Annotated in this window: 223 protein-coding genes, 3 tRNA genes, 2 pseudogenes and 2 riboswitches (2 of these 230 only partly in view); of the genes and pseudogenes, 131 read left to right on the top strand and 97 right to left on the bottom strand. The window is 65.6% G+C overall.

Features of this window, described 5'->3' with window-relative positions; translation table 11 throughout:
• Positions 1 to 470: the 5' portion of a DUF1223 domain-containing protein gene (locus AC1DYL_RS10375; protein WP_477173069.1), read on the bottom strand. 280 nt of this gene lie to the left of the window's left edge; the window shows 470 of its 750 coding nt (coding positions 1-470); it begins with the start codon at positions 468 to 470; its stop codon lies off the left edge, out of view.
• Positions 471 to 652: 182 nt separating this feature from the next.
• On the opposite strand from AC1DYL_RS10375, the gene AC1DYL_RS10370 reads away from it, so the two are divergent.
• The gene (locus AC1DYL_RS10370) at positions 653 to 1,354 is read left to right on the top strand and encodes a class I SAM-dependent methyltransferase (protein ID WP_477148430.1); all 702 of its coding nucleotides are present in this window, start codon (positions 653 to 655) and stop codon (positions 1,352 to 1,354) included.
• Here AC1DYL_RS10370 and acnA read toward each other — a convergent pair.
• Positions 1,351 to 4,116 carry an aconitate hydratase AcnA gene (acnA, locus tag AC1DYL_RS10365; RefSeq protein ID WP_477148429.1) on the bottom strand — a complete coding sequence of 922 codons (2,766 nt, stop codon included), beginning with the start codon at positions 4,114 to 4,116 and terminating at the stop codon, positions 1,351 to 1,353. The two genes, AC1DYL_RS10370 and acnA, sit on opposite strands and share 4 nt — an antisense overlap.
• 134 nt (positions 4,117 to 4,250) lie before the next feature.
• Between acnA and ccmA the strand changes: the two genes are divergently transcribed.
• The 6 genes from ccmA to AC1DYL_RS10335 all read left to right on the top strand — a co-directional run bounded on the left by ccmA (position 4,251) and on the right by AC1DYL_RS10335 (position 7,502).
• Positions 4,251 to 4,925, top strand: a complete 675-nt coding sequence (gene ccmA / locus AC1DYL_RS10360) for a heme ABC exporter ATP-binding protein CcmA (RefSeq protein ID WP_477173068.1) — start codon at positions 4,251 to 4,253, stop codon at positions 4,923 to 4,925.
• Complete coding sequence (gene ccmB / locus AC1DYL_RS10355) at positions 4,922 to 5,575, top strand: heme exporter protein CcmB (protein WP_477173067.1); 654 nt, start codon at positions 4,922 to 4,924, stop codon at positions 5,573 to 5,575. The genes ccmA and ccmB overlap by 4 nt, the downstream gene beginning before the upstream one ends.
• A gap of 10 nt (positions 5,576 to 5,585) precedes the next feature.
• Entirely contained in the window at positions 5,586 to 6,350 is a 765-nt protein-coding gene (locus AC1DYL_RS10350) for a heme ABC transporter permease (protein ID WP_477173066.1), read from the top strand.
• Entirely contained in the window at positions 6,347 to 6,520 is a 174-nt protein-coding gene (gene ccmD, locus AC1DYL_RS10345; RefSeq protein ID WP_477148425.1) for a heme exporter protein CcmD, read from the top strand. The genes AC1DYL_RS10350 and ccmD overlap by 4 nt, the downstream gene beginning before the upstream one ends.
• A complete protein-coding gene (locus AC1DYL_RS10340) occupies positions 6,508 to 7,056 on the top strand; it encodes a DsbE family thiol:disulfide interchange protein (protein ID WP_477156377.1) in 549 nt (182 codons plus the stop codon). The genes ccmD and AC1DYL_RS10340 overlap by 13 nt, the downstream gene beginning before the upstream one ends.
• A 77-nt stretch (positions 7,057 to 7,133) precedes the next feature.
• On the top strand, positions 7,134 to 7,502 hold the full coding sequence (locus AC1DYL_RS10335; RefSeq protein ID WP_477173065.1) for a hypothetical protein: 369 nt from the start codon (positions 7,134 to 7,136) through the stop codon (positions 7,500 to 7,502).
• 68 nt (positions 7,503 to 7,570) lie between these two features.
• On the opposite strand, the gene AC1DYL_RS10330 is transcribed toward AC1DYL_RS10335, so the two are convergent.
• The 5 genes from AC1DYL_RS10330 to AC1DYL_RS10310 form a co-directional block, all read right to left on the bottom strand.
• Complete coding sequence (locus AC1DYL_RS10330; protein ID WP_477173064.1) at positions 7,571 to 8,197, bottom strand: septation protein A; 627 nt, start codon at positions 8,195 to 8,197, stop codon at positions 7,571 to 7,573.
• Positions 8,194 to 9,663 (bottom strand): signal recognition particle-docking protein FtsY, encoded by a 1,470-nt coding sequence (gene ftsY / locus AC1DYL_RS10325; protein ID WP_477173063.1) that lies wholly within the window; start codon positions 9,661 to 9,663, stop codon positions 8,194 to 8,196. The genes AC1DYL_RS10330 and ftsY overlap by 4 nt, the downstream gene beginning before the upstream one ends.
• The gene (mtaB, locus tag AC1DYL_RS10320) at positions 9,663 to 10,928 is read right to left on the bottom strand and encodes a tRNA (N(6)-L-threonylcarbamoyladenosine(37)-C(2))-methylthiotransferase MtaB (protein WP_477173062.1); all 1,266 of its coding nucleotides are present in this window, start codon (positions 10,926 to 10,928) and stop codon (positions 9,663 to 9,665) included. The genes ftsY and mtaB overlap by 1 nt, the downstream gene beginning before the upstream one ends.
• Positions 10,928 to 11,803 (bottom strand): diaminopimelate epimerase, encoded by an 876-nt coding sequence (gene dapF / locus AC1DYL_RS10315; protein ID WP_477173061.1) that lies wholly within the window; start codon positions 11,801 to 11,803, stop codon positions 10,928 to 10,930. Before dapF ends, mtaB begins: the two co-directional genes overlap by 1 nt.
• Positions 11,804 to 11,901: 98 nt before the next feature.
• On the bottom strand, positions 11,902 to 12,447 hold the full coding sequence (locus tag AC1DYL_RS10310) for a DUF2087 domain-containing protein (protein WP_477173060.1): 546 nt from the start codon (positions 12,445 to 12,447) through the stop codon (positions 11,902 to 11,904).
• 238 nt (positions 12,448 to 12,685) lie between these two features.
• Between AC1DYL_RS10310 and AC1DYL_RS10305 the strand changes: the two genes are divergently transcribed.
• From AC1DYL_RS10305 to trmD, 5 genes are all read left to right on the top strand, one after another.
• A complete protein-coding gene (locus tag AC1DYL_RS10305; RefSeq protein WP_477173059.1) occupies positions 12,686 to 13,171 on the top strand; it encodes a class I SAM-dependent methyltransferase in 486 nt (161 codons plus the stop codon).
• A gap of 258 nt (positions 13,172 to 13,429) precedes the next feature.
• Positions 13,430 to 15,034 carry a signal recognition particle protein gene (gene ffh / locus AC1DYL_RS10300; RefSeq protein WP_477173058.1) on the top strand — a complete coding sequence of 535 codons (1,605 nt, stop codon included), beginning with the start codon at positions 13,430 to 13,432 and terminating at the stop codon, positions 15,032 to 15,034.
• Between the two features lie 30 nt (positions 15,035 to 15,064).
• A complete protein-coding gene (gene rpsP, locus AC1DYL_RS10295; protein ID WP_477148415.1) occupies positions 15,065 to 15,469 on the top strand; it encodes a 30S ribosomal protein S16 in 405 nt (134 codons plus the stop codon).
• A 3-nt stretch (positions 15,470 to 15,472) separates the two neighbouring features.
• Entirely contained in the window at positions 15,473 to 16,012 is a 540-nt protein-coding gene (gene rimM, locus AC1DYL_RS10290) for a ribosome maturation factor RimM (RefSeq protein WP_477173057.1), read from the top strand.
• Positions 16,009 to 16,689 (top strand): tRNA (guanosine(37)-N1)-methyltransferase TrmD, encoded by a 681-nt coding sequence (trmD, locus tag AC1DYL_RS10285; protein WP_477173056.1) that lies wholly within the window; start codon positions 16,009 to 16,011, stop codon positions 16,687 to 16,689. Before rimM ends, trmD begins: the two co-directional genes overlap by 4 nt.
• A 7-nt stretch (positions 16,690 to 16,696) precedes the next feature.
• Here the strand turns inward: trmD and AC1DYL_RS10280 are convergent, their stop codons facing one another.
• Positions 16,697 to 17,257 carry a copper chaperone PCu(A)C gene (locus tag AC1DYL_RS10280; protein ID WP_477173055.1) on the bottom strand — a complete coding sequence of 187 codons (561 nt, stop codon included), beginning with the start codon at positions 17,255 to 17,257 and terminating at the stop codon, positions 16,697 to 16,699.
• A gap of 46 nt (positions 17,258 to 17,303) precedes the next feature.
• Positions 17,304 to 17,651 (bottom strand): hypothetical protein, encoded by a 348-nt coding sequence (locus AC1DYL_RS10275; protein WP_477173054.1) that lies wholly within the window; start codon positions 17,649 to 17,651, stop codon positions 17,304 to 17,306.
• A gap of 98 nt (positions 17,652 to 17,749) precedes the next feature.
• Positions 17,750 to 17,942: riboswitch (cobalamin riboswitch) on the top strand.
• A 34-nt stretch (positions 17,943 to 17,976) separates the two neighbouring features.
• Here AC1DYL_RS10275 and AC1DYL_RS10270 point away from each other — a divergent pair.
• From AC1DYL_RS10270 to AC1DYL_RS10260, 3 genes are all read left to right on the top strand, one after another.
• Positions 17,977 to 18,561: a HupE/UreJ family protein gene (locus tag AC1DYL_RS10270; RefSeq protein ID WP_477173053.1), complete on the top strand. Its 585-nt coding sequence runs from the start codon at positions 17,977 to 17,979 to the stop codon at positions 18,559 to 18,561.
• 221 nt (positions 18,562 to 18,782) lie between these two features.
• A complete protein-coding gene (rplS, locus tag AC1DYL_RS10265; RefSeq protein WP_477148409.1) occupies positions 18,783 to 19,340 on the top strand; it encodes a 50S ribosomal protein L19 in 558 nt (185 codons plus the stop codon).
• Between the two features lie 113 nt (positions 19,341 to 19,453).
• The gene (locus AC1DYL_RS10260) at positions 19,454 to 20,065 is read left to right on the top strand and encodes a hypothetical protein (protein WP_477148408.1); all 612 of its coding nucleotides are present in this window, start codon (positions 19,454 to 19,456) and stop codon (positions 20,063 to 20,065) included.
• On the opposite strand, the gene AC1DYL_RS10255 is transcribed toward AC1DYL_RS10260, so the two are convergent.
• Positions 20,062 to 20,625: a hypothetical protein gene (locus tag AC1DYL_RS10255; RefSeq protein ID WP_477173052.1), complete on the bottom strand. Its 564-nt coding sequence runs from the start codon at positions 20,623 to 20,625 to the stop codon at positions 20,062 to 20,064. The two genes, AC1DYL_RS10260 and AC1DYL_RS10255, sit on opposite strands and share 4 nt — an antisense overlap.
• 153 nt (positions 20,626 to 20,778) lie before the next feature.
• Between AC1DYL_RS10255 and AC1DYL_RS10250 the strand changes: the two genes are divergently transcribed.
• The 6 genes from AC1DYL_RS10250 to AC1DYL_RS10225 all read left to right on the top strand — a co-directional run bounded on the left by AC1DYL_RS10250 (position 20,779) and on the right by AC1DYL_RS10225 (position 30,397).
• Positions 20,779 to 21,585, top strand: a complete 807-nt coding sequence (locus AC1DYL_RS10250; protein WP_477173051.1) for an MBL fold metallo-hydrolase — start codon at positions 20,779 to 20,781, stop codon at positions 21,583 to 21,585.
• Positions 21,586 to 21,741: 156 nt separating this feature from the next.
• A complete protein-coding gene (locus AC1DYL_RS10245; protein WP_477173050.1) occupies positions 21,742 to 22,563 on the top strand; it encodes a PadR family transcriptional regulator in 822 nt (273 codons plus the stop codon).
• Positions 22,564 to 22,637: 74 nt separating this feature from the next.
• Entirely contained in the window at positions 22,638 to 24,614 is a 1,977-nt protein-coding gene (locus tag AC1DYL_RS10240; RefSeq protein WP_477173049.1) for an NAD(P)-binding protein, read from the top strand.
• 93 nt (positions 24,615 to 24,707) lie between these two features.
• Positions 24,708 to 27,566, top strand: a complete 2,859-nt coding sequence (locus tag AC1DYL_RS10235; protein ID WP_477173123.1) for an FAD-binding and (Fe-S)-binding domain-containing protein — start codon at positions 24,708 to 24,710, stop codon at positions 27,564 to 27,566.
• Positions 27,567 to 27,611: 45 nt separating this feature from the next.
• Complete coding sequence (locus AC1DYL_RS10230) at positions 27,612 to 28,805, top strand: class I SAM-dependent RNA methyltransferase (protein WP_477148404.1); 1,194 nt, start codon at positions 27,612 to 27,614, stop codon at positions 28,803 to 28,805.
• Positions 28,806 to 28,990: 185 nt separating this feature from the next.
• Positions 28,991 to 30,397 (top strand): protein adenylyltransferase SelO, encoded by a 1,407-nt coding sequence (locus tag AC1DYL_RS10225; RefSeq protein ID WP_477173048.1) that lies wholly within the window; start codon positions 28,991 to 28,993, stop codon positions 30,395 to 30,397.
• Positions 30,398 to 30,400: 3 nt separating this feature from the next.
• Here the strand turns inward: AC1DYL_RS10225 and AC1DYL_RS10220 are convergent, their stop codons facing one another.
• Both AC1DYL_RS10220 and AC1DYL_RS10215 read right to left on the bottom strand, forming a co-directional pair.
• Entirely contained in the window at positions 30,401 to 32,605 is a 2,205-nt protein-coding gene (locus tag AC1DYL_RS10220; RefSeq protein WP_477173047.1) for a CHASE2 domain-containing protein, read from the bottom strand.
• A 26-nt stretch (positions 32,606 to 32,631) separates the two neighbouring features.
• On the bottom strand, positions 32,632 to 33,375 hold the full coding sequence (locus tag AC1DYL_RS10215) for a FecR family protein (protein WP_477173046.1): 744 nt from the start codon (positions 33,373 to 33,375) through the stop codon (positions 32,632 to 32,634).
• A gap of 187 nt (positions 33,376 to 33,562) precedes the next feature.
• On the opposite strand from AC1DYL_RS10215, the gene AC1DYL_RS10210 reads away from it, so the two are divergent.
• Positions 33,563 to 33,949, top strand: a complete 387-nt coding sequence (locus AC1DYL_RS10210) for a DUF3307 domain-containing protein (protein ID WP_477173045.1) — start codon at positions 33,563 to 33,565, stop codon at positions 33,947 to 33,949.
• 348 nt (positions 33,950 to 34,297) lie between these two features.
• On the opposite strand, the gene AC1DYL_RS10205 is transcribed toward AC1DYL_RS10210, so the two are convergent.
• The 5 genes from AC1DYL_RS10205 to AC1DYL_RS10185 form a co-directional block, all read right to left on the bottom strand.
• Complete coding sequence (locus AC1DYL_RS10205; RefSeq protein ID WP_477148399.1) at positions 34,298 to 34,768, bottom strand: Crp/Fnr family transcriptional regulator; 471 nt, start codon at positions 34,766 to 34,768, stop codon at positions 34,298 to 34,300.
• A 139-nt stretch (positions 34,769 to 34,907) separates the two neighbouring features.
• Entirely contained in the window at positions 34,908 to 36,719 is a 1,812-nt protein-coding gene (locus AC1DYL_RS10200) for an IlvD/Edd family dehydratase (protein ID WP_477173044.1), read from the bottom strand.
• Positions 36,720 to 37,122: 403 nt separating this feature from the next.
• Positions 37,123 to 38,148 carry a LacI family DNA-binding transcriptional regulator gene (locus tag AC1DYL_RS10195; protein WP_477173043.1) on the bottom strand — a complete coding sequence of 342 codons (1,026 nt, stop codon included), beginning with the start codon at positions 38,146 to 38,148 and terminating at the stop codon, positions 37,123 to 37,125.
• Positions 38,149 to 38,177: 29 nt separating this feature from the next.
• Entirely contained in the window at positions 38,178 to 39,464 is a 1,287-nt protein-coding gene (gene eno, locus AC1DYL_RS10190) for a phosphopyruvate hydratase (protein WP_477173042.1), read from the bottom strand.
• A 23-nt stretch (positions 39,465 to 39,487) separates the two neighbouring features.
• Positions 39,488 to 40,501, bottom strand: a complete 1,014-nt coding sequence (locus tag AC1DYL_RS10185; protein ID WP_477173041.1) for a phosphotransferase family protein — start codon at positions 40,499 to 40,501, stop codon at positions 39,488 to 39,490.
• A gap of 109 nt (positions 40,502 to 40,610) precedes the next feature.
• Between AC1DYL_RS10185 and AC1DYL_RS10180 the strand changes: the two genes are divergently transcribed.
• The gene (locus AC1DYL_RS10180; protein WP_477173040.1) at positions 40,611 to 41,363 is read left to right on the top strand and encodes an SDR family oxidoreductase; all 753 of its coding nucleotides are present in this window, start codon (positions 40,611 to 40,613) and stop codon (positions 41,361 to 41,363) included.
• A 7-nt stretch (positions 41,364 to 41,370) separates the two neighbouring features.
• On the opposite strand, the gene AC1DYL_RS10175 is transcribed toward AC1DYL_RS10180, so the two are convergent.
• Positions 41,371 to 45,336: an NACHT domain-containing protein gene (locus AC1DYL_RS10175; RefSeq protein WP_477173039.1), complete on the bottom strand. Its 3,966-nt coding sequence runs from the start codon at positions 45,334 to 45,336 to the stop codon at positions 41,371 to 41,373.
• Between the two features lie 176 nt (positions 45,337 to 45,512).
• Between AC1DYL_RS10175 and AC1DYL_RS10170 the strand changes: the two genes are divergently transcribed.
• Together AC1DYL_RS10170 and AC1DYL_RS10165 are read left to right on the top strand one after the other, a co-directional pair.
• Positions 45,513 to 45,734, top strand: coding sequence for a hypothetical protein (locus AC1DYL_RS10170; RefSeq protein ID WP_477173038.1), 222 nt, complete (start codon positions 45,513 to 45,515; stop codon positions 45,732 to 45,734).
• Between the two features lie 181 nt (positions 45,735 to 45,915).
• Positions 45,916 to 46,944 carry a MerR family transcriptional regulator gene (locus AC1DYL_RS10165; RefSeq protein ID WP_477173037.1) on the top strand — a complete coding sequence of 343 codons (1,029 nt, stop codon included), beginning with the start codon at positions 45,916 to 45,918 and terminating at the stop codon, positions 46,942 to 46,944.
• A 77-nt stretch (positions 46,945 to 47,021) separates the two neighbouring features.
• Here the strand turns inward: AC1DYL_RS10165 and AC1DYL_RS10160 are convergent, their stop codons facing one another.
• Entirely contained in the window at positions 47,022 to 47,483 is a 462-nt protein-coding gene (locus tag AC1DYL_RS10160; RefSeq protein WP_477148389.1) for a carboxymuconolactone decarboxylase family protein, read from the bottom strand.
• 112 nt (positions 47,484 to 47,595) lie between these two features.
• On the opposite strand from AC1DYL_RS10160, the gene AC1DYL_RS10155 reads away from it, so the two are divergent.
• Positions 47,596 to 48,465, top strand: a complete 870-nt coding sequence (locus AC1DYL_RS10155) for a sigma-70 family RNA polymerase sigma factor (RefSeq protein ID WP_477173036.1) — start codon at positions 47,596 to 47,598, stop codon at positions 48,463 to 48,465.
• Positions 48,466 to 48,472: 7 nt separating this feature from the next.
• Here AC1DYL_RS10155 and AC1DYL_RS10150 read toward each other — a convergent pair whose 3' ends face one another.
• Positions 48,473 to 49,123 carry a TetR/AcrR family transcriptional regulator gene (locus AC1DYL_RS10150; RefSeq protein ID WP_477173035.1) on the bottom strand — a complete coding sequence of 217 codons (651 nt, stop codon included), beginning with the start codon at positions 49,121 to 49,123 and terminating at the stop codon, positions 48,473 to 48,475.
• 101 nt (positions 49,124 to 49,224) lie between these two features.
• On the opposite strand from AC1DYL_RS10150, the gene AC1DYL_RS10145 reads away from it, so the two are divergent.
• From AC1DYL_RS10145 to AC1DYL_RS10135, 3 genes are all read left to right on the top strand, one after another.
• Positions 49,225 to 50,121: an NADP-dependent oxidoreductase gene (locus AC1DYL_RS10145; RefSeq protein WP_477173034.1), complete on the top strand. Its 897-nt coding sequence runs from the start codon at positions 49,225 to 49,227 to the stop codon at positions 50,119 to 50,121.
• A gap of 27 nt (positions 50,122 to 50,148) precedes the next feature.
• The gene (locus tag AC1DYL_RS10140; protein WP_477173033.1) at positions 50,149 to 50,574 is read left to right on the top strand and encodes a DoxX family protein; all 426 of its coding nucleotides are present in this window, start codon (positions 50,149 to 50,151) and stop codon (positions 50,572 to 50,574) included.
• Between the two features lie 90 nt (positions 50,575 to 50,664).
• A complete protein-coding gene (locus AC1DYL_RS10135) occupies positions 50,665 to 51,015 on the top strand; it encodes a RidA family protein (protein WP_477148384.1) in 351 nt (116 codons plus the stop codon).
• A 102-nt stretch (positions 51,016 to 51,117) separates the two neighbouring features.
• Here the strand turns inward: AC1DYL_RS10135 and AC1DYL_RS10130 are convergent, their stop codons facing one another.
• Entirely contained in the window at positions 51,118 to 51,462 is a 345-nt protein-coding gene (locus AC1DYL_RS10130; RefSeq protein WP_477173032.1) for a DUF2934 domain-containing protein, read from the bottom strand.
• 222 nt (positions 51,463 to 51,684) lie between these two features.
• Here AC1DYL_RS10130 and AC1DYL_RS10125 point away from each other — a divergent pair, with 222 nt between their 5' ends.
• Positions 51,685 to 53,049 carry an FAD-containing oxidoreductase gene (locus tag AC1DYL_RS10125; protein ID WP_477173031.1) on the top strand — a complete coding sequence of 455 codons (1,365 nt, stop codon included), beginning with the start codon at positions 51,685 to 51,687 and terminating at the stop codon, positions 53,047 to 53,049.
• A gap of 74 nt (positions 53,050 to 53,123) precedes the next feature.
• Positions 53,124 to 53,450: a hypothetical protein gene (locus tag AC1DYL_RS10120; RefSeq protein WP_477173030.1), complete on the top strand. Its 327-nt coding sequence runs from the start codon at positions 53,124 to 53,126 to the stop codon at positions 53,448 to 53,450.
• Between the two features lie 88 nt (positions 53,451 to 53,538).
• On the opposite strand, the gene AC1DYL_RS10115 is transcribed toward AC1DYL_RS10120, so the two are convergent.
• The 3 genes from AC1DYL_RS10115 to AC1DYL_RS10105 are packed head-to-tail and all read right to left on the bottom strand — an operon-like array spanning position 53,539 to position 55,548.
• Positions 53,539 to 54,156, bottom strand: coding sequence for a hypothetical protein (locus tag AC1DYL_RS10115; RefSeq protein WP_477173029.1), 618 nt, complete (start codon positions 54,154 to 54,156; stop codon positions 53,539 to 53,541).
• Positions 54,153 to 54,776 carry a hypothetical protein gene (locus AC1DYL_RS10110; protein ID WP_477173028.1) on the bottom strand — a complete coding sequence of 208 codons (624 nt, stop codon included), beginning with the start codon at positions 54,774 to 54,776 and terminating at the stop codon, positions 54,153 to 54,155. Before AC1DYL_RS10110 ends, AC1DYL_RS10115 begins: the two co-directional genes overlap by 4 nt.
• A complete protein-coding gene (locus AC1DYL_RS10105) occupies positions 54,763 to 55,548 on the bottom strand; it encodes a hypothetical protein (protein WP_477173027.1) in 786 nt (261 codons plus the stop codon). Before AC1DYL_RS10105 ends, AC1DYL_RS10110 begins: the two co-directional genes overlap by 14 nt.
• A gap of 216 nt (positions 55,549 to 55,764) precedes the next feature.
• Between AC1DYL_RS10105 and AC1DYL_RS10100 the strand changes: the two genes are divergently transcribed.
• The 8 genes from AC1DYL_RS10100 to AC1DYL_RS10065 all read left to right on the top strand — a co-directional run bounded on the left by AC1DYL_RS10100 (position 55,765) and on the right by AC1DYL_RS10065 (position 63,372).
• The gene (locus tag AC1DYL_RS10100) at positions 55,765 to 57,009 is read left to right on the top strand and encodes a DUF3422 family protein (RefSeq protein WP_477173026.1); all 1,245 of its coding nucleotides are present in this window, start codon (positions 55,765 to 55,767) and stop codon (positions 57,007 to 57,009) included.
• Positions 57,010 to 57,207: 198 nt separating this feature from the next.
• A complete protein-coding gene (locus AC1DYL_RS10095; protein ID WP_477173025.1) occupies positions 57,208 to 57,627 on the top strand; it encodes a c-type cytochrome in 420 nt (139 codons plus the stop codon).
• Between the two features lie 148 nt (positions 57,628 to 57,775).
• A complete protein-coding gene (locus AC1DYL_RS10090) occupies positions 57,776 to 58,825 on the top strand; it encodes a LysR family transcriptional regulator (RefSeq protein ID WP_477173024.1) in 1,050 nt (349 codons plus the stop codon).
• 84 nt (positions 58,826 to 58,909) lie between these two features.
• Positions 58,910 to 60,658 carry an outer membrane protein assembly factor BamB family protein gene (locus AC1DYL_RS10085; protein ID WP_477173023.1) on the top strand — a complete coding sequence of 583 codons (1,749 nt, stop codon included), beginning with the start codon at positions 58,910 to 58,912 and terminating at the stop codon, positions 60,656 to 60,658.
• 81 nt (positions 60,659 to 60,739) lie between these two features.
• Positions 60,740 to 61,348, top strand: coding sequence for a c-type cytochrome (locus AC1DYL_RS10080; RefSeq protein ID WP_477173022.1), 609 nt, complete (start codon positions 60,740 to 60,742; stop codon positions 61,346 to 61,348).
• 3 nt (positions 61,349 to 61,351) lie between these two features.
• Positions 61,352 to 62,104: a hypothetical protein gene (locus tag AC1DYL_RS10075; protein WP_477173021.1), complete on the top strand. Its 753-nt coding sequence runs from the start codon at positions 61,352 to 61,354 to the stop codon at positions 62,102 to 62,104.
• Positions 62,105 to 62,122: 18 nt separating this feature from the next.
• Positions 62,123 to 62,875: a pentapeptide repeat-containing protein gene (locus AC1DYL_RS10070; protein WP_477173020.1), complete on the top strand. Its 753-nt coding sequence runs from the start codon at positions 62,123 to 62,125 to the stop codon at positions 62,873 to 62,875.
• Entirely contained in the window at positions 62,872 to 63,372 is a 501-nt protein-coding gene (locus AC1DYL_RS10065; protein WP_477173019.1) for a thermonuclease family protein, read from the top strand. The genes AC1DYL_RS10070 and AC1DYL_RS10065 overlap by 4 nt, the downstream gene beginning before the upstream one ends.
• Before the next feature lie 17 nt (positions 63,373 to 63,389).
• Here AC1DYL_RS10065 and AC1DYL_RS10060 read toward each other — a convergent pair.
• From AC1DYL_RS10060 to AC1DYL_RS10045, 4 genes and pseudogenes are all read right to left on the bottom strand, one after another.
• Positions 63,390 to 64,076, bottom strand: a pseudogene (locus AC1DYL_RS10060) (ATP-binding cassette domain-containing protein); the annotation flags it as partial.
• A 68-nt stretch (positions 64,077 to 64,144) separates the two neighbouring features.
• A complete protein-coding gene (locus AC1DYL_RS10055) occupies positions 64,145 to 64,882 on the bottom strand; it encodes an ABC transporter ATP-binding protein (RefSeq protein ID WP_477173018.1) in 738 nt (245 codons plus the stop codon).
• A complete protein-coding gene (locus AC1DYL_RS10050; protein WP_477173017.1) occupies positions 64,879 to 65,631 on the bottom strand; it encodes an ABC transporter permease in 753 nt (250 codons plus the stop codon). The genes AC1DYL_RS10055 and AC1DYL_RS10050 overlap by 4 nt, the downstream gene beginning before the upstream one ends.
• A 56-nt stretch (positions 65,632 to 65,687) precedes the next feature.
• Positions 65,688 to 66,683: an ABC transporter substrate-binding protein gene (locus AC1DYL_RS10045; RefSeq protein ID WP_477173016.1), complete on the bottom strand. Its 996-nt coding sequence runs from the start codon at positions 66,681 to 66,683 to the stop codon at positions 65,688 to 65,690.
• Positions 66,684 to 66,853: 170 nt separating this feature from the next.
• On the opposite strand from AC1DYL_RS10045, the gene AC1DYL_RS10040 reads away from it, so the two are divergent.
• The 9 genes from AC1DYL_RS10040 (at position 66,854) to AC1DYL_RS10000 (ending at position 76,863) form a co-directional block, all read left to right on the top strand.
• Positions 66,854 to 67,267 carry a cupredoxin domain-containing protein gene (locus tag AC1DYL_RS10040; RefSeq protein WP_477173015.1) on the top strand — a complete coding sequence of 138 codons (414 nt, stop codon included), beginning with the start codon at positions 66,854 to 66,856 and terminating at the stop codon, positions 67,265 to 67,267.
• Entirely contained in the window at positions 67,264 to 68,253 is a 990-nt protein-coding gene (locus AC1DYL_RS10035) for a PQQ-dependent catabolism-associated beta-propeller protein (RefSeq protein WP_477173014.1), read from the top strand. Before AC1DYL_RS10040 ends, AC1DYL_RS10035 begins: the two co-directional genes overlap by 4 nt.
• Positions 68,246 to 69,418: a type 1 periplasmic-binding domain-containing protein gene (locus AC1DYL_RS10030; protein ID WP_477173013.1), complete on the top strand. Its 1,173-nt coding sequence runs from the start codon at positions 68,246 to 68,248 to the stop codon at positions 69,416 to 69,418. Before AC1DYL_RS10035 ends, AC1DYL_RS10030 begins: the two co-directional genes overlap by 8 nt.
• Entirely contained in the window at positions 69,409 to 70,221 is an 813-nt protein-coding gene (locus AC1DYL_RS10025; protein ID WP_477173012.1) for an ABC transporter permease, read from the top strand. Before AC1DYL_RS10030 ends, AC1DYL_RS10025 begins: the two co-directional genes overlap by 10 nt.
• Before the next feature lie 90 nt (positions 70,222 to 70,311).
• Positions 70,312 to 71,298 carry an SDR family oxidoreductase gene (locus AC1DYL_RS10020; RefSeq protein ID WP_477173011.1) on the top strand — a complete coding sequence of 329 codons (987 nt, stop codon included), beginning with the start codon at positions 70,312 to 70,314 and terminating at the stop codon, positions 71,296 to 71,298.
• A gap of 297 nt (positions 71,299 to 71,595) precedes the next feature.
• On the top strand, positions 71,596 to 73,578 hold the full coding sequence (locus AC1DYL_RS10015) for a M10 family metallopeptidase C-terminal domain-containing protein (RefSeq protein WP_477173122.1): 1,983 nt from the start codon (positions 71,596 to 71,598) through the stop codon (positions 73,576 to 73,578).
• A 65-nt stretch (positions 73,579 to 73,643) separates the two neighbouring features.
• Positions 73,644 to 75,320 (top strand): type I secretion system permease/ATPase, encoded by a 1,677-nt coding sequence (locus AC1DYL_RS10010; protein ID WP_477173010.1) that lies wholly within the window; start codon positions 73,644 to 73,646, stop codon positions 75,318 to 75,320.
• The gene (locus tag AC1DYL_RS10005) at positions 75,313 to 76,626 is read left to right on the top strand and encodes an HlyD family type I secretion periplasmic adaptor subunit (protein WP_477173009.1); all 1,314 of its coding nucleotides are present in this window, start codon (positions 75,313 to 75,315) and stop codon (positions 76,624 to 76,626) included. The genes AC1DYL_RS10010 and AC1DYL_RS10005 overlap by 8 nt, the downstream gene beginning before the upstream one ends.
• A 9-nt stretch (positions 76,627 to 76,635) precedes the next feature.
• Positions 76,636 to 76,863, top strand: a complete 228-nt coding sequence (locus tag AC1DYL_RS10000) for a hypothetical protein (protein ID WP_477173008.1) — start codon at positions 76,636 to 76,638, stop codon at positions 76,861 to 76,863.
• Between the two features lie 103 nt (positions 76,864 to 76,966).
• Here AC1DYL_RS10000 and AC1DYL_RS09995 read toward each other — a convergent pair.
• Positions 76,967 to 77,041 (bottom strand) — tRNA-Gly (locus AC1DYL_RS09995).
• Positions 77,042 to 77,253: 212 nt separating this feature from the next.
• Here AC1DYL_RS09995 and AC1DYL_RS09990 point away from each other — a divergent pair.
• Genes AC1DYL_RS09990 through AC1DYL_RS09980 form a run of 3 tightly spaced genes read left to right on the top strand, consistent with a single transcriptional unit; the run spans position 77,254 to position 79,137 of the window.
• The gene (locus tag AC1DYL_RS09990) at positions 77,254 to 78,201 is read left to right on the top strand and encodes a tetratricopeptide repeat protein (RefSeq protein ID WP_477173007.1); all 948 of its coding nucleotides are present in this window, start codon (positions 77,254 to 77,256) and stop codon (positions 78,199 to 78,201) included.
• 28 nt (positions 78,202 to 78,229) lie between these two features.
• The gene (locus AC1DYL_RS09985) at positions 78,230 to 78,895 is read left to right on the top strand and encodes an LON peptidase substrate-binding domain-containing protein (protein WP_477148356.1); all 666 of its coding nucleotides are present in this window, start codon (positions 78,230 to 78,232) and stop codon (positions 78,893 to 78,895) included.
• A 38-nt stretch (positions 78,896 to 78,933) separates the two neighbouring features.
• A complete protein-coding gene (locus AC1DYL_RS09980; RefSeq protein ID WP_477148506.1) occupies positions 78,934 to 79,137 on the top strand; it encodes a Trm112 family protein in 204 nt (67 codons plus the stop codon).
• Positions 79,138 to 79,140: 3 nt separating this feature from the next.
• Here AC1DYL_RS09980 and AC1DYL_RS09975 read toward each other — a convergent pair whose 3' ends face one another.
• The gene (locus AC1DYL_RS09975) at positions 79,141 to 80,358 is read right to left on the bottom strand and encodes an FAD-dependent oxidoreductase (protein WP_477173006.1); all 1,218 of its coding nucleotides are present in this window, start codon (positions 80,356 to 80,358) and stop codon (positions 79,141 to 79,143) included.
• A gap of 287 nt (positions 80,359 to 80,645) precedes the next feature.
• On the opposite strand from AC1DYL_RS09975, the gene AC1DYL_RS09970 reads away from it, so the two are divergent.
• From AC1DYL_RS09970 to AC1DYL_RS09950, 5 genes are all read left to right on the top strand, one after another.
• Positions 80,646 to 80,984 carry a P-II family nitrogen regulator gene (locus AC1DYL_RS09970; RefSeq protein WP_055046886.1) on the top strand — a complete coding sequence of 113 codons (339 nt, stop codon included), beginning with the start codon at positions 80,646 to 80,648 and terminating at the stop codon, positions 80,982 to 80,984.
• Positions 80,985 to 81,007: 23 nt separating this feature from the next.
• The gene (locus tag AC1DYL_RS09965) at positions 81,008 to 82,384 is read left to right on the top strand and encodes an ammonium transporter (RefSeq protein WP_477148354.1); all 1,377 of its coding nucleotides are present in this window, start codon (positions 81,008 to 81,010) and stop codon (positions 82,382 to 82,384) included.
• Positions 82,385 to 82,823: 439 nt separating this feature from the next.
• Positions 82,824 to 84,029 (top strand): ammonium transporter, encoded by a 1,206-nt coding sequence (locus AC1DYL_RS09960; RefSeq protein WP_477148353.1) that lies wholly within the window; start codon positions 82,824 to 82,826, stop codon positions 84,027 to 84,029.
• Positions 84,030 to 84,426: 397 nt separating this feature from the next.
• A complete protein-coding gene (locus AC1DYL_RS09955) occupies positions 84,427 to 86,238 on the top strand; it encodes an ABC transporter ATP-binding protein (RefSeq protein ID WP_477173005.1) in 1,812 nt (603 codons plus the stop codon).
• A gap of 62 nt (positions 86,239 to 86,300) precedes the next feature.
• Positions 86,301 to 87,302 carry an LLM class flavin-dependent oxidoreductase gene (locus AC1DYL_RS09950; RefSeq protein WP_477173004.1) on the top strand — a complete coding sequence of 334 codons (1,002 nt, stop codon included), beginning with the start codon at positions 86,301 to 86,303 and terminating at the stop codon, positions 87,300 to 87,302.
• Positions 87,303 to 87,305: 3 nt separating this feature from the next.
• On the opposite strand, the gene AC1DYL_RS09945 is transcribed toward AC1DYL_RS09950, so the two are convergent.
• Positions 87,306 to 87,953: a TetR/AcrR family transcriptional regulator gene (locus AC1DYL_RS09945; protein WP_477173003.1), complete on the bottom strand. Its 648-nt coding sequence runs from the start codon at positions 87,951 to 87,953 to the stop codon at positions 87,306 to 87,308.
• Between the two features lie 211 nt (positions 87,954 to 88,164).
• Between AC1DYL_RS09945 and AC1DYL_RS09940 the strand changes: the two genes are divergently transcribed.
• The gene (locus AC1DYL_RS09940) at positions 88,165 to 88,413 is read left to right on the top strand and encodes a YjiS-like domain-containing protein (protein ID WP_477173002.1); all 249 of its coding nucleotides are present in this window, start codon (positions 88,165 to 88,167) and stop codon (positions 88,411 to 88,413) included.
• On the opposite strand, the gene AC1DYL_RS09935 is transcribed toward AC1DYL_RS09940, so the two are convergent.
• The 5 genes from AC1DYL_RS09935 to argC form a co-directional block, all read right to left on the bottom strand.
• The gene (locus AC1DYL_RS09935) at positions 88,410 to 89,813 is read right to left on the bottom strand and encodes a pyridoxal phosphate-dependent decarboxylase family protein (RefSeq protein ID WP_477173001.1); all 1,404 of its coding nucleotides are present in this window, start codon (positions 89,811 to 89,813) and stop codon (positions 88,410 to 88,412) included. The genes AC1DYL_RS09940 and AC1DYL_RS09935 overlap by 4 nt on opposite strands.
• 109 nt (positions 89,814 to 89,922) lie before the next feature.
• Positions 89,923 to 91,023 carry a 3-isopropylmalate dehydrogenase gene (gene leuB / locus AC1DYL_RS09930; RefSeq protein WP_477173121.1) on the bottom strand — a complete coding sequence of 367 codons (1,101 nt, stop codon included), beginning with the start codon at positions 91,021 to 91,023 and terminating at the stop codon, positions 89,923 to 89,925.
• A 9-nt stretch (positions 91,024 to 91,032) separates the two neighbouring features.
• The gene (locus tag AC1DYL_RS09925; RefSeq protein WP_477173000.1) at positions 91,033 to 91,422 is read right to left on the bottom strand and encodes a RidA family protein; all 390 of its coding nucleotides are present in this window, start codon (positions 91,420 to 91,422) and stop codon (positions 91,033 to 91,035) included.
• A 10-nt stretch (positions 91,423 to 91,432) separates the two neighbouring features.
• Positions 91,433 to 92,038, bottom strand: coding sequence for a 3-isopropylmalate dehydratase small subunit (gene leuD, locus AC1DYL_RS09920; protein WP_477148344.1), 606 nt, complete (start codon positions 92,036 to 92,038; stop codon positions 91,433 to 91,435).
• A 118-nt stretch (positions 92,039 to 92,156) separates the two neighbouring features.
• Positions 92,157 to 93,107, bottom strand: a complete 951-nt coding sequence (gene argC / locus AC1DYL_RS09915; protein ID WP_477172999.1) for an N-acetyl-gamma-glutamyl-phosphate reductase — start codon at positions 93,105 to 93,107, stop codon at positions 92,157 to 92,159.
• A 104-nt stretch (positions 93,108 to 93,211) separates the two neighbouring features.
• Between argC and deoD the strand changes: the two genes are divergently transcribed.
• The 3 genes from deoD (at position 93,212) to AC1DYL_RS09900 (ending at position 95,059) form a co-directional block, all read left to right on the top strand.
• Positions 93,212 to 93,925, top strand: coding sequence for a purine-nucleoside phosphorylase (gene deoD / locus AC1DYL_RS09910; protein WP_477172998.1), 714 nt, complete (start codon positions 93,212 to 93,214; stop codon positions 93,923 to 93,925).
• Entirely contained in the window at positions 93,922 to 94,545 is a 624-nt protein-coding gene (locus AC1DYL_RS09905) for a hypothetical protein (RefSeq protein WP_477172997.1), read from the top strand. Before deoD ends, AC1DYL_RS09905 begins: the two co-directional genes overlap by 4 nt.
• Positions 94,546 to 94,771: 226 nt before the next feature.
• Entirely contained in the window at positions 94,772 to 95,059 is a 288-nt protein-coding gene (locus tag AC1DYL_RS09900) for a hypothetical protein (RefSeq protein WP_477148340.1), read from the top strand.
• Here the strand turns inward: AC1DYL_RS09900 and AC1DYL_RS09895 are convergent.
• Positions 95,056 to 96,264 carry a GGDEF domain-containing protein gene (locus tag AC1DYL_RS09895; RefSeq protein WP_477172996.1) on the bottom strand — a complete coding sequence of 403 codons (1,209 nt, stop codon included), beginning with the start codon at positions 96,262 to 96,264 and terminating at the stop codon, positions 95,056 to 95,058. The genes AC1DYL_RS09900 and AC1DYL_RS09895 overlap by 4 nt on opposite strands.
• A 210-nt stretch (positions 96,265 to 96,474) precedes the next feature.
• Between AC1DYL_RS09895 and AC1DYL_RS09890 the strand changes: the two genes are divergently transcribed.
• Positions 96,475 to 96,789, top strand: a complete 315-nt coding sequence (locus tag AC1DYL_RS09890) for a hypothetical protein (protein WP_477148338.1) — start codon at positions 96,475 to 96,477, stop codon at positions 96,787 to 96,789.
• A gap of 7 nt (positions 96,790 to 96,796) precedes the next feature.
• On the opposite strand, the gene AC1DYL_RS09885 is transcribed toward AC1DYL_RS09890, so the two are convergent.
• The 3 genes from AC1DYL_RS09885 to AC1DYL_RS09875 all read right to left on the bottom strand — a co-directional run bounded on the left by AC1DYL_RS09885 (position 96,797) and on the right by AC1DYL_RS09875 (position 100,078).
• The gene (locus AC1DYL_RS09885; protein ID WP_477148337.1) at positions 96,797 to 97,168 is read right to left on the bottom strand and encodes a metallopeptidase family protein; all 372 of its coding nucleotides are present in this window, start codon (positions 97,166 to 97,168) and stop codon (positions 96,797 to 96,799) included.
• A 53-nt stretch (positions 97,169 to 97,221) separates the two neighbouring features.
• Positions 97,222 to 98,625, bottom strand: coding sequence for a 3-isopropylmalate dehydratase large subunit (gene leuC, locus AC1DYL_RS09880; RefSeq protein ID WP_477172995.1), 1,404 nt, complete (start codon positions 98,623 to 98,625; stop codon positions 97,222 to 97,224).
• A 94-nt stretch (positions 98,626 to 98,719) separates the two neighbouring features.
• A complete protein-coding gene (locus AC1DYL_RS09875) occupies positions 98,720 to 100,078 on the bottom strand; it encodes a lipopolysaccharide biosynthesis protein (protein WP_477172994.1) in 1,359 nt (452 codons plus the stop codon).
• 131 nt (positions 100,079 to 100,209) lie between these two features.
• Here AC1DYL_RS09875 and AC1DYL_RS09870 point away from each other — a divergent pair, with 131 nt between their 5' ends.
• Complete coding sequence (locus tag AC1DYL_RS09870; RefSeq protein WP_477172993.1) at positions 100,210 to 104,985, top strand: NAD-glutamate dehydrogenase; 4,776 nt, start codon at positions 100,210 to 100,212, stop codon at positions 104,983 to 104,985.
• Between the two features lie 2 nt (positions 104,986 to 104,987).
• On the opposite strand, the gene AC1DYL_RS09865 is transcribed toward AC1DYL_RS09870, so the two are convergent.
• Positions 104,988 to 105,881: an NmrA/HSCARG family protein gene (locus AC1DYL_RS09865; RefSeq protein ID WP_477172992.1), complete on the bottom strand. Its 894-nt coding sequence runs from the start codon at positions 105,879 to 105,881 to the stop codon at positions 104,988 to 104,990.
• A gap of 95 nt (positions 105,882 to 105,976) precedes the next feature.
• On the opposite strand from AC1DYL_RS09865, the gene AC1DYL_RS09860 reads away from it, so the two are divergent.
• Positions 105,977 to 106,912 (top strand): LysR family transcriptional regulator, encoded by a 936-nt coding sequence (locus AC1DYL_RS09860; RefSeq protein ID WP_477172991.1) that lies wholly within the window; start codon positions 105,977 to 105,979, stop codon positions 106,910 to 106,912.
• Here the strand turns inward: AC1DYL_RS09860 and purH are convergent.
• From purH to htpX, 4 genes are all read right to left on the bottom strand, one after another.
• Complete coding sequence (purH, locus tag AC1DYL_RS09855; RefSeq protein WP_477172990.1) at positions 106,909 to 108,498, bottom strand: bifunctional phosphoribosylaminoimidazolecarboxamide formyltransferase/IMP cyclohydrolase; 1,590 nt, start codon at positions 108,496 to 108,498, stop codon at positions 106,909 to 106,911. The two genes, AC1DYL_RS09860 and purH, sit on opposite strands and share 4 nt — an antisense overlap.
• A 69-nt stretch (positions 108,499 to 108,567) precedes the next feature.
• On the bottom strand, positions 108,568 to 110,202 hold the full coding sequence (locus AC1DYL_RS09850; protein ID WP_477148330.1) for a heparinase II/III family protein: 1,635 nt from the start codon (positions 110,200 to 110,202) through the stop codon (positions 108,568 to 108,570).
• 81 nt (positions 110,203 to 110,283) lie between these two features.
• Positions 110,284 to 111,582: an RsmB/NOP family class I SAM-dependent RNA methyltransferase gene (locus AC1DYL_RS09845; RefSeq protein WP_477172989.1), complete on the bottom strand. Its 1,299-nt coding sequence runs from the start codon at positions 111,580 to 111,582 to the stop codon at positions 110,284 to 110,286.
• A gap of 4 nt (positions 111,583 to 111,586) precedes the next feature.
• A complete protein-coding gene (htpX, locus tag AC1DYL_RS09840; RefSeq protein WP_477172988.1) occupies positions 111,587 to 112,573 on the bottom strand; it encodes a zinc metalloprotease HtpX in 987 nt (328 codons plus the stop codon).
• A gap of 94 nt (positions 112,574 to 112,667) precedes the next feature.
• Between htpX and AC1DYL_RS09835 the strand changes: the two genes are divergently transcribed.
• Genes AC1DYL_RS09835 through AC1DYL_RS09825 form a run of 3 tightly spaced genes read left to right on the top strand, consistent with a single transcriptional unit; the run spans position 112,668 to position 113,539 of the window.
• Positions 112,668 to 112,859: a DUF1674 domain-containing protein gene (locus AC1DYL_RS09835; protein ID WP_477172987.1), complete on the top strand. Its 192-nt coding sequence runs from the start codon at positions 112,668 to 112,670 to the stop codon at positions 112,857 to 112,859.
• Between the two features lie 55 nt (positions 112,860 to 112,914).
• Entirely contained in the window at positions 112,915 to 113,151 is a 237-nt protein-coding gene (locus tag AC1DYL_RS09830; RefSeq protein ID WP_477148326.1) for an AbrB/MazE/SpoVT family DNA-binding domain-containing protein, read from the top strand.
• Positions 113,138 to 113,539, top strand: coding sequence for a PIN domain-containing protein (locus tag AC1DYL_RS09825; RefSeq protein ID WP_477172986.1), 402 nt, complete (start codon positions 113,138 to 113,140; stop codon positions 113,537 to 113,539). Before AC1DYL_RS09830 ends, AC1DYL_RS09825 begins: the two co-directional genes overlap by 14 nt.
• Here the strand turns inward: AC1DYL_RS09825 and AC1DYL_RS09820 are convergent.
• The 5 genes from AC1DYL_RS09820 to tsaD all read right to left on the bottom strand — a co-directional run bounded on the left by AC1DYL_RS09820 (position 113,536) and on the right by tsaD (position 116,803).
• Positions 113,536 to 113,961, bottom strand: coding sequence for a DUF1761 domain-containing protein (locus AC1DYL_RS09820; protein WP_477148324.1), 426 nt, complete (start codon positions 113,959 to 113,961; stop codon positions 113,536 to 113,538). The genes AC1DYL_RS09825 and AC1DYL_RS09820 overlap by 4 nt on opposite strands.
• Before the next feature lie 104 nt (positions 113,962 to 114,065).
• A complete protein-coding gene (locus AC1DYL_RS09815) occupies positions 114,066 to 114,491 on the bottom strand; it encodes an EVE domain-containing protein (protein ID WP_477148323.1) in 426 nt (141 codons plus the stop codon).
• 2 nt (positions 114,492 to 114,493) lie between these two features.
• A complete protein-coding gene (locus AC1DYL_RS09810) occupies positions 114,494 to 114,787 on the bottom strand; it encodes a YciI family protein (protein ID WP_477148322.1) in 294 nt (97 codons plus the stop codon).
• Positions 114,787 to 115,755, bottom strand: coding sequence for an NAD(P)H-dependent glycerol-3-phosphate dehydrogenase (locus AC1DYL_RS09805; protein WP_477172985.1), 969 nt, complete (start codon positions 115,753 to 115,755; stop codon positions 114,787 to 114,789). The genes AC1DYL_RS09810 and AC1DYL_RS09805 overlap by 1 nt, the downstream gene beginning before the upstream one ends.
• Complete coding sequence (gene tsaD, locus AC1DYL_RS09800; protein WP_477172984.1) at positions 115,745 to 116,803, bottom strand: tRNA (adenosine(37)-N6)-threonylcarbamoyltransferase complex transferase subunit TsaD; 1,059 nt, start codon at positions 116,801 to 116,803, stop codon at positions 115,745 to 115,747. Before tsaD ends, AC1DYL_RS09805 begins: the two co-directional genes overlap by 11 nt.
• Before the next feature lie 70 nt (positions 116,804 to 116,873).
• On the opposite strand from tsaD, the gene hemC reads away from it, so the two are divergent.
• The 5 genes from hemC to AC1DYL_RS09775 all read left to right on the top strand — a co-directional run bounded on the left by hemC (position 116,874) and on the right by AC1DYL_RS09775 (position 121,420).
• Positions 116,874 to 117,809 (top strand): hydroxymethylbilane synthase, encoded by a 936-nt coding sequence (hemC, locus tag AC1DYL_RS09795; protein WP_477172983.1) that lies wholly within the window; start codon positions 116,874 to 116,876, stop codon positions 117,807 to 117,809.
• 15 nt (positions 117,810 to 117,824) lie between these two features.
• Positions 117,825 to 118,547 (top strand): uroporphyrinogen-III synthase, encoded by a 723-nt coding sequence (locus AC1DYL_RS09790; protein WP_477173120.1) that lies wholly within the window; start codon positions 117,825 to 117,827, stop codon positions 118,545 to 118,547.
• A 27-nt stretch (positions 118,548 to 118,574) separates the two neighbouring features.
• Positions 118,575 to 119,867, top strand: a complete 1,293-nt coding sequence (locus AC1DYL_RS09785; protein WP_477172982.1) for a COG4223 family protein — start codon at positions 118,575 to 118,577, stop codon at positions 119,865 to 119,867.
• Positions 119,864 to 121,255 carry a heme biosynthesis HemY N-terminal domain-containing protein gene (locus AC1DYL_RS09780; protein WP_477172981.1) on the top strand — a complete coding sequence of 464 codons (1,392 nt, stop codon included), beginning with the start codon at positions 119,864 to 119,866 and terminating at the stop codon, positions 121,253 to 121,255. Before AC1DYL_RS09785 ends, AC1DYL_RS09780 begins: the two co-directional genes overlap by 4 nt.
• An 89-nt stretch (positions 121,256 to 121,344) precedes the next feature.
• Positions 121,345 to 121,420: transfer RNA gene (locus AC1DYL_RS09775), tRNA-Thr, on the top strand.
• Between the two features lie 12 nt (positions 121,421 to 121,432).
• Here AC1DYL_RS09775 and AC1DYL_RS09770 read toward each other — a convergent pair.
• The gene (locus tag AC1DYL_RS09770; protein WP_477172980.1) at positions 121,433 to 121,741 is read right to left on the bottom strand and encodes a hypothetical protein; all 309 of its coding nucleotides are present in this window, start codon (positions 121,739 to 121,741) and stop codon (positions 121,433 to 121,435) included.
• 9 nt (positions 121,742 to 121,750) lie between these two features.
• Complete coding sequence (locus AC1DYL_RS09765; RefSeq protein ID WP_477172979.1) at positions 121,751 to 122,128, bottom strand: GFA family protein; 378 nt, start codon at positions 122,126 to 122,128, stop codon at positions 121,751 to 121,753.
• A 203-nt stretch (positions 122,129 to 122,331) separates the two neighbouring features.
• Here AC1DYL_RS09765 and AC1DYL_RS09760 point away from each other — a divergent pair, with 203 nt between their 5' ends.
• Together AC1DYL_RS09760 and AC1DYL_RS09755 are read left to right on the top strand one after the other, a co-directional pair.
• Positions 122,332 to 122,754 (top strand): DUF1236 domain-containing protein, encoded by a 423-nt coding sequence (locus tag AC1DYL_RS09760; protein WP_477148314.1) that lies wholly within the window; start codon positions 122,332 to 122,334, stop codon positions 122,752 to 122,754.
• A gap of 115 nt (positions 122,755 to 122,869) precedes the next feature.
• Positions 122,870 to 123,052: a hypothetical protein gene (locus tag AC1DYL_RS09755; protein WP_477148313.1), complete on the top strand. Its 183-nt coding sequence runs from the start codon at positions 122,870 to 122,872 to the stop codon at positions 123,050 to 123,052.
• 3 nt (positions 123,053 to 123,055) lie between these two features.
• Here the strand turns inward: AC1DYL_RS09755 and AC1DYL_RS09750 are convergent, their stop codons facing one another.
• Positions 123,056 to 123,298, bottom strand: coding sequence for a DUF2188 domain-containing protein (locus AC1DYL_RS09750; protein WP_477156141.1), 243 nt, complete (start codon positions 123,296 to 123,298; stop codon positions 123,056 to 123,058).
• 99 nt (positions 123,299 to 123,397) lie between these two features.
• Complete coding sequence (locus AC1DYL_RS09745) at positions 123,398 to 124,144, bottom strand: GntR family transcriptional regulator (protein WP_477148311.1); 747 nt, start codon at positions 124,142 to 124,144, stop codon at positions 123,398 to 123,400.
• Positions 124,145 to 124,331: 187 nt separating this feature from the next.
• Between AC1DYL_RS09745 and AC1DYL_RS09740 the strand changes: the two genes are divergently transcribed.
• Positions 124,332 to 124,889 carry a hypothetical protein gene (locus AC1DYL_RS09740; protein WP_477172978.1) on the top strand — a complete coding sequence of 186 codons (558 nt, stop codon included), beginning with the start codon at positions 124,332 to 124,334 and terminating at the stop codon, positions 124,887 to 124,889.
• Here the strand turns inward: AC1DYL_RS09740 and AC1DYL_RS09735 are convergent.
• The gene (locus tag AC1DYL_RS09735) at positions 124,886 to 125,056 is read right to left on the bottom strand and encodes a hypothetical protein (protein ID WP_477148309.1); all 171 of its coding nucleotides are present in this window, start codon (positions 125,054 to 125,056) and stop codon (positions 124,886 to 124,888) included. The two genes, AC1DYL_RS09740 and AC1DYL_RS09735, sit on opposite strands and share 4 nt — an antisense overlap.
• Positions 125,057 to 125,367: 311 nt before the next feature.
• Here AC1DYL_RS09735 and AC1DYL_RS09730 point away from each other — a divergent pair, with 311 nt between their 5' ends.
• The 7 genes from AC1DYL_RS09730 (at position 125,368) to AC1DYL_RS09700 (ending at position 132,951) form a co-directional block, all read left to right on the top strand.
• A complete protein-coding gene (locus tag AC1DYL_RS09730; RefSeq protein WP_477148308.1) occupies positions 125,368 to 125,529 on the top strand; it encodes a hypothetical protein in 162 nt (53 codons plus the stop codon).
• Positions 125,530 to 125,580: 51 nt separating this feature from the next.
• Positions 125,581 to 126,477, top strand: a complete 897-nt coding sequence (locus AC1DYL_RS09725) for a phosphotransferase family protein (protein WP_477172977.1) — start codon at positions 125,581 to 125,583, stop codon at positions 126,475 to 126,477.
• A 257-nt stretch (positions 126,478 to 126,734) separates the two neighbouring features.
• A complete protein-coding gene (locus AC1DYL_RS09720; protein WP_477172976.1) occupies positions 126,735 to 128,000 on the top strand; it encodes an ABC transporter substrate-binding protein in 1,266 nt (421 codons plus the stop codon).
• Between the two features lie 146 nt (positions 128,001 to 128,146).
• A complete protein-coding gene (locus tag AC1DYL_RS09715) occupies positions 128,147 to 129,025 on the top strand; it encodes a carbohydrate ABC transporter permease (RefSeq protein ID WP_477148305.1) in 879 nt (292 codons plus the stop codon).
• On the top strand, positions 129,022 to 129,924 hold the full coding sequence (locus AC1DYL_RS09710) for a carbohydrate ABC transporter permease (RefSeq protein ID WP_477148304.1): 903 nt from the start codon (positions 129,022 to 129,024) through the stop codon (positions 129,922 to 129,924). The genes AC1DYL_RS09715 and AC1DYL_RS09710 overlap by 4 nt, the downstream gene beginning before the upstream one ends.
• A gap of 8 nt (positions 129,925 to 129,932) precedes the next feature.
• A complete protein-coding gene (locus tag AC1DYL_RS09705; RefSeq protein WP_477172975.1) occupies positions 129,933 to 130,997 on the top strand; it encodes a LacI family DNA-binding transcriptional regulator in 1,065 nt (354 codons plus the stop codon).
• A gap of 49 nt (positions 130,998 to 131,046) precedes the next feature.
• Positions 131,047 to 132,951 carry a glycoside hydrolase family 127 protein gene (locus AC1DYL_RS09700; protein ID WP_477172974.1) on the top strand — a complete coding sequence of 635 codons (1,905 nt, stop codon included), beginning with the start codon at positions 131,047 to 131,049 and terminating at the stop codon, positions 132,949 to 132,951.
• A 66-nt stretch (positions 132,952 to 133,017) separates the two neighbouring features.
• Here AC1DYL_RS09700 and AC1DYL_RS09695 read toward each other — a convergent pair whose 3' ends face one another.
• From AC1DYL_RS09695 to AC1DYL_RS09665, 7 genes are all read right to left on the bottom strand, one after another.
• Positions 133,018 to 133,809, bottom strand: coding sequence for an N-acyl amino acid synthase FeeM domain-containing protein (locus tag AC1DYL_RS09695; RefSeq protein ID WP_477148301.1), 792 nt, complete (start codon positions 133,807 to 133,809; stop codon positions 133,018 to 133,020).
• Between the two features lie 153 nt (positions 133,810 to 133,962).
• The gene (locus tag AC1DYL_RS09690; RefSeq protein ID WP_477148300.1) at positions 133,963 to 136,293 is read right to left on the bottom strand and encodes a putative bifunctional diguanylate cyclase/phosphodiesterase; all 2,331 of its coding nucleotides are present in this window, start codon (positions 136,291 to 136,293) and stop codon (positions 133,963 to 133,965) included.
• A 236-nt stretch (positions 136,294 to 136,529) separates the two neighbouring features.
• Positions 136,530 to 137,009, bottom strand: coding sequence for a VOC family protein (locus AC1DYL_RS09685; RefSeq protein WP_477172973.1), 480 nt, complete (start codon positions 137,007 to 137,009; stop codon positions 136,530 to 136,532).
• A gap of 68 nt (positions 137,010 to 137,077) precedes the next feature.
• On the bottom strand, positions 137,078 to 138,343 hold the full coding sequence (locus tag AC1DYL_RS09680) for an ABC transporter substrate-binding protein (protein WP_477172972.1): 1,266 nt from the start codon (positions 138,341 to 138,343) through the stop codon (positions 137,078 to 137,080).
• 48 nt (positions 138,344 to 138,391) lie between these two features.
• The gene (locus tag AC1DYL_RS09675; protein WP_477172971.1) at positions 138,392 to 139,489 is read right to left on the bottom strand and encodes an ABC transporter ATP-binding protein; all 1,098 of its coding nucleotides are present in this window, start codon (positions 139,487 to 139,489) and stop codon (positions 138,392 to 138,394) included.
• Between the two features lie 3 nt (positions 139,490 to 139,492).
• On the bottom strand, positions 139,493 to 140,425 hold the full coding sequence (locus AC1DYL_RS09670; protein ID WP_477156151.1) for a carbohydrate ABC transporter permease: 933 nt from the start codon (positions 140,423 to 140,425) through the stop codon (positions 139,493 to 139,495).
• Positions 140,422 to 141,318, bottom strand: a complete 897-nt coding sequence (locus AC1DYL_RS09665) for a carbohydrate ABC transporter permease (RefSeq protein ID WP_477172970.1) — start codon at positions 141,316 to 141,318, stop codon at positions 140,422 to 140,424. The genes AC1DYL_RS09670 and AC1DYL_RS09665 overlap by 4 nt, the downstream gene beginning before the upstream one ends.
• A gap of 208 nt (positions 141,319 to 141,526) precedes the next feature.
• Between AC1DYL_RS09665 and AC1DYL_RS09660 the strand changes: the two genes are divergently transcribed.
• On the top strand, positions 141,527 to 142,342 hold the full coding sequence (locus AC1DYL_RS09660) for an aldo/keto reductase (RefSeq protein ID WP_477172969.1): 816 nt from the start codon (positions 141,527 to 141,529) through the stop codon (positions 142,340 to 142,342).
• Between the two features lie 174 nt (positions 142,343 to 142,516).
• Complete coding sequence (locus AC1DYL_RS09655) at positions 142,517 to 143,536, top strand: LacI family DNA-binding transcriptional regulator (protein ID WP_477172968.1); 1,020 nt, start codon at positions 142,517 to 142,519, stop codon at positions 143,534 to 143,536.
• Here the strand turns inward: AC1DYL_RS09655 and AC1DYL_RS09650 are convergent.
• Positions 143,533 to 143,976 carry a MarR family winged helix-turn-helix transcriptional regulator gene (locus tag AC1DYL_RS09650; RefSeq protein WP_477172967.1) on the bottom strand — a complete coding sequence of 148 codons (444 nt, stop codon included), beginning with the start codon at positions 143,974 to 143,976 and terminating at the stop codon, positions 143,533 to 143,535. The genes AC1DYL_RS09655 and AC1DYL_RS09650 overlap by 4 nt on opposite strands.
• An 85-nt stretch (positions 143,977 to 144,061) precedes the next feature.
• Here AC1DYL_RS09650 and AC1DYL_RS09645 point away from each other — a divergent pair, with 85 nt between their 5' ends.
• The 3 genes from AC1DYL_RS09645 (at position 144,062) to AC1DYL_RS09635 (ending at position 145,850) form a co-directional block, all read left to right on the top strand.
• Entirely contained in the window at positions 144,062 to 144,382 is a 321-nt protein-coding gene (locus tag AC1DYL_RS09645) for a hypothetical protein (RefSeq protein WP_477172966.1), read from the top strand.
• Positions 144,383 to 144,482: 100 nt separating this feature from the next.
• Positions 144,483 to 144,773 (top strand): 4a-hydroxytetrahydrobiopterin dehydratase, encoded by a 291-nt coding sequence (locus AC1DYL_RS09640; RefSeq protein ID WP_477172965.1) that lies wholly within the window; start codon positions 144,483 to 144,485, stop codon positions 144,771 to 144,773.
• Between the two features lie 69 nt (positions 144,774 to 144,842).
• Positions 144,843 to 145,850 (top strand): zinc-dependent alcohol dehydrogenase family protein, encoded by a 1,008-nt coding sequence (locus tag AC1DYL_RS09635; protein WP_477172964.1) that lies wholly within the window; start codon positions 144,843 to 144,845, stop codon positions 145,848 to 145,850.
• Positions 145,851 to 145,916: 66 nt separating this feature from the next.
• On the opposite strand, the gene AC1DYL_RS09630 is transcribed toward AC1DYL_RS09635, so the two are convergent.
• A complete protein-coding gene (locus AC1DYL_RS09630; protein ID WP_477172963.1) occupies positions 145,917 to 146,393 on the bottom strand; it encodes a hypothetical protein in 477 nt (158 codons plus the stop codon).
• Positions 146,394 to 146,658: 265 nt separating this feature from the next.
• On the opposite strand from AC1DYL_RS09630, the pseudogene AC1DYL_RS09625 reads away from it, so the two are divergent.
• From AC1DYL_RS09625 to AC1DYL_RS09600, 6 genes and pseudogenes are all read left to right on the top strand, one after another.
• Positions 146,659 to 148,488 (top strand): annotated as a pseudogene (locus AC1DYL_RS09625) (cation:proton antiporter domain-containing protein); the annotation flags it as partial.
• Positions 148,489 to 148,995: 507 nt separating this feature from the next.
• Positions 148,996 to 149,424, top strand: a complete 429-nt coding sequence (locus AC1DYL_RS09620; protein WP_477172962.1) for an RrF2 family transcriptional regulator — start codon at positions 148,996 to 148,998, stop codon at positions 149,422 to 149,424.
• Between the two features lie 298 nt (positions 149,425 to 149,722).
• Entirely contained in the window at positions 149,723 to 150,754 is a 1,032-nt protein-coding gene (locus AC1DYL_RS09615) for a sulfate ABC transporter substrate-binding protein (protein ID WP_477156157.1), read from the top strand.
• 4 nt (positions 150,755 to 150,758) lie between these two features.
• The gene (locus AC1DYL_RS09610; protein WP_477172961.1) at positions 150,759 to 151,712 is read left to right on the top strand and encodes a sulfate ABC transporter permease subunit CysT; all 954 of its coding nucleotides are present in this window, start codon (positions 150,759 to 150,761) and stop codon (positions 151,710 to 151,712) included.
• On the top strand, positions 151,705 to 152,598 hold the full coding sequence (gene cysW, locus AC1DYL_RS09605; protein WP_477156159.1) for a sulfate ABC transporter permease subunit CysW: 894 nt from the start codon (positions 151,705 to 151,707) through the stop codon (positions 152,596 to 152,598). Before AC1DYL_RS09610 ends, cysW begins: the two co-directional genes overlap by 8 nt.
• A gap of 7 nt (positions 152,599 to 152,605) precedes the next feature.
• Complete coding sequence (locus AC1DYL_RS09600; RefSeq protein ID WP_477172960.1) at positions 152,606 to 153,658, top strand: sulfate/molybdate ABC transporter ATP-binding protein; 1,053 nt, start codon at positions 152,606 to 152,608, stop codon at positions 153,656 to 153,658.
• Positions 153,659 to 153,816: 158 nt separating this feature from the next.
• Here AC1DYL_RS09600 and AC1DYL_RS09595 read toward each other — a convergent pair whose 3' ends face one another.
• Positions 153,817 to 154,743: a DMT family transporter gene (locus AC1DYL_RS09595; protein WP_477172959.1), complete on the bottom strand. Its 927-nt coding sequence runs from the start codon at positions 154,741 to 154,743 to the stop codon at positions 153,817 to 153,819.
• Between the two features lie 198 nt (positions 154,744 to 154,941).
• Positions 154,942 to 155,301 carry a winged helix-turn-helix transcriptional regulator gene (locus AC1DYL_RS09590; protein WP_477148504.1) on the bottom strand — a complete coding sequence of 120 codons (360 nt, stop codon included), beginning with the start codon at positions 155,299 to 155,301 and terminating at the stop codon, positions 154,942 to 154,944.
• A gap of 159 nt (positions 155,302 to 155,460) precedes the next feature.
• Here AC1DYL_RS09590 and AC1DYL_RS09585 point away from each other — a divergent pair, with 159 nt between their 5' ends.
• On the top strand, positions 155,461 to 156,342 hold the full coding sequence (locus AC1DYL_RS09585; RefSeq protein WP_477172958.1) for an NmrA family NAD(P)-binding protein: 882 nt from the start codon (positions 155,461 to 155,463) through the stop codon (positions 156,340 to 156,342).
• 124 nt (positions 156,343 to 156,466) lie between these two features.
• On the opposite strand, the gene purU is transcribed toward AC1DYL_RS09585, so the two are convergent.
• The 6 genes from purU to AC1DYL_RS09555 form a co-directional block, all read right to left on the bottom strand.
• On the bottom strand, positions 156,467 to 157,318 hold the full coding sequence (gene purU / locus AC1DYL_RS09580; protein ID WP_477172957.1) for a formyltetrahydrofolate deformylase: 852 nt from the start codon (positions 157,316 to 157,318) through the stop codon (positions 156,467 to 156,469).
• Between the two features lie 77 nt (positions 157,319 to 157,395).
• Complete coding sequence (gene iolB / locus AC1DYL_RS09575; RefSeq protein WP_477172956.1) at positions 157,396 to 158,190, bottom strand: 5-deoxy-glucuronate isomerase; 795 nt, start codon at positions 158,188 to 158,190, stop codon at positions 157,396 to 157,398.
• Positions 158,171 to 158,413, bottom strand: a complete 243-nt coding sequence (locus tag AC1DYL_RS09570) for a hypothetical protein (RefSeq protein ID WP_477148277.1) — start codon at positions 158,411 to 158,413, stop codon at positions 158,171 to 158,173. The genes iolB and AC1DYL_RS09570 overlap by 20 nt, the downstream gene beginning before the upstream one ends.
• A gap of 60 nt (positions 158,414 to 158,473) precedes the next feature.
• Complete coding sequence (gene iolE, locus AC1DYL_RS09565) at positions 158,474 to 159,391, bottom strand: myo-inosose-2 dehydratase (RefSeq protein WP_477172955.1); 918 nt, start codon at positions 159,389 to 159,391, stop codon at positions 158,474 to 158,476.
• Between the two features lie 14 nt (positions 159,392 to 159,405).
• On the bottom strand, positions 159,406 to 161,250 hold the full coding sequence (iolD, locus tag AC1DYL_RS09560) for a 3D-(3,5/4)-trihydroxycyclohexane-1,2-dione acylhydrolase (decyclizing) (protein ID WP_477172954.1): 1,845 nt from the start codon (positions 161,248 to 161,250) through the stop codon (positions 159,406 to 159,408).
• Complete coding sequence (locus AC1DYL_RS09555) at positions 161,250 to 163,133, bottom strand: bifunctional 5-dehydro-2-deoxygluconokinase/5-dehydro-2-deoxyphosphogluconate aldolase (RefSeq protein WP_477172953.1); 1,884 nt, start codon at positions 163,131 to 163,133, stop codon at positions 161,250 to 161,252. The genes iolD and AC1DYL_RS09555 overlap by 1 nt, the downstream gene beginning before the upstream one ends.
• Positions 163,134 to 163,391: 258 nt before the next feature.
• On the opposite strand from AC1DYL_RS09555, the gene iolG reads away from it, so the two are divergent.
• Positions 163,392 to 164,378 carry an inositol 2-dehydrogenase gene (gene iolG, locus AC1DYL_RS09550; RefSeq protein ID WP_477172952.1) on the top strand — a complete coding sequence of 329 codons (987 nt, stop codon included), beginning with the start codon at positions 163,392 to 163,394 and terminating at the stop codon, positions 164,376 to 164,378.
• Positions 164,379 to 164,633: 255 nt separating this feature from the next.
• Entirely contained in the window at positions 164,634 to 165,461 is an 828-nt protein-coding gene (locus AC1DYL_RS09545) for an SDR family oxidoreductase (protein WP_477156168.1), read from the top strand.
• A 55-nt stretch (positions 165,462 to 165,516) separates the two neighbouring features.
• Here the strand turns inward: AC1DYL_RS09545 and AC1DYL_RS09540 are convergent, their stop codons facing one another.
• Complete coding sequence (locus AC1DYL_RS09540; protein WP_477148271.1) at positions 165,517 to 166,362, bottom strand: MurR/RpiR family transcriptional regulator; 846 nt, start codon at positions 166,360 to 166,362, stop codon at positions 165,517 to 165,519.
• Positions 166,363 to 166,593: 231 nt separating this feature from the next.
• Here AC1DYL_RS09540 and AC1DYL_RS09535 point away from each other — a divergent pair, with 231 nt between their 5' ends.
• From AC1DYL_RS09535 to AC1DYL_RS09520, 4 genes are all read left to right on the top strand, one after another.
• On the top strand, positions 166,594 to 167,370 hold the full coding sequence (locus AC1DYL_RS09535; protein WP_477156169.1) for an ATP-binding cassette domain-containing protein: 777 nt from the start codon (positions 166,594 to 166,596) through the stop codon (positions 167,368 to 167,370).
• Positions 167,371 to 167,379: 9 nt separating this feature from the next.
• Positions 167,380 to 168,393, top strand: a complete 1,014-nt coding sequence (locus tag AC1DYL_RS09530; protein WP_477156170.1) for an ABC transporter permease — start codon at positions 167,380 to 167,382, stop codon at positions 168,391 to 168,393.
• 81 nt (positions 168,394 to 168,474) lie between these two features.
• Positions 168,475 to 169,383 (top strand): sugar ABC transporter substrate-binding protein, encoded by a 909-nt coding sequence (locus tag AC1DYL_RS09525; protein WP_477172951.1) that lies wholly within the window; start codon positions 168,475 to 168,477, stop codon positions 169,381 to 169,383.
• A 279-nt stretch (positions 169,384 to 169,662) separates the two neighbouring features.
• Positions 169,663 to 170,778, top strand: a complete 1,116-nt coding sequence (locus AC1DYL_RS09520; protein ID WP_477172950.1) for a Gfo/Idh/MocA family protein — start codon at positions 169,663 to 169,665, stop codon at positions 170,776 to 170,778.
• Positions 170,779 to 170,860: 82 nt separating this feature from the next.
• On the opposite strand, the gene AC1DYL_RS09515 is transcribed toward AC1DYL_RS09520, so the two are convergent.
• Positions 170,861 to 171,838, bottom strand: a complete 978-nt coding sequence (locus AC1DYL_RS09515; protein WP_477172949.1) for a DMT family transporter — start codon at positions 171,836 to 171,838, stop codon at positions 170,861 to 170,863.
• A gap of 120 nt (positions 171,839 to 171,958) precedes the next feature.
• A riboswitch (FMN riboswitch) is annotated at positions 171,959 to 172,107 on the bottom strand.
• Positions 172,108 to 172,311: 204 nt separating this feature from the next.
• Here AC1DYL_RS09515 and AC1DYL_RS09510 point away from each other — a divergent pair.
• Positions 172,312 to 172,794 (top strand): VOC family protein, encoded by a 483-nt coding sequence (locus AC1DYL_RS09510; RefSeq protein ID WP_477172948.1) that lies wholly within the window; start codon positions 172,312 to 172,314, stop codon positions 172,792 to 172,794.
• A 37-nt stretch (positions 172,795 to 172,831) separates the two neighbouring features.
• On the opposite strand, the gene AC1DYL_RS09505 is transcribed toward AC1DYL_RS09510, so the two are convergent.
• The 4 genes from AC1DYL_RS09505 to AC1DYL_RS09490 are packed head-to-tail and all read right to left on the bottom strand — an operon-like array spanning position 172,832 to position 176,888.
• Positions 172,832 to 173,641 (bottom strand): ABC transporter permease subunit, encoded by an 810-nt coding sequence (locus AC1DYL_RS09505; RefSeq protein WP_477148264.1) that lies wholly within the window; start codon positions 173,639 to 173,641, stop codon positions 172,832 to 172,834.
• Positions 173,642 to 174,598, bottom strand: coding sequence for an ABC transporter permease subunit (locus AC1DYL_RS09500; RefSeq protein ID WP_477148263.1), 957 nt, complete (start codon positions 174,596 to 174,598; stop codon positions 173,642 to 173,644).
• Entirely contained in the window at positions 174,595 to 175,743 is a 1,149-nt protein-coding gene (locus tag AC1DYL_RS09495) for an ABC transporter ATP-binding protein (RefSeq protein WP_477148262.1), read from the bottom strand. Before AC1DYL_RS09495 ends, AC1DYL_RS09500 begins: the two co-directional genes overlap by 4 nt.
• Positions 175,744 to 175,796: 53 nt before the next feature.
• Positions 175,797 to 176,888 (bottom strand): polyamine ABC transporter substrate-binding protein, encoded by a 1,092-nt coding sequence (locus tag AC1DYL_RS09490; RefSeq protein ID WP_477172947.1) that lies wholly within the window; start codon positions 176,886 to 176,888, stop codon positions 175,797 to 175,799.
• Between the two features lie 520 nt (positions 176,889 to 177,408).
• On the opposite strand from AC1DYL_RS09490, the gene AC1DYL_RS09485 reads away from it, so the two are divergent.
• Complete coding sequence (locus tag AC1DYL_RS09485) at positions 177,409 to 178,332, top strand: pseudouridine-5'-phosphate glycosidase (RefSeq protein ID WP_477156175.1); 924 nt, start codon at positions 177,409 to 177,411, stop codon at positions 178,330 to 178,332.
• The gene (locus tag AC1DYL_RS09480; RefSeq protein ID WP_477172946.1) at positions 178,329 to 179,222 is read left to right on the top strand and encodes a carbohydrate kinase family protein; all 894 of its coding nucleotides are present in this window, start codon (positions 178,329 to 178,331) and stop codon (positions 179,220 to 179,222) included. The genes AC1DYL_RS09485 and AC1DYL_RS09480 overlap by 4 nt, the downstream gene beginning before the upstream one ends.
• A 548-nt stretch (positions 179,223 to 179,770) precedes the next feature.
• On the opposite strand, the gene AC1DYL_RS09475 is transcribed toward AC1DYL_RS09480, so the two are convergent.
• From AC1DYL_RS09475 to AC1DYL_RS09465, 3 genes are read right to left on the bottom strand one after another with little or no spacing between them, the layout of a single operon-like run.
• Positions 179,771 to 180,379, bottom strand: coding sequence for a hypothetical protein (locus tag AC1DYL_RS09475; RefSeq protein ID WP_477172945.1), 609 nt, complete (start codon positions 180,377 to 180,379; stop codon positions 179,771 to 179,773).
• 32 nt (positions 180,380 to 180,411) lie between these two features.
• Entirely contained in the window at positions 180,412 to 182,967 is a 2,556-nt protein-coding gene (locus AC1DYL_RS09470) for an ABC transporter permease (protein WP_477172944.1), read from the bottom strand.
• Positions 182,964 to 183,659, bottom strand: coding sequence for an ABC transporter ATP-binding protein (locus AC1DYL_RS09465; RefSeq protein ID WP_477148256.1), 696 nt, complete (start codon positions 183,657 to 183,659; stop codon positions 182,964 to 182,966). Before AC1DYL_RS09465 ends, AC1DYL_RS09470 begins: the two co-directional genes overlap by 4 nt.
• Before the next feature lie 216 nt (positions 183,660 to 183,875).
• Here AC1DYL_RS09465 and AC1DYL_RS09460 point away from each other — a divergent pair, with 216 nt between their 5' ends.
• A complete protein-coding gene (locus AC1DYL_RS09460) occupies positions 183,876 to 184,931 on the top strand; it encodes an acyltransferase family protein (RefSeq protein ID WP_477172943.1) in 1,056 nt (351 codons plus the stop codon).
• Positions 184,932 to 184,956: 25 nt separating this feature from the next.
• Here AC1DYL_RS09460 and AC1DYL_RS09455 read toward each other — a convergent pair whose 3' ends face one another.
• From AC1DYL_RS09455 to AC1DYL_RS09425, 7 genes are all read right to left on the bottom strand, one after another.
• Positions 184,957 to 186,684: a glycoside hydrolase family 9 protein gene (locus AC1DYL_RS09455; protein WP_477172942.1), complete on the bottom strand. Its 1,728-nt coding sequence runs from the start codon at positions 186,682 to 186,684 to the stop codon at positions 184,957 to 184,959.
• 15 nt (positions 186,685 to 186,699) lie between these two features.
• On the bottom strand, positions 186,700 to 187,686 hold the full coding sequence (locus AC1DYL_RS09450) for an ABC transporter ATP-binding protein (RefSeq protein WP_477172941.1): 987 nt from the start codon (positions 187,684 to 187,686) through the stop codon (positions 186,700 to 186,702).
• Positions 187,668 to 188,636 (bottom strand): ABC transporter ATP-binding protein, encoded by a 969-nt coding sequence (locus AC1DYL_RS09445; RefSeq protein ID WP_477172940.1) that lies wholly within the window; start codon positions 188,634 to 188,636, stop codon positions 187,668 to 187,670. Before AC1DYL_RS09445 ends, AC1DYL_RS09450 begins: the two co-directional genes overlap by 19 nt.
• Positions 188,629 to 189,651, bottom strand: a complete 1,023-nt coding sequence (locus tag AC1DYL_RS09440) for an ABC transporter permease (protein WP_477172939.1) — start codon at positions 189,649 to 189,651, stop codon at positions 188,629 to 188,631. Before AC1DYL_RS09440 ends, AC1DYL_RS09445 begins: the two co-directional genes overlap by 8 nt.
• The gene (locus tag AC1DYL_RS09435) at positions 189,651 to 190,634 is read right to left on the bottom strand and encodes an ABC transporter permease (RefSeq protein ID WP_477172938.1); all 984 of its coding nucleotides are present in this window, start codon (positions 190,632 to 190,634) and stop codon (positions 189,651 to 189,653) included. Before AC1DYL_RS09435 ends, AC1DYL_RS09440 begins: the two co-directional genes overlap by 1 nt.
• Before the next feature lie 51 nt (positions 190,635 to 190,685).
• Complete coding sequence (locus AC1DYL_RS09430; protein WP_477172937.1) at positions 190,686 to 192,362, bottom strand: ABC transporter substrate-binding protein; 1,677 nt, start codon at positions 192,360 to 192,362, stop codon at positions 190,686 to 190,688.
• A 138-nt stretch (positions 192,363 to 192,500) separates the two neighbouring features.
• Positions 192,501 to 193,553, bottom strand: a complete 1,053-nt coding sequence (locus AC1DYL_RS09425) for a LacI family DNA-binding transcriptional regulator (RefSeq protein WP_477172936.1) — start codon at positions 193,551 to 193,553, stop codon at positions 192,501 to 192,503.
• Between the two features lie 216 nt (positions 193,554 to 193,769).
• Here AC1DYL_RS09425 and AC1DYL_RS09420 point away from each other — a divergent pair, with 216 nt between their 5' ends.
• Together AC1DYL_RS09420 and AC1DYL_RS09415 are read left to right on the top strand one after the other, a co-directional pair.
• Positions 193,770 to 194,345 carry a hypothetical protein gene (locus tag AC1DYL_RS09420; protein WP_477172935.1) on the top strand — a complete coding sequence of 192 codons (576 nt, stop codon included), beginning with the start codon at positions 193,770 to 193,772 and terminating at the stop codon, positions 194,343 to 194,345.
• A gap of 136 nt (positions 194,346 to 194,481) precedes the next feature.
• Positions 194,482 to 194,871: a c-type cytochrome gene (locus AC1DYL_RS09415; protein ID WP_477148246.1), complete on the top strand. Its 390-nt coding sequence runs from the start codon at positions 194,482 to 194,484 to the stop codon at positions 194,869 to 194,871.
• Positions 194,872 to 195,194: 323 nt separating this feature from the next.
• Here the strand turns inward: AC1DYL_RS09415 and AC1DYL_RS09410 are convergent, their stop codons facing one another.
• The 4 genes from AC1DYL_RS09410 to AC1DYL_RS09395 form a co-directional block, all read right to left on the bottom strand.
• On the bottom strand, positions 195,195 to 195,644 hold the full coding sequence (locus tag AC1DYL_RS09410; protein ID WP_477172934.1) for a hypothetical protein: 450 nt from the start codon (positions 195,642 to 195,644) through the stop codon (positions 195,195 to 195,197).
• A 56-nt stretch (positions 195,645 to 195,700) separates the two neighbouring features.
• Positions 195,701 to 196,036 (bottom strand): DUF6678 family protein, encoded by a 336-nt coding sequence (locus AC1DYL_RS09405; protein ID WP_477172933.1) that lies wholly within the window; start codon positions 196,034 to 196,036, stop codon positions 195,701 to 195,703.
• A gap of 160 nt (positions 196,037 to 196,196) precedes the next feature.
• Positions 196,197 to 196,272: transfer RNA gene (locus AC1DYL_RS09400), tRNA-Ala, on the bottom strand.
• Between the two features lie 53 nt (positions 196,273 to 196,325).
• Entirely contained in the window at positions 196,326 to 197,348 is a 1,023-nt protein-coding gene (locus AC1DYL_RS09395; protein WP_477172932.1) for an NAD-dependent epimerase/dehydratase family protein, read from the bottom strand.
• A 77-nt stretch (positions 197,349 to 197,425) separates the two neighbouring features.
• Here AC1DYL_RS09395 and AC1DYL_RS09390 point away from each other — a divergent pair, with 77 nt between their 5' ends.
• On the top strand, positions 197,426 to 197,974 hold the full coding sequence (locus tag AC1DYL_RS09390; protein WP_477172931.1) for a TetR/AcrR family transcriptional regulator: 549 nt from the start codon (positions 197,426 to 197,428) through the stop codon (positions 197,972 to 197,974).
• A gap of 85 nt (positions 197,975 to 198,059) precedes the next feature.
• On the opposite strand, the gene AC1DYL_RS09385 is transcribed toward AC1DYL_RS09390, so the two are convergent.
• A complete protein-coding gene (locus tag AC1DYL_RS09385; RefSeq protein ID WP_477172930.1) occupies positions 198,060 to 199,073 on the bottom strand; it encodes a Gfo/Idh/MocA family protein in 1,014 nt (337 codons plus the stop codon).
• A 238-nt stretch (positions 199,074 to 199,311) separates the two neighbouring features.
• Here AC1DYL_RS09385 and AC1DYL_RS09380 point away from each other — a divergent pair, with 238 nt between their 5' ends.
• From AC1DYL_RS09380 to AC1DYL_RS09365, 4 genes are all read left to right on the top strand, one after another.
• Positions 199,312 to 199,704 (top strand): DUF6152 family protein, encoded by a 393-nt coding sequence (locus AC1DYL_RS09380; protein ID WP_477172929.1) that lies wholly within the window; start codon positions 199,312 to 199,314, stop codon positions 199,702 to 199,704.
• 4 nt (positions 199,705 to 199,708) lie between these two features.
• The gene (locus tag AC1DYL_RS09375; protein WP_477148241.1) at positions 199,709 to 200,179 is read left to right on the top strand and encodes a DUF6644 family protein; all 471 of its coding nucleotides are present in this window, start codon (positions 199,709 to 199,711) and stop codon (positions 200,177 to 200,179) included.
• Positions 200,180 to 200,218: 39 nt separating this feature from the next.
• Complete coding sequence (locus AC1DYL_RS09370; protein ID WP_477172928.1) at positions 200,219 to 200,587, top strand: glyoxalase superfamily protein; 369 nt, start codon at positions 200,219 to 200,221, stop codon at positions 200,585 to 200,587.
• Between the two features lie 204 nt (positions 200,588 to 200,791).
• Positions 200,792 to 201,358 carry an acyloxyacyl hydrolase gene (locus tag AC1DYL_RS09365; protein ID WP_477148239.1) on the top strand — a complete coding sequence of 189 codons (567 nt, stop codon included), beginning with the start codon at positions 200,792 to 200,794 and terminating at the stop codon, positions 201,356 to 201,358.
• A gap of 101 nt (positions 201,359 to 201,459) precedes the next feature.
• On the opposite strand, the gene AC1DYL_RS09360 is transcribed toward AC1DYL_RS09365, so the two are convergent.
• Positions 201,460 to 202,407: an AraC family transcriptional regulator gene (locus tag AC1DYL_RS09360; RefSeq protein ID WP_477172927.1), complete on the bottom strand. Its 948-nt coding sequence runs from the start codon at positions 202,405 to 202,407 to the stop codon at positions 201,460 to 201,462.
• Between the two features lie 78 nt (positions 202,408 to 202,485).
• Between AC1DYL_RS09360 and AC1DYL_RS09355 the strand changes: the two genes are divergently transcribed.
• On the top strand, positions 202,486 to 203,337 hold the full coding sequence (locus tag AC1DYL_RS09355; RefSeq protein ID WP_477172926.1) for an NAD(P)H-binding protein: 852 nt from the start codon (positions 202,486 to 202,488) through the stop codon (positions 203,335 to 203,337).
• A gap of 151 nt (positions 203,338 to 203,488) precedes the next feature.
• A complete protein-coding gene (locus tag AC1DYL_RS09350; protein WP_477172925.1) occupies positions 203,489 to 204,157 on the top strand; it encodes an outer membrane protein in 669 nt (222 codons plus the stop codon).
• Between the two features lie 141 nt (positions 204,158 to 204,298).
• Here AC1DYL_RS09350 and AC1DYL_RS09345 read toward each other — a convergent pair whose 3' ends face one another.
• Positions 204,299 to 205,492, bottom strand: coding sequence for a BaiN/RdsA family NAD(P)/FAD-dependent oxidoreductase (locus AC1DYL_RS09345; protein WP_477172924.1), 1,194 nt, complete (start codon positions 205,490 to 205,492; stop codon positions 204,299 to 204,301).
• A gap of 415 nt (positions 205,493 to 205,907) precedes the next feature.
• On the opposite strand from AC1DYL_RS09345, the gene AC1DYL_RS09340 reads away from it, so the two are divergent.
• The 3 genes from AC1DYL_RS09340 to AC1DYL_RS09330 all read left to right on the top strand — a co-directional run bounded on the left by AC1DYL_RS09340 (position 205,908) and on the right by AC1DYL_RS09330 (position 208,488).
• Positions 205,908 to 206,948: an aspartate-semialdehyde dehydrogenase gene (locus AC1DYL_RS09340; RefSeq protein ID WP_477172923.1), complete on the top strand. Its 1,041-nt coding sequence runs from the start codon at positions 205,908 to 205,910 to the stop codon at positions 206,946 to 206,948.
• Positions 206,949 to 207,163: 215 nt separating this feature from the next.
• Entirely contained in the window at positions 207,164 to 208,039 is an 876-nt protein-coding gene (locus tag AC1DYL_RS09335) for an EamA family transporter (RefSeq protein WP_477172922.1), read from the top strand.
• A complete protein-coding gene (locus AC1DYL_RS09330) occupies positions 208,036 to 208,488 on the top strand; it encodes an N-acetyltransferase family protein (RefSeq protein ID WP_477172921.1) in 453 nt (150 codons plus the stop codon). The genes AC1DYL_RS09335 and AC1DYL_RS09330 overlap by 4 nt, the downstream gene beginning before the upstream one ends.
• Positions 208,489 to 208,584: 96 nt before the next feature.
• On the opposite strand, the gene AC1DYL_RS09325 is transcribed toward AC1DYL_RS09330, so the two are convergent.
• Complete coding sequence (locus AC1DYL_RS09325; RefSeq protein ID WP_477148503.1) at positions 208,585 to 209,220, bottom strand: carbonic anhydrase; 636 nt, start codon at positions 209,218 to 209,220, stop codon at positions 208,585 to 208,587.
• A gap of 73 nt (positions 209,221 to 209,293) precedes the next feature.
• Here AC1DYL_RS09325 and AC1DYL_RS09320 point away from each other — a divergent pair, with 73 nt between their 5' ends.
• Together AC1DYL_RS09320 and AC1DYL_RS09315 are read left to right on the top strand one after the other, a co-directional pair.
• Positions 209,294 to 209,503, top strand: coding sequence for a DUF1737 domain-containing protein (locus tag AC1DYL_RS09320; protein ID WP_477148232.1), 210 nt, complete (start codon positions 209,294 to 209,296; stop codon positions 209,501 to 209,503).
• A gap of 191 nt (positions 209,504 to 209,694) precedes the next feature.
• Positions 209,695 to 209,937, top strand: coding sequence for a hypothetical protein (locus tag AC1DYL_RS09315; RefSeq protein WP_477172920.1), 243 nt, complete (start codon positions 209,695 to 209,697; stop codon positions 209,935 to 209,937).
• 203 nt (positions 209,938 to 210,140) lie between these two features.
• Here AC1DYL_RS09315 and AC1DYL_RS09310 read toward each other — a convergent pair whose 3' ends face one another.
• Entirely contained in the window at positions 210,141 to 210,716 is a 576-nt protein-coding gene (locus tag AC1DYL_RS09310) for an NUDIX domain-containing protein (RefSeq protein WP_477172919.1), read from the bottom strand.
• Between the two features lie 157 nt (positions 210,717 to 210,873).
• On the opposite strand from AC1DYL_RS09310, the gene AC1DYL_RS09305 reads away from it, so the two are divergent.
• The 14 genes from AC1DYL_RS09305 to sucC all read left to right on the top strand — a co-directional run.
• Positions 210,874 to 211,098: a hypothetical protein gene (locus AC1DYL_RS09305; protein ID WP_477148229.1), complete on the top strand. Its 225-nt coding sequence runs from the start codon at positions 210,874 to 210,876 to the stop codon at positions 211,096 to 211,098.
• 144 nt (positions 211,099 to 211,242) lie between these two features.
• Entirely contained in the window at positions 211,243 to 211,629 is a 387-nt protein-coding gene (sdhC, locus tag AC1DYL_RS09300; protein WP_477148228.1) for a succinate dehydrogenase, cytochrome b556 subunit, read from the top strand.
• Positions 211,626 to 212,018 (top strand): succinate dehydrogenase, hydrophobic membrane anchor protein, encoded by a 393-nt coding sequence (sdhD, locus tag AC1DYL_RS09295; RefSeq protein ID WP_477172918.1) that lies wholly within the window; start codon positions 211,626 to 211,628, stop codon positions 212,016 to 212,018. The genes sdhC and sdhD overlap by 4 nt, the downstream gene beginning before the upstream one ends.
• Before the next feature lie 4 nt (positions 212,019 to 212,022).
• Entirely contained in the window at positions 212,023 to 213,831 is a 1,809-nt protein-coding gene (gene sdhA / locus AC1DYL_RS09290) for a succinate dehydrogenase flavoprotein subunit (protein ID WP_477172917.1), read from the top strand.
• Between the two features lie 64 nt (positions 213,832 to 213,895).
• Positions 213,896 to 214,285, top strand: a complete 390-nt coding sequence (locus AC1DYL_RS09285; RefSeq protein WP_477148225.1) for a hypothetical protein — start codon at positions 213,896 to 213,898, stop codon at positions 214,283 to 214,285.
• On the top strand, positions 214,282 to 214,710 hold the full coding sequence (locus tag AC1DYL_RS09280; protein WP_477172916.1) for a DUF3052 domain-containing protein: 429 nt from the start codon (positions 214,282 to 214,284) through the stop codon (positions 214,708 to 214,710). Before AC1DYL_RS09285 ends, AC1DYL_RS09280 begins: the two co-directional genes overlap by 4 nt.
• A 17-nt stretch (positions 214,711 to 214,727) precedes the next feature.
• Positions 214,728 to 215,015: a hypothetical protein gene (locus AC1DYL_RS09275; protein WP_477172915.1), complete on the top strand. Its 288-nt coding sequence runs from the start codon at positions 214,728 to 214,730 to the stop codon at positions 215,013 to 215,015.
• Positions 215,016 to 215,025: 10 nt separating this feature from the next.
• Positions 215,026 to 215,358: a hypothetical protein gene (locus AC1DYL_RS09270; RefSeq protein ID WP_477148222.1), complete on the top strand. Its 333-nt coding sequence runs from the start codon at positions 215,026 to 215,028 to the stop codon at positions 215,356 to 215,358.
• A 4-nt stretch (positions 215,359 to 215,362) separates the two neighbouring features.
• On the top strand, positions 215,363 to 216,145 hold the full coding sequence (locus AC1DYL_RS09265; RefSeq protein WP_477148221.1) for a succinate dehydrogenase iron-sulfur subunit: 783 nt from the start codon (positions 215,363 to 215,365) through the stop codon (positions 216,143 to 216,145).
• Positions 216,146 to 216,191: 46 nt separating this feature from the next.
• Positions 216,192 to 216,371 (top strand): hypothetical protein, encoded by a 180-nt coding sequence (locus AC1DYL_RS09260; RefSeq protein ID WP_477156196.1) that lies wholly within the window; start codon positions 216,192 to 216,194, stop codon positions 216,369 to 216,371.
• Between the two features lie 214 nt (positions 216,372 to 216,585).
• Positions 216,586 to 217,188 (top strand): AprI/Inh family metalloprotease inhibitor, encoded by a 603-nt coding sequence (locus AC1DYL_RS09255; protein ID WP_477172914.1) that lies wholly within the window; start codon positions 216,586 to 216,588, stop codon positions 217,186 to 217,188.
• A 2-nt stretch (positions 217,189 to 217,190) separates the two neighbouring features.
• The gene (gene zapE, locus AC1DYL_RS09250) at positions 217,191 to 218,339 is read left to right on the top strand and encodes a cell division protein ZapE (protein WP_477172913.1); all 1,149 of its coding nucleotides are present in this window, start codon (positions 217,191 to 217,193) and stop codon (positions 218,337 to 218,339) included.
• Positions 218,340 to 218,489: 150 nt separating this feature from the next.
• Positions 218,490 to 219,452: a malate dehydrogenase gene (gene mdh / locus AC1DYL_RS09245; RefSeq protein ID WP_477148217.1), complete on the top strand. Its 963-nt coding sequence runs from the start codon at positions 218,490 to 218,492 to the stop codon at positions 219,450 to 219,452.
• A gap of 154 nt (positions 219,453 to 219,606) precedes the next feature.
• A protein-coding gene (sucC, locus tag AC1DYL_RS09240; protein WP_477172912.1) for an ADP-forming succinate--CoA ligase subunit beta crosses the window boundary here: on the top strand, positions 219,607 to 220,692 show its 5' portion. 108 nt of this gene lie beyond the right edge of the window; only the first 1,086 of its 1,194 coding nucleotides appear in the window; its start codon is at positions 219,607 to 219,609; the stop codon falls past the right edge of the window.

Here is a 220,692-nt window from a genome sequence, read left to right as displayed (position 1 = left end):
TTGGCCGGCACTGAGACCTGCAGCATATCGTCGGCGGCGGCGACGAGCTTGACGTCGAGCGGCAGGGTGGCGCCACCAAGCGCGGTGTTGACCGCGTCACGCTTCGAGCCGACGAGGCCGCCCTTGCCGTTGATTACCAGCTGCGGGGTGAAGATGCGCGAGGAGCCCCAGCTCTCGGCATAGTCGCGCTGGTGCTGCGAGTTCTCCTTGGCGCCGAACGTGTCTTCCCAGCCGATATAGTCCCAGTAGTCGACGTGGTAGGCGAGGGCGACGACATCGGGGCGTTTCGACATCTCGTCGAGCATGGCGTCGGCCTTCGGGCAGGACGAGCAGCCCTGCGAGGTGAACAGCTCGAGCACGGCCTTGGGCGCAAGCTTGATCTCGCCGGCGAGGGCTGGAGCGATCAGGGCAAGCGAAAAGGAGGCGCCGCAAAGTAACTGTCTAAAAAGCATGGCAACGGTTGTAGGCACGCCATTTGTCCCGCGCGAGTCAAATCGGCGCGAGCTTACGTGATGGGGAAAAGTGCCGGAAAGTCCCGGGAACTGGGCGCGCCCAGTTGCGTTTGCAGGGGTGCAAACCCGATCGCAATCCCCGGGACTGGCGAAAGGGTGGCTTAACGACGCTCGCCGGCGAACCCTGCTAGGATGCCCCGATGGACACGATGATCGATACCGCGGCAAAGCTCCACGGAACGATGCGCGAGACCTGGCCCGCCGAACGGCCCATCCCCGCGCTTGCGGGCGAGGCGGAGGTCGGACGGCCCACCGGCGGACTTGCCGAACTGGTCGAGGCGATCGTCGCCAGCCGGACCGAGCCGATCAAGACCATCGTGGAGGTGGGCGGCGAACTGGGCGGCAGCACGCGCTTTTTCCTGAGGCAGTTTCCCGATGCCCAGGTGATCACCATAGATCCGTGGCCGGCGAACTATCGGCATATCAGCAAGAAATGGCCGCAGATCGCCACCCATGCAGAGGCGGACGGGCTTTCCTACTACCGGGTGTTCATGAGCCTCAACTGGGAATGGCGCGACCGGCTGCTGCCACTGCGCGCCACCTCCGGCGAAGGGCTGCCCCAGCTGTTCGCGATGGGGCTCAAGCCCGACCTGATCTACATCGACGGGATGCACACCTTCCATGGATGCTATGACGACCTGACGCTGGCCTTCCACCTGTTCCCGGGCGCGACGATTGCCGGCGACGACTGGGAGTTCAACCCCGGCCTCGAGCACCATCAGTTCATGGGATACCTGCTGCCGGTGCGCCGGGCCGTCACCGAATTCGCCTTTGCCCACGGGCGGCTCGAAGTCCGCACCGCGGGCAATTGCTATTTCATCGAAGCGCCGGCAACTGCCTAGGCAGCGACGAGGTTGCGCAGCACGTAGTGCAGGATCCCGCCGTGCTGGTAGTACTCGAGCTCATTGATCGTATCGATACGGCAGCGGGTCGAGATCTCCTCGACGCGGCCATCGGCGCGGACGATCCTCACCTTGACGGTGGAGCGCGGGGTCAGCGTGGTGAGACCCTCGATCGAGACGGTCTCGGTGCCGTCGAGATGCAGGGTCTGCCAGCTCTCGCCGTCGGCGAACTGCAGCGGCAACACGCCCATGCCGATGAGGTTGGAGCGGTGGATGCGCTCGAAGCTCTGGGCGATGACGGCGCGGACGCCGAGGAGGCGTGTGCCCTTGGCGGCCCAGTCGCGCGACGAGCCGGTGCCGTATTCCTTGCCGGCAAAGATCACCAGCGGAGTATCGGACTTCTGGTAGGCCATGGCGGCGTCGTACATCGCCATGACTTCGCCGGTCGGGCCCTTGGTGAAGCCGCCTTCGACGCCGGGGACCATCTGGTTCTTGATGCGGATGTTGGCGAAGGTGCCGCGCATCATGACTTCGTGGTTGCCGCGGCGGGCGCCGTAGGAGTTGAAGTCCTTGGGCGCCACCTGGCGGTCGACCAGGTACTTGCCGGCCGGGGTGCCGGCCTTGAACGAGCCGGCGGGCGAGATGTGGTCGGTAGTGATCGAGTCGAGGAAGAGGCTGAGAACGCGGGCCTCGTGGATGTCGGTGACCGGCGCCGGTTCCATGGTCAGGCCCTCGAAATACGGGGGGTTCTGCACATAGGTGGAGCTGGAGTTCCAGCGATAGGTCTCGCCGCCGTCGACGGCGATGCCCTGCCAGTTCTCGTCGCCCTTGAACACGTCGGAGTAGCGGCCGAGGAACATCTTGGGGGTGATCACCGTGCGAACGATGTCGGCGATCTCCTGGTTGGTCGGCCAGATGTCCTTGAGATAGACCGGCTGGCCATCCGAACCGGTGCCGAGCGGATCGGTGGTCAGGTTCACATTCATCGAACCGGCGATGGCGTAGGCGACGACCAGCGGCGGGGAGGCCAGGTAGTTGGCGCGCACGTCGGGGTTCACGCGGCCCTCGAAGTTGCGGTTGCCCGAGAGCACTGAGGCCGCGACGAGGTCGTTGGCGTTGATGCACTCGGAGATGGCTTCCGGCAGCGGGCCCGAGTTGCCGATACAGGTGGTGCAGCCATAGCCGACGAGGTTGAAGCCGAGCGCGTCGAGATCGGCCGAAAGGCCGGCAGCGTTGAGATAGTCGGTGACCACCTGCGAGCCGGGGGCGAGCGAGGTCTTGACCCAGGGCTTGCTGGTGAGGCCCTTGGCGCGGGCCTTGCGGGCGACGAGGCCGGCAGCGATCAGCACGTTCGGGTTCGAGGTGTTGGTGCACGAGGTGATGGCGGCGATCACCACATGGCCGTCGTCGATCCCGTAGGAGGCACCCTTCACCGGGAAGGCGGCTTCCTCGGGGATGTCGTCGATGCCGGTGGCGCCTTCATCGACGAAGCGGCTCTCGCCACGCGACTCGGGCAGCGCGGTGCGCTCCTTGCGGCCGCCGGCGAGATCCTTCATCGCCTCGGCGAACTTCGGCGCGGCATCGACCAGCGAGACGCGGTCCTGCGGGCGCTTGGGGCCGGAGAGCGAGGGAACGACGGTCGTGAGGTCGAGCTCAAGCGTATCGGTGAACAGCGGATCGGGCGAGGCCGTGGTGCGGTACATGCCCTGGGCTTCGGAATAGGCCTTCACCAGTGCGACCCGGTCGGCGTCGCGGCCGGAGGTCTCGAGATAGGTGAGGGTGTCCTCGTCGACCGGGAAGAAGCCGCAGGTGGCGCCGTATTCGGGGGCCATGTTGGCGATGGTCGCCTGGTCTTCGAGGCTCAGGTAATCGAGGCCGGGGCCGTAGAACTCGACGAACTTGCCGACCACGCCCTTCTTGCGGAGCATCTCGGTGACGGTGAGGACCAGGTCGGTGGCGGTGATGCCCTCGTTGATCTTGCCGGTCATCTTGAAGCCGACGACTTCGGGGATCAGCATGGTGATGGGCTGGCCGAGCATGGCGGCTTCAGCCTCGATGCCGCCGACGCCCCAGCCGAGCACCGCGAGGCCGTTGACCATGGTGGTGTGGCTGTCGGTGCCGACCAGCGTATCCGGGTAGGCGTAGAGTTCGCCCGAGGTCTCGTCCTGGCGGGTCCAGACGGTCTGGGCCAGGTATTCGAGATTCACCTGGTGGCAGATGCCGGTGCCCGGCGGCACGACGCGGAAGTTGTCGAAGGCTTTCTGCCCCCAGCGCAGGAACTCGTAGCGTTCGCCGTTGCGCTCATATTCGAGATCGACGTTCTGGAGGAAGCTCAGCGGGGTGCCGAAGCTGTCGACCATCACCGAGTGATCGATGACCAGGTCGACGGGAACCAGCGGGTTGATCTTCTGCGGATCGGCGCCGAGCTTGGCGGTGGCATCGCGCATGGCGGCCAGATCGACCACGGCGGGGACGCCGGTGAAATCCTGCATCAGCACGCGGGCCGGGCGGTAGCTGATTTCATGCTCGGAGACGCGGGTGCGGAGCCAATCGGCGACGGCTTCGATATCGGCGCGGGTGACGGTGATGCCATCCTCGAAGCGGAGCAGGTTCTCCAGCACCACCTTCATCGAGTGCGGCAGCTGCGAGACGCCCTTCAGACCATTTTTCTCCGCCAGCGGGATGGAGAAATAACTGTAGGTCTTGTCCCCGACGGTGATCGTGGTTCTGGACTTGAAGCTGTCGAGGGATTTCGAGGTCACGGTATCGCCTTCACGCGCTGGTGTTACAAGGCGCCGCCTGGCTCAACTCGGACCGGAAAAGGCCCGTGGGACCGGGGGCAAAGGTCGTCTGACTGGAAGGATTCCAATCTACGGCTGGCTTATAGAGAAACTACATGACGCTTGCCAGTGGTGACTTGGGTTCATTAGGCATGGCGGCCATGAACCAGTCGCCGCCCGTTTCCGAGGCTTTTGCACCGCAGCTGCGGGTGCGCGGGCTCACCGTCAGGCGGGGCGAGCGGCTGCTGTTCGCCGATCTGGGGTTCGAGGTCGGCCCCGGCGGGGTGCTGCTGCTGCGCGGGCCGAACGGCGTGGGCAAGTCGACATTGCTGATGACCCTGGCCGGGATTGTCAGGCCGGATGCGGGGGCGATCGAGGGGATCGAGCGCACTGCGATGCATCTGCTCAACTATCAGAGCGGATTGAAGTCGCGGCTGACGGTGACGGAGAACCTCAAGTTCTGGCGGGAGATGAATGGGACGACGGGGCTGGGCGTCGGCGATGCGCTGGAGGCTGTGGGGATCGGCGGGCTCGGGGTGCTGGAGGCCGGTCACCTGTCATCGGGGCAGTTGCGGCGGCTGGGGTTGGCACGGCTCTTGGTGACGGAGCGGCCGATCTGGCTGCTGGATGAGCCGAGCGCGGCGCTCGACGCCGAGGGCGAGGCCCTGCTCGGCCGGTTTATCGATGCGCATCGCGCGCGGGGTGGCGTAGCGGTGATCGCCACGCATCATGATCTGGCGTTGGCGGATCCTGCTGCGGTCGAGACGCTGGTGCTCGGGGGTGGCGCATGAGTGCATTCGGGGCGCTGATCGGGCGGGACCTGAAGCTGGCGTTTCGCGCCGGCGGCGAGGCGCTGACGCTGGTGCTGTTCTTCATCATGGTGGCGGTGATCGTGCCCTTCGCCATCGGACCGGACCGGCCGCAGCTCAGCCGGCTGGCGCCGGGGATCGTGTGGATCGCGGCGTTCCTGTCGATGCTGCTCGGGCTCGACCGGCTGTTTCGCGCCGATGATGAGGATGGCTCGCTGACCTTGCTGCGGCACTCAAGCCTGCCGCTCGAAGCGGTGGTTGCCGCAAAAGTGATCGCGCACTGGCTGGTGACGGCGCTGCCGCTGCTGGTGGCGACGCCGGTGCTGGCGCTGCTGCTGTCGATGTCGTGGGCACAGTGGGGGCAGACCGTGCTCGCATTGCTGATCGGCACGCCGGCGCTGGTGAGTTTCGGAGCGCTGGGCGCCGCAGTGACCGTGGGGCTCAGGCGCGGCGGGCTGATAGCACCGGTGCTGATCCTGCCGCTGGCCATTCCGGTGATGATCTTCGGGGTGGGGATGATGGACCCGCTGTCCGGGGGTGGCGCGACATTGTTCCTCATTGCGCTCAGCCTCGTGGTGACGGCCTTCTCGCCATTCGCGGCTGCGCTTGCCTTGCGCGTGGCCGGGGAATAGAGCGAAGTTCATGTCCGTCGATACCGTCAAACAACCCAACTGGTTCAGCCGCCTGGCGCATCCGGGGCAGTTCCTTGTCTGGTCGCGCTACCTGATCTGGCCGCTGGCCATCGCCACCGGGTTGAGCTTTGCCATCGGGCTGTGGTTCGCCTTCTTCAACTCGCCCGAGGACTACCAGATGGGCGACATGGTGCGCGTCATGTACGTGCACGTGCCGAACGCCTGGCTGAGCCAGCTGGTCTATGGGGTGATGGCAGTTTCGGCGCTCGGCACCCTGGTGTGGCGGCACCCGCTGGCTGATGTCGCCAACAAGGCGGCGGCGCCGCTTGGCGCAGTGTTTACGGCGTTGGCGCTCTACACCGGCTCGCTATGGGGCCGGCCGACCTGGGGCACGTTCTGGGAGTGGGACGGGCGGATGACCTCGACCCTGGTGCTGCTGCTGATCTATCTCGGCATCATTGCGCTGTGGCGGGCCTTCGATGACCAGCTGAAGGCCGGGCGGATCATCGCCATCGTGACCTTGGTCGGGGCGCTGAACATCCCGGTGATCAAGTTCTCGGTCGATTGGTGGAACACTCTGCACCAGCCGGCGAGCGTCTTCACTGCTTCTGGGCCCAAGATGCCCGGTTCGATCCTGACGCCGCTGTTGGTGATGATGCTGGCGTTCACGCTGCTGTTCGCGCTGCTGCAGGTGGTGCGGATGCGGACCGAGATCCTGCGCCGCCGGGCCGAGACGCTGAGCCGGCAGGCGGCCTTGCAGGGAGCCGCCAAATGATCGGCGAAGGCGCGCATCTCGAATTCATCGTCTGGGCCTATGCGGGCGTCGCCGTGCTGACGCTGGGGCTCATCGCCTATGTGGCGTGGGACGCACGACGAGTGAAGCAGCGGTTGGCCGATCTCGACAAGGCCGGGATCCGGCGGCGTTCGGCAGGATCGAACACTTGAGGCGCATTCTTCTCGCGGTATTGCCGCTGTTGCTGCTGGTAGGGCTGGTGGCCGTGTTCGCGATGAACATGGACCGCGACCCCAGCCTCGTGCGCTCGGTGCTGATCAACAAGCCGGCGCCGGCGACCACATTGCCGGCCGTCGATGGGCTCGACCGCAACGGCATCATCCCGTCGCTGCTCGAGGGGCAGGTGACGGTGGTGAACGTGTTCGCCAGCTGGTGCATCCCCTGCCGGGACGAACACCCGGTGCTGATGGAACTGCTGAGGCGCACGGGCGTGCGGCTGATCGGCATCAACCAGAAGGATGCGCCGGAGAATGCCCGGGCGTTCCTTGCCGAACTCGGCAACCCCTATGATGCGGTGGGCGCCGACAGGGACGGGCGAGCCTCGATCGATTGGGGTGTCTATGGCGTGCCCGAGACCTTCATCGTCAATGCGGCGGGGATCATCACCTACAAGCACATTGGGCCGATGACACTGGAATCACTGGAGAAGGAAGTGATACCGGCGATCGACAAGGCAAAGGCCGGCTGAGCTTCGGGAACCCCGACCCCGCCATCCTCATTTGTCTCGCGCGGCTCCGAGCGGCGGAGCCATGAGGAGATAGTGCCATGCAAACCAGTGCCAGCCTGCGTTTTGTCGAGCAGGGGATGCGGGTGTTCGATCGCGAGCACCATGAGATCGGCAAGGTCGAATGGGTGCAGTTCGGCGACGATGACCCGGATACACTCGAGGTCGAGGCCAGCGGGCCACGGCGGGACCGCGACGACGTCAACCTGTTCGACGTGATCGCCAAGGCGTTCACCAGCGACAACGTGCCCGACGAACTGCGCGACCGGCTGGTGCACCAGGGTTTCGTGCGGATCGATGCCGACGGGCTGTTCCAGGCGGATCGCTACGTGATGCCCGATCAGATCGACTCAGTGTCGAGCGACGGCATGACGCTCAATGTCACCAAGGACGAGCTGATCAAGCACTAGCTCTGAGCCAGCAACGCCCCCTCCACCACCCTTCGGGTGGTCCGCCTCCCCCGCCAGGCGGGGGTGGATTACGGCAGCGGGTCCATCGGGGGGATGACCTCGATGGGCTCCTTGGGATCGGGCGCGTACTTGGTGAGCAGCGGCAGCTGCAGCATCGAGAACACGATGGTGATGGGCATGACGCCCCAGACCTTGAACGCCACCCAGAAATTGGTGTCGAACATGCGCCAGACCACCTCATTGGCGACAGCGAGGAACAGGAAGAACAGGCCCCAGTTGATGGTGAGCCGGCGCCAGCCTTCGGGCTTCAGCTTGTAGACGTCGCCGAAGACGTATTTCAGCAGCGACTGGCCCCAGATGAGGCCGCCGAGCAGGGTGACGCCGAACAGGGTGTCGACGATGGTCGGCTTCATCTTGATGAAGGTGTCGTCCTTCAACAGCAGCGTGAGCGAGCCGAAGATCAGCACCACGACGCCGGTGACCAGCGGCATGATGGCGACCTTCTTCAGGATCACCCAGCTGAGCACCAGCGACACCACCATGGCGCCCATGAACCAGGCGGTGGCGGTGAAGATGTCGTAGTTGGCGTTGACGAAGAAGAACACCAGCAGCGGGCCGAGTTCGAGCGCGATCTTGACGATCTGCGGGCGGAGCTCGTGCCAGTTCACTTCGGCTGGCTTGCTGTCGTCGGTCATTGTGCAGTCCTCGCGATCGCGGCGGCGAAGTCGCGGGCCGCGAACGCCTCTAGGTTGTCGACGCCTTCGCCGACGCCGATAAAGTGCACGGGCAGGGCGAACTTGCTGGCGATGGCGACAAGGATGCCGCCGCGCGCCGTGCCATCGAGCTTGGTCATGACCAGCCCGGTAACGCCGGCACGTTTGCCGAAGATTTCGACCTGATTAAGGGCGTTCTGGCCGGTCGTGGCGTCGAGGGTGAGGAGCGTGGCGTGCGGCGCCGACGGCTCGACCTTCTTGATGACGCGGATGATCTTTTCGAGCTCGCTCATCAACTCATCGCGGTTCTGCAGGCGCCCGGCAGTGTCGATAATGAGGATGTCGGCGCCCTCGGCCTTGGCGCGTTCCACCGCCTCGTAGGCGAGGCCGGAAGCGTCGGAGCCGGCGGGCTTGGTGACGACGGGGGCGCCGGTGCGCTGGCCCCAGACCTGCAGCTGCTCGATCGCAGCGGCGCGGAAGGTGTCGCCGGCGGCGAGCATCACTTTCTTGCCTTGCGCGCCGTAGAGGCTCGCGAGCTTGCCGATGGTGGTGGTCTTGCCGGTGCCATTCACCCCGACCATCAGGATGACGTAAGGCTTCTGGCCGGCATCGATGTTGAGCGGCTGGGCGACGGGCTCGAGCACATTGACGATCTCGGTGGCCAGCACCTCGCGGACTTCGTCCGACGAGATGTCGCGGTCGAAGCGGTCGCGGCGCAGTGCCTCGGTGACGGTGGTCGCCATGTCGACGCCGAAATCGGACTGGATCAGGATGTCCTCGAGGTCATCGAGCATCGCCTGATCGAGCTTCTTCTTGGTGAAGACGGCGGCGATCGAGCCGGTGAGCTGGTCGGACGACCGCTTCAGGCCGGAGGCGAGACGCTGCAGCCAGCCCTGCTTTTTCGGCGGCTCGGTGGGGGCGACAGGGGTCGGAACCGGCGGGATCGGTGCAGGTTCGAGGGCCTGCTGTTCCTCGATCTCCTCGATATAGGCGGGCGTCGCCTCGGGGGGGCCAGCGGGCGGCTCGGAGGCGAATTCCTCGACCGGTGCTTCGATGGTCAGGCCTTCATCGTGCAGCGCTTCTTCGAGCGCGATTTCCTGATCGGGCGGCAACACGAGCGGCGCGGCTTCTACGATATCGTCGAGGATGATGTCGGCGACGAGTTCGTCTTCGACAGTGGGTTCGGGGTCCGCCGGGAGCTCCGGGGGAGCGGGAGGTGCAGGCGGGGCCACCGGAGCGGGGCCCTCGATGGTCATGCCGGCGTCGTGCATTGCCTCTTCGAGGGCGATTTCCTGGTCAGGCGGCAGGATGAGGGGGGCGGCTTCGACGACCTCGTCGAGGACGATGTCGGCTTCCAGGTCTTCGGCGACCGAGTGCTCGCGGGCCGGCGGCGGGGTGTCGCCGCCGCCGAACAGGCGCTGGAAGAAGCCCTTTTTCTTTTCGGCCATCAGGCAGCGGTCCTCAGTGGTTCGCCGACGAGGTTGCCATCCGCGAAATGGGTAATACGGGCTGTCACAATTTCACCGGCCCGATGACCGGGCAATGAACAGGTAATGAACTGCTCCTGGCGTCCGATCCCGTCCTTTTCGACCAGGATGGACTCGATCTGGCCGATCCGGGAGGCGGCGAGCTTTTCGAACTGGGCTTCGCCGAGGGCGCGGAGGCGTGCGGCGCGCTCCTTGGCCACGCGCTTGTCCACCTGCGGCATGCGCGCCGCCGGCGTGCCGGGGCGGGGCGAATAGGGGAAGGCGTGGATGTAGGTGAGATTGGCCGTTTCGATGAACTCGAGCGAGTTCTCGAACATCTCATCGGTCTCGGTGGGGAAGCCGGCAATGATGTCGGCGCCGAAGACGATGTCAGGACGGAGCGAGCGGAGCTTGTCCACCACGGCAAAGGCATCGTCGCGGAGGTGCCGCCGCTTCATGCGCTTGAGGATCATGTCGTCGCCGGACTGCAGGCTCAAATGCAGATGCGGCATCAGGCGGCGGTCGGACGCTATGGCGTCATAAAAGGCCGGGTCGGCCTCGATCGAGTCGATCGACGAGATGCGCAGCCGCGGCAGGTCGGGGACGTGGCGCAGGATCTGCTGGACCAGCTTGCCGAGCGTCGGGGTGCCCGGCAGGTCGGGGCCGTAGGAGGTGATGTCGACCCCGGTGAGGACAATCTCGCGGTAGCCGTTGCCGACGAGCTTCTTGATCTGCTCGACGACGAGGCCCATCGGCACCGAGCGCGACGGGCCGCGGCCGAACGGGATGATGCAGAAGGTGCAGCGGTGATCGCAGCCGTTCTGGACCTGGACGAAGGCGCGGGTGCGGCCGTCCATGGCCTCGATCAGATGACCGGCGGTCTCCTTGACCGACATGATGTCGTTGACCTGGACCTTGTCGTTGAGGGGCAGGCCGAATGCTATGGGGGCATAGCTTTCCGACTTCAGCTTGTCGGCATTGCCGATGACGAGATCGACTTCGGCCATGTCGCCGAAGGAGCGGGCTTCGGTCTGCGCGGCGCAGCCGGTGACGATGATGCGGCGCTCGGGGTTGTCGCGCTTGGCCTTGCGGATGGCTTGCTTCGCCTGCCGGACGGCTTCGGCGGTAACGGCGCAGGTGTTGATGATGATGGTGTTGTCGAGCCCGGCCTTTTCGGCTTCGGCCTTCATCACTTCGCCTTCATAGGCGTTGAGGCGACAGCCAAAGGTCAGCGTTTCGATGGACATCAGGCGTCCACCTGGTCCCGGGTCCAGGTGCCGGTGAAGGGCTCGAAGGTGCCGGAGAACTCGAACTCGGCCGGGCCGGTGAGCAGCACATGGTCGTCGGCGCGCCACTCGATGACGAGATCGCCGCCGGGGAGGGTCACAGTGGCCTTGCGGCCGGTGCGATGGGTGCGGGCGCCATTGACCAGGGCGGCGCAGGCGGCCGTGCCGCAGGCGCGGGTGAGACCGGCGCCACGTTCCCAGGTGCGAAGGATGATGTGATCAGGGGCGACGACCTGGGCGATCGAGATATTGGCGCGCTCGGGGAAGATCGGGTGGTTCTCGAGCAGCGGGCCGAAGCGATCGAGCGCGTAGCTCCAGACGTCGTCCTCGACCCAGAAAGTGGCGTGCGGGTTGCCCATCGAGGCGACCGACGGGGTGTGCAGCACCGGCGCGTCGATCGGCCCGATCTGCAGCTCGATGCCGGTGGTGTCGTAGAACTCCTCGGCGAGCGGGATCTCTTCCCAGCCGAAACGGGGCTTGCCCATGTCGACGGTGATCAGGCCATCTGGATGCTCGTCGCCGGTCAAAATGCCGGCGAGGGTTTCAAAGACGAAGTGCTTCTGGCCGGTCTCGGCCGAGAGCGCCTGAACGACGCAGCGCATGCCGTTGCCGCAGGCCTGGGCGAGCGAGCCATCGGAGTTGATGATCTCGATATAATGGGCAGTGCCCTGGGTGCGCGGATCATGGATGGCCATGATCTGGTCGTAGCGGGTGGCCGGGTTGGCATTGATGGCTACGGCGGCGGCTGGGGTAACGCGATCGGCACGACCACGCATGTCGGCGACGATGATCTCGTTGCCGAGCCCGTTCATCTTGAGGAATGGGGCCGTGGACATGTGCGTGACCTGCTGGGTCTCAGTTGTGGGTGTATATGGCGGAAGTGACGCCAAATTGCCAGTGGCGGGCGCAACGCTGCGTCCCGCCACTGGGCCGGCTACACCGGGGCGCGGGCGGCGAGGTGGGCGAGGAGCGGTTTGAGCTCGGGCGGCGGGGCTTGCTCGATGCGGCGGTAGTCGCGGCCGTCGATGGTGCGGTCGACGAGCTTGGCTTCGTACATGGCGCGGCGGAGCAGCGCGTGGTCGCCGAACTCGTGCCAATCGCGCAAGAGGTCGCTGATCTCGCGTTCGGTGTAGCTGGTATCGGGCGGCAGGCGCGACCACAGCACCCAGAGGCAGAGCAGCTGCAGATTGAAGCGGGCCGGCCAGCTTTGCAGCACGCCGCCATCGTCGAAATAGCGCGCCGCCTTCTCGACTTGGGTGAGGTCGGCACGGGGTGCGGCTTCGGCGGCTGTGGCCAGCCGGCCGGCGGTGCCGGCATCGGCGCGCAGGTGCTGGTAGTTCGCGAAGCCCGCGGCTTTCGCCAACAGGTTCAGCAGTTCGACATGGGTTGGGATGCCCTCGTGTTGTGAGAGGCTCTGGCGGAGCGTCTTGGCGAAGGGCGACAGGTCGTCCACCCGCAGGGGGACAGCAGTTCTGGACATCAACTCATCCTCGTAGTGCCAATCCCCCGGAGGAGATGTCGTGGCCGCCGGCTTGCGAGTTGGCACGGGGATAAGTGCTGGGCTCGGATATGAGGCAGGTTTAGCTCCCAGGATGGGGCGGCGACGCCTGGGTGAACTGCAGACCCGGCCAAGATGTAGCGCTGCTGGGGAAAGCGGGCAACGGCCATGTTCAGGTCACGTTCGGCCGGGTTATTTCGTTGCGAAAGGGGAGTCGTGCTTGGCGGAGATCGCGAAACGTCATCGCTGGGCGGTGGAATTGCTGGCGCCGAGGCGCGGCGAAAGCGTGCTGGAAATCGGTTGCGGACACGGGATCGCGACCGGGCTGGTGCTGGCGGCGGGCGCGGATGTGGTGGCGGTCGACCGCTCGGGCAAGATGGTCGAGGCCTGCGTCAAGCGGAACGCTGGCCTGGGGCGGCTGACGGCGTTCGAAAGCGAGTTCGAGACGCTGGACCTCGGCACATTCGATGCGGCATTCGCGGTGAACGTCGATTTTCCCCGGCATGCCGACCTTGGCTGGGCGCCCGCGTTCCGCAAAGTGCTGAAGGCAGGTGGGCGGATCGTGCTCGTGCTGGAGGCGCCGGCTATCCGCACTGCGGAGCGATTTGCCATGCAGGCTGCAGCGAGCCTCGTTGGCATGGGGTTCGAGGTCGATACTCTGCTCGTCGAGGGGATCGTTGCCGTGCAGGGGCGGCGGATCGCTTGAAGGCAGTGCGCCTCTTCCTTGACTCCGCCCCATTTCCTCTCTATCGACCGCGACAATTCATCAGGTTCGAACGCCTGACTGCCGACCGGGACCCGCAAAGGTATAAAGAGATCCCGGAGGCTAACACCCGACAGCGCGATGCGCCCTCGGGTGGGTTTGGCGTTTGCGCCGATGGCGCCGTCCTCGGATGGCGGGATCGACCAAGACTACCTATCTCCGGGTCCGAGGCATCCATGCTGCGGAACCAAAGGAACAAAAATGTTCGAAAGCCTTAGCGACCGGCTTGGGAAAATCTTCGAGGGCCTCAGGGGCCGCGGCGCCCTCAACGAGAGCGACGTGGATGCGGCGCTGCGCGAAGTGCGCCGGGCGCTGCTCGAGGCCGACGTGTCGCTGGAAGTGGTGCGGGCGTTCGTCGAGCAGGTGCGCGAGCGCGCCGTTGGCGCGGAGGTTACCCGCTCGGTGACGCCGGGCCAGCAGGTGGTCAAGATCGTCCACGACGAGCTGGTCAAGGTGCTCGGCGAAACGCAGGTGCCGATCGACTTCAACACCACGCCGCCGATGACCATGCTGATGGTGGGCCTGCAGGGCGCGGGCAAGACCACGCTTTCGGCCAAGCTGGCGAAGCGGATGAAGGAGCGTCAGGGCAAGAAGGTCCTGATGGCCTCGCTCGACGATCGCCGCCCGGCGGCGAAGGAGCAGCTCAGGGTGCTCGGCGAGCAGATCGGCGTCGATACGCTGCCGATCCAGCAGAACGAAAAGCCCGTCGATATCGCCAGGCGCGCGCAGCGCGAGGGCAAGCTCGGCGGCTATGACGTGCTGATCCTCGATACGGCGGGTCGCACGCATATCGACGAAGAGCTGATGGAAGAGACGGCGGCGGTGAAGGCCGCTACCGATCCGCACGAAATCCTGCTGGTGGCCGACTCGCTGACCGGCCAGGATGCGGTGAACCTGGCACGTTCGTTCGATGCGCGGGTGGATATCACCGGTATCGTTTTGACGCGTGTCGACGGCGATGGCCGTGGCGGCGCCGCGCTTTCGATGCGGGCGGCGACCGGCAAGCCGATCAAGCTGCTCGGTACCGGCGAAAAGATGGATGCGCTCGAGGATTTCCATCCCTCGCGCATCGCCGACCGTATCCTTGGCATGGGCGACATCGTCAGCCTGGTCGAGAAGGCTGCGCAGAACGTCACTGCCGAAGACGCGCAGAAGATGGCGAAGAAGCTCAAGAAGGGCGTCTTCGACCTCGAGGATCTGCGCGGCCAACTGCTGCAGATGAAGAAGATGGGCGGCATGGGTTCGCTCATGAACATGATGCCGGGCATGGGCCAGATGAAGAAGGCGATGGCCGGCGCCAATATCGACGAGAAGGTGTTCGACCGGCAGATCGCCGTCATCAACTCGATGACCAAGGCGGAGCGGGCGAACCCGGACCTGTTGAACGCAAAGCGGCGCATCCGCATCGCGGCGGGCTCTGGCACCAAGGTCGAAGACGTCAACAAGCTGATGAAGCAGCACCGCCAGATGGCGGACATGATGAAGAAGGTGTCGAAGGGTGGCATGGGGTCGCTCGCTGGCATGTTCGGCGGCAAGATGGGCGGGATGATGCCGGGGCTCGGCAACATGCCGGACCCGTCGTCGATGGACCCCAAGGAACTCGAGGCGCTGGCGCGTCGCATGGGCATCGACCCGGCGGCCATTCCGCAGCAGGCGGCTCCGCCGAAGCAACTCACCGAAAACAAGCTGCCGACCGATGTCGGCCAGCTGCTCAAATCCGGCTCGGGACTTCCCGGGCTTGGCGGCGCGCCGCGCTTCCCTGGCCTTCCGGGCCTCGGTGGCGGCTTCGTGCCGAAGAAAAAGTAACAGACGAAATCAACTCAAAGGACTGAACCTATGTCGCTGAAACTCCGCCTTGCCCGCGCCGGCACCAAGAAGCGCCCCTACTACCACGTCGTCGTCGCCGATGCCCGTTCGCCGCGCGATGGCCGCTTCATCGAGAAGATCGGCACCTATGATCCCAAGCTCGCCGACAAGGAAAAGCGCGTAAACCTCGTCACCGAGCGCGCCACCCACTGGCTGAGCGTCGGCGCCCAGCCGACCGACCGCGTCGCCCGTTTCTTCGACGCCGCGGGCCTGCTGAAGCGCGAAGCGCGCAACAACCCCGAGAAGGCCGTGCCGGGCAAGAAGGCGACCGAGCGCGCCGAGGCGAAGGCTGCTGCCGCTGCCGCCGCCGAGGAAGCCAAGAACGCTCCCGCTCCCGCCGCTGAAGAGCCGGCAGCCGAAGCCGCGTCCGAGTAAGCCGTGGCGCAAGCGGGCGACAACAAGCTCCTCATGGGCCGCATTGGCGCGGCCCATGGGATCAAGGGCGAAGTGCGCATCCAGTCCTTCACCGAGGACCCGCTGGCGCTGGTTTCCTATGGCCCGCTGTCGACCGACAAGCCGGGGCTGACGATCAAAATCCTCTCGGCGCGCACCACGACGAATGTGCTCGTGGCGCGTATCGAGGGGGTGAACGACCGGAACGCGGCGGAAAAGCTCAACGGGGTCGAACTCTATGTCGATCGCGCGCTGCTGCCGGAGCCGGACGACGAAGACGATTTCTACCATGCCGACCTGATCGGGCTGAAAGCCCGATTGTCGGACGGCTCGGAGATCGGCGAGGTGATGGCGGTGCCCAATTTCGGCGCCGGCGACCTGCTCGAAATCCGCGATCCGCGCTCGGGCGATACCTATCTCTATCCATTCTCCAAGGCCGTTGTGCCGGAGGTGCGGGTCAAGGACGGGTATCTGCTGATCGATCCGCCGATCGAGGCGGATCCGGGCGAAGAAGAACCCGATTGAGCTTTTCAGCTCACATCATCACGCTCTTTCCGGAACTGTTCCCGGGGCCGCTCGGCGCCTCGGTGATCGGCCGTGGCATGGCGGATGGGTTGTGGAGCCTTTCGACCACCCAGCTGCGCGATTTCGCCACCGATCGGCACCGGACGGTGGACGATACCCCATCGGGCGGCGGCGCCGGGATGGTGCTCAAGCCGGACATTCTCGCGAAAGCCATCGACGCGGTGTCGCCGGAAGGCGATGCTCGGCCGCGGCTGCTGATGTCGCCGCGCGGCAAGCCGCTGACGCAGGAGCGTGTGCGCGAGTTGGCGGCGGGGCCGGGGGCGGTGATCGTCTGCGGGCGGTTCGAGGGGATCGACCAGCGGGTGATCGAGGCCAGGCAGCTCGAGGAAGTCTCGATCGGCGATTATGTGCTCGCCGGCGGCGAGGTCGCGGCCATGGTGCTGCTCGAGGCGGTGGTGCGGCTGATCCCCGGGGTGCTGGGGGCGGCGGAGAGCCATGCCGACGAGAGCTTTGAGAACGGGCTGCTGGAATACCCGCAATATACGCGGCCACAGCTGTTTGAGGGGCGCGAGATCCCGGCGGTGCTGACGTCGGGCGACCACGGCAAGGTGGAGAAGTGGCGGCGCGCCGAGAGCGAGAAGCTCACGCGGGCGCGCCGGCCGGATCTGCTGAAGTAGCGCCGGCTTACTGCGCCGGGGCCATCTGGTGGTCCGAGTGACCCATCGGCATGCTCATCTCGCCCTCGGGCGCAGCGTCGGCTGCGGCGCCGCCGATGTTGAGCACGACCGGCACCTCGCCGGCCTTCTCGAACTTCAGCGTCAGCTGCAGGCACTGGCCCTCTTCGAACGGCGTGCCGACACCCATGAGCATCAGGTGATAGGCGTCGCCGCCCGGGGTGAGCGCGACGGTGCCGCCAGCGGGGATTTCGAGGCCGCCTTCGACTTCGCCCATCTTCATCATGTCGCCCTCCATCTTCATCTGGTGAACCTGGACGGTTTTGGCGGCTTGGGTGCTGCCGCCGAGCAGGCGATCGGCAATGCTGCCCTTGTTTTCAATGGTGAGATAGCCGCCGGAAACCTGGGCCTTGGGCAGCATGGCGCGGGTGTAGGCGTCGGTGATGGTGAGGTCGCCGGCGGTGAACACCTGGCCGGTGGGGCAACCCTCGTGGATGAGGCCATTGTGAGCAAAGGCCGGGGTGGCGACAAGGGCAAGGCCCAGCAGGGCCGGGATGAGGAGACGGTTCATTGAACTGATCTTTCGAATGGAATTGGGGAATTCGAGGCGAGGAAGATCAGGCGAGAGGTGGTCCGCGGGCGTCGAAGGGGCGGATGGAGGTTGCCGGCTGCACCAGCACCGGCATCGCGCCATAGGCAACCGCGGCGACGAGGGTGGCCGGGAGGGCGAGGGTGCAAGGCGGGGGCAGGTCGGCGCCGGCGCCGATGCGGCAGGCGTGGCAGGGAGCGTGCGACTTGGGCTCGTCCGGGAGATCGCCGCAATAGCTGAGGTCGAGCGCGGCGGTGAGCACGTCGGGGCCGGCAGAGGCCACGGTGACCGGAGTGTGCGCGAAGCTGAGGAAGACCAGCGCCAGCACGATAGCCGCGCGCAGCACCTCGATTCCCATGTTTCGCGCATTCAGCACTGGGGCCATCCCGGTTGGACGTTGCTCCTCTAGCGCAGGAGGAGGTGCCGCGTCATGCGGCAAATGCGCGGCTTGCCGTTGATCTCGCTACCGAGACCTGACAGAGATAAGGCGACGGTGCGCATCGGGTGATGCGTGAAACGGGAAGCCGGTGGCCTTCGGGCGATGCCGGCGCCGCCCCCGCGACTGTAACGGGCCTAACTTCCACTCAGCGTGCCACTGGTTTGCGACTGGGAAGGCGGAGTGGGAGATGCCCGGAGCCAGGAGACCGGCCGTCAGTGAAACATACGCGAACGGGACGGTGGGTCCCGAGATGGAGATACTTATGCGCGCGCTTCTGGCACTTCTGCTCATTGCTGTTCCGACGGCCGCCTTTGCCCATACCGGGCATGGCGACACCTCGGGGTTCCTGCATGGCTTCATGCACCCGGTGGGTGGCCTCGACCACGTGCTCGCCATGGTGGCGGTGGGCGTGTTCGCCTATGTGCTGGGCGGCAAGGCGCTGTGGCTGGTGCCGCTGAGCTTCGTGGGCATGATGGCGGTGGGCTTCCTGCTTGGCGTCGGGCAGATCGACGTGCCGTTCGTCGAGCTGGGGATTGCACTCTCGAGCGTGGTGATCGGCGGCGTCGCGGCGCTCGGCCGGCCGATGCCGGTGGTGGCGGCTTCGGCCCTGGTCGGGGTGTTTGCGGTCTTCCACGGCCACGCGCATGGCGCCGAAATGCCGGTGGATGCCTCGGGCTTCGAGTATGCGACGGGCTTTATCGTCGCGACCGCGCTGCTGCACGCGGCGGGTATCGGGGCGGCGATGGGCGTATCGAAGCTCGTCGGCAAGTACAGCAAGACGGTTGCGCAGGTGGCGGGCGGCGTGTTCGCGCTGGGCGGTGTCGGGGTGCTGGCTGGCTGGCTCTGAGCCTCGTCCGCAGCGACTAGTGTCGCGCGGCTGACATCGAAGTGACATCAAAGGCCCGCGAGCCCTAGACCTGCTCTAGACTCGCGGGCTTTCTTCATCTATAGCCCCGCTCGCTTGAGCTTCGGCTCGGCCAATAATGCATAAAAATCCGTGCAACCAAGACCGGGCGGTCGGCGAAAGCCGGCGAAACGCTCCTTTGAAAAAGACGAACGGAACATCAGATGTCGAACATCATCGAACAGCTCAATCAGGAGCAGCACGAGAAGCTGCTCGCCAAGGGCGCCCATCCGGAATTTACCCATGGCGATACCGTCAAGGTTTGGGTGAAGATCCGCGAAGGCGACAAGGAACGCCTGCAGGCCTATGAGGGCGTGGTTATCGCCCGCTCCGGCACCGGCATCATGGAAAGCTTCACCGTGCGCAAGATTTCGTACGGCGAAGGCGTGGAACGCGTGTTCCCGGTGCTCTCGCCGAACATCGACCGCGTCGAAGTGATCAAGCGCGGCAAGGTGCGTCGCGCCAAGCTCTACTACCTGCGCGACCGTCGCGGTAAGGCCGCCCGTATCTTCGAGAACGTCGGCGCCCGTACCAAGAAGATCGAGGCCGGTGAGCGCGAAGCCGCCATCGAGGCCAAGAACGCCCGCGAGGCTGAGAAGATCGCCGCTGCCGAGGCGCTGGCGAAGGAACTCGCCGAGAAGGACGCCGCCGAGGCCGCCGCTGCTGCTGCCGCCGAGGCTGCTGCTGCGACCGAGGCTGCCGCCGAGCCCAAGGCCGAGTAAGCCGCCACAGTTTCGGCGCTTACGTCACTAGATTTTCAGCCCGGCTCACGAGCCGGGCTTTTGATTCCGGGGTCGGGATGCCCCGGGACGGATTCCAAAGAGGGACATTTGGAATGGACGCAGCTCTTCAGGACGCAGAAGAGAGGGCGCGGCTGGCCGCCGAACTCCGCAACGAGACCCGCAATGTGCTGGTTGAGACCGGCCTGCTCGAATTGCTCAATGCCCGCTTCGGCGAGGCGGTGGTGACCGGCAGCGCCGGCTACGACCTGATGGTGTGGCGCGACATCGACATCCACATGCCGTGCGAGGCGGAACGCTGGGCCGAGTGGGCGGGGCTCGCCGCGGACATCGCCATCCAGTTCGACCGGGCCGGGCTGCAGCTGCACAAGGCGAGCTTCCTCAACGACTATGTCGACCCGCATCCGCTGGGCGCCGGGCTCTACTGGGGCATCGAGTTCAAGGATTTCGCCGGCAATGAATGGAAGTGCGACATCTGGGGCTGGGAGCCTTTCGATTTCGCGGTGCGCCAGGCGCGAGATGCGAATTTGCGCGCGGATCTGTCGAACTGCGACCGGGACTTGATCCTGCGGCTCAAGCACGAGGCACGCGAGCGGCCGGGCTATTACGGCGTGATGGTGGGGAGCTTCGACATCTACCAGTTCGCGCTGGCGGGGGCGGGTGAGACGCTGGACGAGTTGGAGGTGTGGAAGGGGCTGGTGGCCTAGAGGCAGGGGTTCATGACGGGCTCGCGAGGGATTGAGAGCGAGTCCTGGATACTCGTGGCCAAGGTCGCCGGGTCGATCTGCCGCATGCTTGAGGCGAAGTTTGCGTAGGTATCGGTTTCCGAACTGAGTTCGCACATCAACGCGATCTCGTCGGCTTCCACTCCCCAAACACCTTCGCGGTCGTGCCGCTTCCGTTCATCGAGATCGCCTTGGGTTATCGGCGTTGGCATGTTCTCGATGATGTACTTGTCCATGTCGGCGATGGCGGCATCTATCGCAGCATCGACGGGAAGGCGTTTCCAGCCACATGCCTCGGTGGTTGCCTGTACTGCAACGAGGATGCTCCAGGCGCACAGCACCGCTCCTTTACCGCTGACATCGATCTTCGTGGTTCCGTTGCTGTCCTTGATGGTGCGAACTAACTCGCCATTTGGCGGAGGCAGTATTTCGGGCCGTGGCAGGGGTTGGGTGTCGGCAGGCTCGGCAATCAATCTCGCCGCACCAGCTGAAGTCGCCGACAGAAGCAGGACGCACCCCGCAAACAGTGCAGCTTTCAGCATTGGCGACCCCCATTTCGCGAGGTCACTTTGGACGGGAGCGCACCGATAGGCAACCCGCAGGCGAGAGGCATGATCTGATTCAGTCTGGTGCCCAAGCGTTCTCGACTCCGCTAACAATTGGTCCGGCAGCTTTTTCGAACCGGAGCTTTCCTCATGCAATCCTTTATCTGCGTCACCTGTGGCGTTGGCCATGCACCGTCCGAGGCGCCGCCGGAGCGGTGTGCGATCTGTGATGACGAGCGGCAGTATGTGACGCCGGCCGGGCAGCGGTGGACGACGCTGGCGGAGCTGCAAGCCAAGCACACGATCGAGTTCAAGGAGCAGGAGCCGGGGCTCGTCGGTATCGGGGCGACGCCGCAGATTGCCATCGGGCAGCGGATGTTGCTGATCCGGCAGCCGGGCGGGGGCATCCTGTGGGATTGTACGCCGCTGGTGACTGATGAGGCGGTTGCCCGGATCAAGGAACTGGGCGGGGTGCGGGCGATGGCGATTTCGCATCCGCATTTCTATTCCTCGATGGTCGATTGGTCGGAGGCGCTGGGTGGGGTGCCGATCCATATCCATGAGGCGAACCGGCAGTATGTGATGCGGCCGTCGGAGCGGGTGAGCTTCTGGAACAGCGAGACGCTGGACCTGGGGCAGGGGGTTAGGCTGGCGCGTTGCGGCGGGCATTTCGAGGGCTCGACGGCGCTGCACTGGCCGGGCGAGGACGGCAAGGGCGTGCTGATGACCGGCGACACCATCATGGTGGTGCCGGACACGCGCTGGGTGAGCTTCATGTACTCCTATCCCAACCTGATCCCGCTGCCGGCGCGCCAGGTGAACCGCATCGTCGGCTGCGTCGAGGGCTTTGCGTATGACCGGATCTACTCGGCCTGGTGGGATCGGGTAATGACGAAGGATGCGAAGGCGCAGGTGCATGCTTCGGCGGAGCGGTATGTGAAGGCGATCGCGGGGTAGCTCGCTTCGTGCTTGTGGCCGCCCCCTCCGCCGCCACGCGGAGGAGGATCAAGGCAGTATCGCTGACTTAAGATATATCTTGAGAGCTATCTTGAACGCTCCGTGGTCGAGGCATATCTTTGCGGCTAATCGTAAGATATATCTTGGAGTGCAGTCATGCATGATCACGACCATAGGTGGGACCGGAACTGGCGGCGCATGGAAGCTATGGCGCGGCGCGGGTTTCGGAAATTCGGCAACTTCGAAGGCGGCATCAACCCAGGCGACTGGGGCGGGTTCGGGGGCAATTTCCGTATCGGGCGGATGCTCGCCTCGGGCGACCTGCGGCTCGTCGCGCTGTTCCTGATCGAGCAGCAGCCGCGGCATGGGTACGACCTGATCAAGGCGATCGAGGAGCATTCTCACGGCTTCTATTCGCCGAGCCCGGGCATCGTCTATCCGGCGCTGACCTATCTCGAGGAGGCGGGGTATGTGACCTCGGCCGCCGAGGGCAACAAGAAGCTCTACACCATCACCGACGAGGGCCGGACGCACCTCAACGACAATCGCGAGGCGATCGCGTCGACGCTGGATTTTCTCGCCAAGGCCGGCTCGGGCATGGAGCATCTGCGCGAGCGGATGGCGAGCCAGGACTTTCCCTTCACGCCGGAGGAGGCGGAACAGTTCCGCAGCCGATTTCGCGGCATGGGGCGGGAGTTTGGCCGGGGCGGCTGGTTCGGCGATCGCGGCGGCCCGCCGCCGCATCCGGAGCATCCGGGACGACCCGACCGGCCCGAGCGCCCAGCCCGGCCCGACCGTGATATCGACGACGTGGCGCCGGAAGTGAACGAGGCGCGCAAGGCGCTGAAGAAGGCGATCAAAGAAGCGATCCGGCGCGGTCCCGAGGACGACCGTCGAGTGGCGGAGATTCTTCGCCGCGCCGCGCAGGAAATTCGCGGCGGCTTTGATGAGGACGCGACGGATATCGACCTCGGCTAAGATATTGCCGTGATTGACAAGAACTCCCGCCTGCTCTGATGCTTGAGGCAGAATGAGCGGCGGGAGTCTTTACTATGGCGGACTGGTCCGAGCGTGATCGTGAACTGGGGATGGACCGGCTGATCAGCCGGCGGGATTTCCTCAACGGAGTGGCGCTGACCGTAGGCGGTGTTGCGGCCGCGCAGCTGGGCCTCGGCGCCGACGCTGCGCAGGCCGCCGCTCCCTCGGCCTATCCGCCGGCGATGGGGCAACTGCGCGGACACTCCGAAACGGCAATGGGCGTGGCGCACTCACTGCGCGACGGCACGTTCTGGGATAGTGCCGAAGCACCCGAGGCAACCGGTGAGAGCTACGACCTAGTGGTGGTGGGCGGCGGCATTTCGGGGCTGGCCGCGGCGCAGCTCTATCAGAAGCACAAGCCGGGCAGGGTGCTGGTCCTCGAGAACAATGCCGATTTCGGCGGGCATGCGCAGCGCAACGAGTTCACCACGGCGAATGGCAGGTCGGTGATCGGCTACGGCGGCAGCCAGTCGCTGCAGACACCGAGCTTCTTTTCGCCGTTGGTCATGGAAGTGCTAGCCGATGTCGGGGTGGAGCTCGACAAGTTCGAGAGCTACTACGACAGCGGCTGGTATGAGCGGCATGGCCTCGGCGATGCGACGTTCTTCCGCAAGGAGGTGTTCGGCGAAGACAGGCTAGTGGTGCAGACCGAGGTCGCCGCCGACTGGGTGCCGCAGACGCCATTGAACGCCCAGGCGCAGACGAACCTGATCGAGCTGATCGACGCCCCGCCGGACTATCTCAAGGGCAAGACGCGGGAAGAAAAGTTCAAGATCCTCGCCGAGACCACCTATGCCGACTTCCTAACCAGGATCTGCGGGTACGATCCGCAACTGGTGGCGTATTTCCAGGAGTCGACGCACGAGTATTTCGGCATGGGGATCGACGGCGTGACGGCGCTCGATGCCTGGGGCAACTGGAATCCTGGGTTCGGCGGCATGGACCTGGGCGAGCACCCGTTCAAGACGATGAGCCCGTCGGGGCGGCTCGTGCTGGTCGACCCGGACGACTACATCTACCACTTCCCCGACGGGAACGCCGGCGTGGCACGGGCGCTGGTGCGGAAGCTGATCCCCCAGGCGCTTGCCGGCACGGGCATGGAAGAGCTGGTCAACGGCCGGCTCGACTATGATGTGCTCGACGCGGCGGAGAACGACACGCGCCTGCGGCTCAATGCCAGCGTGGTGAAGGTGAAGCACGATGGCGATCCGGCTTCGGCGGAAAGCGTCACCGTGACCTATGTCGAGGACGGAAAGCTGAGGACCGTGCGAGCCAAGCAGGTCGTGCTCGCGTGCTGGCACCGGATCATCCGCTATCTCAGCGACGAGGTCGGCGAGGCGCAGATCGAAGCGCTGGACGACCAGGTGAAGATCCCGCTGATCTACACCAATGTGCTGGTCAACAACTGGCAGGCCTTCGCCGATGCCGGGATTTCCGGCTTCGAGGCGCCGGGCGGGTTCTGGCTGGGCGCCTCGATCGATTTTCCGGTGAGCGTCGGCGACTACAAGTTCGCGGAAGGGCCGGCCGATCCCGTGCTGCTGCATGTGGCGAAGATCGTGGTGGCGGGGGAGCCCGGAAGCTCGGCCCGCGAGCAGGCGGCGATGGGACGGCAGACGCTTACGGCGATCAGCTTCGAGGATATGGAGCGCGAGGTGCGCGACATGCTGAACCGCGCGCTGGGCGACAAGGGGTTCGACGCAGCGCGGGATATCGGGGCGATCACCTGCAACCGCTGGAGTCACGGCTACGCGCTCGAGTACATGCGGCCGTGGGACCAGTTCTGGCCGGATGGGCCGCTGCCGATCGAGACGGCGCGTAAGGGCTGGGGGCGGATCGCCATCGCCAACTCGGATTCGGGCGCCTATGCCTACGCGCATTCGGCGATCGACCAGGCGGGGCGGGCGGTCGACGAACTGCTCGGCGGCGGGGTGATCACCGGCTTTGCAACCTTCCCCGGCCCGCCGGCCGATAAGGTCGAAATCGTTTCGTAGCGTACCGCGCGGCGCGGGCCCGACTATCTCGCCCCGGCGAATGGCACTAACATGCCAGGGCAAGACAGTAGGGCGGGTAGTGACGTGAACGAGATGGCCCCGATCGGGGTGAACCGGGCTGCGGCGACGCAAGGGGTGGTGGCGCGGCTGCGGGAGGTGATCCGCCGGGACCGGATCATGACCGACCCGGTGATGACCTACGCCTATTCCGGCGATGCGAGCCACTATCGGCTGGTGCCCGCGGTGGTGGTGATCGTCAACACCGAGGACGAGGTGCGCGCAGTGATCGAGGCGGCGCGGGCCGAAGGATTGCCGCTGACGTTCCGGGCCGCCGGGACCTCGCTCTCGGGCCAGTCGATCACCGACGGGATACTGGCGGTGCTCGGCGACGGCTGGCGGAAGCTCACCGTGCATGAGGGCGGCGAGCAGGTGACGCTGGGACCGGCCAACATCGTCGCCAACGTCAACAAGGCGCTGAAGCCGTTCAATCGCAAGCTCGGACCAGATCCGGCGAGCCAGGCCACCTGCAAGATCGGCGGGGTGGTCAACAACAACTCGTCCGGTATGTGCTGCGGGGTGGCCTACAACACCTACCACACGATGGCCCGGCTGAGGGTGATGCTGGTCGATGGAACGGTGCTGGACTCGGGGGATCCGGCCTCGATCGAGGCGTTCCGCCGCTCGCACGCAGAACTGCTGGAGGGGCTGCAGCGGCTGCATCACGAGGTGATGGCCGATGCCGAGCTGGTGGCGCTGATCAGGAAGAAATACCGGATCAAGAACACCGTCGGCTACTCGATCAACGCGCTGGTCGATTTCCACGATCCCATCGACATCCTGATCCACCTGATCGTCGGGTCCGAGGGGACGCTCGGGTTCGTTTCCGAGGTGACCTACAACACCATTCCGGAGCACCCGTTCAAGGTGACCGGGCTGATCCCGTTTCCCGATCCCTATTCCTGCGGGCGGGCGATTTCGCGCCTCGCCAATGGCGGTATCCAGCAGACGCATGGGGTAACGGCCGCGGAGTATCTGGAACGGCGGGCGCTCGAGGCGGTGACGCATTTGCCGGTGATGCAGCCCTATCTCAGGTTCTTCACCGAGAGTTCGCCGGCGATGCTGATCGATATTTCGGCGGAGAGCCCCGAGGCGCTGGAGCGGGAAATCGCGGCGGCGGTCGCGGTGTTGAGCGAGGAGGGCGCTACCGACATCGATTTCGACGATGACGAGGAACGGGCGCACCTCCTGTGGGACATGCGCAAGGGCTTCATTCCGATGTTCGGGGCGACGCGGCCCAAGGGCACGACGATGCTCACCGAGGACGTCGCGGCGCCGGTCGACCAGCTGGCCGATTTCGTCATCGACATGCGGAAGCTTCTCGACGCGTACGGCTATGTCGATGGCGTGCTGTTTGGGCATGCGCTGGCGGGCAACCTGCATTTCCAGATGGCGGCGGATTTCTCCAACCCGGAGGAGGCGGACCGGTTCGACCGGTTCTCGGTGGCGCTGGGTGAACTCGTCTCGGTGACCTATGGCGGCAGCCTCAAGGCGGAGCACGGCACGGGGCGGGCGATTGCTTCGTTCGTCGAGCTGGAATGGGGGCAGAGCGCCTATCGCGTGATGTACCGGATCAAGGCGCTGTTCGATCCCGAGGGGCTGCTCAATCCCGGCGTGCTGCTCAATCCCGACCCGCAGCTGCATGTGCGCGACCTGAAGCTGATGCCGCTGGCCGACGACGTGGTCGACATGTGCATCGAGTGCGGCTTCTGCGAGCCGGCCTGTCCGAGCCATCACATGACGATGAGCCCGCGACAGCGCATCGTAGTGACGCGCGAGCGGGCGCGACTGCGCGCGACCGGTGAGGACCCGGCGCGGCTCAAGGCGATGGACGAGGGTTTTGAGTATGCCGGGCTCGCCACCTGCGCGGCGGGCAATGTCTGTGCGCTGCGCTGCCCGGTGGGAATCGAGACCGGCAGGATGGTGATCGGCGAACGGGCGCGGCGGCGGACCGACGCGGAGCGGAAGACGGCGCACCTGGTCGGCGGGCACACGCTGGCGGTGGAGCGCGGCATGAAGCTGGCAGTAGGGGCGCAGGCGTTCTCGCGCACCATTATCGGCGATGGCGCGACCGATGCGCTGGCCGGGTTGGCGCGCAAGATGACGGGTGGGGCGATCCCTCGGGTGTCGCCGGCGCTGCGGGTGGGGCCGGGGGCGCCGAAGCCGGTGCACGTGCCCAACGCCCCGAAGGGGCAGGTGGTGTATTTCCCCTCCTGCGCGACGCGCATGTTCGGGGCGCCGACGCGTGAGAACGGGCTGCTGCCGACGACGGATGCGATGCTCGAGCTGATGCGGCGGGTGGGGTTCGATCCCGTGGTGCCGGAAAAACTCGATGGGCAGTGCTGTGGGCAGCCGTTCTTGTCGAAGGGCTTTCCGGCGGAGGCAGAGCGGGTTGGCGGGTCGACCCGGGCAGCCCTTGATGGACTGAGCAAGGCCGGAGCGCTGCCTGTGGTGACCGATGCCTCGACCTGCGCCAAGCATATGCGCGAGCATCCGGGCGAAGCGGCGGTGATGGATTCGGCGGAGTTCCTGCTCAAGGAGATCCTGCCGCGGCTAAAGATCACGCGGCCGCTGCCGGCAGTGGCGGTGCACCACAACTGCTCGGCGCAGCGGCTCAAGGAGCAAGACGCGATCAACGCGCTGGCGGCGGTGATCGCCGAGAAAGTCGTGGTGCTCGATGCCATCAGCTGCTGCGGCTATGCCGGGGACAAGGGGCTGTTCGTGCCGGAGCTCAATGAACATGGCACGCGGTTCGGCAAGGCGCAGATCCCGGATGGGTGCGAGATCGGGCTGTCGACGGTGTCGACCTGCGCGACCGGGTTGAGCGAGCGGATGGGAATACCGTTCGTGTCGATTGCGAGCTTGCTGGAGAGGGTTAGCCAGCCGGCGGGCTGAGGGGCTGCCATGTTCAGTAGCCCAAAAGCCTGCTAGAGCGCCCCCATGACAGAAGTTCTTATCGATAGCATCGGGCAGCATGGCGACGGCGTGGCGGAGATCGGCGGGGAACGGGTGTATGTGCCGTTCACGCTGCCAGGCGAGCGGGTGGAGATTTCGCGCGACGGGGAGCGCGGGACGCTGCTGCGCGTTATCGAGCCCAGCGATGCGCGGGCGGAGCCGATCAGCCCGTATTTCGGGGTTTGCGGCGGGTGTTCGCTGCAGCACATGAACCGTGAGACTTACGCCAGCTTCAAGCGGAGCCTGGTCGAGATCGCGCTGCAACATGCCGAGGTCGAGACGGTGGTGAAGCCGTTGGTGGATGCGACCGGCACCGGACGGCGGCGGGCGACGCTGCATGTGCGGAAGGCCGGCGCCGGCTACATGCGGGCGAAAAGCCACGAGGTGCTCGACATCGATGCGTGCCCGATCCTCGTGCCGACGCTGTCCAAGCACGCGCCGCGGATCGCGCGGGCGCTGCAGCCGCTCGCCGGGGATTGCGATGTGAGCTTCACGCTCAGCGACACCGGCATCGACCTCTCGGTGAAGTCGGAGCGGAAGCTGAAGCCGGCGCAGCTGGCCGAGTTTGCGCGGACGCACCGGCTGGCGCGGCTGACCTTCAATGGCGACCCGGTGTTCATGGCGCATCCGCCATCCATCCGGATGGGCAAGGCCATGGTTGAGATCCCGCCCGCGAGCTTCCTGCAGGCGACAGCGGCGGCGGAGGAGACGCTGGCGCAGTTGGTGGTCGAGGGTGTCGGCAAGGTGAAATCGGTGGCCGACCTGTTCTCGGGGGTCGGGCCATTCGCGCTGCGGCTGGCCGAGGGCGCGCGGGTCTATGCCGCGGACAGCGACCGGCTGGGTATTGCGGCACTGGTCAAGGCCTTCAACCACGTGCAGGGGCTGAAGCCAGTAGAGGCCAAGGTGCGCGACCTGTTCCGCGACCCGCTGGCGCCGATTGAGCTCAACCCGTTCGACGCGGTGGTGTTCGATCCGCCGCGCGCCGGCGCAGAGGCGCAGGCGAGGGAGCTGGCGCGGAGCAAGGTGAAGACGGTGGTAGCGGTGTCGTGCGAGCCGAAGACGTTTGCGCGTGACGCGGCGATCTTGATCGATGGCGGATATCGGATCGAAAGCGTGACGCCGGTCGATCAGTTCGCCTGGTCGACCCATGTGGAGGTCGTCGGAGTGTTTCGGCGGTGAGGGCTGTCGCTCGTCGCTTCGCTCCAAGCGCGCATCGCCTCGCGATGCGATACCCCTCATCCGCCCTTCGGGTACCTTCTCCCTCAAGGGGAGAAGGTACTCCGCCGAGAAATCTCAGTCAGGTCTGCCTTCTCCCCTTGAGGGAGAAGGTGGCGCGCAGCGCTGGATGAGGGGTGGGGAGCCACATGACGCCATTCAAGCCCCGCACCACCCATGCCGAACTCGGCGAGGGCTACTTCGACAAGGTGAGAGCCGCCGAGTTTCCGCAGCACATCCTGCGCTACCGCAATCAGCGGGCGGCGGCTTCGGTGGGGCTGGATGGGCTGACGGACGAGGAGTGGGTGAACCATTTCGGCAAGTTTGAGCCCTTGCCGGGGTCGTTCCCCGAGCCGCTGGCGCTGCGCTATCACGGGCATCAGTTCCAGACCTACAATCCGGAGCTCGGCGACGGCCGGGGCTTCCTCTATGCGCAGCTCGAGGATCTGAACGACGGGCGGCTGATGGACCTGGGGACCAAGGGGTCGGGGCGGACGCCGTGGTCGCGGGGTGGGGACGGGCGGCTGACCCTCAAGGGCGGGGTGCGCGAGGTGCTGGCGACGGCGATGCTCGAGGCGCTGGGGGTGAATACCTCGAAATCGCTGAGCCTGATCGAGACCGGCGAGGAGCTGCAGCGCGGTGATGAGCCGTCGCCGACGCGGTCATCGGTGCTGGTCCGGCTCTCACATGGGCATACGCGGATCGGCTCGTTCCAGCGGCTGAGCTACCTGAAGGAAGAGGAGCGGCTCCGGGGGCTGCTCGATCATTCGGTGCGGGCTTACTACCCGGAGCTGTGGGTCGAGGGTGACAACGGGCGGGCTGCGAAGTTCCTGGGTGCAGTGAGCGAGGCAGTGGCGGAGACGGGGGCGCGGTGGATAGCGGCGGGGTTCGTGCACGGGGTGCTCAACACCGACAACATCAACGTCACCGGCGAGAGTTTCGATTACGGCCCGTGGCGGTTCCTGCCGACCTATGATCCGGCGTTCACGGCGGCATATTTCGACGAGTGGGGGCTGTATGCATTCGGGAAGCAACCCGACACATTGGCGTGGAACCTGACGCGGCTGGCCGAGGTGCTGCTGCCGCTGGGCGAGCATGACGAGCTGGAAGCGGCGCTGAACCGCTTCTGGCCGGCGTTCCAGCGCTCGATCTGGCAGGCGATGCTGGAGCGGCTGGGGCTGGAGTCGCTCGGGGTGGAGGCGGACTCGGCGCTGGTGGCGGAAGTGTTCGCGGCGCTGCATGCGACGCAGGCACCGTATGAGCAGTTCATCTTCGACTGGCGCGGCGGGGCCGAGGCGAGGGCGTTCGCCAGCCCGTCGGCGGAGCACTATCGGAGCGAGGCGTTCGAGAAGTTGCGGGGGCTGATCGCGGCGCATCCGCGGGCGGCAGACGCCAATCTCGAGCATCCGTATTTCAAGCGGGCGACGCCGCGGACCATGCTGATCGACGAGATGGAGGCGCTGTGGGCGCCTATCGCGGAGGAGGACAACTGGCGGCCGCTGTATGAGGCGCTGGGGGAGATCGAGGAGATGCGCGAGGCGTATTCGGGCAGCTGAGGGTCAGCCCTCGGCGCGGGCGGATACGTCGTTGGCGGGGGCTCCGATGATCTCGGGGGTGAGCGGCACGGTGGTCAGCGACGACAGGAAGTCGGTGCGGCGAGTCGGCAGCTGCTCGTAGAACCTCTTCAGCCCAGGCTCGACTTTGGCCGATAGCGCGATGCATTCGGCCAGCGCGCCGCGGGTATCCTTGCCGGTGCGGAGCGCCTCGAGCGCATCGGCATGGGTGGTCTTCAGCAGGCTGAAGGCGCCGGACTTGGCGAGGTCGGCATCGCCCACGAGCAGGTAGATGACGACGCGCTCGGTCTTGCCCTTCAGCGCCAGTGCGCCGGCTTCGAGCATGGCGAAATCGGAGGCGGCGAGGCGGACGGGCTCGGTAACGAGGATGTCGTAGGCGACCTCCTTGCAGGCGCTCTCGACGCGGCTCGCGACGTTGACGGTGTCGCCGAGCGCCGAATAGTCGAAGCGGGTCTCGAGGCCCATGTTGCCAACCAGCGCCTCCCCGGTGGAGATGCCGATACCGATGCCCAGCTCCTGGACGCCATTGCCGCCCCTCAGGTGGAAGGCGTCGTGGCGGTTGAGCTCGGCGAGTTTCTGGCGCATGCCGAGAGCGGCGCGCAGCGCCTTGCGCTCATGGTCGGGCACATCGACCGGCGCGTTCCAGAACGCCATGATGGCGTCGCCGATGAACTTGTCGATGGTGCCTAGCCGGCCGGTGATCTCGGCGCCGAGCGCGCCGAACAGCGTGTTGATGATGGCGAGCAGGCGGGCTGGCTCGAACCGCTCGCTGAGCGAGGTGAAGCCGCGCGTATCCGAGAACAGCACCGTAATGCGGCGCAGGTCGCCGCCGAGCTTCAGCCGGTCGCCGTTCTTTTCGATTTCGCTGAGTAGCGACGGCGCGACGTAATAGCCGAAGGCGCGGCGGATCTGCTTTTTGGCGCGCTCGGTGGTGACGAAGCGGAAGAAGATCAGGGCGAGGTAGAGCAGGGTCAGCCCGACCAGCGGGAAGCTTGGATCGAGCATGATGCCGTCGGTAAGGAACAGCCACCAGGAGACGCCGATGGCGACGGCAAGGCAGAGCGCCCCGGCGGCAAGGCCGGCGACCGGGCCGAGCAGCAGCACCACGGTAACCAGCAGCGCGCCGAGAGCGAGGAAGCCGACGATCTCGAGGCCGGCGACCCAGTCGGGGCGGCTGAGATAGGTCCCCGAGAGGATCTGCTCGATGGCCTGGGCGTGGATGGTGACGCCGGCGACGTTGTCGCCCAGCGTGGTGTTATGGATATCGAGCAGGCCGGAGGCGGAAGTGCCGATCAGCACGATATTGCCCGCGATGCGATCGCTCAGCTGCCGGTAGTTGCGACCGAGCAGGTCGGCGGCGGACACCATCATGTCCGAGTTGGGACGGCTGTAGTAGAGCCAGAGGTCACCCTCGGAGGTCAGCGGGATGTTGAAATCGCCGACCTTCAGGCCTTCGACATAGCCCTCCGCAGCAGTATCGCCGAAGACGACGACCGCGCCGACCCCCATGGCGATGCGCAACGCTTCGAGCGACAGCGTGGGGAACAGCTGCGAGCCATTGGTCCACAGCATCGGCAGGCGGCGGACGGCGGTGGTCGAGAGGGTGGAATTGAGGCTGAGGGCGGCAAGGCCGGGGGCGGCGTCGCGCAGGATCGGGATCGGAGCGGCGGTGCCGCTGAGATAGGGGATGCGCTCGCTCGGATCGGGGCCGGAAATGGCAAAGCCACCCTTGGGGCCGCCAGTCATCGGCTTGCCCGCGGGGGTGAGCGAGAAGCCGAGAATGGCCGGGGCGCGCGAGAGCGACGCGGCGAAGATGGCGTCATAGTCGGGCAGGGTCGCGGCATCGACGCCAGGCAGGGTGGCGGCGATGCGGCTCGGCGACATGCGGTCGGGCTCGGGGAACAGCACGTCGAAGCCGATGGCGGCGGCGCCGAGTTCGGTCAGCCGGTCGGAGATGGTGGCGAGGCGATCGCGCGGCCACGGCCATTGGCCGAGCTCGGCGAGAGACCTCTCGTCGATGTCGATGACTCGGACCGGGAATTCGCCCTGCGGGCGGGGGTGGAGCCGCTGGTAGAAATCGAAGGCGATCTCGCGCAGCACCTGCACCGGGAACGGATCGGCGATGCGCAGCAACGTCAGCAGGACGACGACAACAAGACCGGCGAAGATAGGAATGAGGCGCCGGAGCATGGGTGTGCGTCAGTCCCCTGGGTTGATCAACGCTTGTCGCGGTTCGGCGGCGGTTCCTCATTGTCGGATTTGACGAGGCTGTCTGGTGCGCCGGTGGTGGAGTGGAGGAAGCATTCGCGGGCCTGGGCGACCCAGAAGGCGTTCAGCAGGTCGCTCTCGGAGATGGCCCAGGGGAACATGCCGCGCATGGTATTGCGCTCCTGGCCGGTGAAATCGTGGGTGTTGCCGAGCAGCTTGGCCTGGCTGAGATCGAACATGCCGACGTCGCAGACATCACTGACGTCGATGCACTGGTTGGCGAGGGTGCACATGATGACGGTGCCGTGGAACAGCAGCAGCGAGGAATGGTCCTGATGGACGTTCATGTCGAAGGCGGTGCCGCGCACGCCGACGGTGCCGGTGGGCGTCTTGATGATATAGCGGTCCTTGGGGGCGCCGCCGGTGACGAAGCGGAAGGTGCCGCTCAGCGCGTTGATGGCGAACTTGCCGCCCGAGCCATCCTCGCGCAGCAGGTAATCCTCGATGACGAGGGACGAGCGTGGTCCGACGACGAGTTCGGTCCGGTCGGAGAATTTGATCTGCACGAGGCCCTTGGCGTCGGTGACCACACGATCTCCGATGAAGACGTCGGTGCCGACGACGAGGGTCTTGGTGCCGGCCTTGTCTTCCAGTCTTGCGGCGGGATCGACCCCGAGTGCCGTGCCGGAGGCAGCGAAGGCAGGCTGCAGCGCCAGCAACAACAGAACAATCGAGGTAACCAGCCTACGCATCGAAACCTCCAAGCGGACAAACGTCCGGCGCGGACGAACTGCCATGCCGTCCATGAACGCCGGCTGAACGGCGCTTCACTGAACCTAACACAGGACTAAACTCTGTGCTTGCCTCAAACAACGGAGCTTGCAAGCATCTGCTCTCGGGGTAGGCCGTGGGGGCGCTGTCCCGCAAGGACAAGACCGAATGGTCGGGCTATTTTTTCTGTTGTTCATAGGGCTGGAGTTCAAGCATTACATCGCCGACTATTTTCTGCAGCCGGGATGGATGCTGGGCGGCAAGGGCGATTTCCGCCAATTGGGCGGTTACGCGCATGCGGGCGTGCATGCCGGGCTGACCGCGCTGATACTGCTGCTGGCGGGCACGCCGCTGGCATGGCTGGCGGGCATCGTGGTGGCCGAGTTCGTGGTGCACTACCTGCTCGACTATTCCAAGATCCACTATTCGCGCGGCGTGCATGTCGACACGCAGCCGCGACGGTTCTGGAGCCTGCACGGGCTCGACCAGATCACGCACCAGCTGACTTATGCGGCGATCATTTACGCTGTGCTGGTGAGCAAGGGGCTGGTGTAGGGCACTGGCTATGTGCGCGCTGTGAGCGAAAGGCGAGCGAAGCTGGACCTAGGGGGTGTTGAGAAGACGCTCTGGGAGGACTGGGACCCGATTGGTGTTCGCTCCATGGGCGGGCCGGCCGACGAATACGACAGCTACGCTCCAACCGTTCTTCGGATGTTGCTGTCTGGCGCGACCGAGGAGGAGCTTGTCGCGCACCTCTACGCCATTGAGACCGACCAGATGGGCCTGGAGGAAGGGCCGCGGCCTCACCATGCGGCGCGCGCGCTACTACGTCTCTTGGCGGCGGAGCGAGGTGATCCCCACCCCTGACCCCGCCAATCGGCGAGGGACCAGTCGCAACCTCGGCTACTTGCGCGTGCGGCGGGCGTGCTTGGCTTCGTCGGGTTTTTCGACGAGCTGGGCGAGGATCTTGTCGACGAGGTCGAGGTCTTCGCGCTTGCCTTCGGATTGCTGCTGCAGGTCGACCAGGTAAGAGGTCGTGTAGTAGAGGCGGCGGGCCAAGAGGGTCGCGACGTAGAGCGCGATCTCGGGGTTGCCGCCGAGGAAGCTGATCGCGTCGTCGATGGCGTAGGCCTTGACGTTGGACAGCGCCTTGACCGTGGCGCTCGAGGGCATGTCGAGCAGCACCGCCATCTCGCCGAAGATCGAGCCGGGCTCGTCGATATAGCTGACCTGGGTGTCCTTGCGCAGCACCTCGACCTGACCGTCGATCAGGACGAAGAGCTTGCCCTCCTGGCCGCCTTCCTTGATCAGGATATGGCCGGGGCGGAAGCTCTGTGCCTCTCGCCCTTTGCAATAGTCCAGAATATCCGACATCGAGCCCTCACCCGCCTGCAGCGCCGGCAATAGTGCGCTAACGCCATCTAGTTCGTCAAACATTGCGGCGGCTTGTTGGCTCATTGCTGTGGGCCGCGCAAGAAGAAAGGGCCGGTAAGACCGGCCCTTTCACACGTCTTTAGTGGTTGTCGCGGGGCAGCCCGGCGGTCTGTGCCAGGCGCTGGTAGTTGACCGCGTTCTTGAGCACCGCGCCGGAGCCGAGCTGGTCGACAACGCCGCGCTGGATTTCCTGCCACGGGGTCTGGTGGGCCGGGTACTTGTAGCCGCCGGCCGCATGCAGTTCGGCGCGGCGCTGCTCGATTTCCTCGGCCGAGATCAGGATGTCGGCTTCGCCCTTGTTGAGGTCGATGCGCACCCGGTCGCCGGTCTTGAGGATGGCGAGGTTGCCGCCCGCTGCCGCTTCCGGCGAGGCGTTGAGGATCGAGGGCGAGCCCGAGGTGCCCGACTGGCGTCCGTCGCCGATGCAGGCGAGCGAGGTGATGCCCTTCTTGATCAGGTAATCAGGCGGCCGCATGTTGACGACTTCGGCGGCACCCGGATAGCCGATCGGGCCGGCGCCGCGCATGAACAGCAGGGTGTGCTCGTCGATGGCGAGCGACGGATCGTCGATGCGCTTGTGGTAGTCCTCCGGACCATCGAACACCACGGCCTTGCCCTCGAACATGTTCGGGTGCACCGGGTCGTTGAGGTAGCGCTGGCGGAACTCCTCGGAGATCACCGAGGTCTTCATGATGGCCGAATCGAACAGGTTGCCTGAGAGCACCAGGAAGCCGGCTTCCTTCTTCAACGGATTGTCGAAGTGGCGGATGACCTTGTCGTCCTGGATGGTGGTCGACCGGCAGTTCTCGCCGATGGACTTGCCGTTGACGGTGGGGGCGTTCTCGCGGATCAGACCTTGAGTCATCAGCTCGTTGACCACCGCCGGCACGCCGCCGGCATGGTAGTAGTCCTCGCCGAGATATTCACCGGCCGGCTGCAGGTTGACCAGCAGCGGCACCTTGTGGCCGTAGGTCTCGAACTCCTTCAGCTCAAGCTCGACGCCGATATGCTTGGCGATGGCCTGGATGTGGATCGGGGCGTTGGTCGAGCCACCGATCGCCGAGTTCACGACGATGGTGTTGATGAAGTTGTCCTTGGTCAGGATGTCGGAGGGCTTGAGGTCCTCATGCACCATCTCGACGATGCGCATGCCGGTGCGCCAGGCCATTTCCTGCCGGTCGCGATAGGGCGCCGGGATGGCGGCGGAGCCAGGCAACTGCATGCCGAGCGACTCGGCCAGCGAGTTCATGGTCGAAGCCGTGCCCATGGTGTTGCAGTAGCCGGTCGAGGGGGCGGAGGAGGCCACCAGCTCGATGAACTGCTCGTAGCCGATTTCGCCGGCGGCCATCATCTGGCGGGCCTTCCAGACGATGGTGCCCGAGCCGGTACGCTCGCCGCGGAACCAGCCGTTCAGCATCGGGCCGACGCTGAGCGCGATCGCCGGGATGTTCACCGTGGCGGCGCCCATCAGCATGGCGGGGGTGGTCTTGTCGCAGCCGATGGTCAGCACCACGCCGTCGAGCGGGTAGCCGTACAGCACTTCGACGAGGCTGAGATAGGCGAGGTTGCGGTCGAGACCGGCGGTCGGGCGCTTGCCGGTTTCCTGGATCGGGTGGACCGGGAATTCCATGGCGATGCCGCCGGCATCGCGGATGCCGTCGCGGACGCGCTTGGCGAGCTCGAGGTGGTGGCGGTTGCAGGGCGAGATATCGGAGCCGGTCTGCGCGATACCGATGATCGGCTTGCCGGACTGCAGCTCTTCGCGCGAGATGCCGTAGTTGAGATAGCGCTCGAGGTAGAGCGCAGTCATGTCCGGGTTTTCCGGATTATCGAACCAGGCGCGCGACCGGAGCTTCTTGCCCTGCGTGGTCTCGCCTTTACCCGAACTCATAGTGATCTCCTCAAATCAACAGGCTGTTTCGACGATCCATAGCCCAATCCAGACGGACTGGGCAGGCATTCCTTCGATTGAGGGAGGATCGTACCGGCGGCGATGATAGAGATCGGAATGTCGGGTTGCAATGGGCCGTTGGGAGTGGAGCAGCACGGATGCCGGCGGTGCGGCGGAATACCTTCTCCCCTTGTGGGAGAAGGTGCCCGAAGGGCGGATGAGGGGTTCTCTCCGCGCACTCAGTCGCTCGTCGCTTCGCTCCGATCGCGCAGCCCAAGGGGTTGCGAGACCCCTCATCCGGCGCTTCGCGCCACCTTCTCCCACAAGGGGAGAAGGCAGGCCGGTGTATGTGGCTGCCCTCCGACCGGCTTTGCCGCTCCCCTCCCCGTCACGCTAGGGAGGACTATCGTCGGGTGCTGTCGCGGGCTTCGAGGCTGATGGGTTGCAGCACGATGGGGTCGTCGATGGTCTCGCCGTTGAGGCGGTCGAGCAGCATGCGGCCGGCATCGCGGCCCATCTGGTAGCTCGAGACGTGGAGCGTGGTGAGCGAGGGGCGCACATGCGGGGTGAAATCGAGGTCGCCATAGCCGGCGATGGCGACCTGGGCCGGCACAGCAATGCCGCGATCGGTGGCCCGGACGATAGCGCCGGAGGCGAGGACATCGGTGCCGAAGAAGATGGCGTCGCAGTCGGGCAGTTGCTCGAGGATCTGGTCGAAGGCGTGCATGCCGTCGGCGAAATTGCGGGTGCCGTCCATGGGGTAGATCAGATCGAGCGTCAGGTCGTGCTTGGCGAGGCCGTGGCGGAAGCCCTCGATGCGCTGGACAGTGCGATCGATGGTGTGGCCGCTATAGGCGATGCGGCTGAACCCCTGCTCGCCGAAGTGCTCGCCCATCAGGCGGCCGGCATCGTAGCTCGAGGACCCGACGAGCATGTCGATGGGGTCGGGGCGGTTGCCCCACATCTCCATCACCGGGATGCCGAGCTTCTGCAGCGCCTGCCGGGTCTGATCGGCGCGCACCACGCCGGTGAAGACGACACCGGCCGGACGGAAGGGCAGCACCGACTCGACGACATCGATCTCCAGCATTTCCGAGTAGCCGGTCTGCGCGAACATCAGGTGGTAGCCGCTGCCTTCGACCGAATCGACGATGCCCTGCACCGAGGTAGCGAAATGCGGGTTGAGGAGGCTCGAGACGAACACGGTGATGACGTTGGAACGGCCGGAGCGGAGCGACGAGGCGAAGCGATTGACCACATAACCGGTCTGCGCGACGGCTTCGAGGATGCGCGCCCGCGTGTCGTCCTTGACCTTGTCGGGGTACGACAAGGCGCGCGACACGGTAATCGGCGAGACGCCGGCTACACGTGCTACATCCTCGACGCGAACCGGTCGGCCCGCGCTCTTGCGTATGTCTCCGTCCCCCAACTCACTTCCCCCAAATAACCACCATGCGCCTAGAGACGCGGGATGGTAAAGCGCCAGTAGTGCGGCGCGGCGCAATGACCCTCGATCCTAATCACTTCGTTCCACTTCGCAGTCCGTTCCGACCGTGTCATCGAGCCGACCTTGATTTGATCGGACATCAGGCCGACGGCCAGATGACTGAGCGTCACGTCTTCGCTTTCCCCGGACCGTCCCGACTGGATGGTATTCCAACCAAGAGATCGAGCGCGCGTGCTTGCCGCAATCAATTCGGTGAGGGTGCCGCACTGGTTCGATTTGAGCAACACCGAATTGCAGCAACTCAGTTCTGCCGCAAGGGCAACACGGGACTCCGAGCTGGTTAAGTAATCGTCGCCGATGATCTGGATGGACTTTCCGAGGCGCCGAGTGATTTCGGCGAAGCCCTCATCGTCGTCTTCGGCGAGCGGATCTTCGAGCGAGACGATGGGGTAGGCGGCGACCCAGGACTCGAGCAGCTCGATCATCTCGAGGGTGGAAAGGTCCCGGCCCTCGAGGGCCAGGCGATAGGCGCCATCGGCGTAGAACGAGGTGGCGGCGACGTCTAGGGCGATGCCGATGTCGGTGCCGGGGCGGAGGCCGGCGTCTTCGATGGCGCGGGTGAGGAGTTCGAGGCCATCCTCGTTGGCGGTGAAATCGGGCCAGACGCCGCCCTCGTCGGCGACGCCGTTGAGCTTTCCCTTTTGCGCCATGGCCTTGGCAGCCGCCATGTAGACTTCGGCGATCTGCTCGGTGGCTTCGGCGAAGCTTCGGGCGCCGACGGCGAGGATGAGGAAGTCCTGGATATCGATGCGGTTGCCGGCGTGGCGGCCGCCGCCGAAGATCTGGATCATCGGGGCGGGGATGTGCTCGATGGCGGGGTCGAGGCCGCTGAGTTGCCTGAGGTGGCGCCAGAGCGGGACTTTCTGCTCGGCGGCGGCGGCCCAGGCGATGGCGGAGGAGGTGGCGACGATGGCGTTGCCGCCAAGGCGGGTCTTCTGCGGAGTGCCGTCGAGCGCGATCATCGCGTGGTCGGCAGCGGCCTGGTCGAGTGCGTCGAAGCTATTGAGACAGCTCGCGATTTCGCCGTTCACTGCAGCCAATGCACCGTTGACGCCGTAGCCGCCGAGGCGCTTGCCGCCGTCGCGCTTGTCGAGCGCTTCACGGCTGCCGGTGGAGGCGCCGGAGGGGGCGATGGCCCGGCCTGTGGCGCCGGAGGCGAGGGTGACTTCGACCTCGACCGTGGGGCGGCCGCGGGAATCCCAGACCTGCCGGCCGAGAATGGTCTTGATGGCTGACATAACGAGGTGGGTTTCCTGAACGGTTATGAACGGAGGCTGTCGAGCAGATGAACGATGCCCGACGCCGGATTGCGGACGAACGGGATGGCCTTGTCACGAACGGCTTGCCGTTCGCCCCCATCGAGATACTCGACCGGTGATTTGCCATCCACACGTGCCAGCATCAGGCACGGAAGAAGCGCGGCGACGCGCTGCTCGAGGCCGACGCGATGGGCGATGGGGAAATGGGCAACCCAGCTGGTCGCGAAACTCTTCGCCTGATTGATCAGGGTACCACCGAGCGCCGGCAGGTGGATGGATTTGAGCACAAGGTGGTTGAGGCAGAAGGCGGCGTCGAAGGCCGGGTCGCCACACCATGCGCACTCGGCATCGAGTAACACGGGGTGGCCATCGTGACGGTTGACCAGGATGTTCTTCGGGCTGACGTCGCCATGCACCAGCGCGACCCTGGTGCCCGCGGTGATCTTCAGCACGGTCAGGAATTGCTCGCTGAGTTCTGGATGGCGACCGGCGGTGTACCGAAGATAGGGATCGAGCCTGAGGGCGTCGAACACGACGTCGGTTCGGAACTCTGCCTTGGGCCACACCTGCAGGAAGCTGGCCGCATGGATGCTGCCCAGAGCATCGGCGACGGCCACCGGCACGGCGGGGTCGGCGCGGCCGGCGAGGAGTTCGGACTTCCACAGCACGTAGTCTTCGGGCGGCAAGTATTCGAGCAGCGCGATACCGTGCTCGCGGTCCTCGCCGATCACCTCGGGGGCGGCGCCGGGGACGATGGCGTTGGCGCGACGGAGCCAGGCGACTTCGTAATGGTTGCGTTCGAGTGGCGCCTGCCAGTCGGATGCCACCTTCAATTTTTGCAAGGCCCGCTTGGCGCAGTATTGGCGGCCGTCGTCGAGGCGGATGCGGACGATATCGGAGGAGACCCCGCCGGTCAGCGGCTCGACGGTGACAGTCTTGCCGGGGTCGATGCCGGCGGCAGCAAAAATCGGGGGGAGCAGCGCTTCCCAGGTTAGGTCTTTCGTCTCGCTCGGCATCCTATCCTTCCCCCATCCCTTGACTGGTATGGTAGCGGATGGGAGGCATTGGAACAATCGACCGGCTGATCAGGCTTTGGTCGGACGAAGCGCTGGAGGAGCGGGAAAGATGGGACGGCTCGAGGGGAAAGTAGTGTTCATGACGGCGGCCGCTGCCGGCATCGGCGGGGCGGCGGCGACGGCGTTCGCGCGCGAGGGGGCGCGGGTGATCGCCACGGATCGCGACGCCGCGGGGATTGCGCTGAAGGGCGAGGAACTCAGGAAGATCTCCGCCGGGCACGAGGCCTACGCGCTCGACGTCACCGACCACCTGGCGTTGCGCGAGGCGGCAGCGCGGCATCACGACGTGAACGTGCTCTATAACGGCGCCGGCTGGGTGCACCAGGGCATGCTCGGGACCACGACGCTGGAGGAGTGGCAACTCAGCTTCGATATTAACGTGACGCCGATGTTCGTGCTGACCCAGGCGTTCCTGCCGGCCTTCATCGCGCAGGGCGGGGCCAACATCATCAATGTCGCTTCGGTTGCCTCCTCGATGAAGGCGGTGCCGAACCGGGTCAGCTACATGTCGAGCAAGGCTGCGGTGATCGGGTTCACCAAGTCGGTGGCGTTCGACTACATGAAGAACGGAATCCGGGCAAACACCATCTGCCCCGGCAGCGTCGACTCGCCGTCGCTGCACGAGCGGGCGAACGCGCTGGGCGACCATGACGAGGTGTGGAAGACGTTCGTGGCGCGCCAGCCCATGGGCCGCATGGCGCAGCCCGAGGAGATGGCGCATCTGCTGGTGTATCTGGCCAGCGACGAGAGCGCCTATGCCACCGGCTCGAACTTCGTGGTGGATGGCGGAATCACGATGTAGGCGCGCGCTACGTGCTTGGCGCGTAGGTGGCGAGCAGCCAGGCGACGATCGCGGTGCGATCGAGCAGCTGATCGGCGGGTGGGGTCGAGACCGGCCTGATGGCGTGGCGCTGCAGTGCGGCGTTGAGGGCCAGCGGACGGTTCTGCGGATTGACCACCGCGAGGGTGCGGTCGGCAATCTCGGTCGCCAGCGTTTTGGACATGGGTTTGGTCAAGTTGGGATCATCCGTTTTGTCTTCCTCCTCCAGCCGGCGTTCGAGGCGATTTACGAAAGCATCGCTGGTCGTGTGATCGCCGCTCTTTGCCGCGGCCGCAACCAGTCTTTCTCCCACCTTCCTCGCGTCCTCGAGTGGCCAGGTCTCGGCGATCCGGAGATAGGCGCCGCGGAACCTGGCGTCGTTCAGATGCTCCAGCCAAAGCTTGGGCTCCAGCCTGAAGGCCGCGGCGATGAAGAAATCCCACACCCGGTCGTGACGAAACTGGAGGCGCTGCTCTTCACCGGCGGCCGTGTAGGCGCTGCGCTCGACGACCAGTCGCCACTTGCGCAGGCTGCGGGTCTCGTCAACGTACTCGTCGTTTCGGAACCAGTTGCGGTCTTCGAGGCGCATCTTGATTGCATTGTCGCCAAAGGCCAGCAGCGGGAACTGCTGGCCGGCATGCAGCACCCGAAAGCCGTCGTCCTCGTCGGTGTCGGCGAGGTGGAAGGCCTCGTCGATCAGCGCCGTCGCCTTCGGCATCGTGCCGTTGGCGAGGAGATCGGCGGCTAGGGACAGGTCGAAGGGGTTCGACAGCATCAGGGCGGCGGCCTGCGACTCATCGGTGGGCACCAGATCCAGCGCCTCACGCAGGAATTCGTCGACCGCCTCCTCGTAAGGCTTGCCGTGGCGCGGCGATTCAGAGTCGGCGCCTACTGGTCGGGACTTCAGGAACTCGGCAGCCAACTCCCGGCGCAAGGGCTGCAGTGCAAGGCGTGTGGAGCCGGCGGGCTCGGTCCAGTCGATGGGCTGGGTTCCGACGAAGATGTCGCCCCGCGCCCCCTCGCGGGCAAATGTCCCGATGTTCTCGCGGGTGCCGGCCGAGACCTCGTTGAGGCCGTCGATGATGACGGTCAGGGCCCGGATATGGACGAGGCTCTTGATGAAGTCTGCTTCCTGAAGCCGGTGGATGCGCTCGGCGATGGCGACATCAACCCCCACGGCGCAGTCGCGCGCATTGAGGAAGGCCACATGCGGCCGGTTGATGGCTAGCCATCTGAGGGCGCTGGATTTCCCGAGCCCGGCTTCGCCGCGGACAACGACGATGCCGTGCAGGTTGGGCAGGATGTTCTTGAGGGGTGCGGGTTTGGCTTCTCCCAGTTCCGCTTCGCCGCTGTCGAAATAGCCGAGCCTTTGGACGAAGCCCTCGGGATTGGCATCGCGGATGAGGTCCTCACGGAAGGTGTCGAGGATTCGCCCGCGGAAGTATGGCACCGCGAACAGCAGCAGCGGCACGGTCCAGACGCTCAGGTATTCGCGCAGCTTGGGATTGTAGAAGAAAGCGGCCTGCACCACCGGCGAATAGGGGAAGACAAGCAAGAGCGCCGCCCAGAAGGCGATCCAGCCAACGACGCCGTAGCTCAGGGAATTGAAGATGGGGACCCGGCTCTCCGCCGACAGGTGATCGCCAAGCGGCTGCTGGTAACTGGAGCCGGCCTGGATGAAGCTGGCGTGGACCTGCTCGATGGTCGCCCGCTGTGCCGGCGTCCAGCAGGTCCGGAAGCTGCCGGTGGTGGCTATGTCGACGACCGCGCCGATCGCGCCATTGAAGAGCTGCTGGAGGAAATTGGTTCCGGCGGGTTTGCCGCAGGCGGCATAGATGATGCGCATGATCACCTCCTCTGCCTCCTTGCGAGCCGAGGATTCCGCGGCCAGCGCTTGCCAGTTGGAATGGATCAGCCGGATGGCCGCGCTGGCCTTGACGGGATCGGCGGAGACAGCCGCAATCGCAGGCTCCATGGGCGCTCCCAGGAGGGAGAGCAGCAGGGTGCTGTCAGGGTCGTCGCCAATCGCGATGTGCGCTGCGGCGCGGAACTTGGGCACCGATTTGTCGCTGCGCGTCTGGATCAGCTTGATCGCCGCGATCGTCCCGGGCACCCCTACGGGGCCGAAGCTGGCGATGCCGTTGAGGGCGGCTGAGTTCGCCGATTTCAGGCTCGATTCGCGCAGGCCCAAAATGGCGCCGATGACTTCGGCGAACTTGTACTTGGAGGGAGCCGCGCTCAGGACATGGGTGGTTGCCAAACCGCCTGGTGATGCACCGATCTGCGGCAGCAGTGCGTCGACCATCTTGTCTGGTGCAACGTCGAACTTGAGCGCGCCGATCGCATCGATGATCGAGGCGCGAGAACCGGGGAGCAGCGGAAGGAGAGCGTCCAACACCTCATCCTTGTCCAACTCGCGTCCAAGGGTCGCCAACCCATCGATCGCCGCGTCCCGAATGTCGGTGTTTTCGGACTTGAGCAGCACGAGAAAGCGGTCCGCTACGTCTTTGCGCGCTTCGCCGGCGGCCAGTGTTGCCAGGGTTGCGAGCATCTCTGGTTGGCCCGGGTTGGCCGGATCCGCCAGCGGCAGAAACCGGTCGATCACCTGAGCCTTGCGTGTCCCCAGTGGCAGTTTCTCAAACAGGTATGCCACCTCGCGTTGCAGTGGGAGGTTCTCAGTCGCGAGCAAAGGCAGCGCGACGTCGATCACCCGGTCCCGCTGCGCAGGATCATGCGTTGCAAGTTCGGCGAGGGCCTCGGCGGCGATGCTACCGTTCCCCTCGCTCAGGACAGCAAGAATTTCGGGGTAGAGTTGGGCGGTGCGATCGCCCAGCGGCATGGTCGCCAATGCGGTCGCCGCTGCGGCCCGGGCGTCGTACTCCTCCTCCTGCTCGATCACCGCCTGGAGAGACGTGATGATCGCGTCGGCCTTTGAACCCAGATCTGTGGTGCCCAGAGCGGCGGCTGCCGCGACCCGTCGGGTTCCCTTGAGTTGGAGCCGCAGGGCTTCAACCACCCGTGGCGCATCGTCACCCAAGGGCATCTTGCCCATGGTCGCCATCGCGGCGGCGGCAAGCTCGGCGTTGGCGCCGCCGAAGAGTTTCAGCAGTGCCGACACGGCCGCCTTTCTCGACGAACCATCGGGCGGGATGTCCGCCAGCGCGTTGGCGGCGACCCGCGCGACGATGGGATCGGGCTGCTGAAGATGCTTGATGAGTGTGTCGACGATAACCGGCCGCCGATCCCCCAGATCGTGCCTAGCAAGCCCCTTGGCCGCGGTTATCCAAGCGATCGGATGCTTGTCCGCGGCGGAAATCAGACGATCGGCAACGATGCGGGCCAGGTCCGGAGTGGGCACGGCATCAACTGGTTCGGGACCAACGATTACATCAGGGTCAATGACGTCGTCGCGATCGGGCAAGATCGACACCAGAGTGTCGGCGAAGCTCGCCTTCTGCTGCGCGTTCAGAGGCAGCTTGGCGAGCGCGATCAGGATGTCGGACTTGATACCATTGCTGGTCTCTGCGTCGAGTTGCTCGAACAGTGCGGCAATGATGCGCGCGCCTTGAGTGCCGTGCTCCATCGTCCCCAGGGCCGATATCGCGTCGACGTCGCCTTTTGCTGCAGCCTCGATCAGGCTGTCGACGATCCGGTGGGTGTCGGCCCCCGAGGGCACGACGGCAAGGGCTTCGAGGGTGGCGCGCCGTGCCGATGAGGTTTCCAGGAGCTTGAGCAGCCGGTCAACGACATGCGTGCTTCTTTCGCCAAGGGGTACGTCTGCCACCAGGTGGCCGGCGAAGATCACGGCTTCTGCTGCGACCTGTTCGGAAGGATCGGCGAGCGCGGCCTCGAAGCCCTTCACCATCCAATCCTTCCTTGGCAGCGAAGTCGACTGGGCGAATACAGATGAAACGAGGCACAATGAGCCGAAAATCACGCAGAGAATCGTACGCATTGTGCTTCCCCCCAAAGAAGTACAGGCTACGGTGGTGATAGACTGGCATGTTCTATGCCGCCTCGAACAACGTCAAGTCCGGCGGGGGCAAATAACTTCACAGCCCGAAGGTCAGCTGTTTGTCAGCCACGCGCCGATAAGCTCCTGCGATCAGATCGCAGGTCGGTGCGGGGACGATGCCTCGGTATGAAGTGACGCTCTACGATTTCCTGGCCACGCCGCCGAGCGCCAGCGCGCCGGAAACGGTGGACGCTCCGGATGCGATGGCGGCGGCGCGGCGGTTGGTCGACGTGCCGCTGGAACGGACGGGGTATTTTGCGAACCTGGCGGCCGAGGTGAAGCGGTTCGAGGGCGTGAGGGTGACCGAACGGGTGATGCTGTACCGCAAGCCGGCGTGATCGGGGCTGTTGCCCCACGTAGGCCGGCGATCGCTCCGCCCGCCCCGTCAGCGCAGCACGCGATAGCGCAGGTGGACTATGCCGGCTTCGCCTTCGAGCACCCGGCGTGACGATCCCGGTTGACTCGGCCCTTGGGGCCGCTCCGATAAGGGAGGCGGTCAAGCAAATGAAGGGTGATTCCATGGGGTCCTCGACTGAGTTTCTGAACGCCTCCGATGCCGCCGGCCGGCTCGGAGTTTCCGCCAAGGCGCTACGGCTTTACGAGCAGCGCGGGTTGATCGTGCCGGTGCGCACGGCGGCTGGGTGGCGCACATATGGGCCGGAGCAGATGGCCAGGGCCGGCGAGATCGCGGCGATGCGGGCGCTCGGCCTGAGCCTTGCGCAGGTGGCGCGGGTGCTCGGGGGAGATGCACGGGAGCTGGAAGCATCGCTGGCGGCGCATCAAGGCGTGCTCGAAGGCCGGATGCAGCAGCTGTCCGGAATGATGGAGCGGCTGCGGCAGCTGCGCGAGCGGCTGAGGCGCGGCGAGACCCCGGTGAGCGGCGAACTGGCGGGGTTGATGGCGGAGCCGGCGCGGAGCGTCGGGTTCGAGCTGCCGTGGCCGTGGGGCGGCGAGCGGTTCGATCTGGGCCAGATCCGCGCGATCAACTACATCATCGGGCCGCTGGGGAGCGGCAAGACCAAGCTGGCGCAGAAGCTTGCGGAGGCGGTGCCGGGGGCGATGTTCCTGGGGTTGGACCGGCTGGTGGATGGCAGCGCGGCGGAAAGCCGGATGGTGGGGGATGCCGGGCTGAAGCAGCGGGTCGCGGCGACGCTGGGTTGGCTGGTCGATGATGGCGCGACGGAGTCCGAGGCGCTGACGGCGCTGGTGGCGGGGCTGGAGACGGATGGGCCGGACGTGCTGGTGATCGACATGATCGAGCAGGGGCTGGACCAGGCGTCGCAGGAGGCGGTGATCGCGCATCTGCGGCGGCGGGGCGAAGGGGCACGATCGCTGTTCGTGATGACGCGGTCGAACGCGATCCTCGACCTGGGGGCGGTGGGGGCGGATGAGGCGATCATCCTTTGCCCGGCCAATCACAGCCCGCCAACGGTAGTGGCGCCCTATCCGGGCGCCGCGGGATATGAGGCGGTGGCGACGTGCCTCGCCTCGCCCGAGGTGCGGGCGCGGACCGAGGGGGTTATCGCCTGGCGGCCGCAGGCGGCTTGAGGGGAGAGGGCGGGGTGAGGTGATCACCCCGCCAGTCTCTGAGGTTGTGGCCAGGCGGGGGAGGATCAGGCCTCCCCTTACGCCTTCCAGGCGCCGGCGATCTGGCGGGTGGCGGCGTTGAGGCGGTTCCACAGGTTGATGCTGGCGATGGAGAGAACGAGGGCGCCCAGCGCCGCTTCGTCGTAGTGCTCCTTGGCTTCGTCCCACACCGCATCGGGGACCGGGTCGGGACGGTCGCTGATGCGGGTCACGGCTTCGGCGAGCGCCAGGGCGGCGCGTTCCGGGGCGGTGAACCACGGCGCCTCGCGCCAGGCCGAGACGGCAATGATGCGGCGGTCGGTGTCGCCGAGCTTCTTCAGGTCCGCCGCATGCATGTCGACGCAGACGCTGCAGCCGTTGATCTGGCTGGCGCGCAGGTGAACGAGGGCGTGGATCAGGTGTGAGACGCCGTCATTGGCCATGGCGGCGCGGCTGATGGCCTGCAGGGCCGGCATGGCGTCGGGGACGGCGAAGGCGGGGTTGGTCATACGGGCTTGCATGTCGGTTCTCCGGTTTTTCTCGTGTGACGGAGCGGATTCTCGGCCGGTGCTGTCACACCCGGGCGATGTCGTTCGTCAGTGCTATGACGGAGCGCGATCGAGGAATGTGACGATGGACGAAGAGAAAATCCTGGCCGGCCGGTTCGAGGCGGATCGCGGGCACCTGAGGCGCGTGGCCTACCGGATGCTGGGCTCGGCGACGGAGGCCGAGGATGCGGTACAGGAGGCGTGGCTGCGGCTCAGCCGTTCGGACACGAGTGGGGTCGGCAATCTCTCGGGCTGGCTGACCACGGTGGTGGCGCGGGTTTGCCTCGATATGCTCAGGGCGCGGAAGTCACTGCGCGAGGAGCCGCTGGATCTGCCGACGGCGGCGGAGACGCTGGCCGACGGGAACGATCCGGAGCGCGAGCTGGCGATGGCCGACTCGCTGGGGGTGGCGCTGCTGGTGGTGCTGGAGACGCTGCCGCCGCCGGAGCGGGTGGCGTTCGTCCTGCACGACATGTTCGACCTGCCGTTCGAGGAGATCGCGCCGATCGTCGGCAAATCGACCGAGGCGGCGCGACAGCTGGCGAGCCGGGCACGGCGGCGGGTGAAAGGTGGATCGGAAAGCGTCGAGCCCAGCCGCGAACGGCATCGCGAGGTGGTGGAGGCCTATCTCAGGGCATCGCGGGGCGGGGACCTCGCGGCGCTGCTGGCGGTGCTCGACCCGCAGGTGGTGCTGCGGGCCGACCGGCTGGCCGTGCCGGCGGGGGTGGCATTAGTGGCAGCGGGCGCCGAGAATGTCGCGCCGCGCGCACTTGCCGGCTTCATGCCGCAGGCGCAGCTGGCGCTGGTCGATGGCCAGGCGGGCATTGTGGTGATGCGGGACGGGCAGCTGTTCCGCGCCCTGCGCTTTACGGTGGTCGGGGCACGGGTGACGGAGATCGAAGTTGTCGCCGACCCCGAGCGGCTGGCGGGGCTGGAGGTCGAGGCGCTGCAGTAGGGGGCGCTCAGCTCGCGGCGGGGGCGAAGGCTTCCATCTGCTCAATCACCTCGTCACGGGCGCGGATGGCGCGCTGGCGCCAGTCGGCCGGGGAGACGCCGCCCAGGCCGAGCAGGACGCGCAGCATGTCGGCGCCGAACAGGCGGTCGATGAACAGGGCGCCGAGGCGCTTGTGCTCGGCTGTGCCGAGGTCGCGCGATTCCGGCTTTTCGGCAAGGACCACTTCGGCGAACTGCTCGAGGTGACCGACGAAGCCGCTATAGGCGGTCTCGCCCAGCTGCGGGAAGCGTGCGGTTTCGGCCATCACGGCCCGCATCAGCGCCACCGTCTCGTGATTGGCGAGCCGCGCCTGGGCGATCATGCCGACCTCGACCAGCACCTCGGCCAGCGGCCGCTTCATCAGCTCGATGAACCCGGCCTGCTCCTCTTCGTCATTGGGATCGCAGGCGCTGGCGATGACGGCGGCGAACAGGTCGTCCTTGCTCTCGGCGTGGCGATAAAGGGTCATGATGGACACGTCGGCTGCCGCCGCGATCGATTCCATGCTGGCGCCCTCGAAGCCCTGCTCGAGGAAAATATCCTTTGCCGCCGCGAGGATAGCCGCACGCTTGCGCGCCATAAGCTTCGCCTTGGGGTGATCGGCAGCCCAATCCTTCATGCCCGCTTGACCTTCAAACGATAATGCTCCATATCGTATCGCGAAACGATAGTGTACCCTATCGTATCTAGTGACGAACAAACCCTGGAGCAAGTCCTATCATGAAAGCGGTCCGTCTGCAGTCCTATGGCGATGTCGATCAGTTGCAGCTTGAAGACGTCCCGGTGCCCACTCCCGGCGCCGGCGAAGTGCTCGTCAAGCTCGAGGCATCGGCGGTCAATCATTTCGATCTCTTCGTCCGGCAGGGCTATATGGCCCAGATGATCCCGCTGGCGCTGCCGGCGATCCTGGGCGGTGACGGCGCCGGCACGATCGCGGCGGTCGGGCCTGATGTGAGCGGCTTTGTGGTGGGCGATCGGGTGATCGCCAATTTCCCGGTCAACGGGGCGGGGGCGCATGCCGAATACGGGGTGGCCTCGGTCAACGGCGTCGCCAAGCTCCCCGCCAACGTGAACTACGAGACCGGCGTGACGCTGCCGCTGGTGGGGCTCACCGGACGGCAGGTGGTTGATGTGCTGGGCGTCAAGGCTGGCGATCGCGTGCTGGTCGCCGGCGCGCTGAGCGCGGTCGGGCGCGTCGCGGTCCACTATCTGAAGCAACTGGGCGCCAAGCCCGTGGCGGGCGTGTTGCCCGATGAGTTGGCCGAAGGCGAAAAGCTCGCTGGCGAAGCGCTGGATATCACCGTGGCGCCGGGCAAGGCCGAGTTCGACTTTGCGGTTGCCGCAGTGCAGCCGGCGGCGGCCAACGCGGTCAAGCATGTGCGCGACGGCGGCAAGATCGGCTCCTCGGTGCAGGCGCCTGAGGGGGCCAACCCGAGCGTGGCGTTCCAGACCGTCTATCACCAGCAGGACGGCAAGCAGCTGCAGCAGATCGCCGACGCGGCGGGCCGTGGCGAGCTGACGATCCCGGTGGCCAAGACCTTCGCCCTCGCCGAACTCGGCAAGGCGCACCAGGCGCTCGCCGCCGGCCCGCGCGGCAAGATCGTCGTCAAGCACTGACAGATCCAAACTTCCGAGGACAATGAGATGACTATCGAAGCCGGCGCCGTGCGGCGCACGAACTGGTTGAATATCGGGCTGTGGGTGGCGCAAGTGCTGCTCGCCGTCATGTACGTGATGGCGGGCTGGATGAAGCTCAGCCAGCCGATGGCGGGACTTGCCGCCATGGGCATGGGCTATGCGACGACGCTGCCGGAACTCTTCGTCCGCTTCGTCGGGCTGATGGAAGTGCTGGGCGCGATCGGGCTGATCCTGCCGGCGGCAACCCGCATCCTGCCGTTCCTCACGCCGTTGGCGGCGCTGGGGCTGACGATCGTGCAGGTGGCGGCGATTATTCTCCACGCCACACGCGGGGAAACGGCGATGACGCTGCCGATCAACCTGGTGCTGCTGGCGCTGTCGCTCTTCGTGCTGTGGGGCCGGACCCGCAAGCGGGTGATTTCGCCGCGCTAGGATCGTGAGGGGAGCGGGCGTGCCGTTCCCCCCTTTCGCCCCGGTGATGCAGCCGCTACAGAGGCTCCGCCATTTATTGAGGAGCATCCGATGAGCATCACCCGTTACCAGCCCGGCAAGCGCATGAGCCAGGCCGTCGTCCACGGCAACACCGTCTATCTCGCCGGGCAGGTCGCGACCGACTACAACGGCACGATCGAAAAGCAGACCGGCGAAGTGCTGGCGGCGATCGACAAGCTCCTCGCCGACGCTGGCTCGAGCAAGTCCAAGGTGCTGTTCTGCCAGGTGGTGCTCAACAACATCGCCGATTTCGCGGCGATGAACACGGTCTACGACGCGTGGATCGATCCGGCCAACCCGCCGGCCCGCGCGGCGATCGAGGCGCGCCTGGCGCACCCGGCGCTGAAGGTCGAGATCATCGCGATCGCGGCGCTGGACTAAAGGTTAGCGGCCGCCCGTGCGTAGGGCCGCCCCCGCCACCATGCTTCGCATGATCTCCCTCCCCCGCCGCGCGGGGGAGGATCACCGATAGGCTGGTGCCGATTACTTCGCCTTCTTCGCAGGGACGGCGGCTCTTGGCTTGGTCGCGGCTTTCTTGGTGGGTTTGGCTTCCGCCTTGGCCTTCACGGGCTTTGCGTCCTTTGCCAGCTTTGGCGATTTGACGGCGGCCGGCATGGCGCTGGGGTTTTTGCCCTTGGTGGCCTTGGCGACGCCGTTGGCGGTGGCTTCGGCGAAGGCATGGGTCGCCTCTTGGTGGGCGAGGCGCCAGTAGTGATCGTGCTTGCCGTCAGGGCGGCCGTCAGCTTCCCACATGTAGTAGGCGCGCTGGCGGATGGCGTCGTCGTTGACCATGGCAGCGGCGTCGGCTGCCTTCGATTTACCGGGCAATTGTCATTCCCCCGAAGTGAGGGGCGCGACCGGGATGGCGCGCCAACCCTAATGCAGACCACATCAGCCTAACAGCGACAGCGTGCGGCGCGAAGAGGCGTTGCTGCAGGCGAGCTATGAACGGCGCGTACAGGGCGCCAGTTCCCAAGCGGCCCGACTCGGGCCGCTTTCGAGATTGGCGGTGGGCGGCTAAGGTTTGCGCGCCGGGATAGGAGAGCACGCATGAGCCGATCGTTCGACGCCATCGTCATCGGGGGCGGGCAGGCCGGCCCGTTTCTCGCAGCGCGGTTGGCCGACGCGGGACGGCAAGTGGCGCTGGTCGAGCGGCGGTTCATGGGCGGCACCTGCGTCAACAATGGCTGCCAGCCGACCAAGACCCTGGTGGCGAGCGCGCGGGTGGCGTGGCTGGCGCGGCGGGCGGCGGATTTCGGGATTTCGACCGGGCCGGTGAGCGTCGACATGGCGGCGGTGAAGGCGCGCAAGGAGAAGATCGTGCTGGCCTCGCGCCAGGGGCTCGACGACTGGATGGAGTCGACGCCGAACATCACGGTGTTCCGCGGCTCGGCGGCGTTCGTTTCGCCGCACGAGGTCGAGGTGAATGGCGAAGTGCTCGAGGGGGCCGAGATCTTCCTCAATACCGGCGCAAGGCCGGTGGTGCCGGACTGGGCCGAGGGCGTGCCCCATCTCACCAATATCTCGGTGCTCGAGCTCGATACGCTGCCCAGGCATCTGGTGATTGTCGGCGGGTCGTATATCGGGCTCGAGTTTGCGCAGATGTATCGCCGCTTCGGGGCCGAGGTGACGGTACTGGCACGCAGTCCTCGGCTCGCGGCCAAGGAGGACGAGGATGTGTCGGCGGCAATCCGCGACATTCTCGAGGGGGAGGGGATCCGGGTCATCACCAATGCGGGCTGTATGGCGGCCGAGCGGCGGGGCGACGGCGTGGCGGTTCGCTATGCGGCGGGCAGCCAGGAGGTCGAAGGCAGTCACCTGCTGCTGGCGGTGGGACGGGTGCCCAATGTCGAGGATCTGCGGCTCGAGAGGGCCGGCGTCGCGCTGGACGACGAGGGGTTCATCGAGGTCGACGACAAGCTACGGACCAACCAGTCGCATATCTATGCGCTGGGCGATGTGAACGGGCGTGGGGCGTTCACCCATACCTCGTACAACGACTTCGAGATCGTGTCGCAGAACCTGCTCGATGGGGCGGACCGCAAGGTGAGCGAGCGGGTGCCGGCCTATGCGCTCTATATCGATCCGCCGCTGGGGCGGGCGGGGATGAGCGAGGCGGAGGTGCGGAACTCCGGGCGGCCGGCGCTGGTGGCAACGCGGCCGATGACGCGGGTGAGCCGGGCCAACGAGCGGGCGGAGAACCTGGGGTTCATGAAGGTGTTCGCCGATGCGAAGACGCGGCAAATCCTCGGGGTGGCGTTGCTGGGGATCGAGGGCGACGAGGTGATGCAGTCGCTGCTCGAGGCGATGGCCGCGGGGGTTGATGTCGATACCATCATCCGCACCATGCATGTGCACCCGACGGTGAGCGAACTGGTGCCGACGCTGCTGGGTGACCTCAAGCCACTAGTTTAGTGACGGCCGCCATCTGGCGATCAAAATCGGCGCGCCAAATTGACTCTTCGTGGACCCGAATCAATGGTGGGGGCATGGGAGAGGCAGCACTCAGCGATACAGTCATCTCGTTCCGCCTGGCGCGGGCCGAGGAGTTTGCGCGGCAGTGGAAGATCAACGCCAAGCGGCTGCAGAGCCTCGCCAACAATCCGCAGACTCCGGACTCGGTGCGCAGCGATGCGCTGGCCGAGGCACGGACGGCGGCAGGGATCGTCGGGCAGCGGGCGACGGACCTGGCGGAACTGGCCAAGCAGCGCGGGTTCGCGGCGTGGGAATCGGACCCGAAGGTGGCGCCACTGGTGGTCGAGATCCGCGCGGTGGAGCATGCGCTGACTTATGCGGCGGATGCGCTGAGCAAGTAGGTTTCCGCGACTCTGGCCGCCCCCTCCACCGGCTTCGCCGGTCCCCCTCCCCCGCCATGCGGGGGAGGATCACTGAGAGGTCGGTGGGCTACTGCCCCATCTGGATAACGGCCTTGTCGGGGAGGGCGACGGGGGGCATTTCGGAGAAGGTTAGGGCGCCGGGGTCGCCGATCTTTTCGGCCCCTTCGCCGCCGCCGCTGGCCGAGAGGTTGGCGTTGCCGTCGGTGTTGATGGCGCCCTGGCCGTGCTGCTGGGCGGTCTGGGCGGCGTTGGCCTCCTCGTTGCCGGTGGCGGCGAACTGGCCGAGCACCTTGCCGCCGCCTTCGATCTGCTGCTGGGCGGACGCCACCTCGGTGGCGATCTCGACCTTGTAGGGCACCTCGAAGGCGCGGGGCGGACTGATGACGATCTGGCGGTCGTCGACTTCCTCGACCCAGAGATAGATGGCGCCGGGCAGGTTGTTGAGCTTGTCGGGCTCGACGATGCGGGTGGCGAGGAGGCCGAAGCGCCTGGGCATTTCGCCGGGGCTGGCCCAGCCCACGAGCCCGGTCATGGTGAAGTACAAGACCAGCACCGAGCCTAGCGTCACGACGATGGCGGCGGCCTTGATCCACCACTTCCACAGAGACGTGAGGTTGAGACTGAGCAGCAGCAGCGCGAGGACGAGGAACAGCGCGACGGCGCCGACGATGATCAGCGGGTTCACTTGCGCACCGCCTGGATCAGCGACACCGGCACGGTGTTGATGTTGCCGACAGCGCCGTCTTTGTCGAGGCTGAAGCGGACGACGGTTTTCTCGTCGCCTTTGTGATCGAGCACGAGCGTGTCGTAATAGACCACCGACAGCTTGGGGTTGATCTTTTCGACCTTGATGGTCACCGGCACGGCGGCGGCGCTGGGGTTGGTGAAGTGGTAGATGTTGACGGCGTAATCGCCCGGCAGGATGCCGCGGACCGTCACGGTTTCCTGGTTCAGCGCGATGTGGTGGGTGACGCCGTTGACGGTGACTTCGTCGAGGTAGTTGCCGCGATCGTCGCGATCGAGGGTGACGAAGCCCTTCTGCATCGAGTGGTACCAAACGACGTTGCCGGTCGGGTCCTGCACGTAGGTGTCGATGTCGTCGTCGTTGTCGTCGGGCCAGGTGGTGGTGATGATGAATTCGGCGTTGGTGTCGATGATGCCCGACTTGGCGTCCGGCCGGATCAGCGCGAAGGCGACGAACACCATCATGGTGAAGCCGAGCAGCACGTTGAACAGGATATCGGTGAACGGCACGAAGGTGCCGTCGTCGCTTTCGGCGCCGGTGAAAAGACTAGGGCCGTCCATCGTGGCTCCGCTCGATGGCGGGGACGACGTGGATCTCGGAGACCTCGGCGATGAGGGAGAACAGCTCGCCGATGGCGCCATCGAGCTGGAAATACTGGAACTTGAGGACCAGCGCTGTGGCGATGCCGGCGACCGTGACGTTGAGCGCGACGGCCATGCCGCCCGTCATGCCGGATAGTGCGCCGCGTAGGGTTTCGGCGTCGAACGAGGTGAGGCCGGCGATCGGGATCAGCATCAGGATGAAGCCGATAGCGGTGCCGAGAAGGGCAAGGCGGAGCAGGCCCTCGGAGACGAAGAGGCCGATCTTTTCGCGGGAGCGGAGCTTGTCGGCGACGGTGCGGAGCAGCAGGGTCTGGTCGAGTTGGCCCTTGCCGCGGATATCGGCCTTTTTCACCAGGTTGCCGACATGGGCGGTGAGCAGGCCCGGTTCGAGCAGGGTGCCGGCGCCGGTGAGGACATGCCCGCCGGCGAGGCGGAAGCCGGTGGCGCTTTCGGCCTCGATCACGGCGCGGGCGCGGCGGGCGGCGATCAGTTCGCGGCTGATGTCGATGGCCTGCATCAGGCAATGGAGGCTGGTGATGACGAAGATGGCGAAGATCAGCAACGAAATGCGGGTGTGGTCGGAGGCGAGGACCGAACCGAGGAAGCCGAGCTGCCACAGGGTGATGAGGCCGAGCGCGACGAGCACGTTGACGATCAGCCAGCGCAGGACGGGGGTGTAGTCGCGCCGCTCGATGGGCGGTCCGATGACCGCTGCTTTCACGTCGTCCAAACCCGTTCCTCCGCACCCGACCGGCTCGCTTCGTCCGGGGCGAGCTCGTTGCCGCAACCGCTAGCATGAGGGGGAGATCGTCTCCGCCTATGCATCGCATTGGAAATGCCAACGTGGCCTGCAGCTCTTGGCCTTTAGTGGCGCGACAAAGGTGCCGATTGCTGCGCCCCTCGGGAGCAGTCAGGCTGGTGTCGGGCACAGTTGAGGACAGGCCAGATGGCGGAGTGGCGTGAGCATCAATATCGGCGGCTGATCGATGCCGAGACGCATGCGCGGCCGGTGCTGGGCATGACCCCGCCGATCCGCATCCGGCGGCTGGCGTTCATGAGCGCCGATGGCGGCGCCGACTTGCGCGCGCTGCACAGCCAGATGGGCGTGGTGGCCGGGGTGGCGCCGGAAGGGCCGGCCTGGGCGCGGCAGCTCGCCTTCAGCCGCGACGGGCGACGGGTGACGTGGGAGCTGCACAACGAGTTCGCCACCATGACCTGGACCGGGGCGGCGGATGACTGGGACGCCAAGCCCGCGGGCATCGGGCTCGAGCTGCACGAGAAGCTGCTGCTGGTGTTCGCGACACGCATCGACGTGATGCCGACGGACACCATTGGCGAGGCGGCGCTGGCCGGGTTCAACCCGCTCAGCCTCTGCTACTCGTCGATCTTCGACGATGGGGCGCAGGCGGCGACCGACTTCCACCTTGATGCCGACGGGTTCACCCGTTTCGAGGTGGCGGCGGGGCGGAGCGGTGAGCTCAGGATCGGGGTGATCGTCCGGCGGCTATTGGAGATCGAAACCTACCGAACGATGGCGCTGATCGGGCTGCCGCTGGCGCGGGAGCTGGGCGGGCGGGTGTCGGGCTATGAGCGGCAGCTCGCGGGTATCATGCAGAAGGTGGGCGAGGGCGACACCGCCGAGGACCACGAGGTGTCGCTGGCGGCGCTGCATAAGTTGAGCGTCGAGATCAGCCGCACGGTAGAGGAGACGAGCTTCCGCTTTGCCGCGACGCAGGCCTATGGCGAGGTGCTGGCGGAGCGGCTGACGCGGCTGCGCGAGCATGCGATCGGTGAGTTCACCACCATCGAGCGGTTCCTCAACAACCGGGTGCACCCGGCGCTCGCCACCTGCAAGGCTATGGAGAAGCGGCTGACGGCGCTGACGCAGAAGGTGCAGCGCTCGATCGAGCTCTTGGACGCGCGGATCACGCTGTCCATCCAGACGCAGAACCGCTCGGTGCTCGATGCGATCAGCAAGACCGGGCGCAGCCAGTACCGGCTGCAGCTGACGGTCGAGGGGCTGTCGATCATCGCCATCTCGTATTACGCGCTGGGGATCCTTGGGTACATCTTCGAGGGGCTGCACGAGGTGCTGCCGTTCACCAAGGGCGAGATGCTGGCGGTGGCGGCGCCGGTGGTCGTGCTGCTGGTGTTTCTGGGGATCCGGCGGCTGCGGAACCGGCATTTGTGATCGCCAGCTTGGCAACGACCACCGTCGGTGGGTGGAGCGCCCTCGGATGCTAAGCAAGTGCTGTGCCAGCGCTTTTTGGGCTAAGCACACCCGAAGGCGGTGCGACGTGTCGTCGCTTGACCGCAACCAACGCCGTCGCCAGAGATTGCCCAACGTGACTGACGCCGGGCCATCCGGCGCGCGCTTGGAGGAATGTGAATGAAAGTCCTGGCCCTTGGTTTGGTGATGTCGGCGCTGCTCGCCGGTTCGGCTTTTGCCGAAGGCGACGCGGCAGCAGGCGCCACCGTGTTCAAGAAGTGCGCGTCCTGCCACGCGGTGGGCGAGGGCGCCAAGAACAAGGTCGGGCCTGAGCTGAACCTGCTCATCGGCCGGACTGCCGGCACGGCCCCGGACTTCAAGTATTCCCAGGGGATGACCGATGCCGGCGCCGGCGGGCTGGTGTGGTCGGCCGAGACGCTGCACCAGTTCCTGGTTAAGCCGAAGGACTTCGTGAAGGGCACCAAGATGAGCTTCCCGGGGCTCAAGGAGCAGGCGGACATCGACAATGTCGTTGCCTACCTGACCACCTTCTCGGCTGCCGCAGCTCCCGCCGATGGCGTGGCGCCCGCCGCGCAGTAAGTCAAATCTGACAGCGTTATCAGAGCCCTCTCCTGAACCGGGGGAGGGCTTTTTCGCGCACCCCACAAATGGGGGGTATGCGACGTTCTATTAGCTTATCGAATGTGACGTATTGTGCTGACATAGAGGGCCAGAAATCAGGGCCCTCATGGATATCACGCTCAAGCAGATGCAGATCTTCCGCGCCGTGGTGATCGCAGGATCGATCACCAAGGCATCGCGGCGCGTCGGGCTGAGCCAGCCCTCGATCAGCCAGCAACTGGCGAAGCTCGAAGAGCGGCTGGGCACCCAGCTGATCAACCGCAACCGCACCGGCGCGGTGAGCCTCACGCCGTCGGGCGAGTACTGGTTCAAGTTCTCCGACGATGTGCTGCGCAAGTTCGACCAGGCGATCGACGAGCACGAGAAACGCTATGTCGATAGCCGGGTGTTCCTGCGGATCGGGCTGTCGCCGACGCTGCGCGGGCGGTTCCTGTCGGCGGCGGCGCGCATCGCCAGCGATGAGCAGGGTTTTGCGAAGTTCGAGGTGAGTTACGCGACGACCAGCAGCGAGCTGGTCGAGCAGTTGCGGCTGCACCAGCTCAACTGTGTGATCGTCAATGACGAGGCGCTGGCCGAGGACCGCTCGTCGTTCGCTACGTCGCTGTTGTTCCGCGACCCGATGGTGCTGGTGGTGCCGGCGGATTTGCCGGAGGGGATGCTGGAGAGGGCGCTGACCAAAGGGGTCAAAGCCTCTCAGCTCGATGGGTCGCTCACCCGCTACGTCGAGATCAGCGCCAATGTGCCGATGCGGCCGGTGTCGGATGCCTGGTACCGCGCCAACCTGCCCTACGCGACGCCGACCTTCTCGGCGATGACCTACGTGGCGGCGACCGACATCGTGGCGGAGGGACTGGCGACCACGCATGTGCCGCTGTCGCTGCTGCCGAGCCTGCCCAATTCGGTGCGGACGCGGCTCAAGGTCCATACGCTCCCCGGCATGGACCGCTCGATCGTCCTTGCCATGCCCAAGCACCTGATGACGCTGCCGGGCTATGCCAATATCTTCAGGCGGCTGACCGATTTCTGCCGGCACGAATACGCCCAGAACGTCCCCGCCGACAGTGTGCTGGAACTGCCGGTGCCGGAACGGGCGCGGCCGGAGAAAGAGTTGGCCGGGGGCCGTGTGGCTGCCGGGGTGCAGCAGAATTACCAATAGATGACATAGGCAAACTTCCCCGCGCATCGGTCTTATGTGGCGCCAACGCCTACCTAAGAACTGATCCTTGAAGAGGGGGAGACTATGCGCCTGAAACACCTTCTGGCCGCCATGTTGGCCGGCAGCATGCTGGCACTGCCGGGCCTGACAATTGCGGCTGATGTGACGGCCGAGCGGCTTTCTGCCGCGGGCAGCGAGGCGGAGGCCGGCAACTGGCTGATGGTGCACCGCACCTATGACGCGCACCGCTTCTCGCCGCTGAGCGAAATCACCGCCGACAACGTTTCGGGCCTGAAGCTCGCCTTCGCGGTGCCGCTCGGCGGCTCGGAGCCCGCAGGGTTCGGCGCCGGCTCGATGGAAGCGACCCCGCTCGCCAAGGACGGCTTCCTCTACATCTCGGACCCGTGGGGCACGCCTTACAAGATCGACGCGTCGGACGGCAAAACCGGCAAGACCGTGTGGGTCGGCGATACCGGCGTCGACAAGGACCCGAGCCGGGCAATCCTCCTCGCCTCGCGCGGTCTGGCGCTGGTCGACAATCTGGTGATCACCGCGCTCAACGACGGCCGTGTCATGGCGTTCGACGACGAGACCGGCGACGTGGTGTGGGACCAGCAGGTCGGCAAGGAGCCGGGCGAAGGCTTCACCAACGCGCCGCTGGTGGTGAAGGACAAGATCCTCGTCGGGCAATCCTATGGTGACTGGGCAACGCGCGGCTGGGTTGCGGCACTCGATGCCAAGACCGGCGAGGAGGTCTGGCGGTTCTACACTGTGCCGGAGCCAGGCCAGCCGGGTTCGGAAACCTGGCTCTGTGACCAGTCGGGCAACCCCGACTGCTGGAAGACCGGCGGCGCGGCGGCGTGGGTGACGGGTTCGTATGACGAAGCCAGCAACACCACCTATTGGGGCACGGGCAACCCGGTGCCGATGTACGATCCGGAATATCGACCGGGCGACAACCTCTACTCCAACTCGACCGTGGCGCTCGACGCCGACACGGGCGCGCTGAAGTGGCACTTCCAGTACACCCCGGGCGACTACATGGACTATGACGAAGTCGGCGCCCAGCTGCTCGTCGATGCCAAGGTGGAAGGCGAGGATCGCAAGGTCCTGGCGCATTTCGGCCGCAACGGCATCTTCTACACGCTCGACCGCACCAACGGCTCGTTCATCGCGGCGAACCCCTATGTCAGCAAGCTGAACTGGACCAAGGGGATCGACCCCAAGACCGGCAAGCCGGTTGAGTACGATGCGTCGAAGCCTTTGCAGGTCTATGCCAACGGCACGATGCGTCGTGGCGGCGAGACGGTGAACACCTGCCCGAACATCCAGGGCGGCATGAACTTCTGGCCGCCGGCTGTCGACTCGACCAGCAACATTGCCTACGGCGCCGGCATCGAAGGTTGTTCCGACCTGACCGTCGAAGCCAAGGCTCCGGAAGACGTGGCGCCCGGCAATTCGACCTTCGCGGGCGGTGCGGCGGCCGCTTCGGGTGCCCAGACCGGCGCGATCTTTGCGTTCGACGTCACCACTGGCAAGCAGGTTGCCAAGATCGATCGTCCGTATCCGAACTATGCCGGCGTGATGACCACTCCGGGCCTCGTCTGGACCGGCGAGATGGACGGCACGTTCGGCGCCTATGACGCGAAGACGCTGGAACAGAAGTGGTCGATCAATGTGGGTGGCACGTTCAGCGCCCCGCCGATCGCCTTCAAGGTCGGCGACAAGGAGTACGTCGCGATCGCGGCTGGCGGCAGTGCCGTCACCACCTTCGGCTATCCCGAGCTCGCCAACCGGCCGGCGGCCAACGTCCTCTACGTGTTCGCGCTCTGACGGGTCTTGCGAGACGGACACAGTAACGCTGCCGGGCGGTTCGCCGCCCGGCACAACTCATTGAAGAGAGAAGAGTTTTAGATGTCCCTTCCGTCCCGGAAATCCCTGGCACTGCTCGTTGCAGCGGGCCTGTTTGCCGCCACTCCGCTGGCGCTTTACGCGGCGCAGCCGCCGGCCAACGCCCCGGCGGCGGAGACGGCCGTTCCCGCCGAAGCGCCCCCGACCGATGCAGCTGCGGTGGAACTCGACCCGCTGCTCGCCGGTGCCGGTATCGAACGCGGCGTCGTGGTGTTTGGCAGCCGGGGCGGCAATTGCGTTTCCTGCCACGGCTGGGACGGCAACGGGCTGGGCAAGAACCCGCGCTCGGAAGGCGCCGCGGCGCTGCTGCGCGAATCCGGCCTCGATGCGCAGGGCTTTATCGAGATCATCAGCTGCGGCATCCCGGGGACGCCGATGCCGTACCATGACAGCCAGGCCTACAAGGACGATCGCTGCTACGGCATGAAGGCCGCCGATTTCGAGGCCGGCCAGGAGCCGCACAAGGGCAAGGCGATCAAGCACGAGGACATCATCAACCTCGTCGCCTACATCCAGACCCACATCCAGGGGAAGCCGAAGGCGACGTACGAGGACTGCGCGTTCTATTTCGGCGCTTCGGCTGAGAAGGCCTGCGCCTTCCTGAAGAAGTAGGCGATGCGGCTGCGCCTGCTGCTGTTCTGCGTGGGCATGTTGGGCGCGGTGGCGGTGACGCCGCCGGCGCTGGCGCAGTTCGACGTCAACCTGGTGCCGGCCTACACCATCTGGGACATCAAGTTCGGCGCGCCGGTCAGCCAGATCCCGCCCGAGGAGGTCGCCGAGATCGCCTGCGGCACCAATGGCGGGCCGCCGTCGACGCCGCTCAGGGATTTCTCGGAGTTCGAGAAATGCCCGGCGGAGGCGTCAGGGCTGCACGAGGTGTTCTTCACCAATGACGACGAGGCCGACTACATCGCGAGGGCGCTGGAGGCGGAGTACCGCGTGATGCAGGGCGGCACGTCGATCTATGCGCATCCGGTGGTCTATTCGGTGCTGATCGACGGCGGGGGGATCGCCCGCGGCATCCGCATCGTCACCGACGAGCGCGCCGCCGACCGCGAGCGGCGGGTGGCGGTGACGCTGGCGCGCAACCTCAAGTCGCGCTACGGGCGCTGGGCGCAAAGCTGCGACAACCTCAAGCCGACCGATGGACAGCTGCCGGTGGGCAAGGTGTTCGTGCACGAGATCTGCACCGCCGACAGCCCGGAGGGCGATGCGCGGATGCGGCTTGAAGCCACCTATTTCCGCAAGAAGGGGCAGACCTCGATCAGCCTCGAGACGCAGCAGATCAACAAGAACTACTTCCAGTCGGCGACCCGGCTGGAGGTGGTGCAGAGGCCCTATGAGCCGGACACGACGCCGGTCCGCTGAGGGATCAGGAGAGACACGATGAGGATGGCGCTGTTCGCGCTGGCGCTGTTGCCGGGTGTGGCGTTGGCCGGTCCGGTGGAGGAGCTGAAGGCCGGCGTCCGCACCGAGTGCCGCGGCTGCGACCTGAGCAACCAGAGCTTCAAGAAGGCCAACCTCGCAGGGGTCGACCTCTCGGGGGCCAATCTCAGCGGGACGACGTTTCATCGGGCCAACCTGAGGGGTGCCAACCTATCGGGGGTGAACGCGGAGGGGGCGAACTTCAACCTCGCCGATCTTAGCAGCGCCGATCTCAGCGGCGGGCATTTCAAGGATGCGATGTTCTATGAGGCGCAGCTGTCGGGGGCGACGATGGAGAAGGCCGACCTGACGGCGACGCGCATGCAGCATGCGCGGCTGACCGGCGCCGACCTCAGCGGGGCTGACCTCGACTGGTCGGTGATGAAGGAGGTGCGGCTCAACAATGCCAACCTCACGGGAGCTTCGATGGAGCGGACCAATCTCGAGAAGGCCAGCGTGGGGCGGACTAAGTTCGACGAGACCACGATCACCAGTGCCGGCTTCCTGCAGGCGAGCGCGCCGGGAGCGAGCTTCAAGGCGGCGACGATTTCGCTGACTGATTTCTACGGTGCCGAGCTGAACAATGCGAACTTCGCCGGCGCCACCCTCAGCGACAACCGCTTCACCCGCGCCAAGCTGAAGCTCGAGCAGTTCACCGGCAGCACTTTCACACGCAATATCCTGCCCGATGGGCGGGTGCAGGGGGCCGAATGATACGCATGAAACTGCGCCTCGCCATGGCGCTGACGCTGGTCGCGTCCGGTGCGATGGCGCAGGAGGTGGTAACCGGGGCGGCGAAGGTCGTCGATGCCGACATCATCATGGTGGAGAAGCAGCGGGTGATCCTTTGGGCGGTGGATGCGCCGGAGCGGCCGCAGAAGTGCTTCGTCGGCGATCTGCTGTGGGACTGCTACGGCGCAGCACGGCAGGCGCTGGGCGAGCTGCTAGCTTTGGGTGAGGCGAGCTGCACGCTGCAGCCGGGCGAGCCGGACAAGTTCAACCGGCGGTATGGCGTGTGCACGTCCGCAGGCAGGGATATTGGCGCGGAGCTGGTGCGGCTCGGGATCGCGCGGGCTTATGTCGAGCAGGCGCCGGACTACGTTGCGCAGGAAGAGGAGGCCAAGGCGGCAGCGGTTGGGGTGTTCCAGCCCGGCGCCAAGGTCGACGCGCCGTGGGAGTTCAGGAAGACGGATCCTCGGAATTATCGGTGACGCTCGGAGGGCGGCGCCTAGTCCGCAGCGGCGGTCGCGGCGGCCGGCTTTGCCCCCGTCAGCGCAATATATGCATCCGTCAGCGTTTCCGTCCCCGCCGCCGCCATGATCTCGGCCGGCGTGCCCACGCGGATGATCTTCCCTGCGACGATGAGCGCGATGCGGTCGGCGTGTTCGACTTCTTCGACGAGGTGAGTGGCCCAGAGGATCGAGACCTGGTGCTGGTCGCGGACAGTGCGGATGTGCTGGCCGAGGAGTTTTCGCGTGGTGGGGTCGAGGCCGACCGACGGCTCATCCATCAGCAAGAGGTCGGGGAGGTTGAGCAGGGCGCGGAGGATTTCGATGCGGCGCTGGTTGCCGCCGGAGAGGGTGCGGACCGGCTTGTCGATGAGGTCGGTGACTTCGAACAGTGACGCTGCGGCGTCGATGCGGTCCTTCAGCAGCTTGCCGGAAAGGCCGAACAGGTTGCCGTGGAATTTGAGGTTGGCGCGGACGCTCATGTCGAGATCGAGCGAACGGGATTGGAAGACGACGCCGAGGCGCTTGAGGATTTCGGAGGCCTGGTCCTGGTAGCCCATGCCGAACAGGCTGACCTGGCCGCCATCGGGGGAAAAGAGGCCGGAGCAGATCTGGAACAGGGTGGACTTGCCGGCGCCGTTGGGGCCGAGCAGGCCGACGATCTCGCCGGGGGCGATATCCAGCGAGACGCCCTTCAGCGCTTCGTTGTTGCCATAGGACTTACTGATGTCGGTGAGCGCGATGACGGGGGCGGTCATCCGAAGGCCTTCTCGTCTGTCCCGGCGGAGGCGGCGATCTGGTTGGCGATCTGTTCTCGCTGCTCACGGGTGCGACTGCCGCGTGGAATGTCGAAGCGTAGGTCGGCGGCGATGCGGGCGGGGCGGCCGCTAAGCACGATGGCGCGGTCGGCCAGCATCGCGGCATCCTCGGGCAGGTGGGTGACGAGCAGCACGGTGGGGCGGCTGGCGTCGATGAGCACGGACAGCACCTGCTCCATCTCGCGCACCAACGTGCGGTCGAGTGAGACGAAGGGCTCGTCGAGCAGCAGCAGGCGCGGGTTGACCGAGAAGGCTCGGGCCAAGGCGACGCGGCGCTGCATGCCGCCGGAGAGTTCGTGCGGGAAGTAGTGCTCGAAGCCGATGAGTCCGACTCGGTGGAGCATTTCGGTGGCTTCGGCTTCGGTGGTTTCGGGGCGAACGGCGCGGATGTTGCCCAGCGCGGTGAGCCAGGGGAGGAGGCGCGCATCCTGGAAGACGAAGCCGGCGGGCGGGGCTTCGGAGGCAGCGACGCCGTCGACGCGGACGGTGCCGGAGAACAGGGTGTCGATGCCGCCGACCATACGGAGCAGGGTGGACTTGCCGACACCGCTGGGGCCGACCAGCGCGACCACCGAGGAGGGCTCGACCACGAGGTCGAAGCGTTCGAGCAGCGGCTCCGGCAGGAAATCGAAGCGCTTGCCGTCGACGGCGATATCGAGACGGGGGCCGGTCATCGCGGCTGCCGCCATTTCAGCACCCGGCCTTCGAGCGGGCGGAGGATCAGGTACTCGAAGACGAAGACCACGAGGATGAAGGCGGTGGTGTAGGCGAAGATGCCCTTGATGTCGAAGAACTGGAAGAACACCGAGATGCGGAAGCCGACGCCGCCATCGGAGCCCAGCACCTCGAAGACGAGGACGATCTTCCAGATCAGGCTGAGTCCGGTGCGCGCCGCGGCGAGGACGAACGGCATCAGCTGCGGCACGGCGATCAGGCGCAGCTGTCGCAGGAACGGCATGCGGAAGGCGCGGCCGAGGTCGTCATAGCCGGGATCGAAGCTGCGGACGCCTTCGCGGATGGTGGCAATGACCAGCGGCAGCTTGTTGAGCACCACGGCGAGGATCAGCGCGAACTCGGTGAGGCCGAGCCAGATGTAGAGCACGATGGCGATGACAATGGCCGGGACATTGAGCCCGACCACCACCCAGGTGGAGAACAGCCGGTCGGCGACGCGCGAGCGGCCGAGCGCGATGCCGATGGCGGTGCCGAGCGCCATGGCGATGACGAAGGCGGTGATGGCGCGGGTGAGGGTCTTGCCGAGATCGGGCAGGAGCTTGCCCGTAGTGGCAAGCGTCCAGACGTGTGCCCCGACCTCGATGGGCGAGGGGAACAGGCGCGACGGGAACAGCATCGAGAGGACCTGCCAGCCGGCCAAAAGCAGCAGCAGGCTGATCAGTTCGAGGGGAACGCCCCGCCTGGTCACGCGCTGCTGCCGCCCATTGGTTACGGCTGCGATGCTACTGTCGCGCAGTTCAACGGCTATTTGCGATAGCCCTTCCAGAAGGTGCCGTCGGCCAGTTCGGTCGAATCCCCGACGACATCGGGGCCGCCGAACTTGGCCATCACGGCGAAGGATTCCTCGGCCGGCTTCATGCTCGAGGCCGCGTATTTGGTGACGATGCCACGACGATAATCGTCGCGCAGCTGGGTGAACAGCGCGTCGTCATCGCCGACATTCATCACGTCGCGGATCTTGTCCCACAGCGCGTCGTCGGTGAGCAGCGCGTTCTTGGTTTCGAAGCTGGCGTCGAGGAAGCCCTTGATGGCGGCTTTCTTCTCGCGGCCGGTCTCGTCGAAGAAGGCCCAGCCGAGCAGCGGCGGAGTTTCGGAGACGCCGAGATCGGCCAGCATGGCGGCGACCGAGATCAGCTCGGTCTTCCCCGCCAGCCTGGCGCGCGAGTTCCAGTTCCACAGGTTGAGGGCTGCCTGGGCCTGGCCGCCGGTGATCAGCTCGTTGACCAGCGGGGGCGCACCGAACTTGGCCGAAGCGTCTTCGGTGAGGTTGCCGCCGGTGAGCTTGTTGTAATAGGCGGCGAGGATCACGTAGCTCTTGTCGACCGGGCTGCCGGAGACGGCGAGGGTCTTGCCCTTCAAGTCGGCGACCGTGGCAATGCCGGCGGCGGGATCGACGACGAGGCCGCCCACGGTCAGCGAGTGCGGCACCATGGTGACCATGTTGCCCTGGTGGCGCTGGATCGAGACCCAGACGAAATCGGACAGGATGACGTCGACTTCCTTGGCTTGCAGCGCGATCTGGCCGGCCTTGCTGTCGGCGACATCGCGGACGTCGAGCGCCAGGTGGTGCTTCTTGTCGAGCTCGAGCGCCTGCATGGCGGCGAGTTCCCATTTCACCGTGCCGGTGGCCTGCACGCCGAGCGAGAGTTTTTCCGGCTCGCCATGCTGGGCGAAGGCACCGGAAACGAAGCCGATCGCCAGGGTCAAACCCAGCAGAACGGCCCGAAGAATATTGCGCATGGTCCCTCCAGGGAACGCGTGTTTTTGATGGTCGGTCCAGCGCTAGCACCCGCGGACATTGGGCTTGGCTATATCATGTATTGCGGTTGGCGGGGTGGGCGCGCTCCGGCGGAAAGCGGATTGTAAATTGCGATACCGCTGATCGAAAACCGCCTATTGGAACCCGCATAATGAAGACGATTTTTGCAGCTGCTGCCGCCGTACTGATGCTGGCCGGCGCGGCGCAGGCCGAAGGCAACCTCGCGGCCAACGGCACAGACCTGACGCTCGAGATCAACACGGTGGACCTGAAGTTTTCGCAGGACGTGTGGGAGCTCGAAACCGGCAAGTACTACCAGCTCGACATCACCTCCGACGGCAACGAGGAAATCTCGGTGGTGGCGCCAGAGCTGTTCCGCAATTCGTGGATCAACCAGATCGTCGTCAACGACCTCGAGGTGAAGAGCTACGGGCTCTACTCGGTGGAGTTCGACGATGCCGGCACCTTCAACATCTCGTTCGTGCCGATCCGGCCGGGTGAGTACGAGATCTATGTCCCCGGCTACGATAACCGTGGGCTGAAGGGGAAGTTCATCGTCAAATGATGTTCACCCGACGCACATTCGTCGCGACGGCGACGGCATTGCTGGCGTCGAGCCCCGTGCCGCGGGTCCTCGCCAAGGGGACGGGCAACATCTTCGTGTCCACGGAGAAGGGCAACGAGGTGGTGGTGCTCGACCAATCGCTGGCGGTGATCAAGCGCATTCCCACCTCGCGCCGGCCGCGCGACATGCACCTCAACGCGGCCAAGGATTTGCTCTACGTGGCCTGTGGCGACGACGATGCGATCGACGTAATCGATGTCGCTAAGCTTGAGGTGGTGGACTCGATCCCCACCGGGCCATCGCCGGAAGTGTTCGCGTTCTCGCCGGACGAGAAGATCATCTACGTCTCGAACGAGGAGGACTCGCGGCTCGAGGCGATCGACATGGAGACGCGGGTTTCCATCCAGGACATCCCGACCGGCGCCGAGCCCGAGGGTGTGCTGGTAATGCCGGACGGCAAGACCGCCTATGTCACCTCGGAGGTGGCGGACATGGTGCATGTGGTCGACACCACCACCGGCGCGGTGACCAAGAACATCCTCGTCGGCACCCGGCCGCGCCGCTTCATCCTGACGCCGGACGGGACGGAACTGTGGGTGAGCTGCGAGCTGTCGAGCGAGATCTACATCATCGATACGGCGACCAACGAGATCAAGGGCGACAGCCTGATCTTCGTGCCGCCCGGCTTCCGCGAGGAAGACGTGACCCCGGTGGGGATGGCGGTGACGAGGGATGGAACGAAGATCCTGCTCAGCCTCGGCCGCGCCAACCATGTCGTGATCATCGATGGCAGGACGCACGACGTGCTGCAGTACGTTCTGGTCGGCAAGCGCGCGTGGTCGGTGGACCTGAGCAGCGACGAGACGCGGGCCTATGTGGCCAACGGGCTGTCGGACGACATCACGGTGATCGACATGGCTTCGATGAAGCCGATCCAGTCGGTACCGGTTGGGCGTGTGCCGCATTCGGTGGTGATCGATGACTAAACAGTTCCTCGGGCTCCTCCCCCTGGCGGCGTCGCTGCTCCTGAGCGCCCCCGCCTTTTGTGCCGAAGTGAAGATCGGCTATCTCGGCCTCAAGGACGACCCGCGCTACCATCCGGACCTCGTCTACACCCGCATCGAGATCGCTCCCGGCGGCAACCCGATCGACGGGGCGACGATGGGTGTCGAGGAGATGAAGGTGGTGTCGGACGCGGTGGACCAGCAGGTGGTGCTGGATCACCAGGAGGGCACCGACGCAGCCTCGCTGGTCGCCAAGGTCGACGCCATGGGGAAGGCGGGCGAGCAGTTCGTCATCCTCGACCTGCCGGCCGAACTGGTGGACCAGGTGGCCGGGCAGATGCGCGAGTGGCCGGTGACGCTGCTCAACGCCACGGCGCCGGAGGACTATCTGCGGCAGCGGTGCTACCCGAACCTGCTGCACACTGCAGCGTCGGACCGCATGCTGTCGGACGCCATGGTGCAGCTGTTGCGCACACGCAACTGGACCAAGGTGTTGATGCTGGTTGGCGCTGAGCCGCGCGACAAGGCGATGGCGGTGGCGTTCCGCGCCTCCGCCGAGCGGCAGCGGCTCAATATCGTCGACGAGCGCGAGTTCACCCTCGCCACCGACCCGGCAAACCGCGAGAAGAACAACTCGCTGCTGATCACCGGCAACGCCGATTACGACGTGGTGTTCGTCGCCGACCACCAGGGCGAGTTCTCGCGCTACCTGCCCTACGACACGCAGTTGCCGCGGCTGGTGGTGGGATCGACCGGGCTCGTCGCCGCCGAATGGCAGTGGAGCTGGGACCGCGACGGCTCGACTCAGGTGACCTCGCGCTTCGAGACGCTGACCGGCGGCCGGCGGATGACCGGGCAGGACTGGTCGACCTGGATCGCCGCCAAGGCCATCGTTACCGCCTACGCCAAGGCGCGCACCGGCGAGTACCAGAAGACCGCCGACTACATTCGCGGCAACCGGCTGAAGATCGACGGGGCCAAGGGCGTGCAGCTTAACTTCCGGCCGTGGGACGGGCAGATGCGCTTTCCGATCGTTCTGGCGACGCACAACGCGGTCATCGCCGAGGCGCCGCTCGAAGGGTTTTTGCACCAGACCAACGTGCTCGATACGCTCGGCACCGACGAGCCGGAGCACAAGTGTCTGTAAGCGTTCAGCATCTGTGGCTCGGGGTCTACGCCATCACTTGGCGGGAGATCGCTAAGTTCCTGCGACAGACTGAGCGGTTGCTCTCGGCGCTGGTGCGGCCGGCGCTGTGGCTGGTCGTGTTCGCGACGGGGTTGCATGACCTGCTCGGCGTTTCGATCGTGCCGCCGTACCAGACCTATACGCCGTACCAGGAGTACATCCTGCCGGGGCTGGTCGGCATCGTCATCCTGTTCCAGTGCATGCAGTCGGCGCTGTCGATGGTCTATGACCGCGAGGCCGGGGTGATGCGGGTGATGCTGGTGACGCCGCTGCCGCGCGGCTTCCTCCTCTTCGCCAAGATCACCGGGGCGACGATCCTGGCGCTGCTGCAGGCGTACGCGTTCCTGATCGTCGCGAAGCTCGTCGGCTATGGCGTGCCGGATTTCGGCTATCTCACCGCCATCCCGGCGATCATCCTCGCGGGGCTGATGCTGGGTTCGATCGGGCTGCTGGTCTCGGTCTACACGCCGCAGATCGAGAACTTTGCCGGGATGATGAACTTCGTGGTGTTCCCGATGTTCTTCCTCTCCTCCGCGCTCTACCCGCTGTGGAAGCTGCGCGAGTCCGGGGCGGAGATCGTCTACTGGCTCAGCGTCGCGAACCCCTTCACTCATGCGGTGGAGCTGATCCGCTTCGCCATGTACGGGCGGCTGAACCTCACCTCGCTCGGCGTCGTCGCGGGTTGCGCCGCCGTGGCGTTCTTCCTCGCGGCGCGCGGTTACGATCCGCAGGCCGGAGCGATCCGCAAGGTGAAGCGGGACTGATCCTGGCAGGTGCATTATCGTTCATATGGAGCATTGAAGTCGCGGCGAGCGGATGATGAGGTGCGCCCCTCATACTTGAGGGAGGATTTCATGAGTCTCAGCGTTCTTTTCGTCGGTGGTACCGGGCAGATTTCGCTGCCCTGCGTCGAGCGCGCGGTGGCCGAGGGGCACAAGGTCAGCGTGTTCAACCGCGGCCAGCGCGATGCGGCGCTGCCCAAGGGCGTCACCTCGATCGTCGGCGACATGAAGGACCAGGCGGCTTATCGAGCGCTGGGCGCGCATAAGTTCGACGTGGTGGCGCAGTTCATGGTGTTCACGCCCGAGCAGATGGCTGAGGACATCGCGACCTTCGCCGGCAACACCAAGCAGTACATCTTCATCTCGTCGGCCTCGGTCTACGAGAAGCCGGCGCGGCATTACATCATCACCGAGAAGACCCCGACGGTGAACCCTTACTGGGGCTACAGCCAGGCCAAGATCGCGTCGGAAGCGATGCTGAAGGCGTCGAAGAACCTGCCCTGGACCATCGTCCGGCCGAGCCACACGGTGCGCACCGGGCTGCCGACGATGATGGGCGAAGGCGACATCGTCATCCGCCGCATGCAGCAGGGGAAGCCCGTGATCGTTGCGGGTGACGGCACCTCGCCCTGGACGCTGACGCGTTCGGTGGATTTCGCCGTGCCGTTCGTCAACCTGTTCGGCAAGGCCGCGGCGCTGAGCGAGGATTTCCACATCACTTCGGACCGCGCCTACAGCTGGGACGACATCTATAAGGCGATCGGTCGGGGCGTCGGGCTCACGCCTGACATCGTGCATGTGCCGTCGGACACGCTAGTTGCCTACAAGAAGGACTGGGAAGGGCCGCTGATCGGCGACAAGACCTGGTCGGCGCTGTTCGACAATTCCAAGGTGAAGCGCGTCGCCGGCGACTTCAAATGCTCGGAGGATCTCGACGAGGTGCTGGCGGAGTCGATCGGCTTCCTGAAGCAGCGGCTGGCGTCGAACGCGCCGGTGAACACGGAGCTTGATCCGCTGATGGACCGGATCACTTCGGAGCAGGCAGCGCTCGGGCGCTAGCTTGGTTGGCGCGGGCGGCGACGTGCGGAGGGCGCCGACGATGCGAAAGGCCGGGCGGCTTGGCCGGCCTTTGTCATTCGGGTGTTCGGGGCGTGGTTTCGGTAAGAAATAAGGGCATGAACTGGCGAAACTAGTGTCCACCACACTCGGATAGGAATAACTGCGTAGTCAATACTATTGCATTTCAACCTATATAGTACAAAGTACAACAAGTTTTCCCATCGCCCGGGACTGGTTCTTAATCTCCGCATCGCTCCGCTAAGAGCGAATCGAATGTGGAGAGTGACCTTGCCTTCGGTGTCTTCGGTTTCGCGATCAGGCAATGTTTATGTCGACGGCATCCTCGGCGACTATAAGTGGGGCACGTCCAACCTCACTTATAGCTTCCCGACCAGCGCGTCATTCTACGGGAGCTACAGCTCAGGCGAGCCCTCAAGCAATTTCGGTGCCCTGAACGCGGCACAGATCCAGGCGGCAAAGGCAGCATTCGCCTCCTATGCGGCGATTGCCAATCTCACCTTCACGCAAGTCACGGAGTCCTCGACCACGCATGGCGACCTGCGTGTGGCCATGTCGGACCTGCCTGCGACGGCATGGGGCTATTATCCCAGCACCGCGGCCTCGGGCGGCGACGTGTGGATGAACAAGTCGACCGGCTATTACAACAGCCCGGTCAAGGGCAACTACGCCTACATCTCGTTCCTGCACGAGATCGGGCACGCGCTCGGCCTCGAGCACCCGCAAGACAACAACATGCCCTCGAGCCGGGACTCGATCGAGTACACGGTGATGAGCTACCGCTCCTATGTCGGGGCGCCGCTGCAGAACTATACCAACGAGACCTGGGGCTTCGCCCAGACGCTGATGATGTACGACATCGCGGCGATCCAGCACATGTACGGCGCCAATTTCACCACCAATGCCGGCAGCTCGGTCTACACCTGGAGCCCCACCACCGGGCAGATGTCGATCAACGGCGTCGGGCAGGGGGCGCCGGGCGGCAACCGTATCCTGATGACGGTATGGGATGGCGGCGGTGTCGATACCTATGATCTCTCCAACTACTCGACCAACCTGAAGATCGACCTGAACCCGGGCGCCTGGACGACCACGTCCTCCGAGCAACTGGCGCGGCTGACCACCAACGGTTCCAAATTGGCGGTCGGCAACATCGCCAACGCACTGCTCTACAATGGCGACCTGCGCTCGCTCATCGAGAACGCCGAAGGCGGGTCCGGCAATGACACCATCGTCGGCAACGTCGCCGACAATACGCTGTGGGGCAACGGCGGCGCCGACACCCTGACCGGTGGCGACGGCGACGACCTGCTTTATGGCGGCTCCGGTGGCGACCGGCTGGAGGGCGGCAACGGCCTCGACTCGGTGTCGTACCTGGAGGCGACAGCCCGCGTCGTGGTCGATCTCGCGAGCCCCTCGCTCAATGGCGGCGAAGCAACCGGCGATACGTACTCCTCGATCGAGCAGGTGATCGGCAGCAATTTCGACGACAGCCTGTCAGGTGACAGCGCGGCCAACGGGCTAGGCGGCTTTGCCGGCAACGACACGCTCAATGGCCGCGCCGGCAATGACGTGCTGGTGGGCGGTGACGGCAACGACGTCCTCAACGGCGGTGCAGGTGCCGATCGGCTGGAGGGCGGCAACGGTGTCGACACGGCGGACTACAGCGCGGCATTGCTCAACAGCCTGTTGTCGCTGTCGGTCTCCGGGGTGACGGTTGACCTGATGGCCCCGAGCGTCAACACCGGCGAGGCGGCGGGGGACACCTTCTTCTTTGTCGAGAATCTCACCGGCAGCGCTTTCAACGACGTGCTGCGGGGGGACGATGGCGCCAATGTCATAAACGGCATGGGCGGCACCAACGCGCTGCAGGGGCGGGGTGGCAACGACACCCTGATTGGCGGCATCGGCAACGACAAGCTCGAGGGCGATGCGGGCGCCGACACCCTCACCGGCGGGCTGGGGTTCGACACGTTCATATTCGTTGCCACCAGCGACAGCCCTATGACCGGGCGGGATACGATCACCGATTTCCTGTCGCTGACCGACAAGATCGACCTGAAAGCGATCGATGCCAACACCACTTTGGCAGGCGACCAGGCGTTTACCTATATCGGCTCGGGTGCCTTCACCAAGAAGGCGGGCCAGCTCAGTTTCACCGGCGGGCTTGTCGCCGGCGACGTCAACGGAGACGGCATCGCCGACTTCCAGATCGCCGTCAAAGGCCTGGCGGTGCTCGCGGCCGGCGATTTCATCCTCTAGACATGGGACCCACGGACACCATGTCAGGGCGATCAGCAGGTGCGGCCCCGGCTTTGCGGGGATCGGTGCGCGCCGCGGGACCGCTCGCCGCGTTCGTGCTGGTGAGCCTGCTTGCCAACCTGATCATGCTGGTCGGCCCACTCTTCATGCTGCAAGTCTATGACCGGGTGCTGCCCAGCCGCTCGTTGCCGACGCTGTGGGCGTTGCTGCTGCTGGTGGTGGCGCTCTACGGCGTCTACGCGCTGATCGAAACGCTGAGGACGCGGATGTCTGCCCGTTTCGCGAGCCTGGTCGATGCGCAGCTTTCGCCGCTGGCCTTCGAGGCGGGGCTCAGGGGCAGGCTCCAGGTGCAGGCGGTAACGCCGGCCGATCCGGTGCGCGACCTCGACAACATCCGGCAATTCCTCTCGAGCTCCGGTCCGGTGGCGCTGCTGGATCTGCCGTGGATGCCGATTTACCTCGCCACGGTGTTCCTGCTCCATCCGGTGCTCGGCTGGGTGACACTGGGCGGTGCGTTGGTGATGACGGTGCTGCTGGTCATCAACGAGTTCATGTCGCAGCGGCCCTCGCGCGAACTCGCTGCGGCGACGGCGCGGCGGCAGGTGCAGTCCGACGATGCGCGGGCCAGCGCCGAGAGCGTCGTCGCCATGGGGATGCTGCCGGCGATCGCGCGGCGCTGGGACGTGGCGAGCGGCGAGCTGTCACGGGCCCAGCAGCAGGCCGCCGACCGGAACGGCTTCTACGCGTCGCTGAGCAAGGCCTCCCGCTTCCTGCTGCAGGCCTGCGTGCTGGCGACGGGCGCCTATCTGGTGATCGCCGGCGAAATCTCAGGCGGGCTGATGGTTGCAACGTCGATCATCTCGTCGCGGGCACTGGCGCCGGTGGAGCAAATCGTCGGCCAATGGCGCAGCTTCATTGGCGCCCGGCAGGCCTGGCAGCGGTTGAAAACCGCGCTGGCGGCGTCCCGGATCGAGCTGCCCGGCGTAAGCTTGCCGGCCCCGCGCCGCTCACTCGCGGTCAACCAGCTGTCGACCGGACCCAGCGCGCGGACGCGGCTTGTCGAGGGCATCTCCTTCGATCTGAGCGCCGGAGAGGCGATGGGTGTGCTCGGGCTCTCGGGTTCGGGCAAGTCGTCGGTGGCGCGCGCGCTGGTCGGGGCCTGGCCGGTGCTGTACGGCGCGGTTCGCCTCGATGGGTCGGAGCTCGACCATTTCGACCCGCATGAACTCGGCCGCAGCGTCGGCTATCTGCCGCAACAGGTGGAGCTGTTCGCCGGGACCGTCGCGCAGAACATTGCGCGGTTCCGGGCCGGCGACGACGAGGCCGCGCTGTTCGCGGCGGCCCATGGGGCGCGGGTGCACGAGCTCATCGCCGGCCTGCCCGAGGGCTACAACACCCAGATCGGCGAGCGCGGCGCCGCCCTGTCGGCCGGCCAGCGGCAGCGCATCGGGCTGGCGCGGGCGCTCTACGGCGATCCGTTCCTGCTGGTGCTGGACGAGCCCAACTCCAACCTCGATGCCGAGGGCGACGCGGCGCTGACCGAAGCGGTGCGCGCCGCCAAGGCCCGCGGCGCGGTGGTGATCATCGTGGCGCACCGGCCAGCGGCGATCGCGGCGGCGGATAAGCTGCTCTATCTCAAGGGCGGGCGGCAGCAGGCGTTTGGCCCCAAGGACGACGTGCTGCGCCAGATCACCCAACCGGCATCGAACGTCCGCAGCATCGTGGCGGTGGCCAATGGCTAGCGAAACGCTCGAAGGCATGGCTTCCGCAAGCCTGGGGCGGCACGGCCTCGTCGGCTTTGCCGTCGTCGTGGCCGTGGTCGGCGGGCTGGGGCTATGGGCGGCGACGACGCAGATTGCCGGAGCGGTGGTCGCGGGCGGCATCGTGGTGGTGGAGGGCGGCAGCAAGCGCATCCAGCATCAGGAAGGCGGCATCGTCAGCGAAATCCTGGTGCACAACGGCGACGTGGTGACCGAGGGCCAGCTGCTGCTGCGGCTCGACGGCACGGCAGTGTCGGCGTCGCGCGACGTGATCAGGGCGCAGCTCGACAATGCGTTCGCCGCCCGCGCGCGGCTGGTTGCGGAAGCCGCTAGAACGGCCACCATGGAGCGGCCAGCCGCCACCGGCTGGTCGCCGGGTCCGGATTTCAACCAGGCCTTCGAGACGCAGGAGCGGTTGCTCGAAGCGCGAAGGACCTCGCTTGCCGGCCAGCAATCCCGGCTCGATGAGCAGAGCGCGCAATTGCAGGAACAGGTGGCGGGGCTGCAGGCGCAGCGCGCGGCCCTCACCGACGAGCTTGCGATCCTCAGCGACGAGTGGCACGGGCTCGAGGAGCTGCTGGCCAACGGGCTCACCGACTCGGCGCGGGCCAACGCCAACCGGCGCCAGCGCACCACCATCGAGGGCAGCATCGCCAAGCTCTCCACCGATATCGCCGGAGCGCGAGCGGCGATCGCCGAGCGGGCCCTGGCGGGCGCGCAAGTGGTGGACGATTTCCGCTCCGAAGTGCTGCAGGAACTGCAGGCGCTCGAAGCGAACATCGCGGAATTGCTGCAGAAGCAGATCGCTGCCGACGACCGGTTGCGGCGGCTGGAGGTGCGGGCGCCGCGCTCGGGCATCATCCACCAGTCGATCGTGCAGACCGTCGGCGGGGTGATCGGCGCGGGGGAGGCGGTAATGCTCGTCGTGCCGGCCAACGATCAGCTGCTGGTCGATGTCCGCGTCAGCCCCAGTGATGTGGACGACATTTCGGTGGGCCAGGACGTGCTGCTGCGATTTACCGGCCTCGACGCGCCGACGACGCCGGAACTGCGCGGCTCGGTGCGGTCGGTGTCACCGGCCACGGCCAACGACCCGGTTACGGGCGCCATGTTCTACGAAGTCAGGGTCAGCGTGCCGGAAGCCGAGCGCCAGCGCCTCGGGGCGGCGACGCGGCTGATGCCGGGCATGCCGGCGGAAGCGTTCCTCGAAACCAATACCCGCACCGTGCTAGCCTATCTGGTGAAGCCGCTGATGGACCAGGTGTTGCACAGCTTCCGGGAAGACTAGGGAACAGCGATGAGCGAGTGGATCGACTTTCAACGCTGGACTGAATGCGTCGGCATGGAGCGGCCGGGCATGGTGTTCGAGGTGGTCAACGCCGACCAGCAGAGCCTCATGACCCATTGCATCGTCCCGCTCGAAACGCCGTTCGACTGGCGGTCGCCGCCACTCAGGTTCCGAGTCATCGTCGAACCGACACCAATGCACTCCGAGCCGCTGCCCAAGCCATCGGAAAACAGCTGAGAGTCGCCGCGCACCCGGGATTCCGGCAGCGCTCCCCCAGAAATGCGAAAGGCCGGGCACTAGGCCCGGCCTTTGTCGCATCCCTGCAATCCAGGGAGGATATTGGAGCGGGCGAAGGGATTCGAACCCTCGACCCTAACCTTGGCAAGGTTATGCTCTACCCCTGAGCTACACCCGCACTCCATCGGCTCTTTACGATGCTAGCTCCTTGTGGGAACTTGGCAGCGCCGAACCGCGCGCCTATATGCCCAATCGAAAGCGGGTTTGCAACCCATAATTCTGGTCTCGTCAAAGCCGTGATAAAGCTTGCGTCTGACACCCTTCGGGGCGCAAGAAAATCAAGGAAAGACGGGCCTCTCACCGGCCCCGACCCGGCAGGAAAAGTACAGTATGTCCCTCAATGATCTCAATCCGGCCTCCAACACCGCTGCTGCTCCGGCCGCCGCTTTGATCAAGGATTCGACCGATCGGGCGTTCAAGGCCGACGTTATCGATGCCTCGCTCGAGGCGCCGGTGCTGGTGGATTTCTGGGCGCCGTGGTGCGGCCCGTGCCGCCAACTGACGCCGAACCTCGAAAAGGTGATCAACGAGAAGGCCGGCAAGATCCGGCTGGTGAAGATCAATATCGACGAGAATCCGGGCGTCGCCGGCCAGCTCGGCATCCAGTCGATCCCGGCGGTGTTCGCCTTTGCCGGCGGCCGGCCGGTCGATGCGTTCCTCGGGGCGATCCCCGAGAGCGAAGTGCGGCGCTTTGCCGACAAGGTGATCTCGGGCGCCCCGGCCGGCCAGCCACAGGCTGGCTCGATCGAGGAAGAAATCGCCAACGCAGTGACGGCCGCGGGCGATGCACTGAAGGTGGGCGACCTCAACCAGGCGGCGCAGATCTACGGCATGGTATTGCAGCACCAGCCAGACCATGCCGCGGCGATCGTCGGGATGGCCAAGGTGTTCCTCGCGGCCGGGGAGCCGGATCAGGCGCAGGCGGTGCTCGACACCATGCCGGAAGCCGAGCGCAAGGGCGACGACTACAATTCGACCGTCGCGGCGCTGAAGCTGCTCGGCGAGGCAGCAGAGCTCAGCGAAACCGATGAGCTCGCCGCACAGCTCGAAAAGAACCCCGACGACCATCAGGCGCGGTTCGACCTCGCGGTGAAATACAATGCCGAGGGCAAGCGCCTCGAGGCGGCGGAAGCACTGGTGACGCTGATGCGCCGCGATCGCACCTGGAACGAGGACGGGGCGCGCAAGAAGCTGCTCGAGCTGTTCGAAGCCTGGGGTCCCAAGGATCCCGCCACGCTGAAGGGTCGCCGGCTGCTGTCGGCGTTGCTGTTCAGCTGACCTTACTATCGCGCCCAAGGAGGCGCCCGTGTTGAAGCGACCTAACTCCCCCGCCGACCTGCCCGCCAGCGTGCCGCTGTTCCCGTTGACGGGCGCCTTGCTGCTGCCTTACGCCCGGCGGCCGCTCAATATCTTCGAGCCGCGCTATGTCGAGATGATCGACCATGCGCTCCGGGGCGACCGGCTGATCGGGTTGATCCAGCCGCGCGACACGTCCGAGGAAAGCCCGAAGGGCCGGGCGCCGCTGCAGCGCATCGGCACGGTGGGGCGGATCAGCCATTTCGAGGAAGTCGAGGACAGCCGGTACTTCGTCATCCTCGAAGGCATCTGCCGGTTCGAGCTGATCAAGGAAATGCCGACCATGACGCCGTTCCGGCGCGGCATGATCGCGACCGATGCCTTCGCCTCGGATTTCGAACGCGAGTTCGGCGAAGAGGCGGTGGATCGGCCACGCTTCCTCAAGATGATGCGGGACTATGCCGAGTTCGGCAATTTCGACCTCAACTGGGACGAGATCGAAAAGACCGGCACGGCGGACCTGGTGAACTTCTGCGCCATGGTCTCGCCCTATGGCGCGGCGGAAAAGCAGGCGCTGCTCGAGGCCGATACGCTGGAAACACGGGCCGAGACGCTGATCGCCATGGCCGAATTCGAGATGGCCAAGGGCGAAAACCGGGCCTCGCCGCTCAATTGACCGAGGAGCCGGCAGCAGCAGCAGCCAACCTCCGCCACGTGGTGGATGTGAAGACGCTCGAAATGCTGGTCTGCCCGCTGACGAAGACCCGGCTGACGCTATCGGCCGATGCCACCGAGTTGATCTCGGTGGCGGCCCACCTGGCCTTCCCGATCCGCGACGGCGTGCCGATGCTCAGCCTCGACGAGGCACGCGAGATCGAGCAGGGCGACATGGGGCGGAATCTGCCGCTGCTGGGGTAGCGGCTAGATCTGCAGCCCGCGCAGCAGTTTTGGCCCGTTGCGGTCGAGGCCGGCGGCTCGGGAGATCAGCAGGTCCTTCACCGGCGGTAGGCGATCGACCACGCCCATGCCGAAATCGCGCAGGGCGCGGACTGGGGCGACGTCGTTGGAGAACAGCCGCACCATGCCGTCGGTGACCATCGCCATGAGTGCGGTGTCGAAGCGGCGCCAGTGCTGGTAGCGCTCGAGGATATCGGCGGTGCCATGGTCCTGGCCGAGGCGGATGGCGTCGATCACCACTTCGGCGAGGGCGGCGACGTCCTTCAAGCCGAGGTTGAGGCCCTGGCCGGCGACCGGGTGGACGACGTGGGCAGCGTCGCCGATCAGCGCCAGGCGCGGAGCGACGAAGCTCTTGGCGATCTGCAACCGCAGGGGGAAGGACTGCAGGCCTTCTTCGAGGGTGACGCGACCAAGGCTTGAGCCCATCACCGCTTCGATCTCGGCAGCAATCTGCTCGTTCGGCCAGGTCTTGAGTTCGGCGGCGCGTCTGGTGCTCTCGGTCCAGACCAGCGACGAACGGCGGCCGGGTAGCGGCAGGCTGGCGAAGGGGCCGGCCGGGCGGAAATGCTCGTAGGCAGTGCCCTCGTGGTCGAGTTCGTGGGTGATGGTGGTGACAAGGCCCGATTGGCCGTAGTCGTGCGAGATCACCTCGATGCCGGCCATGCCGCGCAGCGCCGATTGCGCACCATCGGAGGCGATGACCAGCGGGGCGGTGATGGTGCGGCCATCGGCGAGGCTGAGGCGGGCTGTGGCAGTATCGGCGACGAAGCCGGTGATCTCCACCGGGGCGATGACCTCGACGCCGTCGCCGAGCGCGCCGAGCAGGGTTTCGGCGACCAGCTGGTTGGGCACGAGGTGGGCGAAGGGTTCGCCGGGCGCCACGTCGCCGATGAAGCTGAGAAAGAGCGGGCGGGAGATATCGCCGGTGCCGGAATCGGTGATCTTCATCTGGCGCACGGGCTCGGCGCCGATCGCCATGGCGGTCCATACGCCCAGCTCGACGAAGATACGGCGGACGCCCGCGGCGATGGCCGAGGCGCGCTGGTCCTTGGGGACGGAGAACGGGCGGCGATCGAGCAATGCGACGCGGAGGCCCTTCATCGAGCGGCTCAGCGCCAGCGCCATGGTGAGGCCGACCGGGCCGCCGCCCACGATCACGATGTCAAAGCTGGTGTCGGCCATCAATGCACTCCGCTCTGCCGGCTATGTCGACCTTCAGGCTGGCTCGCGCAAGAGGCTCGTTTGCCACGGTAGTGCTGCCCAAAGTGTCAGCATTGGCGACGATTCTGCACAAATTCTAGGCAGGGGCCGAGGCAAGACGGGAGGGCGAGGCGGGCTATTGGTGCAGTCGTAGCGTCTTTCCTTAACAGAATCATAAGCTTGGCAATCGTGGCGGCAGTTTGGCACGGCACTTGAGTCTGTTTGTCCCGATTGGAGACCGTCCAAACACCGTATCGAAAGGGGCATCCATGAAGCTGGTGATCGCAATCATCAAACCGTCGCGCCTGGAAGAGGTCCGCCAGGCCCTCAACTCGCTCGACGTGCACGGCATGACCGTGACCGAAGTCAAAGGCTATGGCCGGCAGAAGGGCCATTCCGAAATCTACCGCGGCACCGAATACGCCGTGCACTTCCTGCCCAAGCTGAAGATCGAGATCGCTGTCGACGACGCCCAGTCCGACGCCATCGTCTCGGCCATTCGCGAGAGCGCCCAGACGGGCCGCATCGGTGACGGCAAGATTTTTGTGCTCGACCTGTTGGCCGTGACCCGCATCCGCACCGGCGAGACCGGCGCGGCGGCGCTCTAACGCACCTCTCTGGAGAAACAACAATGACAGACTTGAAGATGTCAAAAGTCCTGGGAGCGGCGGCGTTGGCTTCGCTGGCTCTCGCACTGCCTGCGTTCGCGCAGGATGCGGCCGCCCCGGCTGCGGCAGCGGCCGAAGTGGTTGCTACCGTCGACAAGGGCGATACCACCTGGATGATGCTGTCGACGATCCTGGTGATCGCCATGACCATCCCCGGCCTCGCCCTGTTCTACGGCGGCCTGGTGCGCGCCAAGAACATGCTCAGCGTGCTGATGCAGGTGTTCGCGGCCTTCTGCATGGTCTCCCTGCTGTGGGTGATCTACGGCTACTCGCTCGCCTTCAACGGACCGACCGACGGTGGCCTCAGCGCCTTCATCGGTGACTTCTCGAAGCTGTTCCTGTCGGGCGTGACGCCCTCCACTCAGTCGGCCACCTTCTCGGCCGGCATCGAGATTCCGGAGCTTACCTTCGTCGTCTTCCAGCTGACCTTCGCCGCCATCACTCCGGCGCTGATCGTCGGCGCCTTCGCCGAGCGCATGAAGTTCGGCGCGGTGATGCTGTTCCTCGCGCTGTGGTTCACCTTCTCGTACCTGCCGATCGCCCACATGGTGTGGTTCGGCGGCGGCTACCTGTTCGGCCTCGGCGCGTATGACTTCGCCGGCGGCACCGTGGTTCACATCAATGCCGGTGTGGCCGGTCTCGTCGCCGCGATCGTTCTCGGGCCGCGTACCGGCTTCCTCAAGGAACCGATCCCGCCGCACAACCTGACCTTCACCTTCATCGGCGCCTGTCTTCTGTGGGTCGGCTGGTTCGGCTTCAACGCCGGCTCCAACCTCGAGGCCACCGGCCTTGCGGCGCAGGCCCTGCTCAACACCATCACCGCCCCGGCCGCTGCGGCTCTTGCCTGGGCCGTCGCTGAAAAGTTCACCCGCGGCCATGCCTCGCTGCTCGGTGCTGCTTCCGGCGCCGTCGCCGGCCTCGTGGCGATCACCCCGGCCGCCGGCTTCGCCGGCAGCATGGGTGCGATTGTCCTCGGCGCGGTTGCCGGTGTGGTCTGCCTGTGGGCAGTGGTGACGCTGAAGCCGATGCTCAAGTACGACGACGCGCTCGACGTGTTCGGCGTGCACGGCATCGGTGGCATCATCGGTGCGCTCGGCACTGCGATCGTCGCGGCACCGTCGCTCGGCGGCTACGCACTGGGCGATCCCGCGGCCTACAATATCGGCTCGCAGTTCGTGATCCAGCTTACCGCAGTGGTCATCGCCATCGTGTGGTCGGCAGTGGTGACGTTCGTTGCCATGCTGATCGTCAAGGCAGTGTTCGGTGGCGCCCGCGTCTCCGAGTCGGCCGAGAGCGATGGTCTCGATATCTCGAGCCACGGCGAGCACGCCTACAACTAACACCTCTGGCGCGGGTGGGACTCTCCCTCTCCCACCCGCGTCGAAACTGCCGGAGGGTCGAGCCCGGCTCGGCTCTCCGTCCTTCTTGCCTTCCCGCTGATCGCGGCGTGCAGCTCACGTACCTCTTGGCCCGCCACAGAGGCTTCCCACTCGCAAACCGCGTGGGCTGCACACCCCGGTCAACGGCTTCCTGGCCCGGCAACGGGCCGGCGTCCGCCCCGCCAGGCTGATGCCGCTCTGCTTACAATGTGGGCAGAGACGGGCTGTTGTCCGCCCAAATTCTGAGCACTTCGCCGGCGGCGGAGCGCTTTCGATTTGCATCGCGGCGTAAGCTACTGAAAAACCTCAGCTCTTTTCTGCCTACCGGATTGGCATGGAGCTTGATTGCCTGCCACCCAATTAGCCCGGATGCGAGCCGGGTGTTTTGGGGGAGCTTCAAATGGCTGAGTCCGCAGGGCTCGACGTATTCTTCGTGCTGGTCGGCGCGATCCTGGTGTTTGCGATGCATGGCGGCTTCGCCTTCCTCGAACTGGGGACAGTGCGGGGCAAGAACCAAGTCAATGCGCTGGTCAAGATCCTGGTCGATTTCGCCTTCTCGACGCTGGCCTATTTCCTGATCGGCTACACCATCGCATACGGGGTGACGTTCTTTCATAGCGCGGCGACACTGTCGGGCGGCGGGGCAGGGTTCGCGCCGCAGGGTTTCAGCCTTGTGAAGTTCTTCTTCCTCGCAACGTTCGCCGCGGCGGTGCCGGCAATCATTTCCGGCGGCATTGCCGAGCGGGCGAAGTTCTGGCCGCAGGTGATCGCGGCGGCAGTGATCGTCGGGCTGATCTATCCGTTCTCCGAGGGGATCGTGTGGAACGGTAATTACGGCATCCAGGCCTGGCTCGAGGCGACGTTCGGCGCGCGCTTCCACGATTTTGCCGGCTCGATCCAGGTACATGCGCTGGGCGGCTGGCTGGCGCTGGCGGCGGTGCTGCGGATCGGGGCGCGCAATGGGCGCTATGGGCCGAGCGGCCGGCCGTTCCCGCCGTCATCGATCCCGTGGCTGGCGCTGGGCACGTGGCTCCTCGCCATCGGCTGGTTCGGCTTCAACGTGATGTCGGCACAGTCGGTCGCCGGGGTGTCGGGGTTGGTGGCGATCAACTCGCTGATGGCCATGGTGGGCGGCATCATCGCCGCGGTGCTGATCGGCAAGAACGACCCGGGCTTCACCCATAACGGTGCATTGGCCGGGCTCGTTGCGGTCTGCGCGGGGTCCGATCTCTACCATCCGCTGGCCGCACTGGTGGTCGGCGGAGTGGCCGGGGTGATCTTCGTCAAGGGCTTCAGCTGGACGCAGGAGAAGCTGAAGATCGACGACGTGCTTGGCGTCTGGCCACTGCACGGGCTTTGCGGACTGTGGGGCGGCGTTGCCGCCGGGATCTTCGGACTCGAGGCCCTGGGCGGCATGGGCGGCGTGTCGTTCGTGACCCAGCTCGTCGGCTCGGTGGCCGTGTCGGCCTATGCCTTCGGCGCCGGCTACCTGCTCTATTGGCTCAGCAGCCGGCGGCTCACCCTCAAGCTCAGCGACGAGCAGCAGCGGCGTGGCGCCGACCTTTCGGTGCACTCCATCGGTTCCAATCCGGAACTCGAGTTCTAGCGCCGGCAGATCCGGGAACCGGGCCTTCCGCTCCAGCGTTTCAAGAGCGGAAGGAGAGTTCCATGTCTCTTAGGGAAAAGCTTAAGTACGTTGATTTTTCATCGATCGCGCTGCTGCTCCTCGCCGCCGCGGTCCCAGCGATAGTCATCCTCGCCGCCTAGCCGGCTTGCTCAGCGCCCCAAACCGCTCTATGAGTGGCTTCTTCACTAGCCACTCAGGAGGGGCGATATGACAGCATTTTCTCGACCGCGCCTCTTCGGGCTCGCCACGGTTCACCGTTAGGTCGCCCGGGGGCCGCCAAGGCCCCTCTCGCTAGTTCCCGGCACTGCCGGCATTTCCAGATTTGCTTTTCTTATGGGACCGGATCGCGGCTGCAAGGCGCGTCCGGACAAGTGACATGGCTCGTTCGAAGATCGATTTCCGCGGCCAGGCCTTCGCCAAGGTGCTGGGTTTCGCGGCAGGGCACTGGCGGCGCCAGCCCAAGCGTATTGCACTCATCATGGGGCTGTTCTTCACCGAGACGGTGGCCGACATCCTGACGCCGTTCTTCGCCGGCCGCCTCGTCGAGGCGGTGGCGACGGGGGCGGCAACCAACGAGATCGCCTGGAACGCGGCGGTCACGGCGTTTCTCGTCATCGTGGCGCTGGGCGTCGGTTCGGTGATCATCCGTCAGCTCGGGTTCCAGCAGATCATTTCGCTGACCCTCAGGATGATGAGCGAGATCACCCAGGGTGCCTTCCACCGGGTGCAGCGCTTCTCGTCGGACTGGCACGCCAACTCGTTCGCCGGCTCGACGGTGCGCAAGATCACCCGCGGCATGTGGGCGCTCGACCAGCTCAACGACGTGATCCTGATGGCGCTGTTCCCCTCGCTGGTGATGCTGGTGGGGACGACCGTCATGCTCGGGCTGTTCTGGCCGGTGATGGGCCTGGTGATCGGCGTCGGCTCGATCATTTACATCGCCGTGACCGTCACCCTCTCGACCACCTGGGTGGCCCCGGCGGCGAGCCTTGCCAACCAGTGGGATACCCGCATGGGCGGGGCGCTGGCCGATGCCATTTCATGCAACGCGGTGGTCAAGGGTTTTGGCGCGGAGGACCGTGAGGAATCACGGCTGAAGCTCGTTGTCGACAAATGGCGGAAGCGCACCTCCCGCACCTGGAACCGTGGCACGCTGAACGGCACCATCCAGAACGCCATGCTGCTGGTGCTGCGCGCCTCGATCATCGGGGCCGGGCTGTTGCTGTGGCAGCAGGGTGTGGCATCGGCGGGCGACATCACCTTCGTCATCACCACGTTCCTGGTCTTGCAGGGATACCTGCGCGATGTCGGCCAGCACGTGCGCAACCTGCAGCGCGCGGTGAACGACATGGAAGAGCTCGTCAATCTGGGTGACCAGAAGCTCGGCATCGAGGACAAGCCGAGCGCGAAGCCGATTGCCATCAAGGCGGGCGGCATCGCCTTCGAGAACGTCGACTTCCACTACGGCGCGCATTCCAAGGCGCTCTACCACGACCTTTCGGTCAACATCGCGCCAGGCGAGAAGGTGGGCCTCGTCGGTCACTCCGGCTCGGGCAAGACGACGTTCGTCAAGCTGATCCAGCGTCTGCACGATGTCAGCGGCGGCCGCATCGCCATCGACGGCGTCGACATTCGCGACGTCGGCCAGGCCTCGCTGCGCCAGCAGATCGCCATCGTGCAGCAGGAGCCGGTGCTGTTCCACCGCTCGCTCGCCGAGAACATCGCCTATGGCAAGCCGGGTGCCGATCGCCAACAGATCATCGCGGCGGCGAGGCTCGCCAATGCGCATGATTTCATTGAGCGGCTGCCCAAGGGCTACGAGACGCTGGTCGGCGAGCGCGGCATCAAGCTGTCAGGCGGCGAACGGCAGCGCGTCGCCATCGCCCGCGCCTTCCTGTCGGATGCCCGGGTGCTGATCCTCGACGAGGCAACGTCGAGCCTCGACAGCGAGAGCGAACTGCTGATCCAGCAGGCGATGGAGCGGCTGATGGTGGGGCGGACGACGATCGTCATCGCCCATCGACTGTCGACGGTGCGCGCCCTCGACCGGCTGCTGGTGTTCGACACCGGCAAGGTGGTCGAGGAAGGTACGCACGAGCAGCTGGTGAAGCGGCCGGATGGCATCTATCGCCGGCTGTTCGAACGGCAGGCGCTGGAGTTGATCAAGGGGCTGGAGGCGGCGGAGTAAATCCCTCGCTTCGAAGGGAGGGACGCCTTGGCTTTCATCGTCGAATGACGATATAAGCCCTCATGGCGTCCCTCCCCCTTTCCATCCTCGACCTCGCTCCCGTCTCCGAAGGCACCTCCACCCCGGACGCGCTGCGCAACATCGTGCAACTCGCCAAGCTCGGCGATGAGCTTGGCTTCACCCGGCTCTGGTACGCCGAGCACCACGGCATGCCGTCGATCGCATCGTCTTCGCCGGAGGTGCTGATTGCTACGGCGGCGGCCAATACCTCGCGCATCCGGGTCGGCTCGGGCGGGGTGATGCTGCCCAACCATGTGCCGCTGCGGGTCGTTGAAACCTATCGCACGCTCAATGGGCTCAATCCCGGCCGCATCGATCTGGGCATCGGTCGCGCCGGGGGCAGCGACGGGCGGACGCTGCAGGCGCTGCGCTCGGTGGGCGGCGAGTATTTCGCGCAGGAGCTGGCCGAGATGCTGGCCTTCGAGGAGGGCAATTTCGCTCCCGACCACCCGTTCCATCCGGTCATGGTGGTGCCGGAGCGGGTGGAACTGCCGCCGGTCTATCTGCTCGGCTCCAGCGGTGCGAGCGCACAGGCCGCGGGGCAGCTGGGCGTCGGCTATTCGTTCGCGGCGCATTTCAGTGCGACGCCGGCGGGTCCGGCATTCCAGGCCTATCGCGCGGCGTTCACGCCAACCGACGCCTTTCCCAAGCCGCATGCGATCATAGCGGTTTCGGCGCTGGTGGCGCCGACGGTCGAAGAGGCACGGTTCCTGGCGCGCTCGCAGGAGCTGATGTGGGCGCTGTTCCATTCCGGCCAGGTGCGGAAGCTGGTGTCGCCGGAAGAGGCAGCAGCGCATAGCTACACGCCGCACGAGACCCGCATCATCGAAGGTCAGCGCCCACTCTGGATCGTCGGCTCGCCCGATACGGTGAAAGCCGCGATCGAGCGAAAGGTCGAAGAATCCGGCGCCGACGAGGTGATGGTGACCACCACCATGTATGACTATGAGCTGCGGCTGCGCTCGTTCCGGCTGCTGGCGGAGGCTTTCGGCCTCCGCAGCTAATGGTCAGGCAGCAACTGCCTCGTGCCGTGCGGCATGGATGGCGGCGGGCTGGAAGAGCAGCTTCACGTAGTTGCGCGCCATCAGCATCTGCTCGGGGAGGACGCCGGGCCGGCCGAGCGACTTGGCCATGATGATGCCGCCATCGATGGCGCAGCAGATAGTGCGGGCCAGCCGGTCCGGATCGATCGCCTCGCGGGGCGAGTAGAGTTCCACGATCTCCTCGATCATCTCGCGGAAGAACGTGTTCCAGCCCTGCACCGCCTCCCTGACCTGGGCGCGTACCTCCCGGTCGAACAGCCGGTCCTGGTAGCTCATGGCGGCGACGAGGCAGCCCGGATGGCCGCCCGGCAGCGCGGCGATGTGCTCGGCAAACAGGGTGAGGCCGATGAGCAGCCGCTGCAGCGGGTCGTCGCTGAGCTGGGCAGCGCGTCCAAACACGTCGTGGACCAGTTCATTGTTGCGCTGCCGGTAGCGGACGATGAGGCCCTTGGCGAGCTCGTTCTTGTCCTTGAAGTGATAGAAGAAGCCGGACTTGGTGATGCCGGCCTCGGCGATGATCTCGTCGATCGAGGTGACGCCGAAGCCTTTGGCGAGCACGCCCGCTTCGGCGATATCGAGGATGCGTTCGCGCGTTTCATTGCCTTTGCGCATGGTGGTCCCTCCTAGAAACTGTACTTCCGGTGTGGTTCTCGGATCGCTCGACCCACGCCGACACGTCGCCCTTCGCGACAGGATGCGGGCTATCCGGTTGTGATTGCTCGCCAAGTTCCTGGGACGCCGAACCGTACCACGGGCTCGCTATCGTCCACTCACGAGTCATCATATGTTTCGTCTCAAGCGGGGCGCGCCGAGGACGACTATTATGATGACCATCGACCTGAACGAGAGTTCGCTCGTAACCCGCCACCACGCCGATTCCGGCTTCATCCGGCGGCTGCTGGGCCGCTGGCTGCAGCGGCGCCGGGAGCGTGCCACGCTGATCGGTCTCATCCGTATGGAGCCCCACCTGCTGCGCGACATAGGTATCGAGCCCGGCGACATCTTCGACGCGCTCGATGGCAAACGCAGCTCCGTGCTGTTCAATCCGGTGCGGAAGCCCGACCATCGCTAGCCCCTGACTGCCCGCCAGGCAGCGATGATGGCATCGGCCGAAAGGTTGATGTCGGCCTCGGTGGTGGCGCCCGAAGTGACGGAAATCCGCATTACCCAGTCGCCGCGCCAGGCAGCGCCCGCGACGTAGCAGACGCCGCTATCGAGCACGCGGGCAATCACCGCCTCGGTGTCGGCCTTGCGGGCCTCGGCATCGCCGGTGCCGAAATTGAGGATCAGCTGGTTGATCGTCACTTCGTTGACGACGCGGATGCCGGGCTCCGCCGCCAAGCGTTCGGCCATGCGGCGCGCGAGCCGGCAGTGGCGCTCGACGATCTCGACGATGCCGGCGCGACCAAGGGTCTTCAACAGCGCGTAGACCGGCACACCGCGGGCGCGGCGGGACAGCTCTGGAACATAGTTCGAGGGGACGCGATCGCCCTGGGCGATGGAAGGCAGGTAGCTTGACCACTGCGTCATGGCGCCGAGCAGCGCATCGCGATTCCGCACGATGGCAAAGCCGGAATCATACGGCGCCTGCAACCATTTGTGGCCATCGGTGACCCAGGAATCGGCGCCCTCGATGCCGTCCGTCAGGTGCCGCAACGACGGCGTGGCGCGAGCCCAAAGGCCGAAGGCCCCGTCGACATGCACCCAGGCGCCGTTTCCCTTGCCGATCGCGACGATGTCGCGGAACGGATCGTAGGAGCCGGTATTGATCTGGCCGGCCTGGGCAATGACGATCTTGGGGCCGGCCAGACCGGCGAACGCTGCCTCGAGGGCCGATGGCAGCATGCGGCCTTCGCTGTCGGTGGCGATGGTGATGACCCGCTTGCGGCCGAAACCAATCAGCTGCAGCGACGAGAACAGCGACGAGTGCGCATCGGCTCCGATCAACACGTGCACCGGCGGCGCCCCGAACAGGCCGTCGCTATCTGGATCCCAGCCAGCATCCAGCAGGACGCCGGTGCGGGCGGCGGCGAGGCAGGTGCCGTTGGCGACGGTGGCGCCGGTGCCGAAACCGATGGCACTTTCACGCGGCAGGTCGAGGATCTCGAGCAGCCACCGCTCGGCAACCTCCTCGAGCGCCGCTGCGGCCGGCGCGGTCGATTGGTACCCGGCGTTCTGCCCCCACGCGCTGATCAGCCAGTCGGCAGCGACGCCGGCCGGATGCGAGCCGCCCATCACCCAGGCAAAGAAACGCGGGCCGACGGTCGGCATCAGGCCCGGGGCCGCGAGGGTGGCCAATTCATCGAGCATCGCGCCGGCATCCATGCCGGTTTCCGGCAGCTCAGCCGAAAACCGCTCGCGCATCTCGTGATAGCCCATTTCGGGACGGCCTGCCTTCCGGCCTACTCCCGCGCGATAGTCTACAGCGTGATCGACCGCGCGGTTCAGCAGCGTACGCAAGTCATCAGTCATAATATGATCTCCCGGCGGCGCAGCAGAAATCATACCGCATCTGAAGCGCAGATGAACAAAGGCCCGGCGCCATGACAGCGCCGGGCCCGCGAAAGTCTATGGAATAGCGTTAGGCGGCGAGCTTCTTGAGGATCGCAGCGCCCATCTCTTCGGTGCCGACCGTCTTGCGGTTGTCTTGCGCAATGTCGCCGGTGCGGAGGCCATCGGCCAGCACGCTCGAAATGGCGGCCTCGAGCCGATCGGCCAGCGCCACGAGGTTGAACGAGTAGCGGAGCGCCATCGCGAAGCTCGCCAGCATGGCGATCGGGTTGGCGATACCTTGGCCGGCGATATCGGGGGCCGAGCCGTGCACCGGCTCGTAGAGCGCCTTGCGCTTGCCGGTGGTTGCGTCGGGGGCGCCGAGCGAGGCCGAGGGCAGCATGCCGAGGGAGCCGGTGAGCATGGCGGCGGCGTCGGAGAGGATGTCGCCGAACAGGTTGTCGGTGACCATCACGTCGAACTGCTTGGGGTTGCGCACCAGCTGCATCGCCGCGTTGTCGGCGAGGATGTGGTGGAACTCGATATCCGGATAGTCCTTGGCCACAGCCTGCGCTACTTCATCCCACAAGACGCCCGACTTCATGACGTTCTTCTTGTCGGCCGAGTGCACCTTGTTCTTGCGGGTGCGGGCGAGGTCCATCGCGACGCGGACGATCCGATCGATCTCGTAGGTCTCGTAGACCTGGGTATCGATGGCGCGCTTCTGGCCGTTGCCGAGGTCGGTGATGGTCTTGGGCTCGCCGAAATAGACGCCGCCGGTGAGCTCGCGGACGATCAGGATGTCGAGGCCTTCGATCAGCTCGCGCTTCAGCGACGAGGCATCAGCCAGCGCCGGGTAGCAGATGGCCGGACGCAGGTTGGCGAACAGCTGCAGGTCCTTGCGGAGGCGGAGCAGGCCGGCTTCCGGACGCTTCTCGTACGGCACCTTGTCCCACTTGGGACCGCCGACGGCACCGAAGATCACCGCATCGGCGGCCAGCGCTTTCTGCATGTCCTCTTCCGAAATCGCCTCGCCATGCGCGTCATAGGCGCAACCGCCGACGAGGCCCGTATCGAAGGTGAAATCCGTCTCACCCTGGCTGTTGAGCCAGGCGATCACCTTCTCGACCTCCTTCATGATCTCGGTGCCGATACCGTCGCCGGGGAGGAGGAAGAGCTTTTGGGCCATAATGCGCTTTCTTCAGCGTTCGTGGGCGCCCATGCGGGCGGTGACTTCGATTTCGACCTTCATCTCGGGCCGCGTCAGGCCGCAGACGAGCATGGTGGCGGCGGGACGGATGTCGCCAAACATCTTGCCGGCGACTTCGACGAGGCCGTCATAGTGCGCCATGTCGGTGATGTAGTAGCGAACGCGCACCACATCCTTGATGGTGCTGCCGGCTTCCTCGAGCGCGTGGGCGATCGTCGCGAAGGCGTTGCGGGCCTGGTCGCCGACGTCGTCCGGCATCACCATGGTCTTGTAGTCGTAGCCGGTGGTGCCGCTCACGTAGATGATGTTGCCGTCGACGACGGCACGCGAGTAGCCGATCTTCTTCTCGAACGGGGAGCCCGATGAGATGTGGAGGACCATGGGTGCCTCCTCAGAGCCAGGGGCGGCTCTGGCTCATCTTCTGCTCGAAGCCGGAAATCGCCGGATCGGACTTCAGCGTCGCGGCGATATCGTCGAGGCCTTCGAGCAAGGTCTGCTTGCGGGACGGGTCGATGTCGAAATGGACCGAACCGCCATCCGGGCCGCGAATGGTCTGCGCTGCGAGGTCGACGGTGATCGTCGCGTTGGAGCCGCGCTCCGCGTCATCCATCAGCAGCGCCAGCTGCTCGGGCGTCACGACGATGGGCAGAATGCCGTTCTTGAAGCAGTTATTGTAGAAGATGTCGGCGAAGCTGGTGGAGATGACGCAGCGCACGCCGAAATCGAGCAGGGCCCACGGCGCATGCTCGCGCGACGAACCGCAGCCGAAATTGTCACCGGCGACGATGATCTTGGCCTGGCGATAGGCCGGCTTGTTGAGCACGAACGTGTCGTTCTCGGTGCCATCTTCGTTGTAGCGCATCTCGGAGAACAGGGCGGAACCGAGCCCGGTGCGCTTGATGGTCTTCAGGTACTGCTTGGGAATGATCATGTCCGTGTCGATGTTGATGATCGGCAACGGCGCGGCGACGCCTGTGAGGGTCGTGAACTTATCCATGGCAATACCCCTTTCGGTGGCGGTGTAATGACGCAATGGGGGGCGGGAATCAAGTCGGACGTAGGGCGGAGCGTCTAGGCGCTCCGCCGGATGGTCGCGGCAGGGTCGTTCGGGACGATCAGGCGGCGAGGCTGGTGTCGGCGGCGACGCCGAGCATCAGGTTGAGGTTCTGCACCGCGGCACCCGAGGCGCCCTTGCCGAGATTGTCGTAGACGGCGACCAGCAGGGCCTGCGCCTTCGCGTCGTTGGCGAAGACATGCAGCCGCATGCGGTTGGTGTCGTTGTAGAGTTCGGGGTCGAGCTCGGGGCTGCGCTCGATATCGGCGAGCGGCGCGACGTCGACGAAACTCTGCGGGATCGCGGCGAAGTGGTCGGCGATGGCGGCGTGCAGTTCGGCGCCGGTCGGGACCTTGGCGAGCGACCAGAGCTGTAGCGGCACGGCGGTGATCATGCCCTGCCGGAAGTTGCCGACGGCGGGCTGGAACAGCGGCGTATGCGCCAGCTTGGCGTATTTCTGCAGCTCGGGCAGGTGCTTGTGCTTGAAGGTGAGGCCATAGAGCGCGAACTCGTTGGCGTCCTCGCCCTTGGCCTCGTAGTCCTCGATCATGGTGCGCCCGCCGCCGGAATAGCCGGAGATGCCGTTGACGCTGACCGGGAAATCGGCCGGCACGAGACCGGCTTCGACCAGTGGCCGGAGCGTCGCGATGGCGCCCTGCGGCCAGCAGCCGGGGTTGCCGACGCGCTTCGAGTTGGCGATGGCGGCTGACTGGGCCTTGTCCATTTCGGCGAAGCCATAGGCCCAGCCTTCGGCGATGCGGTGCGCGGTCGAGGCGTCGATCACCTTGGTGGTGTCGTTCTCGATCAGCGATACGCTTTCCTTGGCCGCATCATCGGGCAGGCAGAGGATCGCGACATCGGCGAGGTTCAGCAGCCGCTTCCGCTCGTCCTGATCCTTGCGCTTGTCGTGCGCAATCGAGATCACCTCGAGGTCGCGACGGCCGGCAAGGCGCTCGCGGATCTGCAGACCCGTGGTACCGGCTTCGCCGTCGATGAAGATTTTCGCGACCATATGAGGCTCCCATCAAAGGGGTGAATGCGCGGGACATATAGGGGTTGCCTCTGTCACGTGCAAAGGGTTTGGTTGCGCCAACACGATCATATGAGAGGCCGAAAATGACCCCGCACAACCACGCCAAGCCCGGCGACTATGCCGAAGCGGTCCTGCTGCCCGGCGACCCGCTGCGCGCCAAATGGATCGCCGAGAACTTCTTCACCGATGCCAAGCTGGTCAACTCGGTGCGCAACTGCCTTGGCTATACCGGCACCTGGAAGGGCAAGCCCGTTTCGGTGCAGGCGACCGGCATGGGGCAGGCGTCGCTGTCGATCTACGTGCACGAGTTGATCAACGTCTATGGGCTGCAGAAGCTGATCCGGGTCGGCACCTGCGGCGGGCTCAATGCCAAGGTGAAGGTGCGAGACCTGATCATCGCCCAGGGCGCGACGACGGATTCAGCGATCGTGCGCGATGCGTTCACGCCGTTCAACTTCGCGCCGATCGCCGATTTCGGGCTGCTGCGCGACAGCGTCGAGCGGGCCGAGAAGGCGGGGATGCGCTATCACGTGGGCAACATGCTCTCGTCGGACATCTTCTATCACATCGAGCCCGGCCTTACCGGCTATGGCAGGCTGCCGGCGCACGGCATCCTCGGGGTCGAGATGGAGGCGGCGGCGCTCTACACGCTGGCGGCACGGTTCGAGCGCAAGGCGCTGGCCATCTGCACGATGACCGACTGCCTGATCACCCATGCAGAACTCAGTGCCGAGGACCGGCAGTCGTCGCTCAAGGAGATGATCACCCTGGCGCTCGACACCGCGATCGGGGCTTGAGCGTCCTCGACAAACTGTCTTCGGCGCTCGGGCGGAACGACGAGCGGCCGAATGTGGAGTTGGCCGAGGGGCTGGCAGCGAAGCCGGACGCCGCCGCGGTAAGAGAACTGGTCGGGGCGCTGTCGACGGGTTCGACCGCGGTGTCGAACGACGCGATCAAGGTGCTGTACGAGCTGGGCGCGCGGCGTCCGGAACTGGTGGTGCCACATGCGGGAGCGTTCCTGACGCTGCTCGGTTCAAGGAACAACCGCAATGTCTGGGGCGCTCTGCAGGCAATCGAGTCCGTGGCTCAGCTGGCGCCGGAGCTGGTGCTCTCGGCGTTGCCGCAGATCATCGCTGCGGCTGACAAGGGGTCGGTGATCGCCAAGGACAAGGCGGTGCAGATCCTCGCCAAGCTCGCTGCGGCGGGGCATGCCGAGGTGGCGTTACCGGTGTTGCTGGAGCGGGTCGAAGCGGCGGCGCCGAACCAGTTTCCGATGTATGCCGAAGCTGCTAGTGTGGTGGTCGATGCAGGACATCGGGAACGGCTGCGCCAGATCCTGGACGCGCGGCTGGGACAGATCGACGCCTCCGCCAAGCGAGCGCGGGTCGAGAAAATCCTGCGGAGATTGCAGCGGTAACCCGCTGTAAACCATAACAAAAAAGCTGAGGTACGAGCCTCATTCGGCGCCGGTGGTATAGCGCAGAAAGTCAATACGCGTTGGCATGTAGCGAGGCTGGAAGTTGATCTTCCGGCGCCCTTCAGAACCTGCCCATACTCTCTTTGACGCACCGATATTGCAGCGGAACTGAACCGCTGACGGCGGCGTTTCACGGGTTACGCTAGGCATCTGAGGGGAGGCCAGGATGAATACCCATACACTAGTCGAGCATCGCGATATCCAGAACTGGGTGACGGCCCGCAAGGGCCAGCCTGCGCTCCGGAGTGTGCCCGATCCGACCGGCCGGATGCGCGCGCGGCTCGCGTTGAATTTCGCCCGCCCGCAGGCGCCGACTGAAACGCCGAGCCAGGACGACGGCATCAGCCCATGCTCGTGGACGGCATGGTTGGCCGAACTCGACCGGCAGCATCTGGCGTTGCGCGTCAGCGACCAGATGGTCTTTGAGTTCGTCGAGCGGCGCGAGCGGAACTAGGCGGATTTGGCCAGCGAAGTGCCGGCCAAGGGATGGGCCGGCATTACATCGGCATCCGGATCGCCGGAGACGCCGACACGGTCACGGCCGTCGCGCTTCGCCGTGTAGAGCGCCGCGTCGGCCCGGCGGCGAAGACCGGAGAGGCTTTCGTCGTCGAACCGCTCGGCGACACCGAAGCTCGCAGTGCAGCGGACGAACGGCGGCAGGCCGGGGATCGAGAGCGAAGCAAAGCTTGTGCGCAGGGTTTCGGCGAGCAGCCGCGCGATGGCGAGGTTGGCGCCCGGAATGAACACCGCAAATTCCTCGCCGCCCATGCGGCCGACAACCGCCCCGGCCGGCGCAGTGTCGCGTAGCACCGCGGCAAAGGCGACGATCACTAGGTCGCCGGTATCGTGGCCGTAATTGTCGTTGACCGACTTGAACGCATCGAGATCGGCAAGCACGAGCGCCGCCGGCACGCTGCGATTGTTCATGCCGGGGGCGGCGCGCTCTTCGAAACCGCGGCGGTTGTAGACAGCCGAGAGCGGATCGGTTTCGGAGCGGGCGGTGATCTCGACCAGCATGTCGCGGACCAGCAGCATCAGCATCAACAGCCCGGTAGCCACCTGCAGGATGGCGCCGAGCGATTGCGAGTAGAGCGCGTAGGTCGTTGCGAGGTAGGTAGCTGAGGTGTCGCCCGAGCCGCCAAGCAGCACGGCGGCGAAGGGCTTTGAAAGGAACTGCAGCGCGCTGAGCGTGAACAGCGCCACCAACCCGATATCGATGGTCTGGCGGCGACGTGAGGCGAGGATGATCCAGGCGGCGCAGGCCTGCATCAGGGCATAGGGCGCCTGGTAGATAAGGTTCCGCGGCACGGTGTCGTGGGGCAGCATGTAGCCGTACCAATTGGCGACGACCGAAAGCACGACAATGGCAGCAACGCCCGCCCAGGGCAGGGCGCGGCCATAGCGTCGGGCGACGCCCAGCGTTACCGAGGTGACGGCTCCGAGAAAGCTGGAGAAGCCCGCGGTGTAGGCGAATTGCGGGTAGTCCTGCAGCGGCAGGACGAATTCGGAGGCGATGTAGAGGATGCCGAACACGTAGGCGAGGGCGAAATACGGCGCGACCTTATCCGCCCGGTTGGAGACGCCGACCAGGAAGAAGGCGAGCGCAAACAGCGCCGCGATGAACAGATTGATGGCGAGGATGAAGCTCGCGCCAGCCATGCCCTGCAGTCCGCGTCCTTGGGTAGTGGAACGACACTAGCGGCAGCCCGAGAAAGAACGGGTTAACAGCAAGCTCAAGTGCAGCGCCATGCTGTCGCAGTCGAGTATAGGAACATGTCGCGGGCTTGGAACCAGACGCCTCTGCGACCACTTAAGCTAAGGGAGTTTTCCCGCTAAGCTATCCTGGAACAAGACCAGAAAGGCATCGACATGACCCAGGTCCTCACCAAGCACGAAGACATCCGGCTATGGGCTGCGGCCCGGTCCGGCAACCCGGCCATCGAGGACCGGGCGACGGGCATCGGCGGCCCGCCGGTGCTGAGGATCCTGTTCGACCAGTACGCGCTGAACGCCGGGGAGAACCAGTACGGCGACCGCCCCGGTGGGCTCGACCTGGTCGACTGGTCGGAATGGTTCGAGCAGTTCGACAGCCAGAAGCTCGGGCTCTTGGTCGAGGACGAGCGGCCGGGCGTGCTGGACGACTACTTCGAGTTCGTGCCGCGCGACGGGAACCAGCGGGACTGAGTGGGACTCAGCCCTCTCGTTCGGCAGCCGCTTCGATCGCTTCCATGTCTTCGTCCGAGAAGCCGAAATGGTGGCCGATCTCGTGCACGAGGACGTGGGTGATGATCTCGCCTAGGGTTTCGTGGTCCTCGCTCTCGGCCCAGTAGTCGAGGATCGGACGGCGATACAGCCAGATCTGGTTGGGGAGTTGTCCGGTGTAACCGGCAGCGCCGCCCTGCGGCAGGCCGACCCCGCGGAACAGGCCGAGGATATCGAACTCGCTCTCGAGTTCCATTTCCTTGATCGTCTCGTCATCGGGGAATTCGGCGACAACGCAGGGCACTTCCCCGGCGAGCGCCTTGAACTCAGGCGGCAGGTCCCGGAAGGCCGCTGCCGCCATCTGTTCGAAGTCGTCGAGAGACGGAGCTGCGCGCTCCGTCCACGAATTGGGGCTTACCGCCACTCGCGGATATCGACGAAGTGGCCGGTGATCGCGGCGGCCGCAGCCATGGCGGGCGACACCAGGTGGGTGCGGCCCTTGAAGCCCTGACGCCCCTCGAAATTGCGGTTCGAGGTCGAAGCGCAGCGCTCCTGCGGCTTCAGCTTGTCGGGGTTCATGGCAAGGCACATCGAGCAACCGGGCTCGCGCCACTCAAAGCCCGCATCCTTGAAGATCACGTCGAGGCCTTCGGCTTCCGCCTGTTCCTTGACGAGGCCGGAGCCCGGCACGACCATGGCGTTGACGCCAGTGGCGACCTTCTTGCCGGCCACTACCTTGGCGGCGGCGCGCAGGTCTTCGATGCGGCCGTTGGTGCACGAACCGAGGAAGACGCGCTCGATCGAGATGTCGGTGATCTTGGTGCCCGGCTGGAGGCCCATGTACTCGAGTGCGCGCCACTTGCTGGCACGCTTGTTGGCGTCCTGGATGTCATCCGGATTGGGGACGACGCCATTGATCGAGATCACGTCCTCGGGGCTCGAGCCCCAGGAAACGATCGGCGGCAGCTTGGCTGCGTCGAGGATCACCACCTTGTCGTAGTGCGCGTCGGCGTCGGAATAGAGCGTCTTCCAGTACTCGACGGCGTGGTCGTAAGCGGCACCCTTGGGGGCGCGCGGACGGCCCTTCACGTACTCGAACGTTTTCTCATCCGGCGCAATCAGGCCAGCGCGGGCGCCGCCCTCGATGGTCATGTTGCAGACCGTCATGCGGCCTTCCATGCTGAGCGCGCGGATGGCTTCGCCGGCGAACTCGATGACGTGGCCGGTACCGCCAGCGGTACCGATCTCGCCGATGATGGCGAGGATGATGTCCTTGGCGGTGACGCCGGGCGGCAGCTGGCCGTCGACGCGGACCAGCATGTTCTTGGCCTTCTGCTGGATCAGCGTCTGGGTGGCGAGCACGTGCTCGACTTCCGACGTGCCGATGCCGTGGGCCAGCGCGCCGAACGCGCCATGCGTCGAGGTGTGGCTGTCACCGCAGACGATGGTCATGCCGGGCAGGGTGAAACCCTGCTCGGGGCCGACGATGTGCACGATGCCCTGACGCTTGTCGAAGGGATCGTAGTATTCGATGCCGAAGTCCTTGGTGTTCTCGGCCAGCGCGGCGATCTGGATCGCGCTTTCCGGGTCCGGATTGGGCAGCGAACGGTCGGTGGTGGGGACGTTGTGGTCGACCACGGCCAGGGTGCGCTCGGGAGCGCGGACCTTGCGGTTGTTCATCCGCAGACCTTCGAAGGCCTGCGGGCTCGTCACCTCGTGGACCAGGTGGCGATCAATGTAAATAAGGCTGGTCCCATCCTCGTTGTTCGAAACAAGGTGATCGTCCCAGATCTTATCGTACAGAGTTCTGCCGGCCATTTTTGCTGGAGGTTCCACTCGGGGGTTAAGGGAGTAACGGGGGGTTCTAAGCCCCGCTTGCATGTCAGGTCAAGATTGGCCACGGGCGCGCCCCTTACAAGGGGGCCATGCGTCTAGGTGCATCGGGGAGCCCGCCAACGCGAAACGCCCCCAGCAACGTGGTGTCGATGCCGATGTGGCGGCGGTTCCAGCGGGCGATCGCCAGTTGCGCCACGGCGCGCGACAGGGCGTTGACGGCGGCGGCGCCGATGAGGCCGAAGACGGGGATCACCGCCAGTTCTACAACCAGCCCCACCAGCATGATGGCGCCCCAGATACGCACGTAGTCGCGCTCGTGGCCGGTCATCATCATGACGATGCGCGAGGGCCCGGTGGCGGCGTCGAACAGCAGGCCGGTGCTGAGCAGGATCAGCACCCAGTAGCCGGCGGTGGAGTGATCGCCGAACAGCGACAGGATCTGGTTGCCGAAGACAAGGTAGCCGACGAATACCACCAGTGAGAAGGCAAACCCGGCCCAAGCGCACAATGCCGTGATGGCCTGCGCCTGCTTCATCTCGCCGGCGTGGTAATGGCGCGAGACCATCGGCGCCACGACCAGGGTGATGGCGAACATGAAGAGGGTGAGAAGTCCCGCCGTACGGAAGGCGTTGAAGTAGATGCCGGCGGCCTCGGCGGTGACGAGGAGGCCGATGAAAATGGTGTCCATGTTCAGCGCGGCGGAATCGATCACCGTGCCAATGAGGAACCAGCGGCTCGCTCTACCGTGTTCGCGCCAATAGGGGCGGAGGCCGTCGAATCCGGGGGCGATCTCGTAACGGCGGAGGCGGGCTAGGGCATATTGCAGGACCAGCGCGACGGCGAGGAGGGTTGCGGTCAAAAGCAAGGCCTGCCAGCCGCTCAGCGGAGCGTCCAGCGCGAACAGCGCGACGATGGCAAGCGGGGTGAGGACGCGCCACAAGATGTCGCGCGGGCTGAGCGCGGTCCACACCGAGCCCTGCGCCCGCAAGGCAGACGACCAGTACTCAGCGAAGGCCATCGGCAGGATCAGCGCCGCCGCGGCGTAGAGATGCCAGGGCGGGCCGCCATCGAATGCGCCGGCGATCGCGGCGCCTGCCAACGTCAGCACAGTAAGCCCGAGGCCGGCAAGCAGTGTCAGCGCGCCGCCGGAGCGCAGCGCCGACACTGCCTTGTCGTGGCGGCCGGCGACTTCCTCTTCCGGCCAGTAGCGGAGAATGGCGGTCTGCTGGCCCATCGAGGCGCCGATGGCAAGCACCGTGGCGAGGCTGAGCCCGAAGGCGAAGTAGCCGTATTCCGTGACCCCCATGGTGCGCGAGAGCACCACGTACATCAGATAGGTCAGCCCGGCGGTCGCCACCTTGATCAGCAGCGAGACCAGCGAGCGGCTGAGGCCGGTGCGCAGCAGCGCGCGGAGATCGGTGGAGGTGGGAGACATCAGGGCCGTCACAGAGGTTTGGCCCGACTATGGCAGGGGGATGCTCACAAGGTCTTACTGCGGAGTGGGCACTCGACAACGGGTGCAGCCGGACGCAGAGTCAGGAGACCGAGGGGACGGGGAGTTGGGCGATGAATGAGGCGGCGGCTGTCGACACGCGTGCGGAACTGATCGCGCGGGCGCAGGGCTACCAATCATCGGAGCCGAGCTTTGCGCGGTTCCTGAAGACGGTGGCGGAGGCGACCGACCCCGAAGACCTGGCGATGCACTCCGCCGAGGCGCTGGAAGCGACGTTTCGCAAGTCCTACGGCCGGCTGGGAAAGCGGGAGCTTGCGAGCCACAACGTCTACGTGGTGCCACCGGAGAAGCCGGGCGACGCCGAGATCGTCGAGGTGTTCTCGGCGGACATGCCGTTCATCGTCGATAGCGTCTTGGCAGCAATCCGGGCGCGCGGCGGGGTGATCCGCTTCATCACCCATCCGGTGCTGCAATTCGACCCGGCGACCTATCGGGTGCTGGAAGTCCCGACCCCGGGTAGCCGGCTCGAGAGTTTCCTTCATGTCGAGATCGACCCCTTGGCAGATATCGTCCAGCGCGAGGCGCTGCGAGGCGAGATCGACGACACGCTGACCGATGTCGGTCGAGCGGTTGCCGGCTGGCGGCCGATGTTGGCGCGGGTGAAGAAGGCGATGGCCGATTGGCACGCCCATGCGCCCAAGGCGCCGCCGGCGCAGGTGGCCGAGGCGATGCACTTCCTCGGCTGGCTGGCCGAGCACAACTTCACCTTCCTCGGCATGCGCGAGTACAAGCTGGAGCCGGGCAGCGAGGCCGACGGGGTAACGATCCCGGCCAAGCTGGTGCCGGTACATGACAGTGAGCTGGGGATCCTCGAGGACCCCCGCGTGCTGTTCCTGCGTTCGGGTCCGAACTATGTCGAGATGACCGAACAGCATTTCGCGTTCCTCGCCGAGCCGGCGCCGATCATGGTCACCAAGGCCAATATCCGGTCGCGGGTGCACCGGCGCACCTACATGGATTACGTCGGGGTGAAGCTCTACGACCGGGAAGGCGCCATCTCTGGCGAGCTTCGCATCGTCGGGCTCTTCACCTCGATGTCACTGGCCTCGCCCAACACCGACGTGCCGCTGATCCGCAAGAAGATCACCGAGGTGCTGAAGGAAGCGGGCCAGGACCCGCAGAGCCACGCCGGCAAGGCGCTGATGAACGCGCTCGACACTTTCCCGCGCGACGAGCTGTTCCAGATTTCCGAGCCGCAACTCTACGAGTTCGCGACGATCATCGCGAGCCTCGTCGACCGGCCGCGGGTACGCGTGCTCAGCCGCATCGACCGGTTCGACAATTTCGTCTCGATCCTCGTGTTCGTGCCGCGCGACCGCTACGATTCCGATGTGCGGGCGGTTATCGGCGCCTATCTCGCCGAGGTCTACGAGGGCCGGGTCTCGGCGTTCTATCCGAGCTTCCCCGAGGGCGAGCTGGTCCGCGTGCACTTCATCATCGGGCGCAACGGCGGCAAGACGCCCACACCACTCCGCGAGGAGCTGGAGCAGGGGGTTGCCGAGCGCATCCGCACCTTTGGCGACAGGCTGGTGGCAGCGGCGCCGGATTCGGCAGCCATAGCGGACTATCTCGAGGCATTCCCACCCGACTACCAGGCAGTGCACTCCGCCGAAGCCGCGCTTGCCGATATCGCGGTGATCCGGGTGCTGCCGGACGAGCGGGCGATTGCGCTCAGGCTCGGGGCGCGCGAGGGGCGCAGCGCGATGGGGCTGAAGGTTTACCACCAGGGCAGCCCGATCGCGCTGAGCGACCGCGTGCCGATGCTGGAGAATTTCGGCTTCCGGGTGATCGACGAGGACACCTTCACGGTCAAGCCGCTGCACGGGGCCGAGACGTTCGTCCACGACATGCTGCTCGAGGCCGATGATGGGCTCGACCTCGACGACCGCGTGCTGGGCCAGCAGATCGAGAACGCCATCCTCGCCGTGTGGCGGCGCGAGGCGGAGAGCGACGGGCTCAACCAACTGACCATGCGGGCGGGGCTCAGCTGGGACGATGTCGAGGTGCTACGGGCGCTAACCCGCTACCTGAAGCAGGTCGGCATCCCATACTCGCGCGACTACCTGAATGGCGTGATGGCGCGACATGCCGATGTGTCGGCGGCGCTGGTGACGCTGTTCCACGCGGAGAACGATCCGCATTTCGCTGGCGACCGAAAGCGGGCGACCAGCGAAGCGCGTGAGATCATCAATGCCGCGGTCGAGGCGACGACTTCGCTCGACGAGGACCGCATCCTCAGGCGCTATCTCAACCTCACCGAAGCGGTGGTGCGGACCAATGCCTACCAGCGCGACCAGAGCGGATCGCGACGGCCGGCGCTGGCGCTGAAGTTCGACTGCTCCAAGGTCGATGCGCTGCCCGAGCCCAAGCCCTACCGCGAAATCTTCGTCTATTCGCCGCGGGTGGAAGGGCTGCACCTCAGGTTCGGGCCGATCGCGCGCGGTGGCCTCCGCTGGTCGGACCGGCCGGAAGATTTCCGCACCGAGGTGCTGGGGCTGGTAAAAGCGCAGCAGGTGAAGAACGCCATTATCGTGCCGGTGGGCGCGAAGGGCGCGTTCGTGCCGAAGCAGACGCCGGTCGGCGCTGACCGCGAGACGGTGATGCGCGAGGGGACCACCTGCTACAAGATATTCGTCTCGACGCTGCTCGACGTCACCGACAACCTCGAAGTCGATACTATCGTCCCGCCCCCCGACGTGGTGCGGCGCGATGGTGACGATCCGTACCTGGTGGTCGCCGCCGACAAGGGCACGGCGAGTTTCTCGGACACCGCCAACGCCATCGCAGTGGGTCGCGATTTCTGGCTCGGCGATGCCTTTGCCTCTGGCGGTTCGGCCGGCTACGACCACAAGAAGATGGGCATCACCGCGCGGGGCGGCTGGGAGGCGGTGAAGCGACATTTTCGCGAGATGGATCGCGACATCCAGACAACGCCGTTCAGCGCGGTGGGTGTCGGCGATATGTCGGGCGACGTGTTCGGCAATGCCATGCTGCTGTCGCCCGAGACGCGGCTGATCGCGGCGTTCGACCATCGCGACATCTTCATCGACCCCGATCCGGATCCAGCGGTGAGCATGGCGGAGCGGCTACGGCTGTTCCAGCTGCCGCGCTCGAGCTGGCAGGACTACAATGCGGAGCTGATCTCGAAGGGCGGCGGGGTCTACTCGCGCAGCCTGAAGACCGTGGCGCTGTTCGCCGAGGCGCGGAAGGCGCTGGGGCTCAATTCCGATGCGGTGACGCCCAATGACGTGATCCGCGCCATCCTCAAGGCGCAGGTCGATCTGCTTTGGTTCGGCGGCATCGGCACCTATGTGCGGGCGAGCACCGAGAGCGATGCGCAGGCCGGCGACAAGGCCAATGACGCGGTGCGGATTGCCGGCGGCGAGATCCGAGCACTGGTGGTGGGTGAGGGCGCCAACCTGGCGGTGACGCAATTGGGGCGGGTCGAGTACGCACTGAAGGGCGGGCGGATCAACACCGACGCGATCGACAACTCGGCCGGTGTGAATTCCTCCGACCTCGAAGTGAACATCAAGATCGCGCTCGGGGCGCTGACGCGGACCGGACAACTGACGACGCCGGTGCGCAACGAGTTCCTTGCCTCGATGACCGACGAGGTGGCGGCGCTCTGTTTGAAGAACAACTACCTGCAGACGCTGGCGCTCAGCGTCGAGGAATCGCGTGGGCTCGCGGCATTCCCCGAGCACCTGGCGCTGATGGAGGCGCTGGAGGCGGCGGGCGAACTCAGCCGGCCCGTGGAGTTCCTTCCTGACAACGCGGCACTCCGGCATCGGGCGCAGGGCGGCAAGGGGCTGAGCCGGCCAGAGCTGGCGGTGCTGCTGGCCTATGCGAAGAACGTGGCCAATGCGGACCTGCTGAAGACCGGCGTGCCGGACGACCCGCACCTGGGGCGCGAGCTCTACCGCTATTTCCCGGAGCGGCTGACCGAGACGTTCGAGGACACGGTCACCAACCACCGGCTGCGGCGCGAGGTGATCGCCACGGTACTGTCGAACGCGATGATCAATCGCGGCGGGCCGGGCTTCGTCAATGAGATGATGACGGCGTCGAGCGCCGATGCCGGGCAGGTGGCGGCCGCCTATGCGGCGGCGCGAGACGTCTACGGTACGCCCGATCTCAACCGCGACATCGATGGGCTCGACGGCACGGTGCCGGGCAAGACGCAGCTGAGGCTCTACGCCGAGGTGCAGGCGCTGCTGAAGCGCGAGACGCTGTGGTTCCTGAGGAACGGGCGGTTCGACAATGGTCTGCGGCCGCTGGTCGATCGCTACCAGGACGGCATCGCGCAGGTGCGGGCGATGATCACCGGCCTGTTGGGCACGTATCTCGAGCACGCCATCGGCGAGCGGACAACGCGGCTCGAAGCGGCCGGGGTGAGCCGCGAGATGGCGCGGCGCTTCGCTGAACTGCCGGTGCTGTCGCTAGGGACCGATATCGTGCTGGTGGCCGAAAAGACCCGGACGCCGGTGGCTGATGCTGCGGTGGCGTTCTTCGGTGTGCTCGACACGTTCAAGCTCGGCCGTATCGTCGAGCAGGGCAACGCCATCGTCCTTGCCGACAAGTTCGACCGAATGGCGCTCGACCGGGCGCTGGCCAACCTGCTGCGGGCGCAGCGCGACCTCACCGTCGATGCGCTAAGCCTCGGCACCGGTGCGGTGGATGGGCGGCTTGCCGCCTGGCGCAGTGCGCAGCCGGAGGCAATCGCGCGGGTTGCAGATGCGGTGCAGGGGCTCACCGAGGGCGAGATGACGGTATCTCGCCTCTCGGTCGCCGCCGGCTTGCTCGGCGATCTGGCGCGGAGCGTCTGAGGTCAGCCGTTCACGGCCTGCGGTGATGGGTTGAGGACCGACCAGTCGGCATCCTGCGCCCAGGCCTCGAACGAGTCCCAGGCGACCTCGGGGAAGGCCCGGTGCAGGGCCGGAATGTCGACGTCGTAGCCGACCTGGTCGAACCATTCGAACATGATGGCGCTCTCGGGGTCCTGCTGCCGCGCCGCCGCCAGCGGGATTTCCTGGTAGCGAACCGGGCCGCCGGTGGTGCGCGAGAGGATCGCGGCCTGGTCGGTGCCCGAGAGCTCGTCGCCGGCGATGTCGAAGCGCTTGCCGAACACCGAGGCGCCGCGTTCGATCACTGCCGCGACGAAGGCGCCGATATCGGCGACAGCAATCAGCTGGTTGGTGCGCTGGGCCGGCAGCCCGAAGGCGTAGACGCCGTTGCGGAGCGCCTCGATCCCCCAGGGTGCCGTGACATTCTCCATGAAGGCGACGGGCGCCACGATCGTATGGGGAATGCCGAGTTCCTTGATCGCCTGCTCGACCCGATACTTGCTCTCGAAATGCGGGATGCCCGTCGCCTTGTTGGCGTCGGCGACAGAGGAAAACACCAGGTGACCGATGCCGGCCGCCTTGGCGGCGTGGACCGTGGCGATGCCCTGTTCGGTTTCCACCTCCGGGCCATTGCCCCAGAAGCTGGTGACGACGAACATCGCGTCGGCGCCTTTGGCGGCTCGCTCGACCGAGGCCGGATCGCTGAAATCACCGGCAATGATGTCGGCGCCAGCGGCGGCGAGGCGGCGTGCAGCTGCCGCATCGGGGTTGCGGGTCAGCGCCCGCACGGTGTGACCCCTGCTGAGCAGGGCGCGGGCGACGGCGCCGCCTTGCTGGCCGGTGGCGCCGGTGACGAGGACGGTTTTCTTGGTTGTCATTTTCGATCTCCGAGTTTGGTCCCGGAGATTTCGGTACTGACGGATTGCGCTACAACGAGCTATAGTCAGGAAACATCGTACCGCTGGGAGCTACAATGGTGGACCTGAACGACGTTGCGATCTTCGCCCGGGTGGTCGAGGCCGGCAGCTTCACCGGGGCGGCCCGGTTGCTTGGCCTGCCCAAGACGAGCGTCAGCCGACGGGTTGCCGAACTCGAGCGGCAGGTCGGGGTGCGGCTGCTGCACCGGACCACCCGCAGCTTGCGGCCCACCGATGTTGGCCGGGTCTACTATGAGCAGAGCAGTGCTGCGCTACGGACCATCGAAGCGGCGAACGAGCAGCTTGCCGAAGCACGGGCGGAGCCCTCGGGTACCATTCGCGTCTCGGCGCCGGTCGGCTTTGCAGGGTTCTTCCTGGGGCAGACGGTGTTCGAGTTTCTCGAGTCCTATCCCAAGGCGAGCGTCGAGCTGCTGCTCACCGACGACAAGCTCAACCTGGTCGAGGCGGGCATCGATGTCGCCTTCCGTACTGGCTCGCTGACGGATTCGACGCTGGTGGCGCGCAAGCTCGGCGCGTCGTACAAGGTGCTGTGCGCGAGCCCCGACTACCTCGCGAAGCGAGGTACGCCGGAACAGCCGGCGGACCTCAGGCTACACGATTGCATCATCGCCGGACGGGCGATCGCCGGGGCGCAATGGGTGCTAGAGGGGCCTGATGGGCCGCAGACGATCCCCGTAACCGGCCGTATCGCCGCCAACACGATGGAGATCGCGGCGGCGGCGGCGCTCAAGGGTCTCGGCATCGCACAGTTGCCTGCTTCGGCCGCGGCGCCTGCTATTGCCGAAGGCCGGCTGCAGCGCGTGCTGCCGGGCTACGCGATGGCCGTTGGCGGGGTCTACGCGCTCTATCCGTCGAGCCGGCACCTGTCGCCGGCGGTCAAGGCGTTCGTCGAGCTCGCCGCCGAGCGGTTGAGCCGGGCGGCGGCGCTCGAAAACTGCGCGCCGGATGCGTTGGGAATGCCTGCTGCCTAGTGCCGGAAGTGGCGCATCCCAGTCATCACCATGGCGATGCCGGCTGCGTCGGCAGCGTCGATCACCGCCTGGTCGTTCATCGAGCCACCGGGCTGGATGACGGCGGTAGCGCCGGCTTCGACCGCGGCGAGCATGCCGTCGGGGAACGGGAAGAACGCGTCGGAGGCCACCACGGAGTTGGCGGTGAGGGCGCCTTCGATGCCGGCGGCTTCGGCGGCGTCGATAGCCTTGCGGTGGGCGACGCGGCTTGAGTCGAGTCGGCTCATCTGGCCGGCGCCGATGCCGACGGTGGCGCCGTCCTTGACGTAGATGATGGCGTTCGACTTGACGTGCTTGGCGACTTTCATGGCGATCTTCAGGTCGCGCAGTTCGGCCTCGGTCGGGGCCTTCTTGGTCACCACGCGGAACTCGGTGTCATCGACGTTGCGATCGTCGCGACCCTGGACGAGCAGGCCGCCGGCCAACGACTTCACTGTCAGGCCGCCCGCCTTGGGGTCGGCGAGGGCCCCGGTGAGCAAGAGGCGCAGGTTCTTCTTGGCGGCGACGATCTTGATCGCTTCCTCGGTGGCGTCCGGGGCGACGATCACCTCGGTGAACACCTTGACGATCTCGGTGGCGGTGGCTGCGTCGATGGTCTGGTTCAGCGTGACGATGCCGCCGAAGGCGCTGACCGGGTCGGTGCGCAGCGCCAGGTGATAGGCCTCGATCAGCGAGGCGCCGGTGGCGAAGCCGCATGGATTGGCGTGCTTGATGATGGCGACGGCGGGAACCTTGGGGTCGAACTCCGAGACCAGCTCGAAGGCGGCATCGGTGTCGTTGAGGTTGTTGTAGCTCAGCGACTTGCCCTGCACCTGGCGGGCGGTGGCGACGCCGGGGCGCTGCTCGCCGGTGGTGTAGAAGGCGGCCCACTGGTGCGGGTTTTCGCCGTAGCGCATCACTTCCTTCAAACGCCCGGCAAAGCTGCGATAGGGCATCTCGGCATAGTCGAGGGTCTTGGCGAACCAGCTCGAGATCACCGAGTCGTAGGCGGCGGTGCGGGCATAGGCCTTGGCGGCGAGGCGCTGGCGCATGTCGTAGGGCACGCCGCCGGTCTGGCGGATCTGCTCCAGCACCGCGTCATAGTCGCTGGGGTCGACGATGACAGTGACATAGGCATGGTTCTTGGCTGCCGAGCGGATCATCGCCGGGCCGCCGATATCGATGTTCTCGATGGTCTCGTCGTAGGAGGCGCCCTTGGCGATGGTTTCCTCGAACGGGTAGAGGTTCACCACCACAAGATCGATGGCGCCGATCTGGTGCTCGTCCATCGAGGCCTTGTGGGTGGGGTTGTCGCGCACCGAGAGCAGGCCGCCATGCACCTTGGGGTGCAGCGTCTTCACCCGGCCGTCCATCATCTCGGGAAAGCCGGTGAGATCGGAGATGTCGCGGACAGCGGCGCCGGTCGAGGCGATCAGCTTGTGGGTGCCGCCGGTCGACACCAGCTCGACGCCGAGCCCGGCCAGCGCCTTGGCGAAATCGGCCATGCCGGTCTTGTCGAAAACAGAAAGCAGCGCGCGTTTGACCGGAACCACCTTGCCGTCGGACATGCCTTGAATTCCCGCGATGTGTTGAGTTGGCGGCTCGCTAGCACGGGAGGCGGCGGAAGGGAACCGGCGTCAGTTCTCTTCGAGGGTAAAAATCCAGCTGACCTCGTTGGCGTCGGCCACCAGCGTCTCCAGCACCAGCTGCTTGGTGCGGTGGAAGCCGAAATAGGCCGACTGGCGGACGCTGTCCTCGACGCGCATGTCGGCGCCTTCCCACAGGAAGGTCCAGACGGCGCCGGAGTTGAGGCGCAGGCGGACCAGATCGTCGGTCACTTGCACCTCGGTCTGGTGGGCGAGGTGGAAGCGGATGGCGGCGGCGCCGGAGACGCGGTTGCGGTGGCGTACGAAGCGGTCCTGGCCGACCAGTGTCTTGCCCTCGGCCAGCAGCGTCAGGTGGCGCTCCAGCGTCACGCCGAAGCGCTCGGCATAGCCGTGGGCGGTGATGATCAGCGTGTCGTCGGCGCTGCGGGCTTCGATCTCGCTGGGGCGGCCGAGCGGCAGCAGGCGCCCGGCGAGCGGGCCTGACGGCGCGATCGCGGCGGCCGACAACGCGTTGATGGTGGGCGCCGAGTGCGCGATGCCCTGCCGGAACAGCAGCGCGTCGTCATAGTCGGACGGGGCCGGGCCACAATTGCAGACGACGAGGTCGCGGCCGTGGCTGAACTCGAAGGCGAGCGCGCTGGCATGGGCGTGCGCGGTGAACTCCGGATCGGCGACGAGGCCGGAATCGGCGACGACGATGGAGCGGCCGGCGATCAGCCGGCCATAGCCGCCGGCGGTGCCGGTCTGGCGGGCGCGCGCAGCACTCTGCGCCTGTACGGCAACGATCAGGTCGTGCGCCATCTGGCCCGTGCCGTTGAAATAGGCGGGTTCGCCCGTGCCGAGCGAGATGGCGTCGAGCGCCCGGTGCATGCTCTCGGTCAGTTCGTCGAGATCGTTCGAGGCCTGCTCGTGGTCGCGGCGCAGCGCCTGCTTGATGGTGATCAGCTCGACCAGCAACTGGATTTGGATCTTGGCAGAGCGGCTCCGGTGCAGCCCGTCCTCGTCGATCTGGGCGTCGACGTGGTCGAGCACGTTGCGGACGCGGGCCTCGACCTCGGCATTGGGCCGGTCCGAGCAAAGCGCCACCCCGACCAGCGCGATGGCGACGAGCAGCGCGTCTACCGGATCGGTGGCGAGCAGGCTGCGGACTTTCAGCGACGAGATCTGGGTGGAGAGCGAGCGGCTGATCTGCTGGGTCTGCTCCAGCGTCGCGCCCTCGATGAGGATATTGTAGTGCCGCAGCCAGTTGAGAACGCGACGGGCGGTGAGCGCCGGACCCCAGGCCTCACGGTTGAAATGGCCGTCGCGGCCGATCCAGTCGAGCGTCAGGGTGCGGGCGAAGCGGCGTTCCTCATCGGTGCGCGCATCGCGGAAGTGGCGGAGCCAGGCGAAGGCCTGCAGGTCGTATTGCCAGTCGTCGTGATCGACATCGAGCGAGAAGGGTGAAACGCCGTGCGTGTCGACGAGCTTGGACGCCAGCAGGTAGCGGCCCTGCATCATCTCGAGAACGGTTTCGCGGTCGGTCGGCCGGAACTCGGCGAGCGCGCCGATCAGGTCGTCATTGCTCGGGCCGGTCCAGGTCCAGCGGATGAGCGGATTGGTGACGATATGGTCAGCCGCGGACAACAACGTGCGGCGTGCGAGGAAACGCAGCGAATGTGCCAAGTCTACGTCCTCACATACGTTTTGGCCGGCGGGCTCTGATAGGCCCGCGCGGAGAGCTTGCCAAGGGCCGGTGACACTATCCTAGCGGCGCCGGACGCGCGCAACGAAGAACCCGTCGAGCGTGCCGCCCTTATCCCCAGGAACAAGCATGCCCGGCGCAGTTCGTACGAAGCCGTCAGGGGTGACGGCATCCGGCAGCCCGACCAGTTCGTCGGCGCCGATCGGCTCGGCCACGACATCGTCGCGACCAAGCAGCCAGCGCGCTTGCTCCTCGCCTTCCGCCGGCTCGAGCGAGCAGACGCAATAAACGAGCAGGCCGCCCGGATTGAGCCAGGTTAGGGCGCGCTCGATGAACCGGCGCTGAAGCGCCACGCGACCTGCGATATCGGACGCATCGCGATGCCAGATGACTTCGGGGTGGCGGCGGAACGTGCCGGTGGCCGAACAGGGCGCATCGAGCAGGATGCCGTCGAACTTCTGCGCCGGCTCCCAGGCCAGCGCGTCGGCGGTGACGGTTTCGGCCGTCATGCTCAGGCGAGCGAGGTTCTGCGCCATGCGGGCCACGCGATCGGGCTCGCTATCGATGGCGGTGACGGCGTAGCCGGCATTCACCAGCTGCGCGGTCTTGCCGCCGGGGGCGGCGCAGAGATCGAGCACGCGGGCGCCGGGAGCAAGCTTGAGCAGCCGGGCAGGGATGGCTGCGGCGGCGTCCTGCACCCACCAGCGGCCGGTGTCGAAGCCGGGCAGGGCCTCCACCGGCTTGTCGCGTTCGCCGATACGCACGGTGTCGGCGATGACGGCGGAGGCGCCAAGGCTGTCGATCAGCTCCGGATCAATGGCCTTGAGCGTCAGGTCGAGCGGTGCGCCGTCGAGCAGCGCCTCGGCGAAATCCTCCAGCGCGTCGTCGCCGTAGGTATCGCGCCACAATGGGCCAAGCGTATCGGGGAACAGCGCCTGATGCGGCAGGTGGCGCAGCGAATGGGCTTCGCCCTGGGCGCGGCGCAGCACGGCGTTCATCAGCTTGGACAGATGCTGGCTCTTGGTGTCGCGCTTGCTGGCTTCCACTGCGAGGAAGATGGCACTGTGGTCTCCCAGTTCGGGCAGGAACACCAGATGCGCGAGGCTCAGCCGCAGGATGGCCTCGAACGGGCCGGACTTCTTCGGAATGCCGCGATCGAGGAAGCGGGCGATCATCAGGTCGATCTGGCCATGGCGACGCAGCGCCGTGGTGACCAGCCGGTTGGCCAGCGCGCGATCGCGACCATCTTCGATCTCGGCAACTGAAAAGGGGGCGAAGTTCGCCCCCTTGAGCACCTTGTCGAGCCGCTCGGCAGCGAGAAGCCGGAGCTTCAGCCCCGGCGGATTTTTCTGTTTCTTCAAGCGCTCAGCCCCACGGTCCGCGGCTGCTATTGCCATTCTCGCTCGAGCCTGTCGAGGGGACGCGCCAACCGCCGCCGGTATTGCGGGGGATGGCATCGGCCGGCGTGACCTGCGGCGCGGCGCGGCGGCCGGTGCGATCGACCTGCATATCGGAGGCGATGCGCTGTAGCTGCGCGATGCGGTTTTCGACTGCCGGGTGGGTCGAGAACAGGTTGTCGATGCGCTTCCCGCTGAGCGGATTGAAGATGTACATGTGGGCCTGGGCCGGGTTGCGTTCGGCCGCGACGTTGACGGTGCGCTGCGCCAACTGGCTGATCTTGTTCAGCGCCGAGGCCAGCGCCAGCGGGTCGCCGGAGATCTCGGCGCCATCCTTGTCGGCCTCGTATTCGCGGGTGCGGCTGACCGCCATCTGCACCAGCGCGGCCGCGATCAGGGCGACGATCACGGCAATCAGCACGCCGATCGGGCCCAGTGGATTGTCGCGGGAGTTGCCGCGACCGAAGAACAGCCCGAACTGCGCCAGCATCGAGATGGCGCCGGCAACGGTCGCGGTGATGGTCATGGTAAGCGTGTCGCGGCTTCGGATATGCCCCAGCTCGTGCGCCACCACCGCCGCGACTTCACGCGGCTCGAGATAGCGCAGCAGGCCGGCCGACACGGCAACCGCGGCATTCTGCGGGTTGCGGCCGGTGGCGAAGGCGTTGGGCTGCTCGGTATTGATCACGTAGAGCCTGGGCATGGGGATGCCGGCGCGCTGCGCCAGCGCCTCCACCGTGTTGTAGAGGTCAGGCTGGGTGCGCGGGTCGACTTCGACGGCGTTCTGCATGCGCAGCACCATCTTGTCCGAGTTCCAGTAGGCGAAGAGGTTGGTGACGACGGCAAAACCCAAGGCGATCAACATGCCGCTCTGGCCGCCGACGAAGTACCCCACCGCCATGAAGATGGCGGTAAGCGCCGCGAGCAGCACGGAAGTGCGTAGGAAGTTGAGCATTGCGGTTAAGTCTTGTACCTCGGTTGGTTACGACGACCATAAAATGGGATGATCAGGGGGCCCCGGCAAGGGTACCCCGTCACACGGTACTCCGATGAACGACGAAACACCCGCCCCAAAGCCACTTTCCCCCGCCGCCGAGCGCGCCTTGGCCGAAGCCAAGGCCAGGCGCAAGGCGATCGACGACAAGGCAGCCGCCAGCAAAGCGGAAAAAGGCGGCCGCGGCGGCCTCGACCCCGCCCGCTACGGCGACTGGGAGATCAAGGGACTAACGGCGGACTTTTGATCTTCGGCGGCAGCTATGATATACAGGATGTATATGTGTATCATAAAGGTGCCAAATGAAGATTTCGAAATGGGGAAACAGCCTTGCGGTCCGCATTCCCATGGATGTGGCCAGCAGGCTCGGTCTCAAGGAGGGCGACGAAGTTGACTTTCGGCCTTCCGATATCAACGGGATCGAACTGCTGCGGCTTGCCTCGCGCCGCGAGCGCGTTGAGCGACTACGGGAGATCCTGAAGGATCGTCTGCCAGAGGACTATCGGTTCAATCGCGAAGAAGCGAATGCCAGGCGCTAGCTTCCTCGATACCAATATCCTCGTCTACTTCTCGATACAGGCTTCCACGCGGTCAGGCCGAGCTGCAGAAATCGTGGAAGCAGGCGGAAACGTCAGCGTCCAGGTGCTCAACGAGTTTGCCAACGTCGCGCGCTCGAAGATGCGGATGGACTGGGACGAGATTTCCGAAGCAGTGGACTTCATAAGCAGCCTGCTTCAGGTACATCCGCTGACCGTCGACACTCACCGTCGGGCGCTGGCCTTGGCCGAGCGCTATATGCTGCATTTTTATGATGCCACCATCGTTGCATCAGCCCTCGAAGCCGGTTGCACCACCCTCTATTCCGAAGACATGCAGCACGGCCAGTTGATCGCTGGCCGCCTGCACATCGTGAATCCGTTCAGTTAGGCCGCGACCGGTGCCGGGCCGCCGAACAGGCCGATGACGATGCCCTGGACGATCAGCACGCCGAGCAGGTAGCCGCCGTCGATCAGGGTGAGGCTCCATTTGGCGCCCTGGTAACGGTGGTTGAGGATCATCGAGGTGATGACAAAGCCCAGCCACATGTGGACGCCGCAGAGAATGCCGGTGGTGACATTGGTGGCGTCGAAGATCACCGGGGTGAGCAGGGCGATGAAGTAGGCCATCACCAGTTGCACCACGACCGACCAGGCATAGGGCGTCCAGTCGGCCTGGTTGATGTCTTCGCGGCGCTTGCCCTGGGCCGCGAGCCATTGCTTGGACAACGCCATGTACCAGACGAAGCCGAGCGCCATGCTGGCGACCATGGCGACGACCACCGCCAGCCAGTTCACTGCGAAATGCGTCATAGTTGTTCCCCCTCAGCCGCCAGGTGCGGCAAGGGGATTCTACGGTGATTTGCCTGCGTTCGCCAACGAAGCCGGGGGGCGGCACGCACCAGGTGTAACGGCGCCTACAACCCACCCATCTTGCAGATCAGCTTCCACTCGGCCTCGGTGACCGGGCCGACGGAGAGGCGGGAGAGCTTCACCAGCGCCATGTTGGCGAGTTCGGGGGTCTTCTTGATGGTCTCGAGCGTCACGGGTTTTGGCAGCTTCTTCACCGGCAGCACGTCGACGCACTCCCAGACGATGTTGCCCTTCTCGTTCGGCTCGGCGGTCGAATCCTTGTGGGCGAGAGCCACGACCTTGATGATGCCGACGATCTCCTTGCCGATGTTGGAATGGTAGAAGAACGCCTCGTCGCCGAGCTGCATCGCTTTCATGTTGTTGCGCGCGGTGTAGTTGCGCACCCCATGCCATTCCTCGGGCACGCCGCGATTCACTACGTCATCGTAGGAATTGACGTCCGGCTCGGATTTCATCAGCCAGTAGGCCATTTTCAGCGTCCCGCACTCTTGTTGATGGTCAGCGCCCAGCGGCTGATCTCGTAGCTCTGGAACACGCCCTCTTTGATAAACGGATCCTGCTCGTAGAGCGAGGTGGCGGTGGCGAGATCCGGGGCCTCGATGACCATGAAGCTGCCGGTGGCCTTGCCTTCTTCGGTCTGGAACGGGCCCGCGATCACCAGCTTGTCGCCGAGGTTGTCGAGGTGCTTCAGGTGCTCGGGGCGGACCGCCATGCGGTGCTCGAGGCCATCGGGCTTATCGGTGGCGACGATCGAGTAGAACGGCATCAGTCTTCTTCCCTCTTGAGCGGCCGCGACATGAGGCCGGCGACGATAGCGGTGATCGAGGTGTTGCCCTCGATCAGCAGGTTTACCGCATCGATCAGCGGGGCGTCGATGCGCAGTTGGTCGGCGAGGGCCCTCGCCACAGGGGCGGTCAATACGCCTTCGGCGAGGTCGGTGCCGGCCGGTTCGCCGCGGCCGAGGCTGACGCCGTAGCGGTAGTTGCGCGACTGGGGCGAGGTGCAGCTCAACGTCAGGTCGCCGAGGCCGGCAAGGCCCGTCAATGTCGAGGCGCTGCCGCCCATGCGGACGACCAGCCGGGTGAGTTCGGCAAAGGCGCGAGCAAGCAGCGCCGAGCGGGCCGAAGCCCCGAGACCGGCGCCGTCGACGGCGCCGCAGCCCAGCGCGTAGACATTCTTCAGCGCCCCTGCCAGCTCGACGCCGAGGCGGTCGTCGGCGGCATAGAGACGGAAGGTGGGGCCTGCGAGTGCGGCCGCCACGGCGGAGGTGGCTTCAGGGTCGTCGCCGGCGAGGGTGACGGCGGTGGGACGACCGGCGGCAACGTCGGCGGCAAAGCTCGGGCCGCTCAGCACATAGGGAATGGCGGTGGGGGAGACTTCGGCGAGGACTTCACTCTGGCGTTTCAGCGTGCCGTGCTCGAGTCCCTTGGCGGTAAGGACGACAGGCAGATGGGCCAATGCCGCGGCGATCGGCTTAAGGGCGGCGCGGCTCGCCTGCGCGGGGACCGCCAGGATGACCAGGTCGGCGTCGGGCAAGATCAGCGATCCGGTGACGCGGCTCGACAGGGTTTGCGCGCCAAGATGGGCGCTGTTGCGATGGTTGCAGTTGATGTCGTCGATCACCGCCGGGTCGCGGCCGATCAGCGTCACCTGCCGGCCGGCGATGGCTGCGGCTTGTGCGAGGGCGGTGCCCCACGCACCGGCGCCAACGATGGCGACGCGGTCAAGCCGCATGGGTCAGGCCCATGTCGGCGCTGTCGAGCGGCCAGCGGGCCTTGGCAGAGAAATCCAGTCGATCGGCGGCTCCTAGCGCCAGCCGTTCCGCGCCGGCCCAGGCGACCATGGCGCCGTTGTCGGTGCAGAGTGGGATCGGTGGGATGACGAGGGTGGCGCCGGCCGCGTCGGCGGCCCCGCGCAGGGCCGTGCCGATCGCCTTGTTGGCGGCGACACCGCCGGCGACGACGAGGCGGGGCGGCTGGCCGGGCAGCTCAATCGCATATTTCGCGAGGGCGGAGCGGGCGCGGGTAGCGACGATTTCGGCGACGGTGCGCTGGAAGCTGGCGCAGATGTCGGCGACGTCCTGGTCGGTCAGCGGCGCATGCTGCTCGGCGGCGAGGCGGACGGCGGTCTTGAGGCCGGAGAAGGAGAAATCGAGCCGGTCCTCCTTCAGCAGCGGGCGTGGGAAGTTGAAGCGGCGTGGGTCGCCCTTTGCCGCCATCTTCTCGACTTCCGGGCCGCCGGGGTTACCGAGACCGAGCAGCTTTGCCACCTTGTCGAAGGCTTCACCCAGCGCATCATCGATGGTGGTGCCCCAGCGCTCGTAGTCGCCGACGCCGCGGACGAGGACAAACTGGCTGTGCCCGCCGGAGACCAGCAGCATCAGATAGGGGAAGGCGAGGCCGTCGGTCAGCCGCGCGGTGAGCGCGTGCGCCTCGAGGTGGTTCACCGCAATCAGCGGCTTGCCGAGCGCCGCGGCGATCGCTTTCGCGGTGGTCAAGCCGACCAGCACCCCGCCGATGAGGCCTGGGCCGGCGGTGGCGGCGATGGCGTCGACCTCGCTCAGGTCCATGCCGGCGGTCTTGGCGGCGCGTTCGATGATGTGGTCGAGGTAGCTGACATGGGCGCGGGCGGCGAGTTCGGGCACGACACCGCCATACGGCGCGTGCTCTTCGAACTGGCTGCGGACGATGTTGCTGAGGATCGTCGCGTGCCCGTTGGCGTCGCGCTCGACGATCGAGGCGGCGGTTTCGTCGCAGCTGGTTTCGATGCCGAGCACTCTCATCAATCTTGTCCGCTACCTATCTAAGGGGTAAGCCCAGCCCGGCTTTGGCCTACAATAGGTATGAACTGAAATGCAATCGGCCGCGTTCCTTCGCATCGGGACCAGGGGCTCGCCGCTGGCGCTGGCTCAGGCACAGTTGACGCAGCGGCTGCTGGCCGAGGCGCATGACGTGGCGCCCGAGCGGATCGAGATCCGCGTCATCACTACCAGCGGCGATAAGCTCACCGACCGGCCGCTCAGCGAAGCCGGCGGCAAGGGGCTGTTCTCGCGCGAGATCGAGGCGGCGCTTGACGCCGGCGAAGTGGATCTCGGCGTGCACTCGAGCAAGGACCTGGCGTCGTTCCTGCCCGAAGGGCTGATGCTTGCCGCGTTTCTCGAACGTGAGGATGTGCGCGATGCGTTCGTGTCGCTGCAATACGGGAGCGTTGCCGAACTGCCCGGGGGAGCCAAGTTCGGTTCCTCGTCCATCCGGCGGGCGGCGCAGATGCTGCGGGTGCGGCCAGGCCTCGAAGTCGTGCCGTTCCGCGGCAATGTCGACACGCGGCTTGCCAAGCTGGCGGCGGGCGTGGCGGATGCGACGCTGCTCGCGGTGGCCGGGCTCAACCGGCTGGGCAAGGCGGACAAGATCACCGCCTATCTCGACCCGCTGGAGTTCCTGCCGGCGCCGGCGCAGGGCGCCATCGGCATCGAAATCCGCGAGAGCGACACGCGGACGGCGGAGCTGGTGACGGTGCTGAACCACGCCGCCACGGCAACCACCATCGCGGCCGAACGTTCGCTGCTCGCAACGCTCGACGGATCCTGTCGAACCCCGATCGGCGCGTTTACCGAATTGAATGGGGTTTCGTGCAGGTTGACCGCCGAAATCCTCAGCCCGGACGGACGCGAGTTCTATCGCGGCACGGTGGAGGGTGCGGCGGCCGATGCCACCAAACTCGGAACGCAACTGGGTGCGAGGCTGCTGGAACAGGCCGGGCCGGAATTCCAGCGGCAATTCAAAGGATAGGCGCGTAACTTGAAGATGCTCGTGACCCGGCCAGACCCCGACGCGAGCGATACCGCCGCAAGGCTGGGTGCGCTCGGTATCGAGGGCGTGGCGTGCCCGCTGCTGGTGCACCAGACGCTCGAGGTGAGCCTGCCGGATCCCAAGGGTTTTGCCGCGATCGCAGTGACCAGCGCCAATGCGCTGCGGGCGCTCGATGAGCGCGGGGTGCTCGCCCGATATCTCGAGCTACCGCTCTACGCCGTAGGCAACCGCACCGCGGCGATGGCGCGCGAACTCGGCTTTGCCGAGGTGACCAGCGCGCAGGGCGCCTTCGCCGATCTCGCAGAGCTTCTGGTGCATATCCCGCTCGCCGGGCCGATCTTCTATCCCGCGGCGCGCGATATGTCGGCCGATCTCGGCAAATCGCTGGCCCCGTTCGGGCGGATGGTGATTACCGCAGAAGTTTACGCGATGAACCCGGTAGTGACGCTGCCCGAGGGCATCGTGGGACGGCTGGGTGACGGCGAGATCGAGGCGGCGCTGTTCTATTCGAAACGCACGGCGCAAACCTTCGTGCGCCTGGTGGAGCGCGATCTGGACAGGTCGCTGCGCGCGCAGTTCGGCGTGCTTTGCCTGTCCGAGGCAGTTGCCGCACCGCTGCTCGATGCCCATTTCGTGCGGGTCGGGCTCGCCGACCATCCCAGCGAAGAGGCGATGATGGGGCTTGCCTTGTCGTTTGCGCGCGACCAAAACCCATGATGACCGGAACAATCGAGGAATTGCCGCATGGCTGAACGCAAGTCGGGGCCCGTCAAGCCGCCGGTCATCGAGCTGAAGGCGCGGGAGGCCGAGAAGCCGGCCGCCGCAACGACGGCGCGCGGCAAGGCGGCCGAGGCTGCGGTAGAAGCCGCGGCGGAGGCGATCCCTGAGGCGGCTGAAGAGCCGGCGCGTCCGGCGCCCCCGCCGCCCCCACGTCCGCAGGCGCGACTGGCCATGCCGTGGAGCGCCATATCGATCGCGGCTGTGGCTGGCGGGCTGCTTGGTGCGGGCCTGGTCTATGGGCTCGGCAACTGGCTGCCGCTGCCCGACCCGCGGCCGGTGATCGCCGATCCCGCGGCGCGGCTCGATGCGACGGACAGCAGCCTCAGCGAGATCGAGACGCGCCTTGCGGCGCTGGAAGAGCAGGGCAAGCGCACCCAGGTCAGTCTTGACGCGACCATCACGCAGCTCGATGGCGGTTTGAACGAGGTGCGGCAATCGATCGCGGCGTTGCCCGCCGCTGCCGCGCCGGTAGACCTGGCGCCGATCGAGGCGCAGTTGAAAGGCCTCGAGGACCGGGTGACGGCAATCGGCGCCGGCGCCTCGACAGCCGATGCGACGGCGCTGGCCGAGACCATCCGCACGATCGAAGCGGGGATCGCCGAGTTGCGCACGCAGCTGACGACGCTGGACCGGCGGGTTGGTGCCACCGACGGGGCGATCACCACGCTCAAGGGCGAGGTCGACGCGACGCAGACGGCGATTTCGACACAGAACCAGACGTTGGGCGGAGCGGAGATCGGTCCGGCGGTGCGGCTGCCGCTGGTCGTGTCGGGGCTCGAAAACGCCATCGGCAATGGCCGGCCGTTTGCGGCCGAACTCGCCGGGTTGAAGGCGCTGCTGCCGGACCTGACGGTGCCGGGGGCGGTCGAGGCGGCCGCCGCTGACGGGCTGCCGCGCCCCGATGCTGTAGCAGCGCGGTTTACCGCCGAGGTGCCGAACGTGCTCGCGGGCCGTGCCGCAGTCAGCAGCGGCGACATGGGCGAGGATGCGCTCGAGTGGATGAAGGGGCTTCTGGCCCTGCGTCCAGTGGGCGAGGTGCCGGGGGATAGTCCGGAGGCGATCGTTTCGCGGCTCGAAGGCGCAGTCGCACGGCATGATTTCAAGGCCGCGGCTGAACTGCTCGGGCAGTTGCCGCCAGCCATGCAGGCCGGCGCCGCGACCGCCGGACCGGATATCGTCAAGCTTGCTGCAGCAGCAGATTTCATGACCGAGCTACGTAGCCGGGCCCTTGCTCCGACGGCGGAGGCCACTCCGTGATACGGCTCGCCTACTGGCTCATCGTCAGCCTGCTGGTCACCGCGGGCATCGCCTGGTTGATCGGCCTGCCGGGGACGCTCACCATCGAGTTCCTGGATTTCCGCATGCAGCCACGGCTGGGTGTCGCCGCCTTCCTCGCGGTGGCGGCAGTGGTGCTGATCATTCTCATCTGGGGCATCGTCAAGCGCATCATCGCGGCGCCCTACTACATCGCTCGGCAATCGCGGGAGCGGCGGAAGGATGCCGGCTACATGGCGCTGTCGGACGGGTTCATTGCGCTGCAGGCCGGTGACGCGAACCGGGCGCGGCAGCTGGCGCGCGACGCTCGAGGAAACCTGCCGCGCAACGCGGCCGCCCAACTGCTCGAAGCGCGGGCCGACCTGGCGCTGGGCGACATGCATTCGGCGCGCGAGCACTACCGGGCGCTGATCACCAACCGCAAGACCGCGCTTGCGGCCCTTTCGGGGCTCTACGACCAGGCGCGGCAGCAGGGGCGGCCCGACGCTGCCCTGACCTTCGCGCAGAAAGCCATCGACATCTCGCCGCAGGCGCCGTGGGCGCGCGAGGCGGTTTTCGACGACCTCACCCGCAATGGCCGCTGGGACGATGCCTACCGGATGATCGCCGATGAGCAGGCCGTGACGCGCGAGGAGAAGACGCGCAAGCGCCGTCGCCAGGCCGTAGTCGAAGCGGCGCGTGCCCAGCTGGCCGAAGGCACCGACCCGCATGCGGCGCTGGAGCACGCGCTGTCGGCGCTGAAGCTGCAGCCGGATTTCGTGCCGGCGGCGCTGATCGCGGCGCGCATCTACTCCAATCGCGGCGAGGCACGGCGGGCGATGAGCCTGCTCCGGCGGGTATGGCGGGCCACGTCGCACCCCGATATCGCGACGCTGTTCGCCAACTCGGTGCCCGGTGTGTCCGCGGTCGACCGGCTGAAGCGGGTCAACGAGCTGATCGACACCCCGCCGCCCAACAAGGCCAGCGCCCTGGTGCTGGCGCGGGCGGCGATCGATGCCTTCGACTGGGTGGTCGCCCGGCAGGCATTGGCTGGCTACTCGAACGCCAACCCGTCGCAGGCGGTGTGCCTGCTGATGGCCGAGATCGAGGACGGACAGTCCGGCGACAAGGGCAAGGCGCGCGACTGGCTGAACCGGGCGGTGCGGGCGCCGCGCGATCCGGTGTGGACCGCCGACGGCATTACCGCCGAGGAGTGGGAACCGCTGTCACCGGTGACCGGCAAGCTCGATGCGTTCGAGTGGCGGGTGCCGACCAGTGCCGTGGCGACGCGCACCGGGACGACACCCGCGCTGCCCGAGAGCGCGCCTGCACCGGCGCCGGCTGAGCCCGAAAAGCCACAGGGCGGGCCGCTCGCGCTCCCTGAGGCGTAAGCGGCGAAAGAGCGTGTCTGTGCTCTCTTGCGCGTGACAGCGCTCGCTTGTATTAGACCCCGCATCGGCGCGTCGCTCGCGCCGATGAAGCCGCTTTAGCTCAGTTGGTAGAGCACATCATTCGTAATGATGGGGTCAGGTGTTCGAGTCACCTAAGCGGCACCACTTCCCCCACTGCTACAGCACCGTGACCTGGAACAACCGGACCAGGATTTGCTCCTGATCGAGCTCGTCCTCCAGGCGATCGCGGTACTCGCGCCACCAGACCGGATCGACGTCGCGCACCATCACCTCGAAAATGGCGATGCGATCGTGCACGGCTTCGCCTTCGGACGGTTTCCAGGCTCCATCGGCGGGCGACTGCAGGAAGGCCGTGACCCCGCCGAAATGGTCGGTGAGTTCGGCTTTGGTCCGTTCGAAGACACTTGCGGGCACCGCCGATCCATCCGGCATCTCGAGCGGCAGGTAGATTTGAACGACGAACATCGCGCCACCTCACGGGTCTCGTTCGGCCTGCCGAGCGTCATCGACGCTCTTCAGCCAGTGCTCGCGCCGGATCGTCCAGCCCTCGCGCGAAGGGCGCAGGTCGCTAGGGGCGGCGTCGAGCGAGCCGATGCAGATTTCTGCATGATCGGCGCCAAGATGAAACAGCCGCGAGCCGCAGACCGAGCAGAAGCTCCTTCCCTCGAAGGTGACGAAGTCCCCGGCGACGCTGAACTGGTCGCGTGGCCAATCCGCGTAAGCAAGAAAGGCCGAACCGGTCTCTTTCCGGCAGTCGGTGCAGTGGCATAGCCCGACCACCTCGGGCTCGCCCCGGACTTCGTACCTCACCGCGCCACAGCGGCATCCGCCAAATCTGATTGCTGCGTCCATCTCTGCTTCCTCACCGAGGCACAACACCGGACGGTGCATCGGGTTCATTATGCTCGCGGGCGCTGTCGATCGGCATTCGTCAGGGCAGGACCACGCCCGCCCGATAGTCGCCGGGGCATCCCGATTGGCGGATCTGTCGCAGGAACCCATCTGGGGCTCGCGACTTCTCCTCCTGGGCACACCAAAGCTTAGGAGCTAGAAAAATGAAAAGACTTCTCCTTGCCTCAGTGGCAGTTCTCGCGCTCGGCACAGGCTCGGTCCTGGCGCAAAGCGATGCCGGAGCAGCAGTCGGCGGCACGGCCGGCGGCGTCAGCGGCGCTATTGCCGGCGGGCTGATTTTCGGACCGATCGGTGCCGTCATCGGTGGCTTCACCGGAGCTGTGATCGGCGCCAGCGTGGTCAGCGACGCCTCGGTTGACTACGTGCGGTTGCATCCCACCGAGCCGGTGGTGATCCAGGGCGATATCGAGGTCGGCTACGTCGTGCCGGATGATATCGAGCTGCACGTGATCGAGGGTGACCCCGACCACGGCTATTTCTACACCAACGACCGCGTGTGGTTCGTCGATCTGGGCGATCGCACCGTCGTCTATTCGCCAGGCGTAGTCGTCGCGGCCAAGGAGTAGTCCGCCGTCATCGGCTGACGAACGAAGCCCGCCCGGTACGTCCGGGCGGGCTTATTGCTGCTTGCGGCGATGGCCGCGATCGGGCGACAAGACGCGGGTCAAGGAGAGTCACCCAATGGTAGCGACCAGCGAGATTGCCAAACTGAAGCGCGAGATCGCGACGTTGCGGGATATCGTGGGGCAGAGCCGGCCGGGGACCAAGAACCCGATGAGCCCGGCCGAGCGCCGGACGCTCAAATCGGAGATCGAACGCTGCATCCTCGAGCTCGACGAGCTCAGGGGGAAGCTGGCGCAGTAGGGCTCAGTCGTCTTCGACGACGGTATCGGGCCGGTCCGTGCCCTCGGCGATCTCCTGGTGCCAGGTGCCGCGCGAATCCTCGTACTCGATGCCGTCAGTGGTGCCGGCGACCCGCTGGCGGCGTGCGGCCGACTCGGCTGCCTCGTGTGCAGCGGCATGCGTCTGGAACGTCTCGGAGAGGACGTCCCCGACCTTGTATGCCCAGCCGCCATCATGCTGGACGACTTCGTATTTCACGGTGCTCATGGCGGCCGCTCCTTGGTTGCCATGGATATGTAGGGTGCGCCCGCCATTATGGCGAGAGCGTGCCGCACTCGATCGCAAGGAGCTGCCGGTTGGCGAGGCTCAGCCCTTGGGCTGCGGGCCGGGGCCGCGGCGATAGACCCTGAGCTCGATCACCGAGGGCACGTGCCACTCGAGCGACAGCATGACCGGGCGGCCGGCGGTGTCGTGATCGACCTGCCGCAAATGCTGCAGCGGGGTGCCGACGGGAACGTCGAGGATCTGCGACAGCTCGGCATCGGCAATCACCGGAGCGAGCACCGCACGCGCGTGATCGACGTCGTGGCCTCGGTCGGCCAGCAACTGGTAGAGCGAACGGCCGAACGCCTTGAGGTCCCTTTTGGCGTCGGCGATATCGGTCGGCAGGCTGTCGACCGAGTAGATGGCGGCCTTGCCGTCGGCGCTGCGCACACGGCGCACCACCACCACTTCGGCGCCCGCGGCGAGGTTGAGCGCGGTGGCGACGGCCTCGTCGGCGGGGACGCGCACGGCGTCGAGTACCCGCTTGGTGACGCTGAGGCCGGTGCTCTCGAGGTATTCGGTGTAGCTGAAATTGGTGTCGAGCGAATTGCGCAGCTTCGGCCCCGCCGTGACGAACGTGCCGGAGCCCTGGCGCCGGATGACATAGCCGTCCTCGATCAGCCCGCGAACCGCCTCGCGCAGGGTGATGCGGCTCACCGCGTAGCGGGTGCAGAGCGCATCCTCGTTGGGCAGTTTCGAGCCGGGGGGGAACTCGCCCTCGATGATGGCGCGCCGCAGTTCGGAGCGGACAACGTCGGGCAGCAGCGGGCGCGTTCTGGTTTGCGTCATGTGTGCGTCCTGGGGGATCTCGGCGCGGCGATGCTGGCAGTAGATAAAGGTTGGGCGTCGCATGTCCACTGGGGCTTTGGGCGCAGGACGGGTATCCCCAAGGGAAGTTGAACGGCCGGTGACGTTGCGGTGCAGCGCATAAATCCGGCATGGTGGTAGCGACGTGACGCGGCGAGTGGAGCCGGGAATGAACTACGATGCGGTGGTGTGGTTGCTGGTTGGGCTCGGGGTCGGCGTGGCCGCCAGCCTGATGCTGTTGATGGGCTATTCGGCGCTCGAGCGCGGGCGGCTCAGCCGCCGCCTGCGCCGGGCACGCGCCGCGGCGCCGGTGGCGGCAGCTGCAGTAACGTCGATGCCGGTACGGGTGGCGAGGCCGCCGATGGCCAGGCCTCAGGCGGCGAAGGCCGAAGCCGTGAAGCTGGAGCCGAAGCGCGAGGAGCCGGCGAAGCTCGAAGCGAAACCAGCGCCGAAGCCGGAGGTCGCGACACCGGCAGTGGCAACGGAGCCGGCGAAGCCCAGCGGCGTAGTGGTGGCGTTCGCGGCGACAAAGCCGGTCGAGGCGAAGCCGCCGGCGGTTCCGATGGCGCCCCCCGGCGCGGGCGAGAAGCCCGCAGCCAAGGCGCCGTCGCCGGTCACACCTCCTGCGCCGCGCAAGGTGCAAAGCGTCGAGGCGATGTTCGCGGAGGCGTTCGCCAACGACAAGCTGCCGGGATCGAAGCCCGAGGAAAGCCCGTCGAAGGACTAGCGGTTGCGGTAGATGATCAGCGTCAGCGCGCCGACGGCGAGAGAGAGGCCGCCCAGCAGCCGGCTGTCACCGATGCTGAGCCGCAGGTAGGGCAGCCACTGGTGATACCACGGGAACAGAAAGATCAGGACAGCGAGCAGGATCGCTGCCAGGCCGACGGACCGCATGTTGCCCCTCCGCTGTTTGGCGGAAACACATCTGATACAGCCGGTGACGCCTCTTATGTTCCGGTTCGGACAGTATCCGCCGGAATTGTTAACGGAAATTGATGGCACTTCCGGGAGCAGTTGGGAGCCAATCCGGAGATCAAGGCCTTGATCTGCGCGAAGTAATCTCCTCCAGCCCAGCCCTTCGTGCTGTTGACCTGCCGCCGATCACTAGAAACTGAACTCTGCGACAGGCAACCCGGCCGCCGGCCGGGCGTTTCTTCTCCAAATGGCGCGGGGCATGACTTCGCGCGGCCAAAGGAGACGTCATCATGCACAAGGCAGAACTCGATCGCCTGCTGGAAAAAACCGTCGCCGATGCGCTCGGCGTGCGGCTCCCGGCACACCGTCGCGCGCAGGCTCCCAAGGCACGCCACCATGCCAAGGCGCCCCGCCGCCACAAGGAAAACGTGCGGGAACTGCATCCTGCATGATTGGACTTTCCCCCGGCCTCGTCTAGATTCCCCACCGCTTGATGGGGAGTCATGACGATGGAGGGGGTGCCGGCGGCGGAGATCGCGCGCTTTCGCGCGCTCGTCATCGGAACGCTGCCGCAGTTCGCGGGCGGCAACTTCGTAACCCTCACCGGCGGCTGGGACAGCGTTGCGCTCGAGTGCGACGGCTGGATTTTCAAGTTTGCCCGCAATCCGGAAGCGGAAGCGCGGCTAAGGCGCGAAGTGGCGCTATTGGCGTTCCTCAAGCCGCGGGTCACCATGCCGCTGCCGCAGATGGTGCTGCATGAAGGGCCGGTGCCGTTCTCGCAGCATCTGAAGCTACCAGGCTCATCGCTAGAAACCGCAGAATACCTGGCGCTCGACGAAGGACGGCGGAACGCTTTGGCCACGCGCATGGCGCAGCTCTATGCCGAGTTGCACGTGCTGCCGCTCAACCGCATGCAAGCGGTGGGGGCAACTGGCGTCGATCCATGGATGGGGCCCGACGAGATCGTCGCCGGGGCCGAACCGAAGCTGCCACGCGGCTACAAAGGGTTCCTGAAGCGCACCGTCGCGGCGTACCGGAAGCTCAGCATCGAAGGCGACGAACTGATCTACGGCTATTTCGACGGTCATGGCTGGAACATGGCCTTCGACCACCAGACCGGTCTGCTCAACGGCGTTTACGACTTTGCCGATTCCGGCTTCGGCTCCCGCCACCGCGACCTCAGCTATTCGAACTGGATTTCGGCCGACCTCACGCTCCGGATCATCGAGCGTTACGAGGAGTTGGCGCGCTTCCCGGTCAAGCGTGAACTGGTGATGCTCTACACCTCGGCCCTGCGACTGGCCGAGCTTGCCGAGGGGTTCCTGCCCGAGGATAAGGCCATCGCCAACGTCACTGACTGGGTGGCGGAGCTGAAGCGGATCGGTTTTGCGAGCCACTAGACCGGCATTTCCGGCCACGTAGCAGGCAACGATGCGCGCCACTCGAGTGCAAATCGAGAAAAGCTTTTCCTGATCCCTTGCGCATGACATCAAAACGTGCGACCAAGCCGCGAGAAAAGCTTTTCCTGGTCCGTAAGCCCGCCAGCAAGTGCGGGTTGCGGAGACAACAGGTGAACAGCTTTTCCTCGCCGTTTCCGGGAGGAGCCCTGCGTGTCGCGGGGACCGGAGGGCGTTATCGGCAGAGGGAGGAAACCGATATGAATTTCAAGAGACTAGCAATGGGTGCGGTGGCTGCAGCCGCCTTGCTCGCAGCGATGCCGGTGTCGGCATGGGCCGCGGACCTGCAGATGTGGGAGCGCACCGGCGGCAACGCGTCGATGGTGGACGAGCTCGTTCGCGCATGGAACGAGAAGAATCCAGATCGCAAGATCGTGCTGACCTACATCGACCATGCTGAAATGGTCCCCAAGCTCGCCCAGGCCATTGCCTCCGGCGAGGTTCCGGACCTGATGGGCATGGACCTCATCTATGGCCCGCAATTCGAAGCGGCCGGCCAACTCGAGGACATCACCGAGCTCACCAAGGACTGGACGGAACTGAAGACCGCCAGCCCTGGCCACGTTCAGGTGTCGACCTATGACGGGCATCTGTACGGCGTGCCACTCTACGCCGACGTGTCGGTGCTCTACTGGAACAAACTGCTGTTCAAGCAGGCTGGGCTCGACCCCGAAGTCGGTCCCAAGAGCCTGCAGGACATTCACGACATGGCCGCCAAGGTTACCGCGCTCGGTAACGGCAATTACGGCTATTACCTGGCGGGCAACTGCGCGGGCTGCAACATCTTCACCTTCGGCCCGCTGATCTGGGCTTCGGGTGGTACGATTGAGCCCAAGGATGCCGCCGATGAGCCGCTGACCGGCGAAAACCTGCCCAAGGTGCTCGAATGGGCCCGCATGATGCACAAGGAAGGGCTGATCAACCCGGCCAACCAGTCCGAGAACGGCAGCACCTTTGCCGAGCAGTTCGGCACCGGCAAGGTGGGCATCATGGGCACGGGTAACTTCAATCTGTATCTGCTGAAGGAGCAGAACCCCGAGCTGTTCAACGGCAACGTGGGCATCACCTTCCTGCCGGGCATCGAGCCCGGGACCACGGCATCGTTCGCTGGTGGCGACATCGTGACGATCCCCAAGGGATCGAAGCGCGTCCAGGACGCGGTGGACTTCATGAAGTTCATCCTCAGCGACGAAGTGCAGGTCGAGAGCTATGCCAAGCTCCTCAACCTCACGACACGCGGCGACATGGCCAAGAACAAGTACTTCGACGAGAACCCGCTGGTGCAGAAGATGGCAACGGCGCTCGACGTGGCGCGTACCCCGTACACGCTCAAGTTCTTCGAGCTGATCAACTCGCCGCAGGGCCCGTGGCTGCAGATGCTGCAGCGCGTCTACTACACTGACGATCCGATCGACACCATCATCGCCGACGCCAAGGCGCAGATGAAGGCGATTGCAGCGGAATAGGCCTTCCGGTCGTCCCTCCCGGGGCGGTGTGGGTCGCGACGCTCCCGGTGGGGGSGTCGCGGTTCCCTCAGAGGTCGTTTCCCGGACGGGTTACTCTATGATGTTGGCCGCCCCTCGGGCGCGGTTCAGACTTCGAAAGCGGTTCCATGTATTCATCGTCACGCGGCAAATGGGTGGGTTTGCTCTATCTGGCGCCGGCTTTGCTGTTCGTCGCGGCCTTCACGGTCTATCCGTTCGGGCAGATGGTCTGGGTGTCGTTCCAGTCGTGGTCGCTGATCACGCCGCCCAAGTTTGTCGGCACAGCGAACTTCACCAAGGCGTTCGCTGACAAGCAGTTCTGGATCTCGCTGGGCTTCACGCTCAAATACACCCTGCTGATCACCCCGATCCTGATGATCGGGGGCTATGCGATCGCCCTGCTGGTGGCGGGCAATTCGAAGCTGCAGCGCACGGCGCGCACCATCGTCTTTATTCCCGTCGTCATCGGCCTCGGGGCCTCGAGCCTGCTCTGGTACTGGCTGTTCTCGCCGGACTCGGGGTTCATCAACACGATACTGCGCGACCTCGGCCTGATCCAGGAGCCGGTTCTCTGGCTCGGCGTCCATGCCGATCTCTCGAACTGGGCGATCATCATCTCCGTCACCTGGAAGGTCATCGGGTTTGGGATGATCCTGTTCGTCGGCGCCATCCAGGCGATCCCGGTCGAGGTCAACGAGGCGGCGCTGGTTGATGGCGCTTCGTTCTGGCAGCGGCTGGGGAGCATCACGCTGCCGCTGACGCTGAGGACCGTGCTGCTGGTGACCCTGATCTCGGTGATCGGCTCGCTGCTGGCGTTCGACCAGTTCTACATCATGACGGCCGGCCAGCCGCAGAACCTCACCGCAACGTCGGTGTTCTACGTCTATCTCAACGCCTTCCCGTATTTGAAACTCGGCTATGGCGCTGCGCTGTCGCTGATCCTTGCCGCCTTCGTGCTGTTGTTCACGCTGCTGCAGATGGTGCTAACCCGCAGGAGCCACGCATGAGCACCACTTGGACAGACCAGCGCATGGCAAGCGCGCCGGCGCGCTTCGGGTTCATCACGGCGCTTTGGCAGGGGCGCGGCAAATACCTCGCGGGCGCCGTGCTGATCGCACTGTCGCTGATCATGCTGCTGCCGATCTACGCGGCGGTCACCGCCTCGGTGAAGCTGCCGTCGGAAGCGGCGGCCATCCCTCCGACCTATTTCCCCCAGAGCTTCACCTTCGAGAGCTATCTCAAGCTCTGGGAGTATCAGGCTGGGCTGCCGGTCTACCTGCTCAATTCGTTCGGCACGGCATTCCTCACCATTGCACTCACGCTGCTGCTCACGATCCCGGCGGGGTTCGCCCTGGCGCGGTTTCCGATACCGGGCAAGGAAGCCCTGTTCGTCTTCCTGCTGATGGCGCTGATCATCCCCTATCAGGCGCTGCTCACCCCGATCTTCCTGATGTTCGCGCAACTGAAGCTCACCAATTCGCTGTTCGGGCTGGCGATCATCCACACCGCCATCCAGCTGCCCTTCAGCCTCTATGTGATGCGAAACAGCTTCGAAGCCATCCCCAAGGAGCTCGAGGAGGCCGCGGTCATCGATGGCTGCAACACGTTCCAGGTGCTGGTGCGCATCTGCCTGCCCTCGGTGGTGCCCTCCATCGTCACCGTTGCGCTGTTCGCCTTCATCACCTCGTGGAACGAGTTCCTCGGGGCGCTGGTGATGATGAACCGCGGCGAGACTTTTACCCTGCCGCTTATTCTCGCGGCGGCGCGCACGCGCACGATGCTCGGCGGCACCGACTGGGGCATGTTGCAGGCAGGGGTGACCGTCTCGATCATTCCTTGCATCGTCATCTACCTGCTGTTGCAGAAGTACTATGTTTCGGGCCTCCTCGCGGGAGCCGTGAAGTAGGACCCGCGATGACCGACGAGCCACGCCCATTGCCAAGCCCCCCGCCAACCGAACGCACCGGCCGCCATGGCCCGACCATCCGTGACGTAGCGCGGATCGCCGGGGTGTCGATCGGCACGGCGTCGAAGGCGCTGAACTCGAACGGGCGGCTCCGGCAGGAGACGCGCGACAAGGTGACGGCGGTGGCGCGGGAGATCGGCTACCGGCCCAACGACATGGCGCAGAGCCTGCACCGGACGCGCTCGATGACGGTGGGGGTGCTCTCCACCGACTCGTTCGGCCGCTTCACGTTGCCGATCTTCCAGGCGCTGGAGGAGCAGTTTGCCGACCAGGGCATCGCCATCTTCATGTGCAACGCGACCGACGATCCGGAGCGCGAGCGGCAGCATCTCGACCAGTTGCTGGGCAAACGCATCGACGGGCTGGTGGTCACCGCTCGCCGCGCCGACAAACGCCCGCCAGTCGGCCCACTGCCCGCCGGGTTGCCGGTAATCTACGTGTTCTCGCAGGCCGATGATCACGATGCGCTCTGCCTCCTGCCCGACGATGAGGGCGGAGCGCGGCTGGCGGTGAGGCACCTGGGCGAGATCGGCAAGACGCGGATCGCGCATGTCACCGGGCCCGAGCATTTCGAGGCCGTGCAGTTGCGGCACCGCGGCTACCTGTCGGCATTGGCGGAACTCGGGCTCGCCGCGCATCCCGAGTTCTATCTCTCGGGCAAGTGGACCGAGGCATGGGGCCGCGACGCGGTGGCGGTGCTGTTCGATGGCCAGGCCGAACGACCCGACGCGATCTTTTGCGGCAACGACCTGATTGCCCGCGGCGTGGTCGATGCGCTGCGCGAGCGCCACATCGCCGTACCACAGGACGTAGCTGTGGTCGGCTTCGACAATTGGGAAGTCATGACCAACGCGGCGCGGCCGCCGCTCACCAGTGTCGACATGAATCTCTCGGCGCTCGGCCACGAGGCCGGGCGGCTGCTGATCGACATGATCGGCGGCGAGAAGGCGCGGGGCATCCGTAGGCTGCCCTGCACGCTGATGGTGCGCGAATCCACCAGCGGACAGGATTGAATCTAGTCGCCCGGCCGCTTGCTCGGCGGCGGGGCCAAGAGGAGTTGCAATGAGCCAGTATCATCCGGTGCGTTTTGTCGATGTCCGCCTCGAGGGCGACTTCTGGAAGGAACGGCTCGACACCGTGCTCGCCCGCACTATCCCCAGCCAGCACAAGAAGCTGGTCGAATACGGCTATCTCGACTCGCTCAAGCTGCCGAGCCCGCCGCCGCCGCTGCGCTTTCCGCGCCATGCCAACGGCTTCACCGTGCAGGTGTTCTGGGACAGCGACGTGGGCAAGTGGATCGAGGCAGCGGCTTACGCGCTGAGCCACAAGCGGGATGCGGATATCGAGGCCAAGATCGAGGCGATCGTCGACGATTTCGAGAAGGCGCAGGCGCCGGACGGCTATCTCAACTGCTGGTATCTCGGCCGCGAGCCCGAAAAGCGCTGGTCGAACATGCGCGACAATCACGAGCTCTACAACGCCGGCCACATGCTCGAAGGCGCCATCGCCTACTACGAGACCACCGGCCGGCGGCGCTGGCTCGATGTCATGGAGCGCTACGTCGAACACATCCGCCAGAACTTCGGCACCGGGCCGGGGCAGAAGCGCGGCTATTGTGGCCACCAGGAGATCGAGCTGGCACTGATCAAGCTCTATCACCTGACCAAGGAGAAAAAACACCTCGACCTCGCCGCCTATTTCATCAACGAGCGCGGCAACCCGAACCCGCATTATTTCGACGTCGAGCGCGAGGAGCGCGAGAAGAAGGGCTGGGAGTGGCAGCGCTACGTGCAGGGCACGTACGAGTACTCGCAGTCGCACAAGCCGGTGCGCCAGCAGGACAAGGTGGTCGGGCACGCCGTGCGCGCGATGTACATGTACACGGCGATGGCCGACCTCGCGGTCGAGCTCAACGACGCGGGCCTCAAGGCGGCGTGCGAGACGCTGTGGAAGGACGTGATGGAGACCAAGATGTATGTGACGGCGGGCCTCGGACCGTCGGCGCATAACGAGGGCTTCACCTTCGACTATGACCTGCCGAACCAGACCGCCTATGCCGAAACCTGCGCCTCGGTGGCGCTGATCTTCTGGGCGCAGCGCATGCTGCACCTCGATCTCGACGGCAAGTATGCCGACGTGCTGGAGACGGCGCTGTTCAACGGCGCGCTTTCGGGGCTGAGCCGTGACGGCGAGCACTATTTCTACATGAACCCGCTGGAGAGCAACGGCACGCCGACCCGCTGGGATTGGCACACCTGCCCGTGCTGTACGATGAACGTGTCACGGCTGGTCGCCTCGGTCGGCGGCTACTTCGTCTCGACCGCACCGGACGGCATTGCCTTCCACCTCTATGGCGGCATCTCGACCAAGCTCGACGTCGGCGCCACCGAAGTGGCGGTGCGCGAGACCTCGAACTATCCGTGGTCGGGCGACATCGCCATCGAGATCGATCCGGCGGCGGAAAAGGCGTTCGATGTGAAGCTGCGCATCCCCGGCTGGTGCAAGGGCGCGACTGCCAGGGTCAACGGCGAGGCGGTGACGCTGTCGCCGGTGAACGGCTACGCTACCCTCCACCGCACCTGGAAGAAGGGCGATAAGATCAGCCTCGAGCTGCCGATGCCGGTCGAGCGCGTCTACGCCAACCCGCATGTGGTGATGGATGTCGGCCGCGTAGCGCTGACCCGCGGCCCGCTGGTCTACTGCCTCGAGGAGGCCGACAATCCGGGCGGCACGGTGCAGCGTTTCAAGCTGCCGCGGCAGAGCGAGATCGCGGTAAAGCAGTCGAACCTGTTCGACGGCATCATCCAACTGACGGCCGGCGGCAAGGCGGTGGACGAGGGCGAGTTCAAGCCGCTCTACCGCACCAGCCCACCCAAGGACGCACCGGCGACGCTCACGGCGCTGCCGTATTACCTCTGGGCCAACCGCGGGCAGGGCTCGATGGTAGTGTGGATCCCGGAGGCTTGAGCCTTCTGCCACTGATGACGCAGGTGTGTGCCTTCTCCCCTTGTGGGAGAAGGCAAGAGGGGACGCCTACTCCGCCGCCTGCCCGCCAAACTGCGATTCCAGCAACGCCCGCTCATAGGCCAGGCGCGAGCTCGCCCGCTGCGGCACCTCGAAGTGCTCGTCCATGGCGCGGGCGAACAGTTTTTCGCGCTCTTCCTCGGTCGACATGAAGAACGGATAGCGGCGCAGCGTTGCCGGCAGCTTGGTGTTCACATAGGCGCCGTAGAGCGCCACCGGAAAGGCGAGGCCGGGATAGACGCGGACATCCGACATCTCCTCGGAACCGAAGACCCGGCGGTAGAACGCGGTGTGCTCGGGGCGGACCAGCGCCAGGCAGGCGTCGGCCTTGAAGAACAGCGAAGCCATCACGGCGATCCTGAGCGTCAGGAACGGCAGCGCGGGGTAGGCAAGCGATGCTTCGTAGTCGGCGGTGAAGCGCGAGGGATCGATGAAAGTTTCGCCCCGCGCGAGCAGCGGCTCGAGCACATCAGGGCAACTTTTCATCGACGGGCCGAACGGGTGCTTGGCACTTACGTGATGCAGACGGATAGAACTGACCAGCTCGCCGTCAATATGGACCCCGAAGCTCATGCCGTTGGGAGCTGTGTCGAGGTCGTCGACGACTATTCCGGCGTCGTTGAACGGCACGGACTCTTCGCGGCGATAAGCTTCGTAGCGCAACCGGTAGATCGGATTGTCGGTTACATCCATGCGAACGCGCGAGTATTCAACGCGATCGAGTATTTCCATGAGCGTGCCGGCGAAGCGAGACACCGGGGCAGCTGACGCCGCTGCCGAACCTTCCACGTCCGAACGCATAGAGAACTCCGCAAACTTCGATAAGAGTTTAACCTTTCGTTAGGCATAATAAAATTGCCAAATGCGCACAGAGGCCGCGCCATTTACGCATAAGCACGCAATGCGCCGTGCGTTGCGCCGAATTCTATTGATTTCAGAAGATGTTAAGCGGCCTTAACCACGTTTGCGGTTTGTCGCACCAACCGTCATGACCCGCTCGACGGTGGCCCGGGCGGCCATGCGGGCAATCAGCTCCGCCACTTCGCGGCGCGGCAGCGGCACGCCGAACAGATAACCCTGAATCTGGTCGACCTTTGAGTGCTCGGCGATCAGGTTCAGCTGCTCTTCGGTCTCGACGCCCTCGGCCGTGACCGTCAGGTTGATGTCCTTGCCGAGCTGGGCGACGTTCGAGAGCAGCTTCAGCGACCGCGGGTTCTCGGCGATGTCCATGACGAAGGAGCGGTCGATCTTCAGCTTGGTGAAGGGCAGCGCCTGCAGGTAGCTCAGCGAGGAGTAGCCGGTGCCGAAATCGTCGAGGGCGATGCCGATGCCCTGCTTGGCGAGCTTGGCAAGGATCTTGGTCGCGGCGGCGCGCTCCTCGATCACGGCGGTCTCGGTCACCTCGATCTCGAGGCGCTGCGGGTCGAGGCCAGAGCCGGCGAGCGCGCTCTTGACCATCCCGGCCACGTCGGCGTTGCGGAAATCGCGGGCGGAGATGTTGACCGACACCGAGACTTCCTCGGGCCAGTTGCGGCATTCGGCAGTGGCGGTGGCCAGCACCCAGCGGCTGATCTCGGAGATGAGGCCGGTTTCCTCGGCGATCGGAATGAACAGCGACGGCGGGATCGAGCCCAGTTCGGGATGATGCCAGCGGGCCAGGGCCTCGCAGCTCACCACGCGCCTGGTCTTCAGGTCGACGATCGGCTGGAACACCAGTGATAGGTTGCCTGCTGCGACGGTGGCCTTGAGCTCGGCCTTGAGGCGCTGGCGGTAGCGGTAGTCCGTGTCCATCTCGTCGTGGAACACCTGGCTGCGTCCCTTGCCCAGCGCCTTGGCCTTGTAGAGCGCCAGGTCAGCCTTGGTCATCAGCGCGTCCATATCGTCACTGCCGTCGGTGAGCGTGACCACGCCAACCGAGACATTGACCGAGAACACTTCGCCCTCGACCTCGAACGGGCCGCGGAAGCCGCCGAGGATGGCCTCGGGATCGGTGACGGTGTCGGACAGCTGTACCCCGCCGGAGCGGTAGACGACGTACTCATCGCCGCCCAGGCGCGCGACGAGGCTGTCCTTGCCGAGTACCCGGTTCAGCCGCTCGGAGGTCTCGATCAGCACGCGGTCGCCGATCAGGTGGCCCATGGTGTCGTTGACATGCTTGAAGTCATCGATATCGACGATCATCAGCATGGCCATGTCGTTGGGGCGCTTGTCGCCATGGTGGCGCCGGCGTTCGAGGTCGGCCTCGACCTGCTCGGTGAAGTAGGCGCGGTTGGGCAGGCCGGTCAGCGTGTCGTAATGCGCCATGTAGTTGATGCGCTCTTCGGCCTTCACGCGCTCGGTGATGTCTTCGAACAGCAGCACGGTCTTGTCGAGGCGCGACGATACGGTGACTTCGCAGAACTGCCCGTCGGAGAGGCGCAGCACTACCTTGCCGCCGTCGCCGGCAGTGACGGTGTCCATCAGCTGGGTGGCGGAGCGCTGCGGAATGCTGCCGCGCGTGGCGGCGGCGGAGATCATTGCGGCAAACGGCCGACCGGCCCAGTTGCCGGGCATGAAGCTCGAAAACACCAGCTCGGCGCGATCGTTGGCGACAGCGATCAGGCCGTTCTCGTCGAGCATGCAGAGGCCATGCTGCATGGTTTCGAGCGCGGCATCGAGTTCGGAGGCGAGGCGGGTGGCCTCGATACGGCCGTGCACGGCGCGCAACAGGATGGCGCGGATGTTGGCCGAAACCTTGCGCAGCGACACGACGAAGGCGATCAGCACCACGCTAAGCATGGCGGTGTGCAATGCGCCATCGAACAGCATGGCGATGGCCATGCCGGCGCCGATCAGGATCACCTGGCTGGTGACGAGGCGATCGATGGCAAAGTTGCGGCCGGCAACGCCGACCAGCACCGCGACGGTGACCGAGAGCGAGCTCATCTCGGCGAACGCGGTGTTCACGACGAGGAAGCTGTAGCTCATCCAGAAGCCGTAGAGCGCCGCAATGGCCGCGGCGCCGACGGTGGCGCGCAGTTCCCAGCGGGTGGCAGTGGCGACATCGTCGTCCGCCAGGTCGGACTTCTCGAAGGCGCGCATGTCGATGTCGCGGGCGACGCCGACAATGGCAAATCCGATGGCGACGGCGAGCAGCACCCAGGAGTTGCCTTCGAGGCCGGCAACGGCGGCAACAAGCGCAGACGACAAGGCGCCAAGCATCATGACGCGCCGGTCCGCGTAAAGCGACCGGATCATCGAGACGTAATCGACAGGCGGCAGTGACTTGTGCGCTGGCTCGAACATAGACCTCACCAAGGTCCGGTGATCTTGCCCGGTTAGGCGTTAATGCCTGCTTTCAGGCCAGCGTAAGCCAGCACCTAAGCGCGACGCAGGGGCGGTGTTCAGGGGCCCAATTGCTTGGGATGGTTTATGCTTCGTTTGGCCAATTGGTACCAGTCGCCCGGATTGGGGCATCTCGGCACAGTCCCCGCCCTTCGCCGGGGTGGCGCAGTGGGTAGGAGAGAGGACGAAGACAGCTCCTAGGGCTGCGCTTCCTTGTCCCCGTCGAACTCCAGCAGCTCGATCATCGCACCCAGCTGCGGCACCGTGTCGTAATACGCATAGCGCCCGTGGCTGCCGTCGAACTCGCCGCGCTGCAGCAGGCGGTGGCCCTTGCCCTCGAGATAGGCGTCGCGCTTGGTGAGGTTCCGGGTTCGGAACGCGATGTGGTGGCAGCCCGGGCCGCGCTCATCGAGCAGGTCGCGCCAGGCGCTCTTTTCCGGCCCGGGTTCGAGGAACTCAAAATCGATGTTGCCGAACTTGAACATGATGATCTTGCAGCCGACCGCGGCCGGGCGGCCGTTGTAGATCGCCTTCGCCTCGTCGGGCTCGGCGGCCTTGCCCATCTCGGGCACCGGCTTGCCGGTCAGCTCGGAGAACCAGTGCGCCGATTTGACCACGTCATCGGTGACGAAGCAGATCTGCATGATCTCGTCCTCGTCGAGCAGGCGCTTGTCCATTTCGAAGTCCTCACGATGGTGGGGGCCGGCGACCCTCTGGAAGGAAGGGGCCGCCGGCCAGGAGGAGATCAGCCGAGGATGGTCTCGTAGTTCTCCTTCATCTTGGCGATCGCATCGTCGACCGTCATTGCCGGGTCGCTCCAGAAGCCGAACACCACGTCCCAGATCGAGTTCTGCCAGTCCGCATCCGCGGTGTTGTGCGGGTTAGGCACTTGGTGGGTGGGGTCCTTCAGCACCTCGAGGACGTTCTTGGAGCAGAGGTCGAGGGCTTCGGCCGGTGCGTCGAGCCGGGTCGGGGTTGAGCCCTTCACCTTGGCGAACTCGCCCTGGATCGCCGGATCGAGCACCACCGAGGCGAAGTCGAGTTCGGCCTTGTCGATGTCAGCGGCCTGGTTGCCGAGCAGGCCCCAGGCATCGACCGTCACGACGACGGCCTTCGCACCGGGCACTGGCACGCAACCGTAGTCGGTACCGGCGACCTTGCCGGCGGCTGTCCACTCGCCCTTCATCCAGTCACCATGCAGCTGCATCAGCGCCTTGCCGGTGATAACGGCGTTGGTGGTGACGTTCCAGTCGCGGTTGGGCGAGCCCTCATCGGCCGCCTGCTGGAACTTGCGGATGGTCTCGAGCAGGGTCTTCATTTCGGGCGTGTCGAGCACCGCCGGATCGGGGGTTTCGCCGTAGACCTTGGTGTAGAACTCGGGCCCGCCGATCGCCGCGGCGAGGGCATGGGTGAGGTAGCCGATCTGCCACTGCTGCGCGCCGATGGCGATCGGGATGTAGCCCGCCGCTTTGATCTTGTCGAAATCGGCGAACATGGCGTCGAGCGAAGTCCAGGCGGCCGGATCGACCCCTGCGGCCTTCGCCACCTCCATGTTGTAGTAGACCATGCCGTCGATATGGATGGCGGTCGGCACCTTGACGATTTCGCTGTCGACGGTGATCGATTTCTTCACCGAGTCCGGCAGCTTATCGAGATAGCCATTCTCGGTGTACCAGGCGGTCAGGTCCTTCGCGAGGCCGAGTCCGCGCAGGTCGCGATAGACGCCGGGGCTCGATTCCATGAACAGGTTCGGCGGATTGCCGCCGGTGACCAGTCCCATCAGGGTGACGTTGGAGCCGGTATCATGCGGCACGGCGAAATCGGTCCAGGTGTCGCCCTTCGCCTCGAGCCCTTTCTTCAGGACATTGAGCGCGCCGACTTCGGCGGGCGACGACCAGCCGTGATAGACGGTGACGTCGGTGGCGTGTGCGGCGAGTGGCAGGGCGGTGAGCATGAGGGCGGCGGCAAGGCCGGCCAGAGTCTTCTTCGGCATCACGTTTTTGTTCAGCATCGTCAATCCTCCTCGTTGATGCGTCGGCACGTCTGAAACTGCTGTTGGCTAGAGGCGCTGCCCGCTGCGGGCATCGAACACGTTGGCCTTGCCGCGGGCGAAGGGCACGGAGACCGCGTCGCCCTGCCTGAGGCCGGCGGTACGTTCGGGCTCGATACGGATGGCGAGCAGGTTCTCGCCGTGCTTGAGATAAGCCGTGGCGTCGCTGCCGGTGCGCTCGGTGTACTGGACCGGCAGGGTGAAGGTGGCAGCCGCGCCGGGCAGCGTTTCGCCTGGGGCGCCGAAGTGCTCCGGCCGCAGCCCGAGGATGACTGGCGCGCCATCGGTGGGGGCGGTCTTGAACGGATAGCTGCCGAGATCGAAGCGGATGCCGTCGAGTTCGGCGGCAACGGTGCCATCGGATTTGCGCAGCGTGGCAGGCCTCAGGTTCATCGACGGGGCGCCGATGAAGCCGGCGACGAACAGGTTGGCCGGGTGCTCGTAGATCTGGTCGGGCGTGCCGAACTGCTGGATCACGCCGCCATCCATCACCGCGATCTTGGTGGCCATGGTCATGGCTTCGATCTGGTCGTGGGTGACGTAGACGATGGTGGATTTCAGCTCGTCGTGCAGCTTCTTGATCTCGAGCCGCATTTCGGTGCGGAGCTTCGCATCGAGGTTGGAGAGCGGTTCGTCGAACAGGAAGACGCCGACGTTCTTCACCAGCGCCCGCCCGATGGCGACGCGCTGGCGCTGGCCGCCCGAGAGTTGCGCGGGCTTCCGATCGAGCAGCGGTTCGATCTGCAACAGCTTCGCCGCCCAGGCGATACGCTTGTCGATCTCGGCCGCCGGGAGCTTCGACGCTGCGAGGCCGAACTTCAGGTTCCCGCGTGCGGTCTTGGTCGGATAGAGCGCGTAGGACTGGAACACCATGGCAAGCCCGCGATCCTTTGGATCGAGGTCGGTCACGTCGCGCTCGCCGATCATGATCCGGCCGTCGGTGACGTCGAGCAGCCCGGCGAGGAGGTTCAGCAGCGTGGTCTTGCCGCAGCCAGACGGCCCCAGCAGCACGAGGAAATCGCCGTCGTCGACCTCGAGGTTGAGATCCCTCAGGACGGTCACCGCGCCGTAGTTCTTGTGGATGTGTTCGAACGAAACGCGTGGCATGAGCTAACCCTTGATCGCCCCGGCGGTGATGCCCTGGACGAAGAACTTTCCTAAGAGGAAGTAGATGACGAGCGGCGGGATGGCGGTGAGCAGCGCCGCCGCCATGTCCTCGTTGTAGGAAGCCGTGCCGGTCGAAACGACCACGGTATTGGCGAGGATGACGGTCATCGGCTGGTTGTTGATGCCGCCGAAGGTGACGCCGATCAGATAGTCGTTCCAGATCGAGGTGATCTGCAGGATAAGCACCACGATCAGGATGTTGCCGCTCATCGGCAGGATGATCTCGAAGAACACCCGCCAGAACGAGCCGGAATCCATCATCGCCGCGCTGATGATCTCCTGCGGCACGTCCTTGTAGTAATTGCGGAAAATCAGCGTCAGCACCGGCATGGCGAGCACCGCGTGGACAATAGCGATGCCCCAGAGCGTCGAGTAGATCTGGAGGTTCGCTGACAATACGATCAGCGGATACATGAGGATCTGGAACGGCACGAAGGCGCACATGAAGAGCAGGAACAGGAAGCCGTTGGCCCACTTCACGTTCCACAGCGCCAGCGCATAGCCGGTGATGCAACTGAGCCCGATCGACAGGATCAGCGAGGGGAAGAGGATCATCACCGAGTTGAAGAAGCCGACCTTCAGCCCGTTGCACTTGATGCCCGAGCAGGCGTGGTTCCAGGCGAGGTCCCAGGCCTCGAAGGTGATGGTCGTCGGCAGCGAGAAGATCTCGCCCAGCCGGATCTGGTCCATGCTCTTCAGTGACGTGACCAGCACCACGTAGAGCGGCACGCAGAAGAACAGGGCGCAAATGGTGAGGAAGCCGAGCACCGCGATGGAGCGGGCCGAAATGGCCTTCTTCTTCCGCGGAAAGTAGGGCGCCTGGCTGACCACGATCTCGGCGCCGAGCGCCTGCTGCGGGGCGGTGAGGGAGCTCATTTTGCGGTCTCCGCACGGCGACGGCGGCTGAGCGCGGTGATTGCCACCAGCGGCAGGAAGATCACCAGGGTGATCGCCAGCATCATGGTGGCGGCGGCCGAGGCGTAGCCGAGATTGCCCTTGGGCCCGAGCGCGTTGATGGTGAAATAGGCCGGCACCCAGGTCGATTGGCCGGGGCCACCATTGGTCATGGCGATGACGATGTCGTAGGCCTTGACCACGCCGAGCGAGAGCAGGATCGCGCAGGTGAGGAAGGTGAACTTCATCATCGGCACGATGATCTCGAGATAGAGCCGCCACAGGCTGACGCCATCGAGGCGCGCGGCGCTCCAGATCTCGGTATTGATGCCTTTGAGCCCCGCCAGCATCAGGGCCATGTAGAAGCCCGAGCTCTGCCAGATCGAAGCGAGGATGATGGCGTACATGGCGGTATCGCCATGCGCCAGCCAGTTGAAATCGACCCAGGTGAAGCCGAGGCCGTGGAGGAAATGCTCGAGCCCCAGCGTCGGGTTGAGGATCCAGCGCCAGGCGACGCCGGTGACGATCAGCGATACCGCGAGCGGATAGAGGAAGAGGGTGCGGAAGAAGCCTTCACCGCGGCGCTCGCGCTCGATCATGGCGGCAAGGATGAAGCCGAAGACGATGGCGAGCGCGCTGCCGAGCCCGAGGACGATCAGGTTGCTGAGCGAGATCTGCCAGCCCTCGTCCTTGAAGATGCGATCGTAGTTCCGCGACCACTCTTCCCAGTTGATGGTGTACTCGGGGAGCCGCCGGCTGCGGGTCAACGACAGGTACATGGTCCAGACGATGCCGCCGATGAACACCACCGCGGTCACCGCGACAGCTGGGATCAGCGCAAGCTGCGGCGACCATCGGCTCCACCGAATGACCATTCGCTCCCTCCCCGGCATTCTTCGGCAATCCCCACTGCCGTCGAACGCTCCCGCTGGCGGCTTGTCAGCCAACCTGTATTATCGTTAAACTAAGCGAATGAGAGGCGTCAACCGGGAATCTGCGGCTGGTGCAAAAGTGGCATCCGGGCGACAAGACACCGGGGGATGCCGTGGGTGACGAACGCTCCGGTGTCTAGGAGGCAAGTGATTGACGACGAATAGCAATATTCCGCCGATGGGGTTCGGAACCTATGGCCGGACCGGGGCGGCGGGGATCCAGGCGCTGCTGTTCGCGCTTGAGCTCGGCTACCGGCACCTCGACACCGCGCAGGGCTACGACACCGAGCACGAATGCGGCGTGGCACTGAAGCGTTCGGGCCTCAAGCGCGATGAGGTGTTCCTCACTACCAAGATCGACGGCCGCAACTCAGCCCTCGGACGGCTGATCCCATCTCTGGAAAAGAGCTGCGACACGCTCGGCGTCGACAGCCTCGACCTGACGCTGATCCATTGGCCGGTGGGGCCGGGCGGTCGGCTCGACATGGAGGGTTACCTCCCCGAACTGCTCGAGGCGCAGGCGCGTGGGCTGACCCGGCTGATCGGCGGCTCCAACTTCACCATCGCCGACCTGCAGGAGGCTGAACGCATCGCCGGGCCCGGCAAGATCGATAACAACCAGTTCGAGCGACACCCGCTGCTGCAGAACCAGAAGCTGGTAAACTACTGCAACGCCAACGGAATCTCCGTGACCTGCTACCTGCCGCTGGCCCGCGGCGCCTGCGCCGGCGTGCCGGAGATCGAGGCGATAGCGGCGCGGCACGGCGCAACCGTGCACCAGGTGGCACTGGCCTTTTCGCTCCAGCAGGGGCTGATCGTCATCCCGACCTCGGGCAAGCATGAACGGATCGCCGAGAATTTCGCGGCTCGCGAGCTGAAGCTCACCGATGACGAGATGGCCACCATTGCAGGCGTAGATCGGGGCGCGCGGCAAATCGATCCGTCATGGAGCCCGAAATGGGACTGAGGGACGCGATGGTACAGCTGTCCTGTCGTATTAGCGTTCGTATGAAATCGTACGGGATCTCGCGGAAGTCGCGGAAGAATCTGCTTTTCCTTGGTAATACGACGCTGAAATGCGCTAATGCGTCGCCATTGCAGGGCGCTGCGGCGCACGCGGGATAAGGGGTCGGCTCGTCGCATGGGCAAGTCCATCGTTCGACTGAAGGACATCGCCGACAAGACCGGGTTCTCGACCAACACCGTGTCGCTGGCCTTGCGCGAAAGCCCGCGCATCCCCGAGCCGACGCGGCTGCTGATCCGCAACGCCGCTGCCGAGCTCAACTACCTGCCCAACCAGATCGCCAAGTCGTTGGTCAGCCGCGAGACCAAGACCATCGGCCTGGTGCTGACCGACATCAACAACCCGACGCTGACCCACACCGCGCAGGCGATCGAGAAGGCGTTGGCCGCGCGCGGCTACGGCACGTTGTTCGCCACGTCGAACAACAATCTCAATGACGAGATGCGGGCGATCGAGCTGGTCCGCGCCCGCCAGGTCGACGGCATCCTGATCTACCCGACGACGCACCGAAAGCTCGACCACCTGCGCGTGCTACGTCGCGCCAACTATCCGATCGTGCTGCTGGTGGGAGATCCCGATGCCGGGATCGATGCGGTGTGCATGGACGAGCGGCGCGGCGCCTACAAGGCGACGCGGCACCTGATCGATATCGGCCACACCGAGATCGGCATCATCGACAGCGCCGATCCCAACGGCAACCTCGAAAAGCGCGAGGGCTACCGGCAGGCGATGGAGGAGGCGGGCATCCGCCCCAAGCCGGAGTTCCACATCGACCCCTTGGGCAACTCGGTAGAGCGCGGCTATTGGGCGGTGGATACGCTGATGACCAACGCCAAGCGCCCGACGGCGGTCTTTGCCTCCAACGATTCCCTTGCCATCGGGGTGCTGCGCTGGTGCCTCAAGCACGGGCTGAAAGTGCCCGAAGACCTGGCCATCGTCGGCATGGATAATATCGAATACGCCGAATACGCCTCGGTGCCGCTCTCGAGCGTCAACTACGCCGTCGAGACCGTCACCCGCATGGCGGTCGAGCGGCTGATGCGCCTGATCGCCGCCGGCGATGAACTGCCGGAGCCGCGGGTGACGCAGATCGACCCGGACCTCGTGGTGCGGGAATCGACGCAGCCGGAGCGCTAATCGGCCAGCTTCGCCAGCGCCGCTTCCAGCGCTGCGAACGCCTCCGGCCCCAGCTTCTCGCGGTATTGCGCCTCGATCAGCCGCTTCACCCGGTTACGTTCGGCAAAGTCCCGCAGCCCCAGTTCGGTGAGCACGATGCGCTTGGCGCGGCCGTCATTGGGGTCCGGGGCCCGGCCGACCACCCCTTGCGCCTCCAACTGGTCGACCAGCTGCTGCACCGCCTGCTTGGTCAGCCCCATGCGCTCGGTCAGCAGCGCCTGCGAGATGCCCGAAGGTCCCAGGTGCGCCAGCACTTCGCCCGCGGCGCTCTGGTGCCAGGGATAGCCGCGCGCCGCCAGCTCCGCCCGCATCCGGTTGCGCCAGTCATGCGCCGCCCGCCACAGGGCAACGCCGATGTGGTTGATGCTCTTCAGATCATTATCGTCAAGGGGCTTGACCACATTCGTTTCCGCGGATAGATCGTCAAGCCGCTTGACTAGCACGGCGCGCCGCCGATCGCCAGCAGGCCCAGGAAAGGATGCACAGATGATCGTAAGGGATCGCAACACGCTGAGCGCGCTGCTGGTCGGCAGCACGCATTATATCGGGATGGGGCCGGGCAAGGAGGCGGCGGTCTACTATCGCACCGCCGATGAAGCCCATATGGGACTGCCAGACGGGACCCGGCGCAGCGGCACCTGGCGGCTCACCGATACAGGCTACCATGTCGACTGGACCGATGGTCCGAGCGCCGACTGGCAGATCGATGTCGAGCCGGGCCGCATTGCCTATGTCGGTTCCGGTGGCGAAGAGCGCGGGCTGGTCTCGCGCATCGTGCCGGGCGATGCGGCGGGGCTCGCGGCGTGACCCGATCCGGCGCCTTCCACGGAGGGCGCCGGATCGCTTGCCACGGATCGGGCGTTATGCGGCCGCAGTCTTGCGACTCATACACCCGAGGAAATTGATAATGGTCGATAAGCTTGAGCCTGCCGCCCGCGAAGCCGCCCTTCAGAAGCTCAATGGCTGGATTTACGACCCGACGACCGACGCCATCAGCCACGATTTCAAGTTCAAGACTTTCTCCGAGGCCTTCTCGTTCATGACCCGCGTGGCGCTGGCCGCCGAGAAGATGGACCATCACCCGGAATGGTCGAACGTCTACAACAAGGTGCGGATCACGCTCACCACGCACTCGGCGGGCGGGCTGACGGAAAAGGACATGAAGCTCGCCGAAAAGGTCGACCGGCTGATGATCTGATGGCGCCCGCGTCCACCCCTTGCATCTCCGTGGGCTTGCCGCATGATGGCGCGAGAGCGGAGGTATGAGATGCGGGCAGCGCGGCTCCATGCAGCAGGTCAGATGATCGTCGAGGACCTGCCGAGGCCCGTGCCAGGGCCGCATGACCTGCTGGTGAAGGTCGAGGCCTGCGGCATCTGCGGCTCGGATCGGCACATGTACCGCGGTGAGTTTCCCACCGCCAAACCGGTGACGCTGGGCCATGAGTTCTCCGGCCTCGTCGAGGAGGCGGGAGCCGAAGTCGAGGGCTTCCGCATCGGCACGCGGATCACCGGCGATCCGAACATCGCCTGCGGCGCGTGCGACGATTGCCTCGGCGGGCGCCCCAACCTCTGCCACGAGCTGAGCGCCATCGGGGTGCACCGTGATGGTGGCTTCGCCGAGTATGTACTGGTGCCGCAGAGCCAGGCGGTGGCGCTGCCGCCGAGCCTCGATCCGCTGCACGGCGCATTCTGCGAGCCGGTGTCGTGCTGTCTCCACGCCATTGACGTGGCCCGCATCCCGTCCGGTGGCTCCGTCGTAATCCTCGGCGGTGGGGTGATCGGGCTGCTGATGGTCGAGCTCGCGCTGCTCGCCGGAGCCGGCACGGTGGTGCTCTCCACCCGGCAGGCACCGCGGCGGGCGCTGGCGCTGGAACTGGGCGCACATCATGTGGTCGATGCCGGGGCCGATCCGGTGGCGGCGGTCGCGGCGATCCTGCCGCGAGGTGCCGATGTGGTGCTCGAATGCGCCGGGGTGGGCGAGACATTCGTACAGTCGATCGCCATGGCGAGGCGCGGCGGCACGGCGGTGTTTTTCGGCGTGGTGCCCGAGGGCGAGAAGGTGGCCGTGGCGCCGTTCGAGCTCCTGACCAAGGAATTGCGGCTCGAGAGCGCCTGGCTCAATCCGCTGACCCATCCCCGCGCCGCCGAACTGATCGCGCAGGGGGCATTGTCGGTCGACCGGCTGATCACCCGTACCGTCAGGCTCGACGAGGTGCCTGCGGCCATCGGCGAGGCGCCACGGTTCGGCGAGATCAAGCTGATAATGGTGGGGTGAGTAGGGACGGCGCGGAGGCGATGGGCGGATATCCGGCCACCCCACCTCATCATCCTTTGAACGAGCCTAAGGACAACGCCAGTCGACCAAGGGTGGAGCGCTTTCAACGACTGCCCAAGCTTCGAGCATGTAATACGGTCCGTCGTGGATGCGTGCTACTTGCGAGTAGAACGACTCGTAAAGCTCAAGATTGGCAGGTGCAGGCCGGTTGACGAAGAACTCCGGCCGCAACGGATAAGAGCGCGGGTCAATCGGATTGTCCTGCTGGGCGTAGCTGGCTTTAATAGATGCTTCCTCCCCCGCAGCATACGAACGGGCTTCGAATACAACGAAGTCGCAATTGTCTCCGTTCGAGACCTTATCAATGCCTTGACGCAGCAGGATACGTTCGGTGCCAGGCGGGTGGCGCACGCGGTCGTATTGAAGCCCCCAATTTACCGCTTTCACTTCGTTGATCCCTATTGGGAGCGCAACGCAGAAGGCCAGTGGGGCCAAAATCACTGCTGAGAGAATGGCGGCTAGTGTCGTACCAGCGCGGGTCATTCTGGCTCCAACGTCGTTGCGCCGGGAAATCTAGTGCCCCGTCCGATCGGTGTCGAGACACCCCCCACGCCATCACCTCGGGTGTCTGGGCTGGCATCTCAGGCCGCATCCGCGACGAAAGTCGGCCCCCAATCTCCGGCACACCCATGATTTTGCCGCAGTTTTCCCGGCCTCATTGGCTTGCGGAGGGGGGCGCGATGGCCCATCTTCGCTCTCTCACTCACTTCAACCAGTTTCAGGGTAATTCCCGCCGGAGGTTCCGCTTATGCCGCACAGTACACCCCTGATCTCGACGATCGTTGTGGGTCTGGTGCTGGCATTCATCCTCGGCGCAATCGCCAACCGCTTCCGCATGCCGCCGCTGGTGGGCTACCTCGTGGCCGGCGTGCTGGTTGGGCCGTTTACCCCCGGTTTCGTCGCCGACGCCTCGCTCGCCAACGAGCTGAGCGAGATCGGCGTGATCCTCCTGATGTTTGGCGTCGGGCTGCATTTCTCGCTGAAGGACCTGCTGTCGGTACGGGCCATTGCCATCCCTGGCGCCATCGTGCAGATCGGCGGCGCCACCATCATGGGGCTTGGCCTCGCGATGCTGCTCGGCTGGGGGCTGGGTGCCGGGCTGATCTTCGGCCTGGCGCTGTCGGTTGCCTCCACCGTCGTGCTGCTCAAGGCGCTGCAGGACCGGCACATGGTCGACAGCGAGAAGGGCCGCATCGCGGTCGGCTGGCTGATCGTCGAAGATCTCGCCATGGTGCTGGCGCTGGTGCTGATCCCGGCCATTGCCAGCCTCAACGGCGTGGAAGCTGCGACACTGCACGATCCGTTCGTCGATTTCGTCGAGCGCATCTTCAATACCGAGCTCGGCATTGTCGGCATCCTGGCGGTGACGGTGGTCAAGCTTGCGGCATTTGTCGGCTTCATGCTGGTGGTCGGCCGCCGGGTGATCCCGTCCATCCTCCATTACACCGCGCATACCGGCAGCCGCGAACTGTTCCGGCTTGCCGTGCTGGCCATCGCGCTCGGCGTTGCGGCCGGCGCGGCCTATCTCTTCGGCGTGTCACTGGCGCTGGGCGCCTTCTTTGCCGGCATGATTCTCAGCGAAAGCGAGCTATCGCATCGCGCGGCGCAGGAAAGCCTGCCGCTGCGAGACGCCTTCGCGGTGCTGTTCTTCGTCGCTGTCGGCATGCTGTTCGACCCGACGATCCTGCTGCGCGATCCGCTGCCGGTGCTGGCGACGGTGCTGATCATCATCTTCGGCAAGTCGATCCTCGCCTTCCTCATCGTCGTGGCGTTCCGCCGTCCGGTGGGCACGGCGCTCACCATTTCGGCGAGCCTCGCGCAGATCGGCGAGTTCTCGTTCATCCTCGCGGCGCTCGGCGTCGGGCTGGGCATCCTGCCGCCCGAAGGACGTGACCTGGTGCTCGCCGGTTCCATCATCTCGATCATCCTCAACCCGGTGATCTTCGTCGTGCTTGACCTGCTGCGGCCGGCGCTGGAGCACCGCTTCGGCCGGCCGGCCGAGGCACTGGGCGGGGCTGCCGCCGAGCGTACCGAGCCGGACCTCGTGACTGCGGCGCCGCGGACGGCTGCCGCCGAGGCACCGACCGAGACAGAGCCGACGGAAGTGCCGACGGCGCAGACGGGCCATGTCATCATCGTGGGCTTCGGCCGCGTCGGCTCCGTGGTCGGCGAGGCACTGCTCGAAGCGAAGACGCCGTTCCTCGTGGTCGAGGACGCAGAGGGCAGGGCCAATGCGGCCCGCGCGCTCGGCATCGAAGTGGTGGTCGGCAACGCCGCCGCCTCGAAGGTGCTCACGCTCGCCAATGTCGCCGGCGCCACTACGGTGGTGATCGCCATCCCCAATGCGTTCGAGGCCGGGCAGGCGGTGGAGCAAGCGCGCAAGCAGAACCCCAAGCTGCTGATCGTGGCGCGGGCGCATTCGGACGAGGAAGAGACGCACCTGAAGACGCTCGGCGCCGATGTGGTGATCCTCGGCGAACGCGAGATCGGCCTCGGCATGGTCGATGTGATCAACCGCGACAGCAAGGCCGTGGCGGAGATAACCGCCTCCGATGCCGTCGAGTCGGTGCTGGCGCCGCTGGCTGCCGCCGGCCTGACGACGAAGCTGCCGTCGGATCCGAACCTCCTCGCCGAGGCGATAGAGGCGGCGCAGGCCGAAGCTCAGCACCCGGATGCCGGGCCGGCGGAGCCGCCGGCCGTGGTGCCGGCTTATGGCGAAGAGCCTGATGCCGAACCTGAACTGTCGGCTGAGATTGAAGCGCCGGCCGAACCGGATGAGGAAGCGGTCGAGCCCGAGGACATCGCCGAACTCGAGGCTCTGGATGGCGCGGCAGTCGCAGCTGTCGAGTCTGCAGTTGAGACAGAGCCGGCCATGCCCGCAGCGGTCGACGACGCGCCGGTCGTGCCGGTGGTGCGCCCGAACCGGCCTGCGACGACCCCCGGCGTGCCGTTCAATCCCGAGGTGCCACCGCCGGTCGCCGAAGAGGAGAAGGCTTGAGCCTTCCGGGCAATGGTTTGTTCACGCCGGACTCGGTATATCCTAGCGTGGCGGTCGAGTTAGCGGCCGCATCGGACAAAGCCCGCGATGATTTCGCAAAAGGCAAAATACGCGCTGCGGGCGCTGGTGGCACTGTGCAAAGTGCCCGCCGGCGAGTCGGTGATGATCTCGGAGATCTCGCGCGGCCAGGCGATCCCCAAGAAGTTCCTCGAGCAGATCCTGCTCGAGCTGAAGCGCGCCGGCATCGTCATGAGCCGCCGCGGCCGGCTCGGCGGCTACGTGCTGCTGCGGGCGCCCGAGCAGGTGACGTTCGGTGAGGTGCTGCGACTGATCGATGGGCCGATCGCGCCGCTGCCGTGCCTCTCGAAGATCGCCTATCGCAAATGCGTCGACTGCGCCGAGGAAGCGAGCTGCGAAATCCGCCACGTCTTCGCCCGGGTGACGATCGCCACCCGCGAAGTGCTCGACCAAACGACGCTGGCCGACGCGGTGGCTGCGAAAGACGAGCTGGTTTAGCGCTAGGGTCCCCTCGATCACCGGCCGGTTGGTGGGCGATGGTGGCGTGGCGACTCCTGCAACCCGCTGCCAGCCCTGAGCGTTTACACCCAACCCGCGGCTGAACGCGGTTTCACTCTCGCGCAAAGCCATGCTCATCCACAGGGGTGAATTCGAGGTTTGCGCAATGGCGATGCTGCTGCTAGCCTTCCCAGAGAAAGCTATTCCGCTTCGCTGTGCCACCGCAACCTGCGGCTTTCTTGAGAATGCCGACTAACCAGGTAGAGTTACGGTAGTTAATCTTCACCAGGAGGACATGATGAAGAGAACGGCCCAGATTCTCGCGCTTGGCGGCCTTGCCGTAGCGCTCGCCTTCACCGGCGCGGTCACGGCTCGCGCCGCGGATCAGACCCTGCTCAACGTTTCGTATGACCCGACGCGCGAGCTGTACGAGCAGTTCAACGAGGCGTTCGCCAAGCATTGGAAAGAGACCAACGGCGGCAACGTCACCATCGAGCAGAGCCATGGCGGTTCGGGCAAGCAGGCCCAGGCGGTGATCGACGGCCTCGCGGCCGATGTCGTCACCCTGGCGCTCGAAGGCGATATCAACGCCATCGTCAAGAAGTCCGGGCTGATCGACGAGAACTGGCGTGCCGAGTTCCCGAACAACTCGACGCCCTACACCTCGACCATCGTGTTCCTCGTGCGCAAGGGCAACCCCAAGGCGATCGCCGACTGGGGTGACCTGATCAAGGACGGGGTCGAAGTGATCACGCCGAACCCCAAGACCTCGGGTGGTGCGCGCTGGAACTACCTCGCGGCCTGGGCCTACGCCAACAAGACCTTCGGCGGCGACGAAGCCAAGGACGCCGATTTCATCAAGCAGCTCTACAGCCACGTGCCGGTGCTCGATACCGGCGCCCGCGGCTCGACCGTGACCTTCGCGCAGAAGGAACTGGGCGACGTGCTGCTGGCCTGGGAGAACGAGGCCTACCTCGTGCAGGACGAATTCGGCGCCGACAATTTTGACATCGTCTATCCGCCGACCTCGATCCTCGCCGAGCCGCCGGTCGCCATCGTCGACAAGAACGTCGAAGCCCATGGCACCGCCGATCTCGCCAAGGCCTACATCGAATATCTCTACTCGCCCGAGGGCCAGACGCTGGCGGCCAAGAACCACTATCGCCCGTCCGACCCGTCGATCGTTACCGACCAGGCGCTCGTCGCGGCCTTCCCAAAGATCGATCTGATCTCTATTGATGATCCGCTTTTTGGCGGCTGGAAGACGGCGCAGCCCAAGCATTTCGGGGACGGGGGCATCTTTGACCAGGTCTACACCCCTGCGCAGTAATGCAGTGGCAGGGGCGCCTCGCGGCGCCGCCGGAAATTCATCCCACCCCGCGCGAGCGGGGTGGAGTTTTGTAAAGCCCAGCGTCATCCCGGGTTTCGGGCTGACCTTCGGGTACACCATCCTCTATCTCAGCCTCATCGTGCTGATCCCGATCGCCGGGCTGTTCCTCAAGGCGGCAACCACCCCGCTCGAGCAGATCATCAAGATCGCCACCTCGCCGCGCACCCTCAAGGCGCTCGAAGTGAGCTTCGGCTCGTCGCTGGTCGCGGCGCTGGTCAACGTGGTGTTCGGCATCATCGTCGCCTGGGTGCTGGTGCGCTACAAGTTCCCCGGCCGCCGGCTGCTCGATGCCATCGTCGACCTGCCGTTCGCCCTGCCGACGGCAGTGGCGGGCATTGCGCTCTCGTCCCTCTACGCGCCCAAGGGCTGGATCGGCTCACTGTTCTCGGACAAGGGCCCGCTTTGGCAGTGGTGGCACGGCCAGACCTGGATGCCGTTAGGGCTCAGCGAATTCTCGCTCAACTGGAAGATCGCCTATACCCCCACAGGTATCGTCATCGCGCTGATCTTCATCGGCCTGCCATTCGTGGTGCGCACGGTGCAGCCGGTGCTGGAAGAGTTCGAGCAGGAGCTCGAGGAAGCTGCGGCGACGCTCGGCGCCAATCGTTGGCAGACCATCACCGCGGTGATCCTGCCGCGGCTCACACCGGCACTGCTCACCGGCTTCGCGCTGGCCTTCGCCCGCGCCGTCGGCGAATACGGCTCGGTGATCTTCATCGCCGGCAACCTCCCCAATATCTCGGAGATCGCGCCGGTGCTGATCGTCATCAAGCTCGAAGAATTCGACCAGGCGGGTGCGGCTGTCATCGCCGGCATCATGCTGATCATCGCCTTCGTCATGCTGCTGGTCATCAACCTGATCCAGGCCTGGGCCCGGCGGAGGTTCGGCAATGTTTGAGCCAGATGTCGTATACGACAGCCGGCGGGTCATCCTGCCGGAAGAGCACACCCGCCCGACGACCGAGCGGCCATGGGTGCGCTACACGCTGATCGGCATCGCGGTGGCGTTCATGGCGTTCGTCCTGGTGTTGCCGCTGGTGCTGGTATTCGTCGAGGCGTTCCGCAAAGGCGCCGAGACCTATTTCGAGGCGTTCTCGGATCGCAACTCGCAGACCGCGATCATGCTGACGCTGATCGTCGCGGCCATCGCCGTGCCGCTCAACCTGGTGTTCGGCATCGCTGCCGCCTGGTGCGTCGCCAAGTACGAGTTCTGGGGCAAGAGCTTCCTCACTACGCTGATCGACCTGCCGTTTTCGGTATCCCCCGTGGTTTCGGGCATGGTCTACGTGCTGCTGTTCGGGGCGCAGAGCGCGCTCCATCCGCTGCTCAAGGCCTACAATATCGAGATCATCTTTGCGGTGCCGGGCATCGTGCTCGCGACGATCTTCGTCACCTTCCCGTTCATCGCCCGCGAACTGATCCCGCTGATGCAGGACCAGGGCAATACCGACGAGGAGGCGGCGCTGTCGCTCGGCGCCACCGGCTGGCAGACGTTCCGCCGGGTGACGCTGCCCAACATCAAGTGGGGCCTGCTCTACGGCGTGCTGCTCTGCAACGCCCGCGCCATGGGCGAGTTCGGTGCGGTGTCCGTCGTCTCGGGTCACATCCGCGGCAAGACGACAACGATGCCGCTCGACATCGAAATCCTCTACAACGAGTACAATTTCACCGCGGCCTTCGCCATCGCATCGCTGCTGGCGATGCTGGCGCTGGTGACGCTGGTGTTCAAAACCATCCTCGAGTACCGCTTCGGCGACGAACTCGCAGGCACACGCCGACACTGAAAGGCCCATGAGTTTGGATATTCGCGTCGACACCGTCCGCAAGGAATTCTCGCACTACCCGGCGCTCAACGACGTGTCGCTCGAGGTGAAATCGAGTGAGCTGATCGCGCTGCTCGGCCCCTCCGGCTCGGGCAAGACCACGCTGTTGCGGCTGATCGCCGGGCTCGAGATGCCGACCGCCGGCCGCATCTTCTTCGGCGACGAGGACGCATCGTCAAAGACCGTACAGCAGCGCAATGTCGGCTTCGTGTTCCAGGCCTACGCGCTGTTCCGCAACATGACGGTGCTCGACAACATCTCGTTCGGGCTGAAAGTGCGGCCGCGCGCGACCCGCCCACCCAGGGCGGAAATCCGGCGTCGAGCCATGGAACTGCTCGACCTGGTGCAGTTGAGCGGGCTCGAGAAGCGCTTCCCGCAGCAGCTGTCGGGCGGCCAGCGGCAGCGCGTGGCGCTCGCCCGGGCGCTCGCCATCGAACCGCGCGTGCTGCTGCTCGACGAGCCGTTCGGTGCGCTCGATGCGCAAGTCCGCAAGGAGCTGCGCAAGTGGCTCCGCGAAATCCACGATCGCACCGGGCACACCACCGTGTTCGTCACCCATGACCAGGAAGAGGCTCTGGAACTCGCCGACCGGCTGGTGGTGATGAGCCAGGGCAAGATCGAGCAGGTCGGCACGCCCGACGAGGTCTACGACCGGCCGAACTCGCCCTTCGTCTTCTCGTTCATCGGCGAATCGAGCTCGATCCCCGTAGCGGTCGAGAACCATGAGCTGTGGGTTGGTGGTCGCGCCATCGGCCTGCCGGCGCCGGCCGACGCACCGGGCGAGGCGAAGCTGTTCTTCCGCCCACACGATGTGGAACTGGTCGAGGACGGAGTGGGTGCGGCGTTGGCCGGCGTCGTCGTCGCCTCGCGCCGGGTTGGCGGCACGCGCCGCGTCGAACTCGAAATCGGCGGCCTGCCCGAGCGGGTCGAAATCGACCTGCCGTTCGATCACCCGGCGGGGGAACGGACGCGCATCGCGTTCAGGCCTAAGCGCTGGCGGGTGTTTCCGGCGACGGTCTGACGGCTTCTACTTTAGGGCGGTGCTTATCGACCCCCACCCCCGTCCCTCCCCCTCAATAGGGGGAGGGAGACGCTAGCTGAGTAGTCAGTGTTCTGGTCTCCCTCCCCATTCTTAGGGGGAGGGGACAGGGGAGGGGTCGGCACGCACCAGCGTCCGAACTATCGCCACGCACGCCCCGTCGCCGTCACCAGCCAGATCCCCACGCTCACCAGCACCAGCGCCGCCAGGTTCTTCCATTCGAGGATCGATTCCCCGAGGAAGAGGCCCGACAGCAGCACGCCGAAGATCGGGATAGCGCAGTTGAAGATGGCCACGGCGCCAACCGGGTTGTGCTTCATCAATACGCTCCACAGCGCGAAAGCAGCAGCGGAGAGGGCCGCCAGGTAGACGAGCAGCAGGCTCGCCTCCCAGCCAAAACCGGTGAAATGGCCGCCCCCTGCAAAGCCCGCAGCGGTCAGCATCAGCCCGCCGAGCAGCAACTGCCAGCCGGTCATCGTCGCCGGCTCCATATCGGCGCTGAGGCGCTTGCCGTAGATGGCGCCCAGCGAGAACATCAACGCGGCTATGATGATGAAGCCTTCGCCGAGCAGCGTCAGGTGCAGGTCGAACCCGGCCGCAGACAGGTTCACCGTGACGACACCGGCAAAACCGATAAGGCAGCCGAGAATGCGCCGGCCGGTCAGCTTGTCGTTCTTGTAGAGCCAGTGGGCCAGCAGCACAGAGAAGAAGGTGCTGGTCGAGGTGATGATCGAGACCTTGGTGCCGGTCGTGTGGGCGAGGCCGACATAGTAGAACAGGTATTGCGCGGCCGTCAGGATCAGACCCAGCAGCGCCAGTTCGCTCAGTCGCCGCGGCGATGGCAGCAGCGGCTTCCTGCTGGCGGCCGTGTAGGCCAGCAGCAGCAACCCAGCGAGGCTGAAACGAAGTCCCGCGAAGAGCAGCAGCGACGGGGTGTCGGCGGGCATGATGCCGAGCAGCCCATAGCCGATCTTCACGGCGGGCACGGCGCTGCCCCACAGCAGGCAGCACAGCAGCGCTATGGCGACGACGACGCGGCGGTCGGAAAAGATCGAGGGGGCGGACACGCCACGCTTGTGGTGGATTTGGCGGAACAGGGCAAGGACAACCGATAGAGACGGCCCCCTCCCCTGCCTCCCCCATGAAGGGGGAGGTGAAGAAACGAGGCCGTGGCACCGGCGCTGCCTAGAACTGGATGCGGCACCCCTTCCTTCATGGGGGAGGATGGGAGGGGGCCGTCTGCTTCAGTCAGTTGGCTGCGGCACTCACGCTGCCTTGGCAAACTCCGCCCGGGCTTCCCTGATCGCGGGGTGATGCGTGAACGCCCAATCCACCAGTGCGCTCAACGGCACCAGGAAGCTCCTTCCCATGGGCGAGAGCCGATACTCGACGCTCGGAGGCGTGGTCGGAAACACCTCGCGCTCGATCAGCCCATCGGCCTGCAGGTCGCGCAGCGTCTGGGTCAGCATGCGCTGCGAAATGTCGCCGATGGCGCGCTTCAGCTCGCCGAACCGATAGGGCCGTTCGGCCAACTGGGTGACGATCAGCACGCTCCACTTGTCGGCCAACTGGTCGAGCACATTGCGCACCGGGCACTGCGACGGATCCGGGAAGTCTCCCTTCATCTGCTCGAAGTGCGGGGCAAGATCGGTAGGAGAGAGGGCGGGCATCAGGTGGTTCCTTCGAGGTAACCAGGGGCGGCAAAACTGCCGTCTTGTGCGGTTCAGGGTAGTTCCTAATATATACGTAGTCTCAAAAAGAGACAACCTATTGGAGACCCGAATATGACCACCTCACCGACCCTGTTCGTCGCTGGCGCCAACGGCAAGCTCGGCCGCCGCGTCGTCGAACTGCTGCTCGAGCGCGGCTATGCCGGCAAGATCATCGCCGGTTCGCGCCACCCAGAAAAATTGAACTTCCCGGGCCTCGAAACCCGCAAGGCCGACTACGGCGACGTACCCGGCTTCATCAAAGCGCTCGACGGCGTCGACCGGTTGCTGGTAGTTTCAACCGACGTGCTCGGCCCGAGCCGGCTGGCGCTGCAGACCAGCGCCGTCGCCGCGGCCAAGGCCGCCGGGGTCAAGCACATCGTCTATACCTCGATGCCGGCGCCGGAGCCGGCCTCGCCGATCCCGTTCGCGCCCGAGCACTATGGCACCGAGGAAGCGATCAGGGCCTCCGGCATCGGCTACAGCATCCTGCGCATGAACTGGTATGCCGAGAACCTGCTGAGCTCGCTGCCCTCGGCCCTGCAGACCGGCAAATGGTACACCTCTGCCGGGGCCGGCACGATCGCCCACGTCTCGCGCGAGGACACGGCCCGCGCCGCTGCCGGCGCCCTGCTCGCGGGCGACGTCAGCCGCACGCTCACCGTCACCGGACCCGAGGCGTTTACGACCCGACAGATCGCCGCAATCGCCAGCGAGGTCACCGGTCGGTCCATCGAGGTGGTCGATGTCAGCGATGAGCAGCTGGCAGCCGGCGCCGTCGCTGCGGGTGTACCGGCGCCGGTGGCGCATGGCTTCATCGTGCCGTTCGACCAGAACACGCGCCTCGGCCGCGTGGCGCTCGCCACTAACGCGGTGGAACTGCTGTGGGGCGAGGCCCCGCAGACCCTGCGCGAATTTCTCGCGGCCAACCGGTCGGCACTGGCTCAGGCGGCCTGAGCCGCCCGCCGCCCCTGATCTCTCGGTCCGCGGGCCTTACCCGCGGACCCATCTCCACCCGAGCCGGACCATCGTCCCGGGTCTTCGCCCGCGGATGACGGCAGATGGAGCGGCGTTCGTGTCCTTACCCGAACACCACCGTCTTCTTACCGTTCAGCATGACCCGGTTCTCGAGGTGGAGCTTCACCGCCCGGGCCAGCACCCGGCTTTCGACATCGCGCCCCGCTGCCACCAGGTCGTCGGGGCTTAGCGCGTGGGTCACGCGCGCCGTTTCCTGCTCGATGATCGGACCTTCGTCGAGCTCCGGCGTCACGTAGTGCGCTGTGGCGCCGATGATCTTCACGCCGCGCTCGTGCGCCTGGTGGTACGGCTTGGCGCCCTTGAAGCTGGGCAGGAACGAGTGGTGGATGTTGATGATCTGGCCATAGAGCCGGGTCGCAAACTTGTCCGACAGGATCTGCATATAGCGGGCCAGCACCACGAGATCGGCGCCGGTCTCCTTGAACAGGGCGATCACCTGCTCCTCCTGCTCGGCCTTGTTGTTCTTGCCGACCGGCAGCACGTGATACGGGATGCCCTCGTAGTCGGCGGTCTTGCGGCTATCCTCGTGGTTGGAAACGATCGCCACCACCTCGGCATCGAGCCAGCCGACGCGGATCTGGTAGAGCAGGTGCAGCAGGGTGTGGTCGAACTTCGAGACCATCACCAGGATCTTCTTCTTCTTCGCCTCGTCCACCAGCGTGGTGCGCATGCCGAAGCGCTCCACCGCCGGCTTCAGCCCGCGCTCCAGCGCGTCGCGATCCACCCCGGCGGGCGTGGTGAAGGCCAGGCGCATGAAGAACTGGCCGGTCTCCTTGTCCCAGAACTGGTTGGATTCTGCGATGTTGCAACCGAGGCCCGCCAGTTCCGTGGTCACCGCGGCAACAATCCCCGGCCGATCGGCACAGGAGAGGGTGAGAACGAAATTGGACGACATGTCAGGCGCTCCGGAAACAAAGTCGCGGAGCGATGCACGCAGGGGCGCGGCGGGTCAAGGGGGAGGCGGGCGTAGGGTTACGCCAACATCCACTCATGCTCAGGCGCGTTGTAGAACTTCCACGTCCGCGTCGGCCCGGCCATGACGTTGAGGTAATAGATGTCGTACCCCGCCACCGCCGCCACCGGGTGATAGCCCTTCGGCACCATCACCACGTCGCCGTCCTCGATCAGCATCGTTTCATCCAGCGACCGGTCGTCCGTGTAGACGCGCTGGAAGCCAAACCCCTGCGGCTTCGAGAAGCGGTGGTAGTAGGTCTCTTCGAGGAAGCTCTGGCGCGGCAGGTCGTCTTCGTCGTGCCGGTGCGGCGGGTAGCTCGAGGTGTGGCCGCCGGGGGTGATCACCTCGACCACCAGCAGCGAATCCGCCGGCGCCGTCTCGGGCAGGATGTTGGTGGGGTAACGGGTATTGGTGCCCTTGCCGCGGGTCAGTTGTTCGACATCATCAGGCCCGATGACGCGCGGCGGCCGCGCACCGCGCACGCCGGGCGCAGAGCAGACCGCAACCTCGAGCGGGGTCAGCGCCTCGATGCGCCAGTTCGCGCCGGCCGGCGCATAGACCGAATAGCCCGGGCCTTCGAACGGGCTCATGCGGCCGCCGACTAGGAAGTCCTGCCCGTCGATGTTCACGTTGGCCCGGCCCGAGATCAGCACGATGCAGACCTCGCGGTCGTCGCCGCCGCCCCGCGCGATGTCGCCGGCATTGGGCAGCTTGTGCAGGTCAAACCCGACATAGGTCCAGCCGGCATTCTCAGGCGTGATGTGGTGGACGTGGCCTTGTTCGGCAGTGGGCCTAGCTTTTAGGTTTGCCATCGATCTTCTTGAGCTCGTTCTCGAAGTTGATGAAGAAGGTCCAGACCCCGTAGGCCAGCGCCGCCAGCGTGATCAGACCCCAGAACTGGTCGTGGTTGTAGAGCCACTCCCAGCCGCACCAAACCGCGATGATCGCAATCAGGATCACCCGCCGGTAGAGCGGCTTGAACCAGGGCAGGGTGAAGAGCCCGGGTTTCTTTCCTTCGTTGTTGTCGTCCGTCACGCCGATCCTCCTGAAAGACGTCAAACTAGTCGATCAGGCGACCGTGCGAAACGCCCGCATTCAGCGATTGGGAAAACCCTGCGTCTCGACGGTGTAGCCGGCCAGCGTCATCACCCGCATCAGCTCCTTGTGGCCCACCTGCGCCATGCGCAGCGGCGGGTTCTTCTTCGGGTCCTGCTCCGCCTCGACGACGAACCAGCCCTCGTAGCCATAGTCGGAGAGCTTCTGCACGATCGCCGCGAAATCCAGCGAGCCATCGCCCGGCACGGTGAAGGCGCCGAGCGCCACCGCATCGAGGAAACTCTGCCTGGTGCGATCGAGCCCATCGACCACGGCCTGGCGAATGTCCTTCACGTGCACGTGGCTGATCCGCGCATGGTGGTTGTCGATGGCCCGCAGCACGTCGCCGCCGGCAAAAGCCAGATGCCCCGCATCGAGCAGCAGGGGGATGCCGGGACCCGACCCGCGCATGAAGGCATCGAGCTCCGGCTCGGTCTCCACCACCGCCGCCATGTGGTGGTGATAGGCCAGCGGCATGCCTTGCTCAGCGCACCATTCGCCGAACTGCGTCACCTTCTTGGCATAGGCCCGCATCTCGTCGTCCGAGAGCTTCGGCTTCGTCGCCAGCGGCTTGCTCCGGTCGCCCTGGATCGAGCGGCCGACTTCGCCGTAGACGATGCAGGGCGCGTCCACCGCCTTGAACAGCTCGATCATCGGGGCGATGCGCGCCTGGTTGGCGGCAATGTCCTCGTTGACCAGCGTGCCCGAGAACCAGCCACCGCAGAGCGTCACGTCGGCCGCGCGGAGGATCGGCAGCATGACGTCCGGATCATCGGGAAAGCGGCGGCCCTTCTCCATGCCGGTAAACCCGGCCGAGCGCGACTGGCGCAGGCATTCCTCCAGCGACACGTCATCGCTGAGCTCCACCAGATCGTCGTTCCACCACGCAATGGGGGACATGCCGAGTTTGGCCTTCACGTCATATGCTCCGATTAGTGCCGCTGACCCTTCAGCGCTTCCTCATATTCCTTGCGTGCCGCGTTCACCTGCGGCCGCACGCTCACTTCCGGCACCGCCACGTCCCACCAGTGCCCACCTGCATCGGTGGTGATCAGCGGGTCGGTGTCGATCACCAACACCGTGGTGCGCTCCACCTTCTCGGCGTCCTCGAGTGCGCTTTCCAGCTCCGCAATTGACGCAGCCTTCCGCACCCAGGCCCCCATCGATGCGGCGTGCGCCGCGAAGTCGATCTCGGGCAGCGTCTCGTGGAAGGTGTCCTTCAGCAGGTTGTTGAAGTTCGCCCCGCCGGTGGCCATCTGCAGCCGGTTGATGCAGCCGAAGCCGCGGTTGTCGAGCACCACGATGGTCAACTTCTTGCCCAGCATCACCGAGGTGGCGATCTCGGAATTCATCATCATGTAGCTGCCGTCGCCGAGCATCACGATCACGTCGTCATGCGGCTTCGCCAGCTTCACGCCCAGACCGCCGGCGATCTCGTAGCCCATGGTCGAGTAGCCGTATTCCATGTGGTAGCTGCCCGGCGCGCCGGCTGGCCACAGCTTGTGCAATTCGCCCGGCAGCCCGCCTGAGGCGCAGACCAGCGTCGCGCCCGAACCACGCGCCCGGTGCACCGCACCGATCACCTGCGCGTCCGACGGTAGCGCGTTGGTCGGATCGGTGACGGCCTTTGCGGCGGTCAGCCATTTGGTCTTGGCCTCCTTGGCGGTGGAGACCCAGGCATCCGGCGATTTCCAGCCACCGAGCTTCGCTTCCAGCGCCGCCAGCCCAGCCTTCGCGTCGGCAACAAGCGGTAGCGCCCGGTGTTTTCCCGCGTCGAACGGCTGCGCGTTGAGCCCGACGATCTGCACGCCCTCGGCCTTGAACAGCGCCCACGAGCCGGTGGTGAAATCCTGCAGTCGCGAGCCGACTGCGAGCACGACATCGGCCTGTTTGGCCAGCAGGTTCGAGGCCGACGAGCCGGTCACGCCGACCGAGCCCATGTTGAGCGGATGGTCATGCGGCAGCGACGACTTGCCGGAATTGGTCTCCATCACCGGGATGCCGTGCGCCTCGGCGAAAGCCTTCAGCGCGCCGGCCGCCTCGGAGTAGAGCACGCCCCCGCCGGCGATGATCACCGGCTTCTTCGCGGCCTTCAGCGCCTTCACGGCCTGCTCGAGTTCGTTGCGATCCGGCTCCGGCCGGCGCGGCGTCCACACCCGCTCGGCAAAGAAGCTCTCGGGATAGTCGAACGCTTCGGCCTGGACGTCCTGGCAGAGGCTCAGCGTCACCGGGCCGCATTCGGCCGGGTCGGTCAGCACCTGCATGGCGCGGCTCAGCGCCGGGACGATCTGCTCGGGCCGGGTGATACGGTCGAAATAGCGGCTGACCGGCCGGAACACGTCATTGGCGCTCACCGTGCCGTCGCCCCAGTCCTCCACCTGCTGCAGCACCGGATCGGGCGCGCGGTTGGCGAACACGTCGCCAGGGAGCAGCAGCACCGGCAGCCGGTTCACATGCGCCAGCGCGGCGGCCGTCACCATGTTGGTGGCGCCCGGCCCGATCGAGGAGGTCGCCGCCATGAAGCGCCGGCGGAAGCTGGCTTTGGCGAAGGCGATGGCGGCGTGCGCCATGCCCTGCTCGTTATGGGCGCGGTAGGTCGGCAACTCGTCGCGCACCTGGTACAGCGCCTCGCCGAAACCCGCGACATTGCCGTGGCCGAAAATGGCGAACACGCCGCCGAAGATCGGCACTTTCTTGCCGTCGATCACGGTCATCTGCCGCGTCATGAAACGCGCCACAGCCTGCGCCATGGTGAGGCGTACTGTCTTATCGGCCATCATTGAGCCTCCCAAATCCCCACCAGCGCCTTGAAGCGCGCCGTCATGTCCGCGACCGCTTCGGCGTCGGTCATCGTGCCAGCAAACCACGCCTTGGCCGCCTCGGCAAAGAGAGTACGACCGACGGCAAAGCCGCGCACCGTGCGCGAGCCGCGCGCGACGGCGAACCCCTGCGCCAGCTCGTCCTGCGGCGCCTCCAACCCAAGCAGCACGACGCCGCGGCAGAATGGATCGCGCGTTTCGATCACCTGGTCGACGGCCTCCCAGGCTCTGGCGTCGGGCTGCGATTCGAGCTTCCACCAGTCGGGCTTCAACCCGGCGTCGTAGAGTTCGGCCAGCGCCCGCGCCGTGGTCTTGAAGTCGACCGGGCCGGCTTTGCTGGCAATGATCTCGATCAGGATGTCGCGGCCGACCTTGCGGGCCGCCTCATAGGCGGAGCGCAGCTTTTCGATCTGCTCGGCCTTCAGCGCCGCCGGATCGTCCGGGTGATAGAAGCACAGCACTTTGATGCAGTGGTCGACCGGCCAGTCCGTCAACCGGCTGCCGAGGTCCTGCGAGAACTCGAAGCGCAGCGGGCGGCTGCCGGGCAGCTCGATCGGGCGACCGATCCAGAAGTTCTTCGGCGCCTCGAACAGCGCGTCGCGGCCGTATTTATCATCAAGCAGCATGCCGAAGCCGGGCCGGCCATTGGCCACCGCGGTGGCCGCCTTGACCGCCAACACCTTGAAGGCCGGGATGCGGTCGCATCCGTCGCCGGCAATGTCCTCGATCTGCTTCCGATGATCGATAGCGAAGGCGGTGAGCTTGGGCCAGGCCTGCCGGCGGGTCGTCGCCCAGTGCAGGTGGTTCAGCGCTTCGTCCTTGCGCAGCGCCTTTTCCTTGCTGCCGTGCTTCAGGAAATAGTCGAGCTCGGTCCAGCTCGGATACTCCGGCGCGCAGAGCAGGCGGGATACCGCGAAGGCGCCGCAGGCATTGGCCCAGGTGGCGCTGGTTGCATGGCTCTCGCCCTTCAGCCAGCCACGCAGGAAGCCGCTCATGAAGGCGTCGCCGGCACCGAGCACATTGTAGACTTCGATAGGGAAGCCCTGGCCGACGATGCCGTGCTCAAGGTCGTCGCCGATCGGGCCGTCGTAGACGACGCAGCCCTTGGCGCCGCGCTTCAGCACCACGGTGGCATTGGTGACCGTGCGGATGGTCTTGAGGGCTTGCAGCAGGTCGCTTTCGCCGGCGGCGACCAACACTTCTTCCTCGGTGCCGACGATCAGGTCGCAGTCAGCAAGGACGGGGCGCATCTTGGCAGAGACGTAGTCGGATTTGACGTAGCGCTCGAAGCCCGCGGCGTGGCCGGCGAGGCCCCAGAGGTTGGGCCGGTAGTCGATATCGAACACCACCTTGCGGCCTGCCGCCTTGGCGATGCGGATCGCCTTCAGCTGCGCTGCTTCGGCATTGGGGGTGGAGAAATGGGTGCCGGTCACGACGATGGCGCTGGCGGACTGGATGAAGCTCTCGTCGATATCGGCTTCATCAAGCGCCATGTCGGCGCAATCGGTGCGCACGAAGATCATCGGCGAGACGCCCTCGGCCTCAACGGCGAGCAGCACCAGCGCGGTCAGGCGCTTGTCGTCGGTGGCGATGCCGGTGATGTCGACGCCTTCGCGGCTCAGCTGCTCCTTGATGAAGCCGCCCATCTGCTCGCCACCGACGCGGGTGATCAGCGCCGATTTCAGCCCCAGCCGGGCGGTGCCGACGGCGATGTTGGCGGGGCAGCCGCCGACCGATTTGGCGAACGAGCCGATATCCTCGAGACGCGAGCCGATCTGCTGGCCGTAAAGATCGACCGATGAGCGCCCGATGGTGATGACATCGAGCTTTGGCTCCGCCATGATCTCCCCCGCATAGTCTGACTGGACAGCTTTCAGCGGCCGTTGTATCCCTCGCGCGAATGAAACGTCAATTCCGAAACGGAATATTTCCGGAATGGATGTTCCATTTTGTGGGCTGCTGAACCGGCGGGAGTGCGCCGGCAGAAGTTCATGATCCAAGCATCGACTATCGCGCAACTCAGCATGGTCGAATGCACAGATTTGCAGTTCAGGATGCGTGCAGCATCCGTTCATCTAGGTTGATCGGGGAGAATAGAATTGGTCAGGTTTGCTGTCCTGGGTGCGGGGCGTATCGGCAAGGTCCACGCGGGGACGATTAGCAACTCCAGCCGGGCCAGCGTCGCCTACGTCGCCGACGCCATTCCCGACGCTGCGGCATCGCTGGCCGCCTCGGTCGGCGCCAAGGTCGCGACGATCGACGAGATCCTCGCCTCCGACGTCGACGCGGTCCTGATCGCGACGCCCACCGATACGCATGCCGACCTGATCGAGCAGGCGGCGCGGGCGGGCAAGGCGATCCTCTGCGAGAAGCCGGTGTCGCTGTCGGTGGAGCGGATCGAGGCCTGCCTGCCGGTGGTTAAGGCGGCCGGCGTGCCGCTGATGATCGGCTTCAACCGCCGGTTCGATCCGAACTTCGCCGCGGTGGAGAAGCGCATCCAGGGCGGGGAGATCGGCGACGTCGAGATCGTCACCATCATCTCGCGCGACCCGGCGCCGCCGCCGGTCAGCTATATCGAGCGTTCCGGCGGGCTCTACCGCGACATGATGATCCACGATTTCGACATGGCGCGCTTCCTCGTCGGCGAGGAGTTCGTCTCGGTCCACGCGCTCGGTAGCGCCTTGGTCGACAAGGCCATCGGCGTCGCCGGCGACGTCGATACCGCCGCTGTGCAGATGCAGACCGCCTCTGGCAAGATCGCTGTCATCACCAACTCCCGCCGCGCCACCTATGGCTACGACCAGCGGGTCGAAGTGCACGGCTCGAAGGGCATGCTGCGTGCCGGCAACATCCACATGACGACGCTCGAGCGGGCGGACGGCGCCGGCTTCACGCAGGACGTGATCCAGAATTTCTTCATCGACCGGTACGTCGCGGCCTACGCGGCCGAGGTGAACACGTTCATCGACGCGATGGCCAACGGCACCACGCCGACGCCGTCCGGATACGATGGACTGCAGGCGCAGAAGCTGGCGGAAGCGGCGACCAAGAGCTCGCAGACTGGGCAGGCGGTTCGGGTGGGGTAACTGGCCCGCAGCCCTGGTGGCTGTGGACCCCCACCCCTGTCCCCTCCCCCTAAGAATGGGGAGGGAGACGAAAACGCCGGAATCAATGTGAGGGTCTCCCTCCCCATTCTTAGGGGGAGGGGACAGGGGTGCGGGTCGGAGAGCACCGGCGCGGCTGCCCAATGGGAAGCATCGTCATCGCACGATGGGGCTTGGCTTGCGTTGCCCAAATCCCTAGTCTCCGGCCGCTTTCCTTTACCCATTTGAGTCCCAGACATGACTGATAGTGCCTCCGCCCAATTTGCCGGCAAGATTGCCGTTGTCACCGGTGCCGCGCAGGGCATCGGCGAGGCGGCGGCGCGGCTGCTGGCGGCGCGCGGCGCGGCCGGCGTGGTGCTGGTCGATCGGCGCGCCGAGCAGGGCGAGGCGGTGGCCAAGTCGCTGAACGCAGCCGGCACCAAGGCAGTCTTCGTCGAGGCGGATCTGGCGGATCCCGAGGCGGTGGCGAAGGTCATTCCCGCGGCGGACAAGGCTTTCGGCCGGGTGGATATCCTCGCCAACATCGCGGGGCTGACCGATCGCGGCACCATTCTCGACACCGATCTCGCGCTCTACGACAAGATGTTCGCCGTCAACGTGCGGGCGCCGTTCTTCCTGATGCAGGACGCCATCAAGGTGATGCAGCGCGAGCGCACCGAGGGGACGATCGTCAACATCCTGTCGGTCAACGCCTATATCGGCTCGCCCAACCTCGCGGCGTACAGCGCGTCGAAGGGCGCGCTGATGACGCTGACCAAGAACACCGCCAACGCCGTCAACATGATGCGGATCCGGGTCAACGGCATCATCCTCGGCTGGGCCGACACGCCGGGCGAGCACGAGACACTGAAGAAGTTCCACGACGCATCGGACGACTGGCTGGAACAGGCCGAGCCGACGCGGCCGTTCGGCAAGCTGATCAAGCCGGAAGACGTAGCCCGGCTGATCGCCTTCCTCGGCGGCCCGGAATCGTCACCGATGACAGGGTCTTGCGTGGAGTATGAGCAGACGGTGGTCGGGGCGTACGCCGGAAGCGCGCTGGGCTATCCGCAAAAGAAGGCCTGAGGCTCTGGGGGGCAGCAGTCGCCTTCTCCCCTTGTGGGAGAAGGCAGGGGGTGTCCTACTTTTCGCCGCGTCGGCTTGCGACCGCGACGGTCAGTGTCATCGCCAGCGCCATGGTCGCGGCCATCGAGCGGAAGCCTTCGAAATCCGCTTCGACAATCTCGAGCCAGGCGTCGGCGATCGGGGCGATGGGGCTAAAGATCGAGTCGGTGATCGAGACGACCTTGGCGTGCCGGGCTTTCGCGGCGTGGGCGAGGGTCACCGTCTCGCTGGCATAGGGCGTGAAGCTGATGGCCAGCACTGCGTCGCGGGGCGAGATGAAGCCGATTTGCTCGGCGCCGAGACCGGCGATGCCGTCGACCAGCATGTTGCGGATGCCGAGCTTGCCCATGGCGTAGGCCATGTAGCTGGTGATGGGGAACGAGCGGCGGAGGCCGACGAGGTAGACGGTCTCCGCCTTGGCGAGGATTTCGACAGCCGTATCAAGGGTTTCCGGGTCGAGCTTGAGCCGCAGGTCGGCGACCGAGCGCTCGGCGGCATCGGCAAAACCCTGCAGCAGCAGGCCGCTTTTTGATGCGCCGCCGTGCTCGCGCAGCTGCTTCAGGCGCTCTTCGTAGCTCGGGACGCGGTCGCGCAGGCGGGCGCGGAACACGTCCTGCAGGTCGGAAAAGCCTTGATAGCCAAGGGCCTGGCTGAAGCGCACCAGCGTTGACGGCTGCACGCCCGAGCGTTGCGCGACGCTGGCGGCGGTGCCGAAGGCGATGTCGTCGGGGTTATCGAGCGCGAAGCTCGCCACCTGGGTCAGGCGGCGGGGCAGGGTGGGGGCGCGCGCAGCAATCAGCGCGCGCAGCGCGGGAAAGTCCCGCGGCACCGCATCATCGAGCTTGATATCCCCGTCGTCCATTCCGGCCTCAAAATGCATGCATTCGACGCGGCAGAGTCCAACATAAGTGCAGGCCAAGTCCATGAACTTCTGCCAGCACCGTTCGGGTTATCCACGTTCCGAATTTGGAACACGTCCCGCTTGACGACTTACCTTAGAATGGAATAAACATTCCATCAACAGGGAATACGGCACCATTCGTTCCATCTAAATGAGAACGGGCCGTAGCAAGGTCGGGGAGGACCGTGCGCAATGGCGGCAATGCTGCTCGAAGCCAGGGGAATATCGAAGTATTTCGGCGCCATCACGGCACTGCGCGACGTGAACTTCCACGTGGCGCCGGGCGAGGTGCTGGGCGTGGTCGGCGACAATGGCGCCGGCAAATCGACCCTTATGAAGATCCTGAGCGGGCTGTTCAAGCCGAGCGAGGGCGACCTGGTGTTCAACGGCGCGCCGGTGCATTTCTCGAGCCCCAAGGACGCGCAGAAGCTCGGCATCGAGATGGTCTACCAGGACTTCGCGCTCGCCGGGAACATGCCGATCTATGAGAACATCTATCTCGGCCGCGAGCCGGGGACGAAGTTCGGGCCGCTGACCATCGTCGACCATAAGCGGTCGCGGCAGATGGCGACCGACCACCTCGACCGGCTCCACATCCACGTCAAATCGGTGGAACAGAACACGGAGGACCTTTCCGGCGGGCAGCGGCAGGCCGTGGCCATCGCGCGGGCCACGGCGTTCGACGCCAAGCTGGTGATCATGGACGAGCCCACCGCGGCGCTCGCCATCAAGGAAGTCGGCAAGGTGCTCGATCTGGTGCGCTCGCTGAAGGAGCACGGGGTGGCGGTGATCATCATCTCGCACCGCATGGACGACATCTTCTACTGCTGCGATCGGGTGATGGCGCTCTACCAGGGCACCAATTTCGCCGAGTCGGAGCTGGGAAAGACCTCGCGCAATGAGGTCATCGGCTGGATCATGGGGACCAAGGGGCACACGACCGCCCTGGCCCATGACAACATGCATTGAGGGCGGGCCATGTCTGACACCCCCGCCACCAAGTCCGGGTTCTCGCTTCGCGGCCCCGGCATGTCGAAATTCCTCGAGGTCTACGGCATCATCCTCGTCGTCGTGGTGATGATGGCGGTGCTGGCCGCGATCAAGCCGGACGTGTTCCTGTCGGCGCAGAACCTCACCAATATCCTGAAGCAAAACGCCTCGTTGGCGCTGCTGGCGCTCGGCATGTACGTGGTGATCGTCACCGCCGGCATCGACCTCAGCGTCGGCTCGATCATGGGACTCTCCATGGTCAGCCTTGCGATTGCGTCGAAGGCCGGGGTGCCGTGGCCGGTGGTGCTGCTGATCGGTCCGGCGATCGGGCTGATCGTCGGCTGGGTGAACGGCGTGGGTCTCACGGTGCTGAAGCTGCCGCATCCGTTCATCATGACGCTCGGCACGCTGAACGTAGCGCGCGGGCTCACCTATTTGATCTCGAACGGCGCGCCGATCTCGGGCCTGCAGCCTGAGGTGCGTTACATCGGGCAGGCCTATTTCGGCCTCGGGCTGCCGGCGCCAGCGGGCATCCCGGCGAGCCTGATCCTTGTCGGGGTGTGCGCCATCGGGCTGTGGTTCTTCCTCGAGAAGACCAATATGGGCCGGCACATCTTCGCCATCGGCGGCAATCCACATGCGGCGCGGGTGTCGGGTATCAATGTCGATCGCACCCTGGTGGTGGTCTACATGATCTCTGGCTTCATGGCGGGGCTCTCGGGCCTGCTGCTGGCGGGACGCACCGACTCGGGCTTCCCCAATGCCGGCATCGGTATCGAGCTCGATGCGATCGCGGCAGTGATCATTGGCGGCGCCTCGTTCTTCGGCGGGCGCGGCACGGTACTGGGCGTCCTGGCCGGCGTGCTGATCATGGGCATCCTGCGCAACGGCTTGAATATCAACAATGTCTCGGCGTTCTGGCAGCAGATCCTGATCGGTCTGGTGATCATCGTCGCCGTCTATATCGACGTGCTGCGCCGCCGCGCTGCGGTGCGCCGCTAGGAGGAATCGGGCCCGGCCGTGTCTCCCGGCCGGGGTCCTGAGGGAACGGAGACAACAAATGGTTCAGGGAGGACCATGACCATGAAGAAACTGCTTCTTACGGGCGTTGCGCTGAGCGCGCTGCTCGCCATGGCCGGTTCGGCCAATGCCGCCTACGTGCTGGGCATGAAGGGCCCGGGCGCCGGCAATCCGTTCTGGGCGGCGGTCGAGGCCGGCGCCAAGGCCAAGGGTGCCGAACTCGGCGTCGAGGTGATCGTCGTCGCCCCGCCGTCCGAATCGGACGTGCAGGCACAGATCACCCAGATTGAAGACCTGATCGCGCAGAAGGTGGACGGCATCGCGCTGGCGCCGACCGACCCGAACGCCCTCGCCCCGGTGGTGGACGCGGCCAAGGCCGCCGGCATCCCGGTGGTGTTCGTCGATACCCGCGGCATCAATGAAGGCGTCACCTTCATCGGCACCAACAACGAAGTGGGCGCCGCACTTGCCGCGGACTTCATGTGCAAGAACCTGCCGTCGGGTTCGGACGTCGCGATCCTCCAGGGGCTGATTTCGCAGTCGACTGGGCAGGCCCGCGCCGATGGTTCGAAGAAGGGTCTCGAAGCCTGCGGCCTCAAGGTCGTCGCCGAGCAGACTGCCGAGTGGGATCGCGCCAAGGGCCTCGCCGTGACCGAGAACATCCTAGCCGGCAACCCGAACATCAAGGGCATCTTTGGCTCCAACGACAACATGGCGCTCGGCGCCGTGGAAGCGTTGAAGGCTGCGGCCAAGCTCCAGGACGTGATGGTTGTCGGGTTCGACGCCAACCCGGATGCGGCGGCCTCGATCCTTGCGGGCGAAATGACCGCTTCGGTGGCACAGGCGCCGGCCAATATGGGCGGCTTCGGCATCCAGGCGCTGGTCGACCTCAAGGCCGGCAAGACGCTCGAGCCGTGGATCGATACCGGTACCGTGCTGGTCACCAAGGATAACGCCGCGGATTACAAGTAAGCTCTCCTCCAAGGAGCTGACGCCCGGAGTCCGCAAGGGCTCCGGGTGTTTTTTGGGGGCAGGATGTCTCGGACATCTCTCCCCTTGCGGGAGAGAATGCGATTTCTTGGGCTCAGCTGTTTGGCTAAGCCTTAGAAATCGCAAGAGAGGGGGTGCGGAGCCACGGCGCCTCCCATGCCCCCTCTCTTGCGAAAACTAAGGACTTAGCTGCGCTAAGCCCAAGTTTTCGCTTTCTCCCCCGCCGAGGGGGAGACGGCGGAAAGATCGGGGATAGGGAATATGACCACCATCGGCGTCGGCCTCATCGGCACGGGATACATGGGCAAGTGCCATGCGCTGGCCTGGAATGGAGTGAAGCCGGTGTTCGGCGATGGGCCGAAGCCGCGGCTGGTGCATCTCGCCGAAGTGTCGCCGGAGCTGGCAGCGCGGCGTGCCGACGAGTTCGGGTTCGAGAAGTCCACCTCGGACTGGCGCGAGCTGATTGCCAATCCGGAGGTAGAGGTGGTGTCGGTGACGACGCCGAACGCCTTCCATGCGGAGATGGCGATCGCGGCGCTGGAGGCCGGCAAGCACGTCTGGTGCGAGAAGCCGATGGCGGTGGGTTTTGCCGAGGCGCAGCGGATGGTTGCGGCGGCAAAGGCTTCGGGGAAGGTCACGGCGCTTGGCTACAACTACATCCAGAACCCGGTGATCCGGCACATCAAGCGGCTGCTCGACGAGGGCGCGATCGGGACGGTGAACCATGTCCGGTTCGAGATGGACGAGGACTTCATGGCCGACCCGGAGGCCCTGTTCTACTGGAAGAGCGAGGCGAGCTCCGGATATGGCGCGCTAGACGATTTCGGGGTGCATCCGCTGAGCCTGATGCAGTTCCTGTTCGGTGGCGTGAGCCGGGTGATGGCGCAGCTGGCGATGCCCTATGCCGACCGGCCGAGCCGGGATGGCGGGCGGCGGAAGGTCGAGACGTACGATATTGCTTCGGTGCTGCTGGAGCTTACGAACGGTGCATCCGGGGTGATGGCGCTCGACCGCTCGGCCTGGGGGCGGAAGGGGCGGATTGCGCTGCAGGTGTTCGGCAGCAAGGGGACGATCGTTTATGACCAGGAGCGGATGAACGAGTTCCAGCTCTACATCGCCAGCGACCACGCGAGCGAGCAGGGGTTTCGGACGATCCTGACGGCTCCGGTGCATGCGCCGTATGAGCGGTTCATTCCGGCGCCGGGGCATGGCTTGGGCTTCAACGAGCTGAAGATCATCGAGTGCCACGAGTTGCTCAAGGCGATCGGTGGGGATGGGGCGGCGCAGATCGTCGATTTTGCGCGCGGGCTCGAGATCGAGCGGGCGGTGCATGCGATGGCAGAGAGCCATCGGGAGCAGCGCTGGGTTTCCGTCTGACAAGCGGACGACGGCCAGAGGCCGTCGCCGCAGGGGGCCGCAGTCACGGCGGCCCCGGAGCGCCTGAGTTGGTGCAGTCAGCTCAGGCGGTAGCGAGGGTGCCGGTGCGGCCGCGGCTTTCGACCCAGTAGATGAACACCGAGGCCAGAACAATCAGCGCTGCGCCCGGCCAGAACCAGACCGACGGGACCTGGCCGAGGATGACCCAGCCGACGAGGCCGCTCAGTGGCACCTTGCTGTCGCCGAAGGGCTGCAGGTACGTCGCGTCGGCCACCTTGTAGGCATAGGCGAGCAGGTACTGCGCGGCGGCAGTGAGCGCACCGAGCAAAGCCAGCAGCCACAGGGCGTTGCCCGAGGGGAGCGCGAAGACGTTGTTGGCGATACCGGCCGGTAGCAGGCCGGGCGCGACGATGCCGAGGCCCCAGACGGCGAGCAGGATCAACAGGTGGTTCGGCGTCACGAGGACGAGCAGCGAGATGGTCAGCGTCTCGGGGCTCTCGCCCTTGAGTGCGAGGTACTTGGTGAGCACGTCGGTGGTGCCCCACAGGGCCGCGGCGACGATCGGCACGAGGGCCGTCCAGCCGAGGCTGTCGGTGCCGACGCCGGAGACGATGATGGCGCCGACGAAGCCCAGCAGCGCCGCAGTGATGCGGGCCGGGGAGGCGCGCTCGCCGAGGAAGATGGTGGAGCCGAGGATGATGAACAGCGGGCCGGTGGCGAGCAGGGTCACCATCTGCCAGATCGGCACTCCGGAGGCGAAGCCGTAGACGAAGACGTGGACCCCGAGCGCCGAGACGAAGGCGCGGATCTCGTGCGCCAGCGGATGGCTGGTGCGGAGCTTGCTGACGCCGATGCGGAGGATCAGCGGCAGGCTGAGGATGGCGGCAATGACATATTGCCAGAACGCCATGCCGGTAGAGCTCATGCCAAAGCCTCCATACTCCACCGGAGTCGGCAGCACCGACTGCAGCAGGTTGGAACCGGCAAAGGCGAAGGCAGCGACCAGCATGAATGCGGCGCCGGTGGCGGCAGAGTTGGTAGACGAGGAAATCTGGCTCATCGTGGATCCTTTCCGTAACCAGTTCCCTCAGGGAGTTACGGGGATCGGCGATGGAAAATGGCGTCCTGCCCGGATGGTGGGCAGCCCAAAATGGGCGGACGCCGGCAAGCCAGCGCGTGGTCCCGTTCTCTTTCATCCGGACTATACCGTCGGCTCCGGAATTACACCGGATCTGCTGACCCTCTGGATTGCTCCGGAGGCGCTCGCGGGCTTTGGGCTTTCACCCATTTACCGCCGGTGGGGAGTTGCACCCCGCCCTGAGAACTTGCCGGCCGATAGTTCGACCGACCGCGCTCACATAGACCTGTCGCGTTGGCTGCGCAAGCAGGCACAAAGACGAAACCGGGACGACGGCGCGTTCGGGATGAGCGAACGATGGGACGTTCGTGGTCTGTTGTATTATCGCTAATACCGATGCAGAGTACAGCAGGCGCCGGGAGGGCGCGGCACAACATCATCACGAGGAGACGAGCATGGCGGCGTTCAACAGCCTGGGGCACATTGCGCTCAAGGTGCAGGATCTGGAGGCTTCGATCGCCTTCTACGAGAAGCTCGGATTCCCCGAGTTCCTGCGGCTGACCGAGGAGGATGGGCAGGCGTGGATCGCCTACCTGCGCTTCGACGACAACCTCTATCTCGAGCTGTTCCCGGGCGGGAAATCGCGCGTTGCGGGTCCGGAGGCGACGGGGACCAACCATCTGTGCCTGACGGTCGACGATATCGAGGTGGCGGAGCAGCACCTGCAGAGCGTCGGCATCGGGCTGATGCATCCACGCAGCGACAAGCGGGGGCTCGATCGCAATCGCGGCATGTGGATCGAGGATCCGGACGGCAACCGGATCGAGATCATGGAGATGTCGAAGAACTGCATCCAGTTCGAGGCGATCGCCAAGCTGAAGGCGGGCGGGGGGAAGACGAGCCTTGTGGCGCCGACCAGGCCGAAGCAGGTGGCTTAGCTGTTCATGCCCTGAAGTTGGGAAGCGGGTGCGCGGACTATGACGCCCGCTTCTCCTTGCCGGCGCGCAGCCCGATGATCGTGGCGCCCAGCACGCCGAGGGCGACGATGCCGATGATGATGGTGGCGAGCGCGTTGACGTCGGGGGAGACGCCGAGCTTGATCTTGGAAAAGATCACCATCGGCAGGGTGGACGAGCCCGGGCCGGAGACGAAGCTGGCGATCACCAGGTCGTCGAGCGACAGGGTGAAGCCGAGCAGCCAGCCGGAGACCAGGGCGGGCGCAATGATCGGCAGGGTGATGTCGAAGAACACCCGGAACGGGGTGGCACCGAGGTCCATCGCGGCTTCCTCGAGGCTCAGGTCGAGGTCGGAGAGGCGCGACTGCACCACCACGGTGATGTAGGCCATGCAGAACGTGGTATGCGCGATGACGATGGTTAGCATGCCGCGGCCGGCGGGCCAACCGAGGGTCGATTCCATCCCGACGAACAAGAGCAGCAGCGCCAGGCCGGTGATCACGTCGGGCATCACCAGCGGGGCCGAGACGGTGCCGGCGAGGACGGTGCGGCCGCGGAAGCGCTTGAAGCGCACCAGCGCCACGGCGCAGAGCGTGCCGAGCACGAGAGCGAAGCTCGCGGAGAAGAAGGCGATGCGAAGGCTCAGCCAGGCAGCGCCCAGCATCTGCTCGTCGGCGAACAGTTCGCCGTACCATTTGGTGGAAAAGCCGGACCACACGGTGACCAGCTTGCTCTCGTTGAACGAGAACACCACCAGCGAGATGATCGGCAGATAGAGAAAGGCGAAGCCGAGCGTCGCCGTGATGGGGAGGAACCAGCCGCGCCGCATCTACTTGCCTTTCTCGACCACCGCATCCTGCGCCTTTTGCAGCAGCAGGATGGGGATGACGACGACGACCAGCATGGCGATGGCGACGGATGCAGCGCGCGGCCAGTTGGTGGCGCCGAAGAACTCGTCCCACAGCACGCGGCCGATCATCAGCGTCTCCGGCCCGCCCAGCAGCGAGGGGATGACGAACTCGCCGATGGCCGGAATGAACACCAGCATGGAGCCGGCGACGATGCCGGGCAGCGACAGCGGCAGGGTGACCGAGATGAAGGTCTGCCAGGGGCGCGAGCCGAGATCGGCGGAGGCCTCGAGCAGCGCCGAGTCGAGCTTCACGAGGTTGGTGTAGAGCGGCAGGATCATGAACGGCAGGTAGGTATAGACGATGCCGACATAGACGGCGAAATCGGTCTGCATCATCACCAGCGGCTCGATGCCGAACACGGCGAGCACCTGGTTGATCACGCCGTTGCCGCGCATGAAACCACTGAGCGCGTAGACGCGCAGCAGGAACGAGGTCCAGAACGGCAGGATCACCAGCATCAGCAGGATGTTGCGCCACTTGTCCGGGGCGCGGGCGATGGCATAGGCCATCGGATAGCCGATGAAGAGGGTGATCACCGTGGCGATCAGCGCGATGCGGATCGAGCTCAGGTAGGCCGCGACATAGAGCGGATCGGTGAAGAGCTTCAGATAGTTGGAGAGGTGCAGCGTCAGCTGCACGGTGCCGCCTTCCGTGGTGAGCAGCGGCGAGTAAGGCGGGCGGCCGAACTGCTTGGTGGCGAGCGAAATGCCGAAGACCACGGCGAGCGGGATGAGGAAGAAGACGGTCAGCCAGATGGCGGGCGCGGCGATCACCAGCGTGCGGCCGGAAATGCCGACGTCGCGCAGTCGGCGCTCCAGCCCACTCCAGGGGCGGAGGCGACGCGGCGGCGGCAACTGGTTGCCGGTGAGGGTCATACCGTCAGCACCGAGCCGGAGCTGTCGCCCCAGGTGACGTAGACCTGCTCTTCCCAGGTGATGGCGTCGGGGTTGCCACGGGCGGTGTTGGTCTGGCTGACGCGGATGCGTTTGCCGCTCTCGAGCACGACCTGGTAGACGCTCATGTCGCCCAGGTAGCCGATATCCTCCACTACGCCCTTGGTGACGTTGGCGCCATTGAGCGCTTCGGGCCTCTCGCGGCTCAGCTCCATCTTTTCGGGGCGGATGGCCCACCAGAGGAGCTGGTCCGGGGCGCAATCGACACCATGGCCGACATAGATGTCGCAGCCGAGCTCGGGCGAGCGGATGCGGACATGGTCCGGCTCATCCTCGGTGACGACGCCCTCGACCATGTTGGCCGAGCCGATGAAGCTCGCGACAAAGCGCGAGTTGGGGAACTCGTAGATGTCGTGCGGTTCGCCGATCATGGCGATCTCGCCCTGGTTCATCACGCCGATGCGGGTGGCGAGCGTCATCGCCTCTTCCTGGTCGTGGGTGACGACGATGAAGGTGACGCCGAGAGATTCCTGGATCTTGACCAGTTCGAACTGGGTCTCTTCGCGCAGCTTCTTGTCGAGCGCGCCGAGCGGTTCGTCGAGCAGCAGCAGTTTGGGGCGCTTCGCCAGCGAACGGGCGAGGGCGACGCGCTGGCGCTGGCCACCCGACAGCTGGTTGGGCTTCCGCTTGCCGTAGTCCTGGAGCTTCACGAGGCTCAGGAGCTCCGCGACCCGATCGGCGATCTCGCCGCGCGGCATGTTATCGCGCTTCAGCCCGTAGGCGATGTTCTGCTCGACGTTCATGTGCGGGAACAGCGCATAGGACTGGAACATCATGTTGACCGGCCGCTGGTAGGGCGGCACCTCGGTCATGTCCTGGCCGTCGATCTCGATGGTGCCCGAGGTCGGCTTTTCGAAGCCCGCTAGCATGCGCAGCAGGGTCGACTTGCCCGAACCCGAGCCGCCGAGCAGGCAGAACAGCTCGGACTTGTAGATGTCGAGCGACACTTCATGCACAGCCGAGACGTCGCCGAATTTCTTCGAGACGTTGCGAATGCGCACAAACGGCTTGGCCGACGGATCGCGCCAGGGGCGCGTGTCGATGGCGAGCTGCGGCTTCTTGGCCATTCGGCACCTGAGACTGGAAAAGGGGGCGGTGAGAGTACCGCCCCCTGAGGAGATTACAGACCGGTTTTGATGCGGGTCCAGGTCCGGGTCAAGACCTCTTCGAACTCAGGCGAGTGCGCCTTCATCACGAACGCCTTGGCGATGGTCTCGGCCGGCGGGTAGATGCCCGGGTTCGACTTCACTTCCTCGTTCACGAACTCCAGCGCCGGCAGGTTCGGGTTGGCGTAGAACACGTAGTTGGTGATCGCGGCCACCACTTTGGGTTCGAGGATGTAGTTGATGAACTTCAGCGCGTTATCCGGATGCGGCGCGTCGACCGGGATGGCGAGGAAGTCGAACAGCGTCGCGGCGCCTTCCTTGGGGATCAGGTACTTGACCTCGTTGCCCTGGGCAGCCTGCGCGGCGGCATCGGCGGCGATGAAGATATCGCCCGAATAGCCGAGTGCGAGGCAGATCTCGCCGTTGCCCAGATCGTCGATGTACTGGCTCGAGTGGAAGTAGCGGAGCGACGGCTTGATGCTGGCCATCAGCGCTTCGGCTTTGGCCAGATCCTCTTCCTTTTCGGAGTTCGGATCGAGGCCGAGATAGTGGAGAGCAATGCCCATCACTTCGGACGGGCTATCGAGCACGGCGACGCCGCAATCCTTGAGCTTGGCCACCACTTCGGGCTTGAACAGCAGGTCCCAGCTGTCGAGCGGGGCGTCGGCGCCAAGCGCCGCGGTGACCTTGGCGACGTTGTAGCCGAGGCCGATAGTGTTGATCATGTAGGGCACGCCGTGGGCGTTGTCCGGATCCTGCGAGGCGGCAGTGGCCATCACGGCAGGGTCGAGGTTGCCGAGGTTCGGCAGCTTCGACTTGTCGAGCGGCAGGATCAGGCCGGCCTTGATCTGGCGCTCGAGGAAATTGCCCGAAGGGACGACGATGTCGTAGCCCGAATTGCCGGCGAGCAGCTTGGCGTCGACGATCTCGTTATTGTCGTAGACGTCGTAGTTCACCTTGATGCCGGTCTGGGCTTCGAAGTTGGCGATGGTGTCTTCGGCGATGTAGTCGGACCAGTTGTAGACGTTGACCACATTGTCCTGCGCGAGCACCGGGGTAGCGACGAGCAGCGCTCCCAGAGCGGCGATGAGCATCGACTTATGCATTTGTTGTGTCTCCTTGATTCAGAACCGCGGGTGGCCTGCGGTGCATGGCGGATGGCCCGGACGCCTCGCGGCGCCGGATGGCAGAAGCCCGGCGGCGTGCCGGGCGAATTTCGAAGAAGCTGGGGGTGCAGGTGGACCGGCTACGGAGATGTCGGTCAGCGGGTACGCGGGAGGGTAGGCCAAGCAGCGCGGGTCTCGCGCCGGGAGAATTCGGGTTCGCAATGTGCCCGGAGCCGGGCGCCCATCGATCCGGAGGCGGCTCCGGATCAACAATAACCGTAAGCAGTGACGTGCCCCTTCGCGACGAGCTTTCCAGCCGGCCGAAACGTAGTGGGAAATCCGACGTGGAGCAAGGGTTTTAGGGGCATTCCGGCCATGCCGGGAACCCGGCGAACACGGTGCTGCGACGCGCCGTCACAGGAGCTTTGGCCGGCCACGCGAACGAGGGGCGGGCGGGGAGTTGAACTGCCGCGGATTTCAGTTCAAGTGAGGGCAAAACCTCGTAGTGAAAGGCGCTCCAGTGAGCCTGAAGAAGCATCTGTCCATTTCCCCTGCGGTCAAGAAGGCGCTCGATGCCGGGCAGCCGGTGGTGGCGCTCGAATCCACCATCATCACCCACGGCATGCCCTATCCGCAGAACCTCGAGATGGCGCAGAACGTCGAGGCGGTGATCGAAAAGCACGGCGCGGTGGCTGCGACGATCGCCATCATGGACGGCAAGTTCAAGGTTGGCGTCACCGCCAAGGACCTCGAGCGGCTGGCGCAGACCGGCGGCAAGGCGGCGAAGGCCTCGCGGCGCGACGTCGCGGCGCTGCTCGCTTCGGGTGAAGTGGCCGGCACCACAGTCGCGACGACGATGATGGCGGCGGAGGCGGCGGGCATTTCGGTGTTCGCCACCGGCGGGATCGGCGGAGTGCATCGCGGGGCGGAGACGACGTTCGACATTTCCGCCGATCTCGAGGAGCTCGGCCGCACGCAGGTCGCGGTGGTGTGCGCGGGGGCCAAGTCGATCCTTGATATTCCGAAGACGCTGGAAGTGCTGGAGAGCAAGGGCGTCCCGGTGCTGGGGTTCCAGACCGAGGATTTCCCGGCGTTCTGGGCGCGGCAGTCGGGTGGCAAGGTCGACCATCGGGTGGAGAGCGGCAAGGATGCGGCCAAGGTGATCGCGCTGCAGTTCGCGCTGGGGCTCGGCGGCGTGCTGGTCGCCAACCCGATCCCGGAGAGCGCGGCGCTCGACAAGGATGAGATCGAGGGCCGGATCAACGAGGCGATCAAGGGTGCCGAGAAGGAAGGGGTGAGCCGCAAGGAGCTGACGCCGTTCCTGTTGAAGCGCATCTTCGAGCTGACCGGAGGCAAGAGCCTCGTCGCCAATATTGCTCTCGTTGAGAACAACGCGCGGGTGGCGGCGGAGATCGCGGTGGCGCTGGCGAAGCTCAAGAAATGAGCGACAGCACCGGCCGGGTTATCGTCATCGGCGACGTGATGACCGACGTTATCGTCATCCCTGAGGGACCGATCGTGCGCGGCTCGGACCGGCGCGCGCAGATCACCCAGCGGCCGGGTGGCTCTGGCGCCAACCAGGCGGTGTGGTTGGGCTCGATGGGGACGCCCGTCAGCTTCGTTGCCCGCGTTGGGGCGCGCGACAAGCCGCATCTCGAGGCCTATCTGCGCGGCTTCCATGTCGATCCGGTGCTGATCGCCGATCCGGTGAAGCCGTCGGGCATTCTCGTCATCATCGTCGATGCGGACGGGGAGCGGAGCTTCCTCACCGACCGCGGCGCGAACCTCGACCTGTCTCACTCGGACATGCCGGTGTGGCTGCTCGAGGAGACCCGCTACGTGCTGGTGTCGGGCTATTCGCTGTTCGCGGAAAAGCCGCGGCATGCGGCGCGCTGGATGGCGGAAGAGGCGCAGTCGCGCGGCATTCCGGTGGCGGTGGACGCGGCCTCGGTGGGGTTCGTCGAGGAGGTCGGGGCGGACAAGTTCCTCGAGTGGACCAAGGGGTTCTCGACGCTGTTTGCCAACGAGGACGAGGCGGTGGCGCTGGCCCGGACGGATGATCTCGAAGGGCAGATGCGGGTGCTCGGGCCGAACTATGGGCGGGTGATCATCAAGCTCGGGGCCGGTGGTGCGGCGGTGCGGGACGCGTCGGGGGTAACGCTGAAGCTGCCGGCGCCGGCGGTGAAGGTGGTGGACACGACCGGGGCAGGCGATGCATTCGCCGCGGCGTTCGTATCGGCGGAGCTGCGGGGGGCGGATGTCGAGACGTGCCTGCGGCGCGGGATCGAGGCCGGGTCTGCAGCGGTGACCAAGGTGGGCGGGCAGCCGGATTAGGGTTCGGCGCGTGGGGCTCCACCAAGCGAAACTCACCACCCACAGGCCGTCATCCCGGCGAAAGCCGGGACCCACTGCTCGGACAGTCTGTCTGGGCACAGGCCGTGCCGGTCCATCTCGGCAAGGTCGGAGGGCTAAGCGCGAGTGGATGACCCAGTGCACTGGGTCCCGGCTTTCGCCGGGATGACGGCCGGCGTGCAACGTCAGCACCAAAGAAAATTTGCCCGACTTATCCCCCCGCCTTTCAGCAATGAGACACTGCCCCCGTCACCCACACGGGCGCGGTCGCGTACGGACGGTCGGTGGGGCGATTTCGGTGCTGGGGGAGCCGTCCCCTGGCGGCCGCGGCTATGGGCACCCGTCCACCGTTTCCGGGCTAGCACCCGGCGTGCGAACGCTTCCTCATGGTCCCCGCAAAAACTCCGAACAGTTCCGGCGTGGCGACGGCCTTCATATTGCGGACTACCCGCGTGGTCGAAGCCACGCCGGAACCGCCTGTTCTTTGAATCTACCGAGGCCGAAAGCTGTCGGGCGCAAAGGCGCGCCTGCTACTCCGTCTCCATCGCGCACCAGTCCAGCGGCTCGGTCGTGTACTTGCCGCGGTTGCCCTCGATGTCGCCGAGTTCGGAGATCATGTGGGAGCGGACGTCTTCGACGGTGGCGTGGGGGGCGGTGAGGCCGCAGCCGCGGGCGAGCTGGTATTGCTCGTTGTCGATGGGGGCGACTTCGTTGTCCCCTTCGGTGATGCGTTTGAGCAGCCGCAGCAGGTGGCCGTCGGGGGCGAAGTAGAGGCGGCCTTCTCGGGTGATGGAGGGGCTGTCGTAACCCTCGGCCATGTTGGGCGAGGTCATCTCGGAGAAGATGAAGGCGAGGCTGCCGTCGGAGCGGTAGCAGGAGGTGTCGGTCTGGGTGGCGATGCCGTCGATCAGCCAGCGCTGGACCAGCACCGAGGGGGCGTCGTCGCCGCCGTCATGGAACTCGAAATGGTCGGAGTAGCCGCCATCGAAATTGCGACGCCAGCCGGTCCAGTCGTTCGGAGCGGTTTCGAGCACCTTGGAGCAGGCATCCCAGGCGGCGCGGACTTCGTCGATTTGCGGTTCGGCGGCATGGGCCGCGGGGACCAGCAGCAGGCTCAGGGCGAAGAGCAGTCGGCGCATCGGGACCTCCGTTTGGAGCGGACGCTAGCCGATCACTCTTCGCGCAGGAAGCTGGCGGGTCTGGTCGAGAGGGCGGACCAGGTGGTGAGCATGCCGACGATGATGGCGAGGGCGATCGTGCCGAGGGTGACCCAGATGAGCAGCGCCGGGTCGGCCCAGAAGTCGATCTCCAGCACGAATTCGACGAAGGCCCAGGTGCCGGCGAGGCCGAGCAGGGCGGCGAGCACGGCGGCGAGGAGGCCGAGCAGGCCGTATTCGACGAGGTAGGCGCGGAGCACGTCGCCGCGGGTGGCGCCGAGCACTTTCATCACCACGGCATCGGACTCGCGTTGCTTGCGGCCGGCTGCCATGGCGCCCGCCAGCACCAACACGCCGCTGACCACGGCGAGGCCGCCGATCACTTCGACCGCGGTGGTGACATTGGCGAGGATGGCAGCAAAGGTTGCGAGCGCCTCGCCGACCGGCAGGAACAGCAGATCGGGGAACTCGGCGACGAGGCGCTGCTGCACCTCGGTCTCCTGGCCGGGGACGGCCTTGAGCAGGCCGAGATAGCTGAGTGGGAAATCGGCCAGGGCGTTGGGGGAGAGGACGAAGCCGAAGTTCACGCTGCCCGAGCGCCAGGCGTAATCGCGGAAGCTGCCGATCTTCACCTTCACCTCGTCGCCGAAGATGCGGAAGGTGAGGATGTCGCCGAGCTTGAGGCCGAGCGGCGCCTTGAGGCGCTGGAACACCGAGACTTCCGGCGGGCCGATGAAGTTGGGTGGCCACCAGCTGCCTTCGGTGATGGTGGATTGCTCGGGCAGGCCATCGGAGGCGGAGAGCGGGATTTCGCCCTCGAGCACGAAGGCGAACTCGGGCGGCGGGGTGCGGTTAAGGTCGGCGATCGGGACGCCGTTGATGGCCTCGATGGCGCCGGTGATCATGGGCAGCGAGGCGAAGGTCTCGACGGACTTGTCGCCGACGGAGAACTGCTTGAGGGAGTCCACCTCGTCCTCGAACAGATCCATGAAGACGAAGCTGGGAGCGTTGGGGATCGACTCGCGGGCAAGCTGGTGGCGGAGGTTCCCGTCGATCAGCGCGATGAGCAGCAGCAGGGCCAGGCCGAGGCCGAGCGACAGGATGACCACCGGGGCGGGGGCGCCGGGGCGCCAGATCGACTTGATGGCGTTGCGGAGGGCGGCGTTGGAGAGCGGCGGGATGAGCTTGAGGGAGCGCTGCAACAGCCAGGCGGCGCCACGGAGGATCAGGAAGGCGACGAGGATGCCGATGGCGTACCACAGCACCAGCAGCGGGCGGCCGGTGGTGAGGGCGGCTAGAGCGTAGATGCCGGCGGCCGCGAGGCCGAGCGGCAGCCAGAGGCCAGGCTTCAGCATGTCACGCCAGTCGAGCCCGCCTTCGACAGCGGAGCCGGCGGAGCGGAACAGCAGCGCGGGCTTCAGTTTTTCGGCGCGGCGAAGCGGCAAATAGCCGAAGGCGAAGCCGGTGAGGGCGCCGAAACCGGCGGCAGTCCATAGCGTCACGGTGTCGACCACCGGCGGCAGCGACAGGCCGATGAGGCTGCCGAGGATCGGCAGCAGCACCAGGGTGAGCAGCGTGCCGAGCAGCAGGCCGAGGATGATGCCGGCGATGGTGAGCAGCATCACCTGGGTCAGGAAGTGGACGAGGATGCGCGGGCCGGTCGCGCCGAGCGCCTTCATGGTGGCGATGGAGCGCTGGCGTTCGGTGACATAGGCGGAGATGGCGTTGGAGACGCCGAGGCCGCCGACCAGCAGGGACGACAGGCCGACAATGGTGAGGAAGCGCGCGAACATATCGAAGAAACGCGCCAGATCGGCGGTGGCATCCTTGGGACCCGCGAGCTTCCAGCCGGCCTCGGGGAAGGTGGTCTTGATGGCCGCCATGGCCGTATCGGGATCGGTCCCGTTCAAGAGGATCTTGTAGCGATAGCTGGCGAGGACGCCCGGGGCGAGGATGCCGGTGGCGTTGAGGGCATCGACCGACATCAGCACGGGCAGGCCGAACTGCATGCCGGCGGTGATGCGGTCGGGCTCGGTGCCGATGATGCCGGTTAGGGTGAAGGTGGCGTCGCTGATGGTGAGCGTGTCGCCGAGCTTCAGGCCCAGGCGATCGAGCAGCAGCTGGTCGGCGACGAGGCCGAAGTTGCCGTCGCTGCGCTTGCCGAGAAGGTCGGGCAGCGGAGCGTCGGCGCCTTCGACGGTCACCGTGCCTATCAGCGGGTAATTGGTGTCGACGGCGCGGATAGCGAGGAAGCTGTTTGTGTCCCCGGCGTCGCCGCGGCCCATGACTTCGACGACTTCGCCGAGCTTGCCGAAGCTCGCGAATTCCTGCCGTTCCTCGGGGTTGGCGGCGCGATAGGAGAGCTGGGCCTCGATGTCGCCGCCGAGCAGGGTGCGGGCATCGCGCAGCAGGGCCGATTGCAGCGCCGCACCGACCGAGCCGACAATCGTGATGGTGCCGACGCCGAGCGCCAGGCAGGCGAGGAGGATGGTGAAGCGGCGGAGGTCGCCGCGCAGGTCTTTCAACGCGACGCGGAGCCAGCCGCGCAGCGTGGTGGCGACCGCATTCACGCGGGCACCCGCTCGCTCAGATGGCCCTCGTTCATGCGCAACTGGCGATCGGCTTTTCCGGCCAGCGACGAGTCGTGGGTAATGAGCAGGATGGCAGTGCCGCGCTCGCGGGCGAGGCCGAACATCAGCTCGATGACATGCGCGCCGGTCTCCTGGTCGAGGTTGCCGGTGGGCTCGTCGGCGAGCATGAGCTTGGGGTTGCCGACCATGGCGCGGGCGAGGCCGACGCGCTGCTGCTCGCCGCCGGAGAGGGCGCTGGGCAGGTGGGTCAGGCGGTTGGCGAGGCCGACATCGGTGAGGGCGGCGGCGGCGCGATCGCGGATCGTCGTCCAGGGCAGCGACGGCTCGGCGATCTCGAGGGTGAGGGCGACGTTTTCGAGCGCGGTAAGCGAGGGGATGAGGTGGAAGTTCTGGAACAGGATGCCGAGCGCGTCGCGGCGGAAGATGGCAAGCTGGTCTTCGTTGAGCTTCGCGATGTCGGTGCCGGCAACGCTGATGGCGCCGGAGGTGGCCTGTTCGAGGCCGGAGAGCACCATCAGCAGGGAGGTCTTGCCGCTGCCCGAGGGGCCGACGATGGCGGTCACCTCGCCGGGCTGCAGGGTGAGGTCGACATCCTTGAGAATGTGCAGCGAAGTGGTGCCGCTCTTCAGGTGCAGGTTGATGCCTTTGGCATCGACGACGGGAGCGGGCATGGGGTGGCCGGGTTAGCTGCGATCTCAAGGAGATAGGCGGTGGATGCGGCGGTTCAATGGAGGGATGAACACTGGCGGCGGTTTTCGGTTCCGGCAATGCGGGGCATCACTCCTCGCTGCAGAGGTGCTGTCCCCCGTCTTAACCGTAGCGCGCGACGGAGGATTGGGCGCTGCGGCTGGAGTGCTATTGCAGAGGGTGAACGAAAGGTTACCCGGATGGCTGGAAAGCTCTACTCGGTGCAGTACCTGCGCGGCCTGGCGGCGCTGCTGGTGGTGGTCGCGCATGCCTCGGAGCATCCGTTGGCGGACCCGATCTACCTGCAGGCACGGCTGGGCGAGTTCGGGGTCTATCTGTTCTTCGTGATCAGCGGCTTCATCATGGTGGCGATCTCGGGATCGGGGCCATTCTCGGCGCTGGAGTTCCTGAAGCGCCGGGCCATCCGTATCGTGCCGCTGTACTGGATCTTCACGACGCTCGCCGCGCTGCTGGCGCTGGCGCTGCCGGCGTTGTTCAAGAGCACGGTGTTCACCGTGCCGCATTATGCGCAGTCGATGCTGTTCATCCCGCACGAGGCGCCTGGTCGAGGCGGAACGAGCCCGCTGCTGAGCCTGGGCTGGACGCTGAACTATGAGGTGTTCTTCTACCTGGCGTTCGCGCTGCTGGCAGGGCTGGCTGCTGGCGGGCGGGTCGTGGCGCTGACGGTAGGGTTTGCGGCGCTCTATGTGGCGGGTGAGGTGCTGAAGCCGACCGATCCGCTGCTCGGTTTCTACATGCACCATGCGGTGCTGGCGTTCGTGGCCGGCGCGTGGGTGGGCCTGGGACATATTAGGGGCGTGTTCGCGCGGCTGCCGGCACTGGTGATGCCGGGGCTGGTTGGGCTCGCGGCAGTTGGCGCGATCGTGGCGTTTGGTCTCGACCAGACACCCTATGAGACGGCGCCTGCGTTCGTATCGCTGGTTGGGCTGGCAGTGGCGCTGTTGGTGATGGGGCTGGCTCGCGAGGCTGCGCTGCCGCGGAGCCCCTGGCTGGAGAAGCTGGGGGATGCCTCCTATGCGACCTACCTGGTGCATATGTTCGTGGTCGGCGCCGTAGTCGCGGTGGGGACGCGCGTGCTGCCGGAGGGGCTGGGGAGTTACTTCGGCATGGTGGCGGTGGCGATCGGGCTGGCCCTTGTGGCCGGAGTCATCGTGCACGAGCGGATCGAAAAGCCGCTGCTGCGCGTGTTGCACAAGCGACCGAGAGCGGCGCGCACGGCGGTGCCGGCGCAGTAGCTCAGCCGGCCGGCCGCCCGAAAGCTCAATACTCCGTCATCGCCAGCAGGAACCAGGCCGCGTGGGGGAGCCATTGTTCGCTCCAGCGCCAGGACTGGAACGGGTCCTCGGTCTCGCAGAAGCCGATGTCGGTTTCGTCCGTGAGCGACGAGGTGATGCCGTTGCAGATGCCGCCGTCGGCGTTGGGGAATTTGGCGGGTCCGTAGATGGCCCAGTTGCGGCCGAAGCCCTGCAGCATGCACGAGTGATAGGGGTTGAGGCCGAGGATCCAGTCGATGGCGCGCTGCGACTGGATGCGGGCGAGTTCGGCGGTTTCGGCATCGATGTGCGGCATGGCGCGGCGGAGCGCGTAGGCGAGGCTGCCGAGGCGCGCGTTCTCGCCCTGCCACCAATAGCCGCTGTCATTGCCGTGCGGATAGAAGAACTGCGTGCCGACACCACCGTCGGAGCGCTTCACCAGCTGGCGCGGGTAGGCGAAGGGGTTGGCGACTTCGGCGGTGATGGCGGCGAGGTGTTTCACCACTTTGCCGAGGGCGGCGGAGATGCGCACTTTGTCGGCCTCGGGGGCGATGGCGAGGTAGTCGACCAACGCGGCGATCGGCAGGCCTTCGTCGGAGGCGTGGAAGAACGGGCGGGTGCCGTTATCGGCGCGCCACCAGCCGTCATAGCCATGACCGCCGGCGAGGCGATCGAGCAGGCTTGCGACGCGCTCGCCAGCTTTCACCAGGTATTCAGGCTTGCCGGTCGAGCGGCTGAGTTCGGTAGCGGCGAGCAACGCGCAGTAGTCGTCGATGATGTTCTCTTCGCCATTGTCGAGATATTCGAGGTTGTGGTCTTCCAGGTGGGCGAAGGCGCGCTCGGCGGTGGCGAGGTACTGCGCGGCGGTGAATTCGCCGTCCTGCTTCAGCCGGGCGGCACGGGCGAGGGCGGCGATGGCCATGCCGCCACCCTGGCGGTAGCCGGCTTCCCAGGTGTCGTGCTTGAGGCCCTTCTGGGTGGAGTAGGAGCAGATCTCGCGTTGCGCGGTGTCGCCCGACCAGCGGTCGAAGACGGTCATGTAAAACATGCCGACGGGATCGCACATGCGGACGAGGAAATCGGCGCCCCACAGGGCTTCGGTGCGGAAGGCGGCGTGGAGGTTGGCATCGATATGGGGGCAGACGGCGGCCTTGCTGAGAGCCCACACGACGAGAGGCGTCTGCTGCGGGTTCATGAAGTTGGCGTAGCTGAGGTGGCTCAGGTATTTCGACACGTCGCCCGAGGCGTCGTACCAGCCGCCATGCACGTCGGCGCGCGAGTTGCGCTTGTTGCCGATGAAGGCGATGGAGCGGTCGGCGCTGTCATAGGGCTCGGCGGCGCGCTGGCTCTGGAAATAGCGCAGCAGCGCTGGAGGGAAGCGCTCAGCGTAGAGGGTTTCGGCGATCTCGAAGGGCTCGGAGACGAGGCGGGCCCCGGTCGCGTCGAAGGCTTCGAGGATGAACTGACCGATGCCGGTGAACGCGGTGAACTCGGCTGTCTGCCAGCGCTGGGCCTTCCAGCTGTCGACGCCGGCAGCGTGGCTGGGCGTGGTCTCGAAGACGACATCGCCGGTTGCGGCATCGCGCAGGTGGAGCGCGGTGAACTCGGGACCTGCGCCAAGGGCGAGGACGGCGAATTTCGGCCCCGCGGCCTCGTAGCCGACCTGGTTGGTGGCGATGGCGCGGCTCGAAAAGAGCGCAGGATACTGGGCGTTGATCGCCAGGAGCTGGTTCATTTAGGGGTAATCCGGTCAGAGGTGGTGGCAGCGGGCCATGTGGCTGTCGCCGACGGTGGTGGGGCCGGGCATGACTTCGCGGCAGATGTCGGTGGCGCGCGGGCAGCGCGGGGCGAACGGGCAGCCGCGGCTTTCGGCGGTCCAGAGCGGGATATCGGCGGCGCGGCGGACGGCGGCGCCGGTGATCTTGTTTTTCGGGTTGGGCACCGCGGCGATCAGGAGCTGGGTGTAGGGGTGGCGCGGGTTGTCGGTGATCGCTTCGCTCGGGCCCTGCTCGACGAGGTGGCCGGCATACATCACCGCGGTTTCCTCGGCGAAGTAGCGGGCCGTGGCGATGTCGTGGGTGATGTAGAGAGCGGCGAGGTTCTTCTCGCGCTTCAGGTCCTCGAGCAGGTTGAGGATCCCCAAGCGGACCGAGACGTCGAGCATCGAGGTGGGCTCGTCGGCGAGGAGTACCGTGGGCTCGACCGAGAGAGCGCGGGCGATGGCGACGCGCTGGCGCTGGCCGCCGGAGAGCTCATGCGGGCGGCGCTTCAGGAACTCAGCGGCGGGGACGAGGCCAACCTGGGTGAGGAGGGCTTCGCTTTGCTCGCGGACTTCCTTTTTCGTGAGGCCAGGGCGGTGGATGCGCAGCGGGCGCTCGAGGATGTAGGCCACCGACTGGGTAGGGTTCAGCGAGCCGAACGGATCCTGGAAGATCATCTGCACTTCGGCGCGGTAATCGGTCAGTGCCTTGCCGGTGAGCTTGCCGACGTCCTCGCCGTGGAAGGCGATCTGGCCGGAGGCCGGCTCGTAAACACGGGCCAGCATGCGGGCGCAGGTGGATTTGCCGGAGCCGGATTCGCCGACCAGCGCCAGGGCGCGGCCGGGGGTGAGCTTCAGCGAGATGCCCGACAGCGCCCGCAGCGTGGTGCGCTTGCCGACGAGGCCGCCGAGCACGAAGCTCATGTCGACGTCGCGCATTTCAAGGATGGGATCGGCGCTCATGACAGGAGATGACATGCGGCTTCTCCTCCGGTGGCGGGTGTTGGGCGGAGTTCGGGGGCGAGGCGGCTGCAGACCGGGATGGCTTCGCCGCAGCGGGGCGAGAAGCGGCAGCCTTCGGGCAGGGCGCTGAGGCTGGGCGGCGAGCCAGCGATGCCATCGAGGCGGACGCGGGGCCCGGTGAGCGGCGGGAAGGAGCGGCCGAGCGCGCGAGTGTAGGGGTGCTGCGGGGCGGTGAGGATGGAGCTGGCGGGAGCCACTTCCACCAGCTCGCCGGCATACATGACACCGATGCGGTCGCAGAACTCGATCATCAGGCCGAGATCGTGGGTGATGAAGAGCACAGAGAAGCCGAAACGGGCCTTGAGCTCGCAGATCTGCTCGATGATGTCGCGCTGCACCACCACGTCGAGCGCGGTGGTCGGCTCGTCCATGATGATCAGCTTCGGCTCCAGCGCCAGTGCCATGGCGATGCAGATGCGCTGGCGCATGCCGCCGGAGAACTGGTGCGGGTAATCGTCGAGGCGGCGCGGGCTGATACCGACGAGCTCGAACAGCTCGGCGGCGCGGGCGAGGGTTTCGGCGCGGCTGGCCTTCGGGCGATGGGCGAGGATGGCGTCCTCGATCTGCTCCCTGACCTTGATCACCGGGTTGAGGGCGTTCATGGCCGACTGGAAGACAAAGCTGACCTCGCCCCAGCGATAGCGGCGGAGGCGCTGGGCGGTGAAGTTCAGCACGTCCTCGCCCATGAAGCGGACGGCGCCGCCACTGACCAGGCCGGGGAGGCGGGTGAGGCGGGCCAGCGCGAAGGCGACAGTGGACTTGCCGCAGCCGCTTTCGCCGGCGAGCCCGAAGGCCTCGCCGGGGCGGATGTCGAAGTCGATACCGTTGACAGCGCGCGACACGGTGTTGGCGCCCACGTAGTCGACGGTGAGGTTGCGGACCTCGATGAGGGGTGCGTCAGACAAAATCGGCACTCCGGTTGCGGCGCTTGAGGAAGCGGCGGATGGGGCCGATGCGGCGGGTGGCGGCGAGCTGCGGATTGGTGATCTCGTCGACGGCGAAGTTAACCATGACGAGGGCTGCGCCGGTCAGCATGATGGCAATGGCGGGCGGCCAGATCTCGTACCAGGCTCCGGTCTGGAGGGCCTGCGCGCGCATCGCCCAGTAGAGCATGGTGCCCCAGGTGACGGAGTTGGGGCTGCCCAGCCCGATGAACTCCAGCGCCGCCTCGGCAAGGATGCCGTAGATGGTGGCGAGGACGAACCCGCCGACCACGAACGAACTCATGTTGGGCAGGATCTCGCGGACGATGATCCGCCACTTCTTCTCCCCCATCAGCTCTGCCGCGAGCACGAACTCGCGGCTTTTGAGCGCGAGGGTCTGGGTGCGGATGGTGCGCGCACTCCAGCCCCAGCCGGTCAAGGCAAGGACGAGGCCGATAACGGTTGGCGACGCCTCCTCGATGAAGCTGGCGAGGACGATGATCAGCGGCAATGCGGGGAGGACGAGCGAGACGTTGACGAAGAAGGTGAGGACCTCGTCGGTCTTGCCGCCGAAATAGCCGGCAGAGATGCCGACGGCGAGGCCGATCAGGGTGGCGGAGAAGCCGGCGATGAAGCCGACGGTGAGGCTGGCGCGGCTGCCTTCGAGCAATTGGCTGAAATTGTCCTTGCCCTGGCGCGAGGTGCCGAGGAAGTGCTCGACGCCGGGCTGCACGTGCGGCTTGCCGGCGCGGCGGTAGGGATCATAGGGGGTGATGAGCGGCGCCAGCACGGCGAGGATCACGAAGATCGCGAGGATGATCAGCCCGATGAGGCCTTTCTTGTTGGTGAGGAAGAGCTGAGCCCAGCCGGGCAGCCGGGCGAGGAGGCGGGAGCGGGGGCGGACACCGAGCTCGGCCATCAGCTCGCGCTGCGTCGGGGCCGTGAGTTCGGCGCGCGGTGGGGCGGCTGGGTTGAGGGCGGGGAGGATGTCGGTCATCAGGCTCTCCCTGCCGAACGCAGTCGCGGATCGAGGATGACGTTGAGGACGTCGGAGGCGAGGTTGGCGATCAGCACGCTCATGGTCAGCAGGATCAACTGGGCCTGGATGAAGGAATAGTCGCGGGTCTGGATGGCGTTGAGGGTGAACTTGCCCAGTCCGGGGTAGTTGAACACCACCTCGGTGATGAAGGCGCCGCCCAGCACGTAGCCGATCGACAGCGCCAGCGAGGTGATCTGCGGCAGGATGGCGTTGCGCGCCACGTAGCGGTTGCGGATGCGGCGGTCGGACAGGCCCTTGGCCTTGGCTAGAATGACGAAGTCCTCGTTGAGGAGGTTGATCATGGTGTTGCGCATGCCCAGGTGCCAGGCGCCGAAGCTGACGATGACGATCGAGGCGACGGGCAGCACGGCGTGCCAGGCGACGCTGACGAAGGTCTCAAGATTGAAGCCGGGGGTGAGGTTCATCTCGTGGGCGCGGCCGAGCGGAAAGATCGCCCATTGCATGGTGAAGGCGTACCAGAGCAGCAGCGCGACGACGGCCGGGGTGAAGGCGTTGAGCATCACGTTGATGGGGGTGAAGAAGGTGTCGAAGAAGCCGCCGCGGCGCCAGGCCGACCAGATGCCCATCGTGATGCCGATGCCGAAGGAGAGCGCGGTGGCGGTGCCGACGAGGAGCAGGGTCCAGCCGGCGGCGTAGAAGAGGAGGCTCGCCGTCGGCTCGGGGAAGTTGACGGTCGAGATGCCGAAATCGAAGTGCGCGAGGCGCCAGAGATATTGCAGGTACTGGTCCCACATCGAACCCTCGAAGCCATAGGTCTTGCGGATGGCGTCGATCTGATCGGGGCGCAGCTTGCCGCGCAGTGACAGCAGGATGCGGGTCGCCGGATCGCCCGGCATCAGCCGCGGGATCAGGAAGTTGAGGGTGATCGCGACGAAGAACGCCCCGAAGTAGAACCCCAGTCTGCGGAGGAGGAAGGCCATCGCGTACCCCGAGCGTGATGGGGACGGGCGAACCCGTCCCCGAGGATCAGCTTACTTCGCCACCGGTGTCAGGCTCAGCAGAACCTTGACGCGTTCGTGGATGCCGGAGGGGTTGTTGGGACGGGCCCAGGCGTTGTCGGCGTCCGGCCAGCCGGTGAAGTTGCGGGTCGAATATTCGTACCAGGCGGGGTTGGAGAACAGGGTGATCACCGGCAGGTTCTCGGCTACCTGCTTCATCACAGAGGTGACTTTTTCCTTCTGTACGGCGACGTCGGCCGTGGCGCTGATGGCGGCGAGGTCGGCTTCGATGCCCGGGATCTTCATCTGGTGCATGGACTGCTCGTTGAGTTGCCCAGGGACCATGGTGCGCGGGTTGAACATCGAGTGATAGGTGAACCAGGGTGTCGAGCTGAGGTTCGTCCACATGATGTAGACGTCGAAATTGCCGGTCGGGATGTTGTCGAACCAGGCGCCTTCCTCGGGGGTCTCCATCTCACCGTTGATGCCGATGTCCTGGAGGTTCTCCGAGACGGTCTGCAGCGTATTCACCCAGTCGTCCCAGCCGGCCGGCACGGCCATCTTGAAGGCGATCGGCGTGCCGTCGGGATTGTCGCGCCAGCCGTCGCCGTCCTTGTCGACGAAGCCGGCGTCGTCGAGGACTTTCTTTGCCGCATCCGGGTCGTACTTCATCAGGTACTGGTAAGGCGCGAGCGCCGCGGTATCGATCCAGTCCTTGTAGAACATGCCTTCGCCGATGGGATATTCGGCGGGCGTCGTGAGCCCGAAGGTGGCGATATCGACCAGGGTGCCGCGGTCGATGGCCATCGACATGGCCTTCCTGAACTCGAGATTGTTGAACGGCGCCTCGGTGGTGTTGAGCTGCAGGTTGGTGCCGGCGTCGGGCGGCAGCCAGTAGTGGTTGTCGGGGCTCTTCGAAGCGTAGGTGATATCGGGGTCGGTGATGCCGTCGGTGGCCCAGTCGAGATCGCCATTGGTGATGGCGGCTATGACCTGGAGATTGTCCGACAGCTGCGGGTATTCGATGCAATCGATCTTCACGTCGGCCGCATCGCGGTAAAGCGGGTTCTTGCAGAGCTTGAAGGCGTTGCGCGAGAAGTCGCGCACCTCGGTGAACGGGCCCGTCGCCACCACCTTGGGGTTGGCGTAGTTAACCGGGTCGGCGACGTCCTTCCAGATGTGTTCGGGCAGCGGGAAGACCGGGCCGATATTGAGGCGGGCCAGCGAGTCGGCGGCTTTCAGCTCGAAGCGCACGGTGTGATCGTCGACCGCCACCACATCGACGATCGAGCCGGTGTCCTTTTCGGCATTGTAGATGTCGTAGCCGACGGGGAAATCGAGATGCGCCTTGGCGTAGTTGAAGGTGAAAACCACGTCGGCGGCGGTGAACGGCTCGCCGTCGGACCACTTCACGCCTTCGCGCAGGTGGTAGGTCACGCTCTTCAGGTCGTCGCCGAGTTCATATGAGGTGGCGAGAGCCGGGAAGTCGTTGTCCGGGTGCCAGACATTGTCGATCCACAGCGGCTCATAAGCGAAATCCTGGACGTAGGCGTGCGGGCCGGTGAGGTTGTAGGGGTTGTAGTTCTCGACATGCGCGTCGGTGTGGACCGGGGCGATGCGGATGATCACCTCGGCTTGTGCCCCGGTGGCGAGAGCCGTGCCGGCGAGGGCGGCGGCGGCGAGAAGGGTCAGTAAACGCAGTCGGTGCATGGCTAGTCTCTCCCTGTGAGATCGATCCCATAATCGATAGGCCAGTGTGCAGTCGAAATAGGCTCCTGAGGCGCAGTCCTAGGTTTGTCGCGAGATCGAACCGGAAAAGTCTCAGAACTTTTCCTGATCTCGCTCTGGTCAGTTGGTCGTCAGCGCCGGCGCCGCAACGCGGGACGTCGGCGAAAGGCTTGGCACCGGACCGACGCTCTGGCGCATGATCAGCTCGGTGGGAATGGTGATGACCGGATCGGCCGGCGGCTCGCCATCGAGGATGGAGAGCAGCAGACGGGTGGCGACACGGCCGGCCTCATCGACCGGCTGGCGCACGGTGGTCAGCGCCGGGGTCAGGTGGCGGGCATGGAAATTGTCGTCGAAGCCGAGCAGCGAAATGTCCTCGGGGACGCGCTTGTTGGCTCGCTTCAAGGCCAGCAGCGACCCCGCCGCGACGTCGTCGTCGCCGGCAAAGATGGCGGTGGTCTCGGGCCGTTCGGCGATCAGCCGGGCGGTGGCCTCGTGGCCGAAGGTCTCGGAGAAGCTGCCGTGCTCGACGAAGATGTCGTCGCGGGTAAGGCCGAACTCGGCGAGCGCCGCATCGATGCCGCGCAGCCGCTCGTGGGTATCGTGGTAGATCGGGCCGCCGGAGAGGTAGATGATGCGGCGGTGGCCCTCGGCGAGCAGCAGGCGCATGCCCACGAGGCCGCCGGTGAAATTATCAATGCCGACGCGAGCAAGGGCGGGCGGGCATTCGTTGCCGCCGACGCTGACCACCGGGATCCTGGAGCGGGTGAGGATCTCCAGCGCATCGTCGCGCAGGGCGTTTTCGAGGTAGAGGATCAGCCCGTCGCAGGCGCGATCGACCAGCTCGATGATGGCGCGGGCCTCCTCATCGCGGTCGGCATAGCCGGAGGCGACGATGATGCTCTTGCCCGCGTGGCGCGCCGTCTCCTGCATGCCGCCGATCATCTGGGCGTAGAACGGGCTCGACACGTTGACGACGACGCCGCCGATGATATTGGAGCGATTGGAGCGCAGGCCCCGCGCCATGGTGTTGGGGCGATAGCCGAGCTCGAGGATGGCGGCTTCGACGGCTTTCCGCGCTTCCTCGGAGACATAGCCGTTGCCCGCGATCAGCCGTGAAACGGTGGATCGGGAAACGCCGGCCTTCTTCGAGACGTCGGTAATCGTCGCCATCGGGCACTCGACATGAGATCGATCCCACATATGAGCGCGATGAGAATGATGTTGTCAACCGGATGCAGTAGCAAGGGCTGGAGGGGCGGAACTGAGGGTTGCCGCCGGTCAGGCGAGAGGCACCTGGTCGCCCGAACCTTGCCGTCGGGCCGTTCGGGTTGCATCGGGCTGCGGTTTGCTGCCTGATGCCCGCTCTACAGCCTCGGCGAGAGAGCGATGGCCAGCTTCTCGACTAGACCGCTCAATCCCGGCACCTGGCCGGATTTCGCCGCCCTGGTGGAGCGCCACAACGGCGTCTGGGGCGGCTGCTGGTGCATGGCGTTCCACGCCGAGGGCGCGGGGCATGAGGGCGCCGCACAACACCGGGCCGACAAGGAGGCGCGGGTGCAGAGTGGCGACACGCATGCCGCCTTGGTGTTCGACCGCGACATCTGTGTCGGCTGGTGCCAGTTCGGCTCGCCGGCGGAACTGCCGAGGATCAAGGCGCGCCGGGCCTATGAGGCGGAGCCGCAGACACTGCCGGACTGGCGCATAACCTGCTTTTTCGTCGACAAGGCGTATCGGAAGCGGGGCGTGGCGGCTGCGGCGCTGGCCGGCGCGTTGACCGAGATCGGCCGCCTCGGGGGCGGCACGGTGGAGAGTTTTCCGGAGGACGCGGAAGGCCGCTCGGTGTCGTCGTCGTTCCTCCACAACGGCACGTTGGGGATGTTCGAACGGGCGGGGTTTGAGCGCCGGCGACGGCTAGGGAAGGACCGGTGGCTCGTGACGGTTGAGGTGCCCAGGCAGACCTAGAAATCAAAGCGTCACGGTCGAGTGCTGCGGGCGACGCGGTCTAGGTGACGGTCCCGGGTTGCTCTATACTGCTCTGTGATGACCCGACGATCCGGGAGCTGATTTCGGTCGCGAGGCCAGTCAGGGAGGTCGTGAGATGGTTCGGACCGCGGTTGCAATTGCCGCCCTCATGATGAATGCCGGAGGCGCGTTGGCGCAGGGCGATGTGGCCCTGGGCGAGGAAATGTTCCAGTTCAGATGCGCCACCTGCCACGCGGTGGGTGAAGGCGCCAAGAACGGCCCTCCGCTCAACAACCTGATCGGGCGCCCCGCTGCCTCCGTCGAGGGTTTCAAGTACTCGGACGGCATGGTTGAGGCGGGGCAAGGCGGGGTGGTCTGGGATATCGAGACGCTTACCAAGTTCATCACCAAGCCACGCAGCGTGGTCAATGGCTCGAACATGTCCTTCACGGGGTTGCGCGACCCAGACGATGTTGCCAACGTCATCGCCTACCTCGCCACCTTCTCCTCGCCGCCCGCCCAATAGCCCGCGCAGCAGCAACGAAGCGTGGTCGCGCCACCTCACGGCCGGCCATTCGGTCATCCGCAGAAAATGGCGTGCCACCGTGAAGCGCGCTTCTGCGGTCAGCCAACGGAGTGCATTGAGGTAGATAGGGAAGATCGAAGCGGTGGAGCTGAGCGGTCTGCAGAAAGTGTCGGATTTCAACACCCTATGCTGGCTAACCGCCCCAAAGCTGATCATTGATCGTAAACGGCTTTTCGGGGTCGTTGGGCTAACTCACTGTTGCCGCTTCGAGGCCGCTTGCGCCGCCCCCGCACCCGCACCGGTACAAAGGGTGTGGGGGAGGCTTATTTGATTCCCAGTCGTCGCTTTCGAAGCCCGACAAGCTGCTGGTCGACTGAAGGCAAGTGGCCCTCAGTCATTGTTGCAACAATGATTGGCAACCAGCGGCGCAGTGCAACGGCGGCGTCCTCCAGCCTAGAAATTCGGCTACTCTGCTCCCACAGTTCGGCCTCGCTTACATTCACCTCTGGCGGATGGATGATCCAGTCGAACTCCCGCAGAGGGATCACGATCGAAGGAAAGCGGGGACTACAGAACCACACGTCCTGATAGGCCCCTTCTTGCTGAAACTGCCACTCGAAACCAAGGGCATTGCATGACACGTTCTGTTGTCGGACGTCACAGGCAAGCCAGTGCAGTTCTGGCATGGTAAGACCGACGCTGCTGAACATGTCATTTATCGCCTCCTCCAGTTTCCCACATTCCTCTTCGATCGCCGTCGCCTTGTTCCACATGCGTGGGCCCTGATTCATGATCCTTAGCGGTTAGGGAGACCCATCCACAAATGTGGTTAGGGCGCGGGGCTTTTGGCGAAGAGGAAGTCTACGGCCTGACCGGGTTGGGCGTAGCCGAATATGCGAAAACCTTGAGCGGTTTCTTCACCGGGGAGGTGGAGGGGTTCCATGACGCTGCGTATCAGCTCCCGGTGAGCTTCGTCCCTGGCGATGATGTCAACGTGGAGCAGGTCCGAATAGACTGCGTCCTGGAAGTGGTAGAACCATTCGCTGTCGGGCCCATATCGAAATCCATTCGTGGCCGTGCTGAACCACTGCGGGGCCTGCTCGAGGCCCAACATCGCAAGCCGCAACTCCCGCCATTTCGTATCGCTCATCAGCGGTTGTAGCACGGTCTCCTCCGTGGGTGTCAGTGACCTCCACAAGTGAGATTGGCACCCACAACTGATGAGAGGGTGTGGGGGTGACGGCGTCAAGAATGACCCCTGGTGGTCATGCACATCCACCCACCTAGCCAACGTAGTGCATTGAGATATATATTGAAAATCGAAGTGGTGGAGCTGAGCGGAATCGAACCGCTGGCCTCATCATTGCGAACGATGCGCTCTCCCAACTGAGCTACAGCCCCGCTTCGATGGCGCGCTTATTAGCCAATCTCGCGCCGTTGGACCAGTCCTTTTTTCAGGCGAGGAGGCGCTGGGCGATGAGGCTTTGCGCGGTGGCCACGGCGGCGTCGGGACCGGGGATGGTGGGGCGGGCCAGCAGCAGGCGGCCGCTGTTGCCGTCGACGCGCCTGATATGGCCGAGTTCGGCGGTGTTGGAGCCGATCTGCGGGTCGAACAGGCCCATCAGGCGCACCACCCAGTTGGGCAGCTCGAAGCGCGGGGCGCGGGCCGAGGCCTGGGGCAGGGCGGCGCGGAGCGCGCTGGCGAGCTCGAACAGGGTCATCTCGCGATCGGACAGGATGTGGCGCTTGCCGCCGGCGTCCGGTGCGGTCATGGCGGCGACCTGGGCGGCGGCGACGTCGCGGACGTCGACGATGGAGAAGCTCATCTTGGGCGCGGCGGGCATCGAGCCGTTGAGCAGGCGAAGCACCAGCGCGCCGGAGGTGCCGACATCCTCGTCGAGCAGCGGGCCGAGGATGGCGCCGGGGTTGATGGTGGCGAGGCGGTCGCGGGCCTTGAACTGCTCGGCGATGCGCCACGCCTCGCGTTCGGCGCGGAGCTTCGATTCGGGATAGGCGCTGACCTTGGGGCTGTCGGTGTTGGTCCAGTCGGCGGTGGTGAAAGTACGGCTGTAGTCATCGTGGCCGTAGGCGATGGCGGCGATCGAGGACGTGACGACGATGCGCTCGACGCCGGCGGTGAGCGCCGCGGTGACGGCGCGGCGGGTGCCTTCGACGGCGGGGCGGATCAGGTCGTTCTTGTCCTTGGGCATTTCGAGGACGAAGGGGGAGGCGACATGCTGCAGGTAGCGGACACCGGACATGGCCTCGGCCCAGCCCTTGTCGGAGAGCAGGTCGAGGGCGACGAACTCGAGGCGGGAGGTGTCGGCGCCGTGGGCGGCGAGGGTTTTCCTCACTTTTTCGGCCTTGTCGAGGCTGCGCACCGAGCCGCGGACGGTGTAGCCTTGCTGGAGGAGTTGCAGGGCGACGTGGCCGCCGAGGAAGCCGGAAATGCCGGTGAGCAGGACGCGGTCTGACATGGTATCTCTCCGTTGAATTGAACGATATGTACGAATATCGTTCAATTCGTTCAAGTAGTATGCGAAGGAAAATCGGCGTGGCGGAAATCGACAAGCAGGAGCAGATCCTTTCGGCGGCGCGGCGGCTCATCCTGCGCCAGGGTTTGCGCGCGACCTCGATGGAGGCGATTGCGGCCGAAGCGCGGGTCGCAAAGCCTACGCTCTACAAGTACTACGGGGACAAGAACGTGGTGTTCGAGGCGATTGTCTCGGAGCTGATGGTGGAGCTGCATGAAGGGTTCGTGCGGGCACTGCGGGGGGACGGTGACCTGGTGGCGCGGCTGAGTGCGGCGCTTTCGGCCAAGTACGGGGCGATCGACCGGTTGCTGGGGGATTCGCCGCATGCGGACGAGCTTTACGACGAGCACGAGAAGGTGCGGCCTGAGGTGCGGGCGACCGAGGACGTGATCGACGCGATGGTGGCCGAGGAGCTTGGAAAGGCGGGGGCGAAGGAGCCTGAGGCGCTGGCCCGGCTGGTGCTCGATGCGGCTTATGGGATCAAGCGGAAGGCGCGGACGGCCGGGGATATCGGGCCGGGTATACGGTTGCTGGTGGAGCGGTTGGTGGGGCCGGAGTTGCGGGGGTAGGGGGTTACACTTAGGCCGGCGCAGCCTGACCCCGACCCTGTCCCCTCCCCCGCCACGCGGGGGAGGATCATGGAGAGACCGGGTTTTAGACTTGGGCCCAGGCGCCGGTTTTTTCGCTTTTGAAGACGGCGTCGATGACCTTCATCGATTTGATGGCGTCGTCGACGCCCCAGGGGAGGGGCTTGTTGCCGAGGACGGCGTGCGCGAAGGCTTCAGCCTGCTCGGTGTACTGGTCGCAGGGGGCGATGATTTCGCGGCGGCTGAGGTGGCCATCAGGGGAGTAGCCCGGGTCGACGAGCAGCGCAGTGGCGGTGTCGGCGGGGGCGTTGAACGGGATGACCAGCTCGACGCGGCCCTTGGTGCCGAGCAGTTCGAGCGACTGGTGGTTCACGGTCTGGGTGGAGCAGACGAAGCTCGCCTGCTTGCCGCCACCGAAGTCCATGATCACCGAGGCGAGGCGGTCGGTCTTCATGACCGGATCGCGATCGACCAGCGAGACGACGCGTTGTGGCTCGGCTTCAAACAGGTAGCGAGAGCCGGTGATGGGGTAGCAGCCGATATCGTAGATGCCGCCGCCGCCGATATCGGCCTGGTTGCGGACGTTCGTGGGATCGGTGAGGTAATAGGTGAAGACACCGCGCACGGCGCGTAGTTCACCCAGCTCGCCGGAGCGGGCGATCTCGCGGGCGCGGGCCCATTGCGGGTGCCAGCGGACCATGAAGGCTTCGTAGAAGATGATGCCGGGCGGCAGCTGGCGCAGCTGCTCGGCTTCGCCGGCGTTGAGCGCGATGGGCTTTTCGCAGAGCACGTGCTTGCCGGCCCTCGCGGCGGCGAGCGTCATCGGGACGTGCAGATGGTTGGGGAGCGGATTGTAGATGGCGTCGACATTGGGATCGGCGAACAGGGCTTCGTAGCTGCCATGGGCCACTGCCTTGCCGGTGAGGCCGAGCTCGGCGATGTACTCTTCGGCCTTGGACTGGTCGCGCGAGGCGACGGCGACGACTTCGCTCGAGGGCGACTTCATGATCGCCGGCGTGACCTTCTTGAGGCCGATATTGGCGGTGGACAGGATGCCCCAGCGAACTTTCTTTTCTGCCATCGTTCCCTCCTCGAAATAGCCGGGGAGTCGTAGCGGGGTGCGATGCGCCCGTCCACTGAGACAGCGCCGCTGCACTATCGACCTTCGGTGGATGATCGGAGATGAACGGGAGATAGACGAAGGCTGAACGCGGAATTGGAGAGGATCAGGCCAAAGTGATGGTCGGGGCTCGGTGAGCGGGTTGACGCTCGGGCGTCCCGGCCTAGGGTTGAGTGGATCGACGGGAAGGAGGCCTGAGATGAGTATTGGAGGACTTTCTGTTCGTGGACTGCTGGCCGGGGTGATGCTGGCTTGCGTTCTGCCGGCGATGCCGGCCTTCGCGCATCATGGCTGGGCGTGGACCGAGGAGGCGTTCTTCGAGCTCACGGGCATCATCAAGTCGGTGTATGTCGGCAACCCGCATGCGACGATGGATGTCGACGTGGACGGCGTGGTGTGGCGGGTGGAACTGGCGCCGCCGGGTCCGACCATGGCGGCCGGGTTCACCGAGGAGACCGCGAAGCCCGGCGACGAGGTGGTGGCGCTCGGCAACCGGTCGCTCGACCCGAACGAGAAGCGGATGAAGGCGGTGCGGATCACGGTGGGCGGCAAGGCCTACGACATCTATCCGTCGCGCGTGCCGGCGAACTAGCCGGATGGAGGCGTGGCTGGAGGCGATCGAGCAACTCGCCTGGGTGCGGGTGCTGAAGAGTTCGTTCTTCGCCTATCCGATCGTCAACGCCGTGCATGTGCTGGCGGTGGGGGCGCTGGTGACCTCGGTGGCGCTGATGGATCTCAGGGTCATCGGCGTGGTGCGGAGCGTGCCCGAGGCGCCGTTCGTGCGGCTGCTGCGCCGGGTGGCGCTGGGGGCGTTCGCATTCGCGGTGGCGACCGGCGTGACGATGTTCGCGGTGCGGGCGAGGGAATATGCGGTGATGCCGCTGTTTCTCGTGAAGCTGGGGCTGATCGGGGTGGCGGGCCTGAATTTCCTGGTATTTTCGGCGATCGACCGGCGGCGGGCGACGGGTGAACCAGCGCCCATGGTGGCGCGAGTGGCGGCGGGGGCGTCGATCGGGCTGTGGGTGACGGTGGTGCTGGTGGGCCGGTTCCTCGGGTATGTGGAATAAGGGCCGCTGTTGGCGGATGAGAGAATATCGAGGGACGCCATGGGGTTGAACTATATCCGGACGGTGCCGATCCTGCGCTCGTTCGACGAGGCGAAGGCTCGGGAGTTCTACGTGGACTGGCTCGGCTTCACGGTCGACTGGGAGCACCGCTTCGAGCCGGGAATGCCGCTCTACATGCAGGTGAGCCGCGACGGGATCGTGCTGCACATCTCGGAACATCACGGGGATGGCTCGCCGGGGGGCCAGGTGCGGATCGATTGCACCGGCGTCGCGGCGCTACAGGCCGAGCTGATCGCCAAGAAGTACAAGAACAACCGACCGGGGCTGGAGCGGCCGGATTGGGGCGGGCTCGAGTGCACGGTGGTGGACCCGGTCGGCAACCGGATCATCTTTGCGGAAAGCGAGTGAGCGGGTCGCCGACATCTATGAGTGACAAGTCGTGCCTGCGGCGGGTAGTGCGACTTTGCAGTTGCAGGGCGGCCACAACCCCGATGTGGAAAGAAGACGCGGGGCCAAGAACCGGCCCGGCACACGCGGATTCTTGACCAGCACGATTGACTTGGCACGGCGCCCGTGGCGTCTTGCGGGCATCGTCAAACGGGGGCGGTTGCGATGCGTCGGCTAGTGCAGGGACTGACCATATTGCTGACGCTTGGGTGCGTCGGCACGGCCATGGCCCAGGATACTGGCTTCGGGGTCGACGAGGTCCGGGGCGGACTGTATTTCCACGGCTTCGATAAGGGCGACAATGCCTGGTTGCCGTGGATCGACTCGCAGATTCAGGATGCCAATGTCGAGTTGCTGTTCACGCCGTTCGACCTGGGCAGCTTCAATTCGTGGGGAGAGCTTCGGCCGCATGTCGGCGCCACGGTGAATTTCGCTGGCCTCGAGAGCATGGTCTATGGCGGCCTGAGCTTTACGTCGCATCTTTTCGATACGCCGCTGTTCATCGAGGGCACGTTTGGCGGCGCGGTGCACAATGGAGCATCGAGCGGCGCGGTGGCCCCGGCTCGTAACCTCGGCTGCCCCGTGCTGTTCCATGAAAGTGTCTCGGTTGGCTACGACGTTACCCCCGACCTGAGCGTGATGATCACCGCCGACCACATTTCCAATGCCGGGTTGTGCGACTTCAACCGGGGCCTCAGCAATATTGGCGTGCGCGTCGGCTGGAAGTTCTGAGGCTTGCCGGTGTCGGTGCTGCCCCCGCCTCGTGCGCGTTAAGCCACTACCCGACGGCCCACCTACTCGTCCTTACATTCGCAGCCCTGGCCCCAGCGGCGTCAGCCCGCCTGCCGGCGTCGGTGCTGGCCAGGTGCAACGCCGCGCACGCGTTTGAACGCCTTGGCGAAGGCGAACTCGTTGTCATAGCCGACCCGATGGGCGACGAGACCGATGCGTTCGCCGCGCGACAGCAGGTCGGCGGCAAGGCTCATGCGCCAGCGGGTGACATAGCTGAGTGGCGGTTCGCCGACGGCGCTATTGAACCGGCGGGCGAAGGCGGCGCGCGAGAGGCCGGAACGCCGGGCAAGGCTGTCGACTGTCCACGGGTGCGCCGGATCGTCGTGTACCGCCCAGACGGCAGGGCCGACGACGGGATCCTGCAAGGCGCCGAACCAGCTATGGGCGCTGTGGGTGGCCTGCGTCGCGATCCAGTCGCGGAGGCCGTAGACGAAGAGCAGGTCGACCAGCCTATCGATCAGCAGGGCCGAACCGGAGCCGGCGGCCTCGGCCTCGGCGGCAAGCAGACCGATGGCCGCGGCGAGCGGGCTTTGCGGCTCGGGACGGACGTGCAGCAGCTGCGGCAGGCCGCGCAGCAGCGGGTTCATGCCATCGGCGGAAAAGGAATAGGAGCCGCAGAGCACGACGCTTGGTGCGCCTGAGCCGCCGGTGGGGAGGGTGGTGCGCTCGCCTGGAGCAAGAGGCCTGACGCGATCGTGGAACTCGACGCCATGCCCATCCGCGGTGTCGCTCAGCACGTGGCCGGCACCGTGCGGGAAGATCACCATGTCTCCGGTGTCGAGCGCCACGGTCGCCGAGCCATCGTCGAGCCGGGCGTAGCAACGGCCGGCGGTAACCACGTGGAAGCCGGCGAGCTGGCCGAGCGCCTTGCCGAAATGGAGTCCCCACGGCGCACCGAGCTCGAGCCGCGAGGAGAGGGCGCTGCCCAGGTGTACCGCTTCGAGCACTTCGGTGAGGACATCAAAGCGAGAATCGAGACGTTCGAACATAAAGCGGAGCGTTTCATGCATTCATTCGAGCGTCAACCGATCCTATCTCCCGACTGCTGACAACAACAGGAGCATAGAATGATCGGATCGGTGCTGGTTTTGGGGGCGACGGGAAAGAGCGGGCGGCGGCTAGTGCCGGAGCTCGCGGCGCGCGGCGTGAGCGTACGGGCGGCGAGCCGCACGCCGGGCGAGGGGGTGGTGTTCGACTGGCAGCGGCCGGAGACGTTCGCGCCGGCGCTGGCGGGTATGGAGGCAGTCTATCTGGTGACGCCGAACGGTATCGAGGATCCGAGCGGGCTGGTGGCAGAGTTGCTGGCCGAGGCGAAGGCCGCGGGGGTGCGGCGCGTGGTGGCGGTGTCGTCGATGGGGGTGGAGTTTCCGGGCGAGCCGACTGGGTCGGGGCGGTTGAAGGTCGAGCGACTGGTCAAGACCTCAGGGCTCGAATGGACGGTGCTGCGGCCGGGCGGGTTCGACCAGAACTTTTCGGAGGATTTCCTGCTGCCGGGGATCATGCAGCGGGACATGCTGGCGACCGCGACCGGCGACGGACGGGTGGGGTTTGTCGATGCAGGTGACATCGCGGCGGTGGCGGCAGCGGCGCTGACCGAGGGTGGGCACGCCGGGGAGACCTATGCGATCACCGGGCCGGAGGCGCTGAGCTTCGCCGAGGCGGCAGCGATCATCGGCGAGGCCGCGGGGCGTCCGATCGGGCACCGGCCGATTGCGCCGGAGGAACTGACGGGCATTCTCGGCGGCGCAGGCGTGCCGGCCGACTACGCGGCGATGGTGGTGCGCGACCAGGTGGGAATCCGCGACGGACATGGGGCACGGCTGACCGACGTGGTGGAGCGGGTCACCGGGCGGCCGGCAGTGGGATTCCGCGACTACGCGACGGGAGCGAAGGGGGCTTGGGTTCGGGTGGGGGTGTAGGGGTCTCGATCCCAACAAGACTGGATAAAGCCCGTGCGTTATTGTCTGGAACAAGAACTTATTGAATCTACTGATGTATCTGTTTGCGCCGCGGCCTCAAGACGATAGGCTGCGGGCGATTTCTACAGACGCTGATACTTTGGGGGCTTAATTGAACAAGATTGTTTTGGTTGGCGCGATTGCGTTGCTGGCGCTGCCGACTGGCGCTCATGCGGCGGATCTGATTGTGGAGACGCCGGCCGCGTCGGTAGTTGAGGCGGCAGCCGTGGACTGGTCGGGCGTTTATATCGGCGTGCATGGCGGCGTGGGCTCGGGCGAACTGACTCCGGAAGGAGCTCCTTTCGTCAATGACCTCGACGGCTGGCTGGCCGGCGCGCAGGCAGGTTACAATGCGCAGTTCGGCAACTTTGTGCTCGGTGTCGAGGGCGACGTCTCCTGGTCGACCCTCAACTGGGAACAGAACGCCCCTCCGTTCTTCGAGTCGGACTATACTCTCGAATGGCTGGCCACGCTGCGTGGCCGCGCCGGTTTCGCGTTCGAGAGCGTGCTGCTCTACGGCACCGCGGGTTTGGCTGCCGGCGGCGCGCGCTACGACGTTGCCTCCATTGCGCCACCGATCGACCAGGTCGTGTCCGAGACGCATGTGGGCTGGGTGGCCGGCGTTGGCCTCGAAGCAATGGTTGCCGAGGGCGTGTCGGTGAAGGCCGAGTACCTCTACCGCGATCTCGGAGCGGCGACCTACGCGTTCAACGGCTTCCCGCCGTTCGACCAGTCGCTCACCGCCAGCACGGTCACGGTGGGCGTGAACTTCCACTTCTGAGGGGCTCGCTGGCGGCGTTTCGAGGCCCTGGCAAGTCCAGGGCCTTTTGTTTGCGAGGAGTGTGAGGCCGGTGGCTGTGGGCCCCCACCCCTGTCCCCTCCCCGCAAGGGGGAGGGAGACGCTCTCACTAGTTGCGGTGCTTTACGCGACTTGTCCGGCGGCCCAGCCGCTGGCCCAGGCCCACTGGAAGTTGTAGCCGCCGAGCCAGCCGGTGACGTCGACGGCTTCGCCGATGAAGTAGAGGTTGGGGACGGTGCGGGCCTGCATCGTCGTCGAGTCGAGGCCGTCGGTGTCGATGCCGCCCAGGGTGACTTCAGCGGTGCGATAGCCTTCGGAGCCGGTGGGCTTGATGGTCCAGCGGCGGAGCGAGTCCTCGATCTTTGCGAACGACTTGTCGCTCATGTCGCCCATCATGGTGGTGATGCCGATCTCTTCGGCGAGCATCTGGGCGAGGCGCTTGGCGAGGTGCTGCGACAGCACGGTCTGCAGCTGCAGTTTGGGGCTGTTGCTGCGGGCTTCGCGGAGGATTTCGTCGAGGCCGCCGTTGGGGAACAGGTCGATGACGATGGCATCGCCTTCGCGCCAGTAGCTGGAGATTTGCAGGATCGCCGGGCCGGAAAGGCCACGATGGGTGAAGAGCATGGCTTCGTCGAAGCTCTTCTTTCTCACCGAGATGCGGGTGGGATCGACGGCGATGCCGCTAAGGGGAGCGAGGCGCTCGAGGATGCGGGGCTCGAAGGTCAATGGGACGAGGGCAGGGCGGGTTTCGGTGACCTTCAGTCCGAACTGGGTGGCGAGCTGGTAGGCGAGGCCGCTGGCGCCCATCTTGGGGATCGACTTGCCGCCGGTGGCGACGACCAGCGATTTGCCGATCAGCGTTTCCTCGGCGGTCATCACGGTGAAGGTGCCGTCGGCGTGGGTGACGCTTTCGATCTCGGTGTCGAGCAGCAGGGTGCCCTGGGCCTTCTTCAGTTCGCTGACGAGCAGGTTGATGATCTGCTGGCTGGAGCCATCACAGAACAGCTGTCCCAGGGTCTTCTCGTGGAACGGGATGGCGTACTGGTCGACCAGCGCGATGAAGTGTTCCGGCGTGTAGCGGGAGAGGGCCGAGAAGGCGTAGCGCGGGTTGTTCGAGAGGAACCTGTCGCGGCCGGCTTTCACCGTGGCGTTGATGTTGGTGAAGTTGCAGCGGCCGCCGCCGGAGATGCGGATCTTCTCGCCAGGGCTCTTGGCGTGGTCGACCACCAGAACCTTGCGGCCGCGCTTGCCGGCTTCGATGCCGGCCATGAGTCCGGCGGCGCCGGCGCCGAGGATGATGGTGTCGTAGGTTTGCATGGGGTGGGAAATACACGGAGTTCTGCGGCACGCATAGGGCGGCGGATGCCTGAGAGCCTGGCCGCCTCCTCCACCGCCTCCGGCGGTCCCCTTCCCCGCCGCGCGGGGGAGGATCCGCTGTGGCTCCTTCAGGTGATAGGCGATGTCCTATAGGTGATTGACTATTTGCGATTTCGGCGTAGAAACCCGGGGCCGGACAAGAGGATCGGGTTGCGGGATGCGCAAGACCCACCACATCACTGTGACGAAAGCGGAGGCCGTGGGTCTTCGCCGTTTCGTCATGGCGGCGACAAAAACCACCAAAACCCCCTGAGCCGATCCCCGGGCAACTCCCGCCGGGGAGCGGCCGGATGCCATGTGCCGCGGACCGAACAAGGTCCAGCGCGGGGGAATGAAGGCAAAGAGGAAGTTTCAAATGGGTTATCGCGTCGCCGTCGTCGGGGCCACAGGCAATGTGGGCCGGGAAATGCTCAACATCCTCGCCGAGCGGAAGTTTCCCGCGTCCGAGGTGATCGCGCTCGCTTCGTCGCGTTCGCAGGGCCAGGAAATCAGCTTCGGCGACAAGCGGCTGAAGGTGCAGAACCTCGAGAATTTCGACTTCAAGGGCGTGGATTTTGCGCTGATGAGCGCCGGCTCGGCGATCGCCAAGGAGTATGGCGAGAAGATCGGCGCGACCGGCTGCATCGTCGTCGATAACTCGAGCTTCTGGCGCTACCACGGCGACGTGCCGCTGATCGTGCCGGAGGTCAACGCGCATGTGCTCGACGAGTACATGGCGCGGAACGACCGCAAGAACATCATCGCCAACCCGAACTGCTCGACGGCGCAACTGGTGGTGGCGCTGAAGCCGCTGCACGATTTCGCGACGATCAAGCGCGTGGTGGTTGCGACCTACCAGTCCGTCTCCGGCGCCGGCAAGGAAGGCGTCGACGAGTTGTGGGACCAGACCAAGAGCGTGTTCGTCAACAACAAGCTCGAGCCGCGCAAGTTCACCAAGCAGATCGCCTTCAACGTCATCCCGCACATCGATGTGTTCATGGAGGACGGCTACACGAAGGAAGAGTGGAAGATGGTGGCCGAGACCAAGAAGATCCTCGACCCCAAGATCAAGCTGACCGCCACTTGCGTGCGCGTGCCGGTGTTCGTCGGCCACTCCGAGGCGGTCAACCTCGAGTTCGTGAATCCGATCTCGGCCGATGAGGCACGCGATATCCTGCGCGAAGCGCCGGGCATCTCGGTGATCGACAAGCGCGAGGCCGGTGGCTACTCGACGCCGGTGGAAGCGGCGGGTGAGTACGACACGTTCGTTTCGCGCATCCGCGAGGATGTGACGGTGGAGAACGGGCTGAGCATCTGGGTGGTGAGCGACAACCTGCGCAAGGGCGCGGCGCTCAACACGGTGCAGATCCTCGAGACGCTGATCGAGCGGCGGTTGGTGACGGCTAAGGCGGCTTAGGGTTCGACCCTTCGGAGACTGCCTTCTCCCCTTGTGGGAGAAGGTGCACGACAGGGCGGATGAGGGTTCTCCGCCCGGACTGTCGCTCATCGCTTTCGCTCGGATCGCGCAGCCTTGGGCTGCGGGATCCCTCATCCGGCCTTCGGCCACCTTCTCCTACAAGGGGAGAAGGCGCCGACTGATAGACTTCGGGCCGCCCCACCTCGGAACCATCCATGCCCCCCCGCCACATCTTCCTCGCGCTGTCCGTCGCTCTGGTCTGGGGGCTGAGTTTCATTGCCATCCGGTGGGGTGTCGATGAGGTGCCGCCGTTGCTGCTGACGGCGGTGCGCTACGTGTTCGCCGCTGTGCCGGCGGTGTTTTTCGTCAAGCGCCCGGCGGTCGGGTGGCCGTTGCTGGTTGGCTATGGCTTCGCGATCGGGGTGGGTCAGTTCGGATTGCTGTTCCTGGCGATCAAGCTCGGCATGCCGGCGGGGCTGAGTTCGCTGGTGATCCAGCTGCAGGTGTTCTTCACGATCTTCCTGGCGTTCGCGTTCTTCGGCGAGCGGCCGAACCTCGCGCAGCTGGGCGGGGCGGCGGTGGCGCTGGTGGGGATCGGGGTGATCGCGGTCGAGCGGCTGGAGGGGGCAGCGCTGCCGCCGCTCTTGCTGACGATCGGCGCGGCCGGTTGCTGGGGCTTGGGCAACATGGTGGGGAAGGCCGCGGGGCGCATCGACATGCTGGGGTTCGTGGTGTGGTCGGCGCTGGTGCCGCCGATCCCGCTGTTCCTCGCCTCGCTGCTGCTCGATGGGCCGGGAGCGATCCCGCTGGCGCTGTCGCAACTGACGATCAAGGGCGTGGGGTCGATCGCCTTCATGGCCTATATCGCGACGCTGTTCGGCTTCGGGGCATGGGCATGGCTGCTCAGCCGCTATAACACGAGCCAGGTTGCGCCGTTTGCGCTGTTCGTGCCGGTAGCGGGGATCGCGGGCGCTGCGTTGTTCCTCGGCGAGGGCATCACCGGGGTTGAGATCGTGGGCAGTGCGCTGGTGTTTGCCGGGCTGTTGCTCAACGTGCTCGGGCCGCGGCTGTTCAGGCGGGCGCCGGCATGATCACGCTGCGGCTGGCGGTGGAGGCGGATGCGCCGGAGATTGCGGCGCTGTTCGCGACGTCGCGGCGGTTGCTGACGTTTTTGCCGGACCTCCATACCGTCGAGGAGGACCGGGTCTATGTGCGCGACAAAGTGCTGCGAGATTTCCGGGTGACGGTGGTGGAGCGGGACGGCTCGATCGTCGGGTTCATGGCCGAGCTCGAGGGCTGGATCGAGCATCTCTATGTCGATGCGACGCAGCTGCGTTCGGGTGTTGGATCGGTGCTGGTTGCCGACGCGCAATCGCGCAACGAGGACCTGCAGTTGTGGTGCTTCGCCAACAATCTGCGCGGGCGGGCGTTCTACGAGCGAATGGGGTTTGAGGCGGTGAAGTTCACCGACGGGGCCGCCAACGAGCAGAGGGCGCCGGATATCCTGTATCGGTGGGAGCGGGAGTTTGGGAGCGGGTGAGGGGTGCCGACTGGCTGCCCGGTGCGAGCCGACCCCCACCCCTGTCCCCTCCCCGCAAGGGGGAGGGAGACGCCAACACGAGCCGCGATGCGGAAACTACTCCGGACGATAGAAATCGCCGTCGGCGTTCATGACCCAGAGTTCGCCGGTGGAGATGTCGAACCAGGCGCCGTGGACGGCGAGCTTGCCTTCTTCCTCGAGCTTCTTGACGTAGGGGAAGGTCCGCAGGTTGTTGATCGAGTGGCGGATCGAGAAGCGCTCGAGCATGGTCTGGCGCTCCTTGTCGGTCAGCAGGGTGTACTTGGACACGGCGTCCGACACCGGGGCCAGCATGCTCATCCACTTGCCGATGAAATCGCCCTGGGCCAACGGGCCGGTATCGGGAGCGAGGGCGGCCTTTATGCCGCCGCAGCGGCCGTGGCCCATCACCACGATATTGCTGATTTCGAGCGCGTTGACGGCGAATTCGATCGCCGCCGAAGTGCCGTGCTGGCCGCCGTCGGGTTGGAAGGTGGGCACCAGGTTCGCGACGTTGCGGAGCACGAACAGCTCGCCCGGACCGGCGTTGAAGATGGTCTCGGGCGCCGCGCGACTGTCGCAACAGGCGATGATCATGGTGGTGGGAGACTGGCCCCGATCGGCCAATTGCCGGTAACGGCCCTGTTCAGGGTCGTAGCGGTCGGACATGAACGACTTGTAGCCGTCGAGCAAAAATGCTGGAAACCGATCCATGCCGCAGCGATTAGCGGTTACTGAAGGCAATTTCAATCGCCCGGGGCAAAGAGGGCGAGCAAAGGAGTAGTGCATGTTGATCTATCGCTTCCTCTCGGGGGAGGACGATTCCGCCTTCTGCCACAAGGTGACCAAGGCGCTCAGCGAAGGCTGGGTGCTGCACGGTTCTGCCAGCTATGCGTATGACGCAATGAACAAGAAGATGAAATGCGGGCAGGCGGTGACCAAGGTGGTCAGCGACCAGCCGTATGACGCAGACAAGAAGCTGGTCGACTACGTCTAGGCTTTGGTTACGTCGCCCAGGTGGATGCGTTGCAGCGCTTCCATCTGGGCGACAACTGCGCCCGGCCCGCTGCACCCCATGAGCGGCGCGCTAAACCGATTATGAACGGCGGGTTCAAGGCAGGTTCGGACGGGTGGAGCTAGAACGGGACAACAAACGCGCAGGGATGCGCCAGGTTTTGAGGCCCCGAAATGCAGATCAAGTTTGCCGTCGCCGCTATCGGACTTGTCGCCCTGGCGTTGCCGCTCGCGGTGTTTGCCAGCCAGCCGAAGCTCGAAGCGCTGAAGCCGACACCATCGCTGGCCAAGGCGCAGGTGCTGTCGATGCTGTTGCTCGATCCGCGTGAGAGCGGCGCCGAGTTCAGCGTGAAGCTGCCCGAGGGGTATGCGACGCTGGATGTGGATGCGGATCCGTTTGGGGTGGTTGCCAACTAATCGGGGCTCCGCTCACCGCCTCCTATCCTCCCCCGTCCAGGGGAGGTGCCGTTTTGTGGGCGGGCTTGATCGAGCTCCAAGTACTGACGTCATCCCCGCGTAGGAGGGGACCCATTGTGGTCTCTCCACTTCGCTGCGCGTCGAAGCATCCCACTGGGTTCCCGCCTTCGCCGGAATGACGCCGGAGGGGTGGAGGGGGCGCCTCAGAGGATCCCCTTCAGCCTGACATGCTGCAGCAGCATGATGGTCTTGGCGTCGGCGATTTCGCCGGAGGCGATCATGCCCAGCGCCTGGTCGATGCCGAGTTCCAGCACTTCGATGTCTTCGCCTTCGTGTTCGATGCCGCCGCCGGCCGAGACTTTCGAGTCGGCGTCGTATTCGGCGAGGAAGAGCGAGAGCTTTTCGGTGACCGAGCCGGGGCTCATGTACGCGCTCAGCGCCAGCTCGACGTCGTGGACGCGGTAGCCGGATTCCTCTTCGGCCTCCTTTTTCGCCGTGGTCACCGGGTGGTCGCCATCGAGTTTGCCGGCGACGACCTCCACAAGCCAACCCGGTTCGCCGTGAGCGAACACCGGGTAGCGGAACTGGCGGGTGAGGATGACGGTGCGCTGGGTGCGGTTGTAGAGCAGGATGCCTGCGCCATCGCCGCGATCGTAGGTTTCGCGGACCTGGCGCTGCCATTCGCCGTTGCTGCGCTTGAGCTCGATGGTGGTCTTCTTGACCAGCCCCCAGTTGTTCGACAGCACCTCTTCGCCGAGCACTCGTACTTTCTCGTTCACGTCGTCAATCCTCAATGGAACCGCTCACAAACACCATGCGTTGGTGAACCGATTGTGAATAGCGGCTTCAGCGCAGGGCCATTTCTCAAGCGCTAGAAGTCTCACCAAGCAGCGGAAACCTCGAACACAGAGGTCGCCCGCAACAAGGACGAAAGAGATGGGCAGACTCGCAGCGGGAACGGTCATTGCACTCGCGATCCTCGCGATGAATGGCAACCTGGTGCGGGATGTCTTGGCGGAGGACAGCCAGCGGCTGATCGCCTCGACCACGCTTTCGTCCGCCACCCCGGTGGCGTCCGGACCCAGCAGCGAGCGGGTGTTGAGCTTGTTGCTCACACTCGAAGCGCTGCGGGCCGCGCCGGAGGTGCTCGTCCGTCGGTAATGCACTCAGCGCATAGCGGGACGAAAGTGCAATGCTTGGCATAAGCAGAGCCTTTGACCTCAGCGCAAACCGCCGCTAGAAGTCTCGAACCATTCCAAACTGGGGCGCCCGGCCTTCTCCCGGCGGGCGAGGCGCGAGACTAGCATGGCTCCTTCTTCACGGCCGCTTTCGCCGCATCTTTCGATCTACCGCTTTACGCTCACCATGACGATGTCGATCGTGCACCGCGCGACCGGCATTGCGCTTTATGGCGGCACGCTGCTGCTGGCGCTGTGGCTGGTGGGAGCGGCGATCGGCGGCGGGTTCTTCGATTTCGTCACCTGGCTGTTCGGCATGTGGCTCGGGCAGCTGGTGCTGTTCGGCTACACCTGGGTGCTGTTCCACCACATGTTCGGCGGCATCCGGCACTTCGTCTGGGATGCGACCAAGGCGATGGACGCGGCCGGGCGAGAGCTGATCGTCCGCATCCAGCTCGGTGCTTCGATCCTACTGACGCTGATCGTCTGGGCAATCTTCGTGTGGTTCAAATGAGTTCGGCCAAGCCCACGCGGGCACAGATCCAGACGCCCTCGACGCATTACGGCCGGGCCAAGGCGTCGACCCGGCACTTCATCACGCAGCGCATCACCGGCGCGATCAACATCCTGTTCGCGCTGTTCATCATCTGGTTCGTCGTCAGCCTCGCGGGCAGGGCGCCGGCCGAGATGATCGCGCTGGCGCGCAACCCGTTCGTCGCGATCGGGCTGGCGCTGCTCATCGTCAATGTCGCCGTGCACATGCGGATCGGCATGCGCGAGGTGATCGAGGACTACATGAACGGCGAGCCCAACCGCCTGGCGCTCGTTGCCAACAACGTCTTTGCCGTCTTCATCGTGGCGGTGGTGCTCGGCGCCATCGCCAAGCTCGTCTTCTGGGGTTAGCCGCATGGCCGCTTACGAGATCATCGACCACGAATTCGACGTGGTCATCGTCGGTGCTGGCGGCGCCGGGCTGCGCGCTACGCTGGGCATGGCTGAGCAGGGGCTGAACACCGCCTGCATCACCAAGGTGTTCCCGACCCGCTCGCACACCGTGGCGGCACAGGGCGGCATCGCCGCGTCGCTGGGCAATATGGGCCCTGACTCGTGGCAGTGGCACATGTACGACACCGTGAAGGGGTCGGACTGGCTCGGCGACAACGACGCCATGGAGTATCTGGCGCGCGAGGCCCCGGCGGCGATCTACGAGCTCGAGCACTATGGCGTGCCGTTCTCGCGCACCGACAAGGGCACGATCTACCAGCGGCCGTTCGGCGGCCACATGACCGAATTCGGCGACGGTCCGCCGGTGCAGCGTACCTGCGCCGCGGCGGACCGCACCGGGCATGCGATCCTACACACGCTCTACGGGCAATCGCTACGGAACAACGCGCAGTTCTTCATCGAGTATTTTGCGCTCGACCTGATCATGGGCGCCGATGGCTCGTGCCAGGGCGTGATGGCGTGGAAGCTCGATGACGGGACGCTGCATCGGTTCCGGGCAAAGCTGGTGGTGCTGGCAACGGGCGGCTATGGCCGGGCGTATTTCTCAGCGACTTCGGCGCACACCTGCACCGGCGACGGCAACGGCATGGTGGCGCGGGCCGGGCTGCCGCTGCAGGACATGGAGTTCGTGCAGTTCCATCCGACCGGTGTGTACGGCGCGGGCGTGCTGATCACTGAGGGCGCGCGTGGCGAGGGTGGGTATCTCACCAATTCGGAGGGCGAGCGGTTCATGGAGCGCTATGCGCCGAACGCCAAGGATCTGGCGAGCCGCGATGTGGTGAGCCGCTGCATGACGATCGAAATCCGCGAGGGGCGGGGCGTGGGGCCGAAGAAGGACCACATCTTCCTGCATCTCGACCATCTCGACCCTAAGGTGCTGCACGAGCGGCTCCCCGGGATCACCGAGAGCGCCAAGATCTTTGCCGGCGTCGACCTGACGCGCGAGCCAATCCCGGTGCTGCCGACGGTGCACTACAATATGGGCGGCATCCCCGCGAACTATCACGGCGAGGTGCTGAACCCGACCGAAGGCGATCCCGACCGCGTGGTGCCGGGGCTGATGGCGGCGGGCGAAGCGGCCTGCGCTTCCGTGCACGGGGCGAACCGGCTCGGCTCGAACTCGCTGACTGACCTCGTGGTGTTCGGACGCGCGGCGGCGCTGCGGGCGGCGAAGGTGGTGGACAAGGGCTCGATGGTGCCTGCGGCGGTGGCCTCGGAAGACGAGCGCATTCTCGCCCGTTTCGACCGGCTGCGGCATGCCAATGGCTCGTCGCCGACGGCGCAGGTGCGCGACAAGATGCAGCGCATCATGCAGGAAGACGCCGCGGTGTTCCGCACGTCGGAGTCGCTGAAGTCGGGCGTCGAGCGCATCAACGCCCTCTATGGCGAGCTGGGCGATCTCAAGGTCTCGGACCGTTCGATGGTCTGGAACTCGGACCTGGTGGAGACACTGGAACTCGAGAACCTGATGGCCTGCGCGGCGACGACAGTGGTTTCCGCCGAGGCGCGCCACGAAAGCCGCGGCGCCCATGCGCACGAGGATTTCCCGAGCCGGGATGATGTGAACTGGCGGAAGCACACGCTGAGCTGGATCGACGACGCGGGCAAGGTGGAGCTGGGGTATCGGCCGGTGCATGTCGACCCGCTGACGCCGGAGAGCGAGGGCGGGATCAGCCTGAAGAAGATCGCGCCGAAGGCGCGGGTGTATTGAGGTGAGGGGGCTGGCGCGCGCGATAGCTCTGCTGGCTGCGCCGCCGCTACTGGCAATCTTGTCGATGGCCGTTCAGGCTGACGACCGAGCGGCCACCGATGGTGAGATGAAGGCGCTGTTGCAGGGGTGTTGGCACAAGGGCAACTCCCTGCTTTGCTTCGAGCGCACGGGGCGATTCACCGAACGGGTCTCTGGTGATGGTGAGGGGGGCTGGGTCTATCTGGGCTCCTACAGGGTTGCAGCAGGAAAGCTGCGCCTCAACAACATGCGAGGCGACGGTCCGATAACTGCCAATCGCCAGATGATTTGCGATGTCCTGATGCGTCCGAAGGTTTCATTTCGACTTATGAACTGCGCCAGGTCCGATAGGGGTGATCGCGCGGTCGATGACCCCAACAGTTATCTTCCTGCGCAGTTCGGTTATCTCTTTCTGTCGGAGGCGATATCCGAATGACCGCCGCCGCCGGCTATTCCGGCACTCCGCTGCCGCAGAAACTTGGGCTCAAGGACGGGCAGCGGGTGTTGTTTCTGGGGTTGCCTGTTGAGCTGGTGGAGCTGAAGTCGGCAAGGGAATTCGCGGAGGTGCGCGACGCGCAGTGGGATGCGTGGCGCGGTAGCAAGGACTGGGACTTCGTGCATGGGTTTACGGCATCGCGCGGGGTGCTCGAGGACAATGCGCGGCCGCTGATGGAAGCCATCACTCGGGATGGGGTGATCTGGATCTCGTGGCCGAAGAAGGCGAGCAAGGTTCAAACCGACATCACGGAAGATGTGATACGCGAAGTGGTGCTGCCGATCGGGTTGGTGGATATCAAGGTGGCCGCGGTCAGCGATATCTGGTCGGGTTTGAAACTGATGATCCGCAAAGAATTGCGGTGAGACAAACGGGGCGAATGATGAAGCGGGTTATGGTGGCGCTGCTGGCGCTGGGGATGCTGGGCGGCGTGGCGCAGGCGGCGCCGAGCGAGGCGCAGAAGGCCGATTTCTACAAGACCTGCATGGGCATCGCTTCGGACGATGCGCTGTGCAGCTGTAAAGCCGATGCGGCGATGACGCTGATCGACGAGGAATTCATGGCGATGGTGATCGCCTCGATGAAGGGCAAAGCGCCGCCGGCAGGCCAGTACTCGGCCTATAACACCTACGTCGCCAAATCGAACCAGATCTGCAAGCCGAACTACTGAGGAAAGCCCTGTGTCGCTGAAGCATACGAGAGCCATTGGACTGATTACCGGCGCGTTCGCGACGCTGTGGCTTGCGGGGTGCGGCGGGCTGTCGGCGGATGCGCAGGCGGTTGCCGATTCCTGTTCGAAGGTGCCGGGCGCGACCGCGGAAAGCTGCCAGTGCTACGCCAAGGAACTGTCGGCCAAGCTGAAGCCGGAGCTGATGAAGCTCGCGACCTACGCGCAGACCGACCCCGGAAAACTGTTCGATCCGGCAGTGATCGGCAATTTGAGCGCCAATGACGTGATGGCGGTGACCAACACGTCGGCCGCGGCGCTCAAGACGTGCAAAGTTGTAGGATAGGGCCATGGCTGAATTCACGCTCCCCAAGAACTCGCGGATCATGCCGGGCAAGACCTGGGCGAAGCCGGCTGGGGCGACGCGGCTCAAGGAATACCGGGTGTACCGGTACGATCCGGACTCGGGCGAGAATCCGCGGCTCGACACGTATTTCGTCGATCTCGACGATTGCGGGCCGATGGTGCTCGATGGGCTCTTGTGGATCAAGAACAAGGTCGATCCGACGCTGACGCTGCGCCGTTCGTGCCGCGAGGGCATCTGCGGCTCGTGCTCGATGAATATCGGCGGCGCCAACACGCTGGCCTGCACCAAGGGAATGGACGATTTCGCGGGCCATATCAGCGTCTATCCGCTGCCGCACATGCCTGTGATCAAGGACCTGGTGCCGGACCTCACCACCTTCTACGACCAGCACCGCTCGATCGAGCCGTGGCTGAAGACCACGACGCCGACGCCCGAGAAGGAATGGCTGCAGACGCGCGACGACCGCGCCAAGCTCGACGGGCTCTACGAGTGCATCCTCTGCGCCTGCTGCTCGACTTCATGCCCGAGCTACTGGTGGAACGGCGAGAAGTATCTCGGCCCAGCAGTGCTGCTGCAGGCCTATCGCTGGCTGATCGACAGCCGCGACGAGGCGACCGAGGAACGGCTCGACAACCTCGAGGATCCATTCAAGCTCTATCGCTGCCACACCATCATGAACTGCGCCAAGGTCTGCCCCAAGGGGCTCAATCCGGCCAAGGCAATCGCCGAGATCAAGCAGATGATGGTGACACGGGAGTTCGCATAAGCTGTTTGAGACCATCGCCGAGATCGAGGATCCGTCCGTCGCCCGCGTGCTGATCGCGGCGCTGAAGGCGCATGGGTTCCATCCCAAGGAAGGCGGGGACAGCGGCTTGCCGGGGCTGCCGGGGGTGTATGGGCCGAAGGGCATTCCGATCGAGTTGCCGGAGGAAGAGGCGGGCGACGGCAAGCTGCTCGCCGATGCGCTGGTGGCGGAGATGCTGAGGCGGTAGGGGGGCCGATCCGTCCGAGCGTGTTGCGCCTCCACCCTTGATCCCTCCCCGGGAAGGGGGAGGGAGACGCAGCGGCGGCTGCGGCGGCCACTCCCTAACTCTGCCACATTGATCGTCGCATAGGGGAAGCGGGGCTTTGGCGGTTGACGGCGTTGCCGTTCAGGCTGTATCGCCGGTCACCAATTCTTAACCATCTGGCGGAGCAGGGCCGATGATGAGTTCGAGACGCGCAAGCGTTTCCATGGTGGTGATTGCCGGTTTGGCGCTTGCGCTGAGCGGCTGCGCCTCGAGCGGCGTAACCACGAGCAGCATCGCCTCGGCCGAGACTATCACCCCGATCCAGAACACGCCGGTGGCGAGCTCGGACCTCAACGCGCTGCCGGGCACGACCGTGCAGCCGGGCGCGATTGCCCAGCCGGCGCCGCTTGGTGCGCCGGGGCAGATCGGGCAGCCGGCGCAGGTGGCGAGTGCCGATGGTTCGTTCGCGACGCTGGGCTCGGTGCCGCAGGCGCCCGGGCGGGATCTCTCGACCGGGCTGACCGTCGAGAAGCTGCTGGGCGGCTGGACCGTGGTTTCGGGCGCCGAGCAGTGCAAGCTCAACCTTACGCAGACGGCGAAATCGGGCACGTCGCGCTATCGCGCCTCGACGCCGGGTTGCGCTCTCGCCGGCCTGAAAGTGGTGGCGAGCTGGCAGCTGGTGGGCAGCCAGGTGCAGCTGTTCGACGAGGCCGGTGACATCGTCGCCTCGCTGATTCTCAGCGGCAGCCAGTTCATCGGCACTCTGGCCGGCGGCCAGGGCATCACGATGGTCGGCTAGCGGTGGCAAGCCGGCGGCGGGGGCCTGCAGGCACACCAATCACCGACAAACTGAACGCGCTGACCAAGGGCGGCGCGCTCGCTTCCGATCCATTGCAGTTCAAGGCAGCGGCGGCGCTCGATCGCGTGGCGACCGAGCTCGCGGTGCAGAACGGCTCGCGCGGGTTCCTCTCGGGCTTATTCGGCGGGCCGGAGCCGGTGCGCGGGGTTTATCTCGTCGGGCAGGTCGGGCGCGGCAAGACCATGCTGATGGACTTGTTCTTCTCGCTGGCGCCGACGACAGAAAAGCGGCGGGTGCATTTCCATGAGTTCATGGACGAGATGCACGAGGCGATCGCGAAATTCCGCAAATCGGCGAAGGGCAAGGCGGATAGCGCCGACCCGGTCGCGGCGGTGGTGAAGCCGTTGCTGGACGAGGTGCGGTTGCTGTGTCTCGACGAGTTTCAGGTGCAGGACATCACCAACGCGATGCTGCTGGGGCGGCTGTTCGACAAGCTGTTCGCGGGCGGGGTGACGATCGTTGCGACCTCGAACACGCGGCCGGATGATCTTTACGAGAACGGGCTTAACCGGCAACTGGTGCTGCCGTTCATCGCGGAGTTGAAGCAGCACGCGGAGATCGTCGAGCTCGATGGGCCGACGGATTATCGGCGGCTGAAGTTCGAGGGCGAGGCGGTCTATCACTATGGCGGGGGGCCCGAGGTCGATGCGGCGATGGACCGGCTGTGGCTGAAGCTGACCGGTGGCGCCGAGGGTGAGCCGGCGGAGCTGCATTCGCTGGGGCGAGTGATACCGGTGCCGCGGGCGGCGATGGGGGCGGCGCGGTTTACATTCGCCGAGCTTTGCGAAGCGCCGCTTGGCGCGCGCGACTATCTGAAGCTCAGCCACGCCTACGAGGCGGTGATGATCGATCATGTGCCGCAGTTCGACCGGTTGAAATCGAACGCGGCGAAGCGGTTCATTCTGCTGGTGGATACGCTCTACGATCGTGGGGCGAAGCTGGCGGCGAGCTTTGCGGTGCCGCTCGATGAGCTTGGACAGGACGACAAGACGAAAGCCGAGTTCGCGCGCTGCGTATCGCGGCTAATCGAGATGCAGTCGGCGGAGTATCTAGCGGCGCCGCATCGCGGGGATGGGGCGGCGCTGCACTAAGTGTCGGACTCGTCAACTTGCCCAAGGAATGGGCAATTTCCGATGTGATGAAAACTCAGCCGGTAGGACGTACGGCTGACTTGCCCCCGTCACCCTCTAGGGTTAATAGGAGCGCGCAATTTCCAGCATAAGCAAAACGGGGTTCGGTGGATGGCGCGCAAGAAGATCGCTCTGATCGGTGCGGGACAGATTGGTGGCACTCTGGCTCTGTTGGCCGCGACCAAGGAGCTGGGCGATGTGATCCTGTTCGACGTGGTCGACGGCGTGCCGCAGGGTAAGGCCCTGGATCTCAGCCAGTCCGGCCCGGTCGAAGGCTTCAACGCCACCCTCAAGGGGACCTCGGAATACAAGGACATCGTCGGCGCCGACGTGGTGATCGTCACCGCTGGCGTGCCGCGCAAGCCCGGCATGAGCCGCGACGACCTGCTCGAGATCAACCTCAAGGTGATGGAGCAGGTGGGTGCGGGCATCGCGAAGTACGCGCCTGAGGCGTTCGTCATCTGCATCACCAATCCGCTCGATGCGATGGTGTGGGCGCTGCAGAAGTTCTCCGGGCTGCCGGCGAACCGGGTGGTCGGCATGGCGGGCGTGCTCGACTCGTCGCGCTTCCGCCACTTCATCGCCGATGAGCTCAAGGTTTCGGTGCAGGACGTGAACGCGTTCGTCCTCGGCGGCCATGGCGACACCATGGTGCCGCTGGCGCGCTACTCGACCGTTGCGGGCATTCCGCTGCCGGACATCGTGAAGATGGGCTGGATGAGCAAGGAAAAGCTCGAGCAGATCATCCAGCGCACCCGCGATGGCGGCGCCGAGATCGTCGGGCTGCTGAAGACCGGTTCGGCGTTCTATGCGCCGGCGACGTCGGCGATCGAGATGGCCGAGAGCTACCTCAAGGACAAGAAGCGCATCCTGCCGTGCGCCGCCTATCTCAAGGGCGAATACGGCGTGAAGGGCACCTATGTCGGCGTGCCGGTGATCCTGGGTGCCGGTGGCGTCGAGAAGGTCGTCGAGATCTCGCTGTCGGGCTCCGAGCAGAAGGCGTTCGATAAGTCAGTCGCGGCCGTGAACGGCCTCGTCGAAGCGTGCAAAAAGATCGCGCCAAAGCTGGCGTAGATTGTGCGGGGCCGGCTCAGTCGGCCCCCACCTGGTCCTCCCTGCAATGGCGCGGGGACTTCCGTTGAAAATCCACTCCACCATTGCGAGCATCCCGCGAAGCGGGGACGACCCGGCGGGTGGGAGAGCTTCCGACACAAGGCGGTAGGTAGACATGAACATCCACGAACACCAGGCCAAGGCGCTGCTGAAGACCTACGGGTTGCCGGTGGCCGATGGGGTGGCGATCTTTACGCCGCACGAGGCAGAGGCTGCGGCGCTGGAGCTGCCGGGTCCCCTCTATGTGGTGAAGTCGCAGATCCACGCCGGTGGGCGCGGCAAGGGCAAGTTCAAGGAACTTCCCGCCGATGCCAAGGGCGGCGTGCGGCTGGCGAAGTCGGCGGCGGAAGTCGCTGCCAATGCCCAGGAAATGCTTGGGCATACGCTGGTGACCAAGCAGACTGGCCCGGCTGGCAAGCAGGTCAACCGGCTCTACATCGAAGACGGCGCCGACATTGCGCGCGAGCTCTACTGCTCGCTGCTGGTCGATCGCTCCACCGGCCGGGTGTCGTTCGTGGTCTCCACCGAAGGCGGCATGGACATCGAGGCGGTTGCGCATGACACGCCGGAAAGGATCATCGCGGTCGATATCGACCCGACGGTCGGCGTCACGGCCAAGGACGTTGCAGAGATCGTTGCGGCGCTGAAGCTCGATGGCTCGGCGGCGGAAGATGCGAAGTCGGTGTTTCCGGCGCTCTACAAGGCGTTCGTCGAGACCGACATGTCGCTGCTCGAAGTGAACCCGCTGATCGTGATGGCGAACGGGCACCTGCGCGTCCTCGACGCCAAGGTGAGCTTCGACAACAACGCCGCGTTCCGGCATGCCGAACTGGCGCCGCTGCGCGACCTCACCGAAGAGGATGCCAAGGAGATCGAGGCGTCGAAGTTCGACCTCGCCTACGTGGCGCTCGACGGCAATATCGGATGCATGGTCAACGGCGCCGGCCTCGCCATGGCGACGATGGACATCATCAAGCTCTATGGCGCCGAGCCCGCCAACTTCCTCGACGTCGGCGGCGGCGCATCGAAGGAGAAGGTGACGGCGGCGTTCAAGATCATCACCGCCGACCCGGCCGTCAAAGGCATCCTGGTCAACATCTTCGGCGGCATAATGCGCTGCGATATCATCGCGGAAGGCGTGATCGCAGCGGTGAAGGAAGTCGGGTTGCAGGTGCCGCTGGTGGTGCGCCTCGAAGGCACC

The organism is Devosia sp. P1_H9 (assembly GCF_056405135.1).
This window is presented reverse-complemented; position numbering and strand designations above follow the sequence as displayed.

Bases quoted from the DNA above. Each gene is read 5' to 3' on its own strand.
- AC1DYL_RS10370 (WP_477148430.1), top strand. From the start codon at position 653: ATGGACACGATGATCGATACCGCGGCAAAGCTCCACGGAACGATGCGC.
- ccmA (WP_477173068.1), top strand. From the start codon at position 4,251: ATGACGCTTGCCAGTGGTGACTTGGGTTCATTAGGCATGGCGGCCATG.
- ccmB (WP_477173067.1), top strand. From the start codon at position 4,922: ATGAGTGCATTCGGGGCGCTGATCGGGCGGGACCTGAAGCTGGCGTTT.
- AC1DYL_RS10350 (WP_477173066.1), top strand. From the start codon at position 5,586: ATGTCCGTCGATACCGTCAAACAACCCAACTGGTTCAGCCGCCTGGCG.
- ccmD (WP_477148425.1), top strand. From the start codon at position 6,347: ATGATCGGCGAAGGCGCGCATCTCGAATTCATCGTCTGGGCCTATGCG.
- AC1DYL_RS10335 (WP_477173065.1), top strand. From the start codon at position 7,134: ATGCAAACCAGTGCCAGCCTGCGTTTTGTCGAGCAGGGGATGCGGGTG.
- AC1DYL_RS10330 (WP_477173064.1), bottom strand. From the start codon at position 8,197: ATGACCGACGACAGCAAGCCAGCCGAAGTGAACTGGCACGAGCTCCGC.
- ftsY (WP_477173063.1), bottom strand. From the start codon at position 9,663: ATGGCCGAAAAGAAAAAGGGCTTCTTCCAGCGCCTGTTCGGCGGCGGC.
- mtaB (WP_477173062.1), bottom strand. From the start codon at position 10,928: ATGTCCATCGAAACGCTGACCTTTGGCTGTCGCCTCAACGCCTATGAA.
- dapF (WP_477173061.1), bottom strand. From the start codon at position 11,803: ATGTCCACGGCCCCATTCCTCAAGATGAACGGGCTCGGCAACGAGATC.
- AC1DYL_RS10310 (WP_477173060.1), bottom strand. From the start codon at position 12,447: ATGTCCAGAACTGCTGTCCCCCTGCGGGTGGACGACCTGTCGCCCTTC.
- ffh (WP_477173058.1), top strand. From the start codon at position 13,430: ATGTTCGAAAGCCTTAGCGACCGGCTTGGGAAAATCTTCGAGGGCCTC.
- rpsP (WP_477148415.1), top strand. From the start codon at position 15,065: ATGTCGCTGAAACTCCGCCTTGCCCGCGCCGGCACCAAGAAGCGCCCC.
- AC1DYL_RS10280 (WP_477173055.1), bottom strand. From the start codon at position 17,257: ATGAACCGTCTCCTCATCCCGGCCCTGCTGGGCCTTGCCCTTGTCGCC.
- AC1DYL_RS10270 (WP_477173053.1), top strand. From the start codon at position 17,977: ATGCGCGCGCTTCTGGCACTTCTGCTCATTGCTGTTCCGACGGCCGCC.
- rplS (WP_477148409.1), top strand. From the start codon at position 18,783: ATGTCGAACATCATCGAACAGCTCAATCAGGAGCAGCACGAGAAGCTG.
- AC1DYL_RS10260 (WP_477148408.1), top strand. From the start codon at position 19,454: ATGGACGCAGCTCTTCAGGACGCAGAAGAGAGGGCGCGGCTGGCCGCC.
- AC1DYL_RS10255 (WP_477173052.1), bottom strand. From the start codon at position 20,625: ATGCTGAAAGCTGCACTGTTTGCGGGGTGCGTCCTGCTTCTGTCGGCG.
- AC1DYL_RS10250 (WP_477173051.1), top strand. From the start codon at position 20,779: ATGCAATCCTTTATCTGCGTCACCTGTGGCGTTGGCCATGCACCGTCC.
- AC1DYL_RS10245 (WP_477173050.1), top strand. From the start codon at position 21,742: ATGCATGATCACGACCATAGGTGGGACCGGAACTGGCGGCGCATGGAA.
- AC1DYL_RS10240 (WP_477173049.1), top strand. From the start codon at position 22,638: ATGGCGGACTGGTCCGAGCGTGATCGTGAACTGGGGATGGACCGGCTG.
- AC1DYL_RS10235 (WP_477173123.1), top strand. From the start codon at position 24,708: ATGGCCCCGATCGGGGTGAACCGGGCTGCGGCGACGCAAGGGGTGGTG.
- AC1DYL_RS10230 (WP_477148404.1), top strand. From the start codon at position 27,612: ATGACAGAAGTTCTTATCGATAGCATCGGGCAGCATGGCGACGGCGTG.
- AC1DYL_RS10225 (WP_477173048.1), top strand. From the start codon at position 28,991: ATGACGCCATTCAAGCCCCGCACCACCCATGCCGAACTCGGCGAGGGC.
- AC1DYL_RS10220 (WP_477173047.1), bottom strand. From the start codon at position 32,605: ATGCTCCGGCGCCTCATTCCTATCTTCGCCGGTCTTGTTGTCGTCGTC.
- AC1DYL_RS10215 (WP_477173046.1), bottom strand. From the start codon at position 33,375: ATGCGTAGGCTGGTTACCTCGATTGTTCTGTTGTTGCTGGCGCTGCAG.
- AC1DYL_RS10210 (WP_477173045.1), top strand. From the start codon at position 33,563: ATGGTCGGGCTATTTTTTCTGTTGTTCATAGGGCTGGAGTTCAAGCAT.
- AC1DYL_RS10205 (WP_477148399.1), bottom strand. From the start codon at position 34,768: ATGTCGGATATTCTGGACTATTGCAAAGGGCGAGAGGCACAGAGCTTC.
- AC1DYL_RS10200 (WP_477173044.1), bottom strand. From the start codon at position 36,719: ATGAGTTCGGGTAAAGGCGAGACCACGCAGGGCAAGAAGCTCCGGTCG.
- eno (WP_477173042.1), bottom strand. From the start codon at position 39,464: ATGTCAGCCATCAAGACCATTCTCGGCCGGCAGGTCTGGGATTCCCGC.
- AC1DYL_RS10185 (WP_477173041.1), bottom strand. From the start codon at position 40,501: ATGCCGAGCGAGACGAAAGACCTAACCTGGGAAGCGCTGCTCCCCCCG.
- AC1DYL_RS10180 (WP_477173040.1), top strand. From the start codon at position 40,611: ATGGGACGGCTCGAGGGGAAAGTAGTGTTCATGACGGCGGCCGCTGCC.
- AC1DYL_RS10175 (WP_477173039.1), bottom strand. From the start codon at position 45,336: ATGCGTACGATTCTCTGCGTGATTTTCGGCTCATTGTGCCTCGTTTCA.
- AC1DYL_RS10170 (WP_477173038.1), top strand. From the start codon at position 45,513: ATGCCTCGGTATGAAGTGACGCTCTACGATTTCCTGGCCACGCCGCCG.
- AC1DYL_RS10165 (WP_477173037.1), top strand. From the start codon at position 45,916: ATGGGGTCCTCGACTGAGTTTCTGAACGCCTCCGATGCCGCCGGCCGG.
- AC1DYL_RS10160 (WP_477148389.1), bottom strand. From the start codon at position 47,483: ATGCAAGCCCGTATGACCAACCCCGCCTTCGCCGTCCCCGACGCCATG.
- AC1DYL_RS10155 (WP_477173036.1), top strand. From the start codon at position 47,596: ATGGACGAAGAGAAAATCCTGGCCGGCCGGTTCGAGGCGGATCGCGGG.
- AC1DYL_RS10150 (WP_477173035.1), bottom strand. From the start codon at position 49,123: ATGAAGGATTGGGCTGCCGATCACCCCAAGGCGAAGCTTATGGCGCGC.
- AC1DYL_RS10145 (WP_477173034.1), top strand. From the start codon at position 49,225: ATGAAAGCGGTCCGTCTGCAGTCCTATGGCGATGTCGATCAGTTGCAG.
- AC1DYL_RS10140 (WP_477173033.1), top strand. From the start codon at position 50,149: ATGACTATCGAAGCCGGCGCCGTGCGGCGCACGAACTGGTTGAATATC.
- AC1DYL_RS10135 (WP_477148384.1), top strand. From the start codon at position 50,665: ATGAGCATCACCCGTTACCAGCCCGGCAAGCGCATGAGCCAGGCCGTC.
- AC1DYL_RS10125 (WP_477173031.1), top strand. From the start codon at position 51,685: ATGAGCCGATCGTTCGACGCCATCGTCATCGGGGGCGGGCAGGCCGGC.
- AC1DYL_RS10120 (WP_477173030.1), top strand. From the start codon at position 53,124: ATGGGAGAGGCAGCACTCAGCGATACAGTCATCTCGTTCCGCCTGGCG.
- AC1DYL_RS10110 (WP_477173028.1), bottom strand. From the start codon at position 54,776: ATGGACGGCCCTAGTCTTTTCACCGGCGCCGAAAGCGACGACGGCACC.
- AC1DYL_RS10100 (WP_477173026.1), top strand. From the start codon at position 55,765: ATGGCGGAGTGGCGTGAGCATCAATATCGGCGGCTGATCGATGCCGAG.
- AC1DYL_RS10095 (WP_477173025.1), top strand. From the start codon at position 57,208: ATGAAAGTCCTGGCCCTTGGTTTGGTGATGTCGGCGCTGCTCGCCGGT.
- AC1DYL_RS10090 (WP_477173024.1), top strand. From the start codon at position 57,776: ATGGATATCACGCTCAAGCAGATGCAGATCTTCCGCGCCGTGGTGATC.
- AC1DYL_RS10085 (WP_477173023.1), top strand. From the start codon at position 58,910: ATGCGCCTGAAACACCTTCTGGCCGCCATGTTGGCCGGCAGCATGCTG.
- AC1DYL_RS10080 (WP_477173022.1), top strand. From the start codon at position 60,740: ATGTCCCTTCCGTCCCGGAAATCCCTGGCACTGCTCGTTGCAGCGGGC.
- AC1DYL_RS10075 (WP_477173021.1), top strand. From the start codon at position 61,352: ATGCGGCTGCGCCTGCTGCTGTTCTGCGTGGGCATGTTGGGCGCGGTG.
- AC1DYL_RS10070 (WP_477173020.1), top strand. From the start codon at position 62,123: ATGAGGATGGCGCTGTTCGCGCTGGCGCTGTTGCCGGGTGTGGCGTTG.
- AC1DYL_RS10065 (WP_477173019.1), top strand. From the start codon at position 62,872: ATGATACGCATGAAACTGCGCCTCGCCATGGCGCTGACGCTGGTCGCG.
- AC1DYL_RS10055 (WP_477173018.1), bottom strand. From the start codon at position 64,882: ATGACCGGCCCCCGTCTCGATATCGCCGTCGACGGCAAGCGCTTCGAT.
- AC1DYL_RS10045 (WP_477173016.1), bottom strand. From the start codon at position 66,683: ATGCGCAATATTCTTCGGGCCGTTCTGCTGGGTTTGACCCTGGCGATC.
- AC1DYL_RS10040 (WP_477173015.1), top strand. From the start codon at position 66,854: ATGAAGACGATTTTTGCAGCTGCTGCCGCCGTACTGATGCTGGCCGGC.
- AC1DYL_RS10035 (WP_477173014.1), top strand. From the start codon at position 67,264: ATGATGTTCACCCGACGCACATTCGTCGCGACGGCGACGGCATTGCTG.
- AC1DYL_RS10030 (WP_477173013.1), top strand. From the start codon at position 68,246: ATGACTAAACAGTTCCTCGGGCTCCTCCCCCTGGCGGCGTCGCTGCTC.
- AC1DYL_RS10020 (WP_477173011.1), top strand. From the start codon at position 70,312: ATGAGTCTCAGCGTTCTTTTCGTCGGTGGTACCGGGCAGATTTCGCTG.
- AC1DYL_RS10005 (WP_477173009.1), top strand. From the start codon at position 75,313: ATGGCTAGCGAAACGCTCGAAGGCATGGCTTCCGCAAGCCTGGGGCGG.
- AC1DYL_RS10000 (WP_477173008.1), top strand. From the start codon at position 76,636: ATGAGCGAGTGGATCGACTTTCAACGCTGGACTGAATGCGTCGGCATG.
- AC1DYL_RS09990 (WP_477173007.1), top strand. From the start codon at position 77,254: ATGTCCCTCAATGATCTCAATCCGGCCTCCAACACCGCTGCTGCTCCG.
- AC1DYL_RS09975 (WP_477173006.1), bottom strand. From the start codon at position 80,358: ATGGCCGACACCAGCTTTGACATCGTGATCGTGGGCGGCGGCCCGGTC.
- AC1DYL_RS09970 (WP_055046886.1), top strand. From the start codon at position 80,646: ATGAAGCTGGTGATCGCAATCATCAAACCGTCGCGCCTGGAAGAGGTC.
- AC1DYL_RS09965 (WP_477148354.1), top strand. From the start codon at position 81,008: ATGACAGACTTGAAGATGTCAAAAGTCCTGGGAGCGGCGGCGTTGGCT.
- AC1DYL_RS09960 (WP_477148353.1), top strand. From the start codon at position 82,824: ATGGCTGAGTCCGCAGGGCTCGACGTATTCTTCGTGCTGGTCGGCGCG.
- AC1DYL_RS09955 (WP_477173005.1), top strand. From the start codon at position 84,427: ATGGCTCGTTCGAAGATCGATTTCCGCGGCCAGGCCTTCGCCAAGGTG.
- AC1DYL_RS09950 (WP_477173004.1), top strand. From the start codon at position 86,301: ATGGCGTCCCTCCCCCTTTCCATCCTCGACCTCGCTCCCGTCTCCGAA.
- AC1DYL_RS09945 (WP_477173003.1), bottom strand. From the start codon at position 87,953: ATGCGCAAAGGCAATGAAACGCGCGAACGCATCCTCGATATCGCCGAA.
- AC1DYL_RS09940 (WP_477173002.1), top strand. From the start codon at position 88,165: ATGATGACCATCGACCTGAACGAGAGTTCGCTCGTAACCCGCCACCAC.
- AC1DYL_RS09935 (WP_477173001.1), bottom strand. From the start codon at position 89,813: ATGACTGATGACTTGCGTACGCTGCTGAACCGCGCGGTCGATCACGCT.
- AC1DYL_RS09925 (WP_477173000.1), bottom strand. From the start codon at position 91,422: ATGGTCCTCCACATCTCATCGGGCTCCCCGTTCGAGAAGAAGATCGGC.
- leuD (WP_477148344.1), bottom strand. From the start codon at position 92,038: ATGGATAAGTTCACGACCCTCACAGGCGTCGCCGCGCCGTTGCCGATC.
- argC (WP_477172999.1), bottom strand. From the start codon at position 93,107: ATGGTCGCGAAAATCTTCATCGACGGCGAAGCCGGTACCACGGGTCTG.
- deoD (WP_477172998.1), top strand. From the start codon at position 93,212: ATGACCCCGCACAACCACGCCAAGCCCGGCGACTATGCCGAAGCGGTC.
- AC1DYL_RS09900 (WP_477148340.1), top strand. From the start codon at position 94,772: ATGAATACCCATACACTAGTCGAGCATCGCGATATCCAGAACTGGGTG.
- AC1DYL_RS09895 (WP_477172996.1), bottom strand. From the start codon at position 96,264: ATGGCTGGCGCGAGCTTCATCCTCGCCATCAATCTGTTCATCGCGGCG.
- AC1DYL_RS09890 (WP_477148338.1), top strand. From the start codon at position 96,475: ATGACCCAGGTCCTCACCAAGCACGAAGACATCCGGCTATGGGCTGCG.
- AC1DYL_RS09885 (WP_477148337.1), bottom strand. From the start codon at position 97,168: ATGGCGGCAGCGGCCTTCCGGGACCTGCCGCCTGAGTTCAAGGCGCTC.
- leuC (WP_477172995.1), bottom strand. From the start codon at position 98,625: ATGGCCGGCAGAACTCTGTACGATAAGATCTGGGACGATCACCTTGTT.
- AC1DYL_RS09875 (WP_477172994.1), bottom strand. From the start codon at position 100,078: ATGTCTCCCACCTCCACCGATCTCCGCGCGCTGCTGCGCACCGGCCTC.
- AC1DYL_RS09870 (WP_477172993.1), top strand. From the start codon at position 100,210: ATGAATGAGGCGGCGGCTGTCGACACGCGTGCGGAACTGATCGCGCGG.
- AC1DYL_RS09865 (WP_477172992.1), bottom strand. From the start codon at position 105,881: ATGACAACCAAGAAAACCGTCCTCGTCACCGGCGCCACCGGCCAGCAA.
- AC1DYL_RS09860 (WP_477172991.1), top strand. From the start codon at position 105,977: ATGGTGGACCTGAACGACGTTGCGATCTTCGCCCGGGTGGTCGAGGCC.
- purH (WP_477172990.1), bottom strand. From the start codon at position 108,498: ATGTCCGACGGCAAGGTGGTTCCGGTCAAACGCGCGCTGCTTTCTGTT.
- htpX (WP_477172988.1), bottom strand. From the start codon at position 112,573: ATGCTCAACTTCCTACGCACTTCCGTGCTGCTCGCGGCGCTTACCGCC.
- AC1DYL_RS09835 (WP_477172987.1), top strand. From the start codon at position 112,668: ATGAACGACGAAACACCCGCCCCAAAGCCACTTTCCCCCGCCGCCGAG.
- AC1DYL_RS09830 (WP_477148326.1), top strand. From the start codon at position 112,915: ATGAAGATTTCGAAATGGGGAAACAGCCTTGCGGTCCGCATTCCCATG.
- AC1DYL_RS09825 (WP_477172986.1), top strand. From the start codon at position 113,138: ATGCCAGGCGCTAGCTTCCTCGATACCAATATCCTCGTCTACTTCTCG.
- AC1DYL_RS09820 (WP_477148324.1), bottom strand. From the start codon at position 113,961: ATGACGCATTTCGCAGTGAACTGGCTGGCGGTGGTCGTCGCCATGGTC.
- AC1DYL_RS09815 (WP_477148323.1), bottom strand. From the start codon at position 114,491: ATGGCCTACTGGCTGATGAAATCCGAGCCGGACGTCAATTCCTACGAT.
- AC1DYL_RS09810 (WP_477148322.1), bottom strand. From the start codon at position 114,787: ATGCCGTTCTACTCGATCGTCGCCACCGATAAGCCCGATGGCCTCGAG.
- AC1DYL_RS09805 (WP_477172985.1), bottom strand. From the start codon at position 115,755: ATGCGGCTTGACCGCGTCGCCATCGTTGGCGCCGGTGCGTGGGGCACC.
- tsaD (WP_477172984.1), bottom strand. From the start codon at position 116,803: ATGAGAGTGCTCGGCATCGAAACCAGCTGCGACGAAACCGCCGCCTCG.
- hemC (WP_477172983.1), top strand. From the start codon at position 116,874: ATGCAATCGGCCGCGTTCCTTCGCATCGGGACCAGGGGCTCGCCGCTG.
- AC1DYL_RS09790 (WP_477173120.1), top strand. From the start codon at position 117,825: ATGCTCGTGACCCGGCCAGACCCCGACGCGAGCGATACCGCCGCAAGG.
- AC1DYL_RS09785 (WP_477172982.1), top strand. From the start codon at position 118,575: ATGGCTGAACGCAAGTCGGGGCCCGTCAAGCCGCCGGTCATCGAGCTG.
- AC1DYL_RS09770 (WP_477172980.1), bottom strand. From the start codon at position 121,741: ATGTTCGTCGTTCAAATCTACCTGCCGCTCGAGATGCCGGATGGATCG.
- AC1DYL_RS09765 (WP_477172979.1), bottom strand. From the start codon at position 122,128: ATGGACGCAGCAATCAGATTTGGCGGATGCCGCTGTGGCGCGGTGAGG.
- AC1DYL_RS09760 (WP_477148314.1), top strand. From the start codon at position 122,332: ATGAAAAGACTTCTCCTTGCCTCAGTGGCAGTTCTCGCGCTCGGCACA.
- AC1DYL_RS09755 (WP_477148313.1), top strand. From the start codon at position 122,870: ATGGTAGCGACCAGCGAGATTGCCAAACTGAAGCGCGAGATCGCGACG.
- AC1DYL_RS09750 (WP_477156141.1), bottom strand. From the start codon at position 123,298: ATGAGCACCGTGAAATACGAAGTCGTCCAGCATGATGGCGGCTGGGCA.
- AC1DYL_RS09745 (WP_477148311.1), bottom strand. From the start codon at position 124,144: ATGACGCAAACCAGAACGCGCCCGCTGCTGCCCGACGTTGTCCGCTCC.
- AC1DYL_RS09740 (WP_477172978.1), top strand. From the start codon at position 124,332: ATGAACTACGATGCGGTGGTGTGGTTGCTGGTTGGGCTCGGGGTCGGC.
- AC1DYL_RS09735 (WP_477148309.1), bottom strand. From the start codon at position 125,056: ATGCGGTCCGTCGGCCTGGCAGCGATCCTGCTCGCTGTCCTGATCTTT.
- AC1DYL_RS09730 (WP_477148308.1), top strand. From the start codon at position 125,368: ATGCACAAGGCAGAACTCGATCGCCTGCTGGAAAAAACCGTCGCCGAT.
- AC1DYL_RS09725 (WP_477172977.1), top strand. From the start codon at position 125,581: ATGACGATGGAGGGGGTGCCGGCGGCGGAGATCGCGCGCTTTCGCGCG.
- AC1DYL_RS09720 (WP_477172976.1), top strand. From the start codon at position 126,735: ATGAATTTCAAGAGACTAGCAATGGGTGCGGTGGCTGCAGCCGCCTTG.
- AC1DYL_RS09715 (WP_477148305.1), top strand. From the start codon at position 128,147: ATGTATTCATCGTCACGCGGCAAATGGGTGGGTTTGCTCTATCTGGCG.
- AC1DYL_RS09710 (WP_477148304.1), top strand. From the start codon at position 129,022: ATGAGCACCACTTGGACAGACCAGCGCATGGCAAGCGCGCCGGCGCGC.
- AC1DYL_RS09705 (WP_477172975.1), top strand. From the start codon at position 129,933: ATGACCGACGAGCCACGCCCATTGCCAAGCCCCCCGCCAACCGAACGC.
- AC1DYL_RS09700 (WP_477172974.1), top strand. From the start codon at position 131,047: ATGAGCCAGTATCATCCGGTGCGTTTTGTCGATGTCCGCCTCGAGGGC.
- AC1DYL_RS09695 (WP_477148301.1), bottom strand. From the start codon at position 133,809: ATGCGTTCGGACGTGGAAGGTTCGGCAGCGGCGTCAGCTGCCCCGGTG.
- AC1DYL_RS09690 (WP_477148300.1), bottom strand. From the start codon at position 136,293: ATGTTCGAGCCAGCGCACAAGTCACTGCCGCCTGTCGATTACGTCTCG.
- AC1DYL_RS09685 (WP_477172973.1), bottom strand. From the start codon at position 137,009: ATGGACAAGCGCCTGCTCGACGAGGACGAGATCATGCAGATCTGCTTC.
- AC1DYL_RS09680 (WP_477172972.1), bottom strand. From the start codon at position 138,343: ATGCTGAACAAAAACGTGATGCCGAAGAAGACTCTGGCCGGCCTTGCC.
- AC1DYL_RS09675 (WP_477172971.1), bottom strand. From the start codon at position 139,489: ATGCCACGCGTTTCGTTCGAACACATCCACAAGAACTACGGCGCGGTG.
- AC1DYL_RS09670 (WP_477156151.1), bottom strand. From the start codon at position 140,425: ATGAGCTCCCTCACCGCCCCGCAGCAGGCGCTCGGCGCCGAGATCGTG.
- AC1DYL_RS09665 (WP_477172970.1), bottom strand. From the start codon at position 141,318: ATGGTCATTCGGTGGAGCCGATGGTCGCCGCAGCTTGCGCTGATCCCA.
- AC1DYL_RS09655 (WP_477172968.1), top strand. From the start codon at position 142,517: ATGGGCAAGTCCATCGTTCGACTGAAGGACATCGCCGACAAGACCGGG.
- AC1DYL_RS09645 (WP_477172966.1), top strand. From the start codon at position 144,062: ATGATCGTAAGGGATCGCAACACGCTGAGCGCGCTGCTGGTCGGCAGC.
- AC1DYL_RS09640 (WP_477172965.1), top strand. From the start codon at position 144,483: ATGGTCGATAAGCTTGAGCCTGCCGCCCGCGAAGCCGCCCTTCAGAAG.
- AC1DYL_RS09635 (WP_477172964.1), top strand. From the start codon at position 144,843: ATGCGGGCAGCGCGGCTCCATGCAGCAGGTCAGATGATCGTCGAGGAC.
- AC1DYL_RS09630 (WP_477172963.1), bottom strand. From the start codon at position 146,393: ATGACCCGCGCTGGTACGACACTAGCCGCCATTCTCTCAGCAGTGATT.
- AC1DYL_RS09620 (WP_477172962.1), top strand. From the start codon at position 148,996: ATGATTTCGCAAAAGGCAAAATACGCGCTGCGGGCGCTGGTGGCACTG.
- AC1DYL_RS09615 (WP_477156157.1), top strand. From the start codon at position 149,723: ATGAAGAGAACGGCCCAGATTCTCGCGCTTGGCGGCCTTGCCGTAGCG.
- cysW (WP_477156159.1), top strand. From the start codon at position 151,705: ATGTTTGAGCCAGATGTCGTATACGACAGCCGGCGGGTCATCCTGCCG.
- AC1DYL_RS09600 (WP_477172960.1), top strand. From the start codon at position 152,606: ATGAGTTTGGATATTCGCGTCGACACCGTCCGCAAGGAATTCTCGCAC.
- AC1DYL_RS09590 (WP_477148504.1), bottom strand. From the start codon at position 155,301: ATGAAGGGAGACTTCCCGGATCCGTCGCAGTGCCCGGTGCGCAATGTG.
- AC1DYL_RS09585 (WP_477172958.1), top strand. From the start codon at position 155,461: ATGACCACCTCACCGACCCTGTTCGTCGCTGGCGCCAACGGCAAGCTC.
- purU (WP_477172957.1), bottom strand. From the start codon at position 157,318: ATGTCGTCCAATTTCGTTCTCACCCTCTCCTGTGCCGATCGGCCGGGG.
- iolB (WP_477172956.1), bottom strand. From the start codon at position 158,190: ATGGCAAACCTAAAAGCTAGGCCCACTGCCGAACAAGGCCACGTCCAC.
- iolD (WP_477172954.1), bottom strand. From the start codon at position 161,250: ATGGCCGATAAGACAGTACGCCTCACCATGGCGCAGGCTGTGGCGCGT.
- AC1DYL_RS09555 (WP_477172953.1), bottom strand. From the start codon at position 163,133: ATGGCGGAGCCAAAGCTCGATGTCATCACCATCGGGCGCTCATCGGTC.
- AC1DYL_RS09545 (WP_477156168.1), top strand. From the start codon at position 164,634: ATGACTGATAGTGCCTCCGCCCAATTTGCCGGCAAGATTGCCGTTGTC.
- AC1DYL_RS09540 (WP_477148271.1), bottom strand. From the start codon at position 166,362: ATGGACGACGGGGATATCAAGCTCGATGATGCGGTGCCGCGGGACTTT.
- AC1DYL_RS09535 (WP_477156169.1), top strand. From the start codon at position 166,594: ATGGCGGCAATGCTGCTCGAAGCCAGGGGAATATCGAAGTATTTCGGC.
- AC1DYL_RS09530 (WP_477156170.1), top strand. From the start codon at position 167,380: ATGTCTGACACCCCCGCCACCAAGTCCGGGTTCTCGCTTCGCGGCCCC.
- AC1DYL_RS09525 (WP_477172951.1), top strand. From the start codon at position 168,475: ATGAAGAAACTGCTTCTTACGGGCGTTGCGCTGAGCGCGCTGCTCGCC.
- AC1DYL_RS09520 (WP_477172950.1), top strand. From the start codon at position 169,663: ATGACCACCATCGGCGTCGGCCTCATCGGCACGGGATACATGGGCAAG.
- AC1DYL_RS09515 (WP_477172949.1), bottom strand. From the start codon at position 171,838: ATGAGCCAGATTTCCTCGTCTACCAACTCTGCCGCCACCGGCGCCGCA.
- AC1DYL_RS09510 (WP_477172948.1), top strand. From the start codon at position 172,312: ATGGCGGCGTTCAACAGCCTGGGGCACATTGCGCTCAAGGTGCAGGAT.
- AC1DYL_RS09505 (WP_477148264.1), bottom strand. From the start codon at position 173,641: ATGCGGCGCGGCTGGTTCCTCCCCATCACGGCGACGCTCGGCTTCGCC.
- AC1DYL_RS09500 (WP_477148263.1), bottom strand. From the start codon at position 174,598: ATGACCCTCACCGGCAACCAGTTGCCGCCGCCGCGTCGCCTCCGCCCC.
- AC1DYL_RS09495 (WP_477148262.1), bottom strand. From the start codon at position 175,743: ATGGCCAAGAAGCCGCAGCTCGCCATCGACACGCGCCCCTGGCGCGAT.
- AC1DYL_RS09490 (WP_477172947.1), bottom strand. From the start codon at position 176,888: ATGCATAAGTCGATGCTCATCGCCGCTCTGGGAGCGCTGCTCGTCGCT.
- AC1DYL_RS09480 (WP_477172946.1), top strand. From the start codon at position 178,329: ATGAGCGACAGCACCGGCCGGGTTATCGTCATCGGCGACGTGATGACC.
- AC1DYL_RS09475 (WP_477172945.1), bottom strand. From the start codon at position 180,379: ATGCGCCGACTGCTCTTCGCCCTGAGCCTGCTGCTGGTCCCCGCGGCC.
- AC1DYL_RS09465 (WP_477148256.1), bottom strand. From the start codon at position 183,659: ATGCCCGCTCCCGTCGTCGATGCCAAAGGCATCAACCTGCACCTGAAG.
- AC1DYL_RS09460 (WP_477172943.1), top strand. From the start codon at position 183,876: ATGGCTGGAAAGCTCTACTCGGTGCAGTACCTGCGCGGCCTGGCGGCG.
- AC1DYL_RS09455 (WP_477172942.1), bottom strand. From the start codon at position 186,684: ATGAACCAGCTCCTGGCGATCAACGCCCAGTATCCTGCGCTCTTTTCG.
- AC1DYL_RS09450 (WP_477172941.1), bottom strand. From the start codon at position 187,686: ATGTCATCTCCTGTCATGAGCGCCGATCCCATCCTTGAAATGCGCGAC.
- AC1DYL_RS09440 (WP_477172939.1), bottom strand. From the start codon at position 189,651: ATGACCGACATCCTCCCCGCCCTCAACCCAGCCGCCCCACCGCGCGCC.
- AC1DYL_RS09435 (WP_477172938.1), bottom strand. From the start codon at position 190,634: ATGGCCTTCCTCCTCCGCAGACTGGGGTTCTACTTCGGGGCGTTCTTC.
- AC1DYL_RS09430 (WP_477172937.1), bottom strand. From the start codon at position 192,362: ATGCACCGACTGCGTTTACTGACCCTTCTCGCCGCCGCCGCCCTCGCC.
- AC1DYL_RS09425 (WP_477172936.1), bottom strand. From the start codon at position 193,553: ATGGCGACGATTACCGACGTCTCGAAGAAGGCCGGCGTTTCCCGATCC.
- AC1DYL_RS09420 (WP_477172935.1), top strand. From the start codon at position 193,770: ATGGCCAGCTTCTCGACTAGACCGCTCAATCCCGGCACCTGGCCGGAT.
- AC1DYL_RS09415 (WP_477148246.1), top strand. From the start codon at position 194,482: ATGGTTCGGACCGCGGTTGCAATTGCCGCCCTCATGATGAATGCCGGA.
- AC1DYL_RS09410 (WP_477172934.1), bottom strand. From the start codon at position 195,644: ATGTGGAACAAGGCGACGGCGATCGAAGAGGAATGTGGGAAACTGGAG.
- AC1DYL_RS09395 (WP_477172932.1), bottom strand. From the start codon at position 197,348: ATGTCAGACCGCGTCCTGCTCACCGGCATTTCCGGCTTCCTCGGCGGC.
- AC1DYL_RS09385 (WP_477172930.1), bottom strand. From the start codon at position 199,073: ATGGCAGAAAAGAAAGTTCGCTGGGGCATCCTGTCCACCGCCAATATC.
- AC1DYL_RS09380 (WP_477172929.1), top strand. From the start codon at position 199,312: ATGAGTATTGGAGGACTTTCTGTTCGTGGACTGCTGGCCGGGGTGATG.
- AC1DYL_RS09375 (WP_477148241.1), top strand. From the start codon at position 199,709: ATGGAGGCGTGGCTGGAGGCGATCGAGCAACTCGCCTGGGTGCGGGTG.
- AC1DYL_RS09370 (WP_477172928.1), top strand. From the start codon at position 200,219: ATGGGGTTGAACTATATCCGGACGGTGCCGATCCTGCGCTCGTTCGAC.
- AC1DYL_RS09365 (WP_477148239.1), top strand. From the start codon at position 200,792: ATGCGTCGGCTAGTGCAGGGACTGACCATATTGCTGACGCTTGGGTGC.
- AC1DYL_RS09360 (WP_477172927.1), bottom strand. From the start codon at position 202,407: ATGTTCGAACGTCTCGATTCTCGCTTTGATGTCCTCACCGAAGTGCTC.
- AC1DYL_RS09355 (WP_477172926.1), top strand. From the start codon at position 202,486: ATGATCGGATCGGTGCTGGTTTTGGGGGCGACGGGAAAGAGCGGGCGG.
- AC1DYL_RS09345 (WP_477172924.1), bottom strand. From the start codon at position 205,492: ATGCAAACCTACGACACCATCATCCTCGGCGCCGGCGCCGCCGGACTC.
- AC1DYL_RS09340 (WP_477172923.1), top strand. From the start codon at position 205,908: ATGGGTTATCGCGTCGCCGTCGTCGGGGCCACAGGCAATGTGGGCCGG.
- AC1DYL_RS09335 (WP_477172922.1), top strand. From the start codon at position 207,164: ATGCCCCCCCGCCACATCTTCCTCGCGCTGTCCGTCGCTCTGGTCTGG.
- AC1DYL_RS09330 (WP_477172921.1), top strand. From the start codon at position 208,036: ATGATCACGCTGCGGCTGGCGGTGGAGGCGGATGCGCCGGAGATTGCG.
- AC1DYL_RS09325 (WP_477148503.1), bottom strand. From the start codon at position 209,220: ATGGATCGGTTTCCAGCATTTTTGCTCGACGGCTACAAGTCGTTCATG.
- AC1DYL_RS09320 (WP_477148232.1), top strand. From the start codon at position 209,294: ATGTTGATCTATCGCTTCCTCTCGGGGGAGGACGATTCCGCCTTCTGC.
- AC1DYL_RS09315 (WP_477172920.1), top strand. From the start codon at position 209,695: ATGCAGATCAAGTTTGCCGTCGCCGCTATCGGACTTGTCGCCCTGGCG.
- AC1DYL_RS09305 (WP_477148229.1), top strand. From the start codon at position 210,874: ATGGGCAGACTCGCAGCGGGAACGGTCATTGCACTCGCGATCCTCGCG.
- sdhC (WP_477148228.1), top strand. From the start codon at position 211,243: ATGGCTCCTTCTTCACGGCCGCTTTCGCCGCATCTTTCGATCTACCGC.
- sdhD (WP_477172918.1), top strand. From the start codon at position 211,626: ATGAGTTCGGCCAAGCCCACGCGGGCACAGATCCAGACGCCCTCGACG.
- sdhA (WP_477172917.1), top strand. From the start codon at position 212,023: ATGGCCGCTTACGAGATCATCGACCACGAATTCGACGTGGTCATCGTC.
- AC1DYL_RS09285 (WP_477148225.1), top strand. From the start codon at position 213,896: ATGGCCGTTCAGGCTGACGACCGAGCGGCCACCGATGGTGAGATGAAG.
- AC1DYL_RS09280 (WP_477172916.1), top strand. From the start codon at position 214,282: ATGACCGCCGCCGCCGGCTATTCCGGCACTCCGCTGCCGCAGAAACTT.
- AC1DYL_RS09275 (WP_477172915.1), top strand. From the start codon at position 214,728: ATGAAGCGGGTTATGGTGGCGCTGCTGGCGCTGGGGATGCTGGGCGGC.
- AC1DYL_RS09265 (WP_477148221.1), top strand. From the start codon at position 215,363: ATGGCTGAATTCACGCTCCCCAAGAACTCGCGGATCATGCCGGGCAAG.
- AC1DYL_RS09255 (WP_477172914.1), top strand. From the start codon at position 216,586: ATGAGTTCGAGACGCGCAAGCGTTTCCATGGTGGTGATTGCCGGTTTG.
- mdh (WP_477148217.1), top strand. From the start codon at position 218,490: ATGGCGCGCAAGAAGATCGCTCTGATCGGTGCGGGACAGATTGGTGGC.